General features: G+C 50.3%; 205 protein-coding genes, 9 tRNA genes, 1 rRNA gene, 1 pseudogene, 7 riboswitches and 1 other annotated feature (1 of these 224 only partly in view). Of the genes and pseudogenes, 64 read left to right on the forward strand and 152 right to left on the reverse strand.

Features of this window, described 5'->3' with window-relative positions; translation table 11 throughout:
* A protein-coding gene (locus DESHY_RS05500) for an OPT family oligopeptide transporter (protein WP_008411064.1) crosses the window boundary here: on the forward strand, positions 1-523 show its final stretch. It extends 1,436 nt beyond the left edge of the window; 523 of the gene's 1,959 nt are visible here — the last part of the coding sequence; the start codon falls outside the window, past its left edge; the stop codon is at positions 521-523.
* A 26-nt stretch (positions 524-549) separates the two neighbouring features.
* Here DESHY_RS05500 and DESHY_RS05505 read toward each other — a convergent pair whose 3' ends face one another.
* On the reverse strand, positions 550-1,656 hold the full coding sequence (locus tag DESHY_RS05505) for an iron-containing alcohol dehydrogenase family protein (RefSeq protein WP_008411066.1): 1,107 nt from the start codon (positions 1,654-1,656) through the stop codon (positions 550-552).
* A 159-nt stretch (positions 1,657-1,815) separates the two neighbouring features.
* Positions 1,816-1,928, forward strand: a riboswitch (SAM riboswitch).
* A gap of 72 nt (positions 1,929-2,000) precedes the next feature.
* Between DESHY_RS05505 and DESHY_RS05510 the strand changes: the two genes are divergently transcribed.
* Genes DESHY_RS05510 through DESHY_RS05520 form a run of 3 tightly spaced genes read left to right on the forward strand, consistent with a single transcriptional unit; the run spans position 2,001 to position 4,535 of the window.
* On the forward strand, positions 2,001-3,026 hold the full coding sequence (locus DESHY_RS05510) for a methionine ABC transporter ATP-binding protein (RefSeq protein ID WP_048817941.1): 1,026 nt from the start codon (positions 2,001-2,003) through the stop codon (positions 3,024-3,026).
* On the forward strand, positions 3,016-3,690 hold the full coding sequence (locus DESHY_RS05515; protein ID WP_008411069.1) for a methionine ABC transporter permease: 675 nt from the start codon (positions 3,016-3,018) through the stop codon (positions 3,688-3,690). Before DESHY_RS05510 ends, DESHY_RS05515 begins: the two co-directional genes overlap by 11 nt.
* 14 nt (positions 3,691-3,704) lie before the next feature.
* Positions 3,705-4,535 (forward strand): MetQ/NlpA family ABC transporter substrate-binding protein, encoded by an 831-nt coding sequence (locus DESHY_RS05520; RefSeq protein WP_008411070.1) that lies wholly within the window; start codon positions 3,705-3,707, stop codon positions 4,533-4,535.
* Positions 4,536-4,695: 160 nt separating this feature from the next.
* On the opposite strand, the gene sigK is transcribed toward DESHY_RS05520, so the two are convergent.
* Positions 4,696-5,394: an RNA polymerase sporulation sigma factor SigK gene (gene sigK / locus DESHY_RS05525; protein ID WP_008411071.1), complete on the reverse strand. Its 699-nt coding sequence runs from the start codon at positions 5,392-5,394 to the stop codon at positions 4,696-4,698.
* Positions 5,395-5,702: 308 nt separating this feature from the next.
* Here sigK and DESHY_RS05530 point away from each other — a divergent pair, with 308 nt between their 5' ends.
* The 5 genes from DESHY_RS05530 (at position 5,703) to DESHY_RS05550 (ending at position 10,108) form a co-directional block, all read left to right on the forward strand.
* Positions 5,703-6,317, forward strand: a complete 615-nt coding sequence (locus tag DESHY_RS05530; RefSeq protein WP_008411072.1) for a DUF47 domain-containing protein — start codon at positions 5,703-5,705, stop codon at positions 6,315-6,317.
* An 18-nt stretch (positions 6,318-6,335) separates the two neighbouring features.
* Positions 6,336-7,334 (forward strand): inorganic phosphate transporter, encoded by a 999-nt coding sequence (locus tag DESHY_RS05535; RefSeq protein WP_008411073.1) that lies wholly within the window; start codon positions 6,336-6,338, stop codon positions 7,332-7,334.
* Between the two features lie 96 nt (positions 7,335-7,430).
* Positions 7,431-8,636, forward strand: coding sequence for a DUF438 domain-containing protein (locus tag DESHY_RS05540; protein ID WP_235695522.1), 1,206 nt, complete (start codon positions 7,431-7,433; stop codon positions 8,634-8,636).
* A gap of 173 nt (positions 8,637-8,809) precedes the next feature.
* A complete protein-coding gene (locus tag DESHY_RS05545; protein ID WP_008411075.1) occupies positions 8,810-9,439 on the forward strand; it encodes a PilZ domain-containing protein in 630 nt (209 codons plus the stop codon).
* Positions 9,440-9,481: 42 nt separating this feature from the next.
* Entirely contained in the window at positions 9,482-10,108 is a 627-nt protein-coding gene (locus DESHY_RS05550) for a PilZ domain-containing protein (RefSeq protein WP_008411076.1), read from the forward strand.
* A gap of 62 nt (positions 10,109-10,170) precedes the next feature.
* Here the strand turns inward: DESHY_RS05550 and DESHY_RS05555 are convergent.
* The 13 genes from DESHY_RS05555 to DESHY_RS05615 all read right to left on the reverse strand — a co-directional run bounded on the left by DESHY_RS05555 (position 10,171) and on the right by DESHY_RS05615 (position 22,561).
* Positions 10,171-10,244: transfer RNA gene (locus DESHY_RS05555), tRNA-Gly, on the reverse strand.
* A gap of 153 nt (positions 10,245-10,397) precedes the next feature.
* Positions 10,398-10,886, reverse strand: coding sequence for a metallophosphoesterase family protein (locus DESHY_RS05560; protein WP_008411077.1), 489 nt, complete (start codon positions 10,884-10,886; stop codon positions 10,398-10,400).
* A 2-nt stretch (positions 10,887-10,888) separates the two neighbouring features.
* The gene (locus tag DESHY_RS05565; RefSeq protein ID WP_008411078.1) at positions 10,889-11,494 is read right to left on the reverse strand and encodes an XTP/dITP diphosphatase; all 606 of its coding nucleotides are present in this window, start codon (positions 11,492-11,494) and stop codon (positions 10,889-10,891) included.
* A 3-nt stretch (positions 11,495-11,497) separates the two neighbouring features.
* Positions 11,498-12,244 carry a ribonuclease PH gene (gene rph / locus DESHY_RS05570; protein ID WP_008411079.1) on the reverse strand — a complete coding sequence of 249 codons (747 nt, stop codon included), beginning with the start codon at positions 12,242-12,244 and terminating at the stop codon, positions 11,498-11,500.
* A gap of 17 nt (positions 12,245-12,261) precedes the next feature.
* On the reverse strand, positions 12,262-13,230 hold the full coding sequence (locus DESHY_RS05575) for a hypothetical protein (protein WP_008411081.1): 969 nt from the start codon (positions 13,228-13,230) through the stop codon (positions 12,262-12,264).
* A gap of 15 nt (positions 13,231-13,245) precedes the next feature.
* Positions 13,246-13,992 carry an MBL fold metallo-hydrolase gene (locus tag DESHY_RS05580; protein WP_008411082.1) on the reverse strand — a complete coding sequence of 249 codons (747 nt, stop codon included), beginning with the start codon at positions 13,990-13,992 and terminating at the stop codon, positions 13,246-13,248.
* A gap of 26 nt (positions 13,993-14,018) precedes the next feature.
* Positions 14,019-14,777 carry an acyl-CoA dehydratase activase gene (locus DESHY_RS05585; protein WP_048817917.1) on the reverse strand — a complete coding sequence of 253 codons (759 nt, stop codon included), beginning with the start codon at positions 14,775-14,777 and terminating at the stop codon, positions 14,019-14,021.
* Positions 14,778-14,782: 5 nt separating this feature from the next.
* A complete protein-coding gene (locus DESHY_RS05590; protein ID WP_008411085.1) occupies positions 14,783-15,760 on the reverse strand; it encodes a 2-hydroxyacyl-CoA dehydratase family protein in 978 nt (325 codons plus the stop codon).
* A 3-nt stretch (positions 15,761-15,763) separates the two neighbouring features.
* Positions 15,764-17,014 (reverse strand): methylaspartate ammonia-lyase, encoded by a 1,251-nt coding sequence (locus DESHY_RS05595; RefSeq protein ID WP_008411087.1) that lies wholly within the window; start codon positions 17,012-17,014, stop codon positions 15,764-15,766.
* Between the two features lie 25 nt (positions 17,015-17,039).
* Entirely contained in the window at positions 17,040-18,491 is a 1,452-nt protein-coding gene (locus DESHY_RS05600; RefSeq protein ID WP_008411089.1) for a methylaspartate mutase subunit E, read from the reverse strand.
* A gap of 31 nt (positions 18,492-18,522) precedes the next feature.
* Positions 18,523-19,911: a methylaspartate mutase accessory protein GlmL gene (glmL, locus tag DESHY_RS05605; RefSeq protein WP_048817918.1), complete on the reverse strand. Its 1,389-nt coding sequence runs from the start codon at positions 19,909-19,911 to the stop codon at positions 18,523-18,525.
* 13 nt (positions 19,912-19,924) lie between these two features.
* The gene (glmS, locus tag DESHY_RS05610; protein WP_008411093.1) at positions 19,925-20,359 is read right to left on the reverse strand and encodes a methylaspartate mutase subunit S; all 435 of its coding nucleotides are present in this window, start codon (positions 20,357-20,359) and stop codon (positions 19,925-19,927) included.
* Positions 20,360-20,530: 171 nt separating this feature from the next.
* Positions 20,531-22,561, reverse strand: coding sequence for an SH3 domain-containing protein (locus DESHY_RS05615; RefSeq protein ID WP_008411094.1), 2,031 nt, complete (start codon positions 22,559-22,561; stop codon positions 20,531-20,533).
* Positions 22,562-22,788: 227 nt separating this feature from the next.
* Between DESHY_RS05615 and DESHY_RS05620 the strand changes: the two genes are divergently transcribed.
* Positions 22,789-23,739 (forward strand): L,D-transpeptidase family protein, encoded by a 951-nt coding sequence (locus tag DESHY_RS05620; RefSeq protein ID WP_008411096.1) that lies wholly within the window; start codon positions 22,789-22,791, stop codon positions 23,737-23,739.
* Here DESHY_RS05620 and DESHY_RS05625 read toward each other — a convergent pair.
* The 3 genes from DESHY_RS05625 to DESHY_RS05635 all read right to left on the reverse strand — a co-directional run bounded on the left by DESHY_RS05625 (position 23,721) and on the right by DESHY_RS05635 (position 25,377).
* Positions 23,721-24,686 carry a hypothetical protein gene (locus tag DESHY_RS05625; RefSeq protein WP_008411098.1) on the reverse strand — a complete coding sequence of 322 codons (966 nt, stop codon included), beginning with the start codon at positions 24,684-24,686 and terminating at the stop codon, positions 23,721-23,723. The genes DESHY_RS05620 and DESHY_RS05625 overlap by 19 nt on opposite strands.
* A 79-nt stretch (positions 24,687-24,765) precedes the next feature.
* The gene (locus tag DESHY_RS05630; RefSeq protein ID WP_008411099.1) at positions 24,766-24,960 is read right to left on the reverse strand and encodes a hypothetical protein; all 195 of its coding nucleotides are present in this window, start codon (positions 24,958-24,960) and stop codon (positions 24,766-24,768) included.
* Between the two features lie 24 nt (positions 24,961-24,984).
* A complete protein-coding gene (locus tag DESHY_RS05635) occupies positions 24,985-25,377 on the reverse strand; it encodes a hypothetical protein (protein ID WP_008411101.1) in 393 nt (130 codons plus the stop codon).
* Positions 25,378-25,574: 197 nt separating this feature from the next.
* On the opposite strand from DESHY_RS05635, the gene DESHY_RS05640 reads away from it, so the two are divergent.
* The 3 genes from DESHY_RS05640 to DESHY_RS14550 all read left to right on the forward strand — a co-directional run bounded on the left by DESHY_RS05640 (position 25,575) and on the right by DESHY_RS14550 (position 27,941).
* Entirely contained in the window at positions 25,575-26,927 is a 1,353-nt protein-coding gene (locus DESHY_RS05640; protein ID WP_008411103.1) for an S-layer homology domain-containing protein, read from the forward strand.
* 147 nt (positions 26,928-27,074) lie between these two features.
* Positions 27,075-27,416 carry a hypothetical protein gene (locus tag DESHY_RS05645; protein ID WP_008411105.1) on the forward strand — a complete coding sequence of 114 codons (342 nt, stop codon included), beginning with the start codon at positions 27,075-27,077 and terminating at the stop codon, positions 27,414-27,416.
* 165 nt (positions 27,417-27,581) lie between these two features.
* A complete protein-coding gene (locus DESHY_RS14550; RefSeq protein WP_235695523.1) occupies positions 27,582-27,941 on the forward strand; it encodes a hypothetical protein in 360 nt (119 codons plus the stop codon).
* On the opposite strand, the gene DESHY_RS05650 is transcribed toward DESHY_RS14550, so the two are convergent.
* Positions 27,931-28,665, reverse strand: coding sequence for a CAP domain-containing protein (locus DESHY_RS05650; RefSeq protein WP_008411106.1), 735 nt, complete (start codon positions 28,663-28,665; stop codon positions 27,931-27,933). The genes DESHY_RS14550 and DESHY_RS05650 overlap by 11 nt on opposite strands.
* A gap of 349 nt (positions 28,666-29,014) precedes the next feature.
* On the opposite strand from DESHY_RS05650, the gene DESHY_RS05655 reads away from it, so the two are divergent.
* A complete protein-coding gene (locus tag DESHY_RS05655; protein ID WP_008411108.1) occupies positions 29,015-29,758 on the forward strand; it encodes an SIMPL domain-containing protein in 744 nt (247 codons plus the stop codon).
* Positions 29,759-29,842: 84 nt separating this feature from the next.
* On the opposite strand, the gene DESHY_RS05660 is transcribed toward DESHY_RS05655, so the two are convergent.
* From DESHY_RS05660 to DESHY_RS05745, 18 genes are all read right to left on the reverse strand, one after another.
* On the reverse strand, positions 29,843-31,399 hold the full coding sequence (locus DESHY_RS05660; protein ID WP_008411110.1) for a helicase-related protein: 1,557 nt from the start codon (positions 31,397-31,399) through the stop codon (positions 29,843-29,845).
* Positions 31,359-33,776, reverse strand: coding sequence for a helix-turn-helix domain-containing protein (locus DESHY_RS05665; protein ID WP_008411112.1), 2,418 nt, complete (start codon positions 33,774-33,776; stop codon positions 31,359-31,361). Before DESHY_RS05665 ends, DESHY_RS05660 begins: the two co-directional genes overlap by 41 nt.
* A gap of 174 nt (positions 33,777-33,950) precedes the next feature.
* A complete protein-coding gene (locus DESHY_RS05670) occupies positions 33,951-35,177 on the reverse strand; it encodes a diguanylate cyclase (protein ID WP_008411114.1) in 1,227 nt (408 codons plus the stop codon).
* 126 nt (positions 35,178-35,303) lie between these two features.
* On the reverse strand, positions 35,304-36,368 hold the full coding sequence (cobD, locus tag DESHY_RS05675; protein ID WP_008411116.1) for a threonine-phosphate decarboxylase CobD: 1,065 nt from the start codon (positions 36,366-36,368) through the stop codon (positions 35,304-35,306).
* 12 nt (positions 36,369-36,380) lie between these two features.
* The gene (locus tag DESHY_RS05680; RefSeq protein ID WP_008411118.1) at positions 36,381-37,286 is read right to left on the reverse strand and encodes a GHMP family kinase ATP-binding protein; all 906 of its coding nucleotides are present in this window, start codon (positions 37,284-37,286) and stop codon (positions 36,381-36,383) included.
* A complete protein-coding gene (cobS, locus tag DESHY_RS05685) occupies positions 37,238-37,987 on the reverse strand; it encodes an adenosylcobinamide-GDP ribazoletransferase (RefSeq protein WP_008411119.1) in 750 nt (249 codons plus the stop codon). The genes DESHY_RS05680 and cobS overlap by 49 nt, the downstream gene beginning before the upstream one ends.
* A gap of 31 nt (positions 37,988-38,018) precedes the next feature.
* The gene (gene cbiB, locus DESHY_RS05690; RefSeq protein ID WP_008411121.1) at positions 38,019-38,969 is read right to left on the reverse strand and encodes an adenosylcobinamide-phosphate synthase CbiB; all 951 of its coding nucleotides are present in this window, start codon (positions 38,967-38,969) and stop codon (positions 38,019-38,021) included.
* Positions 38,966-40,501 (reverse strand): cobyric acid synthase, encoded by a 1,536-nt coding sequence (locus DESHY_RS05695; RefSeq protein ID WP_048817919.1) that lies wholly within the window; start codon positions 40,499-40,501, stop codon positions 38,966-38,968. The genes cbiB and DESHY_RS05695 overlap by 4 nt, the downstream gene beginning before the upstream one ends.
* 13 nt (positions 40,502-40,514) lie before the next feature.
* Positions 40,515-41,150, reverse strand: coding sequence for a precorrin-8X methylmutase (locus DESHY_RS05700; RefSeq protein ID WP_008411126.1), 636 nt, complete (start codon positions 41,148-41,150; stop codon positions 40,515-40,517).
* Positions 41,147-41,518, reverse strand: coding sequence for a sirohydrochlorin chelatase (locus DESHY_RS05705; RefSeq protein WP_048817920.1), 372 nt, complete (start codon positions 41,516-41,518; stop codon positions 41,147-41,149). The genes DESHY_RS05700 and DESHY_RS05705 overlap by 4 nt, the downstream gene beginning before the upstream one ends.
* Positions 41,519-41,529: 11 nt before the next feature.
* Complete coding sequence (gene cobK / locus DESHY_RS05710) at positions 41,530-42,318, reverse strand: precorrin-6A reductase (RefSeq protein ID WP_008411129.1); 789 nt, start codon at positions 42,316-42,318, stop codon at positions 41,530-41,532.
* Positions 42,312-43,022, reverse strand: a complete 711-nt coding sequence (gene cobJ, locus DESHY_RS05715; protein ID WP_008411131.1) for a precorrin-3B C(17)-methyltransferase — start codon at positions 43,020-43,022, stop codon at positions 42,312-42,314. Before cobJ ends, cobK begins: the two co-directional genes overlap by 7 nt.
* Positions 43,007-44,089, reverse strand: coding sequence for a cobalt-precorrin 5A hydrolase (locus DESHY_RS05720; protein WP_235695524.1), 1,083 nt, complete (start codon positions 44,087-44,089; stop codon positions 43,007-43,009). The genes cobJ and DESHY_RS05720 overlap by 16 nt, the downstream gene beginning before the upstream one ends.
* On the reverse strand, positions 44,049-44,795 hold the full coding sequence (gene cobM / locus DESHY_RS05725) for a precorrin-4 C(11)-methyltransferase (protein WP_008411133.1): 747 nt from the start codon (positions 44,793-44,795) through the stop codon (positions 44,049-44,051). Before cobM ends, DESHY_RS05720 begins: the two co-directional genes overlap by 41 nt.
* Positions 44,796-44,856: 61 nt before the next feature.
* The gene (cbiT, locus tag DESHY_RS05730; protein ID WP_008411134.1) at positions 44,857-45,459 is read right to left on the reverse strand and encodes a precorrin-6Y C5,15-methyltransferase (decarboxylating) subunit CbiT; all 603 of its coding nucleotides are present in this window, start codon (positions 45,457-45,459) and stop codon (positions 44,857-44,859) included.
* Positions 45,452-46,078, reverse strand: coding sequence for a precorrin-6y C5,15-methyltransferase (decarboxylating) subunit CbiE (cbiE, locus tag DESHY_RS05735; RefSeq protein ID WP_008411135.1), 627 nt, complete (start codon positions 46,076-46,078; stop codon positions 45,452-45,454). The genes cbiT and cbiE overlap by 8 nt, the downstream gene beginning before the upstream one ends.
* On the reverse strand, positions 46,057-47,160 hold the full coding sequence (gene cbiD / locus DESHY_RS05740) for a cobalt-precorrin-5B (C(1))-methyltransferase CbiD (protein ID WP_008411136.1): 1,104 nt from the start codon (positions 47,158-47,160) through the stop codon (positions 46,057-46,059). The genes cbiE and cbiD overlap by 22 nt, the downstream gene beginning before the upstream one ends.
* Positions 47,157-48,545: a cobyrinic acid a,c-diamide synthase CobB gene (locus DESHY_RS05745; RefSeq protein WP_008411137.1), complete on the reverse strand. Its 1,389-nt coding sequence runs from the start codon at positions 48,543-48,545 to the stop codon at positions 47,157-47,159. The genes cbiD and DESHY_RS05745 overlap by 4 nt, the downstream gene beginning before the upstream one ends.
* A 198-nt stretch (positions 48,546-48,743) precedes the next feature.
* Between DESHY_RS05745 and lgt the strand changes: the two genes are divergently transcribed.
* Positions 48,744-49,496, forward strand: coding sequence for a prolipoprotein diacylglyceryl transferase (gene lgt, locus DESHY_RS05750; RefSeq protein ID WP_008411138.1), 753 nt, complete (start codon positions 48,744-48,746; stop codon positions 49,494-49,496).
* Between the two features lie 44 nt (positions 49,497-49,540).
* On the opposite strand, the gene DESHY_RS05755 is transcribed toward lgt, so the two are convergent.
* The gene (locus tag DESHY_RS05755; protein ID WP_008411139.1) at positions 49,541-49,867 is read right to left on the reverse strand and encodes a helix-turn-helix domain-containing protein; all 327 of its coding nucleotides are present in this window, start codon (positions 49,865-49,867) and stop codon (positions 49,541-49,543) included.
* A 70-nt stretch (positions 49,868-49,937) separates the two neighbouring features.
* A riboswitch (cyclic di-GMP riboswitch) is annotated at positions 49,938-50,021 on the forward strand.
* A 46-nt stretch (positions 50,022-50,067) separates the two neighbouring features.
* Here DESHY_RS05755 and DESHY_RS05760 point away from each other — a divergent pair.
* Positions 50,068-50,649: an HD-GYP domain-containing protein gene (locus tag DESHY_RS05760; RefSeq protein ID WP_008411140.1), complete on the forward strand. Its 582-nt coding sequence runs from the start codon at positions 50,068-50,070 to the stop codon at positions 50,647-50,649.
* Positions 50,650-50,763: 114 nt separating this feature from the next.
* Here the strand turns inward: DESHY_RS05760 and DESHY_RS05765 are convergent, their stop codons facing one another.
* Both DESHY_RS05765 and DESHY_RS05770 read right to left on the reverse strand, forming a co-directional pair.
* The gene (locus tag DESHY_RS05765) at positions 50,764-53,265 is read right to left on the reverse strand and encodes an EAL domain-containing protein (protein WP_008411141.1); all 2,502 of its coding nucleotides are present in this window, start codon (positions 53,263-53,265) and stop codon (positions 50,764-50,766) included.
* Between the two features lie 120 nt (positions 53,266-53,385).
* Positions 53,386-54,540 (reverse strand): YibE/F family protein, encoded by a 1,155-nt coding sequence (locus tag DESHY_RS05770; protein WP_008411142.1) that lies wholly within the window; start codon positions 54,538-54,540, stop codon positions 53,386-53,388.
* Between the two features lie 283 nt (positions 54,541-54,823).
* Between DESHY_RS05770 and DESHY_RS05775 the strand changes: the two genes are divergently transcribed.
* From DESHY_RS05775 to DESHY_RS05785, 3 genes are read left to right on the forward strand one after another with little or no spacing between them, the layout of a single operon-like run.
* Positions 54,824-55,105 carry a FeoA family protein gene (locus DESHY_RS05775; protein WP_008411143.1) on the forward strand — a complete coding sequence of 94 codons (282 nt, stop codon included), beginning with the start codon at positions 54,824-54,826 and terminating at the stop codon, positions 55,103-55,105.
* On the forward strand, positions 55,096-55,875 hold the full coding sequence (locus DESHY_RS05780) for a FeoB small GTPase domain-containing protein (protein WP_008411145.1): 780 nt from the start codon (positions 55,096-55,098) through the stop codon (positions 55,873-55,875). Before DESHY_RS05775 ends, DESHY_RS05780 begins: the two co-directional genes overlap by 10 nt.
* Positions 55,872-57,260, forward strand: coding sequence for a nucleoside recognition domain-containing protein (locus DESHY_RS05785; RefSeq protein ID WP_008411147.1), 1,389 nt, complete (start codon positions 55,872-55,874; stop codon positions 57,258-57,260). Before DESHY_RS05780 ends, DESHY_RS05785 begins: the two co-directional genes overlap by 4 nt.
* Before the next feature lie 18 nt (positions 57,261-57,278).
* Here DESHY_RS05785 and DESHY_RS05790 read toward each other — a convergent pair whose 3' ends face one another.
* Positions 57,279-57,707 carry a metal-dependent transcriptional regulator gene (locus tag DESHY_RS05790; RefSeq protein WP_008411149.1) on the reverse strand — a complete coding sequence of 143 codons (429 nt, stop codon included), beginning with the start codon at positions 57,705-57,707 and terminating at the stop codon, positions 57,279-57,281.
* A 105-nt stretch (positions 57,708-57,812) separates the two neighbouring features.
* Positions 57,813-58,871, reverse strand: a complete 1,059-nt coding sequence (gene cobT / locus DESHY_RS05795) for a nicotinate-nucleotide--dimethylbenzimidazole phosphoribosyltransferase (RefSeq protein ID WP_008411152.1) — start codon at positions 58,869-58,871, stop codon at positions 57,813-57,815.
* 113 nt (positions 58,872-58,984) lie between these two features.
* A riboswitch (cobalamin riboswitch) is annotated at positions 58,985-59,167 on the reverse strand.
* A gap of 168 nt (positions 59,168-59,335) precedes the next feature.
* Positions 59,336-59,522: riboswitch (cobalamin riboswitch) on the forward strand.
* Positions 59,523-59,661: 139 nt separating this feature from the next.
* Here cobT and DESHY_RS05800 point away from each other — a divergent pair.
* Genes DESHY_RS05800 through DESHY_RS05810 form a run of 3 tightly spaced genes read left to right on the forward strand, consistent with a single transcriptional unit; the run spans position 59,662 to position 61,550 of the window.
* Positions 59,662-60,477 (forward strand): sirohydrochlorin cobaltochelatase, encoded by an 816-nt coding sequence (locus DESHY_RS05800; RefSeq protein WP_235695525.1) that lies wholly within the window; start codon positions 59,662-59,664, stop codon positions 60,475-60,477.
* Between the two features lie 13 nt (positions 60,478-60,490).
* On the forward strand, positions 60,491-61,255 hold the full coding sequence (locus tag DESHY_RS05805) for an energy-coupling factor ABC transporter permease (RefSeq protein WP_048817921.1): 765 nt from the start codon (positions 60,491-60,493) through the stop codon (positions 61,253-61,255).
* Complete coding sequence (locus DESHY_RS05810) at positions 61,239-61,550, forward strand: energy-coupling factor ABC transporter substrate-binding protein (RefSeq protein WP_008411157.1); 312 nt, start codon at positions 61,239-61,241, stop codon at positions 61,548-61,550. Before DESHY_RS05805 ends, DESHY_RS05810 begins: the two co-directional genes overlap by 17 nt.
* Before the next feature lie 15 nt (positions 61,551-61,565).
* Here DESHY_RS05810 and DESHY_RS14105 read toward each other — a convergent pair whose 3' ends face one another.
* Complete coding sequence (locus DESHY_RS14105; RefSeq protein ID WP_162470934.1) at positions 61,566-61,811, reverse strand: hypothetical protein; 246 nt, start codon at positions 61,809-61,811, stop codon at positions 61,566-61,568.
* Between the two features lie 175 nt (positions 61,812-61,986).
* Between DESHY_RS14105 and cobI the strand changes: the two genes are divergently transcribed.
* From cobI to DESHY_RS05825, 3 genes are read left to right on the forward strand one after another with little or no spacing between them, the layout of a single operon-like run.
* Positions 61,987-62,688 (forward strand): precorrin-2 C(20)-methyltransferase, encoded by a 702-nt coding sequence (gene cobI / locus DESHY_RS05815; RefSeq protein ID WP_008411159.1) that lies wholly within the window; start codon positions 61,987-61,989, stop codon positions 62,686-62,688.
* A gap of 4 nt (positions 62,689-62,692) precedes the next feature.
* A complete protein-coding gene (locus DESHY_RS05820) occupies positions 62,693-63,535 on the forward strand; it encodes an ABC transporter ATP-binding protein (protein ID WP_008411161.1) in 843 nt (280 codons plus the stop codon).
* On the forward strand, positions 63,532-64,266 hold the full coding sequence (locus DESHY_RS05825; RefSeq protein WP_008411163.1) for an ABC transporter permease: 735 nt from the start codon (positions 63,532-63,534) through the stop codon (positions 64,264-64,266). The genes DESHY_RS05820 and DESHY_RS05825 overlap by 4 nt, the downstream gene beginning before the upstream one ends.
* Positions 64,267-64,424: 158 nt before the next feature.
* Here DESHY_RS05825 and DESHY_RS05830 read toward each other — a convergent pair whose 3' ends face one another.
* Both DESHY_RS05830 and DESHY_RS05835 read right to left on the reverse strand, forming a co-directional pair.
* Positions 64,425-64,940 carry a GerMN domain-containing protein gene (locus tag DESHY_RS05830; RefSeq protein ID WP_008411165.1) on the reverse strand — a complete coding sequence of 172 codons (516 nt, stop codon included), beginning with the start codon at positions 64,938-64,940 and terminating at the stop codon, positions 64,425-64,427.
* A 235-nt stretch (positions 64,941-65,175) separates the two neighbouring features.
* Complete coding sequence (locus DESHY_RS05835; protein WP_008411166.1) at positions 65,176-66,537, reverse strand: methyl-accepting chemotaxis protein; 1,362 nt, start codon at positions 66,535-66,537, stop codon at positions 65,176-65,178.
* 336 nt (positions 66,538-66,873) lie between these two features.
* Between DESHY_RS05835 and DESHY_RS05840 the strand changes: the two genes are divergently transcribed.
* A complete protein-coding gene (locus DESHY_RS05840) occupies positions 66,874-68,022 on the forward strand; it encodes an S-layer homology domain-containing protein (protein ID WP_008411168.1) in 1,149 nt (382 codons plus the stop codon).
* A gap of 61 nt (positions 68,023-68,083) precedes the next feature.
* Here DESHY_RS05840 and DESHY_RS05845 read toward each other — a convergent pair whose 3' ends face one another.
* Entirely contained in the window at positions 68,084-68,740 is a 657-nt protein-coding gene (locus DESHY_RS05845; protein ID WP_420795110.1) for a C40 family peptidase, read from the reverse strand.
* A riboswitch (cyclic di-AMP (ydaO/yuaA leader) is annotated at positions 68,740-68,869 on the reverse strand. Its footprint overlaps the gene before it by 1 nt.
* A gap of 163 nt (positions 68,870-69,032) precedes the next feature.
* On the opposite strand from DESHY_RS05845, the gene DESHY_RS05850 reads away from it, so the two are divergent.
* Positions 69,033-69,734, forward strand: coding sequence for a zinc dependent phospholipase C family protein (locus DESHY_RS05850; protein WP_008411172.1), 702 nt, complete (start codon positions 69,033-69,035; stop codon positions 69,732-69,734).
* A gap of 28 nt (positions 69,735-69,762) precedes the next feature.
* Here the strand turns inward: DESHY_RS05850 and DESHY_RS05855 are convergent, their stop codons facing one another.
* Both DESHY_RS05855 and DESHY_RS14815 read right to left on the reverse strand, forming a co-directional pair.
* Positions 69,763-70,794 (reverse strand): sodium-dependent transporter, encoded by a 1,032-nt coding sequence (locus DESHY_RS05855; protein ID WP_008411174.1) that lies wholly within the window; start codon positions 70,792-70,794, stop codon positions 69,763-69,765.
* Positions 70,755-71,135 carry an SLC5/6 family protein gene (locus DESHY_RS14815; RefSeq protein ID WP_008411177.1) on the reverse strand — a complete coding sequence of 127 codons (381 nt, stop codon included), beginning with the start codon at positions 71,133-71,135 and terminating at the stop codon, positions 70,755-70,757. Before DESHY_RS14815 ends, DESHY_RS05855 begins: the two co-directional genes overlap by 40 nt.
* 240 nt (positions 71,136-71,375) lie before the next feature.
* Between DESHY_RS14815 and DESHY_RS05860 the strand changes: the two genes are divergently transcribed.
* Positions 71,376-72,194 (forward strand): hypothetical protein, encoded by an 819-nt coding sequence (locus DESHY_RS05860; protein WP_008411178.1) that lies wholly within the window; start codon positions 71,376-71,378, stop codon positions 72,192-72,194.
* Here DESHY_RS05860 and DESHY_RS05865 read toward each other — a convergent pair.
* The 4 genes from DESHY_RS05865 to DESHY_RS05880 all read right to left on the reverse strand — a co-directional run bounded on the left by DESHY_RS05865 (position 72,191) and on the right by DESHY_RS05880 (position 76,424).
* Complete coding sequence (locus tag DESHY_RS05865; protein WP_008411179.1) at positions 72,191-72,916, reverse strand: M48 family metallopeptidase; 726 nt, start codon at positions 72,914-72,916, stop codon at positions 72,191-72,193. The two genes, DESHY_RS05860 and DESHY_RS05865, sit on opposite strands and share 4 nt — an antisense overlap.
* A gap of 191 nt (positions 72,917-73,107) precedes the next feature.
* Positions 73,108-74,835, reverse strand: a complete 1,728-nt coding sequence (locus tag DESHY_RS05870; RefSeq protein ID WP_008411180.1) for a Na/Pi cotransporter family protein — start codon at positions 74,833-74,835, stop codon at positions 73,108-73,110.
* Between the two features lie 343 nt (positions 74,836-75,178).
* Positions 75,179-75,253: transfer RNA gene (locus DESHY_RS05875), tRNA-Arg, on the reverse strand.
* A 220-nt stretch (positions 75,254-75,473) separates the two neighbouring features.
* Positions 75,474-76,424 carry an L-lactate dehydrogenase gene (locus tag DESHY_RS05880; protein ID WP_048817923.1) on the reverse strand — a complete coding sequence of 317 codons (951 nt, stop codon included), beginning with the start codon at positions 76,422-76,424 and terminating at the stop codon, positions 75,474-75,476.
* Positions 76,425-76,545: 121 nt separating this feature from the next.
* Positions 76,546-76,705, forward strand: a riboswitch (cyclic di-AMP (ydaO/yuaA leader).
* A gap of 4 nt (positions 76,706-76,709) precedes the next feature.
* Between DESHY_RS05880 and DESHY_RS05885 the strand changes: the two genes are divergently transcribed.
* Complete coding sequence (locus tag DESHY_RS05885; RefSeq protein WP_008411182.1) at positions 76,710-77,540, forward strand: cell wall hydrolase; 831 nt, start codon at positions 76,710-76,712, stop codon at positions 77,538-77,540.
* A 108-nt stretch (positions 77,541-77,648) separates the two neighbouring features.
* On the opposite strand, the gene DESHY_RS05890 is transcribed toward DESHY_RS05885, so the two are convergent.
* From DESHY_RS05890 to DESHY_RS14220, 4 genes are all read right to left on the reverse strand, one after another.
* A complete protein-coding gene (locus DESHY_RS05890; protein ID WP_008411183.1) occupies positions 77,649-78,377 on the reverse strand; it encodes an endonuclease/exonuclease/phosphatase family protein in 729 nt (242 codons plus the stop codon).
* Between the two features lie 116 nt (positions 78,378-78,493).
* Positions 78,494-78,814 (reverse strand): hypothetical protein, encoded by a 321-nt coding sequence (locus DESHY_RS05895; protein WP_008411184.1) that lies wholly within the window; start codon positions 78,812-78,814, stop codon positions 78,494-78,496.
* Positions 78,815-78,953: 139 nt separating this feature from the next.
* On the reverse strand, positions 78,954-79,091 hold the full coding sequence (locus DESHY_RS14215; RefSeq protein WP_008411185.1) for a hypothetical protein: 138 nt from the start codon (positions 79,089-79,091) through the stop codon (positions 78,954-78,956).
* Positions 79,092-79,138: 47 nt separating this feature from the next.
* On the reverse strand, positions 79,139-79,276 hold the full coding sequence (locus tag DESHY_RS14220; RefSeq protein ID WP_008411187.1) for a hypothetical protein: 138 nt from the start codon (positions 79,274-79,276) through the stop codon (positions 79,139-79,141).
* Between the two features lie 203 nt (positions 79,277-79,479).
* Between DESHY_RS14220 and DESHY_RS05900 the strand changes: the two genes are divergently transcribed.
* Positions 79,480-79,791: a hypothetical protein gene (locus DESHY_RS05900; RefSeq protein ID WP_008411190.1), complete on the forward strand. Its 312-nt coding sequence runs from the start codon at positions 79,480-79,482 to the stop codon at positions 79,789-79,791.
* Between the two features lie 51 nt (positions 79,792-79,842).
* On the opposite strand, the gene lipA is transcribed toward DESHY_RS05900, so the two are convergent.
* The 12 genes from lipA to DESHY_RS05950 form a co-directional block, all read right to left on the reverse strand.
* Positions 79,843-80,691 (reverse strand): lipoyl synthase, encoded by an 849-nt coding sequence (gene lipA / locus DESHY_RS05905; RefSeq protein ID WP_008411191.1) that lies wholly within the window; start codon positions 80,689-80,691, stop codon positions 79,843-79,845.
* Between the two features lie 13 nt (positions 80,692-80,704).
* Positions 80,705-82,084, reverse strand: a complete 1,380-nt coding sequence (gene lpdA, locus DESHY_RS05910) for a dihydrolipoyl dehydrogenase (protein ID WP_008411193.1) — start codon at positions 82,082-82,084, stop codon at positions 80,705-80,707.
* A gap of 212 nt (positions 82,085-82,296) precedes the next feature.
* Positions 82,297-82,455: a hypothetical protein gene (locus DESHY_RS14225; protein WP_162829795.1), complete on the reverse strand. Its 159-nt coding sequence runs from the start codon at positions 82,453-82,455 to the stop codon at positions 82,297-82,299.
* A gap of 61 nt (positions 82,456-82,516) precedes the next feature.
* Entirely contained in the window at positions 82,517-84,001 is a 1,485-nt protein-coding gene (locus DESHY_RS05915) for a glutamate synthase subunit beta (RefSeq protein ID WP_008411194.1), read from the reverse strand.
* A gap of 28 nt (positions 84,002-84,029) precedes the next feature.
* Positions 84,030-88,619, reverse strand: a complete 4,590-nt coding sequence (gene gltB, locus DESHY_RS05920; RefSeq protein ID WP_008411195.1) for a glutamate synthase large subunit — start codon at positions 88,617-88,619, stop codon at positions 84,030-84,032.
* A gap of 149 nt (positions 88,620-88,768) precedes the next feature.
* The gene (gene glnA, locus DESHY_RS05925; RefSeq protein ID WP_008411196.1) at positions 88,769-90,103 is read right to left on the reverse strand and encodes a type I glutamate--ammonia ligase; all 1,335 of its coding nucleotides are present in this window, start codon (positions 90,101-90,103) and stop codon (positions 88,769-88,771) included.
* Between the two features lie 246 nt (positions 90,104-90,349).
* Complete coding sequence (locus DESHY_RS14110) at positions 90,350-90,583, reverse strand: hypothetical protein (protein ID WP_162470935.1); 234 nt, start codon at positions 90,581-90,583, stop codon at positions 90,350-90,352.
* A gap of 39 nt (positions 90,584-90,622) precedes the next feature.
* Complete coding sequence (glnA, locus tag DESHY_RS05930; RefSeq protein ID WP_008411197.1) at positions 90,623-91,957, reverse strand: type I glutamate--ammonia ligase; 1,335 nt, start codon at positions 91,955-91,957, stop codon at positions 90,623-90,625.
* A 141-nt stretch (positions 91,958-92,098) separates the two neighbouring features.
* Positions 92,099-92,677: an ANTAR domain-containing response regulator gene (locus DESHY_RS05935; RefSeq protein WP_008411198.1), complete on the reverse strand. Its 579-nt coding sequence runs from the start codon at positions 92,675-92,677 to the stop codon at positions 92,099-92,101.
* A gap of 176 nt (positions 92,678-92,853) precedes the next feature.
* Entirely contained in the window at positions 92,854-94,431 is a 1,578-nt protein-coding gene (locus DESHY_RS05940; RefSeq protein ID WP_008411199.1) for an FMN-binding glutamate synthase family protein, read from the reverse strand.
* Between the two features lie 59 nt (positions 94,432-94,490).
* Positions 94,491-95,789, reverse strand: a complete 1,299-nt coding sequence (locus DESHY_RS05945) for a glutamine synthetase family protein (RefSeq protein ID WP_008411200.1) — start codon at positions 95,787-95,789, stop codon at positions 94,491-94,493.
* 213 nt (positions 95,790-96,002) lie between these two features.
* Positions 96,003-96,584 (reverse strand): ANTAR domain-containing response regulator, encoded by a 582-nt coding sequence (locus DESHY_RS05950; protein WP_008411202.1) that lies wholly within the window; start codon positions 96,582-96,584, stop codon positions 96,003-96,005.
* 273 nt (positions 96,585-96,857) lie between these two features.
* Between DESHY_RS05950 and asnB the strand changes: the two genes are divergently transcribed.
* The gene (gene asnB, locus DESHY_RS05955; protein ID WP_008411203.1) at positions 96,858-98,702 is read left to right on the forward strand and encodes an asparagine synthase (glutamine-hydrolyzing); all 1,845 of its coding nucleotides are present in this window, start codon (positions 96,858-96,860) and stop codon (positions 98,700-98,702) included.
* Between the two features lie 158 nt (positions 98,703-98,860).
* Positions 98,861-100,252 carry a methyl-accepting chemotaxis protein gene (locus DESHY_RS05960; RefSeq protein ID WP_008411205.1) on the forward strand — a complete coding sequence of 464 codons (1,392 nt, stop codon included), beginning with the start codon at positions 98,861-98,863 and terminating at the stop codon, positions 100,250-100,252.
* Here DESHY_RS05960 and DESHY_RS05965 read toward each other — a convergent pair whose 3' ends face one another.
* Positions 100,253-101,212, reverse strand: a complete 960-nt coding sequence (locus DESHY_RS05965; RefSeq protein ID WP_008411207.1) for a metal ABC transporter substrate-binding protein — start codon at positions 101,210-101,212, stop codon at positions 100,253-100,255.
* Positions 101,213-101,554: 342 nt separating this feature from the next.
* Between DESHY_RS05965 and DESHY_RS05970 the strand changes: the two genes are divergently transcribed.
* The 4 genes from DESHY_RS05970 to DESHY_RS05985 all read left to right on the forward strand — a co-directional run bounded on the left by DESHY_RS05970 (position 101,555) and on the right by DESHY_RS05985 (position 107,055).
* Positions 101,555-102,691 carry a PRK06851 family protein gene (locus DESHY_RS05970; RefSeq protein WP_008411210.1) on the forward strand — a complete coding sequence of 379 codons (1,137 nt, stop codon included), beginning with the start codon at positions 101,555-101,557 and terminating at the stop codon, positions 102,689-102,691.
* A 246-nt stretch (positions 102,692-102,937) separates the two neighbouring features.
* Positions 102,938-103,432 (forward strand): hypothetical protein, encoded by a 495-nt coding sequence (locus tag DESHY_RS05975; protein WP_008411212.1) that lies wholly within the window; start codon positions 102,938-102,940, stop codon positions 103,430-103,432.
* Positions 103,433-103,570: 138 nt separating this feature from the next.
* On the forward strand, positions 103,571-105,646 hold the full coding sequence (locus tag DESHY_RS05980) for a thioredoxin domain-containing protein (protein WP_008411213.1): 2,076 nt from the start codon (positions 103,571-103,573) through the stop codon (positions 105,644-105,646).
* 62 nt (positions 105,647-105,708) lie between these two features.
* The gene (locus DESHY_RS05985; protein WP_008411214.1) at positions 105,709-107,055 is read left to right on the forward strand and encodes an ATP-binding protein; all 1,347 of its coding nucleotides are present in this window, start codon (positions 105,709-105,711) and stop codon (positions 107,053-107,055) included.
* Between the two features lie 117 nt (positions 107,056-107,172).
* On the opposite strand, the gene DESHY_RS05990 is transcribed toward DESHY_RS05985, so the two are convergent.
* Together DESHY_RS05990 and DESHY_RS05995 are read right to left on the reverse strand one after the other, a co-directional pair.
* Positions 107,173-107,562, reverse strand: coding sequence for a hypothetical protein (locus DESHY_RS05990; RefSeq protein ID WP_008411216.1), 390 nt, complete (start codon positions 107,560-107,562; stop codon positions 107,173-107,175).
* A gap of 32 nt (positions 107,563-107,594) precedes the next feature.
* Positions 107,595-108,617, reverse strand: a complete 1,023-nt coding sequence (locus DESHY_RS05995; protein WP_008411218.1) for an HD-GYP domain-containing protein — start codon at positions 108,615-108,617, stop codon at positions 107,595-107,597.
* A 169-nt stretch (positions 108,618-108,786) separates the two neighbouring features.
* Here DESHY_RS05995 and DESHY_RS13575 point away from each other — a divergent pair, with 169 nt between their 5' ends.
* Positions 108,787-109,062 (forward strand): hypothetical protein, encoded by a 276-nt coding sequence (locus DESHY_RS13575; RefSeq protein WP_235695526.1) that lies wholly within the window; start codon positions 108,787-108,789, stop codon positions 109,060-109,062.
* Here DESHY_RS13575 and DESHY_RS06000 read toward each other — a convergent pair.
* The 16 genes from DESHY_RS06000 to acs form a co-directional block, all read right to left on the reverse strand.
* The gene (locus DESHY_RS06000) at positions 109,052-110,614 is read right to left on the reverse strand and encodes a methyl-accepting chemotaxis protein (protein ID WP_008411219.1); all 1,563 of its coding nucleotides are present in this window, start codon (positions 110,612-110,614) and stop codon (positions 109,052-109,054) included. The two genes, DESHY_RS13575 and DESHY_RS06000, sit on opposite strands and share 11 nt — an antisense overlap.
* Before the next feature lie 139 nt (positions 110,615-110,753).
* A complete protein-coding gene (locus DESHY_RS06005) occupies positions 110,754-111,482 on the reverse strand; it encodes a metallophosphoesterase (RefSeq protein WP_008411221.1) in 729 nt (242 codons plus the stop codon).
* 111 nt (positions 111,483-111,593) lie between these two features.
* Positions 111,594-112,469, reverse strand: a complete 876-nt coding sequence (locus tag DESHY_RS06010) for a glycosyltransferase family 2 protein (protein WP_008411222.1) — start codon at positions 112,467-112,469, stop codon at positions 111,594-111,596.
* A gap of 103 nt (positions 112,470-112,572) precedes the next feature.
* On the reverse strand, positions 112,573-114,774 hold the full coding sequence (locus tag DESHY_RS06015) for an S-layer homology domain-containing protein (protein WP_008411224.1): 2,202 nt from the start codon (positions 114,772-114,774) through the stop codon (positions 112,573-112,575).
* A gap of 143 nt (positions 114,775-114,917) precedes the next feature.
* On the reverse strand, positions 114,918-115,256 hold the full coding sequence (locus DESHY_RS06020) for a P-II family nitrogen regulator (protein ID WP_008411226.1): 339 nt from the start codon (positions 115,254-115,256) through the stop codon (positions 114,918-114,920).
* Positions 115,257-115,271: 15 nt separating this feature from the next.
* The gene (locus tag DESHY_RS06025) at positions 115,272-116,645 is read right to left on the reverse strand and encodes an ammonium transporter (protein WP_008411228.1); all 1,374 of its coding nucleotides are present in this window, start codon (positions 116,643-116,645) and stop codon (positions 115,272-115,274) included.
* A 290-nt stretch (positions 116,646-116,935) separates the two neighbouring features.
* Positions 116,936-117,505: an ANTAR domain-containing response regulator gene (locus DESHY_RS06030; protein ID WP_048817924.1), complete on the reverse strand. Its 570-nt coding sequence runs from the start codon at positions 117,503-117,505 to the stop codon at positions 116,936-116,938.
* Positions 117,506-117,507: 2 nt separating this feature from the next.
* Positions 117,508-118,641 carry an alanine racemase gene (gene alr / locus DESHY_RS06035; RefSeq protein WP_048817925.1) on the reverse strand — a complete coding sequence of 378 codons (1,134 nt, stop codon included), beginning with the start codon at positions 118,639-118,641 and terminating at the stop codon, positions 117,508-117,510.
* A gap of 231 nt (positions 118,642-118,872) precedes the next feature.
* Positions 118,873-119,997: an alanine dehydrogenase gene (gene ald, locus DESHY_RS06040; RefSeq protein WP_008411233.1), complete on the reverse strand. Its 1,125-nt coding sequence runs from the start codon at positions 119,995-119,997 to the stop codon at positions 118,873-118,875.
* Between the two features lie 461 nt (positions 119,998-120,458).
* Positions 120,459-122,036: an MDR family MFS transporter gene (locus DESHY_RS06050; RefSeq protein WP_008411235.1), complete on the reverse strand. Its 1,578-nt coding sequence runs from the start codon at positions 122,034-122,036 to the stop codon at positions 120,459-120,461.
* A gap of 74 nt (positions 122,037-122,110) precedes the next feature.
* The gene (locus tag DESHY_RS06055) at positions 122,111-122,563 is read right to left on the reverse strand and encodes a MarR family winged helix-turn-helix transcriptional regulator (protein ID WP_008411238.1); all 453 of its coding nucleotides are present in this window, start codon (positions 122,561-122,563) and stop codon (positions 122,111-122,113) included.
* Between the two features lie 166 nt (positions 122,564-122,729).
* Complete coding sequence (locus DESHY_RS06060; RefSeq protein WP_008411240.1) at positions 122,730-124,292, reverse strand: bifunctional ADP-dependent NAD(P)H-hydrate dehydratase/NAD(P)H-hydrate epimerase; 1,563 nt, start codon at positions 124,290-124,292, stop codon at positions 122,730-122,732.
* 5 nt (positions 124,293-124,297) lie between these two features.
* Positions 124,298-124,669, reverse strand: coding sequence for a holo-ACP synthase (gene acpS / locus DESHY_RS06065; protein ID WP_008411242.1), 372 nt, complete (start codon positions 124,667-124,669; stop codon positions 124,298-124,300).
* An 86-nt stretch (positions 124,670-124,755) separates the two neighbouring features.
* A complete protein-coding gene (locus DESHY_RS06070; protein WP_048817927.1) occupies positions 124,756-125,532 on the reverse strand; it encodes a LytR/AlgR family response regulator transcription factor in 777 nt (258 codons plus the stop codon).
* A gap of 13 nt (positions 125,533-125,545) precedes the next feature.
* Positions 125,546-126,907 (reverse strand): histidine kinase, encoded by a 1,362-nt coding sequence (locus tag DESHY_RS06075; protein WP_008411246.1) that lies wholly within the window; start codon positions 126,905-126,907, stop codon positions 125,546-125,548.
* An 89-nt stretch (positions 126,908-126,996) separates the two neighbouring features.
* Entirely contained in the window at positions 126,997-128,943 is a 1,947-nt protein-coding gene (gene acs, locus DESHY_RS06080) for an acetate--CoA ligase (protein WP_008411248.1), read from the reverse strand.
* A gap of 327 nt (positions 128,944-129,270) precedes the next feature.
* On the opposite strand from acs, the gene DESHY_RS13330 reads away from it, so the two are divergent.
* The 4 genes from DESHY_RS13330 (at position 129,271) to DESHY_RS14700 (ending at position 132,721) form a co-directional block, all read left to right on the forward strand.
* Positions 129,271-129,981 carry an EAL domain-containing protein gene (locus DESHY_RS13330; RefSeq protein ID WP_008411249.1) on the forward strand — a complete coding sequence of 237 codons (711 nt, stop codon included), beginning with the start codon at positions 129,271-129,273 and terminating at the stop codon, positions 129,979-129,981.
* A gap of 68 nt (positions 129,982-130,049) precedes the next feature.
* On the forward strand, positions 130,050-131,582 hold the full coding sequence (locus DESHY_RS13335; protein ID WP_008411251.1) for an EAL domain-containing protein: 1,533 nt from the start codon (positions 130,050-130,052) through the stop codon (positions 131,580-131,582).
* Between the two features lie 135 nt (positions 131,583-131,717).
* Positions 131,718-132,530, forward strand: coding sequence for a DUF169 domain-containing protein (locus tag DESHY_RS06095; RefSeq protein WP_008411253.1), 813 nt, complete (start codon positions 131,718-131,720; stop codon positions 132,528-132,530).
* 68 nt (positions 132,531-132,598) lie between these two features.
* Positions 132,599-132,721, forward strand: coding sequence for a hypothetical protein (locus tag DESHY_RS14700; protein ID WP_274377186.1), 123 nt, complete (start codon positions 132,599-132,601; stop codon positions 132,719-132,721).
* Between the two features lie 61 nt (positions 132,722-132,782).
* Here the strand turns inward: DESHY_RS14700 and cysK are convergent, their stop codons facing one another.
* Together cysK and DESHY_RS06105 are read right to left on the reverse strand one after the other, a co-directional pair.
* Positions 132,783-133,739, reverse strand: coding sequence for a cysteine synthase A (cysK, locus tag DESHY_RS06100; RefSeq protein WP_008411254.1), 957 nt, complete (start codon positions 133,737-133,739; stop codon positions 132,783-132,785).
* Positions 133,740-133,817: 78 nt separating this feature from the next.
* Entirely contained in the window at positions 133,818-134,045 is a 228-nt protein-coding gene (locus DESHY_RS06105; protein WP_008411255.1) for a hypothetical protein, read from the reverse strand.
* 267 nt (positions 134,046-134,312) lie between these two features.
* Here DESHY_RS06105 and DESHY_RS06110 point away from each other — a divergent pair, with 267 nt between their 5' ends.
* From DESHY_RS06110 to DESHY_RS06125, 5 genes are all read left to right on the forward strand, one after another.
* Entirely contained in the window at positions 134,313-135,647 is a 1,335-nt protein-coding gene (locus tag DESHY_RS06110) for a glycosyltransferase family 2 protein (RefSeq protein ID WP_008411256.1), read from the forward strand.
* Between the two features lie 117 nt (positions 135,648-135,764).
* Positions 135,765-135,860, forward strand: a tRNA-Cys gene (locus tag DESHY_RS13885).
* Between the two features lie 12 nt (positions 135,861-135,872).
* Positions 135,873-135,948 (forward strand) — tRNA-Lys (locus DESHY_RS06115).
* A gap of 365 nt (positions 135,949-136,313) precedes the next feature.
* The gene (locus DESHY_RS06120) at positions 136,314-137,546 is read left to right on the forward strand and encodes a hypothetical protein (protein ID WP_143147762.1); all 1,233 of its coding nucleotides are present in this window, start codon (positions 136,314-136,316) and stop codon (positions 137,544-137,546) included.
* 546 nt (positions 137,547-138,092) lie between these two features.
* A complete protein-coding gene (locus DESHY_RS06125) occupies positions 138,093-139,334 on the forward strand; it encodes a DNA cytosine methyltransferase (protein WP_008411258.1) in 1,242 nt (413 codons plus the stop codon).
* Here the strand turns inward: DESHY_RS06125 and DESHY_RS06130 are convergent.
* The 8 genes from DESHY_RS06130 to DESHY_RS06165 all read right to left on the reverse strand — a co-directional run bounded on the left by DESHY_RS06130 (position 139,331) and on the right by DESHY_RS06165 (position 152,330).
* Positions 139,331-139,738: a very short patch repair endonuclease gene (locus tag DESHY_RS06130; protein WP_008411259.1), complete on the reverse strand. Its 408-nt coding sequence runs from the start codon at positions 139,736-139,738 to the stop codon at positions 139,331-139,333. The genes DESHY_RS06125 and DESHY_RS06130 overlap by 4 nt on opposite strands.
* 49 nt (positions 139,739-139,787) lie before the next feature.
* Positions 139,788-141,617, reverse strand: coding sequence for a DUF1998 domain-containing protein (gene drmB, locus DESHY_RS06135; protein WP_008411260.1), 1,830 nt, complete (start codon positions 141,615-141,617; stop codon positions 139,788-139,790).
* Entirely contained in the window at positions 141,614-144,991 is a 3,378-nt protein-coding gene (locus DESHY_RS06140; RefSeq protein WP_008411262.1) for a helicase-related protein, read from the reverse strand. The genes drmB and DESHY_RS06140 overlap by 4 nt, the downstream gene beginning before the upstream one ends.
* Positions 144,992-146,719 carry a nuclease-related domain-containing DEAD/DEAH box helicase gene (locus DESHY_RS06145; RefSeq protein ID WP_235695533.1) on the reverse strand — a complete coding sequence of 576 codons (1,728 nt, stop codon included), beginning with the start codon at positions 146,717-146,719 and terminating at the stop codon, positions 144,992-144,994.
* 30 nt (positions 146,720-146,749) lie between these two features.
* The gene (locus DESHY_RS06150) at positions 146,750-149,248 is read right to left on the reverse strand and encodes a DrmE family protein (RefSeq protein WP_008411266.1); all 2,499 of its coding nucleotides are present in this window, start codon (positions 149,246-149,248) and stop codon (positions 146,750-146,752) included.
* Between the two features lie 228 nt (positions 149,249-149,476).
* Positions 149,477-151,096 carry a chaperonin GroEL gene (groL, locus tag DESHY_RS06155; protein ID WP_008411268.1) on the reverse strand — a complete coding sequence of 540 codons (1,620 nt, stop codon included), beginning with the start codon at positions 151,094-151,096 and terminating at the stop codon, positions 149,477-149,479.
* 58 nt (positions 151,097-151,154) lie between these two features.
* Entirely contained in the window at positions 151,155-151,439 is a 285-nt protein-coding gene (groES, locus tag DESHY_RS06160) for a co-chaperone GroES (RefSeq protein ID WP_008411269.1), read from the reverse strand.
* Positions 151,440-151,841: 402 nt separating this feature from the next.
* Positions 151,842-152,330: a MogA/MoaB family molybdenum cofactor biosynthesis protein gene (locus DESHY_RS06165; RefSeq protein ID WP_008411270.1), complete on the reverse strand. Its 489-nt coding sequence runs from the start codon at positions 152,328-152,330 to the stop codon at positions 151,842-151,844.
* Positions 152,331-152,424: 94 nt separating this feature from the next.
* On the opposite strand from DESHY_RS06165, the gene fdhD reads away from it, so the two are divergent.
* The gene (fdhD, locus tag DESHY_RS06170) at positions 152,425-153,213 is read left to right on the forward strand and encodes a formate dehydrogenase accessory sulfurtransferase FdhD (protein ID WP_008411271.1); all 789 of its coding nucleotides are present in this window, start codon (positions 152,425-152,427) and stop codon (positions 153,211-153,213) included.
* Between the two features lie 196 nt (positions 153,214-153,409).
* On the opposite strand, the gene DESHY_RS06175 is transcribed toward fdhD, so the two are convergent.
* The 4 genes from DESHY_RS06175 to DESHY_RS06190 are packed head-to-tail and all read right to left on the reverse strand — an operon-like array spanning position 153,410 to position 157,191.
* Entirely contained in the window at positions 153,410-153,793 is a 384-nt protein-coding gene (locus tag DESHY_RS06175; protein WP_008411272.1) for a winged helix-turn-helix domain-containing protein, read from the reverse strand.
* A gap of 3 nt (positions 153,794-153,796) precedes the next feature.
* Positions 153,797-155,731, reverse strand: coding sequence for a molybdopterin biosynthesis protein (locus tag DESHY_RS06180; RefSeq protein WP_008411273.1), 1,935 nt, complete (start codon positions 155,729-155,731; stop codon positions 153,797-153,799).
* A gap of 36 nt (positions 155,732-155,767) precedes the next feature.
* Positions 155,768-156,997, reverse strand: a complete 1,230-nt coding sequence (locus DESHY_RS06185; RefSeq protein WP_048817932.1) for a molybdopterin molybdotransferase MoeA — start codon at positions 156,995-156,997, stop codon at positions 155,768-155,770.
* Between the two features lie 14 nt (positions 156,998-157,011).
* The gene (locus tag DESHY_RS06190) at positions 157,012-157,191 is read right to left on the reverse strand and encodes a hypothetical protein (RefSeq protein WP_008411275.1); all 180 of its coding nucleotides are present in this window, start codon (positions 157,189-157,191) and stop codon (positions 157,012-157,014) included.
* A 258-nt stretch (positions 157,192-157,449) separates the two neighbouring features.
* On the opposite strand from DESHY_RS06190, the gene hemZ reads away from it, so the two are divergent.
* A complete protein-coding gene (hemZ, locus tag DESHY_RS06195) occupies positions 157,450-158,934 on the forward strand; it encodes a coproporphyrinogen dehydrogenase HemZ (protein WP_008411276.1) in 1,485 nt (494 codons plus the stop codon).
* Between the two features lie 10 nt (positions 158,935-158,944).
* Here the strand turns inward: hemZ and DESHY_RS06200 are convergent, their stop codons facing one another.
* From DESHY_RS06200 to DESHY_RS06295, 20 genes are all read right to left on the reverse strand, one after another.
* Positions 158,945-159,541, reverse strand: coding sequence for a 5-formyltetrahydrofolate cyclo-ligase (locus DESHY_RS06200; protein WP_008411277.1), 597 nt, complete (start codon positions 159,539-159,541; stop codon positions 158,945-158,947).
* Positions 159,542-159,718: 177 nt separating this feature from the next.
* Positions 159,719-160,150 (reverse strand): ACT domain-containing protein, encoded by a 432-nt coding sequence (locus DESHY_RS06205; RefSeq protein ID WP_008411278.1) that lies wholly within the window; start codon positions 160,148-160,150, stop codon positions 159,719-159,721.
* Between the two features lie 24 nt (positions 160,151-160,174).
* Positions 160,175-161,479 carry a phenylacetate--CoA ligase family protein gene (locus DESHY_RS06210; protein WP_008411280.1) on the reverse strand — a complete coding sequence of 435 codons (1,305 nt, stop codon included), beginning with the start codon at positions 161,477-161,479 and terminating at the stop codon, positions 160,175-160,177.
* Between the two features lie 205 nt (positions 161,480-161,684).
* Positions 161,685-161,924: a binding site (T-box leader), on the reverse strand.
* Positions 161,925-162,312: 388 nt separating this feature from the next.
* Positions 162,313-163,335 (reverse strand): tRNA (adenosine(37)-N6)-threonylcarbamoyltransferase complex transferase subunit TsaD, encoded by a 1,023-nt coding sequence (tsaD, locus tag DESHY_RS06215; RefSeq protein ID WP_008411282.1) that lies wholly within the window; start codon positions 163,333-163,335, stop codon positions 162,313-162,315.
* Between the two features lie 28 nt (positions 163,336-163,363).
* Positions 163,364-163,831, reverse strand: a complete 468-nt coding sequence (rimI, locus tag DESHY_RS06220; protein ID WP_048817948.1) for a ribosomal protein S18-alanine N-acetyltransferase — start codon at positions 163,829-163,831, stop codon at positions 163,364-163,366.
* 9 nt (positions 163,832-163,840) lie between these two features.
* Positions 163,841-164,545: a tRNA (adenosine(37)-N6)-threonylcarbamoyltransferase complex dimerization subunit type 1 TsaB gene (gene tsaB, locus DESHY_RS06225; protein ID WP_008411284.1), complete on the reverse strand. Its 705-nt coding sequence runs from the start codon at positions 164,543-164,545 to the stop codon at positions 163,841-163,843.
* Complete coding sequence (gene tsaE, locus DESHY_RS06230; RefSeq protein ID WP_008411286.1) at positions 164,526-165,011, reverse strand: tRNA (adenosine(37)-N6)-threonylcarbamoyltransferase complex ATPase subunit type 1 TsaE; 486 nt, start codon at positions 165,009-165,011, stop codon at positions 164,526-164,528. Before tsaE ends, tsaB begins: the two co-directional genes overlap by 20 nt.
* Positions 165,012-165,061: 50 nt before the next feature.
* Positions 165,062-166,081 (reverse strand): thiamine-phosphate kinase, encoded by a 1,020-nt coding sequence (gene thiL, locus DESHY_RS06235; RefSeq protein ID WP_008411287.1) that lies wholly within the window; start codon positions 166,079-166,081, stop codon positions 165,062-165,064.
* 112 nt (positions 166,082-166,193) lie between these two features.
* Positions 166,194-167,492, reverse strand: coding sequence for a phosphomethylpyrimidine synthase ThiC (thiC, locus tag DESHY_RS06240; RefSeq protein WP_008411289.1), 1,299 nt, complete (start codon positions 167,490-167,492; stop codon positions 166,194-166,196).
* A gap of 57 nt (positions 167,493-167,549) precedes the next feature.
* A riboswitch (TPP riboswitch) is annotated at positions 167,550-167,663 on the reverse strand.
* A 90-nt stretch (positions 167,664-167,753) separates the two neighbouring features.
* A complete protein-coding gene (locus DESHY_RS06245; protein ID WP_008411290.1) occupies positions 167,754-168,161 on the reverse strand; it encodes a response regulator in 408 nt (135 codons plus the stop codon).
* 127 nt (positions 168,162-168,288) lie between these two features.
* Positions 168,289-169,446: an amidohydrolase gene (locus DESHY_RS06250; protein ID WP_008411293.1), complete on the reverse strand. Its 1,158-nt coding sequence runs from the start codon at positions 169,444-169,446 to the stop codon at positions 168,289-168,291.
* A gap of 17 nt (positions 169,447-169,463) precedes the next feature.
* The gene (locus DESHY_RS06255) at positions 169,464-170,174 is read right to left on the reverse strand and encodes a gamma-glutamyl-gamma-aminobutyrate hydrolase family protein (protein ID WP_008411295.1); all 711 of its coding nucleotides are present in this window, start codon (positions 170,172-170,174) and stop codon (positions 169,464-169,466) included.
* A 56-nt stretch (positions 170,175-170,230) separates the two neighbouring features.
* Complete coding sequence (locus tag DESHY_RS06260; protein ID WP_008411296.1) at positions 170,231-170,581, reverse strand: type II toxin-antitoxin system PemK/MazF family toxin; 351 nt, start codon at positions 170,579-170,581, stop codon at positions 170,231-170,233.
* Between the two features lie 6 nt (positions 170,582-170,587).
* Positions 170,588-170,863 carry a CopG family ribbon-helix-helix protein gene (locus DESHY_RS06265; protein WP_008411298.1) on the reverse strand — a complete coding sequence of 92 codons (276 nt, stop codon included), beginning with the start codon at positions 170,861-170,863 and terminating at the stop codon, positions 170,588-170,590.
* Positions 170,864-170,927: 64 nt separating this feature from the next.
* The gene (ilvN, locus tag DESHY_RS06270; RefSeq protein ID WP_008411300.1) at positions 170,928-171,443 is read right to left on the reverse strand and encodes an acetolactate synthase small subunit; all 516 of its coding nucleotides are present in this window, start codon (positions 171,441-171,443) and stop codon (positions 170,928-170,930) included.
* A gap of 162 nt (positions 171,444-171,605) precedes the next feature.
* Positions 171,606-171,980, reverse strand: coding sequence for a zinc ribbon domain-containing protein (locus DESHY_RS06275; RefSeq protein WP_008411301.1), 375 nt, complete (start codon positions 171,978-171,980; stop codon positions 171,606-171,608).
* Positions 171,981-171,994: 14 nt separating this feature from the next.
* Positions 171,995-172,450: an N-acetyltransferase gene (locus tag DESHY_RS06280; protein WP_048817933.1), complete on the reverse strand. Its 456-nt coding sequence runs from the start codon at positions 172,448-172,450 to the stop codon at positions 171,995-171,997.
* 130 nt (positions 172,451-172,580) lie between these two features.
* Entirely contained in the window at positions 172,581-173,231 is a 651-nt protein-coding gene (locus tag DESHY_RS06285) for a rhomboid family intramembrane serine protease (RefSeq protein WP_008411305.1), read from the reverse strand.
* A 152-nt stretch (positions 173,232-173,383) separates the two neighbouring features.
* Positions 173,384-173,725 (reverse strand): hypothetical protein, encoded by a 342-nt coding sequence (locus DESHY_RS06290; protein WP_008411306.1) that lies wholly within the window; start codon positions 173,723-173,725, stop codon positions 173,384-173,386.
* 95 nt (positions 173,726-173,820) lie between these two features.
* Positions 173,821-175,254 carry a glucose-6-phosphate isomerase gene (locus tag DESHY_RS06295; protein ID WP_008411308.1) on the reverse strand — a complete coding sequence of 478 codons (1,434 nt, stop codon included), beginning with the start codon at positions 175,252-175,254 and terminating at the stop codon, positions 173,821-173,823.
* 257 nt (positions 175,255-175,511) lie between these two features.
* Here DESHY_RS06295 and DESHY_RS14930 point away from each other — a divergent pair.
* The 6 genes and pseudogenes from DESHY_RS14930 to DESHY_RS06320 all read left to right on the forward strand — a co-directional run.
* Positions 175,512-175,862, forward strand: a pseudogene (locus DESHY_RS14930) (sugar diacid recognition domain-containing protein); the annotation flags it as partial.
* Positions 175,863-175,868: 6 nt separating this feature from the next.
* Positions 175,869-176,330: a methyl-accepting chemotaxis protein gene (locus DESHY_RS14935; protein WP_476580438.1), complete on the forward strand. Its 462-nt coding sequence runs from the start codon at positions 175,869-175,871 to the stop codon at positions 176,328-176,330.
* A 302-nt stretch (positions 176,331-176,632) separates the two neighbouring features.
* On the forward strand, positions 176,633-176,905 hold the full coding sequence (locus DESHY_RS06305) for a spore coat associated protein CotJA (RefSeq protein WP_008411310.1): 273 nt from the start codon (positions 176,633-176,635) through the stop codon (positions 176,903-176,905).
* A gap of 33 nt (positions 176,906-176,938) precedes the next feature.
* Positions 176,939-177,193, forward strand: coding sequence for a spore coat protein CotJB (locus DESHY_RS06310; protein ID WP_048817949.1), 255 nt, complete (start codon positions 176,939-176,941; stop codon positions 177,191-177,193).
* An 18-nt stretch (positions 177,194-177,211) separates the two neighbouring features.
* The gene (locus DESHY_RS06315; protein WP_008411313.1) at positions 177,212-177,784 is read left to right on the forward strand and encodes a manganese catalase family protein; all 573 of its coding nucleotides are present in this window, start codon (positions 177,212-177,214) and stop codon (positions 177,782-177,784) included.
* A 163-nt stretch (positions 177,785-177,947) separates the two neighbouring features.
* Positions 177,948-178,406 (forward strand): YhcN/YlaJ family sporulation lipoprotein, encoded by a 459-nt coding sequence (locus DESHY_RS06320; protein WP_235695528.1) that lies wholly within the window; start codon positions 177,948-177,950, stop codon positions 178,404-178,406.
* A 110-nt stretch (positions 178,407-178,516) separates the two neighbouring features.
* Here the strand turns inward: DESHY_RS06320 and DESHY_RS14230 are convergent, their stop codons facing one another.
* Positions 178,517-178,675 (reverse strand): hypothetical protein, encoded by a 159-nt coding sequence (locus DESHY_RS14230; protein ID WP_162829796.1) that lies wholly within the window; start codon positions 178,673-178,675, stop codon positions 178,517-178,519.
* A gap of 164 nt (positions 178,676-178,839) precedes the next feature.
* Here DESHY_RS14230 and trkA point away from each other — a divergent pair, with 164 nt between their 5' ends.
* The 4 genes from trkA to DESHY_RS06340 all read left to right on the forward strand — a co-directional run bounded on the left by trkA (position 178,840) and on the right by DESHY_RS06340 (position 183,215).
* The gene (gene trkA, locus DESHY_RS06325) at positions 178,840-180,189 is read left to right on the forward strand and encodes a Trk system potassium transporter TrkA (RefSeq protein WP_008411316.1); all 1,350 of its coding nucleotides are present in this window, start codon (positions 178,840-178,842) and stop codon (positions 180,187-180,189) included.
* Positions 180,190-180,191: 2 nt separating this feature from the next.
* Positions 180,192-181,631, forward strand: coding sequence for a TrkH family potassium uptake protein (locus DESHY_RS06330; RefSeq protein WP_008411319.1), 1,440 nt, complete (start codon positions 180,192-180,194; stop codon positions 181,629-181,631).
* 166 nt (positions 181,632-181,797) lie between these two features.
* Positions 181,798-182,745 (forward strand): NAD(P)H-dependent flavin oxidoreductase, encoded by a 948-nt coding sequence (locus DESHY_RS06335; protein ID WP_008411321.1) that lies wholly within the window; start codon positions 181,798-181,800, stop codon positions 182,743-182,745.
* A gap of 170 nt (positions 182,746-182,915) precedes the next feature.
* Positions 182,916-183,215, forward strand: a complete 300-nt coding sequence (locus DESHY_RS06340) for a zinc-ribbon domain containing protein (RefSeq protein ID WP_008411323.1) — start codon at positions 182,916-182,918, stop codon at positions 183,213-183,215.
* Positions 183,216-183,275: 60 nt separating this feature from the next.
* Here the strand turns inward: DESHY_RS06340 and DESHY_RS06345 are convergent, their stop codons facing one another.
* Positions 183,276-183,584, reverse strand: coding sequence for a helix-turn-helix domain-containing protein (locus DESHY_RS06345; RefSeq protein WP_008411324.1), 309 nt, complete (start codon positions 183,582-183,584; stop codon positions 183,276-183,278).
* A 188-nt stretch (positions 183,585-183,772) separates the two neighbouring features.
* Between DESHY_RS06345 and DESHY_RS06350 the strand changes: the two genes are divergently transcribed.
* Positions 183,773-184,027, forward strand: a complete 255-nt coding sequence (locus DESHY_RS06350) for a ribbon-helix-helix domain-containing protein (protein WP_008411326.1) — start codon at positions 183,773-183,775, stop codon at positions 184,025-184,027.
* 154 nt (positions 184,028-184,181) lie between these two features.
* Here the strand turns inward: DESHY_RS06350 and DESHY_RS06355 are convergent, their stop codons facing one another.
* Entirely contained in the window at positions 184,182-186,614 is a 2,433-nt protein-coding gene (locus DESHY_RS06355; protein WP_008411328.1) for an S-layer homology domain-containing protein, read from the reverse strand.
* 235 nt (positions 186,615-186,849) lie between these two features.
* Between DESHY_RS06355 and DESHY_RS06360 the strand changes: the two genes are divergently transcribed.
* Entirely contained in the window at positions 186,850-187,083 is a 234-nt protein-coding gene (locus DESHY_RS06360; RefSeq protein WP_008411330.1) for a hypothetical protein, read from the forward strand.
* A gap of 18 nt (positions 187,084-187,101) precedes the next feature.
* Here the strand turns inward: DESHY_RS06360 and DESHY_RS06365 are convergent, their stop codons facing one another.
* The 12 genes from DESHY_RS06365 to DESHY_RS13580 form a co-directional block, all read right to left on the reverse strand.
* A complete protein-coding gene (locus tag DESHY_RS06365) occupies positions 187,102-188,037 on the reverse strand; it encodes a TIGR01777 family oxidoreductase (RefSeq protein WP_008411332.1) in 936 nt (311 codons plus the stop codon).
* Between the two features lie 67 nt (positions 188,038-188,104).
* A tRNA-Thr gene (locus DESHY_RS06370) sits at positions 188,105-188,180 on the reverse strand.
* 81 nt (positions 188,181-188,261) lie between these two features.
* A tRNA-Thr gene (locus DESHY_RS06375) sits at positions 188,262-188,337 on the reverse strand.
* 5 nt (positions 188,338-188,342) lie between these two features.
* A tRNA-Val gene (locus tag DESHY_RS06380) sits at positions 188,343-188,418 on the reverse strand.
* 121 nt (positions 188,419-188,539) lie between these two features.
* A tRNA-Asp gene (locus DESHY_RS06385) sits at positions 188,540-188,616 on the reverse strand.
* Between the two features lie 8 nt (positions 188,617-188,624).
* Positions 188,625-188,700: transfer RNA gene (locus DESHY_RS06390), tRNA-Val, on the reverse strand.
* A gap of 283 nt (positions 188,701-188,983) precedes the next feature.
* A complete protein-coding gene (locus DESHY_RS06395; RefSeq protein WP_008411336.1) occupies positions 188,984-189,817 on the reverse strand; it encodes a copper amine oxidase N-terminal domain-containing protein in 834 nt (277 codons plus the stop codon).
* A gap of 101 nt (positions 189,818-189,918) precedes the next feature.
* Positions 189,919-190,452 (reverse strand): methylated-DNA--[protein]-cysteine S-methyltransferase, encoded by a 534-nt coding sequence (locus DESHY_RS06400; RefSeq protein ID WP_008411337.1) that lies wholly within the window; start codon positions 190,450-190,452, stop codon positions 189,919-189,921.
* Positions 190,449-191,375 (reverse strand): DMT family transporter, encoded by a 927-nt coding sequence (locus DESHY_RS06405; RefSeq protein WP_008411339.1) that lies wholly within the window; start codon positions 191,373-191,375, stop codon positions 190,449-190,451. The genes DESHY_RS06400 and DESHY_RS06405 overlap by 4 nt, the downstream gene beginning before the upstream one ends.
* Before the next feature lie 155 nt (positions 191,376-191,530).
* The gene (locus DESHY_RS06410) at positions 191,531-192,214 is read right to left on the reverse strand and encodes a DVU0298 family protein (protein ID WP_008411341.1); all 684 of its coding nucleotides are present in this window, start codon (positions 192,212-192,214) and stop codon (positions 191,531-191,533) included.
* A 226-nt stretch (positions 192,215-192,440) separates the two neighbouring features.
* Entirely contained in the window at positions 192,441-192,578 is a 138-nt protein-coding gene (locus DESHY_RS14005) for a hypothetical protein (RefSeq protein ID WP_160162481.1), read from the reverse strand.
* 129 nt (positions 192,579-192,707) lie between these two features.
* Positions 192,708-192,902, reverse strand: coding sequence for a hypothetical protein (locus DESHY_RS13580; protein WP_082210472.1), 195 nt, complete (start codon positions 192,900-192,902; stop codon positions 192,708-192,710).
* A 273-nt stretch (positions 192,903-193,175) separates the two neighbouring features.
* Between DESHY_RS13580 and speE the strand changes: the two genes are divergently transcribed.
* Complete coding sequence (gene speE, locus DESHY_RS06415; RefSeq protein WP_235695529.1) at positions 193,176-194,009, forward strand: polyamine aminopropyltransferase; 834 nt, start codon at positions 193,176-193,178, stop codon at positions 194,007-194,009.
* A gap of 67 nt (positions 194,010-194,076) precedes the next feature.
* Here the strand turns inward: speE and DESHY_RS06420 are convergent, their stop codons facing one another.
* The 8 genes from DESHY_RS06420 to DESHY_RS06455 form a co-directional block, all read right to left on the reverse strand.
* Complete coding sequence (locus tag DESHY_RS06420) at positions 194,077-194,784, reverse strand: ABC transporter ATP-binding protein (RefSeq protein ID WP_048817934.1); 708 nt, start codon at positions 194,782-194,784, stop codon at positions 194,077-194,079.
* The gene (locus DESHY_RS06425) at positions 194,777-195,568 is read right to left on the reverse strand and encodes an ABC transporter ATP-binding protein (RefSeq protein WP_048817935.1); all 792 of its coding nucleotides are present in this window, start codon (positions 195,566-195,568) and stop codon (positions 194,777-194,779) included. The genes DESHY_RS06420 and DESHY_RS06425 overlap by 8 nt, the downstream gene beginning before the upstream one ends.
* Complete coding sequence (locus DESHY_RS06430) at positions 195,561-196,628, reverse strand: branched-chain amino acid ABC transporter permease (RefSeq protein ID WP_008411349.1); 1,068 nt, start codon at positions 196,626-196,628, stop codon at positions 195,561-195,563. Before DESHY_RS06430 ends, DESHY_RS06425 begins: the two co-directional genes overlap by 8 nt.
* A 3-nt stretch (positions 196,629-196,631) precedes the next feature.
* Complete coding sequence (locus DESHY_RS06435) at positions 196,632-197,525, reverse strand: branched-chain amino acid ABC transporter permease (RefSeq protein ID WP_008411350.1); 894 nt, start codon at positions 197,523-197,525, stop codon at positions 196,632-196,634.
* 87 nt (positions 197,526-197,612) lie between these two features.
* On the reverse strand, positions 197,613-198,788 hold the full coding sequence (locus tag DESHY_RS06440; protein ID WP_008411352.1) for an ABC transporter substrate-binding protein: 1,176 nt from the start codon (positions 198,786-198,788) through the stop codon (positions 197,613-197,615).
* Between the two features lie 300 nt (positions 198,789-199,088).
* Positions 199,089-199,214, reverse strand: a complete 126-nt coding sequence (locus DESHY_RS14710) for a hypothetical protein (RefSeq protein ID WP_274377188.1) — start codon at positions 199,212-199,214, stop codon at positions 199,089-199,091.
* Between the two features lie 13 nt (positions 199,215-199,227).
* Positions 199,228-200,082 carry a MerR family transcriptional regulator gene (locus DESHY_RS06445; protein WP_048817936.1) on the reverse strand — a complete coding sequence of 285 codons (855 nt, stop codon included), beginning with the start codon at positions 200,080-200,082 and terminating at the stop codon, positions 199,228-199,230.
* A 219-nt stretch (positions 200,083-200,301) separates the two neighbouring features.
* Complete coding sequence (locus DESHY_RS06455; RefSeq protein ID WP_008411354.1) at positions 200,302-200,493, reverse strand: 4Fe-4S binding protein; 192 nt, start codon at positions 200,491-200,493, stop codon at positions 200,302-200,304.
* A 294-nt stretch (positions 200,494-200,787) separates the two neighbouring features.
* Between DESHY_RS06455 and DESHY_RS06460 the strand changes: the two genes are divergently transcribed.
* From DESHY_RS06460 to DESHY_RS06470, 3 genes are all read left to right on the forward strand, one after another.
* Positions 200,788-201,960 (forward strand): THUMP domain-containing class I SAM-dependent RNA methyltransferase, encoded by a 1,173-nt coding sequence (locus tag DESHY_RS06460; protein WP_008411355.1) that lies wholly within the window; start codon positions 200,788-200,790, stop codon positions 201,958-201,960.
* Between the two features lie 213 nt (positions 201,961-202,173).
* Positions 202,174-203,514 (forward strand): hydroxylamine reductase, encoded by a 1,341-nt coding sequence (gene hcp / locus DESHY_RS06465; protein ID WP_008411356.1) that lies wholly within the window; start codon positions 202,174-202,176, stop codon positions 203,512-203,514.
* Positions 203,515-203,689: 175 nt separating this feature from the next.
* Positions 203,690-204,253 (forward strand): HPP family protein, encoded by a 564-nt coding sequence (locus tag DESHY_RS06470; RefSeq protein WP_008411357.1) that lies wholly within the window; start codon positions 203,690-203,692, stop codon positions 204,251-204,253.
* A 70-nt stretch (positions 204,254-204,323) separates the two neighbouring features.
* Here DESHY_RS06470 and DESHY_RS06475 read toward each other — a convergent pair whose 3' ends face one another.
* The 8 genes from DESHY_RS06475 to rrf all read right to left on the reverse strand — a co-directional run bounded on the left by DESHY_RS06475 (position 204,324) and on the right by rrf (position 212,486).
* Positions 204,324-205,130 (reverse strand): DUF169 domain-containing protein, encoded by an 807-nt coding sequence (locus DESHY_RS06475; RefSeq protein ID WP_008411358.1) that lies wholly within the window; start codon positions 205,128-205,130, stop codon positions 204,324-204,326.
* A 199-nt stretch (positions 205,131-205,329) separates the two neighbouring features.
* On the reverse strand, positions 205,330-206,226 hold the full coding sequence (locus DESHY_RS06480) for a LysR family transcriptional regulator (RefSeq protein WP_008411359.1): 897 nt from the start codon (positions 206,224-206,226) through the stop codon (positions 205,330-205,332).
* A gap of 92 nt (positions 206,227-206,318) precedes the next feature.
* Positions 206,319-207,200 (reverse strand): DMT family transporter, encoded by an 882-nt coding sequence (locus DESHY_RS06485; protein WP_008411360.1) that lies wholly within the window; start codon positions 207,198-207,200, stop codon positions 206,319-206,321.
* 306 nt (positions 207,201-207,506) lie between these two features.
* Positions 207,507-207,848, reverse strand: a complete 342-nt coding sequence (locus DESHY_RS06490) for a thioredoxin family protein (RefSeq protein ID WP_008411361.1) — start codon at positions 207,846-207,848, stop codon at positions 207,507-207,509.
* Between the two features lie 31 nt (positions 207,849-207,879).
* Positions 207,880-209,091: a thioredoxin-disulfide reductase gene (gene trxB / locus DESHY_RS06495; protein ID WP_008411362.1), complete on the reverse strand. Its 1,212-nt coding sequence runs from the start codon at positions 209,089-209,091 to the stop codon at positions 207,880-207,882.
* 300 nt (positions 209,092-209,391) lie between these two features.
* On the reverse strand, positions 209,392-209,715 hold the full coding sequence (locus DESHY_RS06500; protein ID WP_008411364.1) for a thioredoxin family protein: 324 nt from the start codon (positions 209,713-209,715) through the stop codon (positions 209,392-209,394).
* Between the two features lie 77 nt (positions 209,716-209,792).
* Positions 209,793-211,847, reverse strand: coding sequence for an alkaline phosphatase family protein (locus DESHY_RS06505; protein WP_008411365.1), 2,055 nt, complete (start codon positions 211,845-211,847; stop codon positions 209,793-209,795).
* Between the two features lie 522 nt (positions 211,848-212,369).
* Positions 212,370-212,486 (reverse strand): 5S ribosomal RNA (gene rrf, locus DESHY_RS06510).
* Positions 212,487-213,680: the final 1,194 nt, after the last annotated feature.

Below are 213,680 nucleotides of genomic sequence, written 5' to 3' on the forward strand. Positions count from 1 at the left end.
TATCGGCGCCATTATTGTAATGTTGCACGGCGCTTATACCATGGGTTCCGCCGACCTGCCGGCCCCCCAGGCAACCCTGATGTCAATGGTAACAAAGGGTGTAATTACAGGTACCCTACCCTGGGAGTTTGTTATTATGGGGTTGATTGTGGGAATTGCCATTTATGCCATGGGCCTGCCGGTACTTCCCTTTGCCCTGGGATTTTACCTGCCTCTCCATTTAAGTATGGGCATTCTGGTGGGTGGCGTAGTGCGCATCCTAATTGAAAAAGGCCTGGGCGCCAATGAACTGAAGGACAAGGTGGAGCGTGGCGTTCTTATTTCTTCCGGGCTGATTGCCGGGGACGCCCTGGTTGGCATTGTCATCGCCTTTTTCGCCTACATTGAATACAACATTGCTTTCTTAAAAGGAACCGCTCTGGCTGCCAATAACTGGTTTGCTTTAATCATGTTCCTGCTGGTGGCCTGGTTTACTTACTGGTATACCAACCGGCAAGACGTAAGAAAGGATATTAAAGTTTAAGCGGCCCGCAGCGGGCCGCTTATATATTACAGCAAACGGCTGTCCTTCAAGATTTGATAAATATCCTGTTCCGCCGGCGCCGCCGGGCAGTTGGCCAGGTTTTTGGCTGACAAAGTTTTGGTGGCAAATTTAGCCGCCTCTTCTGCCGTTAATCTGAAATCAACCGGCGCCAACATCTTATTTAAAAACTCTCCCACCTGCGATAAATTGCTGCATCCCAAGGCTTTAACCACCTGCTGCACACGTTCCGGGGCTGCCTGGGCCATAAACTCCAAAGAGGCTTTCATAATGACACCGTTGGCTAAGCCGTGGGGCAAACCTTTAAAATAAGTTAACGGATAGCCCAGGGCATGGATCACCCCGGTAGCAGTTTGGGCAATAACCAAACCGGCCAGCAGGGAAGCATACAACAGTTCTTCCCGCTCTGCCAGCGAAAGATCAGCCGGTTTGCAGCGGGTTAACACCCTGCCCAGGATGGCAATACTCTCCAACGCCAGCAGGTCGGTAAGGGGCGTGGCACGCCGGTTAATAAAACCTTCCACGCTGTGAGACAAAGCATCCACCGCTGTGTTAACCGTAATCTCCCAAGGTAAATTCAACATATAGCGGGCATCCAAAAAAGCCAGCACCGGAAATAATTTTTCACCGGCAATGGACATTTTGGTTTCTGCCCATTCCACCGTAAGAATTGCATAAGGGGTTACTTCACTGCCGGTACCGGCAGTGGTAGGTACCGCCACCACCGGGAGCGGCTCATTGGTCCACTGCCTGGCCATTAATTCCTGCCGGCTAACCTGATTGACCGCCAACACCGCCACAGCCTTGGCGGCATCCAGGGGGCTGCCGCCACCGATCCCGATAATAAAATCTGCCCCCATCTCCCGGGCCCTTTGCCCGCCCCGGTACACCGTAGCTAAACCGGGGTTTTGCTCAACTTCTTGAAAAACTTCCGCCTGGATGCCTTGCCGGTTGAGAGCAGCCAGCATATCAGCCAGGGAACCGTTTCTTTGTGACGAGCTGCCGCCTGTTACAATTAAGGCTTTTTTCCCCAGGGGTGCCAGCTCACCGCTGTATTTGTCAATGCACTGCTGCCCGAAAAAAATCCTGGTGGGGCAACGGAAATTAAACTGCATCATAAACCCTCCCCGTATTTGGTTGCTGTTCTTACCATATTTTATCTCTGATGGTGGTAAATATTAAGAGCTTATGATAAAAATGTCTAAAATTTTGATTGACAAACTGACACTTCTGCCTTAGAATTTACATTGTTTAATTAAACAATAAATATATCCTTCTTATCCAGAGCGGCTGAGGGACTGGCCCTATGAAGCCCGGCAACCTTCTTGGTTATCCGAGAAAGGTGCTAATTCCTGCAGAAGATTTTCTTTCTTCTGAAAGATAAGAAGAGGGCGTAGATGTTATGGCCTCTTCTGGTCTGTCAGAAGAGGCCTTAATTTTTCAAGGAAGGTTGATGCCGGTGATTCAAATTCAAGATTTGACAAAAATTTATCGGTCTGCTGCCGGTGCGGTTACTGCCCTGGATCACGTTAACCTGCGGGTGCGCAAAGGGGAAATTTACGGCATTATTGGCTACAGCGGCGCGGGTAAAAGTACCCTCATCCGTTGTGTAAATATGCTGGAACAACCTACCTCCGGCAGTATCAAGGTAAACGGTCAGGAAATAACTTCTCTTAACGAAACTCAATTAAGGGTAGCCCGCCGCAAAATCGGTATGATATTTCAGCATTTTAATTTGTTATCATCCCGGACAGTATTTGAGAATGTGGCCTTTCCCTTGGAGATCAGCGGTGTGCCGAAAGCCCAGATCAAAGAAAAGGTAACCAAACTGTTGGGTCTGGTGGGCCTGTCGGATAAGGCCGGCGCATACCCCTCGCAGCTTTCCGGGGGGCAGAAACAAAGGGTGGGCATTGCCCGGGCACTGGCCAACGATCCCATCGTTTTATTATGTGACGAAGCCACTTCGGCCCTGGACCCTGCCACCACAGATTCAATTCTGGCCCTGTTAAAAGACATTAACCGCCGGCTGGACCTCACCATTTTAATGATTACTCACGAAATGAAAGTGATCTCGGAAATTTGTGACTCGGTGGCAGTGCTGGAACAGGGAAAAGTTATTGAGGAAGGGCTGGTTATTGACGTCTTTACGCAGCCTCAACACCCGACCACCCGCCGTTTTGTGCAAACCATTATTCAAACCGATATTCCCGAACATATTAAGAAACCGCTGCTGCAAAGGGGGCGGGGACAAATCATCCGGGTATCTTTTATCGGGGATGCCGCTGCCGAACCGGTGATATCCACACTGGTGAAAAAATTTGCTGTAGACATTAATATTCTCTACGGCAACATAAATCAAATCCAGGATACCCCCTTTGGCATGTTAATAATAGAATGTCTGGGGTCCCAGGATAACTGTCGCTTAGCTTTGCAACACTTGCGCCGGCAGGGTTTAAGAATCGAGGTGTTAAAAAATGTTGAATGATTTGTTTGTCCACTTATCCGGTATTTCGCCTGAGCTAATTAAGGCCACCTGGGAAACCCTGTATATGACGGTGGTGGCGGTTATTTTTGCGTCGCTGCTGGGTATTCCCATGGGCATTATTCTGGTAATCACCGACCAGGGCCACATTAAAGAAAACCTGGTGGTCAACCGGATACTGGGAACGGTTATCAATATTTTTCGTTCATATCCCTTTATTATCCTGCTGCTGGCCCTGGTTCCCTTTACCAGGCTGCTGGTGGGTACCACCATCGGTACAACGGCAGCCATTGTCCCCTTAACGGTGGCAGCCGCCCCCTTTGTGGCCAGAATGGTGGAAAGTTCCTTGAAAGAAATAAACAAAGGGGTTATTGAGGCTGCTCTGGCTATGGGTGCCACCACCTGGCAAATTATATGGAAAGTATTGCTGCCTGAGGCTTTGCCCGGCATTATCCTGGGCACTACCATCACCACTATTGCGGTAATAGGCTACTCAGCCATGGCCGGCGTGGTGGGCGGCGGCGGATTGGGTGATCTGGCGGTAAGGTACGGTTACATGCGATTTGATTCGGTAGTAATGGTAACCACAGTCATCGTTTTAGTAATTCTTGTACAGGTTATTCAATCTTTGGGCAATTTACTTGCCAATAAATTCAATAAAAATTAAAGGAGGAAAAGAACATGAAGAAAAAACTGGTATTTATTGTGGCCTGTCTGAGCAGCCTGGTACTGCTGCTAACCGGCTGCGGCGGATCAAAGGAACCTGCCCAACAGCAAGCAAACCAAACCGGCAAAGTAATAAAAGTTGGCGCCACACCGGTACCCCATGCGGAAATACTAAAAGTCGTGCAACCCCTGTTGGAGAAAGACGGCATTAAATTAGAGATTGTGGAATTTAATGATTATGTGCAACCCAACCTGGCCCTGCATGATAAACAATTGGACGCCAATTACTTTCAACACCTGCCCTACCTGGAAGATTTCAATAAGCAAAAGGGTTTAAACCTTACCTACACCGCCAAAATTCACTTTGAGCCCATGGGCTTATACTCTAAAAAAGTGAAAACCGTCAGTGAGTTTAAAACCGGTGATAAAATCGGTATTCCCAATGACCCCACCAACGGCGGCCGTGCCCTGGTAGTGCTGGAAAAAGCCGGCCTGCTTAAGTTAAAAGAAGGGGTAGGTATTAGCGCCACTGTCCGGGACATTGTGGAAAAGAAAGTAGAAGTGGTTGAGCTGGAAGCCGCTCAGCTGCCCCGTTCCATTGAAGACCTGGCCGGTGCTGTTATTAACGGTAATTTTGCCACCCAGGCTAAATTCAGCCCTGCCGATGCCCTGGTAGCAGAAGATGCCAAGTCCCAGGCTGCCGATACTTACGGCAACATTCTGGCTGTCCGCAGCGGTGATGAAAACCGCGAAGAAATTAAAAAGTTGACAGCGGCTTTACAATCGCCCGAAGTGAAGAAATTTATTGAGGAAACTTATCAAGGTGCTGTCGTGCCTGTATTCTAAGATAAAGGCCCCATGCGGGCCTTTCAAACTGTAGACAAAGGTTGTAAAACAAAGTGAGGTGGTTTTATGATCCCCTGTCGGTGCGCAGACCGGCGCCAAAGGGGTTCATAAACCACCGATAATGTTCGTCGACACTCTGAAAGGCCCTTGCGGGCCTTATTTAATGGTTGGATAGCTCTTTATGCAACTTGTTGATGGAGCTGCTTTCTATGCGAGAAATAAAAGACCTGGAAATGGCTAACCTTTTGCCCACTTCTCGCTGGGTCAATTCATGGCCCCCGTTAAGTCCGTACCTCAGTTTAATTACCAATTGCTCCCTGGGCGATAGTTTTTGCAGTGCACAGGCTAATTTTTCAACTTCCATGTTTTTTTCCACCATCTCGTCAACCGGTGTGTCCGGGGCCGTCAGGGTATCCTGCAGTTCCAGCGCCGTTCCGTCTTTGTCGTAATCCAGAGGCTCGGAGATAGATATGCAGTTTTTTTCATACTTATGTTTGCGCAACAGCATAAGCATCTCATTTTGAATACAAACGCCGGCATAGGTGGAAAATTTTTTGCAACGGGACATGTCAAAGCTTTCTACCGCCTTAATCAGCCCTATCACTCCGCTCTGAAACAAATCCTGTTTATCCACCCCGTTATCCTTTAGCTTGTTGGCAATCTTAGCCACAAGACGCAGGTTTCTTTCAATTAATATTGTTTTTGCCAGTTTATCCCCTTTTGCCATTTTCAGCAGCAACTCTTTTTCTTCTTCCGGCGTGAGGGGATCCGGCAGACTACCCGAAGAGATATATGATACCAGGATAATTAAACCGTTGATAACCGACAACACCAGCAAAGTTAATAAGCCAGGCGACAATGAACATCCCTCCCCAGGTAAAAATAGCTCTACCCTATGCTACGGCGAACCTCTGTAAAAAGTGCTTGTATATTTAAAAAAACTTGCAGCAAGTTTTGGTATTAGATTAAACTGCGGGGAATCGGAAAAAATAACCTAGTAATCTAGTAATAATGTTAGTTTGTCAGAGCATAAATCCGGCCCCATGCAACTTTTTTCACTTGTTTGTTAATTTTTCTTTAATTACTAACTTATTTTTAACAATAATCAGCTTCATATGTTATACTCTTTGATGGACAAAAATAAATTATCTCCTTGGGGGGGACTTTATGTTTTTTAAAAAGAGCGATGTCTTCTTTGAAACTTTTAAAGCAATTGCAGAAAATCTGAACCGGGCAGCCGTTGAATTTCGCGATGAAATTCATCACCCCAGCCCCGAAAAAAAAGGTTTAACCAATATTCAGGATTATGAAAAAAACGGAGACAGGCATACTCATACCATTATTAAAGAACTCAACAAAACCTTTGTGACTCCCCTGGAGCGGGAAGATATCATGAACCTGGCTGTCAAAATGGATGACATCCTGGATGGCATTGAAGCAACCCTTATCCGGATGGACATTTACGACATTAAAGACATGAACATTTTTATCAAGCGAAATGCTGAAATTATTTTGGAACAGTGCCAGGAAGTACAAAAAAGTATTGATAAACTGATAAACAAGAAATACCTGGATATTCGTGCGCATGCCGTAAAGATTAATGAGTTGGAAAATGAAGCCGACCACCTGTTTAATAACAGCCTGCGGGAGCTGGTTGCAACCTGCAGCGATGCCATTGAATTTGTTAAATACAAACAAATTTATGAAATGTTAGAGGAAGTTACTGATGCCTGTGAAGATGTGGCAAATATTTTAGAGAGTATTTTAATGCGAAATTCATAATCAGAGGATGGCAGATTAATGGAACAGCATGCTATTATTATTGTTGTTGTTATTTTGGCCTTAAGTTTTGACTTTATTAACGGTTTTCACGACACCGCCAATGCCATTGCCACTTCCATTTCCACCAAAGCCTTAAAACCGCGCACGGCGATAGTCCTGGCTTCTTTTATGAACCTGCTGGGAGCCCTGACCTTTACCGGTGTGGCCAAAACGGTGGGCGGCAAAGTAGCCAACCCGGCTAATATTGAGCATGGCGTGTATGTGGTGGCAGCGGCGCTGGTGGCGGCCATTGCCTGGAACCTTTTCACCTGGTACTACGGTATCCCCAGCAGTTCTTCCCATGCCTTAATCGGTTCACTGGCCGGAGCGGTTATTGCTGCAGCAGGCTTCAGTGCTGTTAACTATCACGGCTTTCTGACCATTATTGAAGGACTAATCTTATCTCCCCTGCTGGCTTTTACCGTAGGTTATATCATTATGTCAATTATTCGCTTGATTTTTGCTAATTTTTCACCCCATAGGATTAACTCCAAGTTTCGCTTTTTGCAAATTTTTACAGCTTCCTTTCAAGCCTTTAGCCACGGTACTAACGATGCTCAAAAAACCATGGGCATTATTACCTTTGCCCTGGTGGCAGGGGGTTTTCAAGACACCCTGGAGGTAGCAACCTGGGTGAAGGTGTCGGCTGCTGTTGCCATGGCCCTGGGCACATCTGTCGGTGGCTGGCGAATTATTAAAACAGTCGGTTCAAAAATTATTAAATTTGAGCCGGCCAGCGGTTTTGCCTCAGACCTTACCTCTGCCCTTGTGATCATTGGCGCTACCCTGATCAAGCTGCCGGTTTCCACCACCCATGTGATCAGTTCTGCTATTATGGGCGTGGGTTCGGCCAAAAGGTTTTCCGCCGTTAAATGGGGTACCGCCATCACCATGGTTTCTGCCTGGGTTATTACACTGCCCGTAACAATGGTATTAGCGGCTATATCATTTCTAATTGTAAAAATGCTCTTTCTCTAGCAGTCAGGCCTCCCGCAAGGGAGGCTTGACTGCATTTTTTAATAAATATTTTTTTAAAAAATGGGCATCACTTAAATTAATAAAACGGTTAGGAGGATGCCTGTGAGTGAGTACCTGGGCAGCAAAGAAGCCAAGCAGGAAATGCTGAAGCAGATTATCAAAGGACTGCACGAAGGAAAAAATCCCGAGGACGTTAAAGCTGAATTTAAAAAATTAATTAAAGACGTCGACGCCTCTGAGATTGCCAACATGGAGCAAGCTCTCATCCGCGAGGGCATGAATCCCCAAGAAATTACTAAACTTTGCGATGTCCATGCAGCAGTTTTTCGGGAAGCCCTGGAACAAAATGAAAAACCGGAGCTGATACCCGGCCATCCCATGTATACCATCAAACACGAAAACGAAGAAATTAAAAAAGTACTGGCGCAACTGGACAGCTTGCTGGCTCAAAATAATGCTGCAGGTTTTCAGGAACGACTGCATTTTTTTAAAGATAATCTGGATAAACACTATGCCAAAAAAGAAAACATCTTGTTTCCTTATTTAGAACGGCATAATATTACCGGCCCGCCGTCGGTTATGTGGTCAGTGGATGATGAAATCAGAGATATGGTTAAGGGATTTTACGCTAAAGTTGCACAATTAAGCACTGCGGATCTGGCGGAAGCCGCAGGCCCATATGAAATTTTAAAACAAAAGGTATTAGAAATGATTTTTAAAGAAGAAAATATTTTAACCCCCATGATGATGCAAAATCTGACGGAGCCAGAATGGGCTGAAATCAAACAGCAGGATGAGGAATTTGGGGTGGTGTTTTCCAGACCCCATGGGGATTTCTGGCAACCCCGGGCCGCCAGGGAACCTGTCACTGCTTTGCCGGATACCGATCAAAACGCTTTACCCCTGGATACAGGTTTTCTCAGCCTAAAACAAATTAACACAATACTTACCAACTTGCCTGTTGATATAACCTTTGTCGATAAAGATGATACTGTGCGTTATTTCTCCCAGGGGCAGGAGAGAATATTTATCCGCACCAGGTCAATTATCGGTCGCAAAGTACAAAATTGCCACCCGCCGGACAGTGTGCATGTAGTAGAAAAAATCCTGTCCGATTTTAAAAGCGGAAAGCACAGTACGGCCGAGTTTTGGCTTGAACTAGGCGGTAAATTTATTCACATTCGTTATTTTGCATTGAGAGATGAAAAGGGACAATACTTGGGTACTATGGAAGTAAGCCAGGATGTCACCAAAATCCGCTCGCTGCAAGGTGAACGGCGATTGCTGCAATATGAAGATTAGCCAGGATTTAAATCCTGGTATTTTATTTTGATATTTAAAGTTTTTAATCATCAAGGCGAAAATAATAACAAAGTTAATTTTTACCAAAGGATTTTAATTAACTGGCTTTGAACTATTATAAAATTGCAGCTAGCCTTATAAACTTTCTTTTTAATTTTGAAGGGATGACTAATATGCTATTTTGGAGTTTATTCAGCCGCGGCAATAAAAACATCTGGCTTAAAGTTCCCGGTCGGGAAGCGGTAGAAACCAAAATTACCGAAGTGGAAGGTAACTTGATTTGGATTAGTCTGCCCCGTCAAGAAGGCCAGGTGATTGTGCTGAAACAACACGATGAGGTGGAAATAGGCTTTTCCTTCAGTGAAGGATACTACTGCGCCACCACAGAAGTGGCACGCATCGGCAACAGTCACGGCAAAGTCTACGGCCTGGCGATACCGGAACGGTTTGAGCGGCAGCAGCGGCGGGATTATGTGCGCAGCAAATATTCCGGCACCGCGCTTTTTACTTCTCTCACGCATAACACCAGTCTGGCAACTGAAATATTTGATTTTTCGGCAGGCGGCATCAAGGTCTTTGTTACACCGGAGTTTGAAAAATTACTGGCTAAAGAAAAACATTTTCACGTTGTCTTTGCCATTGATTCCATTGCTTTTTCTCTTAAGGCCAGCCTGGTGTGGGTAAAGCAAAAAGATGAAATATTATACGCCGGTTTTAAGTTTAACGATTTACAACCCAAGGATGAAAACATACTGATGGCCCTGGCCCTAAAATACTCCAGGAAAGACACCGGTAAACGCTAATAACCTTTGTGTCGTTGATTCTGTACCAAGGAGCTGGTTACCATGATTGACCCCCTGGAAATATTAGCCGTAAAAAAAGAAATTTTGCTGCCCGTCCCGCCTTTCCTGGAATATAAAGCAGTTATTACCGCAATTGAGGATAATTTATTCTGGATTAGCCTGCCCAAACAGGCCGGTCAGGTGCTGGTTTTACAGGAAAAACAACACCTGGAAATCCGTGTGCCGATGCGTTATGGCTTGTACAGCGCCAATACCAGAGTGGTAAAAATCGGCAACCATCACCACAAGTTTTATGGCTTATCCATGCCGGATCGTTTTCAAAAACTGCAGGCCAGACAGTTTGTACGGGCTGATCATGCCACCAACGTTTTGTTCTCGTACGGCAGTGAAACCGCTCAAACATCCATGCTTAATTTTTCCGAAGGGGGCTGTATGGTCTATGTAACACCCTCCTTGGAAAAAATGCTGCAAAACAGTGAAGCGGACTTTAAGGTTAGTTTTCAAGTCAAGGATGAATGTTTTTCTGTTTTAGCCCGCCTGGCCTGGCGGAAAATTGCCGATTACACTCCCTATGCAGGCTTTCAGTTCACAAACCTGTCGGCCGCCCAGCAGCAAAAACTGGCCGATTTGGCTGCCCAAGTGGAGCAGTCCCAAAAGGGTCACACCTAATAAGTAAAAAACATCCCGGTTCACTATTAAAGTGGGACGGGATGTTTTTTATTGAAAATAAATGGAGCGGGTGATGGGAATCGAACCCACGTACCCGGCTTGGAAGGCCGGTGCTCTACCATTGAGCTACACCCGCATACATAAACAATATTTTGTTTAGGAACAGATTTTATTATACCAAATCAGTTTTATTTGTCAAGGGATAAGCTAAAATTAACCCGGCAGCCCTGCAAAAAAAGAAAATGCACTGGCCTGGCGCATTTTCCAAAATAATACCTATGGTATCTATTTACGGGTAAAAATAATCAATATAGATTATTTCTGCCTGAATCTCATCGCCTCGGATTTCAATTAACCCCACTGAAGGCCGGTCTTTGCCCCTGGGGTGTGCCGGGCTGCCCGGGTTGATGACCAGAATATCTTCCACCAGCCGGCAGTCGGCAATATGCGTATGGCCGTAAACCGCCACCCTGGCCCCCAACTGCCTGGCTCGTTCCCAGACGGCGTGAGCATCCCGCTTAACCCCGTGGCGGTGGCCGTGGGTCATATATATTTTATGACCGGCCACCTCCAGCAGCTCCTCCTGGGGCCCGTCGCCGGGAAAATCACAATTTCCCATTACCGCCCGGGCAGGAATTTCCAGGGTATAGGCCAATTCGTCACAGTCCCGGTAGTGGTCACCGGCATGCAAAATGAGATCTATTTCGCCCAGCTGTTCCAGCACATGGTAGACAGCCCCCAACCTGCCGTGGGTATCTGATACAACTAAAATTCGCAAACTTAACCCTCCCGGTTGACGTACAGGCGGTTCAGTATTTCCACTGCCTTGCGCAGTGCCTGGCCCCGGTGACTAATGGCATTTTTTTGCTCTAAATTCAATTCCGCAAAGGTTTTTTGATAAGCCGGCAGGTAAAACAAGGGGTCGTAACCAAAACCACCCTCGCCTTTTAATTCACGCAAGATAACGCCTTCGCAAACACCCTCTGCCGTGTGCACCGCACCGCCCGGTTCGGCAACAGCAATCACACAGCGAAACCGCCCGGTACGCTGCTCATCCGGCACATCCGCCAGCAGCTGCAAAAGTTTTCGGTTGTTGGCCGCATCGTCCTTGGGCTCGCCGGCAAAGCGGGCTGAGTAAACGCCCGGTGCGCCCCCCAAAGCATCCACCTCCAGCCCTGAATCATCGGCCAGGCATATCTCCCCGGTAAAACCGGCCGCAGCCGCTGCTTTTTTTACAGCATTGGCCATAAACGTGGTTCCGTCTTCCTCCACTTCCGGAAAACCCGGATATTCGCCGATGGATATTACTTGCATTTGAAGGTGCTTTAACATTTCAGCCAACTCTTTAACTTTTCCCTTATTATTGGTTGCTAAAACCAGTTTCAACCTTTACACCTGCCCGATGGCGGCAGCTAATTTGTCACCCAGTACCTGCCGCTGCACTTGATTTATCTCATGAATGCCCGCCGCAGCCAGATCCAGCAGGCGGTTCATTTCATCCCGGGAAAAAGTGGCTTCTTCGCCGGTTCCCTGGATTTCCACAAAACGCCCGGTGCCGGTCATCACCACGTTCATATCGACGGCGGCCGCTGCATCTTCCGCATAGCACAAGTCAATAACCGGCACCCCGTTGATAATGCCGACGCTGGTGGCGGCAATCAGGTCGCTAACCGGTATTTTCTCTAGCATACCTTGTTCCACCAGTTTATTCAAGGCTAAAATCATGGCCACAAAGGCACCGGTAATGGAAGCGGTTCTGGTGCCGCCGTCCGCCTGGATAACATCGCAGTCCAGGGTTATGGTGCGCTCGCCCAGCGCTTCCAGATCCATCACTGATCGGAGAGCACGTCCGATCAGCCGCTGAATTTCCATGGTCCTGCCGCCCAGCTTGCCCTTGGCCGACTCCCGAACGGTACGGACGCCGGTAGCCCGCGGCAACATGGCATACTCGGCGGTAACCCACCCTTTACCCAAACCTTTTAAAAAAGGAGGCACTTTGTCTTCCACCGTAGCGGTACAAATAACCCGGGTGTCTCCTACTTCAATCAGCACAGACCCTTCGGCGTACTTGTTATAATCAGGTGTTATCACCACCGGGCGCAGTTGCTCCGGTTTTCTGCCATCAACTCTCTGCATTAGAATGGGCTACCTCCTTATGTTATTTCTTTGGAACGCCGGCGAGCCCGGCGAATTAAATGGAATTGATCCGGCGGATCGGCGGGACCCGCTCCTTCCACCACCGGCCCCACCAAACCCACCAGTACATAAAGTTCCTCAATGGGATCCCACATGAATTCTTTCACCAACCGGAAATTGGCAATTTCACTGGTTTTCTTCACATGCAGCCGGGGACCGGTGCAGGGAAAGGTACCCTGGCCCACTTTAATGTGCGTTTCATCCTGGTAATAAATGCAAATATCCTTATTAATAATCTCCTGTACTCTTTTTTCCAAAGCATCCAGGTCAATCCGGGGCTTTTCATCAAACTCCAGCACAAAGCCATGCTTTATATCGCTGTGAACCTTTGGCTTTTTAAAACCCATTTCGTACTGCAGCACCATGCTGGTAATGTCTTCTGCCGTATGGGCCATTTTGCGGTATATCAGAGATTCAAACACAATATCGGCAATTTCCTGGGGTTTAGGACCAAATATATTCGGTCTGGTAACAATAACTTCTTCGCCGATGCCGATTAAAATTTGAGCATTTATGTTCAGCATAGGGTACAGCAGGTCAAAGTGTTCCACAATCACCCGCCGGTCATGTTTAATGGCTTCCCGCACCGCTTCCACAATGGTCCAGGGCTGGCTGAAAGCCATTTCAAAGCGCATATCCAGGTGATAGGTGCGGCTGCGGAAGTGCTTTTTTTCATAATCGTCCAAAAGCGGCAAAGGCCGTACATTAATGCCGTCATCATCATTGGTTAATTCCAGCCCGGGAAACATGCCCCGGATTAACAGCGACTTGCCCGCCCCGGCATCTCCCACAAAACCAATTAAATGATCTTCCGGACTGAGATAACGGTGGGCCAGGCTGCCCCCCAGGGCCAACAAACGATAGCGCCCCCTGGGAGCAAAGTAAACCGCGTGCATCAAATATTCATGAATAATAGAAACCGGCACAGCTTACCCCCCTCATTACACCTCTAAGGTGGCTCCCTCCCGGGCCAGTTCCACCTGCCGGCCAAAACCTTCCGCCGCCTGCCGCTGCAGCAAAGACAAAACATATTCCGGATAAAAATGGGTAATGACCAGCCTTTTTGCCCCGGCGGCCCGGGCCAGTTCACCGGCCTGCCGGGCCGTCAGGTGGTTTTCCTGCAGGTAATTCATGTCACTGTCCAGCCCGCTGGCTTCGCATAAAAATAAATCGGCCCCGGCAGCCAGCTTAATCAGTTCTTCCTGATAGGCGGTATCGCCGGAATAGACAAACCTTTTGCTGCCCTCAAGCAACATGCTGTAAGCAGGCAAATTGTGCTTGGCGGGCACAAATTTAACCCGGCAGCCGGCCACATGTACCTCCCTGGGTTCGGGCAGCCGGTCAATAACATTTATGACAAAGGCATTGGTGAAACCTGTAATGCGGTCAAAATCCTCTGCCGGCCCGTTGGGCAGGTATAAAGGGATTGGTTTGTCCATGCGTCCTTCCCGGATGGCAGCTTCAATGGCATGGCGCAGTGCATATATATCCATCAAATGATCCGGATGCAAGTGGCTCAGCAAAACTGCATCCAGCTCTTGAATGTCAATGTGCTGCAGCAGGCGGCTCAATACTCCGTTGCCTGCATCCAGCAACAGGTTGCGGTTATTTTCTTGCAGCAAATAACCCGAACAGGCACCGCTGACTCTGGGATAAGGGGCCCAGCAACCGAGCACGGTTAGTTTCAATTGGTTGCACCTCCGGTGGTGTTGTCTTAAGTGTTTAAAGCATATTGGCAGCACCCGATGGCGCCGTTATACTGGGGATGATCCGGCACCACCACAGGCACTTTCATCTCCGTGGCAATAATTTTGACCAGAGCTTGATTATGGGCAACCCCACCGGTAAAAACGATGGTGTCGCTCAGGAGTTTGGTCAGCATGGGTTTCATTCGCTTGAAAATAGTATAATTAACGCCGGCCGCCAGGGAGGAAACCGGATGTCCCTCCACCACCTTGCCGATCAACTCGGTTTCACCGAAAATAGCACAGGTGGAGTTTAAATCCACCGGGTGTTCATCATAGCGTGCCAGTTCCTCCATCGTCATATCCAGCACCGCAGCCATGTTTTCTAAATAACGCCCGGTGCTGGCGGCACACTTGTCATTGGTTTGGAAATCAATCATTTTCCCCCGGGACACCAGCACCACCTTGCTGTCCTGGCCGCCCAGGTCTAACAGGGTAAAATCTTCAAGTCCGGTCTGGTACATGGCGCCCAGCACATGGGCTTTAATTTCCGGAATAACCGCCGCTCCTTGCAGGTTAATGGTCTGCCGGCCGTAGCCGGTGGCCACCAGCCGTTCCGGCCGCCCCAGACCCAAGGCGGCCAAATCCACCTGCAGCTGTCCCGCCACACTGCGGCCATGCTGCCGGTAGAAAGATACCGTATCATATCTGTGCAGCTGCAGGCTGCCGTCAGCCGCCAGCAAAGCAACCTTGACGTGCCGGCTGCCTAAATCAATACCGCAGATCAAAATGATCACCTCAACATGTCTAAAAAGGCATCCAGCCGCATGCGGGTACGGGCATCTAACTTATTGGGCTTATCCCCTTCTAAGGTGAGTATGGGGTATTTTAATTTTTGCCGTACTATTAAGTCTTCAATCTGCCGGTAGCAAAAACTCTGCGCATAATGAATCACCCCGTCCACCTGCCGCCGCTCCAGCTCCCGGCTGATATCTTCCAGGCGGTAAAAAATACCGTATGGATAAGTATACATTCTGTACTGCTCCACAATATCCCGCACCGCAAAGGGCATGGTAAACTGCCGCTGTACTTCATTAAAAACCACCCTGGCGCCCCGTTCCTCCAAATAATCATATAGATCGTCCACAATGGGCGGCACCCCGATATAGGCCAGCCTGAGGCCGCTTTTAACGGGTTGTTTGTGTGGTAAGCCGGCCAGGTAAGCATCCGCCCGGCCGGCAAATTGTTCCGGGTCGCCTTCAAAATCGCTGCAGCAAACCTGAAAAAGGTGGTTGTCCCAGCCGCTGACCTTATCCCCTTGCCAGGTAAGACGGTCAATTTCATGCACCTTCTGCCGCACCCGGTCCAACCTTTCCTTGGTCCGGCAAACTTCTGTCCAGGTGGTGCCCAAGGCTTCAATCAGTTTTTCAATTTGCAGCTTGAGTAAATCATAATCCCGGTCAAAGGGAAAAGCAAAAGGGATTACTCTGACCCCGGCCAGTTCCAAGGTTTCCATTAAGGCATGGGTATTGCTGCAGTCTCCCTGGGTAACAGCCACGATGGTGTTAATCTCCCGGTGGCGCAGGGCAGTGGCGTAGAGCCCTTTAATCCAGGCACACAGGTTGCGCGGGTAGCCTGCCAGTTCTGCCTCTTCCACTAACGCCTGGGGGTTTTCGTCAGTAATAAAAATGTTATTGAGATCCACCGGTATCATCCCGGCGGCGTAAATTACTTCTACCGGTATTGTTGTGGTCATGCCGATTTTTTGCATGCTTTAGGCAAATACCCCCTTGGCTCGCAGCAGTGCCAGGGTGCGGCTCATTTCATTATAGGTAATCATTAATCCCTCGTCCACACCCATGCCCGGTTTAGCCAGTATCTGATCCGGCCGGGTAGCCAGGCCGATATGCACACAAACCTGTGAGGAGCGGTCGGTTTCGTTGCAGGTGCCGCCCAGATAAGCCCCGATGCCCCGCTCCCTGGCGTACAGAACCGCTTCAATGGTATTATTAATGCCGCCCAGGTCAGGGGTTTTGATTTGCACCATATGGCCGGCTCCGGCATCCACAAATTCCCGAATATCCTCCAGGGTATTGCACCACTCATCAGCCACAACCTGCACGCCGCAGCCCCGGCTTTCCAGCAGTCGGCACAGTTCGGCCAGGGCTTCCATTTGCGCCGGTTTGCTGCCCCGGTCCACAGGGCCTTCAATGCGCAGCTGCAGGGGGGCCGCGGCCAGCTCTAACCTCGCCAGGTAGTCAGCCATGCGGTCTGCCTTATCTGCAAAGGCCTGTCCGATGGTGCCGTAAACATCTATATGTAAAACGGGCCGGTAGTCTTCGCCGCCCAACCGGAAAGCACGCTCCCTGAGCCAGGCAACATAATCCAACAGTTTTTCTCCCTGATGACCCAATTTTTCTTGAACGTTGTTAATCAAACCATGGGGCAGCACATCCGCCCGTTTGATAATAATTTTATCCGCATTGGTGTAACGCTCATCCCCGGTCTGGCAAAAAATCGGCACCGGTTTATCAACCAGCCGGCAGTTATATTCCCGGGCCACCACCTCGGCCATGGTGCAGCGTGCCACGCGGGCAGCGGCATCCAGTAAAGCCTGGGTTACGCCGTAGCGGATGGCTGTGTGCAGGCGGTTGCCCCGGGCATCCTGCCGGCGGTCAAATTCCTCCGCCAGTTGCCGGAACCCGGTTACTTCGCGGCCAATTAAGCCGGGCAGCAGCTCTTGTTCTAAAAAAGGCATGAAGTCTGCCGCCAGAAACAGGGGATCCCGGCCGCCGGCGCCGGAATACTGCACCGCCGCACAGTCACCGTAGGCCACCGTACCGTCCTCCAGCAAAAGCATCACAGATATGGATTCGCCCCGCTGGCGCACCGCAGCAAAACCAGGAGTGACCGGCTCACCCAGATAGGCAAAGCCGTCCTGCCGCCGCCCCAATTTAATGGCCTTCTGGTCATCAAAATAAAAGCCGGTTAATCCCGGCGATACAACTGCAGCCGTAATTTTCATGTGCTGTCTCTCCTCTTGCTTCTTCTTACCTGGGTTTTCCTACCAGCATACCTTTGCCGATGGCATAAATATCATCAATTACCATTTGAAAACTGGGATCCCTGCCTTCCGTTTGACCCCTTTGTTTTATTTTCTCCCGATGAATTTCTTTTATATCTTCACGGAAGGGCAAGTTGCCAAAATCCAATAAGCGCACCGCCCCTTGATGATCCCGGGCCGGCAGCAGCCGACCGGCGTTATAGCGGCTGGGCGCAAAGGGCACATCAATAATGCCCGCTTGAAATCCCCGTACAGTGCCCAGGGCGATGTCGCCGTCACCGAAATCCAGCAGTTTCTCCAGGATAGACCTGGTTTCTTCCTTAATTAACTCTTTTTCCTGCCGGAGATCCTCAAATTCGGGCAGCGGCTGATCCTTCAACATGTTCAGCACCTGTTTGGTAGCGCGAATGCCGGCGGCATTGGCCTCTTTGGTAGGAATACCCAGGGCCTCATGGGGTGTCTTGACAATTACTTTGGTGGCTTTGGCCAGGGCAGCAGTGGCTGCTCCCCAACTGATCACTCCGAAAGCCTTGCTTTCATCCTGGGGAAAACCGCCCATCCACTGGTGAAAAACTGTGGTAATAACTACATTGTGATAACCAAAACGGTTTAAATATTCATCGGCCAGTTCTTCCAGGGAACGTACCGCCGCCACATCCTGGGTCAGGTTGCCGCACTGGCCGTAACCCAGGGTGATGCTTTTAACCCCCTGTTCGGCTGCCAGCAAAGCTTCAATAATTGCTACGCTGTGGGAAACACAGGGCGGCACCAGGGTACCGGTCAGGGGGCCGAAGGGCTCCCGGTTAATAGAAATGCCCTGTTCCTCATAGTAGCCTACCAGACGATCCACATACTGCCAATCCCGAATCGACCGCTCCAAAGGTACATCCTTGGCATAAGGAATATTATAAGAAATGCCCCCGCCTTCATAGGCGGTAAAACCGCCTGCCAGCGTAATTTCAGCCAACAGCCGCGCATCCGGCGTGCCATGACGCACCTGCACCGGTACCGTCAATGCCTCTGTCACTTCCCGGCAGGCGGCCACGCCGTGGTTTACCGCCGGGAAACCGTTCAGCATGGAACGCCCCACCGAACGGCTTTCTTCAATGCCCGATTGGGCTTCCTGGTAACGGTTCTGCCGGGTATAGCTGTCGATGGTGGTGGGCAGCAGGTCGGCGCCTCCCTCATCCTGCAAATAGCGCAGCAATTCAATATGTTCATGAACCAGGGCAACGCCGGCCCGGGGCTGGGCCAACGTAAGTTTTTCCTGTTTGGCCTGAGCAAGCTTTTCGGCAAACCGGCGGGACACAGGAATCCCAGACTGGTACGCCACCGCTTCCGCCAGGTCTACTTCCCGTCCGGTGGGCCAGGTATTTAAAACTTCCTGTCGTATGTGCAAAAATTCATCCCAATCCAGTTTTTTATTGGCCAATTGCAAGTGTTAGCCACTCCTTCCATAGCCAAAGGCATTATATTTTCGCAATATATTTCTTGGCCAGCCGCAGGGCGGCGGTGGCATTAACCTCCGCCAGCAAACCAACAGCCGCCAGAATATACTCTTTGTCCAGCATCATCCGGGGGTTTTGCGGCCGCAGCACAGTGGGCTGCTCCTGTTTAAACAACGCCCCCTGCAATATTTCTTTGGCATTGGGGTGATGCACAATAACCCCGCCGGTTCCAATCAGATAAGGCACCTGAGTTAAGTCTTTGCCATGCTGTATATACATAGCACCCATAGGGGTCCAGGCGGTTTCCAGGGTGCCGGCATGCCGCTCCATGGCTAAATCAACGGCCAGACGGGCCATGGCGGTGTCAATTCGCCGCTGGTTGTGGTCGGACGGCAGCAGCGCCACATGATCGTGGGCCATACGAACATAGGAGATAACTTCTTCTTCCGTCACGCCGGCATAGGACGCCAGTTGCTTGGCACCCACCGTTTCCAGCAGCGACAAAGCACTGACCCGCATGCCCAGGTCACCTTCTACCGTACGCTTGGCAAAGGGTTCCGGCAACCCTTTAAATGTTACGCCGGAGCGGCTGGGATGCCCGGCCGCCAGGGAATGAACATCCGTGGTGGCACCGCCGATGTCCACGATTACCAGTTCGCCCCAGCCGGGCTCCTCGGGGGTGCCTTTGGCCAGCAGCTCCGCAGCCTGCAGTACCGCTGCCGGTGTGGGCATCAGCACGCCTTGAATATACTTTGCCGCCTGCCGCAGTCCCTTGGCCTCGACTATTTTTTCCAAAAAGGTTCTGCGGATGGTTTCCCGGGCCGGTTCTACATTTAATTTATTTAACTCAGGCAACACATTTTCCGTCAGCCGCACGTCTTTACCGGACTGCGCCAGGATGTCCCGCACTTCCGGGGCAACAGACTTGTTGCCTGCCACAATAATGGTATTGCCGCACCGGGCCCCGGCCAGCATCCTGGCATTATACAGAATGGTATCACTGTTGCCGCCGTCCGTACCGCCCGCCAGCAGGATAATATCCGGGCAGTTGGCATCGATTTGCGCCACCTCGGCTGCTGTCAGCCGGTGAGCATACACCCCCAGCACCCTGGCCCCCGCTCCCAAGGCAGCCTGCCGGGCAGCTTCAGCAGTCAGCTCCTTAACCAGCCCGATGGCCACCATGCGCAGCCCGCCGGCGGCACTGCTGCAAGCCAAGCGGTGCTGAAACTGCGGCAGGTCACCCGCAAAGTGAGGTTTGATCTCCTCCAGGGCCTGCTCCAACCCCTCCAAGATGCCGGTTTCCACCGTCGTAAGACCCTTGGCGGTGGCCACCACTTCAGCTGACACCACATCAACCACCGTAACTTTGGTATAGGTACTGCCAAAGTCAATCAACAGGGCCAGTTCCATGCCGGTTCCCCCTTTAAGGCTGCTGGGCAACGCCAAAATCCTTTAACAAATCATCAATGGCTTGCTGGGGCATGGTGCCGGGGGGATAAGCCCGGTCAAAACCCATGGCCAGGAATTTTTTCTCCACTTCGGCCCAGTCTTGTTTTCCCACCACCAGGTTGCCGCCCACATACATTTTAATGTTGCCAATACCCGCCTCAATGGCCTTTTCGCGCAAACCCCGGCAGTCAATTTCGCCGTGGCCGTAGAGAGAAGAAACTAAAATGGCATCCGCATTGGTTTCCACCGCAGCATTAATAAATTCTTCCTGGGACGCCATAACGCCTATATTTACCACTTTAAAACCTGCCTCAGTAAAAGCATATTCCAGGATGCGGTTTCCCACCGCATGAACGTCCGCCCCGATAACTCCCAATACTAAAGTAAACTGTTTTTTTGCTGCTTCCAAACGGCAGACCCCCCCACCTGTTGTTAATTCCAGGGCAATTTCAAGTTTCAACTTAAAAGCTAAGGATTTGTTTTAGTTTCTCCTATTTTGGAAATTGTTCCTCCTTTTATCATAAAAAAATTTAAAGGTCAGCCCCTTTGGCAAGACTTCCCAAAGAGGTCTGACCCTAATCTATTGACCGCTGAAATACGAACTAATACCCCTGGCAACAGCTTCCGCCGCCCTTTGCCGGAAGTCGGGTGCAGCAAGCAGCGCTTCCTCTTCGGCGTTGGAAATAAAGGCTGTTTCAATCAGGATACTGGGCATCAGGCTGGTACGCAGTACCGCAAAGTTAGCCTGCAGCACGCCGATGTCCCGACGCCCCAAAGCACTTACCAGTTCCCTTTGCACATCCTCGGCCAGCCGCCGGCGGTCATCCCGCTGGTCATACAAGGCCGGCATGGTGGAAGGTGCATAGTAATAGGTAGAGGTGCCGCCAATGGCTGTATTGGGGTTGGCATTGCTGTGTATGCTGACAAAAATGTCCGCACTCAGTTCGTTGGCCAAACGGGTTCGTTCATACAAGTCCACATAAATATCTTCCGACCGGCTCAAGAAAACATTGGCACCCTGTTGGCGCAGGATATCTGCAACTTTCAAGGTAATATCAAGGTTGACATCCTTTTCTTTTAAGCCGTTTTTGCCGGAAGCCCCGTTATCATAACCGCCATGCCCGGCATCTAAAAAGATTTTTTTGCCCGCCAGCCCGTCACTGTAAGAAATCTTAGTAATTTCCAGGGTAATAGATTTTTTATCGGCGGCTGTTTTTACGGTCACCCGGGCCGGCTTTTTTAAATCCACCACCAGGCGGGAAACATAAGGCTCTTTATCGTAGCCGGTTCTGATTTGCTGCACCAACTCGGTGTTGGCCGCTATTGCAGCGGGTGTATCAGCCAGCTGAATGTCCATTAAATTAACCACAAAGCGGTAGGGGTTGGATAAAGTGAAGGTATTATATTGGATGTTATGGTCACAAACAATATTAATGTATGTATGACCTTGCTGTTCGGAAATTTGAACATCCAGCAGTTTAGCCTGCGGCACATAATCCTTTTCAGTACCTTCACCGGCTCCCTGGTTGCCGGCCGGCTCAGCAGCAGGCTGTGTACCCGGCAGCCAGCTCTTATCATTAGAGGGCTGCGGCTGCGGCTCCGGCTGGCTCACATAAGAAACCAGCCAACCTGCCACCCAGGCGGTTGTTCCGTCTTCCCGCCGCACTTGAACCCAGTCGCCGGAGCGGCTGACCACCGGCAGGCGCACCCCCCGGCTGACTTGCCCGGCAACGCTGTGCTGGGTGCCCGGCCCGCTGCGCAGGTTAATGTTATCGCCGTTTACAACGGCCAGCTGCGTGCCGGTGGCCGGGGTAGTCTGGGCAGGCGCAGCAGTACTACCGGTTGGTGTGTTTTGGGTGGTTTGGACTGTTACCAACCAGTTGGCCACCCAACCGACGGTACCACCCAGCTGTACTTTTACCCAATCGCCGTTCTGGCCTAAGACAGACATCAGGTCACCCTTTTTTACTTTCGCCACAATGCTGTAGCCGGTGCCGGGGCCGCTTCTTATATTAAGGATATCGCCGGTTGCTACAGCCACCTTGCCGCTGTTTGCTGACGTGGTGGCAGGTTTAGACGCCGCTGCAGCAGTTGCATTTTGCACTTTCACCAGCCAGTTGGCTACCCAGCCGGTGGTGCCGGCCCCCTGCACTTTTACCCAATCACCGTTTTGGGCAAGAACAGATAATTGTTCACCCTTTTTGGCTTGGCCGGCAATGCTGTAGTTGGTACCCGGGCCGCTTCTGATGTTAAGTGTATCGGCGGTAACCACAGCCACTTTGCCCTGGACGGCGGTGCTGGCAGTTCCCCGGGATACCGTGCCGGTATCCTCAACTGTTACCAGCCAGCCGGCTACCCAGGCTGCTTTACCGCCCACCTGAACCTGATACCAATCACCGCTCTTTGTAAGAACGGGCAATTTATCTCCTTTATTTACTTGTCCCAACAGCGCCGTATGGGTGCCCGGACCGCTTCTTAAATTGAGCTTGTCCGCCTTGACAGTAGCCAGCCAGGCTGCCTCAGCCGAGCCAACCATGCCAATCAGCCAAAAAACAAAAAATCCTGCCAGAATGGTGTACTGAAGAAATCGCTTGCCCATGTTGAATGTCATGATCCACCACCGTTTGCTAAAATAGTCACCTAAAAAATTTTCTACTTAATTGACGAAAAACCTCTTAATTTTGTTACATCCATTTTCGGTAAAAGTTGGAAGATGTAATTAAATGCGTCAAGTTTTTAGCTGAAGCTAACGAGGCATACTATGCATGACGCATAAGCCGCCTGGCAAAAGTAAATATTTTTTATAACACGACCTATTAATTTACGGGGGGATTATCTTTGACAGGACGCCAGAAAATTTTAACCGGTATTTTAGGTTTAATTATATTACTGCTTTTTCCTCACCTCCCCTGTGCAGCCCAGACAACTGCCATCCAATGCTGCCCGCTAAACGAAGACCAGGATCGCATACTAATCCCCAGTACCCCTCCCTTGCAGGGAGATGACGTAAAAAATCTCCAGGCTGAATTAAAGGCTTTGCAATATTATTACGGTCCTTTGAGCGGCATTTACGGCCCCCTTACGCAACAGGCGGTAAAAAAATTTCAGCAGGAACATGGTTTGCCGGACAACGCTGTGGTAGACTGGGAGATCTGGCACAAACTGGCCCTTTTAATCGAAAAACCGGTGGCCGGCACAGAAAAAGTGCCGCCGCCGGCAGGCAAGATAGCAATTATTGTGGATACCACCAAACGCAAGCTGACCGTCATGGCGGATGGCAAACCATATCAGCAATTCAACGTGGCCTGTGGGAAACCCGCTACCCCCACGCCGGTGGGAACCTGGCAAATTACCCATAAAGCTGTCAACTGGGGCACCGGTTTTGGCAGCCGCTGGTTAGGGCTAAATGTACCCTGGGGTATGTACGGTATCCACGGTACCAATAAACCTTTTTCTATCGGCAGTTACGCCAGCCATGGCTGCATCCGCATGCACAACTCCAGTGTTGAGCAGCTGTATCCCTGGGTGCCCCGGGGTACTCCTGTGTATATTGTGGGCAGTCCTTTCGGCGTGCCGGGACAAGGGCACAACAGGTTGGTACGGGGCGACCGGGGCTCGGATGTTTATGAAGTACAGCGCACTTTAAAAAGGTTGGGCTATTACGATGGTAAAGTGGACGGGATATTTGGTTACGGTATGGAAGCAGCGGTTAAAAAATTCCGTCAAGCCAACGGGTTGCCGCCGGACAACTGTGTGGACCGCCACATGTATCAGGCTTTAGGATTGTAAGGTTGATTAACCCGGCCGGCCCCCTCGCTGAGTGCCGGTCTCAGTTTAACAATTTTCGGCTGCCAGTTAAGCTGCTGCAGCAGCGCGTTATACTCGGCCACCGTTACGGCCGGCCAGGGCTTATTTAACAAAGCCACAAAAACCGCCTCCATAACATTGGTGCCAAAGGTTCTGCCCTGCCATTCCGGCGTGGTGGTCACCAGCAGGCCGGCGCCGCACTCCATTAATTCCGTCACATCATCACGGGTGGTGGTGTTGGTTAGTATCAGTTGTCCGTTAAGTCTGTTAGGCAAGTGTTTGCGGATTAAATGGTAATCTCCTGCCACCACGTCTGCTGCCAGGTAATATTTAGCAAACCTGCTTTCGCCGTCCGGGCGTTGTTTTTCCTGCTGCCGGCCGGTGGGATATATTAAGTGAAAGGGCAATCTTGCTACAATAGGCATCAGTTTGGCGGCCACTGTCTGCAGCTTGTCCAAACTGCGCAGCGGGATGGGGATACCCAGGGCAAACATTAAATCGCCCAGGGTAAGGCAGCAACCTGCCTCTGCCAATGCTTCTGCCATGCCAAAACGATCCATGGCACTAACCAGCAACACCCTGGTACCCTGTTGCAGCAAGCCCTGCCGCACCAAATAGGCTACCGCCTGCCTTTCCAGGGTGTTTTTCAACCCGCTGCCGTCAACCACCGGTGTATGTTTAACTGTTTGCAGCAGCCGCCAACCGTCCCGCAAAATATAGCGGTTATGGCCGGCCTGCAAATAAACGTCAATTCCCCCCAGCCCGATGGCATCAACCTGCCCGTCCAGTTCTTTTAATATTGACATAGCCTTGTCCATACTGCCGTCCGTACCAATACGGCTGATTTCAAATTCCTCACCCAACAGGGTAACCCGGACCATATGATTGCGCTTGGATGAACCAAGACTGACACTGACTACCTTTTTCACAAAAATTACCTCCGGTAACTACCTTTAACATCATTGTAACCAAAAAAAATAAACTGCAAACAAAAAAGGGGCTGTGCCCCTAGCGATGTTTCCATTTGTGTTTGCCTTTACCGCCGGTGATATCATGCTTTTCCAGCAATTCCAGTGCTTCATCGTAACTGTCAATATACTTGGACTGAAAGACAGCGGTTTGCCGTTCTGTAAATACATTCTCGGCCACAGCTGTCCCGGGTGATGTTGCCTGCACAAGTTTTTTCACCTGTTCCTTTTCCATGCTTGCCCTCCTTGCCACAGCCGGTTAAAGGGAGCCGCCGTGTTTTTTCAATACCCGGGCTGCCTGCTCACCCAACTTGTCAGTGGTAACCACGGTTACCAGAAAAGCCTTGCCCCCGGCAGTTCCGTAATTGTCTGCGGCCATGGCATAATTAGACGGGTCAGCGGCCGTTAAAACCCGGGCATCCGTATCCGTCAGCCGGCTGGTATGGGCGGAGAACATCGTTAAACCGGTGGCAGTTTCGGCATTGTTGACCGGGTTGTTCAGCGCAGCGTCAGTAGTTACACCGTACCTGGATACCCTGTCCAGAGATACATCGTTAATGCCCATTCCTTTAAGTTCCTGCACAGCCGCCTCCGCCCTGGTGCTGGAGGGGAAATAAGCAAGCAAAGAACGCATTCCCCGGGGTAATGTCATATAATGCCCCCCCCTATCATTGTTTTTTTTATTATGAACCGCTGCCGGAAATTTAATGCTAAAATTTCTTAATTTAATAAGGTCATTTTGTTACAAAATTCCAATTTGCAACGTCTATGTAATTAAGGAATATTATGGTTTCCCCTGCTGTGCTGTCAGATGCATGAGCAGGTTAATTTGCAAAGGAGGTTTTTTTATTGAAGCGCAAACCGATTTTATTGCTTGTGCTTGTTGTCCTGTTGACTTTCAGTGCTAATGCCGCTCTGGCCGGCGACCTGCAGCAAACCTTACTGGATAAACTGCCTCAACCCAAAGACAAATTAACCAGGGCAGAATTTATTGCCATGCTGGTGCAAGCAGCCGCACTGCCGGCACCGGCCAGCCCGGTAACCCTGCCGCCGGATGTACCTGCTGATGCCTGGTATGCCGGTGATTTAAAGGCAGCCTTGGCTGCCGGTATCATCAGCGGCAGTGCCAAGCAAACCGTCAACCCCAACCAGCCCATTACCCAAGCTCAGGCGGTGGTATTGTTATCCCGCGTCCTGCGCACACCAGGCATTGAAGCCCCCGGCCCGTTGCCCACGCCGGTACCCAACAGCCACTGGGCCTTTGTTCCGTTTACTTGGCTGATTAAAGAGGGGCTTGTATCACCTGCCGTAAATCCGGAGGCCCATCTGACCCCTGCTGAAGGAGCAGCCCTGCTGGACAAAGCCTTTGGCAGCGGCAAACTGGCTAAAGAAATTATGGAAAAAAGCCAGGCTGCCCAGGCCGGCTTAAAAACCCTGCGCGGCACCGGCAATATGTCCATGATCATTAAGGCCAACCCGGCTGTTCCTGTGCAAGGCGTGCCGTCCAGCATCAGCATGCAGGCTAAGGTAAACTATGAAATTAACACGGAACAAGGGCTGCACCAGCAGCTTTCCATGAATTTTGGCGGGCTGCCCCAAACCATGCCGGCCATAGAAATGGAACAATACATGGTGGCCGAAGGCATGTACATGAAAATGAAAGATCCCTTGACTGCCGAATCAAAATGGATGAAAATGCCTGCCGGTTCAATGCCGGATTTTGTGGAGCTGATGCAACAGCAAAACAAATTTATGCAGCTGCCAAGCGAATTTGATAAGTATTTCCGTTACCGTTTGGTGGGAGAAAAAACCATTGGCCAGAAAAATTACTATGAACTGGCCTATTTCGGCAATATTCCCGACCTGAACCAGTTTATGAAAATGCTGGGTTCGCATGTTGGCATGAGCCAAGATATGCTGAAAAGCTTTGAGCAATCCGGCAGCATCGTGCGCAGCATTACCATGACCGGCAAAATCCTGGTGGACAAGGAAAAATACTTTGCTGACCAGTCAACTGCCTCTGCTGTTGTAGTATTTAATGATAAGCTTAATGGCCAGCCCTTTCCCATGCAATTGATAAATGCAACATTTAATTTTTCCTATCAAGATTACGGCAGCAAAATTGACATCAAACTCCCTGCCGAAGCAGCTAAAGCTGAAGTGCTTCCTTTAGATGCACAGGTTAATTCTTCAACCAATTAGCAAAAATTAAGTGCGCTGGCGCAGGTCAGCGCACTTAATCCATCAGCAAAAGTAATTATCCCTTTTAGTTCCTGTTTTTGCTTCCGGAGCTGTCAGGGAATTATCAAGCCGGGGTAAACTGTAAAAAAATCTTCGGGGGTGATTAATGTGTTGGGTGATGTTAAACCTACACCGTCGCTGGAGCAATATATTTTAGTGGCTCTTATTGATATTTACAGGGGGCTAAAGGTAAACCTGCCGGTGGAACCAGACCCGCAAGTGCAAAAAAATGTGCTGCGGGATGTTCTCTCTACCGCCATCAGCTTTGCCGAAAAACAAGAAAGCATGCAGGTTATCAGCAATGAATTATTCAAATGCAACCAGGATGGCTGCACCCTGCAGGAGCAAATGGAGATTATTGAACAACAAAGCCCGGATGTTTTGAACGCTAAAATTGCAGCAGCAGCTTATTTATTAAAGCTGTTGAATAAAGAGAATAATCTGCATTAACCTTTGTTCAGCCCGGCAAACCTGCGGCTATACCCTGCTTGACAAAGGAGCTGTCCCAAAAGTCTTTTCCTGTTTTTAGCCACCGTTTTATGATAGAACACCAAAAAATCCCGTTCCACTTGATTGAAACGGGATCAGAGTGACGACAAACATTAGCGGTGGTTTATGATCCCCTTTGGCTCCGGTCTACGCACCGACAGCACTATGATTCGCTACGGTCGCCCTTGGGGTCGCCTCAAACGGGCCATCCTGGCCCGGTTCGGCTGGCGCCCACGTCCTGTGGGCGCCACCCCAATGGCTCCTTTCGCTCATCAAGTGCTGTTGCCGGTGCTTCGACAAGTCGCCGACAGGGGATCACAAAACCGCCTTATTTTGTTTACAACCTTTGTCTACAGTCTGAATCCCGTCTCACTTTATAGTGAAACGGGATTTTTTTATTTTGGGGAAGGATCTGGTTATTCCCGGCCTTTGCTAACAGGTTGGCAAACCGGCGCTTTAAATGGCGCTTTTAAATTTAGTCGGTAAATTCCTGTACATACATTTTGCCATACGGGCCGCCGTTCACCACACCAATGCCTACCTTGGAGTATCGCTCGCTTAAAATATTGGCCCGGTGGGTCGGCGAATCCATCAGGTTAGTATGGGCCGTATTGACATCAGGTGCGCCGGCCAGGTTTTCCCCGGCATAATGATAGGTAATGCCGTTATTTTTCATCATATCGAAGGGTGAACCGTAAGTGGGAGATTGGTGGGAAAAATAGTTTTTGTCAATCATATCCTGGGCTTTCAGACGGGCAATTTGGCTTAACTTAGCATCCATTGCCAGGGGTTTAAGACCTTTTGCAGCACGTTCCTTATTAATCAGGTTGAGCATGGCCTGCTCATCCGCTGTGCTGATGCCGCCGGCCGGCTGCCCGGTGCGCACCGTACTGTTAGCCGGTTGGCTGGTCGGGCCGGCAGTATTGTTTTGCGTGTTGTTATATGTGTAATAATTGTAGGTGCGGTAAACAGTGGTGTTTTGTGTGGCGCCGTTGTTGTACCTTGTGTAGTTGTAGGAGCCATAATTTGCGGTTGTTGTCTGGTAATTATAAGCTTTATAGTTTTGGCTGTTATATGCGGTACTGTTGCTTTTGGTATTGTCATAACTTACATAGGCTTCCGCGGCACTGCCGCCTGTTGCGCCAAAGGCCAGTACCAGGACAAAAACCCCCAGGATCAGGCCGGAAAATATCCTTGCTGCTGTTCTCATGCAACTTCCCCTTTCGCTATTTTTATTTCCACTAAAAAAGTGGATTAGCTATACTTTATACTAACGTATCTGAAACCGGCGTGACAACCAATCATAGCCTGTCTAACACAGGGTTACTCTTAATTAACCCGGCTGTCAAAAAAAAACCTGTCACATTCGCCAAATAACTGACAGGTGGGAATTTTTTATAAATTTATTTTACGTTAAAGATTATATTTATGGAGGATTCTTTCTAAAATTGATATTGCTTGGTTGATAATTTTAATTTTTCCTGTTACGTTTTCAGTAATTAATCGTATATTATTCAACAAGGCATTTGCCTTGGCAAAATATGTTAGGGGGTTATGAAATGGAGCAATCAAACAGCAAGGGCAAGTATTATGTCATAGCTGCAGCCCTGCTGGCAGCCGCCCTGGTTATTTGTTCCTTGGTGCTGGCCAACCCGCTGGCAAATTACGCTGCCAGCCGTTCTTCCATTACGGTTACGGGTTCCGCCAAGAAACAAATTGTTTCCGACCTGGCCGTCTGGCGGGGATCTTTTTACCAGGATTCGGCCACCTTACCTGAAGCCTATAAAAATTTAAAGGGTGATTTAGAAAAAGTAAAGTCTTATTTAAAAAGCAAAGGTATTGCGGAGGATCAAATAACCGTTTCTTCTATCACTACTATGCCGCAATATATTTATAACGCCAACGGCACCAGCACCGGCCAGATCGCCAGTTACCGGCTTTTGCAGAGCGTTGAAATTAAATCCGCCGATGTGCAGAAAATTGCCGGTATTGCCCGGGAATCCACCGAGTTAATTGAGCAGGGCGTTTTCTTTGAATCTCAGCAGCCGCAATATTTTTATACTAAGCTGAATGATTTAAAAGTTAATATGCTGGCGGAAGCCACCAGGGACGCAAAGCTGCGGGCAGAAAAAATGGCGGCCAGCACCGGCAGCCGTATCGGCCCCCTGCGTTCCGCCAGAATGGGTGTGTTTCAAATAACTCCGGTTAACTCCAACGAAATCTCAGACTACGGCATTAATGATACTTCTTCCATCGAGAAAGAAATCACGGCGGTGGTTAATGTAGAGTTCAGCATTAAATAGACAGTCTGTCCCTGCCAGAAACAAGCATCCCGTCTCGCCCTTACAGTGAAACGGGATGCTTGTTTTTGAGTTTTAGCGGGCGTATTAAAATACCACCGCAGCTTCGTCCCGGTCGATAACCCGGCGCATCTCCCGTACCCGCTCCCGCAGGTGCGGGTTGCTGTGGCTGGCATCATCAATCTGGCGCAGTAAATCAATCAGCCGCCGGATAATGGATACGATGTCGCCCTCTTGCAAGCTGGTATTTTCCAACAGGTAGTCCAGCCCCTGGCCGGTGTACCAGGTATGGGCCACAAAGCCCGGGGTACCGGACCAAACCAAAAAGTGGGGCGGCACACCGGCTGCCAGCAATTCCTCCCGCAGTTCGTAAACCGGGCTGGGGTCGTAGGGCGGTGCCGGAACATATTCCCGGCGACCCGGTATATAATCCACTCCGGCTAAAATGCCGGCCACTTGCTCCAGCGGCAGGTCCTCCAACAGGCCGGCAAAGGCCAGTTCGGTAACAAGAATTTCCTGTACATGCAGCTCCAGGGCAAAGTTGCCCCGGGCAAAAAATTCCCTTCCTTTTATGTAACCCAGGTTTTCCAGGATGCTTTTTACATAGTGAAATTCATGCACATATTTTTGCGACTGCTGGCGAATCGCATTGAGCTGCCCCAGCAACCCTGCCCGCTGGTAGCCCAGGGCTTCCAGGCTGTCCCGGGCGTCCGCACACACTTCGTGCAAACAGCGGTGGGCTGGCTGGCTGGCCAGCATTTGCTTAATTTCCTGAATCTTTTCTCTGCTACCGGGGCGGTTTTTGTACTTGGCGGTGCGCAGGCGTTTTTGTTCCCGTATCAGTTTGCGGCGGTGCAAGGGGCAGGCAGCCTCCCCCTTCAGCTCGCAAAAGATGCTCTGGAACTGTTGGTAGCGGCGGTTTATATCCTCCAACAGGGCGGTAATTTCCCGCTGGGCCTGCCGCTCCTGGTAGGCAGAAAAGTTTTGGGTCAGGAAACGATCTATTTCCTCATCTGTTTTCCATTTGAGCAGGCTTAAAACGGTATTGGGTGAAACGGTCAGCCGGCCGTATACTGACTCCACTTCTGCTTCATTAAAGAAACCTGTTTGTTCCGGAAATTTATCATCAATACGGATGTACACATGCCCAACCCGGTCAAAACCCCGTCGCCCGGCCCGGCCCGCCATTTGAAAAAATTCCCGGTTCATCAGGGTGCGAAACTCTTTGCCGTCCCACTTGCGGCAGGAATGAAACAGGGTTGAGGCCGCCGGAAAATTGACGCCGGCCGCAAAGGTTTCGGTACAAAACAACACCCACAGCAGACGGTTTTCGTACAGCCGTTCCACCAGGTTTTTCAGCACAGGGGACAGTCCCGCATGGTGATAACCGATACCCTGCTGCAAAAGTTTCCGCAATACCCTGCGGTGCCCCCGCTGAAAAATATCCGGGTGCTCTTTTTCTGCTTCTAAAATGGCCTTTTGCACCTGTTCTTTTTCATCGGGAAATAAAAAGTCCCATTCCCGTCCCAGTTCAGCCGCCAATTCCTCCGTACGGGCCCGGCCAAACACAAAATAAAGGGCGGGCAGGTGATCTTGAACAGCCTCAATGGCGATCGAGGGGTTTTCTGCTGCGACGTGCTCCACCTTTGCTCCACCTCCTGCTTCTCATGGCAAACTCCTCTTCCCGGGCGGCCCGGCGTTCGGCCTGCCGTTCCTGGCTGCGTTTTTGGGCCGCCAGTTCAATGTATTCTCGGGCTTCCTCTTCATCCATAATGTTGCCGTCCGAGCTGAGCCAATTAATGGCCAGCGGCACCGCCCGGTTGGTTTCTACCACCACCTCCACCGGTTCCCCCCGCACTTCGCTCATCCAGTCAGCAATTTCCCGGATGTTTGGCACAGTGGCTGACAAGCCCAGAAATTTAACATGGGGCGGGGCAAAGATGATGCTTTCTTCCCAGGCCGTCCCCCGCTCCGGGTCATCCAGGTAGTGAATTTCATCAAAAACCACACAGGCCACGTCAGCCAACCCTTCCGGTTCGGCAAAACAGCGGTTGCGAAAAATTTCGGTGGTCATAATTAACAGGGGGGCATAGGGGTTAATGGAAATATCCCCGGTTACCAGGCCCACCGTTTCATGGCCAAACACCTGGCGAAAATCAACAAACTTTTGGTTGCTAAGGGCTTTGAGGGGTGAGGTATACACCGCCGCCTTGCCCTTTTGAATTACTGCTTCGATTAACCGCTCCGCAATAACAGTTTTCCCGGTGCCGGTGGGCGCCGCCACCAGCACATGGCGTCCCTCCAGGGCAGCCTGTACCGCTTGCTGCTGGAAATCATCCAGCGCCAGCGGCCCCACCGGCGGGGGCGGCGGTGTCACTGCCCGGCGGGGTCGTTTTTTACCGGCAGGCTGTTTTTCCCGCTTGGCGCTTTCCCGGGCAGCATCCCGCCGCTGCTGTCGTGCCGCCAGTGACCATTCGTGTTCGATGCCGGGGAACCTTTCCTTAATGGCTTGAATATCACCCCGTCGCACCAGGATAGTGGTTCGGCCGTCTTCTTTCTCCACTTCCCCGGCCGGGTTGATGTATCCCTCGCGCACCAGCCGGCGAATTCGGTCGGGCGTGGTATCCAGCAGGTCAGCCGCCTCCAGGGTGGTTATTTTACTGGCTCCCTTGACAATTTTGTGCAAAAGCGGGTTATATTTAATGGCTTTAACTTCCTCACGCCAAACCCTGACCTGGCCGGCCAGCCGGAAAGAGGTTAACTCCTCCAGTTCGCACAGGTTTAAAATATCGGCCTGGCTCAGCTTTAATTTATCCGCTGCTTCCTGCACGGTCATGGAATGTCCCGCCAGCCAGGCGGCCGGCAGCACCGGCGGCCCCGGCCGGGCTGCCAGGTGCATGCCGGTAAGTCTTTTCAGCTCCTGGGCAATGACCTGTGGGTCGTGGGGATAAGGTGCCGCCCAGAGACCAACACCGTTGACATTAACCCGGCAAGCCCCTTCCGCCTGCATCATGGTTACTGCCGGTTCCCTTTGTTCGGGCTGCTCCAGCAATGTACCCAGGTTGAAAAAAGGCTGCCGCCGGTAAATATCAGCCAATTTCTGTTGCAACCCCTGACCCGCTTGCCGCCGTTCCGTTTCTTGCTGTCCGGCCGGAGTGGCGGTGGTGGTGATGCTGCCGTCCGGCAATATAATAAAGGGCGGAACTTCTTTACCGGTCCGCAGGGAGGCCACCAGGCGGCTGTGCATTTTAAATTTTCTGGTAAAATCAGTTAAGGTTAACGGGCCATGACCGGCCAGGTAACGGGCGGCATCTTCCCAGGCCGCCGGGCTGTCAGCAGCAGCATAGCGGCCGCTCACCAGCCGCACCACCGGAAATTTAACCTGGGGCAGCAGCGGGCCGCCCAGCAGCTGCTCCAGCTCCTGTTTGCTTAATGCTTGGCCGTCGGCAAATACTTCCCGCAGCTTTTGTTCCTGTTTGGCAATCTCTGCTTGCCTTTGCTGTTCTTCCCGGCGCCGCTGCTCTAAGGCCGCCTGTCCTTCAGCAGTGTCAGTGAGGGTAAAACGCCCGTCAGGCAGTTGGATTAACCGGTTTATTTGCTGCAGGGGAGGCATTTCCCGGTCGCCCAGTTCTGCCTGGATCTGTTCGGCTGTTCGGGGTAAGCCGTCGGCCAGCAGTCTTAATACTCTGCCCCGGGCATCGTCTTCCAGCAAGGCTGCCAGCTGCCGTTGCCTTACTGCCAGCAGCTGGGGGCTATAGCTCCAGACTCCCTCGCCAAGCCTGGCTAACTCTGCTGCCGGCACTTCGTTGCGAGCCAGCCAAAGGCCGGCGGCACCGCCTTCGCTTCCCTGGGGCCGGGCGGCTTTTAAGCTGCGTTGCGCCACCAAAGACTGTAAAGCGGGTAGTAAAAGTTGCGGCTTAATTCTTAATTTTAATGCTAAATCCACCAGTTTTATCGGCTGATCTTCCGGCAGCCGGGTTAAGATGAACGATTTGAGCTGTTCCTTGTCGTTAACGACCAAGTTTCACACTCCCCGTCAATAATCTGTCTATTTGTCTTACTGCACATAAACTTTACCATATTATGAAGGATTTAACCAACGCCTTTGAATTATCATACCCAAATATGATTAAAAGCACAAATTGCACTTGCTTAAAAAATCCCCGGTGTTGCTCCGGGGATAAATTGCTTGGTTTTACTGGCAGAAGTCATACCGGTTGCGCCCCCGCCTTTTCGCCAGGTATAATCCTTCGTCCGCCCGCTGCAGCAGCATGTCCGGGGTATCTTCCCGGGTCAGCTCGGCAATGCCGATGCTTACGGTTATCTTTACCGGCTTTTCTTTGCCCGGCAGGATAAATTCCATTCGTTCAATGGATTGGCGCAGTCTTTCTGCCACCACGGCCGCTTCCGGCAAGTCGGTTTCCGGCAGTATTATCACCATTTCTTCGCCGCCATAGCGGCAGGCAATATCTTCCTCCCGCAAATTCAGCAACAGCAGCCGGGAAATATTGCGCAGCACCAGATCGCCGGCCTGGTGCCCGTAGCAGTCGTTAATTTGCTTGAAAAAGTCCAGATCCAGCATTAACACGCTGAGGGGCCGGCCATATCTTTTGGCCCGGTTTACTTCTTCCTCCAGCCTTGCCTTCATATACTGGCGGTTATACAGTTTGGTCAATTCGTCCAAATACATGGGTTTGCTTAAAATACGAACAGCCCGGTAGAGGAAAAACCCTCCCAGGATGACAATAATGCCAAAACTTATAATTATGATATTTCTGACATAAAGAATATTTTTAGTGAATTCCTGGCCGGAAATATCCACCCCCAGCAAGCCGACAAACTGCCCGTCCCGCTCAAATATAGGCGCATAACCGGTAATCAGTTCGCCCCACTTGCTTTTTAAAGGCTCACCGTAGACCGGTTTTTTCTCGGCGTAGGCCTGCTGCCGCAGGGGGTCAGCTACATCGTAACGATCCCGGTTGGTGTAGCTGCTTTCGTCCTCACTGGTAAAGACATAAAAATATTCCAGCGGGGTGCCCGGGGGCTGCCCGAAAACATGTTCCTCCTCCGGGGTGACAAAATAACGGATTTGCGGCCCCTGCAGTTTGGTTTCCACATAGATAAATTTAATATCCTGCTGTTGCAGCAGGGGGGCCATTTGCTTTTTAAAGGCCAGGGTGGCCGGGTGGCGGCGGGAGCTTTGGATATCCAACCCCTGCATCTCCGCAACCAGCTGCCGATCCAGCCGGACTAACTGCGCTGCCACCTGGGCTGTGGCCTGGGCCCGTAGCCCGACATTTTTGGCCAACAGCTCATAACAGGCGTGGTAAGCTGAATAGCCCAGGGTGGCCAGGGCCACTGCCATAGCGAAAAAGGACACAATAAAAATTTGCACCGGTGACGAAAGCTTGATTTTGCCCATCTTCCCACACGCACTTTCATTATGATTGCTTATATTTTAACAGGTGAAAAATATTTATGACAACGAACAATTCTGAATTATATAACTTAAAAAGGAAATCCCGTGCCGCCGGAGATTTCCTCTTGTTTACCCAGTTATGATTGTCTGCAAGTGATGCAATAAAATACGGTTTTCTTCCTGGCTGCGCACTGCCACCCTGAAATAATAGCTGTCTAAACCCCTGAAGTTGTCACAGTTCCTGATCAGTATGCCGGCCGGCCCCAGGTGTGCTTGGATCTGGCCTGCCGTTAAACCGCCGGCCCGGCAATCCACCAAAATGTAATTGGCAGCAGCCGGCAGGGGCCGTAAGCCGGGCAGGGCAGCCAGACCGGCGGCAAGCCAATCTCTCTGCCGGTGGATTAACTTTAAGGTTGTTTCAATGTAGTCTGTATCCTGCAAAGAGGCCAGGCCGGCCGCCTGGGCCGGCAGATTAACCCGCCAGGGCGGCAAACAGTCGGTCAGTTGTTTAATAATATACGGCGCAGCAGCCAAATACCCCAGGCGCAAGCCGGGCATGGCAAAAAATTTTGTCAAGGAGCGTAAAATCATTAACCAGGGATGGCCGGACACTTCGGGCAGCAGCGTGCGGGAAGGCCGGACAAAATCCATGAAGGCTTCGTCCACCAATAGCCAGGCTCCGGCCCGGCCGGTTCCCCAAACCAGTTGTGCCAGCTCAGTCGGTTCAATTAAACCACCGGTGGGGTTGTTGGGATTGGCAAGTATAAGCAAATCACCGGGCTGCAACAGCCTTAACAGCTGCCCAACATCCAAACAAAAGTTTTGCTCCGGCGGCAAAACCACTTCCAGCTGTGCAAAAGCCGCAAAAGCAGCGGCATATTCGCTAAAGGCCGGCACCGGCAGCACCACCCGCCGGGGTTTTATTACGCCGGCCAGGGCATAAATCAGTTCTGCCGCCCCGTTACCCAGAATGAGCATAGACTCCGGCACACCGGTTATATTTGCGATCAACCGGCGCAGGGTTTCCGCCTGGGGTTCCGGATAATGCTTTATATCCGCCAGGGCCGCTTGCAACGCCGCCATTGCTTTGGGAGAAGGTCCCAGGGGATTGATATTGGCGCTGAAGTCAAGTATTCTTTCCTTGGGCACGCCGTACGCTTGAGCAGCCCGCCAGACATTACCGCCGTGTTGCATTGCCGTCACCCTTTACCGTAAGCCGCCGCTGATCATGGAGGTATGCCACACGGTCCAATCGGGTTTTTGCCGCCGCACAAAATCAGCCGCTTCTCTGGGGTCCACCCCGCCGGGTCTTAAGATCATGCCCATTACCGTTCCGCTGTGGGCCACCAACACACCCAGGGCACGCATATCCGCCGCCCACTGCCGCCATAAGGCCAGGTGCGGTTTGGGCAAGACCACCTGGTTAGCCTGGGCGCTGATGGTAGCGCCCCGGCCCATCATTTCCCAGTCCTCAGTTAATAAACCGCGGGTTACCAGTTCCATGGCCTGTTTGACCATGGGTTCCTTTTGAAAATTCTTGCTTGCCAAATCCTGCCGCCGGTTAAACACTACGGTATCCACAACCCCGCCCGGATCAGCCACCACCAGGTTCAGGGGCGGCGCCGGCCCCAAGTATTTTTTGGCTTCACCTGTCAGGTGGTTAATAATGGTAATGCCCGGGAACATTTGCCCGTCACTGGGTTCAATTTGGGCAGCAATTTTGGCAATGGCGGCCGGCTCCAGTTCCCTCCCCAGGGCTCTGGCGGTGGCCTGGCAGGTGGCAGCAATATCGGCGGTGCTGCTGCCCATGCCCTTGCTTTCCGGCAATACGGAAACTCTTTTAATGGCAACGCAGGCATACTCCGCGCCCAGATATTGTAATGTCAGCCTGGCTGCCCGGCTGGATTTATCCAATGCCGCCACGGTTGCACCGGAATTGCTCAGCTCAACAGACACTTCGCTCCATAAATCAACCGGACAGGTGATAAGGAACGGCTCGCCCCGGAGGGTTCCCTGCACCAGTTCACCGCAGGTACCCGGTGCAGCAGCTCGCCCGCGCCATACTACAGCAGCCCGGCCTGCTGACCTAATAGGATTATCAAGAACGTCCACGTTTCTACCATCTCCCCGGTGGCGCCGTAGGTATCGCCTGTCATGCCACCTAAACTCTTAACTATCAAAGCCGTACAGACCCCTGCCGTCAAGGCTGCTGTCACCGTTATCAGCACACCCGGCCAACCGGCCAGCCAAAAGGCGGCAGCCGCAAAAAACATACTGGCCAGGGCCAGCTGGGCATAGCCGGCCCCCTGCAGCACCGCCCCCAGGCCGCCGCTGGCCCTGGCATAGGGATGACGAACAATACTGTAAACCATGGCCCAGCGGCCGGCGGCCGGTGCCAGCAGCAAAGCGGTAATTTTCAGAGAAGAATTAAGTTCATAAAGAAAAGATAATTTAAGCAGCAGCATGGTGCCAAAAGCGATGACCCCCATGGCTCCCACCCGGCTGTCTTTCATGATTTCCAGTTTTTTGCTTCGATCACGCCCGCTTAACAGGCCGTCCGCAGTATCCATCAAGCCGTCCAGGTGCAAGCCGCCGGTAAGAAAAATCAGGGCAGCCAGCGCCAGGGCGTCCGCCCCCAGGGTTAAACCTAACCGCTGCAAGAGAACACACAGGCCGGCGGCCGCAGCGCCCAACAGCAATCCTACCAGAGGATAATACGACACCGACCGAGCTAATTCCTGGTTTTTTGCCATTTTTTTGTAAAGAGGTATGATTGTAAGAAAACTGACTGCCAGGCGGAAACCGGTTAGCAAAGGTGCTACCTCCATGCATTTATAATACTCATCAGCCTGCGAACAAATACCCGGCCAGCCCACCCGCCAGCGCGGTCAGGGCGGTAACCCCCCAGGTAAGGTGCAGCGCCTGGTAAATATGCCGGTAAGTAAGGGGATATTTGGCTTGCCCCAGACTGGCCCGGTAAGATGGTTGGCCCTGGTAATAATTGATGCCGCCTAATTGAATACCCAGCGCTCCGGCCACCGCCGCCTCAGGGATACCGCTGTTGGGGCTGGGATGGGCCGGCGCATCGTGCAGCATGGCCCGCACAGTGGCAGTAAAACCGCCGGGATAAGCCGGGGACAGCAGGGCGTAGCAAACACCGGCCAGCCTGGCCGGCAGGTAATTGGCCAGGTCATCCAGCCGGGCGGCCGCCCAGCCAAGATGTACATAAGCCTCATGCCGGTGGCCGATCATACTGTCCAGTGTATTGATCGCTTTATAAACCATTGCCAGGGGGGCACCGCCGATAAAAGCATAAAAAAGCGGAGACACAATGCCGTCCACAGTGTTTTCCGCCACCGTTTCCACTGCCGCCCTGGTTACTTCTTGATGGTTGAGGTTGTCACAGTCCCGTCCCACAATCAAAGCTACCTTTTGCCGGGCTGTCGCAAGGTCCCCCCGGGCCAGGGGTTGCGCCACGGCCACCGCATGCTGGTACAGGCTTTTAACTGCCAGCGTGGTGGCCAACAACCACAGGTGAACTGCCAGACCCAGCCAGGGATGCAGCAGGGAGGCCAAGCAAATCAAACCCTTGGTAACACCGTAGGCCAGTGCGCATAGGCTTATCACCAGCAGCACGCCGCCCAACCTTAATGCCCCGGGACTGCCGGCCAATCGGCGAATCAGCCGCTCACCCTTTTTAATCAAGGCGCCCATAAGCACCACCGGGTGGGGCAGCCGGCGGGGGTCGCCCACCAGCAGGTCAAGCAGTAGGGCTGCCAATACGAGCATGCTCATGCTTTTCTAGCTCCCAACCCCATAATCTCATAAATTTTTTTCATATCTAAATGTCGGCGCACCCAATCCGCCAGGCGGTTATACCGGTCTTCCCGGCATACCGGCAGCCGGTCGGCTGTCAAAGGCGCCAGGCCCTTGCGCTGTCGCAAGTAATTTACCCAGTCCAACAGCAGCTGAGGGTTATCAAACAAGCCGTGCAGGTGGGTACCGAAAACTTGTCCCCCACGGGCCACCGCCCCGTCCGCCAGGCAAACCGGACGGCCGGAACGGCCGGTTATCTGCAGCAAGGTCTGCGCACCCGGGCCCAGTACCACCTGTCCGGTATGAATTTCATAACCGGTCAGCGGGCCTTTGGTTTTCAGCCAGGTGAGTTCCGGGCAGCTTATTTCGGCGGTGCAGCGATGCACTTCTTTAACTGCCCCAAAGGTGGTTTCTATATCCAGCAGGCCCAGCCCCGGCACATGGCCCAGGCCGGCTTCGCTGCCCAGCGGGTCGTAAAGCATGCTGCCCATCATTTGGTAGCCGCCGCAGATGCCCACCAGCGGCATACCGTCCCGGACCAAGGCGATAATAGCTTGTTCCAGCCCTTGCTCCTTCAGGTACAGCATATCTGCCACAGTGTTTTTGGTTCCCGGAAGAATCACAGCGTCCGGCTGTCCCAGGCCTTCTGCCTGTGCCACAAAGCGCAGGGATACACCGGGCACCCGGCTTAACAGGTCAAAGTCGGTAAAATTTGAAATTCTTGGCAATTTAATAACAGCAATATCCAGCTCTCCCCCGGCCGGGGCGTGAGGCCCATTGGCCAGGGCAACCGAGTCTTCTTCAGCGATGCCATGATCATGCAGGTAAGGCACTACCCCCAGCACCGGCAAGCCGGTACGCCGTTCCAAAAAATCAAGGCCCGGCCGCAACAGTTCCAGGTCGCCGCGGAATTTATTGATAATAAACCCCGCCACTTTTTGACGCTCCAGGGGTTCCAAAAGTTCCAGGGTACCCACCAGCGAAGCAAAAACCCCCCCGCGATCTATGTCAGCGGCGAGGATTACCGGCGCTGCCGCCCAAAAGGCGGTACGCATGTTAACGATATCCCGGTCTTTTAAATTAACCTCGGCGGGACTGCCGGCTCCTTCAATCACCAGCACCTCATACTGCTGCCGCAGCTCCGCCAAACACTGCTGCACCAGGTCGGCTGCCCGGGGCAAAAAATGCTGCCGGTAATCCCGGGCGCTCATATCTGCCAGGGGCTTGCCCAGTACTACTACCTGGGCCTGCAAATCCTGCTTTGGTTTTAGCAAAATTGGGTTCATTTGCACAGTGGCAACTGCCCCGGCGGCCTCCGCCTGAGCTCCCTGGGCTCTGCCGATTTCACCGCCGTCCAGGGTGACGTAGCTGTTCAAAGCCATATTTTGGGCTTTAAAGGGTGCCACCCGGAAACCGTCTTGTTTAAAAATACGGCACAGGGCTGTACAAAGCAGACTCTTGCCCACGTGGGAAGATGTGCCTTGAATCATAATTGTTTTAGCCAGAGCCATGGGTTTTTCCTCCCTACCGGTCAAGATACAGCAGGGCATTAACGGCCGCCGCCGCCAGGGGACTGCCGCCCCTGGTTCCCCTGACAGTAATATAGGGAACCTCACCCTGCATTAACAGCTCTTTGGCTTCCGCCGCTCCCACAAACCCCACCGGCATGCCGATGATCAGGGCCGGCCGCAGCCCCCGGCGGATCATGCCCAGCAAAGCAAACAAAGCCGTGGGAGCATTACCAATGGCAACTATTTGGTTATTTAATTTTTCGCCAAATCTTTCCATGGCGACAGCCGCCCGGGTAATCCCTCTGGCTTTAGCCTCTGCCGCCACCGCCGGGTCGTGCACCGCACAATGCACCATGCCGCCCCGACGGCTGAGCTGTTTGCTGTTGATGCCGGCCACCAGCATGCTCACGTCGGTATAAATGTGGCATCCCCTTTGCAGGGCTGCCACCCCCGCTGCCACTGCCCGGGGATGAAAGCACACCTGTCCTGCCAAGGCCGGGTCGCCGCTGGTATGAATCAGCCGGCCCACTACCGCCTTTTCGCCCGGCGGCAACTGTAACGGCCGCAGAAATTCCTCCACTATGGACAGGCTGGTGCGTTCAATGTCAGCGGGTTGCCAGATCACATCGGGAAAAATATCTGTTATCATATTTCACTTCCTTGCTTCATACGTTCCAGAGCAATTTCCGCAATGCGGCGGTCAGCCCCCAGGTGAGGCGCCAAAACAAAAGTAATATGGGGATACTCTGCCTTGAGCTGTTGCAGCAAAGCCGGCAATTCATGCCGGATATGCCTGCCGACCACCAGCAGCAGAGGAATAACGGTAATTTTTTTAACGCCTGCCCGGTTCAGTTTCTCCACTGCCCGGGCCAGATCCGGTTGGCCGAATTGCAAAAAGCAGGTTTCGTAAAGGGCTGCCGGCCCGGCAGCCTTAATTTGCTCGGCAATGGCCGTAATCTCCCGGTTGGCCGCCGCCAGCCGGCTGCCGTGCCCCAGAATTATTATACCTTGCTGCATGAACATCCCCCTTATTGGTGGCCGGGCGGCCGCCCGGCCAAGTTATGAAGGCAATATTGCAGCACCTCGGCAGGGCTGTGCAGCACCAGGGGATAGGGCAGCAGCGGCCGCTGCCAAACCACCACCGGCAGGCCAACTGCCAGTGCGGCAGCAATCTTTTCCGGTACGCCGCCGGTATAGCCGCTGTCCTTGGTCAGCACCACTTCCGCCCGGTATTGCCGGTACAGGGCTTTATTTAACTCCACACTGCAGGGGCCCTGCAGGGCAATAATTTGATCGGGAGTTAAACCAATTTGCCGGCAGTGCCGGATAACTTCGCTGTCCGGCAGTACCCGGGCCACTACCCGGGCCCCTGCCGGGGCAGCGGCAGCCAGCAGGGAGGCCAGTGATTTGCTGCCCAGGGTAGAGAACAGTACCTTGCCCAGTTCCAGTGCCTGGCTGATGGTTGTGGTTAAATCCCGGGCCCGGTATACCAGAGGATGATCAGGCAACGCCGCCCCGGGCCTTTCCAGGCGCAGGTAGGCCACCCCGGCCGTCCGGGCTGCTGCCATGGCCGTACGGGAAGCCTGTTCAGCAAAGGGGTGGGTGGCATCCACCAGCAGCTGAACCCCCCGGCCAAGAATTGCCGCCAGGGCTGCTTCATCCAGGGGGCCGGTCAGGGTGCCGGTTAATCCTTGCTGCTGCAGCAGGCGGCAACCATAGTCGGTCACCGCTGTAGCGGTAACCGCAAATCCTGCCTGCTGCAGTAATAAAGCGGTTTCCCTTCCTTCCAGAGTGCCTGCCAGGACCAGGATCACCATTTATACCCCCGGGCTGTGACCATATAGTCACCCTGGATGCTGGTTTGGGCATTGCCAATGACCACTGTGGTCAACATGTCTATCTCATGGTTAAGCATTTCCCCCAGGGTGGTAAGAATTTTTTGTTCCTGGCCGCGCCGGGCCTGGCGTACAATACCCACCGGTGTAGCAGGCGGTTTATATTTAAGCATAATTTGCCGGGCTGTTTTAATATGATCCGGACGTCCGTGACTGCGGGGGTTGTACAACACCACCACAAAATCCCCGGCGGCAGCCGCCTCCAGCCGCCGCAACATGGTTTCCCAGGGGGTTAGCAAATCACTTAAGCTGATCACCGCAAAATCATTCATTAAGGGAGCCCCCAGGCTGGCCGCCGCCGCTGATGCAGCGGTAATGCCGGGAATTATCCGTACCGGCACGCGTCCCCCGGCTGCTTCAATGATCAAGCCGGCCATGCCGTAGATGCCCGGGTCGCCGCTGCTGACCACCGCCACGGTTTTCCCGGCAGCGGCCAGTTCCACCGCCTGCCGGGCCCGCTCCACTTCTCCCCGCATGGGGGTGGCCACCACTTGTTTGCCCTGCAACAAATCCGGTATTAAATCTAAATAAGTATGGTAGCCCACCACCACTTGGGCTGCCGCAATGGCGGCCAGGGCTTCCGGCGTAAAGCAATTGCGGTCGCCGGGGCCTAATCCCACCACCATAATTTGGCCTCCGCTATGGCCACGGTGACCGGGCCCAGCTTCTGTTTGGCCAGTTGCAGCCGCCCCGTACCGCCGGCTATCAAGGCTGCCGGTTCGCATACGCCACCAACTCCTATTCGTTCCTTCACAAACTCTGAAGGTGTATATTGTCCGTGCAATGCTTCTATTTGCTGCCGGGATACTTCTAACAGGGGCACCCTCAGGTATTGAGCCGCTTCCCTTAACCCCGGTTCCTGCATTTTCAAATCCACTGTGGCCAGCCCCCGCAGTGACAGTATGCTAAAGCCGGCCAAGCGGCAGGCTGTCTTAACCGCTTCTGTCACCTGCCGGCCGCTTACTCCTTTGCGGCAGCCCACACCAACCACCAGGTTGCGGGGCCTGAGCAGCAACCGGGGATCCCGGGCGGGCGGCACCGGTTTATTGGTTATGTACACCACCGGGCCCCTTACATCTGTCGGGCAACCCTCCAGGTAGGTAAAACCGCTCCGGTAACGGTGGGGCAGGGGCCAGCGGGAGCACAGGGTTACCTTTTCTCCCTCAGCCAGCAAGCGGTTAAACAGCTTGACGCGGCGGGCCGGGTAAATCTCACAGGCCAACTCTTGCGCCAGCATTTCCAGGGCCGGCACTCCCTGCACATCGGTGGCGGTAGTAATTACTGCCGTACCGCCCAAAAGCCCGGCCACTGTGTGGGCCAGGCGGTTAGCACCGCCCAGGTGGCCGGACAACAGGCTTACCGCAAACCGCCCCTGCTCATCCAGCACCACTACTGCCGGGTCGCTATGTTTGGATTGCAGCAGGGGCGCCAGGGTACGCACCACAATGCCGCAAGCCATGATAAATATGAGCCGGTTATGCCGGGTAAAAGCCTCGCCGGCCGCCTGCCGCCAGTGGTCAAAATACCGGGTGTCCGGCGGCAGGTGGTTGCTGTACAGCCTGCCGGGAAGATACAGTTGCGCTTGCCCCAGCAGTTTGCCCAGGGTGGCGGCCAGTTGAGCCCCCCCTTTGGTCAGGGCCAGAATGGCCACCTTATTCTCCCGCCCGGTAACCATGGGCAAACCCCGCATCATAAAGTAAAGAACTTCCCCGGGCCGCCAGGAACTCCCCGACCAGGATTAAGGCTGTCCGGGTAATGCCGGCTTCTTCCACCAGCCGGGCCAGTTGGCCCAGATTGCCGCGGATAATTCTCTCCTGGGGCCAGGTAACCCGTTCCACCACAGCCACCGGGGTTGTTGCCTCATAGCCCTGCAGCAGTTCCTGCTGCACCTGCTGAATCAGGCCCACCGACAAGAAGATGGCCAGAGAAGCCTTATGCCGGGCCAGGCTTGCCAGCGATTGCTCCGGCGGCACCGGTGTGCGGCCCGCCAGCCGGGTGATAATGACCGTTTGGGAGCCGCCGGGTACCGTATACTCCCTTTGTACCGCTGCAGCTGCCGCCAAAAAAGAACTGACACCCGGCACCACCCGGTAGGATATTCCCAACTGATCCAAGGCTGCCATTTGCTCGCCAATGGCGCCGTACAAAGCAGGATCCCCGGTGTGCAGGCGAACCACCAGCTTGCCTTGCCGGTAATGATGCACCATCAGGTCTACTATCTGCTGCAAAACCATGCCGGCACTGTCCGCCTTTACCGCATCCGGCCGGCAGCAGTCCAGCACCGGACGGGGCACTAATGAACCGGTATAAAGCACCAGGTCGGCCTGCTGCAGCAGCCGCTGGGCCTTCACCGTCAGCAGTTCCGGGTCGCCTGGCCCGGCCCCCACAAAATAAATCATACTGATCACCGCTTTAGTTAATTTTTAATGTCCTAGTTAACGACAGACGTACCCGGCCGGCTTAAACCGGCTTTTGGCCGCTGATGATGAGCACCGGGTTGTGTCCCTGCCACAGGTGTGACTCGCCCGCTTGCCGGGCCACTGCCACCGTAACGCTGACCGCTTCCGCCTGCTGGTAGCCCTGCTCGATCAGAAACCGCATGACCAGCGGGCCGGTTTCCAAAGTGACGGCAGTGGCTGCCAGCCAACCGCCGGGCTTTAATTTCCGGTGGGCCGCCTGTAAAATATCTGTTAAAGCCCCGTTACTGCCGCCGATAAAAATGCGGTCGGCGGCCGGCAGCTTGGCCATGGTAGCCGGCGCCCGGCCGGGTACCAGCTTCACGTTGGACAGGCCGAAACGGCGCACGTTGGTTTCCACCAGTTCATCAGCAGCGGCATCCTGCTCCAGGGCATACACCGTCCCCGGCTTAACCAGCCTGGCGCACTCCACCGTCACACTGCCGGTGCCTGCTCCCACATCATAAACCACCGCACCGGGAAAAAGCCGCAACTTGCCCAGCACAATCAGGCGGATTTCTTGTTTGGTCATGGCAATACCGCCGGCTCTTTTAAACAGGTGATCGGGCATGCCGGGCGTAATGTAGGGCCATTCTGTTTTAGACACCGATAACCACCACACAATTGAGAAATTTTTGCTCAGCTTTGGCTAAGGCAGACAAAGTTCCCCGATAAAGCAGCTCCGCCGGGTAAGACAGATTGCACCCCACCGACACCGGCAAGTCAGTGCAGCCTGCCGCCAGTAAGCGGGCAGCCAGGGTCTGGGGGGTATTATGGTTATCCGTTAACACGGCCACCGGCCAGCCGGCCTGGACAGCCGCCAGCAAGCGCCGGTCGTTTCTGCCGTGGCAGCTCAGCACCACCGCATCCTGCCAGGGTTGTTTTAAACGGGCAAACATCAGTTGCAGCGAACTGATGCCGGGAATGAATTCCAGGCTTGCGGCAGGAAAGCAATTCGCCAGGTAAGCGGCAAAGCTGTACAACCCGGTATCCCCTGACACCAGCACCGCCACTTGCTTTGTTTCATAGGAGCGGCGGATAAACGCAACCGCTTCCTCCAGGTCAGCTCCCAGGGCAAAAACTTCCTGATCGGGCCGGGCAAAGGCCTGCAGCAACCGCCGGGCACCCACTAAAACTTCTGCCTGCTGCAGGGCAGCAGCCCCGGCAGGGGTTAAATAATCCGGACTGCCCGGACCGGCACCGATTACTTTAATCCGTTTAGCCATCCCAATTGCCCCCCAATCTCCCTGGCTGCTGCATCATAACCCACGATCTCCCCGCTTAGAGCATACATAACAGTGCCCACCTTCAGCTGATCCTGCACATGCCGGGCAGCCCGCCGGCTGGCCTCAGCTGCCAGCCGGTGAAACACCGCCGTCAGGCCGGCTGACTTCAATATATCCACTGCTTCATCGGCAGTATTCATGTTCATCAAGGCAACTATAACATGGTGGGGCGCCCCCTGCAGGGCTGCCTGGGCGGTAATAATCTCACGCCGGGCATCCGCTGTTCGGCCCAAGGTATAAAAAATTCCGGCTGCCACTTTCACCAGCTTGCCCAGGTGTCCCAGCAGCAGCACCGCTTCCACCGGCCGGCGGGCACATTCCTCCAGCATGGTGCCGATAAAGTTGCTGGTTTCCACCACCGCTGCCGTTGGCAGCCCCATGGCTTCAGCTTTGTTCACGCCCAGCCGGCCCGGTGTAAGCACCAGTTGGCGGTATCCCAGCGCCACCGCCTGGTCAATCTGCGGCACCAGAGAACGGCGGTAAGCATCTTCCGACATGGGGCGCACAATACCGCCGGTACCCAGAATGGAAATGCCGCCCACAATGCCCAGCCGGGGGTTCATGGTTTGGGCTGCCACCGCCTCGCCGCCGGGCACACTGATGACCACCCGGGCGCCCTTGCGGGGCCCCAACACCTGCCGCACCTCTTGCTCAATCATCTGCCGGGGAACCGGGTTGATGGCCGCCTGCCCCAGCGGCACTGCCAATCCCGGCTTGGTAACCGTACCCACCCCGGGCCCGCCGGCAATAATAAGCCCGTTCTCATGCAAAGAAACTTCCGCCACAATGGTTAAGCCGTGGGTAACATCCGGGTCATCACCGGCATCTTTAATAACCTCGGCCCGGCAGCTTCCCTCTCCTATCTCTACCCTGCTAACCGGCAGAGTAAGGTTGCCGCCCCGGGGAAGGGAAATAGTAACCTGCCGGACCATGGTACCGTGCACCAGCGCCAAAGCAGCCGCTTTGGCCGCCGCTGCGGCACAGCTGCCGGTGGTATAGCCGTTCCGCAAGGCCGCTTTCATGGGGCACCTCTCTCCCGTTGTTTATATTTGGCGCAGGCAGCCAGCAAATGGTTGGCCGCTGCGGGGTTATACCTGAAATGAAGGTGGACATAAGAGGCCAGCAGATTATCCCGGGCATACCCTTCGCAGCGGCCCGCCGGCCCCCGGCCCCCGCTCAGCCGGTAAGCTGCCCGTTCCGCCGGCAGCGCTTCAAGGGCAGACCAGTGGAATTCGTGGCCTTTTAGCTGCCGGCCCGGCTCACCCAGCAGGCTGGGCGAATTTAAGGTAGCCGTGACATAGCCCAAAGCCGCCAGCCGGTTCTGCATTTTAGCCTCCGCCGGTACCAAGCCGACGCCTTCGTACCGTTCGCCGGCCACAGTAGAGATGCCGCGGCACAAATACATAAGGCCGCCGCACTCGGCGTATAGCGGCATGCCCCGGCGGGCTGCCCGGCGAATTTGTTCCTTCATGGCCCGGTTGGCGGACAACTGCGGTAAAAATTGTTCCGGGAAACCGCCGCCGATATAGATGCCATGAATATCACGCGGCAGCGTTGCATCATGCAGGGGGCTGAAAAAAAGCAGTTTAGCTCCCAGTTCGCTGAGAAAATCCAGGCTGTCCTGATAATAAAAATTAAAGGCTTCATCCCTGGCCACCGCCAATTGTACACCGGCAAAGGTTGGTTTGGGCGGCACCGCTTCCTCGCCGGTCAAATCCGGCGCCTGCCGGGCCAACCGCCACAGGGCGGCCAGATCAACTTGTTCTTCTATAATATCGGCCAATTGCTGCAGCATCTTGGGCAAATCATTGTTTTCAGTTGCCGGCAGCAAACCCAGGTGCCGCTGGGGCATGGTCAAGCTCTGCCGGTTGTCTGTCGCCCCCAGCAGCGGTATGCCCAGTTCCTGCATAATTTCACGCATATACTGCCGGTGCCGCTCACTGCTGACGCCGTTGGCAATAACACCGCCAATGGTGACTGCCGGGTCGAAGGTCCGGTAACCCTTAACCAGGGCTGCAGCGCTGCGGCCTAAGCCTTTGGCAGAAAAAACCAGCACCACCGGCGCCTTGATTATTTTGGCCACCTGGGCGGTACTGCCGGCCTCGCCCTGACCCCGGGCACCGTCAAACAAACCCATGACGCCCTCCACCACCGCCAGGTCAGCGGCCCGGCTTTGGCGCAGCAAAAGCTGCCGTACAGCCGCCGGCGAACCCATCCAACTGTCCAGGTTATGTGAAGTTTGGCCCGCTGCCGCCGTGTGCAAACCGGGGTCGATATAATCCGGCCCCACCTTAAAGGGCTGTACCCGGCAGCCCCGTCGCTTTAATGCAGCCAGCAAACCCAGGGTCAGGGTGGTTTTGCCCACCCCGCTGTGGGTGCCTGCAATAACGATTCTCGGTATCTGCATAATTGCTCCTGTTACTGCCTGTTTTATCCCCGCATGGGGTCAGAGAAATTATAGTATAATCAAACTGGGAAGACAAGGAAGAAAATAAACCTAACCGGCACCGGTTTGCCACACGCCGTAATAAATGATACTTATTCTTGGAAAACAGAAAAAAGCGGGGTAAAATAAGCTATAATCATTGCCAAAGGAGCTGCTGACATGACCTGGTTAGAAATTAGCCCGTACGTCTTTGTTTGGGGGCCCATCAGCATCCGCTGGTACGGCCTGTTGATGATGGCGGCGGTGCTGCTGGGTACCTGGCTGGCGCTGCGGGAAGCCCGCCGCCGGGGGATCAAAGAAGATCACATCATTGATTTGGTATTAATTGGCGCTCCCATCTCCTGGCTGGGAGCACGACTGTACTATGTGATTATGGAGTGGGACTATTACAGCCGCAACCTCTGGGAAATACCCCAGCTATGGCATGGCGGGCTGGCCATTCACGGCGGTTTGCTGACAGCTATCCTGTTCGGTTATATGTTTTGCCGCCTCAGGGGCTTAAGATTCCGGCTCATGGCCGACATTACAGCCCCCAGTTTTCCCCTGGGGCAAGCCATTGGCCGCTGGGGCAACTTTTTTAACCAGGAGGCCTACGGCTACCCCACCGACCTGCCCTGGGCCATGTATATTGCCGGCGCCTACCGCCACCCCACCTTTTTATATGAATCACTGTGGAACCTGCTGGTGTTTGTCATCTTAATGGTACGCCGGCGCAAGCAGGCGGCAGGGCAGCTGTTTATGCTCTACCTGGGCCTTTACTCTTTGGGCAGGTTTTTTATCGAAGGTTTCCGTACCGACAGCCTAATGCTCGGCCCTCTGCGGGCCGCCCAGGTTTTAAGCATCCTGCTTACGGCGGCGGCAGTTATCGGCTATGTCTACCTGGGACGCCGGCAAGCCGGGGACGGTTCATAAACGGACATATGAACCGTCCTTCGGAGACGGGCCTGTTGCCGGCTTTATTTGTTGATAACCTCCAAGTAAGCATCTAAAAATTTAATAATAAAAACTTTATGTTCTTCCCCCAGAGTTAGTATTTTTTCCAGGCGCTGGTTTATTTCCATATTATTTTTGGCTTCACCTTCTACAAACAAAAGGTGGGGGCTTATGTTAAAGGCTTTGGCTATTTTATCTATTACATCAAAACCCGGGTTTCTTTCGCCTCTTTCCAAATAGCCCCAAAAAGCCTCGGAGATGCCTACCAGGGCGGCAGCCTGCCTGCGTGAAAGGTTGTTGCGAAGCCGGACTTTTTTCAAGTTATGACCAAACTTTTTAGCTATCCCCACTAAAAATCCCCCAGAACATATAGTTAATTATTTGTTGAAAATCGCAACACCGTGTTGTATAATACCGGTAGTATCTTAAGGGCAAACCAATCGAAAGGTTGGGACGCAAAGCCATGGGTCTAAGGCGTCAGGCTATGACTGCCAGGCTGCGGAGGAATTAAATTTTGTCCCCTCCGGCTGTCAAGTTGGGAGGATTTTTTTTGTTCCTTGCTGTAAAAAGACTGTATATTAAACTGCCTAAAAATATTGCCCTTCATTCGAAAAGGGTGGCCATATTTTCATATATTCTTGCCAAGCAGATAAAATTATCTGCAGCAGATTGTCAAACTGTCTATTGGGGCGGCTTATTGCATGATATTGGCAAAAGCATGATCCACCCCGGTATACTTTATAAAAAAGAAAAATTAACCGAAGCCGAATTCGCCGAAATTAAACGTCATTGCCGGTACGGCGTGGATATTGTGAAAAATATCAAGGATGTTGAGCCTGTCATACCTATTATCCAATACCATCATGAACACTGGAACGGATCGGGCTATTATGGCCTGCAAAAACATCAGATACCTTTGGGGGCGCGTATAGTCAGCATAGCCGATGCCTTTGATGCCATGACATCATACCGGTCTTATCAAGCAACCCGTAAAAAAGAAGATGCCCTGGCAGAGATCATGAGGTGTTCCAATACCCAATTTGACCCTTGCCTGGTTAATCATTTTATTGAAGTTTATGCCTTATTTAACTGTTATCTGGATGATCATGTGAAATTCGTTAATTTCATTTAGTTGTCCGCATATATATTATAGTATAACTATTTTAAGCTAATCTTTGCACGAGATGCAAATTCTTAACTCCGAACCAATTAAAAACATCCCGTTACATTGAGGAACGGGATGTTTTCATTTGGTGGCTAAATCAGTCCCATTGGGTACCGGCCCAGGCTTGCCAATCAGGTAGCCCTGGGCACAGTCTATGTTAAGTTCTTTCAACTTGGCTAAATCTTGATCGTTTTCTACAAACTCCGCCACTGTCTTTTTGCCTAAGGTGTGAGCCACGGTTTGCATGGCCTGAACAAGCGCATAATGGGTATCATCCCGGTGCAGATTGCGGATAAAAGAACCGTCTATTTTTACATAATCTACCGGCAGAATTTTCAGATACGAAAAGGATGAAAAACCGATGCCAAAATCATCCAGGGAAAACCGGCAACCAATGTTTTTCAGCCTTTTAATCCAGTTGCCGGCCCTTCCCAGGTCTTTTACCGCAACTGTTTCGGTAATCTCAAAGCCCAGCCGCCAGGGTTCAATATGATTGGTATGAACGGTTTGTTCTATATAGGCCAATAATTTTTCATCCCCCAGACTGGCTCCCGATAAATTGATAAACAAACTCAAGTCCGGCCTGGCTGCCAGTACCTCCAGTGCTGATTTAACAACCCACCGGTCAATCCTGGGCATTAAACCAAAACGTTCAGCAACGGGAATAAATTTGCCCGGATAGATTAGCTCTCCCTTATCGTCCTGCATACGCAGCAGCACTTCATAGTGAATAATGTCCCTGCTGTTAATGGCAACCACCGGCTGGTAATGCAGAACAAAGCGATTTTCCTTGAGTGCTGCTTTTATTAATGTGATGATGCGGTTTGCCTCAGACAGAGAGTTTGCTTCATCCTCCGTACAGGATAAAAACACGATCCTGTTTCTGCCTGTTTCTTTAGCCCGGTAAAGAGCTGTATCGGCCAGGGCTAACAGCCGGTGAGGGGGTATGGCCCCGTCGATCATGGTTATGCCGATACTAAGGCTGATATTAAAGCAGTGTTTATATAAAACCAGACACAGCTCGTTTTCGTCCAGCAAAGACCTGATCTTTTCCGCCACGGCCAGGGCATCTGCCGCCGCAGCTCCGTCCAGTAACACAACAAATTCATCCCCACCCAGACGAGCTAACGTATCCTGGCTGCGCAGATTGCTGCTGAGCAGTTCGGCAATGGTTAGCAACAGTTTATCTCCCGCGTCATGTCCCAGGGTATCATTAACAAGTTTAAAGTTATCCAAATCAATAAGCAAAAGGGCACTTCCTTTACCCTGCTTTGCTTGAGCCACCGCCTGTTTAATTTTTTCTTCTAAGAACAACCGGTTAGGCAAGCCGGTTAAAGAGTCGTGGGTAGCCAGATAGCGCAGCTGTTTTTCAACTAACTTGCGATCAGTAATATCTCTGAGGGACTTTACGGCCCCCACCAGTTGGCCTTCGTTATTGTAAAGCGGACCGGCAGTAATTAACAGATAGGTGCCCTCCCCTTCGCCGTTAGGGGGTAAAAAAACTTCCTTGGACAATGTCTTTTCCGTAATTTTTACCAAACCATTTGCTTGGTTGGCATGGTTAAGGAATATCAAATCAACCAGCAGGGGTTGCTGTTGGTTGAGGTAAAAGGGCAGGACGGAGGCATAATTTTCTTTGCCGATAATATCTTCCTTGCGGACGCCGGTTATCTCTTCCATAGCCCTGTTCCAGGCAATGACTCTTTTGTCTTGGTTAATTACGAAGGTAGCATCGGGCAGGAATTCTATTATATCCAGCAACTGCTGGTGTTTGGCGCGCAGTTCTTCTTCAGCCTTTTTGCGCTCAATGCGCATCCTTTCAAAGGCTCTGGCTAAATAACCTATTTCATCTTGTGTCTTAACAGTTATTGCTGTGTCAAGTTCTCCTTGCGCCAACAGGTTAGCATAATTAACCAGTTCCCTAACCGGTCTGACCAGTGATTTAGTCAGCAGCCAAAAAATAACGGCAGTTAAAAAAAAATTAATAATCAGGGTTGACCAGAGGTTTTTAACAGAGTTTCGGAAAATATTGTCAACATACTGGTTGTTGGCTCCTACATACCAGATGCCGATATTCCTGCCTGCTTGATCTTTAATGGGTTTATAGGCCGTTTGGTATTTGATGCCCACAACTTCTGCTTCACCGTAAAATTCCCGACCTTGTTCCAGCACTACCTGCCCAACTTCTTTTGATACCTTGGTGCCGACAGCCCGGCTGCCGTTTCTTATGACATTGGTGGCAACACGGGTATCTCCCTGAAATATGGTACAGGTATTGCCTGTCAATTTTCCCACCATATCAACAATAGCAAAATTGTTGTTCATTATTTGCCGGCCTTTGTACAACTTGCCGTTTATTATTGCCCAGGGCCCCGGATATAAAGCGTCTAACAGTGCTTCCCCCAGCCGCAAATCACCCTTTACCTTCTCCAGGGCAGCCAGGTTGGCATTAACATGGGCCTGTTTGGTGATCCAGAACATATGCATAACTTGCACAAAAATTATGACAAGAAACAGCAGGGTTATTCTCCAACGGATTGACTTAAGGTCATAAAAACGCATTCTGGCCTTTTGTTTTTCCATAAGGCAGCCCCCGGAAATTGTTCTGAATAATACGAATATAGTATTTATTCAAGGTTTGTTTTGACATTCCTTTAATTTGGTTATGGAAGAACAAAAAATCCGTCCCAGAGGAAGACGGATTTATGATCCTGGGTTGACCTGACTTGCCCGGCCCCGGCTGAACAACCACCCGGCGGCTAATGATGTGACAGGAATGGCCAGAATTAAACCGATGCTGCCGGTTAAGGCACGGACAATTTCGGTGGCAATTAAATCAAGATTAATAATTTTTAAAAAGGGCATCTGGTAGGCCATAAAGATCAGGATTAAAGGAATGGCGCTGCCGGTATAAGCCAAAATTAAAGTATTGGCCATGGTCCCCATGACATCCCGCCCCACATTGATGCCCGCTTGCATGAGCGCCCGGGTGTCCAGGGCAGGGTTGGCCTTTTGGACTTCTTCCACAGCAGCGGCAATGGAGATGGCCACGTCCATGACAGCCCCCAGGGCTCCGATAATCATACCGGCAAACAGCAAGCCCTGGTAGTCAAATTTTACCTGTTGCGGGATATATAGCAGCATTTGCATTTCTTCGCTGCTGAAACCGGTTAGATGGGCAGCGGCCCCCACCAGCATGGCTAAGATGCCGGCAGCGATAACCCCGCTGGTGGTACCGATTACCCCGGCCAGGGTTTTACGGTTAAAGCCGTGTACCAGTATCATGGTTGCCGTGGTCATAACAGCAGCCACCAGTACGGTCATCAACAGGGGGTTATGCCCCTTAAACAGGAGCGGCAGCAGGACATAAAAGATGCCTACCCCGGTGACAGCCAGCGACAATACAGACTTAACCCCCTTAATACCTCCCACCAGGGCCATCAGCAGGGCAAACAAACCGGCCAGGTAATATAGCTTTTTATCCCTGGCATAATCGGTCACAAAAGCGTTGACAATTTTTTTGCCTTCCACTTCCACCGATAATATCACTTCATCACCCGGCTTGACGTGCACTGCCAAACCGGGTTGATCCGGCACCACATGAAAGAAACTCACCGTTTGCCCCTGGTAAGGTTGGCTTAGTACCCGGGCGGTGACCAATTGCTCTTTTCCCTCCACCCAGCCGGTTAAATCCGGCACCTGGTCCTTTCCTTCCGTTACCTCTAACACCTTGGCCCGTACAATAATTTCCTTGCTTATCTCCATACCACCCGCTGTATCGGTCTCGTTGGCCAGACCGGCCCGGCCGCTTAACAGCATCACCCCAAGAACCAGCAGCCCCAGAATAAATCGCTTCATTTTTTCACCTCATTTCATGTTACTTCCATATTGTACTTTAACCAAGCGCTCCGGGACAAGCCAACCGTTAGGAAGTTATCCACCGCCCTGACCGGAATTTTTTCCTGTAACAAAGGCCGGCCCTCTTTCATAGCATGATGATAGAACCCGCCAGACAGTTAGCCGGCACTAACATTGTTTTTCTTTAATATCTTGCTTTGCCCAAAAATAGTGCCCTGCCGTACTGGCCGATTGTTAGTCTGGGCTAACATAGTTAAGTACTTCTAACATGAGGGGGATATTTATGCTCAAGCAACAGCCTGTTTTTCCCGGTACGCCGGTGGTAGCTCTTTGTGACCTGCCGGTAGGAAAAGCTGCCGTGGTTAATACTGTCCAGGGAGAAGGCATTATCCGGCGCCGCATGCTGGACTTGGGATTGGTGCCGGGCACCCGGGTGGAAGCCCTGCGCATCAGCCCGGCCGGGGATCCGAAAGCCTACAAAATCCGAGGTGCAGTGATAGCCCTGCGGCGGGAAGAGGGAGCCAACATACTGGTCAGCTTGAAGGAGGAAACAACATGGGGTTAACACACCGGTCCTGCGGCAGCGGGGCCAGTCGGGAAGCTTTTTATCAGGCCGGCGCAACCGAAACAGATTATGTCATTGCACTGGCAGGTAACCCCAATACCGGCAAAAGCACCTTGTTTAATGCCTTAACCGGCTTACGCCAGCACACCGGCAACTGGCCCGGCAAAACGGTACTGCGGGCAACCGGCAAATATATTTTTCAGGGGCGGCTGTATGAACTCATTGACCTGCCCGGCACTTACTCGTTATTGGCTCAGTCTGCGGAGGAGCAGGTTGCCAGGGATTACCTGTGCTTTGGCCGGCCGCACGCCACCATTGTGGTGGTGGATGCCACTTGTTTAGAAAGAAATCTCAACCTGGCCTTACAGGTGCTGGAAATTACCTCCCGGGTGGTGGTTTGTGTCAACTTGATAGATGAAGCAAAACGAAAAAATATTGAGATAAATATTTCTGCCCTGTCAAACGAGTTGGGGGTTCCGGTGGTAGCTACGGCTGCCCGGGAGGGTGCCGGTCTGCCGGCATTGCAACAAGCAGTGGCGGCGGTGGCCGAGGGCAGCGTTAAGACATCGCCCCGCCGGGTGCGGTATGATCAAGTAATTGAACAGTGCATTGCCCGACTGGAACCAAAAATCAAAGAATTGGTAGGTGAGACACTCAACAGCCGCTGGCTGGCCTTACGTTTCCTGGACGGTGATGCAACGGTCGTCCGCGCTCTGGCGGAATGGTTGGCAAGGGGCAAGGCGGTGGTGGGGGGTGATATACTGGTATGAGTTGCCAAACAAACAATTTGTATAATATTGTAAAAGAAGCTAACGTTTTAAAACAAAAACATGCTTTACAAATTAACGACAGGGTGGTCAGCGAGATTTATCATCAGGCAGAAGCAATTGCCCGGCGGGTCGTTTGCCACCGATCCAAACCCGGGCTTGATTGGGATGAACGGCTGGATAACATCCTTACCTCAAGAATTTGGGGATTCCCTTCGATGCTGTTGCTGCTGGGCATGGTCTTTTGGCTGACGGTGGCCGGCGCCAATTACCCCTCGCAGCTGATTGCCGCCGTACTTTTCTGGGGCCAGGACCGCCTGTGGGACTTACTTAACTGGTTGCAGGCACCGCACTGGTTGATAAGTTTCGGGGTGGAAGGTGTGTACCGCTGCCTGGCCTGGGTGGTTTCGGTTATGCTGCCGCCGATGGCAATATTTTTTCCCTGCTTTACCTTGCTGGAAGACTTGGGTTACTTGCCCCGGGTGGCCTTTAACCTGGATCGTTTTTTCAAAAGCGTGGGTGCCCATGGCAAACAAGCCCTGACCATGAGTATGGGTTTTGGCTGCAACGCTGCCGGGGTAGTGGCCTGCCGGATTATAGAATCGCCCCGGGAACGTTTGATTGCCATGCTGACCAACAGTTTTGTTCCTTGCAACGGCCGTTTCCCAACTTTGATTACGCTGGCCGGCTGCCTGGTTTTTGGCTTCGGCAGCAGCCTGGCCACCACAGCTGTGGTAGTAGGGGTTGTCCTGTTTGGTATTGCAGTTACACTGGGGGTTTCCTGGCTGCTTTCCCACACCCTGCTTAAGGGAGTACCTTCTTCTTTTGCGCTGGAATTACCCCCCTACAGAAAACCGCAAATCGGCAAGGTTATATTACGCTCTGTCTTTGACCGCACTTTATTTGTCCTGGGCCGGGCGGTTTGCGTGGCAGCACCGGCCGGGGCGGTTATCTGGCTGCTGGCTAATATCCGGGTAGGCGGCATCAGCCTCCTGGCCCGCGGGGCTGACTTGTTAAATCCCCTGGCCCAACCAATGGGACTGGACGGTTTCATTTTAATGGCATTTATTTTAGGTTTGCCGGCCAACGAGATCGTGCTGCCCATTCTTATGATGGGTTATCTGGCGGCCGGATCCTTGACAGAGCTCAACAGTTTGCAGGACTTGCACCATCTGCTGGTGGTTCAGCACGGCTGGACCTGGTTAACCGCTGTGTGCGTGATGCTGTTTTCGCTGCTGCACTATCCCTGCGGCACCACTCTGTGGACCATTTGGCGTGAAGCGGGCAGTATCAAGTGGGCTTTGCTGGCCGCGGCTATTCCCCTGGCCGTTGCCTGCACGGTTTGTTTTCTCACAGCCCAGGGCGCCAGAATACTTGGTTTGGTTTAAATAAGGACCCGGGGTGGTTTATGCTTTTGGTCTGGCTGCTTCCTTCCGGCAGTAGGTTTTGAAATCATCCAGCCAGGAGGGGTGCTGCTCGGTAAACTTAACAAAATTTATGATGGCTGTAAGGGTAGGCAGCGACAGGTAGTGTTCCATAGCTTCCGCCTCCGCTGCCACATCGCATTGGGAACCGATTAGCCGCAAAAACTCTCTGATATATCTGTTCCGTTCAACTAAAAAATGACCCAGTTGCTTTCCTTGCTCGGTTAACACAATATCTTTATAGGGGCGGTAGTAAATATACCTGCTTTCGTTTAATCTTTGCAGTGCCCGGGTCACCGACGGCAGGCTTACCTTTAAGCAGGCAGCAATGTCTGACACCCGCACCGCTTCGCCCCGCTGGCTCAGTCGGTAGATTTCTTCCAGGTAATCTTCTAAGCTGGGAGATAACACACCTTCACACCCCCTTTATTTAGCATATAAGTAAGGGGGCATTTTATTACCTCTTAAGGTGCGAAAATATTCAGCCACCGGCAATGCCGGCCGGTGGCTCAAGTCTTATTCGCCCTGGCTGACTCCTGCCTCGGCAAAGGTAGCCATTTCATTAATTATGCAGATGGCGGCTTCAATAATGGGAAAGGCCAGGGCCGCCCCGGTGCCCTCGCCCAGCCGCATGGCCATCTGCAGCATTGGTTTTAAACCCAGCATTTCCAGCATAATGGCATGGCCCGGTTCCTGGGACCGGTGAGATGCCAGCATATAGGCCGCACTCAAGGGAGCCAGGGAGCGGGCCACCAAAGCGGCGGCGCAGGAAATAAAGCCGTCCAGAACCACCGGTATTTTCTCGGCGGCACAGCCTAAAATGATACCGGCCATGCCGGCAATTTCCAAGCCGCCCACTTTAGCCAAAACATCCAGCCCGTCCCGGGCATCCGGCCGGTTTACCTTTAGCGCCCGTTCCACCACAGCTGCTTTATGCTGCCGCCGGGTTTCATCAATGCCGGTACCCCGGCCGGTTATTTGCTCAGCGGGCAGACCGCTGAAAGCTGCTAAAACAGCGGTGCTGGCAGTGGTATTGCCAATTCCCATTTCGCCGATGCCCACCAGGGCCGGGCGTTGTTTTACCTGCTGCTTAAGCAGTGTAATACCTGTTTCCAGGGCTGTTACAGCCTCCTGCCGGCTCATGGCAGGCCCATGCACAAAATTATCCGTACCGGCTTTAACCCGGCAGTTAACCAGGCCCTCGTGTGCTATGACAGGTCCGGCCACACCGATATCTGCCACCACCACTCTGGCTCCCGCCCGGCGTGCCAGCACGTTAATGGCTGCGCCACCCCGCAAAAAATTCAACACCATTTGCGGTGTGACTTCCTGAGGAAAAGCGCTCACTCCCTCTGCCACCACGCCGTGATCACCGGCCAGCACCAGAGAGACTTTTTCTTGGGGCAACCGGGGCAGCGGGGTACCCTGCATGCCTGCCAACCGGCGGGCAATATCCTCCAGCACGCCCAGGCTGCCCGGCGGTTTGGTAAGGTTGTCCAGCCTTTGCTGGGCCAATTCTTCACAGTTGTAATCAGGCGGTGTAATTTTTTCCAGAGTTTGCGCAAGTAATGACATAGCCTATTCCCTCCTTAGCATGTTTATACCTTGTCGCCACGCTTCTCAGGCACTGCCTGCATAAATAAAAAATCCCAGCCTGAAAAGGCTGAGAACTTTGCCATCATCCTCAGATAACATGGATCCTCCAGGCAGGTCTCCTGGCTTACGGGTCATGGCCTGATAACCTGCCTTCCCGGCCTGCGGCCAGTGGCTTTAAATGGTATCGGCTCTCCGTTTACAGTGGCGGGACCGCTCGGGACTTGCACCCGATTCCCTATTCTCCCCGGTGGGGCACCTGCAGGAATCTTTTGTTGCTGAAAGATATTTTAATAGCTCAAGCAAAATCTGGCAATATCTTTTTACTGCCGTACCGGAAATTGCCCTTTGGCCGCCTTCCGGAACAGGCTAACACCCTCAGGCTCTTTTTTGAAAAATTATATAGACACTAAATGAAATAAGTGTTATTATTTCCAAAGAAATTCATATATGTGAAAGTATCAGGTACCCCCTGCGGCAGGGGGTTTAAAAGGGAATCGGGTGCAAATCCCGAACGGTCCGGCCACTGTGATGGGCTAGTTAGTTTCATTATTTCACCACTGGTTAAACCGGGAAGGTTGAAACTAGCGCTGATGCCTCAGTCAGGAGACCTGCCTGATGCTTAACTGACCCTCCCGCGGAGAGGCAAGCAGTTGCAACCGGTTATAAGGGGCTTTTATGCCTTTTTAACCTTTCCTTAGCGCTTGCCGTTAAGGTTTTTTTATTTTTATTGAAAGGCTGGTAATGTAAATTGGTTGACAAGCAGGCTATTTTGCTGGTTACGTTTGGTACCAACGTGGCCGAAGCTGCCGCATCCTTCAGCAAGCTGGAAAGGAAAGTCAAAGAGACTTTTCCCGGCATTGAGGTTCGCTGGGCTTACACCGCCAAAACCATTCGTGCTGCCCTGGCGCAACAGGGCAAGCCGGTGGACAGCCCCATTACCGCTCTGGCCAAACTGCAGGATGAGGGCTACACCAGGGTAGCCGTACAGTCTGTACACGTTTTGCCCGGTCAGGAATTTTACGACCTGGTAAATATTGTTGACAACATGGCGCGTTTTCAGGGCTCAACAGGCAAATATTTTCAATCAAGAATTGGCAAGTTTGGCTTTCACCGCTTAACGCTGGGGGCACCCCTGCTCTACAAGCCGGCAGATTACCGGGCGGTGACAGAAGCCATTAAATACCTGCGGCCTGCCGCACCGGACCATGCCCTGGTTTTAGTGGGTCACGGCAGCAACCACCACACCTTCAGTGCTTACGGCTGTCTGAATGATATGCTGCGGCAATCCTGCGACAACGTTTTTTTAGGTACAGTAGAAGGATATCCTTCCCTGGCAGAAGTTAAAGCTGATTTGGCCAAAAAACCGTTTCGCCAGGTTACTCTCCTGCCCTTTATGAACATCGCCGGTGATCATGCCATTAACGATTTGGCCGGTGCTGAGGAGGATTCCTGGAAAAATCAACTGGCCCGCAGTTACCGGGTGTCTGTCTGTTTAACCGGCCTGCTGGATTATCTGCCCATCATTGAAATATACATCAGTCATTTGCAAGAAGCCTTTAATAAATTAACCGACCCTGCCAAATAAAGGAGTGATTGGTATGCCTTTAAAGCATCCGGCCCGTTGGGTTCTTTTGGTACCCCTGTTCCTTCTGCTGGCACCGCAGCATGCTTACGCCATGCACATTATGGAAGGCTTTTTGCCTGCCAGATGGTGTCTGGTCTGGTTTGTTTTATCAGCCCCCTTTCTCATACTGGGTCTGAGATCCATTCAAACACATATTAACCGCAACCCGCAAGTAAAAATGCTGCTGGGACTGGCCGGGGCCTTTGCCTTTGTACTTTCCGCCCTTAAAATTCCTTCCGTTACCGGCAGTTGTTCTCACCCCACCGGGGTAGGGCTGGGGGCCGTTTTATTTGGTCCCTTGGCCATGAGTGTGCTGGGTTGTATTGTATTAATATTTCAGGCCCTGTTACTGGCCCACGGCGGTCTTACCACTCTGGGCGCCAACACCTTCTCCATGGCTGTGGTGGGCCCACTGGCAGCTTACGGTATTTTTAAACTAACCAGGAAGCTGGGCGGGCCCAACCGGCCGGCAGTTTTTCTGGCTGCCGCCCTGGGCGACCTGCTTACTTATGTTACCACTTCCCTGCAACTGGCCCTGGCTTTTCCTGCTGCCGACGGCGGTATTACAGCCTCTTTGGTAAAATTTACGGGTATCTTTGCGCTAACCCAGGTACCCCTGGCCATCAGCGAAGGTTTGTTAACTGTGCTTATTTTTAACCTCTTACAATCCTACGCCACTAACGACCTGAAGCTGCTGCAGCACTTATCTGAGGAGGTAAAGTATGAGTACAATCACTAAAGACCGCCCTGCTAAAAAGAAAAGGGCTGTTAATTTGTGCTTGTTAGCAGCGGTGGTGGTTCTGGCCGTTTTGCCTTTGTTGCTGGTTCATGATGCAGAATTTGGCGGGGCCGACGGCCAGGCAGAAGCTGCCATAACTGAAATAAAGGCGGATTATCAACCCTGGTTCCAGCCCCTGTGGGAACCGCCCAGCAGCGAAATTGAGAGCCTGCTGTTTGCCCTGCAGGCCGCTCTGGGGGCCGGTTTTATCGGCTATTATTTCGGTTTCCGGCGGGGCAAAAAAAACAGCGGCTAAGCCGGAAGGGTATTTTCATACCCTTCTCAGACTGTAGACAAAGGTTGTGAAACAAAGTGAAGCGGTTTTATGATCCCCTGTCGGCGACTTGTCGAAGCACCGGTCACAGCACTTGATGAGCGAAGGAGCCCTTGGGGTGGCGCCCACAGGACGTGGGCGCCGGCCGAACCGGGCCAGGAGGGCCCGTTTGAGGCGACCCCAAGGGCCACCGTAGCGAATCATAGTGCTGTCGGTGCGTAGACCGGAGCCAAAGGGGATCATAAACCACCGCTAATGTTTGTCGACACTCTGGGAAGGGTATCTTTTCATACCCTTCTTTTTTATGGCTGTTTATGAGCAGGAGTCAGGGAAGAAAACCAGAATATTTACCTTACCTAATCGCATTGGTGTATGCGGGCGGTGAATTGTCCCTGACTTAAATTTTAAGGAGGAAAAAATGAAGGGGATATTTTATGGTATTGGCGTGGGCCCCGGAGACCCGGAGCTGCTCACCCTTAAAGCTGTACGTCTGTTGCAAAGCATTGATGCAGTAATTGCCCCCCGCACCGGCAATATGTCCGGCAGCACCGCTTTGCAGATTGCCCGGCCCCATTTGCGACCGGGGGTGCAGATTTTAGAATTAACCTTCCCCATGGTGGACAACTGTGATGAAAAAAAGGATGCCTGGGAAAAAAATAAGCAGGTTATTCTGTCTTTACTGGCTCAGGATAAGCGGGTAGCCTTTCTCACGCTGGGCGACCCCATGCTTTACAGCACTTATATTTATATGGCCCGCCTGTTGGCCCGGCACCAGGTTAACTGCCAAACCATCCCGGGAATTACTTCCTTTTGTGCCGCCGCCGGCCGGGCCGGCTTTCCCCTGGCGGAGGGAGATGACATCCTTACTGTCATCCCGGCCACCTGTGACCGGGAAAAATTAACTCAAGCGTTAGCAATCTCCGATAATGTGGTGCTGATGAAGGTATCCCGGCAGCCTGCCCAGCTGGTTGAGCTGATGCAAAAGCATAATTTAACCGGGCAGGCGGTAATGGTCAGCAAGTGCGGCCATGCAGACGAGTCGGTTCTCTATCATATTGATAAAGATATAAAACCGGTGTATCTTTCCACCATTTTGGCCAAAAAAAACACCGGGATGTGAGGTAATGCTGATCTTTGACCGGGTTACGAAGCTGCACGGCGATAAAGCAGCGGTTGATCATTTAAGCCTGCATATTAAACCAGGGGAGTTCTTTGGCTTGCTGGGCCCCAACGGAGCGGGCAAAACAACCACGCTGCGCCTGCTGACCGCCTTAACCCCTCCTACAGCGGGACAAATCACCGTTAACGGGCAGCCAGTCAGCCGGAACAACACCGCCGCCAAAAGACAAATCGGGCTGGTGCCGCAACATATCAATCTGGAACCGGAACTGACCGTCGAAGAAAATTTGCGTTTGCACGGCCTGCTGTATAATATGAGCCGGCAGGAGATCAACCGGCGCATTGACCGATTGCTGGCTTTTAGCGACCTGGCAGCGGAAAGAAAGGCCCTTGCCGGCAACCTGTCCGGCGGCATGAAACGCAAAGTGATGATTGCCCGGGCGCTGATGCATCAACCGGCTTTATTGCTGTTGGATGAACCCACCGCAGGTTTGGATGTATTTTCCCGCCGCCGGGTCTGGGACTTAATTAAATCTTTAAATGCCCGCGGCATGACCATCCTGCTGACCACCCATTATTTGGAGGAAGCAGAACACTTATGTTCCAGAATCGGCTTGTTGAAAAAGGGGCGCTTAATCATGACCGGCAGCGTGGAAGAGCTGCGCCAGCAAGTGGGCCCGGTAGTGGTGGAGGTATTTGCCGGCCATCAAACAGACCTGTATTTTTTCCGGGATCAGGGGAGCGCCCTGGATTTTGCGGCCGGCCTGACAAACGAGTTTACCATTCGCCAAGCCTCCCTGGAAGATGTATTTGTTAAAATGACCGGAGAAAGAGTGGAAAGCCAGTGAACGGTATTTTGGCAGTATTGTGGCGGGAATATCTGTATTTCAAAAAGCGCATCTGGTCTGTTACCGGCAGCGCACTGGTAGCCCCCCTGCTTTACCTGCTCGCCTTTGGCTGGGGCCTGGGCAAATCGGTTCAGCTGGCCGGTGTGGCCTACCTTGATTTTATTGTGCCCGGTATCCTGGCCCTCAGCACGATGAATGCCAGCTTCCATGCCGTGGCCACCCCTCTGTCCATTGCCCGGCTGTATGATAAAACCCTGGAGGAATACCTGGTATCTCCCATCACCCTGTATTCTCTGGCAGCAGGAAAAATTTTAGCCGGCGCCCTGCGGGGCATGTATGTGGGGGCTTTGCTGCTGGCCCTGGCTTTTCTGCTGGGTGCCCACTGCAGGTTGAGCTGGCTTTTAATATGGTTGGTTTTTTTAAACTGCCTGGTGTTTGCCAGCCTGGGCTACCTGGTGGCCTTAAAAATTCACTCGCACCCGGATATGACAAGGTTTAACAGTTTTGTCATCACACCCATGAATTTTTTATGCGGCACCTTTTTTGCCCCGGAGCACACTCCGGCAGCGGTGCAATGGTTGATCAAAGCACTGCCCCTGACTCCCGCCAGCCAGGGCCTGCGGGCCCTGGCCCTGGGCCAGGAGTTAGCCTGGCACAGCCCGGCCCTGCAGTTGTTCTATCTCATCATCCTGGTGGGCTGGGGGCTGCGGGCCAGCCAACAGGCAGAGTAAAAACAATAAAAAACATCCCGTTTAATCAGGATGCCAGATGGTTGACAAACCTTAACGGTGGTTGATGCTCCCCACCCCGGCCTTGTTTTTGCAGCCTTTGTCGACAGTCTGGCATCCTGATCACTCTCGGGATGTTTTTGGCAGCCTCTTATTTAGGCTTATTTTTGAATAACACTTTCGTTTCTGGGTATGGGTTTATCGTAAATGGCGTGGCCGGTGGCCAAGGGTTGGCGTTCCACCAACAGTTTAACCTGTTTGTACTGGGGCAGTTCGGTTAAAGTGTTAACCAGGGAGTTAACGGCAATAAATTCACCGGTGGAGCCTTGCAGGTTGCCAAAGGCCCGGTTAAAATTCAATACCAGGGTATCGCCCTCGCTCTTATAGTAAATCAGCTCGCTGCCTTCGGGCAAAACCGGCGCATAACGGCCGGGCTTTTTCAGTTCTTCAACTAATGCCACCACCATATCGTTGGGTTGATCAATCTCCCGTACCACCGGCACCAAAGCATCCGCCTTTTCATTGGCAAAATAAAGGGTCACTTTTACTTTTTCCGGAGTAGCGGCGGGCACCTCGGTTGCTGCCGGCTGTTTGGGCGGTGTCGGAGCGGTGTTGCCGGTACAACCGCTCAAGGCCAGGGCCAAAACCATAATTAAAAACAAAACGGCTTTTTTCATGTTTTACCTCCTGATCATACAGTAATGCATGCTACATTATAACATATTCATATTAACATGATGACAGCATGTTGTTCTGCTTTACACCCCATAAAGTTTTTTCAGAGTGTTGACCAACCACGCCTCAACCATATTGTTGCAACCTTTGTTTGGTTTTCTTCTTTCTCGTATTGTGATGTTTTCAGAAAAATAATATACCTGTGCCGTCCGACCGGCACAGGCATGTTGTTTTTCATTAAAGTTTAAACCGTTGAGCCAGTTCCTCCAAATCCTCGGCCATCTTGCTAAGGGTTTCTGAGGAAGCAGTTACTTCTTGTATGGTGGCGGTTTGTTCCTCGGTACCGGCAGCCACATTTTGGATGCCGGAAGACATTTGTTGGGCGGCAGCTGCCACATCATGTATTTGCTGGCTTAATCCCTGAACTGTAGTAATGATGTTATTAAAGGACTGCGCCACTTCATCCACCACCAAGTGACCCGACTCTACTTCCCGGGCGCTGGCGCTCATGGTGGCCACTGCTGCAGCGGCTTCGTTTTGGATAGCCTCAATAAGGTTTTTAATGTCCCGGGCTGCGCTGCCGGACCGCTCGGCCAGTTTTCTTACTTCCTCGGCCACCACCGCAAACCCCTTGCCCTGCTCACCGGCTCTGGCCGCTTCAATGGCAGCGTTTAAGGCCAGCAGGTTGGTTTGGTCGGCAATTTGCGTTATTAATTCGACAATCTGGGAAATTTCCCCGGAGCGCCGGCTGAGGCTTTCAATACTTTGCCCAACCAACCCGGTAGAAGACCCGATATTTTGCATTTGCGAGGTAATGCGGGTAATCCCCGCCGTACCGGCCTCGGCATGCTGGGAAGCCTGTTCGGCGGCTGCCGCCACCGTCTGGGTGTTATCAGCCACCTGCTCCACCGTAGCGGACAACTGGGACATGGTGGATGCTGCTTCATTGGCCCCGGCAGTAATTTGCTGGGAGCTGGACGAAAGCTGCTGGGCGGCAGCTGCCACCTGCTGGGACTTTTCCCTGAGCTGCCCGGCAATATCCTTCAGGCTGATCACCATTTCATTAAAGGCATTGGCCAGCAGGCCAATTTCATCGCAACTTTTTACTTTTATTTCATCCAAGGTTAAATCCCCGCCGGCCACCCGGCCCGCCGCCTGTTCCATTTGCTTAATAGGGTTGGCCACAGCGCCGGCAATATACCAGCTGACCGCACCGGCCAGCAGCACCGAAGCCGCCATGGTGCCAATATATACAGTTGCCAAGCCGGTAATATCATGATTATACATGCCGGCAATAAGCCTGGCCTCATAAAGCCCGAACAAACCCATCCCCAGCAGCAGAGCGATGATCAGGGCAAATCCGCCCATAATTTTAGCCCGTACCGGCACTTTTATTTTATGATACACACAGTAAAAATTGCACTTGCGGCAGGCCCCGATCTTTTGCGCCATGGTTCCCTGCAGCTCGCCCCGGCAAAGGGTTCTGGGAACCTTCCAGCATTCCGTGCCCCTTTTTTCTGTAAAAGCAGGGCACCGGTTTTTTCTGTCTTCCGGGCATTTCATAATTTCCCAGCAAACAATGTTATCCTTCCTGGCCATAGGAATCCCCCCTGAAGATTACATCAACTCTGCCGGGCTGATTCGGCAAACTACCCAAATTAAGCCGTTGCTGCCTAAAAAAAGCCACTTATTGATAAATATTGCAATATTAATACATATATTGTACTAATAATACATATTTTGTCACAATTGTCAATTAGCTGACTAAATTTATGCTTTAAAAAACGAAAAAATCAGTTATTCAAATTTTTTAGCCATATACCCGTTAAATTTAACTGACGCTTCGTAATAAAAAACATAACAGACAAACCCATTATTGGCCGGCGCCCCAATTAATGGTTTGTTTCTGTACATTAAAAAGAAAGGAGATCGACCATGAAAAAGCTGAACAAACTGCTGATTACTTTATTTTCCTTTGCCGTTCTTACTAATTGGTTAGCCGGCGGGGCCTGGGCCGGTCCCAAGGTTAAAGAAAACCACCTGCCGCCCGGACTGGCCAAAAAACAAACATTACAGCAGCCTATACCCCTGGCCTATGGCTTTGTCGATACGCAAAAACACTGGGCCAGGCAAGAAATTGCCAAAATACAGTCCCAGGGAATTATGAAAGGTTACGCCGATAATATGTTTAAACCGCAACAACCGGTTACTAAAAATGAAGCCCTGGCCGTGATTATGCGGGTGGTGGATCACCAGGGCACCTCTGTCGATCAGAACGGTCTCTTGCCAAAAGTTTTTCCGGATTGGATGGGCACAGCACCATTGCAGGCATATGATGCCGGCATTATCGCAGACTGGGAACTCTTAGCCTGGCATGGCAACAAGCCAGCCAGCCGGCTGGAAGTAGCCATGTGGCTATGCCGTGCTGCCGGCGAAAAAAGTGTGGCGGTGCAGGATTTGCTTGCCTTTGCCAAAGACATCAATCAGTTGAGCAAGGAGGAATTGGTTTATCTGGCAGCCATGTATAACCGGGGGATTATCAGGGGTACACCGGAAGGTTATCTTAATCCCTTAAAACCTATCTCCCGTGGCGAATTTGCCGTAATGATCTGCCGCTTTACGGACTCTGTTAACTTAACCGACAGCAACCCGGCAACCCCCCCTGCAAAAACCTGGATCGCAACCTTAAACCCTGCCCCCAACCAAAAGGTTACGGTGGATACAAACCGGTTTACCGTTAAATTCAACCAACCCATGGTCTTTGCAGAGGACCGGGATATAACGGATTTAACCGGGACCATCAAGATTTTTCAATACCTGAATAACAAATGGGTTGAGGCCGACCTATCTTATACCGTTGTCTTAAATGAGCGTGGCGATGAACTGACCGTTATACTGGATCACAACAGCGTCCTGGCTGCCCAGGCCAAATACTGCGTTACCCTGCCCGGCGGTATTCTCCAGGAGGCAAACGGCACCGCCATTTTCCCGGGCATCGGCAAAGGACAGTGGTCTTTTGTCACTGAACAAACAACTTCCGCTGACGAGGCTGCCAAAGCAACTGTTGATATTTCTCTCCGGTAAGAATTTAGGGGCTGATCCGGTAGGATCAGCCCCTCAGACTATTGCCTTATAGCCTTTTGTCTTAGAAAATTCTGCTGGCACCCCGGTACCGGGCACTCCAATAACTGTCAAGGAGAGAGTCTATTTTAATACCCCGGGAACTGGAAGCATGAATAAATTCGTTATTGCCCAGGTAAATACCCGAATGATTGATGCCCTGGCCGCCGGTATGAAAGAAAACCAAGTCGCCGGGCCGCAGTTCATCCTTTGCAATGGCTGTGCCTGCCTGATACTGCCCGGCAGCAGTATGCACCAGATCAATGCCAAAGTTTTTAAACACATACCGCACATAACCGGAGCAATCAAAACCTGCCGGGCTTTCGCCGCCGGCACGATACCTGACACCAATATACTGTTTGGCAAAATCCAGCACAGCCAGCGCCCTGTCGGCCATACCCCGGGATACGTTGGCGGCATTCGCTGTTACCGGTCTGGCAGCCTGGCCCGACGGTTGGTCAGGCAAGTTTAATACTTGACCGATTTGTAAAGCATCACCGGTTAAATTGTTTAATTTTTTAATGTTGTCCACCGTAGTGCCGTTACTCTGTGCAATGGCCCACAGGGTATCGCCCTGCTTCACCGTCACCTGAGCGCCCTCGGCAGTTCCGCTCCAAACAGCGGCGGTCAGACCAACCGCTGCCGCCAGGACTGCCAGTCTTTTGCTAAAAGACAACTTCACCTTCCCCACTTTCTACGCCTACGGAGTTAGCTGACGGGTTCGGACTGAAAGTTAGCCCGCTGCCTGACGGTAGTTCACCCCAAAAGATCGGTTCCCCCGTTTTCACAAGAAATTAGGCGTTTTTATTTAACTGGTAATTTAGTCTATTACCAATTTCGCCGAAAGTTTCCATTTTCCTGCTTTTTAAATCTTTTAATGCTAAAGCTGCGGATAATTTTCATAATTCACCTTAATTTTGGCAATAATTTTGGTGTTATTGCTTTAATTAAGTTATGTTAGAAGGAGAAGCCTCATGACCCTACCCCAGGTCACCTGGCATTGTGCCAAGGCAGTTTTGGCCCTGACCTCACCTTTGCATGTAATTGTGCAAAGGCGCCGCTTGAAAAATACCCATCATTTTTGCAACCGGCAGGCCGGTCAAATTCTAAGGCAAGATGGGCTGCGCAGCGAAGCCTTGTTATTCGCTTCTTATTTAGACATCTTAAACCATGGTTCTTCCTGGAGTGACATGGGTTTTAGAAATATCAGCCACTATTACAATTGTCGAGAGGACAGCGGTTTGTGGCATGGGCCGGCTGCCCCTGCCGAATGTCACTATTATTTTAACCTGGCACTTAAACATTGGCGCCGGGGCAGCCGGGAAAAAGCTTTCTTTTACCTGGGTGCTGCCACTCACATCCTGCAAGACCTGTGTGTACCCCACCATGCCGGCGGTTTGGTCTTCAGCGGTCACAAGTATTTTGAAGATTGGGCCAGGAATCATTATGAGGATTTTGCCGTTAATCAGGGGGGTCTTTACAACCTGGGGGATTGTGCCAGCCGGTGGGTGAAACAAAACGCCCTGGTGGCGGCATCTTACCTGCCGGAAGTAGGGCAGGACCACAGCCCGGCCGTGGCTCAAGTATGCGGCATTATGTTAACAAGAGCCCAGCAAACCACAGCCGGTTTCTGGCACTTTTTTCTGCAAAAAATAAAGGAGTCATCTCCCCGGTAACAGCCGGCGAGACGGCTCCTTTAATAAACTAAATTAATCCCAAACCGTTTAATAATACAATAATTATGGCAACAGGTGCCACGTACTTGACAGCCAGCAAATAACAGCGGGCTGCCCCTTTATTGTTTAAACTGCCGCCGTTGGAAAGTTCATCCGTTACTTCCCAGCGGCCCAGCCACCAGCCGGCAAAGACAGCCAGGGCTACACCGGTTAAAGGCATTAAAAGATTATCTGTGGCAAAAGCAAACAAGTCAAACATGGTCAGCCCAAAGAGTTTAAAGTCAGCCAGCAAGCTGTTTGAAAGAGTGGCAGTACTGCCTGCCAACGCCATGGCCAGGGCGGTGGCCAGGGTGGCTGCCGCTCTGGACCAGCCCCTTTCTTCGGTCAGGTAGGCCACCGGTACATTAAACAAGGAAATCATTGCGCCGGTAGCGGCAATGGAAGCCAGCACAAAGAAAACAGCAAGAAAAATATTTCCCCAGGGCATGGCATTAAACACCATCGGGATGGTGATAAACAGCAGGGAAGGCCCTTTATCGGGGCTGAAGCCAAAAGCAAACACCGCCGGAAAAACAGCCATGCCTGCCAGCAGGGAAACCAGGGTGTCTGCCAGCACCACCTTAACGCCGGTACCCAGAAGGCTTTCCTCACGCCCGATATAACTGCCGTAGGTGGTCATGGCGCCCATGCCGACGGACAGTTTAAAAAAGGCCAGGCCCATGGCTGTTAATACTGTGGCGCCGGTTATTTTAGAAAAATCAGGCCGGAACAAAAAGGCCAAACCTGCCTCGGCGCCGGGCAATGTAAGGGCCCTGACAACGCATACGATTAATAGGCCGAAAAGAATCGGCAGCAGGGTTTTGGTCATGCGTTCAATGCCGTTCTGTACACCGGCCAGGATAACGGTGCCGGTAACCAGCAGCACAATCCACTGCCAGATGAGGGGTGCCCAAAGACCGCTGATAAAATCGCTGAAAATTTGCTCCGATACTTTGGCATCGCCGGTTAATAAACTGCCGCTTAATGCCTTAAAAATATAGGCGTATACCCAGCCGGCCACCGAGGTGTAGTAGCACTAAGAAAGGCCACCAGCACGCCGGATATGCCGGTAAGAAACCAGGGAGTAGCGGGCGCCAGCTTTTTAAAAGCCCCTACCGCAGCCGCATTGGAGCGACGTCCGATAATAAATTCAGAAATCATTACCGGCAAACCAATCAAGCCAACACATAAAAGATAAATAAGAATAAAGGCCGCACCGCCGTTTTCACCGGTAATATAAGGAAATTTCCAAATGTTGCCCAGTCCTACGGCAGAACCCAGGGTGGCAGCAATTACACCTAAAGTGCTGCCAAAACCTTCCCGGGCAGAAAGTTGAGATTTCATTAAGTCTGTCTGTGCCATTCTTAACCTTCCTTTGTCAGTATTACAAGCCAAATTAATTTCTTTCCTTTTGCCGCCCCCTTTCATTAAACTGCAACAGGTTTTATTTTAATACAAAACAGCTTTTCTCACCACTGTCGAACAAAGTGTCAGATAATAAACTATTTTTTGATAATATTTTTGGCCGGGTGACAGCGAAACACTTTTTCAACCATCACGTCTTACTCTATGTAACATACCACCTTACAAAGGAGCAGTGTTATGCGAAAAGCGTTTTGGGGCTTGCCGGTTGCCCTTATCGTCCTTTGGCTGTTGAGCGGCTGCACAGACACACTGCACAAACAAAGGGCCGCCCCTCTGCAAGGCCCGGCCCAAACAGCTTTTACAATAAATAATAATACAGCCCTTATACAATCTCTGGAAATTAATCTAACCGGCAAGCAAAGCAAAGACAAAGTATCATTGTATGCCGAACAGTCAACGGACGGACTGCCTTTGGCCTGGTACCTGGTGGTCAACGGCCTGGCAAAAGTAAAACTGACTGCGGAGGATCTTTATTCCTTTGCCGAAGTAAGGTTTGCGGATCTGGACGGGGATGGCCGGGCGGAAGCGCTGTTATTCCGGCAGTCCAGCGGCAGTGCCGGTGCCCGGGGATTAAATATTTATCAAACCGCCGGTCAGCATTGGCAAGAGCTGTTTTCGGTCAACCAGGATACAGTAACAAATGACAAAAGGTACGCCGTAACATATATAGGCAATTACTGCGTGGCTTTTGAAGATAAAGAAACCGGTCTAACGGGCATTATCCGGCTTAACGAAAGCCGCTACCGGGGCAGCGAACACATGTTGCCGGATATCACCGCCTGGATTGATCCCATTATTGATTACAGCCTGGCAGATTACAATCAAGACGGCATTAAAGAAATAGTAACCATCCAGCGGGTCATCGGCATCGCCCATGCGGATACCATCGGTCTGCTAAAGACCACTTATCAATTAAAAGGGAACAGGTATCAGGCAGTGACCCTGACCCTTTGCGATAGCAATGACACCCCCCTGGCGGAAGTTAAATTAATTTAAAGGGTTAGTTCCGCCCCGTGTTCTTTCAACCACTGCCGGTGCACCCGGTAGTCCGGACAAATGCTCTCCACCAGGGCCCAAAATTTTTTGGAGTGATTCATTTCCACCAGGTGAGCTAATTCATGAACCACAATATAATCTATCACCGGCAGCGGAGCCATCACCAACCGGTAATTAAAGTTCAGGTTGCCTCGGTTGGAACAACTGCCCCAGCGGGTTTTTTGATCTTTAATGAAAACCTGGTTGTAAGTAATGTTCATTTTTTTAACGGCAAGCTCCACCCGTTCCATAATAATTGTCCTGGCCTGCTGCCGCAGCCAATTTTCCAGCACCTGTGTCAGCCGGTCTTGCAAGTTTTGCGGCAGCATGACAATAATTTTATCATCCACCGCCTCCACCGCCGGCGGCCCTTCTTGAAATACGGTAACCAACCGGTAATATCGGCCCAGCAGGCGTACCTCCTGCCTTTCGGCCAGCTGGTTGGCCTTCATATGTCCGGCCCTTTGGCTCATAAGGGCTAATTTTTGCAATATCCATGTTTGCCGGCTTTTTAATAAGAACGGCAGATCGGCCAGGGGATACTTGGCCGGCACCACAACCTCCAATCCTTCTGCCGGTCGTATTTTGAGATATACCTTGCCGGCCCGGCTGCTTCTTTTCAGCCGGTAAGGTACCAGGTGTTGTCCCAATTGTATCGCATCTTGCGGGGGCTGTTTTTTCATGGCCGCTCCCCTCCCGTAAACAGTCTTGAATTAAATTTCGGCAAACACCTCTTATTTCCTTTTTATTCCATACGGTTTGCATAAAAAAGCGCCGCTTCCTGAGAAGCGGCGCCGGCGTGCCGCCGAACACTCATCGGTGGTTTATGATTCACTTGACCTTTGGCAACGCCGGCTCCGGTTGCGTTAAATCTTCAGTTGGTTTTGCCGGCGCTGGGCTGTTTACCGTTGCCGTTGCCGTTGCCGTTGACTTGCCACATCTCGGAAGGGGGCGTAAGGATCAGCGCTTCATCATGCCAGGTGCAGGATACTTCGTCGGTCAGGGCCATGGCAATGTTTTTCATATGCTCGCTCATGCGCAGGTAGGCATTAACAACATCCATATGGATAAAGCTGGTATTTTCTGTTTCCTGGGAACCCCTTTGCATGCGGGCAATGTGGCTCATGCGCAACCGGAACTCCAGATCAACAATATCCTCCTGCAGGTTTTTCGCCTTTTCGGCCAGCATACAACTGTTAGTGGCAAAGGCGGTATTAACAATATAAAGCAGCTCTAAAATTTTATTGTGCATGGTAATTATATCTTTATGTCCCTCGGCGGAAAAATCCAAATTGTTGACATACTTGCTCTCTGCTTTATACATCAGGTTTTTTTCGATAATATCGCCGATATATTCATATTCCCGCACAATATGCACCAGGCCCATGGTTTTGTTAAATTCATCCTTGGTCAGCGGCTGTCTTAACAGGTGGGTTAAATATTTGTTGGTTGCTGTCGCCAGGCTGTCAATGTGATTTTCCTTCTGGTGCATTTTTTCTGCCAAATCAGGATCATATGATTTCAGCAGCGGGTAAATATGTTTGGTCATGTCGGATACATGGTCAGAAATATGCATGATCTCCTTGGTGGCCATGCCAATGGCTACTTCCGGCGAGTTAAACAAACTTTCATCCAGGTATTTGGGCGCCACATCGGTATCCGGCTGTTTCTTTTCCGGCACAATAATTTCCAACAGCCGGGCAAACTGAGAAATAAAAGGAGCAAACAGCACTGCAAGGGCAATGTTAAAGAAGGTATGCACGTTGGCCACCTGAAAACCGGCATTAGATGTTAAGCTGCTCATTACCTTGGCCAGCACGCTCACAAAGGGCAGGAATAATAACACCCCGGCCACTTTAAAGAGCAAATGGGCTGTGGCCACCCGTTGGGATTCCCGCGAGGATCCCAGGCTGGATAACACGGCTGTGAAGGCGGTGCCGACATTGGCACCAAACAACAGGTAAACAGCGGATTCCAGCGTAATCATGTGCTGCATGGCCAACAGCATGATGATACCGATGGTGGCAGCGCTGCTGTGCACCAAAAAGGTAAAAACGGCCGCAACCACCATGGCCAGCAGAGGGCTGTCGCTCATCTGCAGCAGCAATTTGCCAAACATCGGGTCATCCCGCAGGGGGTGCATGGTATCTGACATTATTTTAAGACCCAGGAACAATAAACCAAAGCCTATTAATACCTGGCCAATGCGCTTATATTTATGTCTTTTGGCAAAAAATATGATGGTAGCCCCAACCCCAACGATAGGTAAAGAAATTTCTGTCACCTTTAAAGCAATTAACTGGGCGGTTATGGTGGTGCCGATATCCGCTCCTAAAATTACCGCTAACGTTTGTCTTAAGCTGATAATGGAAGCACTGGTCAGACTTACCAATATCACCGTGGTAGCGGTACTGCTTTGAAACATGACGGTTACCAGGGTGCCCAGGCCCATAGCAACCAGGCGGTTTTTGGTCAGCTGGGTGAGGGCTTCCCGCAACCTTTTTCCGGCAATTTTTTGCAGTCCGTCGCTCAGTACATACATACCATATAACAACAGGCCCATGCCGCCAATCATACTCAATACAACTGCTTGCCAGTGCATTTGCCTCGCCGCCTTTCTGCAGAAACTCAGAAACTTAATAAAATTTTCACAAAGCATTAGAAAAAAATTATAGCTTTGCGCTACCGGTATTTTTTCTGCTTTCTTAACATAAACTTAATACTTGTATTGTAATTCATTAGTTATTTAGTGTCAAACAGTGGACATTTGATTGTCGAAAATAAACATTTGGCGGCGGTCTTTTTTGTCTAAACGGCCTGCCCAACTTGTGTAATGTTAAATTTTCAGCCATATTTACATGGCCTCATGTTTATGCCGCCGGAAACATACAAAACCCTGCCCACCTGAATATTTCAGGGTGCAGGGTTGTGGCAAAGGGTTTAACTGGTGCGCCCGACAGGAATCGAACCTGTGCACCCGGCTCCGGAGGCCGGCGCTCTATCCCCTGAGCTACGGGCGCTTGTTGCTTTACGCTATTATATTATAGCAGTATTTTAGATTTTTGCAAGGGTTATCTGAGCAGGTTCCTTGAGCGAACTTTTATATAATAGCACTGATCAGCCAAAAAATCAAGGCGACCGTCGCAAATTTCTCTGCCAATTGCTGCCCGGCTGCATTAATTAACTGAAATAAGTATGGCCGGTACACCGGCCCGCTGAAAAAGCACCGGTGTATTTTTTTTACTGAAATCCTGCTTGCCGGACAGCCTGCTTTAGCACCTGGGCCGAATTGCGCAAGCCTTCTTCTTCTTCCACCGATAAAGGAACAGTCAATACTTTATCCCGGCCATTGCCGTTAACTATGCAGGGAAGACTCAGGCACACATCATTGATCCCATAAAGGCCGTTGATCAACCCAGATACAGTCAGGATAGAATTTTCATCCCGCAAAATTGCCTCACAAATTCTCTTAATTGACAGGGCAATGGCATAGTAGGTGGCACCCTTGCGCTGAATAATTTCATAAGCCGCCGTCCTTACCCGTCGGGCAATTTCCTGCCTGTCTACCGGTGCCAGACCCAATAACGGGGTAAACTGTGACAAACCCATCCCGGCAATGCTGGCCGTACTCCACAATGCTACCTCTGAATCACCGTGTTCCCCGATAATATAAGCATGAATATTGCGCGGGTCCACCCCGCAATAGGATGATAATTCGTCCTTAAAGCGAGAGGTATCCAACACCGTACCCGAACCAAACACCCGGTTGGCAGGCAGCCCGGTAATTTTCAAGGCCACATATGTTAAAACGTCCACCGGGTTGGATACCATTAAATAAACGGCATCCGGGCAATGCTTTACCAGCCTGGGCATACTGTCTTTTAAAATAGCCACATTCTTGTGCAATAAATCCAGCCTGGTTTCGCCGGGCTTTTGGTTAGCCCCGGCGGTAAATATAACGATTTGGGAATCTTTGACATCTTCGTATGTACCGGCATAGATGTTAAGCGGCTTGATAAAGGCGGCCGCATCTCCCAAATCCATGGCTTCGCCTTCTGCCTTCTTGTGGTCAATATCTACCAGCACCAGGTCACTGGCCAAGCCGCCGGCCATAATGGCAAAGGCGGTAGAAGCACCTACCATGCCTGTACCGACAATTGTGATTTTTACCCCTGACCTCTGCACTAAAATTTATCCCCCTTCATTTTATAAATCAAGCTTAGTATTTCCGTCGTGTTCGATACTATAACTAACATTTTTCCAATTTTTATAGGTGGACGAATTATTGGAAACCCTGTACAATATTGCATAAGTTTAAAAAAGGCCGAATCTCCGGCAGAACCGGAGTACGGGGGACTATCCTTCCCGGGGTGAATCAGCTCTCTTAAAGCAAGGCAAGCGGACAGAGAGCGGTAGGGTACCCTTCAACCCGAACCCGTCAACTAACCTCGAAGGCCAAAAGGAGGGTAATACTATATGAATATGTCTGTCAGGTTGCGGCAGACCGTTGTCTTGTTGTGTTTTCTAGGGGTGCTGCTGTGGGCCACAGCTTCTTGGGCGTACAATTACACAGTGGCAGCGGGCGATTCACTTTATTTAATCAGTCAAAAAACCGGTATTCCTGTCAGTAAGATTAGAGCAGCCAATAATCTTACCGGCGATCTGATTTTCCCGGGGCAGGTATTAAGCCTGCCGGAAGTTAAACCTGCTGTGGCAGCTTTGCCGCCGGCCAAGTCGCCGTCAACTGCCTATACCGTAAAACCTGGCGACAGCCTGTATTTGATTGCCCAAAAATATAATACCCGGGTCGAAGCATTAATGCTTGCCAACAGTCTCAGCGGCACCTTAATTTACCCCGGCCAGCAGCTGATTCTGCCCGTTACGGCTTCCCGCAGCGCTGCCACCATGGCTGTTGAAGTGAGCCGCAGTGCCAAGCGGCCGGTTATTCCTTACACCGATGAAGATTTGGATTTGCTGGCACGTTTGGTGCAAGCGGAGGCAGGCGGCGAACCCCTGGAAGCCCAAATCGGGGTAGCTGCGGTGGTAATTAACCGGGTGCAAAGTGATCTTTTTCCGGATACCATTCAGGAAGTTATTTACGCCCCCAACCAGTTTGCACCTGTCCGCAACGGTTGGATTAACCGCCCGGCCGGCCAATCAGCCATTCAGGCAGCCACAGCCGCTTTGTATGGCAACGACCCCACCGGCGGAGCTTTATACTTCTTTGATCACTCTACACGCAACTCATTCCTGCGTTCCCTGCCGGTTTCCGCCACCTACGGCCAAATGATTTATGCCAAGCGTTAACAGGGGATGACAGCCAACTAACAGCAACCCCGTACCACTTTATGGGTGGTACGGGGTTGCTGTTTTGGCAATTTAATCTACCGGCTAAGGCCGGATGACAGTAAGGGGTTATAAAAACTTAACCGGTGTCGGCTGCACACTTTCCGGGCCTAACTGCAAATCCACCGCCAGGGGCAGGTGGTCGGAAGCGTTGGCCTGCATAGGGAAACTTGCCAACACCTGCCACGCCGGCGATATAAACACATAATCTATTCTTTCAGTGGGTTGGCCGGCCGGGTAGGTAGCCGCATCTTCCCCGCTGTCCGCAGCTGCATCCCGCAGCACAGAAGTTATCAGGCGGTACACCGGCGAGTCCGGCCGGTCGTTAAAATCTCCCACCAAAATTACCGGCCGGTTTGTGCGTGTGACAATACGCAGTATTTCCTCGGCCTGCTGTAATCTTTCTTGCTGGTTAAGCCCCAAATGGGTGCAAAAAAAACTTACCGTACCGGCGGGCAGGGCAATTTCCGTTTCTAACAAGCCCCTTTGTTCCCCCTGGCTGGGCAGCAAATATTGTCGGTAGCTGACAATTGGCCAGCCGCATAACACGGCATTGCCATACTGGGCTGCCCCCCAGGTCAAATTGGGGGCAAAGACCCAGCTTTTTCTTAGCCAACGCCCTAAAATTTTAGCCTGGTGCTGAAAAAAACTGCGCGGCATGTGCTTATCAACTTCCTGCAGCCCTATTAGCTGAGCTTTGCCGGCACCAAGCACCTGGGCCACCCGGTTTAAATCAACCCTGTGATCCAGTCCCCGGGCATGACGAATATTGTAACTGACCACCCGGATTGTTAGCAAAGCCTTTCCCTCACTTCAGCCACCTGCCGGCCGCGGCACTTTGCCTATGTTTTGCCTGACCAGCCAGGTTTGCTTGCTGATTTTATGATTATGCTATGCTGCCGGCGGCCTTGCTGCTACCTTTCCGTTGCCTGCGCATCGCCTCCGGCGTGCCGGTTGAACTGCTGGGCCCAATCATTATAGGCAGCAAGAAGTTCCATCACCTCTTGGCAAACCGCTTTTTCCGGCGCCAGCAAACGGGTAGCAAACCCCAGGCCGGATACAAAGCCGGCCAGCATACCTCTGTGAAAATCCGGTCCATGCCGGTGCTCGGCTGCTTCCTGCCTGGTTTGTCTGGCACAATCCTGCAACTCATTTATTTTTCGCTGCAGTGCAGCCAGCAAATACCTTTCTCTGTCCTCTTGCGGCATTGCCAGTAATTCCTGCCGGCTCAACACATTAACACACTCCCTTGGATGTAGTTTTTTACATCCATTATAACAGAACTTAAAAATAAAAAATTTGGGATGGTATCCCAAATTTCAGCTGATAAAGGCCACCCTGCAAGGTATTTTCGCCCCGTCCCCGGCAGCCCCTTCATACATTTTTAATTTTGCGCAAAGCGGCATACATTTTATAGGCGCAACCCGGTTTTAGCTTCTTTTCCCCATCGCCAATGCGAATAAGCTGAACCTTGCCGTTGACAATTTTAATCTTGCCAATCAGTTTAGACATATGCATCCCTCCCGGTTTAGTGAAAAAGACAACTATCTCAAAGTCGGTTATGCCCCTTTGATTTGACGCAGTGCTGCATACATCTTGTATGCACTGCCCGGTTGAAGTTTCTTTTCCCCCTCGCCAAGCCGGATTAATTGTACTTTGCCGTTCACAATTTTAATTTTGCCGATCAGTTTTGCCATAGCTGCCACCTCCTGATCTTTTGCTTGGGAAAATTATAGCAATCTCCATTTTTCGGAGCAATAGTTCTGGTCCTAATCAAAATTGTAAAATAAGTCATGTAATTCTAATACAAAATTGTTTTATTTTTATTATTTTTCTTTACTTGTACTAACCGTTAAGTGCAATTAATAAACTTTAACAAACAGGACAAGGAGGTGCAGCCATGAAAACAGACCGGCAAATCTTACAATGCCTGTTGCATGGTTTTTCCTGGTCTAAACTAAAGAAGACGGTTTTTCTCGAAAAAAAGAGTGGCTATGAATTATCTCTGGAGCAGCAAATTGAACAAGCCAAACAAGCTTGGCTGATTGCCCTGGAGCAAATGCAGTGGGCAGATAAAGACTTGTTGGAGGCGGCCATCTTAAAAACCACCGCCTGTGAAAAGCGCTATATTGCCTTGCTGCAAAAGGCCCGGGATATGAATTATGTTGCCTGGGACCCCCGGCAAATAACCCCGGCGGCAACCAACCGATGATAGCTGCGCCGGGGCTCGGAAGCTCAAGGAATTATGTTTACTGTTCAAGATTTATTTTATCAGTTGATCCGCCTGGTAAGAGCTGCGCACATAGGGCCCGGCCGCCACTTGCTGAAAGCCCATGCTTTGCCCCATGCGGCGGTAATATGCATAGGTCTCGGGAGTTACATACTCCTGTACAGCCAGGTGCCGGTGGCTTGGTCTAAGGTACTGCCCAATAGTTAACAGGTCACAAGCCACCTTTCTTAAATCTTCCATTACACCCAGCACTTCCTCTCTGGTTTCCCCCAACCCCACCATCAGGCCGGATTTCGTTAAAATGCCGGGGTCTTGTTCTTTTACCAGCTGCAAAAGCTGCAAGGAACGCTGATAGTGGGCCTGGGGACGCACTGTCGGGTACAGCCGGGGTACGGTTTCCACATTGTGATTATAAACCTCCGGTGCGGCCTCTGCCACCTGCCGGATGGCCGCCCGGTTACCCCCGAAATCCGGGGTTAAAACTTCCACGGTTGCCCCGGGCAAGCGCTGCCGGATAGCCTGCATGGTGCGGACAAACTGGTTGGCGCCGCCGTCCGGCAGGTCGTCCCGGGTTACCGAAGTGATTACCACGTGTTTTAGCCCCAGCCGGCAGGCCGCTTCAGCCACCCGTGCCGGTTCTGCTTCATCCACCGCTGCCGGGGTTCCCTTGGTTACGGCACAAAAGCGGCAGCCCCGGGTACAGGTATCGCCGAGGATCATAAAAGTGGCTGTCCGGCGGGAAAAACACTCGGATAAATTGGGGCAGCGGGCTCCCTGGCAAACCGTATGCACAGATAAGTCTTTTAGCAACTCCCTGGTGCGGGGCAAATCTGCGGTGTAGATTACTTTCCGCCGCATCCAGTCAGGAAATTGACCTGCCATGGCAATCCCTCCCTTAAATGTGAATAGCCCGGCCATGCACCGCTTCCGCAGCTTCTAAAAAAGATTCTGCCAGGGTAGGATGGGCATGGATGACCCGGCTGATTTGCCCTACGGTAGCCCCCAGTTCCATGGCCAGGGCCGCTTCGGCAATTAAATCAGTGGCATGGGGCCCTATGATATGTACTCCCAGCACCTTGTCTGTGGCCGGATCGGCCAGTATTTTCACAAAGCCGTCGGTTTCGCCCATGGCGGCTGCTTTGCCGGAGGCCATAAAGGGAAACTTGCCCACCTTAGGCTTGATACCCTTTTCTTCACACTGCTGAACGGTCAGCCCCACGCCGGCCACTTCCGGGGCAGTAAATATACAGTTAGGCACCAGGTCATACTTCATGGCCCGCGGCTGTCCCAGGATGTTGTCCACCGCCACCAGAGCCTGGGCAGACGCCAGGTGAGCCAACTGGGCTTTGCCCGTAATGTCACCGACGGCGTAAATGCCCGGCACCTCGGTAGCAAGGTATTCGTTCACCGGCACCTCGCCCCGCTGCCCCAGCCGGACACCGGCTTCTTCCAACCCCAGGCCTTCCGTATTCATTACCCGCCCTACCGAAATAAGAATTTTATCTGCCTGAAGCGTTTCCCCGCCTTCCAACAAGGCGGTTACAAGATTGCCCGACTTTTCCACCCCGGTAATCTTTACCCCGGTTTTTATGTTGATGCCCCGGCGTTTCAGCAGGGTTTGCAACAGGCGTGCCACATCCCGGTCAGCCATGGGCAGGATACCGGGCATGGCCTCGGCAATGGTAACCTGGCTGCCCATTTCGGCAAAAATGCAGGCAAACTCGCAGCCCACCACTCCGCCGCCAATTATTAACAAGCTGGGCGGCACTGTTTGCCAGGCCAGGGCTTCATTGGATGTCACTACCCGGTGGCCGTCGTAGCCTAAAGTTTCTAAAATTGCCGGCCGGGTGCCGGTGGCTAAAATAATATTTTCTGCCACCAGTTCCATGGTTCCCCCCTCCGGCAAATAAACCGCCACTTTGCCGGGGCCGGCCAGTTTGGCGGTGCCTCGCAGGCAGTCGACCTTATTTTTTTTTAATAAGTATTGCACGCCGGCCACCAGTTTTTTGACCACCGCATCCTTGCGCTCCACCAGCTTGGCGTAATTAACGGTTACCTCACCCAGCCGGATACCGAACTCCGCTGCCCGGCGGATTTTATGCAGGGTTGCCGCTCCCTCGACCAGTGCTTTGGTGGGAATGCAGCCCCGGTTAAGGCAGGTGCCGCCCACCTCATCCTGTTCCACCAGGGCCACTTTGGCGCCCATTTGAGCAGCCCGGATGGCCGCCACATAACCACCCGGCCCGCCGCCAATAACTACCACCCGGTAAGTCAAAAAATTACCTCCTTTTTGAAAATTTAAGCTCTGCATTACCAGTAAAACTTAATATAACTTTGCTTTTGTACTTCGACTTGCCGGACCGAAAACCTGCTGCCGCCCACCACAAAAACGCCCCCTTAAAGGGGGGCATCAAACTGTCGGCAAAGGATGTAAAGCAAAGTAAGGCGGTTTTATGATCCCCTGTCGGCGACTTGTCGAAGCACCGGTCACAGCACTTGATGAGCGAAAGGAGCCCTTGGGGTGGCGCCCACAGGACGTGGGCGCCAGCCGAACCGGGCCAGGATGGCCCGTTTGAGGCGACCCCAGGGGCCACCGGAGCGAATCATAGTGCTGTCGGTGCGTAGACCGGAGCCAAAGGGGATCATAAACCACCGGTAATGTTTGTGGACACTCTGACGCCCCCTTAAAAAGGGGGCGTGCATAATGCTATGGCAAGTTAGTATAACCCATTAAGTAACGGTCGCACTCGCGGGCTGCCCCGCGTCCTTCGTTAATAGCCCAGATCACCAGGCTTTGGCCCCGGCGCATATCCCCGGCGGCAAACACCCCCGGCAAGTTGGTGGCAAACTTGCCATAGGCCGCCTTGATGTTGCCGGCTCGGTCACGTTCCAGTCCCAGTTGGTCCGGCAGAGTATCTTCCGGGCCGCTAAAGCCCATGGCTAAAAGTACCAGCCGGGCCGGCCAGACTTTTTCGGTACCGGCAATTTCCCTGGGGGCAAAGCGCCCTTGATCGTCTTTTATCCATTCAATGTTGACGGTGTGCACTTCTTTAACCTGCCCCTGCGCATCGCCCACCAACCGCTTGGTCATGACACAATACCGGCGCGGGTCGGCGCCGTACAGGGCTGCTGCCTCCTGCTGGCCGTAATCCACTTTGTGCACCCTGGGATACTGGGGCCAGGGGTTGTGGGGTGCCCTCTGCAAGGGCAGTTGAGGCATAATTTCCAGTTGGACAACACTGCGGCAACCGTGGCGAATGGCGGTGCCCACACAGTCTGTACCGGTATCGCCGCCCCCAATAATTACCACATCTTTGCCGGCGGCGGAAATAAAGCGGCCGTCCCGGTGGTTAGCATCCAGCAGGCTTTTGGTATTGGCGCTGAGGAATTCCACCGCAAAGTGAACCCCTTTTAGGTTGCGTCCTTCTACCGCCAGGTCACGGGGTTTGGTTGCTCCGCCGCAAAGCACCACTGCATCAAATTCCTGCCGCAGCTGATCAGCAGATACGTCTTTGCCCACTTCGGTATCGGTAATGAAAGTAATACCTTCCGCCGCCAGTAAATCAACCCTTCTCTGCACAATCTTTTTGTCCAATTTCATATTGGGTATGCCGTACATTAAAAGCCCGCCAATACGGTCTGCCCGTTCAAACACCGTTACCCAGTGGCCGGCTTTGTTAAGCTGGGCGGCACAAGCCAGACCGGCGGGGCCGGAACCCACCACCGCCACCTTTTTGCCGGTGCGCCGGGCAGGTGGCTGGGGTACCAGCCAGCCTTCAGCAAAGGCTTTATCGATAATGGCACATTCAATGCTTTTTATGGTTACCGGTGCGCCAACCAGACCGGCGGTGCAGGCCCCCTCGCAGAGGGCCGGACACACGCGGCCGGTAAACTCCGGAAAATTGTTTGTTTTAAGCAGGCGCTTAAGGGCTTCCTGCCACAGCCCCCGGTAAACCAGGTCATTCCACTCCGAAGGAACATTATGGTTGGGGCAGCCGGATGCCATGCCGTTAATTACCATGCCGCTGTGACAAAAGGGCGTACCACAATCCATACAGCGGGCTGCCTGCTCCATAATTTTTTCTTCCGGTAAGCGGCGATAAAATTCCTGCCAATCCTTGACCCGCTCCAGGGGGTCCCGATTGGCGGCCATTTCCCGTTGGTATTCCATAAACCCGGTAGGTTTACCCATATCCTTTCCCCCCAACCAATCTTCCCGGTTAGTTGCCGCTGATCCGGGATTTATCTTTTTTATTTTCCTCAAAGGCCGCCAAAACAGCCTGTTCCCCGCTCAAGCCGGCTTCGTAGGCTCGTTTAAGGGCTTCTGTCATGCGCTTATAGTCCTTGGGAATTACCCGCACAAACTTGGGCTGCAGCAATGCCCAATTCTCCAACACCCTTTGGGCAACCGTACTGCGGGTATAGTTAAAGTGGCGCCTGATTAATTCCTGCACTTCTTTAATTTCCGCAGCATCAGACAGTTCTTCCAGCAGCACCATTTCCCGGTTGCAGCGGCCGGGGAAAGTACCGTCTTCATCCAGCACATAGGCAATTCCGCCTGACATGCCGGCTGCAAAGTTTCTGCCGGTGGAACCAAGCACTACCACCCGGCCGCCGGTCATATATTCACAGCCATGATCGCCGACACCTTCCACCACTGCCCGGACACCGCTGTTTCTGACGCAGAACCGTTCGCCCGCCACACCCCTGATATAAGCTTCGCCGCCGGTAGCCCCGTAGAAAGCCACATTGCCAATAATGATGTTTTCTTCCGGCCTAAAAGTGGCGCCGGCAGGCGGCAGAACGATAATTTTGCCGCCGGAAAGGCCTTTGCCCAGGTAGTCGTTGGCATCCCCTTCCAGTGTCATGGTTATGCCTTTGGGAACAAATGCCCCAAAGCTTTGTCCGGCACTGCCGGTAAAGGTCAGCTGAATGGTATCTTCAGGCAAGCCGGCTGCCCCGTAACGCCTGGTAACCTCACTGCCCAGCATGGTACCAACCACCCGGTTGGTATTGCGTATGGGCAGGCTGGCCTGCACAGGGCGGCCGTGTTCCAGGGCGGGCTGGCAAACGGGCAAAAGTTGCTGCCAATCGAGAGATTTCTCCAGCCGGTGATCCTGGGCTATGCGGCAGTATCTGCCAACGCTTTCCGGCACCGCCGGCCGGTAAAGCAGCGGGGAAAGATCCAGCCCCTTTCTTTTCCAGTGGTTAATAGCTTCGCTCACTTCCAGAACGTCTGTCCGGCCCACCATTTCATTGACTGTACGGAATCCCAGTTGAGCCATAATCTCCCGCATTTCCTGGGCAATAAAACGCATTAAGTTAATCACATGTTCCGGCTTGCCGCTGAAGTTTTTGCGCAGCTCAGGGTTTTGGGTAGCAATACCCACCGGGCAGGTATCCAGGTTGCAAACCCGCATCATAACACAGCCCATGGCCACCAGGGGAGCGGTGGCAAAACCGTATTCCTCGGCACCCAGCAGGGTAGCAATGACCACATCCCGCCCGGTCATCAGCTTGCCGTCGGTTTCCACCACAATCCTGTCACGCAGTTTATTCAGCACCAAGGTTTGATGGGTTTCGGCCAGGCCTAACTCCCAGGGCAGCCCGGCATGCCTGATACTGGTACGGGGCGAAGCACCGGTACCCCCATCGTAACCGCTGATCAGCACCACATCCGCCCGTCCTTTGGCCACCCCTGCGGCAATGGTTCCTACCCCCACTTCAGATACCAGTTTAACGTTGATGCGGGCCCTGGGGTTGGCGTTTTTCAAATCGTGAATTAATTGGGCCAGGTCTTCTATGGAGTAAATGTCGTGATGGGGCGGTGGCGATATTAAGCCCACACCGGCAGTGGTGCCCCGCACTTCAGCCACCCAGGGATATACTTTGCCGCCGGGCAGTTGGCCCCCTTCGCCGGGTTTTGCCCCTTGGGCCATCTTAATTTGAATCTCGTCCGCATTAACCAGGTAGTTGCAGGTGACGCCAAATCTGCCCGAGGCCACCTGTTTTATGGCGCTGCGCCGGGAGTCACCGTTGGCATCCGGTATAAAGCGGGCCGGATCCTCTCCGCCTTCGCCGGTATTGCTCTTGCCGCCGATACGGTTCATGGCAACAGCCAAACATTCGTGGGCCTCTTTGCTGATGGATCCAAAGGACATGGCACCGGTTTTAAAACGGCGGCAGATATCCTCCACCGACTCCACTTCCTCAATGGGAACCGGCGGCCGGTTGGATTTAAAGGCAAACAGCCCTCTGATGGTGCAATTCTTCTGCACTTCCTGATCAAGCAGGCTCGCATATTGCTTATACAGGCTGTAATCACCGTTGCGGCAGGCCTGCTGCAAATAATAGATCACCCGGGGATTATACATGTGCTCTTCCCCGTCATGCCGCCACTGGTGGGCGGAACCTGAATCCAGGGTGTTGTCAGTTCCTGCATACGCCCTTTGGTGGCGCAGCTCCACCTCCCGGGCGATGCCGGCCAGGTCAAGGCCGCCAATGCGGGAGGAGGTCCAGGTAAAGTATTGGTCAATAACTGACCGGTGAATACCCACTGCCTCAAAGATTTGGGCCCCGCAATAACTTTGGATGGTAGAAATGCCCATCTTGGACATGACCTTAACGACACCCTTGGTGGCCGCCTTAATGTAATTTTTGACTGCATCCCGGTACTCCACGTCCCGCAGATACCCCTGGTCAATCATTTGCTGCAGGGTGGCAAAGGCCAGATACGGGTTAATGGCATTGGCGCCGTAACCCAGCAGGACGGCAAAATGGTGTACTTCCCGGGGCTCCCCGGACTCCAGCAGCAGGCTTACCCGGGTGCGGCTGCCTTGGCGGATCAAATGGTGGTGCAGGCCGCTTACAGCCAGCAGGGCCGGTATGGCCGCCTGTTCTCCGGTTACGCCGCGGTCGGACAGGATCAGCAGGTTGGCGCCGTCGGCCACGGCCCGGTCGGCTGCCTGAAACAGGTTATCCAACCCTTTGGCCAGCCCCGCAGCACCTTCGGCAATATTAAAGAGTATGGGCAAAGTAACCGTTTGAAACCCTGCCCGCCGGAGGCAGCGCAGTTTGGCCAGGTCCTGGTTGCTTAAAATTGGTGTTTTGATTCTAATTCTGCGGCAGCTGTCAGGCTCCGGTTGGATCAGGTTCTTCTCCGAGCCCAGGGTGGTTTCGGTGGCGGTTATAATTTCCTCCCGGATAGCATCAATGGGCGGGTTGGTAACCTGAGCAAACAACTGTTTAAAGTAGTTATACAGCAACTGCGGTTTTTCTGACAGCACCGCCAGCGATGCGTCATGGCCCATGGCCCCCACCGGGTCTACGCCGTTTTTGGCCATTGGCTCCAGTATTTTCACCAGGTCCTCATGGGTGTAGCCAAAGACCTGCTGCAGCTGATTAATGTTTTCGCAGGCGGGCTGCCGGTCAGCGGGCGCTGCCGGCAGGTCTTCCAGGCTGACCATGTATTCATTGATCCATTGGCGGTAAGGATAGGCAGAGGCAATTTGCTTTTTTAGCTCCTCATCCGAGACAATCCGTCCTTCCCCGGTATCTACCAGCAGCATGCGCCCAGGCCGCAGGCGGTCTTTATAAGCCACTTTCTCCGGCGGGATATCCAGCACGCCTACTTCGGAAGCCAAAACAATCATGTCATCCTTAGTTACATAATAACGGGAAGGCCGCAAGCCGTTACGGTCCAATACCGCACCGATAATACTGCCGTCGGTAAAGGCAATGGCCGCCGGTCCGTCCCAGGGTTCCATCAGGCAGCTGTGATACTCATAAAAGGCCTTCTTTTCGTCACTCATGCTTTCATGGTGGGACCATGGCTCGGGAATCATCATCATGGCTGCGTGGGGCAAGGAGCGTCCCGCCAGATAAAGGAACTCCAGCGTGTTGTCAAACATCAAGGAGTCGCTGCCCTCCTGGTCAATTACCGGCAAAATTTTGGCCAGATCCTCACCAAACACATCAGACCGGCACATGGCCTGGCGGGCGTGCATCCAGTTGACATTGCCGCGCAAGGTATTAATCTCACCGTTGTGAATTAAATAGCGGTAAGGGTGGGCCCGTTCCCAACTGGGGAAAGTATTGGTGGAAAAACGGGAATGTACCAGCGCCAGGGCAATTTTGATTTGCGGGTCCTGCAAATCAAGGTAGAATTTGTTTAATTGGTCCGGCGTCAGCATGCCCTTGTAAACAACGGTACGGGAGGACAGGCTGGCAAAATAAAAGGTTTCTCCTTCATTTAATAACGACCGGCGCGCTTCTTTACGGGCGCGCTTGCGGATTACATACAGTTTCCTTTCAAAAGCCAAGTTATCGGTTAACTGTGCATGAGCCGCCAAAAATACCTGCCAAATGGCAGGCTGAGCCATTTTGGCTGTTTCGCCAAGCATGGCATTGTTTACGGGAACTTCGCGCCAGCCCAGCAGGGTTTGGCCTTCCTCCTGCACTATCCGCTCCAAAAGACGCCGGCAGGCAGCCCGGCGGTTTGGGTCGGTGGGCAAGAAAAGCATACCCACGGCGTACTGTCCGGCGGCCGGCAATTGTATATTTAACTTGGCGCACTCTTTGACAAAGAACTCATGGGGTAGCTGCATCAGGATACCGGCCCCGTCACCTGTATCAGGCTCCGCCCCCTGGCCACCGCGGTGGTCAAGATTCACCAGCAGGTTCAGGGCCTGCTGTAAAATTTCGTTAGACTTTTTCCCCTTAATATTGGCTACAAAGCCAATACCGCAGGCATCGTGTTCAAATTGCGGGTCGTATAAACCCTGTTGGCGGGGAAATCCGGCACTAGTCATGTTAAAACACCTGCCCTTTCCAAAAACTGCACAATATTAATTTACAGAATATTCTGTATATATTTAGGGATAAGGAGGCCCGGGCTAAGGCAAACCCTCTGTGAGCGGCGCTAGCCGGGCCAAACCTTACTTTTTCTAATAAAAATGTATTAGAATTTGGTGAGATATTCTTCCAACTCCCAGGGGCTTACCTGCATCCGGTAGCGATCCCACTCAATGGTTTTGGCTTCCATATATCTTTCAAAAATATGCGGCCCCAGTGCTTCTTTAATTACTTCATCGGCAGCCAGGGCTTTTAAAGCCTCCGCCAGGTTCTCCGGCAGGTTGCCAATACCCAGGGCCTGGCGCTCTGCCAGGGTCATTTCATAAATGTTCCTGTCACAGGGCGGCGGCGGTACCATCTTCTTCTTAATACCGTCCAGACCGGCCTTTAAGCAAACGGCCAGCGCCAAATAGGGGTTGCAGGAAGGATCCGGGCTGCGCAATTCAATGCGGGTGGACATCCCCCGTTTAGCCGGAATACGAATTAGCGGGCTGCGGTTGCGGGATGACCAGGCCACATAGACCGGCGCTTCGTAACCGGAAACCAGACGCTTGTATGAGTTGACAGTGGGGTTGGTAATGGCCGAAATGGCCTGGATATGGTTCATCAGCCCGGCAATATATTGCATGCTTACTTCACTCATGCCAATGGGAGCATTGGGATCATAAAAGGCATTCTGGCCATCCATGGTAATCAGGGACTGGTTTAAGTGCATGCCGGAACCGGCCATGCCAAAAACCGGCTTGGGCATAAAGGTGGCATGCAAACCGTGGCGCTGGGCAATGGTGCGCACAGCCAGCTTGAAGGTAACAATTTTATCCGCAACATCCAGGGCATCGGAATATTTAAAGTCGATTTCGTGCTGACCCGGTGCCACTTCATGGTGGGAAGCCTCTATTTCAAACCCCATCTGTTCCAGGGTTAAGACCATATCCCGGCGGGCGTCTTCCCCCAGGTCGATGGGTGTCATATCAAAGTAACCGGCCCGGTCATGGGTTTTGGTGGTAGGACGCCCGTCGGCATCCACATGGAATAAGAAAAACTCCGCCTCAGGCCCTACATTCATGGTGTACCCCATTTCGGCCGCTTCAGCAATGGCCCGGCGCAGGGCATAACGGGGGTCACCGATAAAAGGGGTGCCGTCCGGATTATAAATATCACAAATCAGGCGGGCCACTGCACCCTCCCGCGGTTTCCAGGGAAATACCACAAAGGTGTTGGGATCCGGCCGCAGGTACATATCCGATTCTTCAATGCGCACAAAACCCTCAATGGAGGAGCCGTCAAACATCATTTCTCCTTCCAGGGCTTTATCAAGCTGCTCAACGGTGATGGCGACGTTTTTTAATACCCCGAAAATGTCGGTAAACTGCAAGCGGATAAACTTTACATGTAGGTCCTTACACAATTGCCTAACATCGTCGTTAGTCAGTTTAGCCACAATAACACACCTTTCTGCTAAAATTTACAAGAAGTATTATATCACATAAACAAAAAAACCTACACGCAGGGCATGAAAAAACTTACCCGCTGCAGGCCTCGTTGCCTAATAACCAAGCACACCGTTGTGCTTTATGCAATTGTAATATCAGTATAGCAAATTTTCAACAGAAATCCATACCCTGCCCTCAAGAATTATGTATACTTTTTCAAACAAAAAAGGTAAACCTTACCCAGGCGGGTAAGGTCAGACGAAGACAAAGGTTGTAAAACAAAGTGAGGTGGTTTTATGGTCCCCTGTCGGCGACCTGTCGAAGCACCGGTCACAGCACCTGATGAGCGAAAGGAGCCATTGGGGGCGCCCACAGGATGTGGGCGCCCAGGCGAACCGGGCCAGAAGGGCCCGTTTGAGGCGACCCCAAGGGCCACCGTAGCGAATCATAGTGCTGTCGGTGCGTAGACCGGAGCCAAAGGGGATCATAAACCACCGTTAATATTTTCCGGCGGCAAATCTTACTACCTAGTACATGGTCAGGTACTTCTTAATTTCCCATTCGTGAACAGTGGTTCGGAAATCATCCCACTCTTCCATTTTGCCTTCCACAAAGCGGTTTAAGATGTGATCCCCCAGCACGGATGAGATAACCGGGTTGGCCTGCAGTTCCTTGACGGCCTCGTGCAAGCTGGCCGGCAGACTCACAATGCCCTCCGCCGCCCGCTGGGCCGCATCCATATGGTAAATATTGCTTTCGGTAGGAGCCGGAGGGGTAATTTTATTTTTTATACCGTCTAATCCTGCCTTTAAAGCAGCCGCAATGGCCAGGTAGGGGTTGCAGGCCGGGTCAGGGTTGCGCAGCTCCACCCGGGTGGACATGCCCCGTTTGGCCGGGATACGGATTAAGCTGCTGCGGTTGGCCAATGACCAGGCCACATAGCAGGGCGCCTCGTAGCCGGGTACCAGCCGCTTGTAGGAGTTTACGCTGGAATTGGTAAGAGCAGCAAAAGCCCGGGCATGCTTAATTAAACCACCGATATAGTATTTTGCGGTTTCACTCAGTTGATCCGGTGTGTCGGGATCATAAAAAGCATTCTGGCCATCCAGGGTAAACAATGATTGGTTCATATGCATGCCGGAGCCGTTGATGCCGAAGATCGGCTTAGGCATAAAGGTGGCATGCAAACCATGCCGCTGGGCAATGGTACGCACCACAAACTTAAAGGTCATAATTTTATCCGCCACATCCAAGGCATCTGAATATTTAAAATCTATCTCGTGCTGGCCGGGTGCTACTTCGTGGTGTGAAGCCTCAATTTCAAAACCCATTTCTTCTAATGTCAATACCATAAAGCGCCGGGCATTTTCGCCCATGTCAACGGGAGTCATGTCAAAATAACCGGCCTGGTCATGGGTTTGCGTGGTGGGGCGGCCTTCCTTGTCTACATGAAACAGGAAAAACTCACACTCGGGTCCCACATTCATGGTGTAGCCCATTTCCTTTGCCTCGGCCAGCACTTTTTTCAGGGCATAACGGGGGCAGCCTTCAAAGGGGGTGCCGTTAGGGTTGTAGATATCGCAAATCAACCGGGCCACCGCTCCTTCCCGGGGCCGCCAGGGAAATACCACAAAGGTATTTGGGTCCGGCCGGAGATACATATCCGATTCCTCGATGCGGGTAAAACCGTGAATAGAGGATCCGTCAAACATCAGCTCGCCGTCCAGGGCCTTTTCCAGTTGTTCAACGGTAATTGCCACGTTTTTTAATACTCCGAAAATATCTGTAAACTGCAAGCGGATAAATTTAACTCCCATCTCCCGGGCCTTTTCCAGTACTTCTTTTTTGGTAAAAGCGTCCATGTTTCTCCACCTTTCTTGGTTTTTAATAAAAAATAAAACGCCCCATGATGAAGGGACAGTGCTTATCCCTCCACCAACAGGCGCCATTGCCGCGGACATCATTGTACCGATTTAGTTTTTCAATTGTCTGGTTGATTAGGTTTATTTAATGCTGTGCGCTAAAATAATCGCTTCCGCCACAGCCCGCATGGAAATGCGCTTGTTCATACTCTGCCTTTGCATGCGTTTATATGCTTCTTCTTCGCTTAGTTTCATGGTTTGCATCAGAATACCCTTGGCTTTTTCCACCAGTTTTCGGGTTTCCAGGGTGTCCCGCAGGTCTTTGAGCTGTTTTTCCAGTTTAACAATTTCCTGATAATTAGCTAATGCTAATTCCACTGCCGGCCATAAGGCATGTTCCTCCACAGGTTTTTGGAGTATGCTGAATACCCGGGCCTCCCGCGCTTTCTCGATGGTATCCTGCCGCAAGTAATCGGTAGTTAAAATTACCGGCCCCAACTGATCTTCATACATAATACGGGCTACCTCCAGGCCGCTGATACCCTGCAAACAATCCTGAATGATTAACAAATCCGGGTGTCGGTTGCGCACCAATTGCAGCGCACCGGGACCGTCAGAAGCATCTCCCACAACAAGGCAGCCCAGTTTTCCTAGCAAGGTTTTGATATGCTTGCACCACGCCTCATCTGCATCTACGATGACAATTCGTGGATTCGCCACCGGGATCACCTCTCAAACGCAAAAAGCCCAGACAGGTACACCACCTGTCCGGGCAACATTGCCATGATAAGATACATCATTGTATCCCTTGTATTCAACTATAGCTGTATTATAGAGTACCTTTGATAATCAGTCAATAGTCTTTAGTCAAGTATACACAATCCGGCCGGGAAGGGTTAGCCAAGAATTTGCTCCACTTCGTCGGCATCAGCTTCCATAACGTATTTAATGCCGCTGATCTGAGCTGCTTCCGGGGTTAAAGCCACCAGGTCATCCCGGGTAATGTATTCCAGGCTGAACTTGCGGGCGCCGCACATAAATTGGCGCAGGCCCTGGGCCAGGCGCTCAAAGTAGGTGTAAACGCCAATGGCGCCTACCGGCAGGTCGGCAAAGCGATCGCCCAGTTTTTCCTTCAAGGCGGATGCGTTAATGAAGATTTGCTCCAGGTTTTCGCCGTACTTCTTATACTCATTGGGAACCTTGCCGCTCTTCAGCATTTCACCGATATTCTTGCCCACCATGGCAGCGGTAAGAGCGGAACGTGCCATGCCAATAGCCTTCACATAGGGGGCACTCATGGCAAAGCCTTTGAACATATGGTCTTCCAGAGTGAAGCCGCCGGCAATGGCGATGGGCGGTACATATTCGCCCTTGGCAGCCAGTTTATCGCAGTATTGGGTCAGCAGCGACTGGATGTATACCGTGGGTACGCCCCATTCATTCATCATGCGCCAGGGGCTCATGCCGGTACCGCCGCCGGCGCCGTCCACTGTCAGCAGGTCAATCTTAGCCAGCGAAGCAAACTTAACGGCCCGGGCCAGGTCTGCCGGACGGTAAGCACCGGTTTTTAAGAAAATATACTTGGCCCCGGCTGCCCGCAGTTCTTCTACCCGCTTCAAGAAACCTTCTTCAGTAACCATACCGATACGGGAGTGCCGTTCAAACTCTTTAAAGGCACCGGCTTGATAGGCTTCTTGCACTTTGGGGTCTTCCGGGTTGGGCAACACGATATAGCCGCGGCCCTTTAACTGCAGTGCCCGTTCCAGTGTGTTCAGTTTTACTTCGCCGCCGATGTCTTTGGCGCCCTGGCCCCATTTAATTTCTACCGCTTCAACGCCCAGTTTTTCAATGGCATATTCCTGCACGCCCAGGTTGGTATCTTCCACGTTGGCCTGCACAGCAATAAATCCTGCCCCTTGATACCATTCCTGGAAGTCTTTGACACGTTTGGCCAGGTTGGGGGAATGAACGACACGTCCGTTTTTAATTTCTACATTGGGGTCCATGGCGCAGACGTTTTCGCCGATGGCAATACCGGCACCGGAAATGGCACAGCCGGCTGCCAGGTGGTCCCAGTTATCTGCAGCCACGTTGGTGGAACCCATAGCTGCCACTACAATGGGGGTGGACAGCTTGAGGTCTTTGTTGGCACCCAGGTAGGTATCCAGGTTTACTGCCGGGAAAATAGCCTTATCGGGGTCCGCTTCGATACCATGGGCTCCTACTGCGGTACCCATAATATTAAAGTGTGAATAATCAATGGGATAGTCCTTTTGGGAAGCGGATGTAATCTTGCCAAAGGGCTGGGGATAAAGAACCTCTTTGCCCCGGACGGCTGATTTGCCTATTTCGCAAAAGCCCGGGCAGCCGTCCAAACAGGTGGTGCACATGCCGCTGAAAGGACAGTAGCTTTCGGGTGTGCGCAGTTTGGTGAGAGTAGCGGTACTGGCGTTGGTGCCTTTACTGTAAGTCATTACTAATACCTCCTGAACATGTTTTTATTTTTTAAGAAGGCTATACCTTCAATTTTTGCTTAGTAATTGGTAAGGTAGCGGGCCAATTCCCAGGGGTGAACATCATAGTGAAACTCATCCCACTCCTGGCGTTTTATTTCCATGTAGCGCTCATAGATATGATCACCCAACACCTGCCGGGCAAACCGATCCTGGCTGAGGGCTTCCAGGGCCTCGCCCAGGTTTCTCGGCACCCGGTCTAAGGTAACATCCTCATCCAGCGAAACCGGCAGCGGGAGCTTTTCTTCAATCCCCTTGAGGGCCGCCTGCATAATTAAGGACAGGGTTAAATAAGGGTTGCAAGTAGCATCCGGACTGCGCAGGATGAGGCGGGTATCCTGGCCCCGCCGGGCGGGTACCCGCATCATGGAATTTCTGTTGCCTTCGGACCATCCTTTTAACACCCGGTCTAATTCAGAATTGCCCAGCCGTTTATACGAATTTACCAGCGGATTGGCTACTGCCGTAATGGCCGAAGCATGATCGGTAATACCGGCGATAAAGCCACCCGCCAGCGAACTCAGGCCGTACGGGCCGGCCGGGTCATCCAGGACATTGGCATCCTGGCGCCACAAGCAAAGATTTAAGGCCATGCCGGAACCACTGTGTTTGGCCAGCGGTTTGGGCATAAAGGAAGCATGCAAACCATGGCGCTGGGCAATGGTGCGCACCACAAATTTAAAGGTGGCAATTTTATCAGCCATACTCAAGGGGCTTTCTTCCCGCAGCACAATCTCATGCTGGCCGGGGGCATTTTCGTGATGACTGGCAACTATTTGAAAGCCCATTTCCTCCAGTGTCAGTACCATATCACGGCGGGCGTTTTCCCCCAAATCTATGGGTGTTAAATCACAAATGCCGCCGCTGTCATGGGGTTGCGGCAAGGGACGGCCCTGCTGGTCGGTGTGAAACAGAAAAAATTCTATCTCGGCTCCCACAGTAAGGTCTAACTCTGTTTTGGCAAACACCTGCAGGGATTCTCTCAGTTTGCTTCTGACACAACCAGGATAAGGCCTGCCCGCCGCATCAACCACATCACAAATCAGGCGGGCCACCGCTCCTTCCCGGGGACGCCAGGGGAATACCTGAAAGGTTACGGGATCCGGCTTTAAAAATACATCCCTTTGTCGGGAACCGTATTGCCCCTCCAGCACAGCGCTGTCAAAGCCTACCTTTGATTGCAAGGCTCTTGCCAATTCTTCAACCGTAACGGCAATATTTTTAAAAGACCCCTGGATATCAGTAAACTGCAGACGCACAAACTTGACATGATATTCCTGGGCTTTTTCCATCACTTCCTGGGCGGTAACAGGCTGCATGTTTCCCCTCCTCAGCGTTAATTAACGGCAAAGTCAAACGGAGAAGCGTTCCGGCTTAAAAACAAAAAATCCCAACCGGAACTCAGGTCATCGCCTGCGTTCCGGTTGGGACCCCTTTGCCCCTGAAATTATTTACTTGACATTAATATACTTGTTGATAAATAATTCGTCAATTAAATGGCGGTAGATATATTGTATACATCCCACCAACAATTATGCTTCACCGGATAAAGACAAAATAACTTTTCTGGCTATTTTGGCCAGCGAAGTGCTGTGATCCATACTTAATTTCTGCAAGTAGCGATGTGCCGCCTGTTCACTGATATTCTTTTTTTCTGCCAGCAGCCTTTTAGCCTGATCTACCAGTTTCTTTTCCTCCAGCATTTTCTTGAGCCGGCGGTTTTCCTGTTCAATTTTAACCAGCCGTTTAAATGTGGCCAGGGCCATTTCCAGCGTTGGTATGAGGTTGGCTTCATCGATGGGCTTAGTTAAATAGCCCAGCACCGAGGAAAATTTAGCTTCTTCGATCAGTTCCCGGTGACAGTGGTGGGTTAATAATACCACCGGCGCCAGGTGGTGTTCTTCAATCACCCTGGCCACTTCCAGCCCCTTGCAACCCGGCAGCTTCCCCTCCATAATAATGATGTCGGGCTGGCTCTGAAAGGCTGCCTGCAGGGTGCTGCGGCCATCCTCGGTTTCGGCCGCCACCAGGTAACCGTGCTGCTGCAGTAAATCTTTTAGTTTTTTTCTAAACTCCGGATCCGGGTCTGCCAGCAGGACGCGCCTTCCAAACAAATCTGATACCTCCAAAACCCTTTGAATACTTATTGTAAAACTATCCAAAGGGAAAGTCCAGTTCAGTAAGTTTTTTCTAACTTTTCGTACAAATAAAAGGTGTGCCAAAAATTACCGCGTACATTTGGCCAACCGGCTGCGTAGGATGGAGTATAACAGCAAAATGTCACTGAGAAGTGACACCAGGGCAATGGCGCCACTTGGTTAAAGAGTTGTCTTTAACGGGTGGCGTTTATTTTTATGCCCAAAAACATTGTAAGGAGTTGACAGCACATGTGCGGTATAGCAGGATGGGCCGGTTCGCCAATTCAACTGCCCCGTGACCGGGCCATTTTAGAAACCATGACCGCCGCTTTAGCCAAGCGGGGGCCGGATGCCGAAGGCTATTGGTATGCCCAGCGGGTCGCCCTGGGCCACCGGCGCCTGGCCGTGGTTGACCCGGCCGGCGGCGCCCAGCCCATGGTACGAACGAGGGGCGATAACACCTTTGTCATTGTCTATAACGGCGAGCTGTATAATACTCCGGAGCTGCGCCGGCAGTTAATCTACCGCGGTTACACCTTTAGCGGGCATTCGGATACCGAGGTGTTGCTGGCCTCTTACATGGAGTGGGGACCGGCCTGTGTGGAAAAATTTAACGGTATTTTTGCTTTTGCCATTTGGCAGGAAGCAGAACAATGCCTGTTCCTGGCCCGGGATCGCCTGGGCGTTAAGCCGTTGTTTTATGCCCGGCGGGGCGACAGCTTAATCTTTGGCAGTGAGTTAAAGGCTTTGCTGGCCCATCCACTGGTAAAACCCGAGCTGGCTGCCGACGGCCTGGCCGAAATATTTGCCCTGGGCCCTGCCCGTACACCCGGCCATGGAGTTTTTAAAAACGTCTGCGAACTGCGGCCCGGCCACTATCTGATCTACCAGGACAATCAGATACGCATCGGGCGTTATTGGAGCCTGGTCAGCCAGCCCCACCCTGATGACCTGTTTACCACCGTTAGTAAAGTACGCTGGCTGCTGGAGGATGCCATCACCCGTCAACTGGTGGCTGACGTGCCGGTATGCACCCTGTTGTCCGGCGGGTTGGATTCCAGCGCCCTGTCGGCCTTTGCTGCCGCCGCTTATAAAAAGCAAGGCAGCGGCCCCCTGCACACTTATTCAGTGGATTATGTTGATAACCGGCGCTACTTTAAGGCCAACCTTTTTCAGCCGGATGACGACGCCCCCTGGATTAAACGCATGTCTGATTATATAGGTTCGCAACATCATTATGTGCTGCTCCAAACGCCCCAGCTGGTGGAATCGCTGAAACCTGCCATGCTGGCCAGGGATCTGCCGGGTATGGCGGATGTGGACGCTTCCCTGTACCTGTTTTGCCGGGCCATAAAAAAGGAGGCCACGGTGGCCCTGTCCGGTGAGTGTGCCGACGAAATATTCGGCGGTTACCCCTGGTTTCACCGGGAAGCTGATTTGCTGGCCAATACTTTTCCCTGGTCCCAGTCCGTTGAGCGGCGAATTAGTTTGCTCTCCCCCGAGCTGGTACAGTACATTAAACCGGCCGCATATATTAACGCCCGCTACCGGGAAACCCTGGCCGAAGTTCCCAAACTGCCGGGCGAAGATAAGATGGAGGCCCGGCGGCGGGAAATGTTTTACTTGAACATGGTTTGGTTTATGCAAACCCTGTTGGATCGCAAAGACCGCATGAGTATGGCCTCCGGTCTGGAAGTACGGGTACCCTTTTGTGACCACCGCCTGGTAGAATACGTTTGGAACATACCCTGGTCAATAAAAAATTTCCACGGCCGGGAAAAAGGTCTTTTGCGCCTGGCCCTGGCAGACCTGCTGCCGGAGGATGTGCTGGAACGCCGCAAGAGTCCTTATCCGAAAACCCATCACCCGGCTTACCTGGCATCAGTTCGCAGCCTGCTGCAGGATATTTTAAACCAGCCCTCCTCACCTTTGCTGCAGCTGATTAATGTAGATGCCGTCCGCTCCCTGGTACAGGAGGAAAATGACAATTTCAGCCGGCCCTGGTTCGGCCAGCTGATGACCGGCCCGCAGCTGATAGCCTACCTGTACCAGATCAATACCTGGCTGGCAACTTACCGGGTGCAAATATGTTAGCTCTTAAAGTATTATGTATTTTTTACCTTTTTCTTTTTCTCCCTGACATTACTTATGTTATTATTATTTTTGATACAAGGATGTATTGCAAAATATTGGCACCGGCGCCTGACTCTCAAGGAGGCAGGCGTTTATTTTTTTAAGGGAGGAAGATTACAGTGGCTGTTTATGAATTTTTAGGTGGTTTTATCCTGGCAGCGGCGGGTGGTGCAATGGCTTTTGGCTGGCTGCAGAAACGTTATGCGGCGCTAATTCTCAAAATCGAACAGGAATGTTCTCACTGGCAAAAAATTAAACTGCCTGCCGTTTGCCAATTTGCTAATTTGGATGTAAAAGGTTTGGCTAACTTAAAGCAGGCAATTTGTGGCTTAACAGAAAAAACCCGTCATCTGGCCCAGGAGATTCAGTTAACATCGCAACAAGTCCGAGCCGCTGCTGATCAATTGGCTGTTTCGGTTAGCTCAACCGCTGATATTGCTTCAGCTTTTAAACAAATTCAAGATACTGCAGTCACTGTGCAGGCTACCGGTGAAATTTTAGAAAAAGATTTTATGGCCAGTGAAAAAGCTTTGCAAGAGAACATACAAGCGGTTCGGGCAGTAAACGATGCCATTGCAGAAATTGCCAACAATAACCAACAACTGCATTATCACATTAGCACACTAAAGGAATCAGTGGAACAAGTAGAAATAATTTCCCAAAACATCGGCGCCATATCCGGTCAAACTAAACTGCTGGCTTTAAACGCTGCTATTGAAGCTGCCCGGGCCGGTGAACACGGGCGGGGATTTGGCGTGGTGGCAGCCGAGATTGGCAAGTTGTCCGACCTGACAGCCGGTGCCGTTAAACAAACGGCCGATGTATTGGAACTTATCCGCCAGGATGTGGCCAATGTGGTGGCCAGCATCAACCATAGTTTGGATACTTCAACATCTGCCACCGATAAGTTGAGCAATATACAACAAGTATTTAGCCAAAGTTTTAATTTCATTTATAAAGTCAACCACACCGCCCGGGAAGCACTGTGCGATATTAACAGCAGCCTGCAGCAAGTGGCATCAGTCCTAGAATTAAGGGAAAAAGATTTGACTATGGTGGTTCATACCGGCAAACTGATGTCCGATTTAGCCAATCAATTAGAAAAAACTGCTGCCGGACATCAATTGAACTACGAGATCCGGCAGGCAACAATTTCCCGTATTAATAAAATTAAAAGCCTGCTTGCCGAAACAGCCGCCCGGACGGATATTATTGCCTTGGATCCTCTCCGGCATCAAAACTTGCTGTGGCAGATTAAAAAGGATAACCCAGACATTGAAGCCATTTGGTCCAATGATCAAACAGGGATTTTCATCTTCTCGGAACCGGCCGCCGGCCTTGCCAATGCAAAAGTCCGGCAGTGGTGGCAAAAAGCCATGCAAGGTAATGTGTTTGTTTCGCCGGTTTATATTTCAGCCATTACCCGGCAACCGTGTTTGACAGTATCCGTACCCATCCTGTCCGGGCAGCAAATCATTGGCGTTTTGGGGGCGGACGTCAGCTTGTTGTGATTATTGAACCGCCAGGGCAATTTTTAAATTTTGCAGGTTTTCCCGCATCACCGCAAGGTAATCCTTACCTTTGGCCATATCCTGCTCAGATAAGCTTTCCAGAGGATCCAATACCAGCGTCTGCCCCCCCAGCTCGGCTGCTATGGCCTGGGATACTTTGGGACTGACCATGGTTTCAAAAAAGATATGCTTGATATTTTTCTCACGGGCCAGTTTTACCACGGCCGCCATATCGGCGGGACTGGGCTCGCTTTCAGCTGTAAGCCCTCTCACCGGCACCTGGGTCAGGTTATATCGTTTAGCCAGATAACCAAAGGCATCGTGGGAGGTAATAAATTCTTTAATTTGGGCACCGGCCAGTTCTCTTTGAAATTCCTGGTGCAGCTGCTCCAGTTCTTTTTTATAGGCCTGGGCGTTGGCCTCATAAATGTCCTTATTTTTTTCATCTGCTTTCACCAGGCCGGCCAGTATGTTATCCACCATAGTTTTAGCATGCAGGGGATCAAGCCAAACATGCGGGTCCAGTTGGTCATGCTCGTGCGGATGGTTTGCTTGGCTCTGCCGGTGGGGCTCTTGGGCCGCTTGGATGCCTTTGCTTAGATCGATATGCCGGCCGGCATAAATTACAGCAACCTTGTTCTGATCAATCACGCTTAGCACTTTGTCCGCCCAGGGTTCTACCCCGGTGCCGCTCAGTATTAAAACATCCGCTTGGGAAATTTCTGCTACATCCTGGGGGCTGGGTTCCCAGTCATGGGGTTCTGCCCCGGCAGGCACAATATTTTTAACCATCAGCCGGTCACCGCCAATTTGCCTGGCAAAGTCGTAAAGCGGGTAAATGGCGGTGTATACTTTTAGTTTTCCCTGGTTGCCGGCAGTGGGCCGGGCTGTCAGGCCACAACCGCCCAGCAGCAAAGCAGTAAAACAAACCAGCGTGGCAAATAAAACAAATCTTTTCATTCTTTCCCCTCCCAATCAATCATATCGTTTTAAAATTTACAGCAACTAAATAGTAATTTTTCTTATTTAATATTTATTATGGTAAGCCTTGTAATTATATGTCAAGTTAATAAAAAATAAACACACAGGCATATATATTCAAGTTTACAAACCTTAGCACATTTTATTGCAATATTTTCCAGTCATACTTTCCCTTTTGCTTAATTATTAATTTAGTATCCGTCAGGAATCACAAAGAGGTGACTCCGCCGTTAAGCGCCACTGTGGTTTGAGAGCAACCAGGCCTGCTGCGTGGTGCTTTTTTATGGCATGCCGGCCAAATTTTTACAAGGAGGTAAATTTATGAGCCAAGGAAAACTGAAGAAAGTTTTTCCCGGGGGAAATACCTGCCGCGGCTTCTACTCTTATTACGACTATATTATTAAACCGGATGCCACTCGCATCCTGGTTATTAAGGGTGGACCCGGCGTGGGCAAATCTACCCTGATGCGCTACATTGGCGAAAAGATGCTTGAACTGGGCTACGATGTGGAATTTCACTGCTGTTCTTCCGACAACGGTTCACTGGACGGGGTCTGCATACCGGCCATCGGTGTCGCCTTGCTGGACGGTACGGCCCCGCATGTTGTAGACCCCAAAAACCCGGGTGCCGTGGATGAAATAATTCACCTTGGTGATTTTTGGGATGAAAGCAAGCTGTTGGAAAATAAACAAGCGGTGTTAAAAAGCAATGCCCGGGTGGCCCGTTTATTCAAAATTGCTTACAGCCAATTGGCCGAAGCTAAAGTTATTAAAGACGAGCTGGACAGTTATTATACTGAAGCCATTAACATGGCCGGCGTGCATGGAATCATCCACAGTATTGCGGAAGATATCCTGGAAGATGTGATGGAGGACGGACAGCTGCAATTTACCAGGGTGCCTCAGGATAGGCATTTGTTTGCTACCGCCCTGACACCCCAGGGTCAGGCACACTTTTTAGAAACCGTACTGGACGGAGTTAAAAAACTTTACTTTATTACCGGCGAGGCCGGCACAATTGGTTCCCAAGTGGTGGGCACCATAGCTAAAGCCATGCATATGCACGGTCTGGACACCGAGGTATATCACTGCGCCTTTGAACCCGCAGCTGTTGATTTGGTAATTATGCCTGCTTTAAAAATAGCCGTGCTGAAAGACGTGCCGGGTATTACCTTTAAAATTCAGGATATCCCCGGTTTAAAGAAGGTTAAAATTAAGGATCTTAACCAATACCTGGACCGGTCGATACTTTCCCTTTACGATAAAGAAATTAAGTGTGCCGGTGAGCGTTTAAATGCCGCCATCGGCCGAGCCATCAGCTATATTGCTGCGGCAAAGGCCGAACACGATGTAATGGAGCAGTATTACATTCCGGCTATGGATTTTGCAGCTATTAATGCCAAGCGGGATGAGTTGTTGGCAAGAATCCTTAAATATGCTGAAACTATAAACGGTTAACCGCAGCCTTGCCTCGGGTGAGGCTGTTTTTTATTACATATCGGTTCAAAAATTCAGTTTTGCCGGTAATATCTGATAATTCAAAAAATATATATCAGTGTTTTGTAACTATTTAAAAAACTTCAAAAAAAATATAATTATAAAGAGGATTTGACTAGCCGATGTCGAATGATGTCATCCTAAACCTAAATTAAACAAAATTTGCTTACCGACCTTGAAAACTACAGCCTTTATGGAGGTTACAATATGCTACAGGTAAATAATTTTCAAGAAGTTGTCAATATCCGCAAGGCTTGCCAACAAGAAGACGTTTCAGCTTGCCGGAACACCGCTTGCCCGTTGCAAGCCAAGGGTTCCCTGGGTCTGACTGTCTGCCAGTTGGTCACTTCCCATCTTAACAGCAACCCGTCTGCTGTAGATATCGTTTGCCATTGCCCGGTGGAAGACGATCCGTTGGGCATTAAGGATTTCTTTGAGCATTGCGAAAAGGGTTATATCCGCCCTACCGCACGACAACTGGAATTTATGCAGCAACAGCAGGAAAAATGCCGGCAGTGTCCTGCCAATACCCGCTACACCATGCATCATCCCAAGCTAAATATTGAAATATCACCCCATCTCTGCACTACACTTAAGTCTACCGCACAAACCATCAGAAACGCTGCCAGGGGTAATGCTTGCTGCCTGATTAGCCCCCGCTTGCCGAAAAGATTGCCCCGGGCCATCTCGCTTGGCAAATAAGGTTAAATTGTAAAACCCGAGTGCCGGTTGGTTCTCACCAACCCCTCGGGTTTTATTTTTGAATAAATTTATAACCATGTCAGTAACAGTTTATTTTTTGAAGTATACTAATCGCAAACAGAATCAAGGGGGTAAAAAATGTCTAAAATTGCAACCCGCAGTACCAATCTTTTAATTAATGAAAAATCACCCTACCTGCTGCAACACGCCCATAATCCCGTCAATTGGTTTCCCTGGGGTGAGGAAGCCTTCGCCAAGGCTAAGGCAGAAGATAAGCCAATTTTTCTGTCTATCGGCTACAGCACCTGTCACTGGTGCCACGTTATGGAGCGGGAAAGCTTTGAGTCGGCGGATGTGGCTGAGGTGTTAAACAAGTACTTTGTATCAATTAAGGTAGACCGGGAAGAACGCCCGGATGTTGACCAAATATATATGAGTGTCTGCCAGGCCCTGACCGGTTCGGGCGGCTGGCCGTTAACCGTCATCATGACGCCGCAGCAAAAGCCCTTTTTTGCCGGTACATATTTTCCAAAAGAAACAAATTACGGCCGTCCCGGTTTAATAGAAATCCTTACGCGCATTGCCTGGCTGTGGGAACATGAACGCCCTTCATTACTGGCCATGGGCGAACAATTAACTGCCCACTTGCATCAGGAAGCGGCTGTATCCCCCGGTCAACTGCCGGCAGATATTTTGGATCAAGCCTACCGGCTGCTGGCAAGAAATTATGATGCTTCCTACGGGGGGTTTGGCACTGCTCCCAAGTTTCCTACCCCGCATAACCTGATGTTTTTGCTCAGGTATTATTATAAAACTAAGCAGCCCCAAGCCTTAACCATGGTAGAGGAAACCCTGGACGCCATGCACCGGGGCGGCATTTATGACCATATCGGATTTGGTTTTGCCCGCTACTCGGTGGATCACAAGTGGCTGGTGCCCCATTTTGAAAAAATGCTGTACGACAACGCCCTGCTGGCCCTGGCTTTCTTAGAAACATATCAGGTTACCGGTAATATGCGCTTTGGCCGCATAGCCAAGGAAATCTTCGCCTATGTCTTGCGTGACATGACCTCCCCGGAGGGCGGCTTTTACTCGGCTGAGGATGCCGACTCGGAAGGCACGGAAGGCAAGTTTTATCTCTGGCAGCCTCAGGAAGTGGTGGATATTCTGGGTCAGCCGGACGGGGAAATTTTTTGCCGTTATTATAATATAACTGCCCAGGGAAATTTTGAGGGCAGCAATATACCTAACCTGATCGGCCAGGACCCCCGGCGGTTTGCCGCCGAACTGGGCATTGAACTGGCTGACCTGGTCAAGGGCATGGAAAAATGCCGTTCCCTGTTGTTTAAAGCGCGGTCTAAAAGGGTGCATCCCTTTAAAGATGATAAAATTCTTACCGCTTGGAACGGCTTAATGATTGCCGCACTGTCCCGGGGTGCCAGGGTATTCCACAGCGAGGTCTACCGGACAGCCGCCGTCAAAGCGGTTAACTTTATTAATCAGCGATTACGTCGTCCGGACGGCCGTTTACTGGCCCGGTTTCGTGACGGTGAAGCTGCCTTCCCTGCCTATCTGGACGATTATGCCTTTCTGGCCTGGGGTTTGCTGGAGCTGTATGAAGCAACCTTCGATACAGATTATCTGGCTGAGGCTGTCCGGCTAACCGAAGATATGATTGAATTGTTTCTGGATCAACAGCATGGAGGTTTTTTCTTCTACGGCAAGGACAGTGAACAATTAATCAGCCGGCCCAAGGAAATATACGACGGCGCCCTTCCCTCCGGTAATTCGGTGGCTGCCGTTAACCTGATTCGGCTGGCTCGTTTGACCGGTAATGACCGCTTTGCGGAACTGGCCCACCGGCAGCTAACCGGCTTTGCCCAACAAGTGGAGCAATACCCGGCCGGTTACTCTTTCTTTATGATAGCGGCTTACTTGTTGCAGGAACCGCCCCTGGAAATTGTGCTGACCGGTGAAGCTGCGGACGATTCTTTGCGCCGCATGATTCAGACAGTGCAGCGTGCATTTTTACCCCACGGGGTGATTATGGCCCGCTATGAAGGAGCCGATACCGAAGAACCGGCCAGGCTGCTGCCGCTGACCAGGGATAAATTGCCGGTGAACGGCCAAGCAACCGTGTATTTCTGTGAAAATTTCACCTGCCGGAAACCTATTACCGAGTTAAGCCAATTGCAGGCGGCCCTGGCACGGTAAGGCAGGGATAAAGGACATCGGGAGAGAACTATTGCTTTAATTACGTTATCGGAGGGAACAACATGCACCAGCAGCTAACCTATCTGGATCAGGCCTTGAGCAGCCTGGTCCTGTGGCGAGGTATTACCGGCGACCCTGCCGTACAATGTTTTCAAAACATAGTACAGGCTGCCTCCCGGCAATCTCCAACACCGGCCGGCAGCCTGCTGCCGGAATACTCCCGATTGGCCGGTCTTCTGACGGAATCCTCCGTCGACCGGCACCTGCCACCGGCCGGCAATCCGTGGCAAAACCACCTGCTTAATTTAATTCTGTTTGAGGATCACCGGCTGGCCCGGCAGGCAGCAGCCGGCCAGGACATAGCCCCCCTGCTGCAGGACGCCTTTCGGCATGACCTCAGTCAACTGCAGGCGGTTTGCCGGCAGGGTCTGGCTGACCTGGAGAAAATCTTTCATAACTGCCCCGGCCTGTTTCCTTTATCGGGCTACAATTGCCATTTTTCCGGTCAAGGAAGTCACCCGGCCTGGGGCCGGTTTTTAGAGCTAAAACAAAAATTACTTTCCTCTCCGCACTGGCCGGATCTGTTTTCTGACTTTTTAAGTTTTTATCAACAGGTCGGTTTTGGCCGGTTTGCCCGTTACTGGGCCTTCCGTTGGGAAGCAACTGCCGCCGGTTACCGGCTGGTGGGAATTGAGGAGCCTGATGCCATACGCTTGCATCAGTTGGTTGGTTACGAACTACAGCGAAAACAGGTGCTGGATAACACAGAACGCTTACTGGCAGGACAACCCGCTCATAATCTGCTGTTATACGGCGACAGGGGTACCGGCAAGTCGTCCACCGTTAAAGCTCTGCTGCACCGGTACGGTCACCGTGGGTTACGGTTAATCCAGGTGCCCCGTCATAGCCTGGGAGGTTTGCAGCAGCTGACAGCCAATTTAAGAAAAACCCCTCTCAAGTTTATTATTTTTATTGATGACCTGTCTTTTGAGGAAACCGAAACAGAGTATAAAGAATTTAAAACTCAATTAGAGGGCAGCTTGGAACAACCGCCCTCTCACATTTGTATTTATGTAACCTCCAACCAGCGAAATCTTATCAAGGAGTATTTTGGCGAACGAACAACCCGGGTGGCAGACAGCGGCGAAGTTCATCCCGGCGATACTATGCAGGAAAAACTTTCACTGGTGGACCGCTTTGGCCTAAAGATTACCTTTATGGCGCCGGATAAAGAAGAATATTTAAAAATTGTACGGCACCTGGCAGCCCAGGAAGGCATCCGGTTGGCGCCGGAGGTTTTAGAACGAATGGCCCTGCAGTGGACTCTCTGGCACAGCGAACGTTCCGGCCGCACCGCCCGCCAGTTCGTCGACCACATAAAGGACCGGGAAGACCTTAATATCTTTTAATTACCACATTAAAAGCAACCCGTATCAGCCGAAAAGGCGATCCGGATTGCTTTTTAATGTGCCGCAAAACAGATAATAAATACTCTCTGATTCATTTGCCCAGCCGGCTGGTGAAAATTACAATTCCGGGTGTTTTTCCTGTTCCAGCATAACCTGAATCATAGCGTCCAGTTCCTCATCCGTGATTGGGCCGGCAGCCTGCTTTTTGCTTAGCCGCAGGAAGGGGGCCAGTTCTCCGTTCATCAGCCTTTGCCGGTCAAATATGTTGAGCCTGGCCAGAATGCGCTTAGGTCCCACCACATCATCCCCAAGGAAATAATACACATTAATGCCGGTGGCCAGGGCAATGGCCTGGACAATCGCCAACTGCGAGGCTTTTTTGGGGTTAAACTGCTTCAAGCCCTCAATATCGGACACTTCCAGCATGGTTCGGCGGGCCAGTTCCTCCAGGCTGATTTTTCTTAACTCCAGCATTTCCTGCACTTTGGGAAATATGTTTTTAGCCAAAAGTTTTACCTCCTGTGGCAATTAAATAAAAATCAACCAAGACTTTTCCCCCAGCCGGTGCCTATGACCAGTTTAATAAAATTATCGACAATAACAGGGTCAAACTGGCTGCCGGCACAACGTCTTAGTTCCGCCAGTGCCTGCTCAATGCTGAACCGCCGGCGGTAACTGCGGTCCGAAGTCATGGCCTCAAAGGCATCAGCCACCGAAATAATGCGGCTGATTAAGGGGATTTCTTCCCCCCTTAGGCCATCCGGGTAGCCGTTTCCGTCGTAACGCTCGTGATGAGCCCGGACAATGGCCACCAGGTCGGAAAAACTGTCAACTTTTTTTAGTATATTGGCACCCAGCACGCTGTGCTGTTTTATCACTTGGTACTCAGCTTCCGTCAAACGGCCCGGCTTGTTTAAAATGTGCTCCGGAATGCCGATTTTACCCACATCATGTACCAGGGCAGCTATGTAAACCAGCTGGCTTATATCCGGCAGCCCCATGGCGGTGGCAATCATCTGGGCATACTCCGCTACCCTTTCGGAATGCCCCCGGGTATAATTATCCCGGGTGCCGATGGCCTCGGTAAAGGCCAGCACCGTCTGCAACTGCTGGGTATGGAGTACCTCCTTTAAATTTTCATTAGTCCGCTCCAGGTAACGGGCTTCGGTTAAATTCTTGTCATAAGCATAAGCAGCGGCGGCATAGCCTTGGGCATCCCGCAGCAGACCTGTGGTGGTACGGCAAACAAAGTCACTTTTTAACAGAGGTGATTTAATCTTGGTTTCGATATTTTTAAACTCCCGGCCGGTTTCCAAGGTTTCCACCAGGGGGCTCAGGTAATTGCCTTGATAATCAAACTTCTTGCCGCCATAAACAGCTTGCACCAGGGAGCGGCCGATCATTTGCGCCGGCCGAACCCCCAACAACCTGCTTGCTGCTGTATTCATGGCAACGATCATGCCCTGTTGGTCAATCACAGTAATCAAATCGTCAGACAGGTCCATAATGATTTGGGTAAATTGTGCCAGTTCCGGGATGTTGACAGTGTAGTTTTGCCGCACCTGCTTGTCCTCCTGCCCGGCCGGTATCTTGCTTCACCGGGGTTGTACCTAAATTGTAGCTTTTCTTTTTATTTCGTTCAATATTAATTAATACATAAAAACGTTACCATATTAAAAAAGCTGCACCAATAGTGCAGCTCAGACTGTAGACAAACATCACCGGTGGTTTATGATCCCCTTTGGCTCCGGTCTACGCACCGACAGCACTATGATTCGCTCCGTTCGCCCTTGGGGTCGCCTCAAACGGGCCCTCCTGGCCCGGTTCGGCCGGCGCCCACGTCCTGTGGGCGCCACCCCAATGGCTCCTTTGCTCATCAAGTGCTGTTACCGGTGCTTCGACAAGTCGCCGGCAGGGGATCATAATACCACCTCACTTTGTTTTACAACCTTTGTCAACACTCTGAGCTGCACCAAGAGTGCAGCTTTCCTTCTTGCTATACCTTAAAATTGGCAACCAGTTGCTGGAACTCGTCGCCCATTTTAGCTAAATCCTGGGCAGTGGAAGCAATTTGCTGTACGTTGGCACTGACCTGCTGGGTGGCAGCCGCCAGGTTCTGGCTGTTCTGGCTGTTTTGTTCCGCCCCCCGGGCAATTTCTTCAATAATGGTGACAGTTTCCTGCACATGCTCCAGGATTTTTTTGAGGGCTTGGCCGGCCGCGTCAACCACCTGGGTACCCTGGTGCACCTCCTGCACGCCCAAACTCATGTCTTTAACTGCCTGTTCGGTTTCCAGCTGGATTTGTTTGATAATCTGGCTAATTTCTTTGGCCGCCTGGGAAGACTGTTCTGCCAGCTTCCGTACTTCTTCCGCCACCACGGCAAAGCCCCGGCCCTGTTCGCCCGCCCTGGCTGCCTCAATGGCTGCGTTCAAGGCCAGCAAATTGGTCTGGTCAGCAATGCCGGTAATAACATCGGTAATTTTGCCGATATCCCGGGATCTTTCGCCCAACCGGGCCACCTGCCGGGAACTTTGATCCACCCTTGAGACGATGGCATTCATTTTTTCCACCGCCTGGCCAACCGCCTGGTCGCCCTGTTCCGCCACCAGTTGTACCTGACGGGTAACTTCCACTGCATTGCCGGCGCCGGCTGCTTCCTGCTGGGCCGCTGCCGCCAGCTCAGTGGTGGAGCCGGTAATTTCCTCCACCGAAGCGCTTACCTGCTGGGTGGCTGCGGATAGTTCCTGGCTGTGGGCTGCCAGGCCGGTGCTTTTATCCACCACTTGTTTTGCCATTTGATGCAGGTTTTCAACCATCCGGTTAAAGGCCCGGGCCAGCTGAGCCAGTTCGTCCTCCCCGATTACCTCAACCCTCTGGGTCAGGTCGCCGCCGGCCACCACCGTTGTTTCCTGCACCAAGCGATTGATTGGCCGGGTAATGGCCCGGGAAAACAGAAAGCTGAATAACAGGCCCAGCAACACGGCTACCACGCCAAAAGAAACGGCAGCCTTTTTGGCTTCCAGGCTGGCCTGCAGGGAATTATTTTCGGCCAGCTTGCTTTCCTGTTTCTTATAATCTACATAAGCGTTAACCGCATCTTTTAATTGGTTTGCCAGGGGGTTAAACTGCTCTGTTTTAACCCGTAACGCCTCGGTAGTCTGGCCCTGCTCCACCAGCGGGACAATTTGGTTTTGAAAAACTTGTTCCATTTGTTTATTTAACTCATGTACTTTGGTAATCCTGTCCAGGTTTACCTTTTGCCGGGTAATCTTAATTAAATCTTCTTCGTGCTGCAGCGCTTCTTTGATTTTTTGCTCCACCTTAGCTTTGTCGTCCGGTGAACCGGTGATCAGGTATTCTTTAATAAGAGAGGATTGCTCCTCCACATAGTAGGAGATGGCAATACCTTCCATGGTGCGAATGTTGTGTTTTTGCAAACCGTCAATTTCCGTTACAATTTGCTGTACCTGGTAGGTCATAACACCGGCCAGGAGAGCTGCCATGGCTAAAATTACACAATAACCCAGGACAATCCGTGTGGTCAGTTTAAGCCGCATTTTTCTCCCCCTTTCCCAACTTTCACAAAGGCAAGCTATGACAAAAGTATACACCGGGTTAGAAAATTTTTGCAACTGTTTTGGCAAATAATCATTAAGGTTTCATTTATGCCATCAAACCGTGCGGCAATACGGAATGTCATTGCTCTTTGATTAATACCGGTGAAAAATTAAGGTAATCCGCACTGACCAGGTGAAATTTAATACCCCATGCTTCATCCGGCAGCCGGTAGTTTCTGGCCCGGTCATGCAAGTGGCCGTACACCACCCGGCTGACGTTGAACCGGCAAAAAAGATCAATAAAACCGGATCGTTCATGGTTTTCGTTGGTAGGCATAAAATGCATCAACACAATAATTTCACCGGGCCTGCCCTGGATGCTGCGCAGCGAATTTTCCAGCCGGATTAATTCTCTTTTATAGATTTTTTCATCCTGCTGGGTAAATTGGTGGCTGTTGGGACAAGTCCAACCCCGGGTGCCGCAGATGGCGGTATCCCCAACCAGGGCATGGTCGTTTTGAATCAGTTTTACATTTCCCGGTACAAAGGCACGGGTTTTGGCAATGCCCTGCCACCAGTAATCATGGTTGCCCGGCACCGCATAGATGGTGCCCGGCAATAACCCCAGGTAATCTACGTCGTGCCTGGCTTCTTCCAGCCGGGTGGCCCAGGAAATATCGCCGGGCAGCAGCACCACGTCATCCGGCTGCACTAAAGCCTGCCAATTATCATATATCTTTTGGTAATGCCTGTACCACTCGGGATTAAAAATATCCATCGGCTTATGCAGTTCTGATTGTTCCCAGTTAGCCGGATCGGCCGGTTTGGTAAAGGAAAGGTGCAGGTCACTGATACCGAAAAATCTCACATTAAACAACTTCCTTTCCGACATATGAAGCTGGCAGTGGTTTATTGCTATGCACCAATATTTGGTATCTAGGGTTATCTTATCCCGCCGCTTAAAGGGTTGTCAACCTTGTTAAAAGGGAATTTGAAATTTATCCATAAACCAATCATCCTGGTATTGCCGGCGCCGGAAATATTGTTGCCGCTGCTGTAAAGCATCACTGGCAAAAAGTACTTCCGACACCAACGAGCCGATATTTTTTAAATAAGCAAACATATCAATAACTTTAGCCACCCGCCGGGGCTGGAAATGACTTAAAGCCAACCGCAGGGCATTGTAAGCATAATCTTGCATGGTGATTTGATAGGGCAGGCTTTCCCGAAAATAATGTTTAATCACAACGCCCGGATCCACCAGTACCCGGTAGCCAAACAACCATAATTTTAATGAAAATTCTGCATCCTCAAAGCCGTAAATACGAAATCCCCGCTCAAACCCCCCGACATCCTGAAAAACCTGCCGCTTCACAGCCACACATCCCCCGGGAGCAAAGGGCACCTCGGCCACCCCGGCGGGGCAAGGCAACCAGCGGGCTTCCAATTTTTCATTCCAGGTTAATCCATAGCCAATGGCATAAACATTGTTCAGGTTGGCAATGCCCGGCGCCACTGCCCCCACACCTTCCTCCGCCAGGTCTTCCGCCAGTAAATCCAGCCAATCTTCCTCTACCGTAATATGGGCATCACAAAAAACCAGCAGCCGGCCTGCCGCATGCCGGGCTCCAAGATTCCTGGCATTGGCCGCCCCCACGCCGGGGGTGTTAATAAGCCTTACCCTGGCATCCCGCCGCCGGCCCTGCAAAAAGGTGCAGCAACCGTCGGTAGAGCCGTCATTAACCACCGTAATATCATAAGAAAGCCGGACCGGTGTATCCAGTATGGAGGTGATGGTTTGTTTAATTAAACTCCCTTCATTTTTACAAGGAATAACGATAGAAACTTGCGGCATGGCGTTTCTCCTTCCTGTGTGACCTTTTTATATCTTATGAAGGCGCCGGCCGGATATTGTCCGCAAAAAAGCGCCTGCCCCAAGGCAAGCGCTTTTTTGCAGATTACTTTTGCACCTTTAACATACGCACCAGTGACATGGCCGCCAGACCACGGGTAACTTTTTCATGGGGCCGGTAATACCCCTGGTTAACACTCTGCAGCCCCAGGCCCAAACTGAGGGCGGCATATCCCTGCATTTCCCGGGGCACCTGGTTGGCATCTTTGGTATTTAAAGTGTATAAGCCGGGCAGCTTGGCCACGCCGTCATAATCCAGGGTGTTAATCATCAATCTGGCCCATTCCAGGCGGGTCAACTCCCGGTCTAACTCCCCGGTCTCAGCCGCCGTTATGATACCCAGGCTGAGGGCGGCATTAACCACCTGTTGCTGTTGTTTTTCCTGTTCGCTGCCGTTTAGCGGTTGGTAAGGCGGCTCTATATACCAGCCCCGGCCGGCCACCAGCATCTCCAGGGCAGCCAGTTTGGTAAGATTGTGCTGGGGATAAAACTTGCCGTCTATACTCTTTACAATGTTGGCTTTCGCCAGTTGTTTGATGTCATTTTCCGCCGGATGCCCGGCAATGTCAGTAAAGTTGTAATTTGGTTTGGGCGGTATGGGTTGGCCCTGCCAGTTAAGATACTTGCCTGTCTGGGCATCTATCATATAGGAAGGCCTGTCATTTAAGCGATAAACCAGGTTCACCGGCGGATCGCTTTGGTCCCGGAAGATTCTGGCATACTCCAAAGCCAATCCGTCATCTGCCAGGAAAATGTTGACTGCTTTAGGTTTTTCCAGTATCACGGACGGTTGGGGAAATTGCAAGGGCCACCAGACCATGCGGAAACTTGTGACCTCCCCGGTGTAAGCATTAACTTCCACCTCAAACCCGTTGTTAGCAAAAGGAATGTTGTTAACCAGCCGGACATAGGCAAACCGGTAAATCCCCGGCATTCCTTTGATGCCATAGGCATCACTCCAGCTTTGCTCCAGTTTGCTTTCAGCCAGACGACGGGACTGTATTTTTTTAATAAAATCCTCGGCTGTTTTTTGAGCCTGCTCTCTGGTCAACCCCGGTTGGCGACCGGCTGCCGCCTCGTCATTTTGTTGCCACTTGTTAAAACTGACCAGCTCACCGGTGACAGCGTCAACAGCTATGCTGATGCTTTGATATGACGCAGCCGTCTGACTGCTCCAGTGAAAATGCCATTGTTTTTGGTCAGGATATTGGTAATCATAACTCAAACGTTTTTCACATTGTTTTATGTCAAAGGGCAGATTAATAACCTTTTTTACCTGGGCCAAGGCCTTGTCAGCGCTGAGCAAGTTTTTCAGTTTAGCCACTTCGGCCTGCTCCGCCGGCGTTAACTCTTGTTTGGCATTTTGCGCGGCAGCCATGTCGCCACCCATGCCGCCTCGTTCATAATAGTTGCCCGGGTTTTCCAGCACTTTGCCGGTTAAGGCATCAATCAGCAAACCCTGCCCCTTGTTTACCCGGTAGACCAATTTAACCGGCGTTCCTGCCGGGCCTGGCGGGCGAAAATAAGCCAGCTCCACATTTTCTTCCAACACCTTGGCAGCTTGGTCAGAAGAAATTTTCCTTGCGGCATCAGGAAACGTCAGCTTGTTGTCCCAGTTCAAGTTAATGCCCAACAGCTCGCCGGTGTCACCGTTGATCCGTACATAAATATTGTGTTCCGGGAAAGGTATGCCCTTTGCCACCCTGACAAAGTTGTAGCTGTACTCCACCGGCCCACGCTCGCCGTACCCGTAATAGGGCTGATCCTGGTTGGGCAGCAGGCGGATTTGACCAACATAATCGGGCATAAGTTGCTCTACCCACTGCCGGGCCCGCCGGGCACCCTCTTCCCAGGAATACTGCGGCAGCCCGCTGTAGCGCCGGCCCGGCGGTATTTCCTGCCAGCGATCCATGCCGATAATTTCCCCGGTTATGGCATCCAGTCGCACAGAAATGTTGCCCCGGGGTTCGGTTTCCCGCTGCCAGTTGAGGTGCCATTCCGCCCTGCCGTTATAAGTGCTAAAACCGCTTTGAAAGTTTTCAAATTGATTGTCAATGGCAAATACCTCTTTCGCCCTGGCAATGGCTTTGTCCAGGGGAAACTTGGCCAGGGACGGATCACCTTCAAGCTCGCCGGGTGGTTTCGGCATCACCTTTATTTGCGCCTCATCCGCCCAGACCGGCTGGTTAAACAGCAATCCGGTTGCTAAACAACCGACCAGCAAAGTGCCGGTAATTTTTTTATTCACAGAAGTTCACTCCCCAGTCTTATTTTACCAATATAGACGTATTAACCTGCACTTTGTTACAGCCTGTTGCACAAACACCGGGTCATATAACTGTTATTGGGAAACAAAAAATCTCCCCTGCATATGGGGGAGATTCAGTGCCGCTAGATTGCCGCCTCACCCTGTTCCCCGGTTCTGATGCGAATAACGTTACTGACCGGGTAGACAAAGATTTTGCCGTCACCAATTTCACCGCTGCGGGCAGTCTCGGCAATAGCCTTCACACAGGCATCTGCCCACCGATCATCGATAATAATCTCCACTTTTACTTTGGGCAGCAGATTGATGCTGTACTCCGCTCCCCGATACACTTCGGTGCGCCCCTTTTGGTGGCCGCAGCCCATAACCTGGCAAACCGTCATGCCATGAATGCCCAGCTTGTTTAAGGCCTCTTTAACTTCTTCCAGTTTGCCCGGCCGGATAATGGCTTCGATTTTGGTCATTGGACAACCTCCTTGTTAAACCGTTTTAATCGCAGAACTGCTGACCCCAGGGGCAGCTTTTATATCTCTGGTCAGGGATCCCCCGAAGGTATCCGCATAAGCGTAAGCATTTTCACCATGCACACTGACATCAAGACCTATTGCTTCATCATCGGCGGAAACCCGTAAATCGGTGAACAAGCCGATTAGTTTAAGAATAAGGAAGGTGGCCAGGCCGGCAAACACTACGGTGGCTCCTACCCCGATTAATTGTGTCACCAGTTGAGCGGCATGGCCGTAAAACAAGCCGTCTGCCCCCGCCTGGTTAACCGTCTTGCTGGCAAACAGGCCGGTGGCAACAGCCCCCCAGGTTCCGCCTACCCCGTGAATGCCAAAGGCATCCAGGGCATCGTCATAACCCAGCTTGCTTTTGACAACCGCCACCGCAAAGTAACACAGCGGGCCAACCACCAGGCCAATCAGAATAGCAGGCAACGGAGCCACAAAACCGGCGGCCGGGGTAATGGCCACCAAACCTGCCACAGCGCCGGAAACACATCCCAGCAGGGTTGGCTTGCCATGATGGGCCCATTCTGCCAGCACCCAGGAAACCCCGCCGGCAGCAGCAGCCAGGTGGGTCACCGCAAAGGCACTGGCCGCCAGGCCGTTGGCCGCCAGGGCACTGCCGGCATTAAAACCAAACCAACCAAACCAGAGCAGTGCCGCCCCCAGCACGGTCATGGGCAGATTGTGCGGCACCATGGGTTCGCTGCCATAGCCGCGCCGCTGACCGATGACCAGCGCCGCCACCAAACCGGCCACGCCGGAACTGATGTGTACTACCGTACCTCCGGCAAAATCCAGCGCTCCCAGCTGCATCAGCCAGCCGCCGCCCCATACCCAGTGACACAGGGGAGAGTAGACAAGGGAGGCCCACAATACAATAAAGGCAAGGAAAGCCGGAAAACGCATGCGTTCAGCCACTGACCCGGTTATAATGGCAACCGTGATAAGAGCAAACATTAATTGAAAAGCCATAAAGATAAAGTGCGGAATGGTGCCGCTGGGCTCCTGCCCAACTCCCTGCAGTCCCAGGTAATCCAGGCCCCCGATAACCCGGCCGACATCCGGACCAAAGGCTAAGGTATAGCCGTACAAAGCCCAAATAATGCTGACCACGCAAATTACGATAAAGCTGAGCATGATGGTGCTGAGTACATTTTTCTTTCTTACCATGCCGCCGTAAAACAGCGCCAGGCCAGGGGTCATAATCATTACCAGCGCAGCGCAAATAATGATAAAAGTAGTGTCACCGGTATCAACAACCGGCTTACCGGCGGCCCAGGCGGTGCCCGGTATAGACAGCCAGGCTAAGAGCGGCAGGAGAACTGTTTTTATCCTGTTTAGCATGTGTTAAACCCCCCGTTATAATTTTAGTGAGAAGCCTTACTGTGGGTACCCTGTTGCAGCAAGGCCTCCGGTAACAGTAAAGGCGCCTGTTTGGAGGGAAAATATCCCTTAAACAAGCGCCTTTGCCATCAAACCAAAACAATAAGGCTCAACAACCTAAAGCGGTTATTGAGCCTTCCTTGGCTTGTATGGGGTACATCTTTGTTCCCCTGCTGTTAATGTTATTATATTCTCCCGGCCGGCCTTTGACAACAATTTCAGTGTGGGAATTCTGTATACTTTACCTGCAGTTACAGTTCGTAACCGGTAATAATAGCCTCGGCTACCGCTTTCATGGTGGTTCTTTTTTTCATGGCGGTTTGCTGGATTACTTTAAAGGCCTGTTCTTCACTAAAACCCTTTTGCTTCATAAGTATGCCTTTGGCCCGTTCCACAATTTTGCGGGCCTGCAGGGTGGCTTGCAGTTTATGCAGCTGCTGCTGCAACTGAGTATATTTTTGATGGGTGGCCACCGCCGCCTCCACTGCCGCATATAACTGATCTTCCAAATAAGGACGCATCAAAAAGGCCGCCGCTACCTCCCGGGCCCGTTCCACCAGCCCTTTATTTCCCTGGGATACCATCAGTACCGCCGGCGCCAGATTTTCTTCCGTTAATATCTTGGCCACCTGCATACCGTCCAATACCGGCAGCCGGTCGTCCAGCAGCACTGCATCGGGTGCCGTGGCACGGGCCACTTTCAGGGCATCCATACCGCCGGCAGCTTCCCCCACCACCCGGTAGCCCAGGCGGGGCAGCATGTAGCGCAGCTGTTCCAATTCTTTTTTGTTTCCGCTGGCAATGATAATCCGCTTCTGCATAATCACTCTCCCGGCAGTCCTGTATAAACCCGCGGTACCCTGCCGCCTACCTGGCAGACAACCTCATAGTTTATAGTACCCAGCCAGGCAGCCACTTCTTCTACCGGCAATTGGTTTTCCCCGTCCTGCCCGAAAATAATTACCGGATCGTTAACCTGTACCCCCGGGATATGCCCCACATCTACCATGCACTGATCCATACAGACCCGGCCCACCACAGGTGCCCGTCGTCCCCTTATCGACACTTGGCCCCGGGAGGAAAGCAGGCGGGGGTAACCGTCCGCATATCCGAGGGGCAGGGAAGCAACTACAGTGGGTGCCGTTACCGTATAAGTGCAACCGTAGCTGATCTTGGTACCCGGCGCCACCCTTTTAACATGGGCCACCCTGGCTTTTAAGGTCATGGCCGGCTGCAAATTGACTGCCGCTTTATTTACCTGTTCAGACGGATATAAACCGTACATCATAATACCGGGACGCACCATGTCCAGGTAAGCTGCCGGGCAATCAATAACAGCGGCACTGTTGGCGCAATGCCGCAGCGGGAAAGAAATGCCCTGGCGGGCCAGATCCTTTAACAGGGTCAAAAAACGCTCCAGTTGCCAACTTGTATAGCTTTTATCAGTTTCGTCCGCCGCAGCAAAGTGGGTATAAATACCTTCCACCTTAAGCCCCGGCAGCCGGCAGACTTTTTCTATGGCCGCTGCTCCCTCGGCATCCGCCGGAAAACCCAGCCGCCCCATACCGGTATCCACCTTCAGGTGCACGGCAACCGAACAACCGGCAGCTGCCGCTGCCCTGGCTGCTTGTTCGGCCAGATCCAGCCGGTAAACGGTTAAGGTAAGATTATTGGTTAAGGCATCCGCCAACCGGTCCGGGCAAACATAACCAAAAATTAATATCGGTGCATCAAGGCCGGCCCGGCGCAGCTCCAGGGCTTCCGACAAACGAGCCACCGCCAACCGCGTGGCCCCGGCGGCCAGGGCCGCTTTGGCCACCGGCACGGCGCCGTGACCGTAGGCATTGGCCTTAACCACCGCCATAATCTCCCGGTGCGGCCCCACCAGTTTTCTGACTTCCCGGATGTTATGGCCAATGGCCTGCAGATTTATTTCTGCCCAAATTGGTTCATTCATTTTGTTCACCTGCCAGCAAGCAACAATATCCACATTGTCCCTATTGTAGCACAAACTAAAAAAAAATGCTTGGCTGTGCCAAGCATCAGAGTGTCACAAACATTACCGGTGGTTTATGATCCCCTGTGGCTCCGGTCTAAGCGCCGACAGGGGATCATAAACTTCCTCACTTTGTTTTACAGCCTTTGTTTACAGTCAAATGCCTGGCGATTGCCAGGCATTTGCGGGTTTTTATAAACTGCCGATTACTTTCTCCAGAGGAGTATACTCTAAATTCAGGGCTTCTGCTACCGCCTTAAAAGTGCATCGGCCGTCCACCACATTGACTCCTTTGGCCAACGCACAGTTCTCCCGGACAGCCTTCAACCAGCCCTTGTTGGCCAGCTGCAGGGCGTAGGGCAAGGTTACATTGGTCAGGGCAAAGGTGGAAGTGCGGGCTACGGCACCGGGCATGTTAGCCACCGAATAGTGAATTACCCCGTATTTTTCGTAGGTTGGTTCGCTGTGGGTGGTTACCCGGTCAATGGTTTCAATGGAACCGCCCTGGTCAATGGCCACATCAACGATAACCGAGCCGGGCTTCATATTTTTAACCATTTCTTCAGTTACCAGCCGGGGGGCTTTGGCCCCGGGAATTAACACTGCCCCCACCAGCAGGTCGGCTTTTTTAACAGCCTCAGCAATATTGTAGCTGTTTGACATTACGGTATGGATGCGGCCGCCGAACAGGTCGTCCAGGTAGCGCAGGCGATCCACGTTAACATCCAGAATGGTGACGCTGGCTCCCAAACCCATGGCCATTTTGGCTGCGTTGGTGCCAACAATACCACCGCCGACAATGACAACTTCGGCTGCCGGCACACCGGGAACACCGCCCAGCAGGACACCGGCGCCGCCGTAGGTTTTTTCTAAATAGCGGGCACCGATTTGGATAGCCATACGGCCTGCCACTTCTGACATAGGAGTCAGCAAGGGGAGGGATCCGTTGTCCAATTGAATGGTTTCATAAGCTATGCCGACAACTTTTTTCTGCAGCAAGGCCCGCGTCAGTGCCGGCTCGGGTGCCAGGTGCAAGTAAGTAAAAAGTACCTGGCCTTCTTTAAATAAATCATACTCGGGCGGCAGGGGTTCCTTGACTTTCATTATCATGTCGGCCCTGTCAAATACCTCTTTGGCGGTATCCACAAGCTGCGCCCCGGCTGCCAGATAGTCCTCATCTGAAATACCGCTGCCCAGACCGGCCCGCTGTTCAATAATCACCTGATGACCGTTACTCACCATGGCATGTACGCCGGCAGGGGTAATGGCCACACGGTTTTCATTATTTTTAATTTCTTTTGGTACTCCGATAATCACAGAGGTCGCCTCCTTAGAAGATGAGTTGCCTAATATTAATTGCAAGATCAATGCCAAAAAAATATACCGCTGTTTTACCCGAAAACCAAGCCGTTAAAACCGTTTGTTTATTTATATGGAAAGTATTATTTCCATATCTGCTTTTTTCTCAACAAAATTGGCAAGTAATATTTCCAAATGTGGAAATATTACTTGCCAAAAAGTTAATTATAAGTTTACCTGGTTGCAACAGAAAATTAATATGTTGGTTGTATTATTAAAGTGGTTTTTCCGGCCAACAAAACTTCATATTCTCCTTATCAACACCTGCCACCGACCGGGCAGGGTTTTTTTTAAGGCCAACCGTTTTAATAAATCCCGTATACACCGCAACGAGCAGGCAGCCCGGTAAGATCGGCCGCTCCGGCCGGCAGCGATGCCGGCAGTTTGTTGGGTGATGCCCAAATCAGGTATCACCCTGGTTATTTTAAAGAAGGCAATGTTTGTTTAGCAGGCGACAGCCCGGCCTTGCCCAGCAGCAGGCTGATCAAAACCCCTAACAGCATGACACAGGCAGCCACCAGGAAAACCACATGCAGCGAATCGGCCAGGGCGTTTCTAAGCGGCGGCAGCAGCATTTGCTGCCAGGCTGCCGGCATTTTATTGAGAGCTGCCGGGTTCAAAAGGGTATTAAACAGACCTTGCGGATCAGACTGTGCTTTGGCCAGCATCTCACGCCAAGGCCCGCCGGCCACAGCAGGCATTTGTTGAGCGGCCGGCAGAAAATCCCTGGCCAGTATTTTGACCGATTGATGATTCATCACCACACCCAGCAGGGTCATGCCCAGGGTGCCGCCAATGCTGCGGAAAAACTGGGTGGCTGAGGTGGCTACGCCGCGCTGCTGCGGGGGAAAGGCTTGCTGCACCGCAATGGTCAGGGTGGGCATGACAAAACCCATGCCGGTACCCAGGATAATTATATTGGCAATTGCCTGCAGTTCGCCGGTATGCACCGTCATCACACTTAAGCGGAAAAAACCCAAGGCCATAATTGCGGTACCCGCCACAAACATGGTGCGAAAACTTGTTTTCGACAGCAGCTGCCCTGCCAGCATACTGGTCACCATCATGGCGAACATCATGGGAATCATGGTATTGCCGGACCGGGTGGCGCTGACGCCCACTACCCCCTGCAAAAACAGCGGCATAAACATAATGGCGCCGAACATACCCAGGCCTAATAAAAATCCTACCATGTTGGTAACGGCAAAAACCCGGTTTCTGAATAAGTTTAAATTCAAAATGGGTTCGGCCGCTTTTTTTTCAATCAGCACAAAGATCAGCAGAAAAATGCCGGCCAAACTCAAAAGGCCAATAATCTGCCAGGAATTCCAGGGGTACTCCTTTCCCCCTAAACTTAAACCCAGCAGCAGGGATACAACCCCTACCACCATGGTGCCGGCTCCCCAATAGTCTATGATTACCTTGTCGGCCAAAGGTTTTTCGCCCCGCAGCCCTAAAAAAATGGCCGCCGCTGCCACTATACCCACCGGCAGGTTAATATAAAATACCCAGCGCCAGCTGGCATAGTCCACAAGCCAGCCGCCAACGGTCGGGCCGATTACGGAAGACAGGCCAAACACAGCTCCCATCACACCCTGCCACCTGCCCCGCTTTTCCGGCGGAAATATATCTCCCACAATAGTCATGGCCATAGGCATCATGATGCCGCCGCCCAACCCCTGCAAACCACGATAGATAATCAGTTCGGTCATGTTCCGGCTGGTGCCGCACAAGGCAGAACCCGCCATAAAAAGAAAAATCCCTGCAACATACAAAATGCGGCGCCCGTATAAATCAGCCAGTTTGCCGGCAATGGGCACCACTGTGGTGGAGCTCAGCATATAGGCGGTGGTAACCCAGGCTAAAATATCCAAACCGCCCAGCTCGCCAATAATTCTGGGCATGGCTGTGCCCACAACCGTTTGATCCAGGGAGGCAAAAAACATGCCCAGCAGCAACCCCGCCATTAAAAGCCGGCGTTGGGCATCTGTTTGCATAAAACATCACCTTTTCTAACATAGATTTATTAAGCAACTGCCGCCGCCCAGCGGGCCAGCGGACCAATAACAGTTTAGCCGGGGTAATCTCCTTCTGTTTCCAGGATGTGCGCTAACTTTTCATAAATGCGGATTAATTGTTCTAATTCCCCCCGTTCCAGATAGCTAAAATACCGGATCAGAACGGCTAACCGTTTTTCCTGCGCTTTGGCAAATGCTTCCTGGCCTTGGTCCGTGATGCGCACTATCACTAAACGCCTGTCTTGTTTATCTCTTTCCCTTTGGATAAAACCACTCTTTTCCATACGATCTAAAATAGCAGTTATGGCGCTGGGTTGGACACCCATCATAGCTGCTATTTCTGTTACCGTGCAGGCTTTGTTTTTAAGAAAACCTAAAACCATGAATTGGGGTTGAGTTAACCCTTCTGCCGCACAGGATAAGCGGGGCCCCAGTTTTCTCATGGTTTGGTTCAAGGCAGCTTCCAGGCGTTTAACAGCGTTATTTAAGTATTCGTTGTCAGCCATTGAGTTATCCCCCTGGTTATTTCATTCATTAAATATTTAACATGTTTAAATATAAGGTATAAAAATTAACTTGTCAAATGGGTTTTTTTGCTGATGACGCAAGTAAAATAACAAGCCACCTGCCGCTTTTCCGGTCAGGTGGCGTATTTTTATGTTAACGTTATGGCTATTTCATCTCTTTAGTGAGGACCGATTGCATGGCGGCCGGCAAAAATTCCAGTATATCGCCCGCCAGGGTGCCGGGTTGGCCTAAACGGCGGGCAGCCAGATCTCCGGCCAACCCGTGCAGGTAAACACCGGCGGCGGCAGCCTGTTCCGGGGTAAAACCCTGGGCCAGCAGTCCCCCGATGAGGCCGGCCAGGACATCCCCGCTGCCGGCGGTGGCCATGCCCGGGTTGCCGGTGGGGTTAATATAAAGCTCCCCCGCCGGGGTGCCGATGACCGTGCGGGCCCCTTTTAAAACTGTCACCACTCGCCACTTTTGCGCCGCCTCCTTGGCCAGTTGAAGACGGTTTTGCTGCACCTCGGCGGCCGCAACACCCCATAACCGCCCCATTTCACCGGGGTGCGGCGTAATGACAGCCGGCACGTTGAGCCCGTTCAGCAACCGGTCGGCACCGGCCAGGGCATTGAGGGCATCCGCATCAATAACCACCGGTACGGTCAGCTGTGGCAAAAGCTCCCTGATTAATTCAACTGTTGCCGGCTGACAGCTCAGTCCCGGACCGACAACCAATACGTCCGCCGCTGCACAGGCCTCCAGAGCAGGTTGTAAAGCAGCCAGGTCCAGGCTGCCGGCCGCGGTTTCCGGCAAACCCCTGGTCATAACTTCTTCCAGGGCAGCGGCGGCCACCAGCTGTACACTCTCCGGCAAAGCCAGGGTTACCAGGCCGGCACCGGCCCGGAGAGCAGCCCTGGCCGCCAGCCGGGCTGCACCGGTCATACCCCGGCTGCCGGCCAAAACCAATACTCGCCCACAGCTGCCCTTGTGTGCATCACCCGGCCTGGGTTTAAACCAGCCGCCTACCATCTCTCCGGTTAACAGCTGCCGGGGTATCTCCTTGCTTTCCAGCAGGGTCTTGGGCAGCGAAATGTCCGCCACATGCAACCGGCCGGCATAACCGGCACCTGGTTCCACCACCAAGCCGATCTTGGGAATACCAAAGGTGACCGTATGAGTCGCCCGGATACAAGGGCCGTTGGCACGCCCGGTATCCGCCTCCAGCCCGGAAGGAATATCTACCGCCACCACCGGCAAGGAGCTATTGTTAATTAATTCAATAACCCGGCCGGTCTTTTCATTGACACTGCCCCGGAAGCCGGTGCCGTACAGGGCATCAACCACAAGGTCAGTATTTAAGAGGGCCAGTTTGAGAATATTAATGCCGTTAACCTGGTTGACCTGGTAAATGGGTTGTCCCATTTTTTGCCAGATAGTAAGGTTAACCCGGGCATCACCCTGCAACTCTTCCGGATCAGCCAGCAGCAGTACTTTAACCTGACCGCCCCGGTTATGGAGATGCCTGGCTGCCACCAGGCCGTCACCCCCGTTATTGCCTTTGCCCACCAGAATGCTAAAAACTTTTCCTTTTATATCCGAAAGTATTTGCTGAATTACCTCGACCACTCGCAAACCGGCATTTTCCATCAGGACAATACCCGGTATGCCGTACTGTTGCATGGCCTGCCGGTCAATTTTGTTCATTTCTTCCGCAGTTGCAATACGCATGGTTGCTACCCTTCCTTCCCTACAGCTATGGCAAAGGCCACTGCCCTGCCACGGTCATGGGAAATACTTACCAGCACTTTGTCAATCCCCATTTTTTCGGCCAGTTGCCGGGCCGGCCCCATCAGTTTTACTTCGGGCTTACCCAGGTAATTGGGCAGAATTTCAATATTTGTCCACCTTAATTCCCGCAGACCGGTGCCCAGGGCCTTTAACACCGCTTCCTTGGCCGCAAAACGACCGGCCAAACAATGCACCCTGCCCTTGCAGTGTTCCTGCTCGGCCGGGGTAAACACCCGGTCGAGAAACTGTTGGCCGGAACGGCTGACGGCCAGTTCTATTCTTTCGATTTCAATAATGTCTGTGCCAATCCCCTTCATTTTGCCACCTCCGGGGAATTTTATTATATCTTAGTTTACACGAAAAATCTGCCCTTGACAGGCAGATTTCCAAGGAAAGGCAAAAATTAAAATCCAAGTATCTTGCGCAGCCGCTTGGCCTGGGCCCTGCTGACCGGTACCTCGCTGCGCTCTTTATCTTCCAGCACTAAATTATAAGTTCCGTTGAAAAAAGGGACAATTTCTTTTACTTTATCAAGATTTACAATGTAGCAGCGGTGGGTACGAAAAAACATGCCGCCGCCCAACCTTGCTTCCAGTTCCTTCAGGGTAAAGCGGGTAAACAGTTTATCGGAAAAAGTTTTAATATAAACGTAATCGCTTTCGGTAAAAGCATAAAAAACGTCATTTATATCTACCAGAATGGTCTTCCCCTGTTTTTCCGCCGGTATGCGATTGATTTTTATTTCACCTGCGGCAGGTTGATTGGCGGCACCCACAGCCGATTGTGCCGGCACCGGCGCACAGGCTTCCCGCTCCTGCTGTGCTTTGATAACCCGGTCAATGGCCCGTTTTAGCCGTTTTTCGTCCACCGGTTTGAGAATATAATCCACCGCATTAACGTCAAAGGCTTCCAGGGCATGTTCATCATATGCCGTTATAAAAATAACAAAGGGCGGCCTGGGCAGCTCTTGAATTACCGCTCCCAGCTCAAGTCCGTTCATGCCCGGCAGATTAATATCCAAAAACAGCACTTGGTAGTCCAGGGCCTTAATCAATGTCAGCGCCTCGCTGGCAGTGGTGGCTTCCCCGACAATCTCAATGTTGTTAAAACGCCCCAACATGAAACGCAGTTCCTGCCGGGCCGGGTATTCATCATCCACAATCAATGCCTTTAAGATCATGCCGCTCACCTCCTTAATCATCGTCATGCAGCATCAGGGGTACCCGCAGCCACACGGTGGTTCCGTATCCCGGTTCGCTTTCAATATGCAAACCGTGCTCCTCTCCGAACAACATTTTCAACCGCTCATTAACATTAGACAGCCCCACCCCGCTGCCGGAGCCAAACCCCGGCTCAAAAATTCTGGGCATAATTTCCGGCGCGATGCCAACCCCGTCATCCGTAATGGCAATTTCAATCTCATCGCCCCGCAGTTGAGCAGAAATCTGAACTATCCCCGGACCTTCTTTAGGAGTAATGCCGTGCCGAACTGCGTTCTCCACCAGCGGCTGCACAGTTAATACCGGGATGCGGTAATGCAGCAGTGATTTATCTATATTCCGCAAAACACGTAATTTTTCCCGAAAACGTGCTTTTTCCAGCACCAAATAGGTATGAATATATTCCAGTTCTTCCTGCAAAGTAATAAATCTGCCGTGGCGCTTCAGGGAATGCCGGAAAAAGGAAGCTAACCTGATTAACAAACGGCGGGCGGTTTCCGGGTTGGTACGAGTGAACATACTGATGGTGTTGATAGTATTAAAAAGAAAATGGGGGTTAATTTGGGCCTGCAGGGCGTCCAATTCCGCTTTGGTGGCCAGCTGAGCCTGATGGTCCAGTTCGGCCAGTTCCATTTGTACCCCCAGCAGTTGGGCTACCCCGACAGCCAGTTTTACCACGCTGCCCGGAATCTGCCCCTTATGGGTCTGGTACAGCTTCACCGTACCCATCACTTTGCCCCGGCAAATAAGTGGCGCGATAACGGCAGACTCCAACGGACAATCACAATCTTTTACCGGACAGTTAAACTCACCCTTGTGCTGCACCACTTTAAGTTCTCCGGTGGCAATCACTTCCCGGGTGGCTTGGGTGACAATGGAGCCCCCCACCGGGTGGTTTTCGCAACCGGCGCCCAAAAAAGCCAGCACCCTTTCCCGGTCGGTAATGGCTACCGCTGCCACATCACTTATTTTTTGAATTATTTCTGCGGTTTTCTGGGCGGTTTCTTCGTTTAGCCCCCGGCGCAGGAAGGGCAGGGTTTCATTGGCAATCTGCAGGGTGGGAGCAAAGGATTTTTCATCCACTTTGACAGTTAATACCCGTTTTAAAGGACGAAAACCCAGTATGATAAAAGTGCCAAGAAAACTTAACAGGCAGCAGGCAGTAAAAGCAGGCCAAAGACCGGGGCGCCAGATAATCAATAAAATACCTACCACCCCCTGCCAGGCTGCCAAACGCATCAGGGTAATCGCTTCAGGGGTACGGAAACCAAATTTTTTATGAAGATATTGACTTAATAATCGCAATTTTTCCATATGTCTTACTTCTACGTTCATTTTGTCACTCCTGCAAAAAAATAGGGGGCAGGTAATGTATACCTGCCCAGGGAGAGTAAACCGATAGGTTGTGACAGTTGGGTCAACAGTTATTCTTTTGGCGTTAACCTCTGCTGCATTAACTGGTTAATTACAGCCGGGTCTGCCAGAGTAGAGGTATCCCCCAGCACTCTGCCTTCGGCAATATCCTTTAACAAACGCCGCATAATTTTACCGCTGCGGGTTTTGGGCAATTCCCAGGTGCAGATAATTTCTTCCGGCCGGGCTAAACCGCCGATTTTCTTGGCCACATGGTTCTTTAAATCCTTCTCCAGCTCCGGTGCCCAGGCAATGCCTTCCCGCAGAGTAACAAAGGCAGACACCGCTTGCCCTTTTAATTCGTGGGAACGGCCGATAACAGCCGCTTCAGCCACCGCCGGGTGTTCCACCAGGGCACTTTCCACTTCTGCTGTACCAATCCGGTGGCCGGACACGTTAATTACGTCATCCACCCGGCCCAGCACCCAGATATAGCCGTCTTTATCCCGTCTGGCACCGTCACCGGTAAAATACATGCCTTCAAAACGACTCCAGTAGGTATCCACATAGCGCTGCGGGTCTTTATAGACAGTACGCAGCATGGAGGGCCAGGGCTTTTTAATCACCAAATAACCGCTTTCCCCGGCTTTCACCGGTTGGCCCAGTTCATCCACCACATCCACAAATACGCCGGGCAGCGACATGGTGGCGGAACCCGGTTTAGTGGGTACCAGGCCGGGCAGCGGGGCAACCATGACACTGCCGGTCTCGGTTTGCCACCAGGTGTCTACGATGGGGCATTTTTCTCGGCCGATATGTTTGTGGTACCACAGCCAGGCTTCCGGATTAATGGGCTCACCCACCGAACCCAGCAGCCTGAGAGAAGATAAATCGCGACCGGCGGGGTAGCTTTCCCCCCACTTCATAAACAATCTAATGGCTGTAGGTGCAGTATAAAACAGGGTTATGCGGTATTTTTCAATGAGTTCCCAAAAACGATCCCGTTCGGGGTAATCCGGGGCTCCTTCAAACATGAACACTGTTGCCCCGTTGGCCAGCGGGCCGTAAACCAGATAACTGTGGCCGGTAATCCAACCGATATCCGCTGTGCACCAGTAAACATCATCTTCCTTGAGGTCAAAAATATTTCGGTGGGTTGAGGTAACACCGGTTAAATAGCCGCCGGTGGTATGAACAATGCCCTTGGGTTTGCCGGTGGTGCCGCTGGTATACAAAATGAACAAAATATCCTCCGCATCCATCATGGCCGGCTCACAAACCGCCGAGGCTTTTTTCATTAATTCGTGATACCAGAGATCACGGCTTGGTTCCATATATACTTCACTGCCGGTTCTTTGTACCACCACAACTTTTTCTACGCTGGCACATTGGGTTAACGCCGTATCAACATTTTGCTTGAGAGGAATGGCTTTTCCCCGCCGCCAGCAAGCATCCGATGTAACAACCACTTTAGCTGCCGCATCTTTAATGCGATCCCGCAGTGCCTCCGCAGAAAAGCCGCCAAACACCAAGCTGTGGGGTGCCCCGATGCGGGCACAGGCCAGCATGGCAATCACCGCCTCAGGGATCATCGGCATATATATGGTAACCACATCACCTTTACCAACGCCCAAATCTTTTAATACATTGGCAAACTTGCTTACTTCCCGGTGCAGGTCCTGGTAGGTTAAAACCACCTGGTCGCCGGGTTCCCCTTCAAATATAATGGCTGCTTTATTTCTACGCCAACTGTCCAAGTGACGATCCACACAGTTGACACAGGCATTTATCTTGCCGCCCACAAACCACTGGGCAAAGGGATGCTGCCATTCCAGCACTTTATCCCAGGTTTTATACCAATGCAGTTTTTTGGCTTCCTCAGCCCAGTAACCTTCATAATCCATACCGGCCCAATCGTAGATGCGGGCATCCCGGACATTGGCCCGGGCGGAAAAAGAGATGTCAGGATAATAAACCTGCTCTTCCGGAGCAAACGCAATGTTTTTTTGGTTAAACATAACCTTACCTCCCAAGCCGTTGTTTTAATCTTATCTTACAGAACCGTTGCCCAGGAGGATATGTTTTTCCCGTTAGTGAGCAGATTACACCATTTTTCTGATGATGCTTGCGCCGAACGGCAGCCGCCGCCGGTTTACCGGCCGCCCCGCCCGTCACCGGGCCGTTAACGCCCCAAATATACCGTTCAGGTCTTTGTTGTGACCGTTAGCCGTAAAGAGACAGGAATCTTAACGCCGTTTAACCGGCCTTTAACCCCGTATTAACTAAAATCTAACGCAATTATGCTACATTGAAAGAACCAAGAAATACCAGGGGTGCCATAAGACATGTATCTTCACAAACTGGTTAACAAAGTCGCCACAACACTGGGCAGCTTGCTCAAAGGACGGAGCTTGTTCTTTTACCTGCTGGAGGGCAGCTCTTTTATGGACAAATTAAAAAGCATGCTGGCCGGCAGTGCTTCCGTACTGCTTATTTATGTGGATGTGGCTGATTTTCACCGGATTATGCAGCTTAACGGCGAAGCCACAGCCAAAAGGGTACTGCATATCCTGCGCCGTGTCCTGGAAAAAAGAACCGGTCAATTTATTAATTGCTGCGGGGAAGTTATGGTGGAGAATTTGTGGGGAGATGATTTTTTAGTGCTCTGCCGCCAGGAAGAAATGCCGCCCCCGGCAATTTTGAGCAAAACATTAACAGCTCTGCGTATTGCTTTAGAACAATCAATTAAAAACGAAGTTATTAAAATTACCGGACATACCTTAAAGCTGCATGTCGGTTATTCCATCATCCGGCGGGGTCTGAAAAATCCCGAGCAGGCCCTGTACAGTGCTTTAAAGGAAGCCCAAAAGGCCGCCAAAGGCACCTGGGAACAGCAGATGGTGCACCTGTTGGGGGAGTTTCATGACCTGCTGCAAAACAAAAATTTGCGCATCGTTTATCAACCATTGTTTCTCTGCAAACCGGCCAATCCTGGCTGGGAAGCCCTTACCCGGGGCCGGAAACAGTTACTTTTTTTCACCGGCGGTGATTTTTAACTATGCCCAGGAAGCAGGCCTGCTGTTCCCTTTAGAAAAGGTTTGCCGGGAATTGGCCATAAAAAACTTTGACCCGACAGACAGCGGCCAAAAGCTTTTTTCTTAACATTCACCCGCATACCATTAACGATCCCCAGTTTGTCAAGGGCGAAACCATGCGAATCTTGAAAGAAAGTCATTTAAGTTCACACAACCTGGTATTTGAGATTACCGAACGACAGGGCATCCATGATTTCCACCGGTTTAACAAAACCCTGGCCCATTACCGCAATCAAGGCTATAAGGTAGCGGTGGATGACGCCGGCGCCGGTTTTTCCAGCCTGCAGGCCATTGCGGAAGTTCGGCCCGAATATATTAAAATTGATCATTCACTGGTTAAAGATATCGATACCAACCGGGTTAAACAGGCCCTGTTAGAAACTTTCGTTACCTTTGCCCAGAAAATCGGCTGCTCTATTATTGCCGAAGGTATTGAAACCGAAGCAGAACTGATGACGCTGCGTTCCCTTGGGGTGCATTACGGCCAGGGTTACTATTTAGCCCGTCCCGCCTATCCTTTACCGGCTGTGCAAACGGAAGCCCTTAACTGTATTCTGGCCCTGGCCTCCCGCAATCCCACCGGTATCTGGCAAAAGGCTTTTCCCATCGGTGAAATCAGTCAACCGGCCGTTCAAGTCACATCTAACACACCGGTTCGCCGGCTTAAGGAAATGATGGACAGCCATGATTTGCTTAACGGCGTAGTGGTACTGGAAGGCAGCCGCCCGGTAGGGTTGGTGATGCGGCATCACTTGGACCGTTACCTGGGCACCCAGTATGGAGTAGCCCTGTATTTTGAACGTCCGGTAGCTATGATTATGGACAGTGACCCATTGACAGTAGACAGCTCACTGCCTATTGAACAGGTATCCCAGCTGGCCATGAACAGGGACCGGCTAAAGTTATATGATTTTATTGTAGTAACCAAAGATAATCAACTGCAAGGCGTGGTATCCGTACAAACGCTGCTGGATACCATGACCAAAATCCGCATGGAGGTGGCCCGGGGCGCCAATCCTTTAACCGGATTGCCCGGCAACCTGACCGTGGAAAGAGAGATCAGCAACCGACTGACGGAAAAATCCCCCTTTGTTTGCATTTACCTCGACCTGGATAACTTCAAGTCATACAATGACCGTTACGGTTTTGAAAACGGTGACCGTTTACTTCTTATGGCCGCCCGCTTGCTGACCGCTGTAGTTCGCAAATATGGCGGTGCCAATGATTTTGTGGGACATATCGGCGGCGATGATTTTATTGTGCTTACTTATAAGGATAAAGCAGAGGCCGTGTGCCGGCGCTATATTCGCTATTTTGACCGACTGGTAAAAAATTTTTATTCACCCGAGGATAAAAACCGGGGTGGTTTTTACGGCCTCAACCGGCAGGGACAGGCAGTCTGGTTTCCTCTGGTGTCAGTTTCCCTGGCCGTTGTTGACTGTGCCGGCCATTGCTCATCGGAACAGCTGGCCGAAACAACCGCGCAGTTAAAACAATATGCCAAAAACAAAAGCGGCAGCGTTTATGTCTGGGATCGGCGGCAGCACCGCCCACCGCTGTAGCTGCCAAGCGGCCCGGCTTCTCTTAATGTAGGCAAGCTGACAAATAAAATGTGTGCTACCACACATTTTATTTGTCTATCATCTGATAACATATTATTAAACATACATATTCTTAATTTTTTAGGGGGAGTCTTCATGCTGCTGATTAATGTTGCGGAGCTGGCCGCTAAAGAAAATCTTTCCTACGAAGATATGCACCGGGCGCTGGCGGTTCTTTATAAGTTAGAATACAACCCGGTGGCAATAAAATTTTATTTTGACCGGGAGTCATTTGATCAACTGGCAGCCGATAAACTGCCCGGCCCCAAAATGACCTTTTGTCAGGCCCTTTTGGCTTCCCGCATGAACGACCATATTGTTAAAGTAACGGATGACAAGCTGCTTTGTGACAATGCCCGCACTGTTTTTGGCTTTCGGGCGCCCAGCGAGGAGGAAGTTAAAGATCATTTAAAATATACAGCCGACTGGGATTTGGCCCAAAGGTGTTTGGAGGTTAAACCCAAACTTCCCCTGGGGGAATTAAAAGGCATTATGGCCGCTCCCCTATACAAAACTCCGGTAACGCCTGATGTGGTTTTCTTTATTGTAAATCCCTATCAAGCCTACCATATTTTAAATGATTACATCGGTGCCACTAAAGTTCCCACCGTTACTTCCATCCATACGGTTAACTCGGCAGTGTGCGGCGGTGCCGTGGATTGCTACCTGCAACGTACCGCCGGCATGAAAACCATGTGTGCCGGCAGTTTTACCTCCGGCAAAACCGAAAAGGGCGAAGTCAACGTATTTATTCCCGGTGAGCATATTGCAGCCTTAACCAAACAGTTGTTAAAGAGAAGCCACCACTACGGCGGCGGCGCATCCTTCATCGGTGCCGGCGGCCAAGAGTATCCCGGTATGGATGTGTGCAAAAAGTGTCCTATGATTCGCTTTAAAGATGTTGAATAATGTGCAGCAAGCAAGGGGCCCGCTCTCGCAGGGCCCCTAAAATAAATTGTTGACATATGGTTTTTTCAATGATAGAATGTTATAATAATCAGAAAGGGGGTGTTGCGATGACAAAGGAGTTAATTAATCAAATCCTGGAAGACATTGGCCTGGAAAAAGTAAATGATAACGAAGAAGAAGCATCCCAGTAAAAAGCCGAAGGCGAGAAAAGTTGCTGCCTTCGGCTTTTTGGTTGCTTGTTCCCAGTTCGGCTTACCGGTTGCTTTGCATACTTTCCTGCGGTCCTGTTTCCTTAAACAGGGCGGTAGATAAGTAACGTTCGCCGGTATCGGGCAGTAATACTACTACCGTTTTCCCTTGGCTGGCCGGCCGCTTCGCTACCTGCAAAGCCGCATACAGGGCGGCCCCGGCTGATATCCCCACCAGCATGCCCTCCTGGCGGGCTAACCGCCTGGCTGTTTCCATGGCCTGCTCGCCTGTCACTTGAAAAACCTCATCCACCAATTCAAGATTTAATACCTGCGGTATGAACCCCGCCCCGATGCCCTGGATAGGGTGAGGCCCGGGGGAACCGCCGGAAAGCACCGGCGATTGGGCCGGTTCCACCGCCACTGCCTGTAAATCAGGTTTTTTCTCTTTAAGATAGCCGGCAACACCGGTAATGGTACCCCCTGTGCCAACGCCCGCCACAAAGATATCCACCTTACCCCCGGTATCTTCCCATATTTCTACCGCTGTATTTTCCACATGGGCCCGCGGGTTGGCCGGATTGGCAAACTGCTGCAACATAAAAGCATTATCCAGGCCGGCCACCAGCTCTTCAGCCTTGGCAATGGCTCCGGACATGCCCTGTTGGCCGGGGGTGAGCAGCAACTCTGCCCCGTAGGCCTTCAAAAGGCTGCGCCGCTCCTCGCTCATGGTTTCCGGCATGGTTAAAATAAGGCGTATGCCCAGGGCAGCGCAAACCATGGCCAGGCCCACCCCGGTATTACCGCTGGTGGGTTCAACCAGCACACTTTCTTTGTTGATGATACCCCGCTGCAGGGCGTCCGCCACCATGGCATAGGCAATCCTGTCTTTTACGCTGCCGCCCGGGTTGAAATATTCCACCTTGGCCAACACTTCTGCTGCCAGGCCTTCGGTCAGGCGATTTAAGCGCACCAGCGGCGTTTTGCCAATGGTTTCTAAAATACTGTTATAAACAGGCATAATCTTTCCTCCGCAAGATTTTTCTTATATCATAGAACAAAGCGGGAAAAATATACAGCACTTGGAAAACATACTGCTTTATTTCGTTGCCGCCGCCACAATTTCTGTGATTGCCTGCAGCATGGTTTGCAGGGCTTCCTGTATATTATCGTTTTTTAGATAACAAGGGATGGTAACCTGGCGGTCCGGACCGCAGGCTGTGCCTAAAATAAAACCGTTGCCCAGCCTGACCAGGCTTATTCGCCAGTATTCCGTTTCCCCGGCAGCGTTTGTCAATGAGTGCAGGAAATTTGAGCCGTACTGCAAGACCGCGACCTCCTTTGGTACGATAGATTTCGTTCACAAAGGAGCATTTACCTTTGAAAAAATATTGCGAATATATCAGCGCCAAAGCTGTATCAGGAACTTTTTAGAGGTTTTATGATTAGCCACACTTGTCGAAATGCCGGTATCGCACTTGGGCGCCTAAAATAATATGGAAAATTTTTAGGCTGGCGTGAACATATTTATCTTTGTCAGAATATATAATAGGAATTATTGATATTTAGGAATGACTGATAAAGGAGTTTTGCTATGAGCGAGCCCGGTTTGCCAATTCCGATTAATCCCAAAAGCAAGCGGCTGTATATCCCCACCAAACACAAATTTATTTTAGCCAATCTGACAGCTATTATGTGGTTTACCCTGTCCTGCTTTATCAGTTATCCCTGGGTATTGAGCCTGGCACAATTAGTGGGCAGTTGGGCCGGCTGGTTTATCGTTCTCTTTATTGCTTTAATACCGGGTTACTTAAACATGTTTTTGCTGGTCAGTTTGCTGATTGACCGGCCACCGCCTTTACAGACAGCCCGGGACTTGCCGCCTGTCAGCATCCTTATTGCCGCTTACAATGAAGAAAAATCCATTTTAGAAACACTGCGTTCTCTCAGACAACAGAACTACCCCGGTATCATCAACATCATTGTTATTGATGACGGCTCGCTGGACCGTACGAAAGAGCTGGTTTTAAATTGCGGCATGCCCAATGTTAAGTTAATTGAAGCAAATCACCAGGGTAAATCGGCGGCACTAAATAAAGGCTTACAATATGTTGCCGATGACTATGTAATAACCATCGATGCGGACACTTTTTTACATCCCCAGGCCATTACCCGCATTATGGCCCGCATGTTGGGCGATCCGGGTCATACCGCTGCGGTGGCCGGCTGCGTGCTGGCTAAAAACTCCCGGGATACTTTTATGACCAGGCTGCAGGAATGGGATTATTTTTTGGCCATTTCTTCCGTTAAGCGCCAACAGGCCCTGTACCAGGGCACCCTGGTGGCCCAGGGGGCTTTTAGTGTATATAAAACCGCCGTAGTTAAAGAGGTGAGCGGCTGGCCCTCCTGCATCGGGGAAGATATTGTGCTGACCTGGGCACTGATTAAAAAAGGTTACCGCATTGGCTATGAAGCAACTGCGGTAGGTTTTACAGAAGTACCTACCACCTTTATGGCTTTTGCCCGCCAGCGCAGACGCTGGGCCAGGGGTATGATTGAGGGATTTAAAGCTCATATTGACTTGATTTATAAACGGTTTTCTCCCACTGCCATTCTGGTTGGCATTGACCTGTTATATCCCCTGCTGGACTTAACTTATACCTTTGTATATATCCCCGGCATTATTTTAGCCCTGTTTGGTTATTATTGGATTGTGGGTCCCATGACGCTGGCGGTTATTCCTTTAACCTTGTATATAAACTATACTATGTACAAGTACCAGCGCAGCGTATTTCAAGAGCTGAACCTGAAAATCAGGCAAAACAAGCTGGGTTTTGTGGTATACACTGTTTGCTATCAGATTTTAATGTCACCGGTTTGCGTGTGGGGTTATTTTGAAGAATTTTTTGGTATTGCCAAACGCTGGTAAAAGGCCCTCAAAAAGGGCCTTTTTTATACTTTCGGTACAACTATACGTTATGATGACCTGTATATTTATAACTAAATGTTATTTGTAATATAATAAAATATTATGATAAAATAGTTTGGGGAGAATGGGGAAGGTCCCCCCACGGGCTGCAAACCCGCTGGCCTGCCTGTGATCCAGGCGGGAGTCCGGTTCGATTCCGACTTCTCCCCTCCAAATACAAGTTACGGGTCATTAGCTCAATTGGTAGAGCAGGCGACTCTTAATCGTCAGGTTGGGGGTTCGATTCCCTCATGGCCCACCACAGCCGGCTTGCAGCCGGCTTTTCGTATGAGTTGGATACTAAGTCCGTTAAGTGGTTAACAAGTGTAACAATGCCTTTATCAGTGAATATTATATGATGGAAAAATATTCACAATAAGGGTGATAAATATGGATAAACGCTGCCCCCCTTGCGCAACGGTTGAGGTTTTAAGTATACAGAACTGTATCAGCACTCCCGTCCCATCGCACAGGCCGGAGGTTTGTTCCAGATGTTTTAATTTGCTGCAAAATCCTGGATTTGAAGCAGGTCTAACAAGGTGGCAGACCAGTGATAACGTATCGGTTTCCGATGCCTCTCCCTTCGAAGGCACACAACAGGCCATTATGCAAGAAGGTGTAGCGCATTTGTTTCAAGACGTTTCATTGTCTGGTCCGGCAAATTGTCCCTTGTTTTTTAGTGCTAATATTTCTACTAACAACGCTGTGGCCAATAACCTAACCGTGGAAGTGTTATGGCTGGACGAAAACCGTAACGCTATGGCCAATGGACTTAGAGTGTTTTTACCCGGTTCCGCGCTAGGTATTACTTACTTTGACATTACTGACCGCCCTCCTATAGGCACTGCCTTTGCCAGACTGCTCTTTAGTAAAACAGAAGGTACAGAGAATTCTTTCATTGTAATTGATCAGGTTATCCTGGCCCCGGTAAAAAGCAGCAATTTATTGGTGAACCCTGGCTTCGAGTCGGGATTAAACGGGTGGCATACCACCGGCTTTAGCCTTGACTTTACCGACCCCTTAGAAGGTCTTGTGAATACCGCAACCAACGTGAACGGTACAGTTTACCAGGATGTGCCTTTAACAGGTCAACCGTCCAATGCTTCCTTTTTACTTAGTTTTGCAGCCCTTACTACTCCGTTCTCCCAGGGGCCTACCGCCGCACTGACCGCTCAGGTCCTCTGGCTGGATGCAGCAAACAATATCCTTGGCACGCCGGGACTGGAAATTAACATTCCTAACAACACCTTGAAAAACCAGTTTGGCTATTTGACCTACCTGGATCTAACAAAGCCGGCTCCTGCAGGTGCTGTAAAAGCGCGCATTTTGTTTACCGCGGACGTAGAACAAGGTTTTACCTTGAGACTGGATCATGTAATTTTTGCCCGGGCCGCTACTCAAAACTTAATCATAAATCCCAGTTTCGAAGATGGCTTGAACGGGTGGCAAAACGTCAACACCTCGGTCGTTAGTTTATCTGATGTTTATGAGGGGAATTATACAGCTGCTGTGGATACGGTCGGCGGTGTGCTTTATCAGGACGTTCCCCTGGCCAATGCGGCGGGCCATTGCTTTTTATTTAACACCGGTTTTAGATTTCGAGGCGTAGGCTCACAGGCCTTAACCAGTCAGGTAATCATTAACATACTTTGGCTGGATCAGAACGGCAGGGAGATCGGTTTGGGAGCCAGTCTCATTATACCTCCCAATGATAACCTGCGGGATAAATGGCTGGTTTACACAGCCATTACAGAACCTGCCCCCCCTGATACAGTGTCTGCCAGGGTGCAATTTACCAAAGCCCCCAGCGCAAGAAGCGAGCTGGATATCGATAAGGTGGTGCTGGGGCGTTTGGTTTAAGTAAAAAATGACCACATTAGCCCTAAAGCTAATGTGGTCATTTTAATGTACAATGTGGTCAAAATCTATAATAATCCCTCTGCCAGCTTTTTCTCCAGTATCTGCGAGGTCCTTACCCCATCATGCCACCATCGCCTATATAGCCTACACCGGCAGCTAACGTTACCTAGCAAGGCCGAGCGGAAGCGATTCAGGTAAAATTCACACCTCGTCCGGTGATTGTTTTAACAATTAGTTATTCAGGTGAGGATTTTTTACCTGGCTAACCAAAAACTTTACTTGACAACTTTGAAAAATCACCCTCATGACTGAAGCTATAAAAACCGGGCCTACTATTTAAACTTACTTAAGGGGGAAAATCTTTGATATACTTCAAGCAGCCTTAATTATCCTTTTCTCCCTGTCTTTACTGTTGTCTCGTCAACTTGGCATAGCAGGTTTGATTGACAGGGTGGTCAACTTTTATTCTTCAAATACATGCAATAAAGGATTTTGTTTATTAATCAAGAACTTCTCTTTATTTATACATTCAGGGGGTTCATTTAGGTGGCAATATGTAAACAGAATTATTACAAAAATTCACTGATTATAGAGGATATTAGAACAAATACTCCTTATTACCACCCGGGTGTCTTTGATTTTCCTAACTTGCCCTACGATCTACCAATGATTAGCCTTTTTACCGGTGCGGGGGGATTAGACCTTGGACTGGAACGAGCGGGATTTTCAACAAGAGCCTATGTTGAAAACAATAAATATTGTATTGAGACCATTAAAATTAATCGAAAAGAATGGCGTTTGGTAGGAAATGGCGATATTACTAAAACAAACTCAAAAGAGATTTTGAAAACCGCCGGTCTTAAAATAGGCGAGGCAGCTTTACTGGCAGGGGGGGCCCCATGCCAACCGTTCAGCAGTCTGGGTAAAAATGAAGGGGACAGTGTTTCTAACGGTAAATTATATAAATATTTCATCCAAATGGTTAAAGAAATACAGCCCGTTACTTTTATCTTTGAAAATGTACGAGGGATGGTTCAAAATCATAAAAAAGTAATTGAATTTATGGAACAGGAATTCGGTAAATCCGGATACGGAATTTCCATTGCTTTGATCTGTGCCGCTGACTACGGGGTTCCGCAAAAGAGATACCGAGTATTTATTATCGGAAGGAGAGACGGTAAAAAACCGGGGTTTCCGTTTCCTACTCATGCCGAAAATCCTGAAAGCAGTTTAAAATATTTTAATACTCTTTGTGCTTTAAAAGGAGTACCGTTTCCATACCAAAAATTAAAAAAATGGGTTACCGTTGGAGAAGTTTTCAGCAGACTGACAAAGGAGCATTATAACAGAAAAGATAATTTTTATGCTCAACTTTCTCCCAAAATAGTTGAAATGATCAGTTATATTAAGCCAAAAACCAAAATGTGTTGGGCTGACTTGCCCGATGATTTGAAATTTAATTGTTGGAAAAAAGGAAAGTTCCAAGGAAGAGATAACTTTAGCCGTCTTCAATATAATGAGCCTTCCGTTACCATCCGTACCGGAGCAATTTATCCTGCAAAAGGTAAATATATCCACCCCGAATTAAATCGTGGATTAAGTACAATTGAAATGGCAGCTCTGCAATCCTTCCCGTTAAATCCGGGTAATGAAGGTTGGCACTTTTATGGTGGTATATTAAATGTTGCCCGTCAAATCGGAAATGCTGTACCTCCTCTGTTAGCAGAAGCCATAGGTCATGCCTTGAAGCAACAGGTGCTGGAAATAATTAACGGAGCAGGGTGCTAATCCCCTCCGTTAATTGTTTGCTTGATATCATTTACCACACGTTCCAATTCCTTTTTAATTTCACAACCCCAGTAACGTTTAACCTTCCATCCCAACTGTTCCAACTTTTGCGTAACCTTCATATCGTTCAAACGATTCTTTTTTATTTTGGTAACCCAGAAAACCCTGTTTTGCTCAGGTATTTGTCCGCATTTAGGACACCCGTGCCAAAAACAACCGTCACAAAACACTGCAATTTTTTTACCCGGAAAGATAATGTCCGGCCGTCCCGGTAATTTATTTGACAATCTATATCTTAATCCTTGTTGCCATAAAGCCTTACGTAATCTAATTTCCAAATCGGTATTTTTGTTTTTTACGGCGGCCATGTTTTTACTTCTTTCTTCTTTGCTCTTCGTATCCATAAAGACCACCTTAAATATTTATACAGCGTGATTTCTTCTTATAGCAATCTCAAATAAACAAGTTATTAAGTTTTGACAGAAATCCCATTTCCGGTTGATCAGGAAGTCCAACCACCAATGCTCTGTCCAGTAACCGGTTAAACTCTTCGCAACATGTTTCAGGCAACAATGCACAGGCATGACAGGCCGCAAGATTTAAAGACCCCAACCCTTGTCCTGTACTTTCAAAACACAGTGGGTCTGATGAACACCATGAAGCAGCGTTGACCGCCTTTTTAATGACAGAACCGAGAAATTCCGGTTTGCCTTGTCTGACCAGTCCCCCCATTGTTCCCTCCGAATCACCGCTGGCCGTATAAACTAATATACCGGCCATTAACGGCTGATCATCTGTCTCATTACAATAAATTCTTTCACGTAAAGAAGCACTGCCGTACCCGCATTCAAAGCTTAATTGTCTGATTAATAAATGAGCAAAAGTATGCAAAAAGACAAATGTTGCCGTAATTTTTCGCGGTGGACGCTTTAATTCCGTCGCCATATGATAATATCTGTCGTTTAATATTTTAACTCTTTCTTCAATTTGAGGCATCTGTGCCCAGCGGGACAGTTCATCGGTATTAAACATAATAAATATTCCCTCACCGTAAACTTCCACCGCCGGTAACCAGTCAATTTTTTTCTTAAAATTCTTTAAGTAAACCGCATAGCCAGTTTTTTCGTCATCTTCTTCTGCCGGGTGGGCGTCATTGCGATCCAGCGGCGTAAGCCTGCTGAAAGCATACAATGCCCTAACCTCTCTTAACCTGTGAACCTGGACAACCTTTTCGATTCCCGGGATTTTATAGTCTTTTCCGTCCCTGATCTGAATTTTAAAATTTTTTGATTCCGGACTTCCTTCGTCAATGAATCCCTGAAAAGCCTTATATTCATCGTATCGGTAATTGATCTCAACAGACTCAACCACTGTTAGAGGATCGTCATTAAGTAACTTTTCAGCAGTCTTTTTTACCTCATTAAAATCACGGTTTATCAGTTTAGCAATCCTCTTATAAAGAACCTCCTTAAATGATTCCTCTTCCAACCCTCCGTCCTGGGATGACAAGACATCCCACTCACTGGTTCCGCAAATGTCCGAAATCAGGTTGTCGGAATAGGGAGGTATAACTATTGAGTTGATTATCAGAGGAAAGTAAACATTTGAGGCACCACGTTGAACGGTTTTCGGCCTGGAATCACATACCTCCTTCTCATCAACCCAAGGTTTATATCCGCTACATTGTGTATGAATCCCCTCTTTAAATGCCTCATCCATTGTGTAAAAATTACCGCACTTTGTACAGCTGATTTTAATACCGGATAACCCTGAAGCGCTTCCGAATGTTTCGATCTTTAAGTGATGTTTTGAGAAACATCCTCCCTTACGATGTGCCCATTCTACCCAAGGAAAATCGTCAACATGCCCCTTCTCACATACAACAATAAATCTGCTGGGTACCAATTTAGCATGGCAAATATCACACCTGGGTATTTTGAATTCCTTTTTATACTTTTCCGTGTATCTCACGGTCCAATCATCAATATGCCTCAATAAACGACAATTAGGACAAAAAAGCCATTTCGGAAATCTGACAAAGGGTATCCCGTCTTTATATTCCTGACCGGAAGGAGGCATTTTGAAATATTTTACACCTAACCGAGCTTGCAATCGTTGGTCATAAATTTTGGGCCCTGCATTGACATGCCAAAATTCAGTTCCGGCCGGCATTAATGACTCCTCCGGCAAATCAACGATACTTCCCACTCCGAAGGGACCAATAAATTGAGAACGCCTCAGAACCTCATACCTCATCCTCGGGTTATAACTGTCCTTACTCACTTTTTCCCCTCCGATAAATCTTTTATGAAAACGTTACAAACCGCATCAACATTTCTCATTGATTGTAAGGTGGGCCAATGCTTACCCCTCTTACCTGCCTGGTATAGCAAATGTGGTTCCTTCTGTGACCCATAGGTCAAATTGCTTTCTGCACGGGCGATTTCAGCCCAGAATTCTATCTTTTTTATTAAATCTGACTCCGTGTCGGACTTTTCTTCGGCCATTACACTCTCCACCCTGGCAAGAATATAATCCGTCACCTTGTTTAAGTCGGGTATGTCCGGTGTAAATTCTCCGGCTTGGTTATCTTTATTTAATCCGATCAGATGTCGTACCAAGGTAACAAGAACCGCATGCAAAGCCCTGTCTCTGGCCGGACCTGAAAAAGGCGTTACACTTGTCGGTTCAACAAACTGATAGAATGCCTCATGATATGAAGTAAATCTTTCATAATGGGATCTGTCTCTGGGTCTGGCACCGTCATAAATCGTAAATATCAAGCCCGGATACTTTCTGCCCACCCTGCTTGTGGCCTGAATATATTCAGATGTGGTTTTCGGTTGACTGATTACCGTCATCATGCCCAGTCTGTCAATATCAACACCTACGGAAATCATATTCGTTGCCAGTAATACGTTAACAGATTTTTTATCAGGATATTTTACTTTAAGCCGCTCAAGTATTTCAGGTATTTCTTCAGCACTTTTCCTGCTTGTCAACTCATCCGCTTTGTAAAACAACCTGCGTTTGGTTTTTCTTCGCATGGCAATTCTACGAACCTGATCTTTTATATCATCCTCAACCAATGTGGAACATTTCCCCAATTCCCTTATGGTATTAAAATATCCTACCAAAGTCCAATATTTATCCTTTACTTCGTCGGAATAATCCAATTCCTCTAAATACTGTAATTGGGCTGACATTAATCTTACCTGGGTAGTCGTCTGGGTTTTTCCGGCAGCTAAAATACCCGCATATAGTCGACCGGGTTTCTCCTCCAAGGAAGCCTGTCTGGCAAAAAATGAATCTTCCGCATCCAGACCGGGCGGCGGAAACTGCCTGACATCCCTGTTGTACAACGCCTTAACCTGATCACCGGCCCTCCTGATTGTAGCCGTAGAAGCAATAATTTTAGGTCTTATTCCCTTCTGAGAACAGAGTGCATCCAAAGCCGTCTCATATAAACCTACTATTGTTCCTAACGGTCCGGAGATTAAATGCAATTCGTCCTGTATAATCAGTTCAGGAGATAAGTTATTATTTCCTGAATTTAATGCAAAGATATTAGAGATCTCTTTTTTCCAAGGCATCATGGCAAATTTATCCACAGTAGCAAACAATAACGTAGGAGAATCCCTGTAAATATCATCATCAACAACAGATATGGGTAATTCATCCCTGAAAGCACAGGTTTTCTCCGTACATCTCAGGGCAAACCTTTTGGGGCGGTCCTTTCTTATATATCCCCATTCTCCTCTGCCCTTTTCTTTAATCATTTTTGTTCCACACCATGGACAACTAAGTACCTGAAACGGATTTTTTTCATCCGTTCCTATTGCAAGTTTGTCCAGTTGATAAAATGCATCCTCCAGCGTATTGGGTGTTGAAGCACTCCCGATCCATAAACCGATGGAAATGCGTCCTTCTCCTAATTCATTAGGATTCTCTTTTCTGATTAATTCACATGCACAAATTAAAGTGCCGGCTCTTTGAAATTGCTGAGCTGTCAGCAACCGTAAGGTATAGCGCATGATAATTGCAGTACCGTTTCCTATGACAGGATTTTTAAGTCGCCTTAAGAATATAGTAAAGGCCGATATCCCTAAGTAAGCTTCCGTTTTTCCGCCACCGGTCGGAAACCAGATTAAATCCACCAGTTCCCGGTCGTAATCCCCGGGGTTATCAATCCCTGCAATATTAAGAAGTATAAAAGCCAATTGAAACGGACGCCAAGATGCTTCTTGATCAGGTATTTTTTGATAATTCGGCCATTTTACAGGTTTGTCGTCCGGATATCTGGTCTCCTCTTGTAATATGGTATGTGCTCTTTGCATCAACATGGCACGATTGGCCAACTGAAATGCTTTATATACTTTATCATTCTCTTCCAAAACTTTTATTCCTTTAAAAATTCTTAACCCGGATTCTTCACAAAGTTTTATATGATCCTCGGCGATAGCTCTATATTCCTCCGGCAGAGTATTTTTTATTTTATTTAAGCCTTTTACCCACTCGGTATAGGCACCGGCAAAAAGCCTTAACTTTTCGATTATTTGGTTTTTGGAAAGGTCAGAAATATCACTAAGATTCTTCATAACCAAGATATCTTTTACATGATTTAATTCACTGACATCAAATTTAACTTGCGGCACTTCAGTATAAGGTATGATTTCCGTATAGATTCTTACAGCTTTATCGTTCTCTTTTTGCCAATTTACCGCACAACCATGACCGACCGCAAAGGTCTTTTTATTTCTGTAAAGTAAGGATAAAGATTTTTCTTCGGGGTCATCTGAAAATTTATTGTAAGAACGGTAATCCAAAAACTCAGTATTTACGTCAACCGGTTCAACGGAAAAACCCACCTGAAAATATGCCTTTTCCGCATTTTTCTCTTTTTTCGCAATGTATTCGTTAATTAAAGATATTGTAAACAGGGTATGGTTGTAATCAGGGCTTGGACGCCGAATGCATACTATACTCAGTTTTTCACCAACTTTTTCCGACCACCGTGAAATTGATTTACCACTGTCAGTGGGAACAACTATCGTACATTTTTCCTCAGACAGGGGAACCCTGACCCAACCGTTATGAATTAAGTTGTATACTTGATATACAGCCGCTTTATATCCCTCATGGTCATAAAGCCTCAGGAGAGAATCCCTGTCCTCTTTTTCTATTTTAACTTTTGGTTTGATTTTATTTTCTTCGTAAGTAATACACCGTTGAAAAACTGACGATAGCTGTATCCCTTCCGGCAAAGGTTCAACTGGAACTTCACAGTCATCTAAAGAAACTCTTCTATAACCGGCCGCTTTTACAGTTACTTTTAACTCAGGATTTATACCGTTTACATAAAAGCTCATTCCTAGGGAAGACGGATAATATTGGTTAGCTGTATTTACAGAAATATCCAAATACTCGTTTTCATCAGAAACCGCAGCTTCATTATGACCGGTGTCATTATGTTCATCGTCGAAATTGACCTTCTGTTTCTGAGGGTACAATATCCCAACAGAGTATCTCTGTAACGGACTTTCAGTAATAATCTCACGTTCTTTGGGCATGTTTTTACCTTCTGACCCGGGTCCCATCATTTCCATAATCACAGCGTTTAATAGATCATGTCTCAGTTTCTTATATTCATCCGTCATTTATCCTCTCCCCTTTGTTAAATACTCAATATTCTTTTCAAGGTATCTTTGTTTAAGGTTACTGTTTAGCAGAAGAATTAACAGTTGTCCGGCACGGCTCATTGCTACATAATTAACGGTATTGGCTTTGTCTCCGTCTATATCTTTAACACCGCAATAAATTATTACCTTGTTTTCCATTCCTTTAAACCCTTGAGCCGTACTGTATGTTATTTTGTTCTCGGGTAATTCCCCGGCATTTTCATGCGTAACTTTCTCAAAATCATAAAAGGTTTTCAAGTCAATAATCATATCTTCAAACCCCTTCTCTGGATATAGCAGCGTGATAGCACCGGGCTTTACACCTTCGGAAAGAAGTTTTTTAATTATATCCACGAGGATATTTATTTGATCCCTTTCATCGATGAACCAATAATATTGAACCTTTTCCCCGCCCTCTGTCCGGGTGTTTTCTACGTTAAATCCCGAAACCACCGAAGTTTGGACAGCTATTTGTTTAGTATTTCGACAATTAATGTCCAACCGATAATCTGCCGCTCCAAACTCCGTAAGCTGTTTTACCAATGTTCGATCAAAGTTTTTATACAATTCTCCTTGATTATTTGAATCATAAAAAATCGCCCATTCCCCTTTTTCCAGTCCGTCTTTTAAAATGTAGTCCAGGGCCTGGAAATACTCAGAACATAACAGATCCTGTCCTTCATCAATAACCAAACAATCATAAGTCTCCTGAATTTCATTTAATGCCCGGATAAAAAATTGAGGATATATTTTTTTGTAAAGCGTATCCCCGTTAAATTGATCGTGGACTTGTAAAAACTGATCCTGTAAACTTGTTGATAATATTATGTTATAAAAATATTTATGGACAGAATTTGCCGTTATGAGGTGATGGTTTTCCATTCGGTTTGTTTTATAACGTAATTTTCCGCCTAATATTTTGTTATAGCAAAGCAGTAAAACCCTTTTATTGTTAAGTGCGGTTCTCCGTACTTTTTCCAAGGCCAAAAGCGTTTTACCGGTACCGGCGGTCCCTCTGAAAAATACTCTTTTGTTATTCTCCATTCTGTCTAACGCTTTATATTGCTCCTCGGTAAGCTGGATTATTTGTTTCTCTAAACCCTCCAGCTTTTCATTCAACGGTATGATCAGTTCAAAATCCTTTCTTAGATAACCCGCTAAATAATCTATCTCGGAGTTTGTAAACTTTCTTTTACCGGGCAGTTTATCATTCCAATAACCAATCAACCTTTTAAGATATTTCCCAAACGGTTTTAATCTGTCAGAAATATCATATACAATTTGATTATCCCATTCAGGTGATTCAACACTAAATTCAATGTCCGGAAACAAAACACCGTATCCGAATAAACAATCGTTAAAAGAGTTGCCAAATTCCCGGTTTATGTTTTCCCTTAATGAATATAAAGCCGATGCTACCTGTTTGAAAGGGCTTTCTTTTTTTTTCGTTATGAAGCCATACCTGTCGGTAAAAAACCAAAACCCGGCATCACGTTTAACTCGACCCCCTTTGACCTCAAGGCAAAACAGACCTCCCGAACCGAGTAAAATAAAATCAATTTCTCCTTCAGCTTTAAACATATGCCTGGCTATTCCCAGGGAATGAAGACAAACCCAACCGTCAAGACCGGCTTCGTTTTTAATTAATTGAAATATTTTTTTTTCGGCTACACTTTTAATATTTGCATGTGTATAGGGAGGAATCATTCTTACCACAAATCGTCACCTCAGCCACGGTTATTTGTCTAGCAGCCTGTTAGTTCTGCCGACCGGGACAATAAACTTTTCTTTGGAAATCCTCTTTACCGTTACCGTTTGGACATATTTGGTAAGGTCATCTGTAATTTTTTGTAACATATCATCTTCCTGATTGATTGAATTTGCCATTAATGAAGATATCACCGACCTGGCTAAATATCTTCCAAGCTGTACATGTAAAGCCCTGATTTTTTTACATGCAGTTATTACTTCTTCCGTTTTAACCAATAACTCCTGATGACCGGTCATCAATGTAATTGCCCTGATTGCATCATCTTCGGGGCCGATACAACTTTCATCATTAATCCATGATTTAATTGTTGCAGTTACCCTGGATACACCGTGTTTTTTAAGAAGTTTTTGAATATTTTCGTAACTATACCGGGTTTTTGCTTTAAATTCTTGTAATGCGGTTCTCCATAATCCTGATAATAAAACCAATTCTTTAATATGGGGATTTGATTCTTCAACAGTCTTAACTAATTTTTCAAAAATATCTTCGCTTGAGTCTTTAATAAAAATAAGGTTGTCATTGGTATTTAGCTCTTTTACTTTTTTCTTAATGACATTTTCCTCTTCTTCACTTAGACACCTACAATTATATCCATCCGTTAAAAACGCTACATATTCTTCTTCAAATTCAACAAAATATGCTTCAGTAGTCGGGTTTACCTCACCGACTTGTAATTTAGAAGCGGTATTGCTTATATATCCCAAAGAATTCAAAGCGTTGCCAATATATGTATCCATGTCATCTTCTTCCGCTTGTAGTTCGTGTTTTACATTTTGTCCTGTTAAATTGCAGGAGACTTTTTTTAATTTATTGTTTAATCTTTCTTGGCTTGCTCTAAACCATTTTTCCTCGAACGGATAGAGTATTAGATACTGCTCATTAGATGACGGATTAAGAAAAATTCTCGTATGCTTCTCTCCAAACCAACCGGAAAAAATAGCCTTATTAAAAAAGCTTTTAGTAGTTTTAAATTCGTTTAAAGATATTATTTGAGGTCGACAGTTGAAGCAGTTTGCTTTTAACCATCTTCTTAAAATTTCTTTTTGGTTATCCTTATTGACAACAATACAATCATTATAATTTAATGTTTTAACCAAATCAGTAAAGGTTCTGTGCTTCGAATGATATTTTGTGTAAAAATTTATAAGACTCTTTAATCCTTCTATAACAAACCCAAAATCATTAAAGGTTAGCTTATTCACCGCCATAAACATTTCTGTCTTTAATTCTTCCAATTGATTAACTGTGGTTTGACAAAAAGCATATTGTTCTTCGCTCAGTAATAAAGGCATTGTCCTTAAATATGTTAATAGAGAATAACTCTTACTGATAAAGGGTACTTTAAAATCACTTTCAAAATGTGATTTCCTGATTTTTTCCAAACGATGTTTAATATCCTCAATAATGTTTTCTTCTAATGCTTGTGTATTAACAATATGGCATTTTTGATTTACCAAAGCTTTCAATACCCTACGACTCCTGGTAAAATGATTATTACTGGGAGACGGCTCTGCAAGTGTTAATTTTCCAAGTTCCTCCGGTGTCCATGAATGAATCCGAAAATTAAGGGATAAAAAATATCCTATATCATCAAAATCAATATCACTTATATCTCCTAGTACAATGATATTATTTAATCTTTTCTGTAATTCCCTGAGTGAAGTAAAATGACCTTTCAATTTTTGAGTTTTATAAATAACAACCGATTTAATATCAGGGTCATTTTGAATCATTTCTATGGCATTTCCCATACTCGCTGTAAAACAAACCACAGGCATTCTTTGTAAAGGATCAGAACCTATTCTTTCGAATTCATCCTTTTTATTATAATAACCGGCCGGCAAAATATTGGTAAAAGGAATATTACCAAAACAAATATTAGTTAGGTTATTACAGACAGCATGTTTGTCACAAACAATAAGAGTTTTTGACTTAACTACAGGAGGTAATTCTGTTTCATCCAAATTCAATAACTCACATAGATAATCTTTAGCTTTGGCAACCTTGGGATTTGGGCGATGTATATATTTATTCACCCTTTTAGCTTTACCTTCATATTTATTTAACCTCCAAGCCCTTTCAAACGGGATGTAGATAACAGTATCTTTAAATCTGATTTTTAATTTTTGTTCTGATATTCCTAAAAATTCTCCTAAGCAGCCGTCCAGTTTAACTTTATCACCTGTCTTTAGATATTCAGTTACATTTCTTGAAGCTTCCTTTATATCTTTTATATCTTTTTTTAACATAATAAGAGGAACCACAACTGATGCTATCAACATAAGGGAAACACCGGTTGAATGTAATATTAATTGATAAACCGGTTCATTAAACAATGCAAATCTAGAAAATAAATAAGAATTTGCCTTGTCATATTCATCAAATTTATGCTTATATCTGTCAAATGTTAAATCAAGTTTTTCTAAAAAAGCCAATTCATTAAATACCTCATGTCCTGGGAACATTGTATCTCCCCTTATTAAAAAATTGCATCAGTTAAAATCAAATTGTTAAATATTGTAAATTTTTTGTTTTTATATTGTTTTATTCTTTTATTTTACAATAAATCCTTTTTATTACTTTATTTCATTTTGCATCAGATAAAAAAATAATGACCACATAGCCTTTATGAGGCCAATGTGGTCATATTCATGCCCAATATGGTTACAATACGCTCCTATACAAATCCTGCCTTACATCATGCCGCCCATGCCGCCCATGGGATTGGCGGGAGCTTCTTTTTCGGGCTTCTCGGATACCAGGGTTTCGGTGGTCAGGATCATGGCAGCGATAGAAGCAGCGTTTTGCAGAGCAGACCGGGTTACTTTAGCCGGGTCTACAATGCCGGCAGCAATCATATCTACATACTGCTCGGTCATAGCGTTGAAGCCGACGCCTTTAGCAGCAGCCCTTACTTTTTCAACTACCACGGAACCTTCCAGGCCGGCGTTGTTGGCAATTTGACGGAGAGGTTCTTCCAGGGCACGCTTCACAATATCCACGCCGGTCTTGGCGTCGCCCTCGGCTTGCACGGCATCCAGGCTGTCAATGATGTCTACATAAGCGGTACCGCCGCCGGGTACAATACCTTCTTCCACTGCAGCCCGGGTTGCGTTGAGAGCATCGTCAATGCGCAACTTCTTCTCTTTCATTTCTACCTCAGTGGCTGCGCCAACCTGGATAACAGCTACGCCGCCGGCCAGTTTAGCCAGACGCTCTTGCAGTTTTTCACGGTCAAAATCGGAAGTGGTTTCTTCAATTTGTTTCTTAATTTGAGCGATGCGGGATTCGATTTTAGCCTGATCGCCGGCGCCGCCAACAATAATGGTTTCTTCTTTCTTAACACGAACCTGACGAGCGGTACCCAGCATATCCAGGGTAGCTTTGTCCAGCTTGAGGCCCACTTCTTCGGTGATTACAGTACCGCCGGTCAGGATAGCGATATCTTCCAGCATAGCCTTGCGGCGATCGCCAAAGCCGGGGGCTTTAACAGCAACTACATTCAGGGTGCCACGCAGTTTGTTCAGCACCAGGGTAGCCAGTGCTTCGCCTTCCAGGTCTTCGCAGATCAGCAGCACAGGCTTGTTGCCGGTTTGTACAATTTTCTCCAGCAGAGGCAGGATTTCCTGAACAGAGGAAACCTTTTTGTCAGTAATGATAATATAGGGATCAGACAGCGCAGCTTCCATTTTATCGGTATCGGTGATCATATAGGGGGAGATATAGCCCCGGTCAAAGTTCATACCTTCTACCACTTCCAGAGTGGTGCCGATACCCTGGGATTCTTCAACAGTGATAACGCCGTCTTTACCTACTTTTTCCATGGCTTCGGCAATCAGGTTGCCGATGGACTCATCGTTGGCAGAAATGGTAGCCACTTGAGCAATGGCTTCTTTGCTTTCAATGGGTTTAGCCATAGCTTTAATTTCTTCTACAGCCTTTTCTACGGCCTTTTCAATACCCCGTTTAATAATCATGGGGTTAGCACCGGCAGCAACGTTTTTCAGGCCCTCCCGTACTAAAGCCTGGGCCAGTACGGTGGCTGTGGTGGTACCGTCGCCGGCCACATCGTTGGTTTTAGTGGCAACTTCTTTTACCAGTTGGGCGCCCATGTTTTCAAAATGGTCAGCCAACTCAATTTCCCGGGCAATGGTTACACCGTCATTGGTAATGGTAGGTGCACCGAATTTTTTGTCGATAACTACGTTGCGTCCCTTGGGGCCAAGGGTTACTTTAACAGCTTCGGCCAGTGCGTTAACGCCTCTCTCCAACGCTTTGCGAGCATCCTCGCGGAAAATAATTTCTTTAGCCAAGGTTCACGACCTCCTTTGATATCAGAACTAATAACGGATAAAAATTTTAGGTGTTAATTTATTCAATGACGGCAAGAATATCCATTTCGCGCAGAATTAAATATTCTTCTTCATCAATCTTAACTTCATTTCCGGCATACTTGGAGAAAAACACCTTGTCGCCAACTTTCAGGTCGATCGCGGCACGCTGACCGTTTTCCAGCAGACGGCCGGGACCTACAGCGATAACTTCACCCTGTTGGGGCTTCTCCTTGGCAGTATCCGGCAGAACAATGCCACTCTTGGTCTTTTCTTCCTGGGGCAGCGCCTTAACAACTACCCTGTCGCCTAATGGTTTAATCACAAAAAACCCTCCTTTTAAATATATTAAGGTTTTTTAATATACGTGGCTGGTTTGTTAGCACTCATTAATATTGAGTGCTAACACCCAGTAAATATAATACAGAACAAGAAAATTAAAAGCAAACACCCGGGCAACAGAATATAACGGTTTAACTGTGCCAAAATCCAAATTAAGGGTATTTATCTTTTAATTTCTCCTTCTACATTACATTTACAGGGTTTGTTAAATTGTCTGCCACCCAATCATTATTGTTGCCATTTTGCTGGATTTTTTATGCAACAAAAATTAAATTTTCCTAAAAATTTCGGTCGTGGGCCCAGACAAATTAGGCCGGAAAGTCCCGTAGATACGGCTCCGCCGGCAAACTAAACAAATCTTCGGGCTGTCGGCAACAAACTTATATTAGGGCTGACCGCACTCGCCGCCTCTGCCGCTGAGTATTTCCAGGCCATGGGGCAGCACCGGCAACACCACCGCCAGGCATTCTCTGACACCTTTTACGCTGCCAGGCAAGTTGATAATTAAGGTGCTTCCCCTGATGCCGCTTACCGCCCGGGATAACATGGCCTTAGGGGTTTTCGCCAGGCTGGCCGCCCGGATAGCTTCGGCAATGCCCGGCACCTGGCGGTCAATTACCGCCAGGGTGGCTTCGGGAGTATGATCCCTCGGCCCCAGGCCGGTACCGCCGGTGGTAAGAACCAGGTCTAACCGGTGGACGTCGGCAAATTCAATTAGTGTATCTTGAATGATTTGCGGGTCATCCGGCACCAGGCGGTATTGCTCCACCGTACCAAGAGATGCTGCCATTTCCCGGATAACAGCCCCGCTGGTGTCTTCCCGCAATCCCTGGGAACCTTTGTCACTCATGGTTATAATTCCGATTTTATACATCTTTTTCACCTCTTGACTTGATCAAATCTTCACATGACAGATTGGCTGGGTTACAATATAGTAAAGTTCAGGGCGTTTGACAGGGGGTTGAAAGATGGTTTGGCAAATTAACAAAGCAACTCAAAAGATCGTTCGCATTAAGGGCGATAAAGCTTTTGTTACAGAAGATGTGGTGGCCCGGGAAGTACCCGTTACTCTGTTTCTTAACGGCAAAGAATTTGTCACAATGGTTTGCTCCCCCCAGGCTTTAGAAGAATTGGCCGTCGGCTTTTTATGCTCAGAAGGTTTGCTGCAGTCACCGGAAGAGCTTGAAAGCATTACCGTTGATGAGGAAAAGGGCCTGATCACCGTCCAGGCCCCCGGCTGCGATGCCGAGTCCAAATTTCTCAAAAGAAATATCACTTCCTGCTGCGGCCGGGGCCGTCCGGTGTTTTATTTTGTCAATGATGCCAAAAGCATGAATAAAGTAACCGGCGTCCTGCTGGTAACCCCCGGACAGGTATGGGATTTATCCGACCGGTTGGAGCAAATGTCCGTGCTGTTTAAAGAAACCGGCGGCGTGCACAACGCTGCCCTGTGCGCCCCCACCGAAGTAATTTTGTTTTATGAAGACGTAGGGCGTCACAATGCGGTAGATAAAATCTTTGGCCGGGCTTTTTTAAACCGCATCCCCCTGCATGATAAAATATTGGTTTTCAGCGGCCGGGTTTCTGCGGAAATTGTTATTAAAGCAGGCAAGATGGGCCTGCCTGTCATCGTATCCCGCTCCGCCCCCACCGACCTGGGCCTGGCCATGGCAGAAAAGCTGGGCATCACAGTGGTTGGATTTGCTAAAAGCGAGCGTATGAATGTGTATACTTATCCTGCCAGAATCCTGGGTTAAACTCAGGTACCGGTTACCTGAGCAGAGTATCGACAAACATTAACTGTGGTTTTTTGATCCCCTTTAGCCCCGGTCTACGCACCGACAGCACGATGATTCGCTATGACCGGTGCTGCGATAAGTGGCCGGCAGGGGATCACCAAACCACCTTGACTTTACTTTGTCAGACCTGACTCAAGTGCCGGGCACCGAGTCATCAAGTTGCTCTGAAGCTGTCCTGGAAAATTTCCGCCAGCGCCTGTTCTAACCTGCTGCGGAAAACACCGTAGCATGCCAGCAGCCGGTTGCCGTCCGTCGTTAGGGTGGCCCCGCCGCCGGCATCTCCCCCCACCTGGGTTTCTACCAGTTTAATGCCCCAGTTTTTCTCAGCAGTTTTAATTTTACCCCAGGCAGCCCGGTAGGACATACCCATGCTGCGGGCTGCCTGGGAAATGGAACCATATTCTTTAACATTCATTAACAGGTAATAAAGGCCATCCCCAAAATTGGTGCCGCCGCTCTCCAGCCAAACTTTACATCCCGGCTGGAACAGCTCTGCCAGGGGACGGCTTTTTTTTTCGCCATCCGTTCGTTTACTCATCCGCTAAATCCCCTGGCGATACATAATTTCACCGCAGTTTCGCAAATCATAACCGCCCAGGGCGGTCACCTGACGCTTAAATTCCGGTGTGGCCAGTACTTCCAGCAGGCGTTTGATATACGGGGTGTCCCAGTACTCGCCGGGAATGCAGAGGTCGTAGCGCTCTTCCACCACCGGCACAAAGTCCAGCCCCAGGGCATTGGCGGCCGCCAAAATACCCAGCCCGGCGTCCGCCGAGCCGCTGGCCACCGCTGCTGCTACCGCCATGTGGGTATACTCCTCCCGGTTATAGCCGTAAATGCTGTCCGGCTGAATACCCAGCTGTTTAAGACGGTAATCCAGCAAAATGCGGGTACCGGCTCCCCGCTGGCGGTTAATAAAGCGAATACCCTCCCGGGCCAAATCTGCCAACCCTTTGATATTTAAAGGATTTCCTTTAGCTACCAGCAAGCCCTGCTGCCGGTAAACCAGGTTGAGCAGGATCACCGGGCGGTCGCCTAACAACCGCTGCACATAGCTAATGTTATATTCCCCGGTATCTTCATCCAGCAAGTGGGTACCGGCACAATGGCATTCGCCCCGTTTGATGGCCGCCAGGCCGCCCAGGCTGCCCACGTTGGCACTGGCCAGGCCGGCGTCCGGGAACTTGCGCCGCAGGTGATTGGCCAACACATCCAGAGCCATATCGTGGCTGCCGATAACCACGGTGGTTTGACGCACTTCCGCCAGCGGCCGCATTAGCTCAACGGTTACGGTTTCGCCGGCCCGGTAACCTTCCGACAGGCGGGGTATCCGCAACATACCGTCTGCCCTGACCAGTGACATAATTACCCCGGCCCCCCGGGAAATAGGGGTTGCAATTATTTTTTCTCCCACTTGTCCCAGTTTAACCCGGACAAATTCCTCCACGCCCATGGGCGAAGGCATTTTGCGGGAGATTATGGCTTCGGTTGTGGCGGGTGCCGGCGGCACTAAGCCCAGTTTTTTATACACCAGAGGCTGCACAAACAGCTCCATCACCAGGTAGGCAGATACCGGGTACCCGGGCACCCCGATGACCGGCTTGCCCTTCACTTCCCCGAGAATAACCGGCTTGCCCGGCTTAATGGCCGCCCCATGGGTTAGCACGGTGCCTAACTCCCTGATCAACTGGGCCGTATAATCCTCCCGCCCGGCGGAAGAACCGGCATTAATCACCACTATATCTGCCTGTTCAACCGCATGCAGGAGGGAATTCTGCAGGCTGTCCCAATTATCTTCGGTAATGGGCCAGCGCAGGGGCTCGCCCCCCCAGCTGCGCACCATGGCACCCAATACCCGGGTGTTGTACTCCACAATATCGCCCGGTTTTAAATCTGTACCCGGCTGAACCAGTTCGGTACCGGTGGGCAACAGGGCCACCCGGGGCCGGGGATAAACTTTCACGCCGGTAACCCCGCCCGCCAGCATGCCGCCAATATCCATCGGGCGGATCCGGTGATTGGCCGGCAAAATCATTTCGGTGGCTACCACATCCTCCCCGATGGCCCGCACATGCTGCCAGGGTGCTGCCGCTGAGGTTATTTCAAACAAGTCGTCTTCCACAAAATGAACATCCTCAATCATTATCACCGCATCACAGCCGGGCGGCATGGGATCGCCGGTATCCACCACCTGGGCCCTCGGGCCCAACCGAATTTGCTTGGGTGATGCTTCCGAAGCACCAAAGGTAAGAGAAGAATCCACCGCAATGCCGTCCATGGCGGAAGCATTGTAATGGGGGGAAGAGTGGCGGGCAAAGACCGGTTCTGCCGTAACCCGGCCCAGAGCGTCCTCTGCCGGCACTTCTTCCGGCACCCCGGGCACCAGGTAACCAATGGCTTCCAGGTGTTCCAGCAGGCCCGCCAGAGCCGCTTCCCAGGGGCGGTCATCCAGGTAAACATCTCGTTTATTTCTCATGATCATGTCTCCTGTTTTAAATATTATTTTCTTGCCCTAAAACAGCCACACATCAACCAGTTCGCCAGCCTCTACTCCTTCTTTGGTCAGGGGCAGATGAGCTACGCCGTCCGCCTTAACCATTGTGCTGATCAGCCCGGATTTGCCCATAACCGGATCAGCCAGCAGGCTGCCATCGGCCTGGCGGCGCAGGGTTACCCGCAGAAAATCGTCCCGGCCGGTGGCCGAATGAATATTGCGGGTGATCGCGGCCCGCAGGGGAAACTTCTGGCGCGGCCGCAGCAAACCGGCAGATTCAACCAGCGGCCGCACCAGCAGGTCGAATACCACCATGGCAGAAACCGGGTGTCCGGGCAGGCCAAACAGCGGTTTACCTTCCACCACCGCCCCGATGGTAGGTTTGCCGGGTTTAATGGCTATTCCATGAAACAGCACCCCCGGGTTGCCCAGGGCGGCAATAACTTTTGCTGTGGCATCCCGGGTGCCCACAGAGCTGCCGCCGGAAATCAGCACCAGATCATTTGCCGCCAGCGCCCTTGCTACAGCCTGGTAAAGAGATTGAAAATCATCTTCAATAATGCCATACAGGGTGGGTAGGCCGCCGGCTTCAGCCACCTGGCCGTAAAGGGTGTATGAATTGATATCCCTCACCTTGCCGGGTGTGGTAGGCTGGGTAGGGGGAATTAATTCATTGCCGGTGGACAATATGCCCACCCGCAGCGGCTCCCTGACAGGTACCCGGGTTACCCCCACCGCCGCCAGCAAGCCCAAATCCTGGGGCCGCAAACGATGGCCTGCCGTCAGCACCAGACTCCCCGCCGCCACATCTTCACCCCGCCGCACCACATGATCGCCCGGCGCCACCGGCTTGGTTACGCCAATGGTGCGCTGGTCCAACTCCTCAGTGTATTCCACCATCACCACCGCATCGGCACCCGCCGGCAACATGCCGCCGGTGGGAATCAGCCAGGCTTGTCCGGGTTGCAGGGTGCCGTCGGCAGCCTGACCCATCAGCACTTCGCCACCCACATCCAGGTAGGCCGGCAGTGATTCGCTGGCACCAAAAGTGTCACACGCCCTTACGGCATAACCATCCATGGTGGAGCGGTCAAATCCGGGCACATCGTCCCGGGCCGTGATATCCCGGGCCAAGATGCGGTTCAAGCTGTCCAGCAGCGGCACAACGGTTTCCTTGGTTCGCACAGTCAAATGATCCGCTAATGTTGTACGGGCCTGCTGTACTGTCAGTACATTGAATAACTCCAAAACAACCCCTCCGCTCAAAAGCAGCCCAGTTCACAGGCCTTAATCTTAATCTTCAATTCATTACAAAGATCCCCCACCACTCTGGGGTGAACTTGCAATGCAGCGGCAATTTGCCGGGCCATCGTACAAGAAATCTTACCTTCTGAGGCCTTTTCCTGCAGCAGCTTAATGATTTTTTCCTTTTGCTCAGCCATAGACTTCTCCCCTCCAAGATTTCTTTCAGGATGTCGCAAAACCGGGCCGGTGGCTTTTTATCTCCCGTCCCACCTCAGGCGCGGGAGAAGCCGTTACCGGGGTGCCATTGGTGCCACCTTACAGTTTTTATTGACAAGCTGAAACATCTTTTTTGTGTTATTATTACATTACATTGTCTAAATATCCTGCCTGTTCCAGTGACTGTTATGTATTTTTTTGCATAACGGTAATAAAAATAAACAAAGGGGCGTTAAACGTTGATTATTGGTTTATCTGACACAGCTTACAGCTACCTGGGCACTGTTCAGGATATTATCTGGTTGTTTTATCCCGGCGCCCGGTTTTCCACCGCCGCTGAAGGAGATTTGACCATTCAACTCATCTTAAATGACCAGGACGGTAACCTCTGGGCCGAAGCACAACTTTTTTCCTCCGGTATGGCCGTGGCTCACCGGGAAACCGGCCAGCCGTGGCTGCCCGGCGAGAAGCAAAACGAATTAAAAAGACTGGCCCGCCTGGCGGTTTATCGCCTGCTGGTTTCCTACAGCGGCCGCCGGCCCTCTCCCTGGGGCATTATGACCGGTATCCGGCCCACCAAGGTAGTGCACCGGTTGTTTGACCTGGGGTGGCCGGCCACGGATATTGAGCGTTACCTGGCAGAAAAGTATGCCCTGGCACAAGAAAAAGCCGCTTTAATTACCGCCATTGCCAAAACACAACGCCCTTATTTATTGTCCGGCACGTCGGCCGCCCGGCTGGTTAGCGTTTATATCGGTATCCCTTTTTGTCCTACCCGCTGCCTGTACTGTTCTTTTCCTTCTTATTCCATCAAGCAGCACCGCACCCTGGTGGAACCCTTTTTAAATGCCCTGCTGAAAGAAATCCGGGAGGTGGGAGAAGCCCTGCAGGCCCGGGGGTTGCACGTGCAAACCGTTTATCTGGGCGGCGGTACCCCCACCAGTCTGGGGGTGGATCAATTGAGCAGCCTGTTGGCGTCTGTCAACCGGTATTTACGCACAGACGAAACGGTGGAAATAACGGTGGAAGGGGGCCGTCCGGATACCCTGACCCGGGAAGTTTTAGCAGTGCTGGCCCAACAGGGGGTTACCAGACTCAGCATCAATCCCCAAAGCATGCAACAGCACACCTTGGACGCCATAGGGCGTTCCCATACGGTTGAAGACATTTACCGGGCTACGGAGGAAGCCCGCCATTACAAATTTAACACCGTCAATATGGACATTATTATCGGCCTGCCGGGGGAAACGGTGCAGGATGTGGCACACACCATGCGTCACCTGCGGCAGCTTAAACCGGAAAATCTGACAGTACATGCCCTGGCCTTGAAAAGAGCCTCTCACCTGAAACAGCGGCTGGCTGAGTTTTCTCTTACAGATGCCGCCCAGGCCGCCGCCATGTGGGAAGAAGCCGCCCGGGCAGCACAAGGCATGGGTTTGCAGCCCTACTATATGTACCGCCAGAAACAAATGGTGGGTAATTTAGAAAATATAGGTTATACCCTGCCGGGTCATGCCTGTATTTATAACATTCAGATGATAGAGGAGAGGCAAACCGTTATTGGTTTGGGCGTGGGGGCTGGTTCTAAGTGGGTAAATCCTTTGACCCACAGCCTGGTCAACCAGTATAATGCCAAAGAACCCCGTCAGTATGTGGAGCGGTTAGATGAATACCTGAGCCGCAAAATCAACCGGATTAAACAGCCGGTTGCGCCACAACCCTAAGCGGCTGTTATCAGCCGGCCGGCGGCTCAGGCCGGCAAACAAGCACTCCCTTTTCAGTAATTACCATGTGTACCGGCTGATCATGGGGGCCCAGGCAGGATGATAAGCAGCCGCTTAACTGAAGCTGGTAAGCCAGCCCCACTGCTCTGGCATCCGGCCTTAAGCGCGGCAAAAAACGGTCATAGTAACCGCCACCGTAACCCAGGCGGTTGCCCCGGGCATCAAAGGCAACCCCTGGCACAAGCACCAGGTCCAGCTCCTGTACCGGCACCGGCCGGATGCTGCCGGGGGCCGGTTGCCGGATGCCGTAAGGCCCCGGTACAAGATCCTGTGGAAAGTTTTCCAGCAGCGAGGGCAGCATGGTTTTATCCTGCCGGTTTACTACCGGTACGGCCAGTCGTTTGCCGGCTTGCAGGGCGTGGGTAATGAGCAGTTCGGTGGCCACTTCGCTGCGGTAATCTAAATATGCCATAACGGTTCGGGCTGTTTGATAACACGGCAGGGCCAGCAATTGTTCTGTGATGCGCCTGCTTTTGTCTTGTCTGGCCTGTTCCGTCAGGCTGCTGCGGGCAGCCAGCATTTGTTTTCTAAGGGTATTTTTATCCATCTCGTTTCCTCTTAAGAAAACTTCCCCCACAGGGAGGTTCAGGGTGTCGACAAACATTACCGGTAGTTTATGATCCCCTTTGGCTCCGGTCTACGCACCGGCAGGGGATCATAAAACCATCTCGCTTTGTTTTACAACCTTTGTCTACAGTCTGAACCTCCCCACAGGGGGTTTTTATTACATCCGGTAAACTTCGTCCCCCGGCACAATACGAACCCCGTTCTGTTGCAGCACTTTGATGGCTTCGTCCACTTGTTCCACCCGGAAGACAATTAAAGCGGCGGTGGTAGTTTGAGTAACAAAGGCATAGAGATATTCAATATTGATGCCCACCTTATCCAGGTGACGCAGGATACTGCTTAAACCGCCGGGCTGGTCGGTTACTTCCACCGCAATAACATCGGTGGTGCTGACGGTAAATCCCGCCTCCTTTAAAATCTGGTAGGCCTGCTGGGGTTTGTTGACTATCAAGCGGAGAATGCCGAAGTCGGTGGTGTCGGCAATTGACAGGGCACGAATATTAATATCGTTTTCTCCCAGCACTTCGGTCACTTTGGCCAGGCGGCCTTTCTTGTTTTCCAAAAAAATGGATATTTGCTGTACTCGCACTAATACAACCTCCTTTGTTTCACGTTATAATTCCCGCTTATCAATCACCCTTTTCGCTTTTCCTTCACTTCTCGGCAGCGATTTGGGTTCCACTAATTTAATTTTAGCAGAAATCCCCAAGACACTTAAGATGCGTTCCCGCAATCTTCTTTCCAAAACTTCCAAACCGGCCACCTTATCTGAAAACATTTTGTCAGATAATTCCACTTGAATTTCCAGGTCATCCATGGCTGCCTTGCGGTCAACCACCAACAGGTAATGGGGTTCTGTTTCGCCAAACTCCAGCAGTACGCTTTCGATTTGTGACGGAAAAACGTTGACACCCCGGATAATCAACATGTCATCGGTGCGGCCGGTTATTCTTTCCATCCGCAGGTGGGTGCGGCCGCAGGCGCATTTTTCCGGGTAAAGGGCGGAAATATCCCTGGTCCGGTAACGGATGACCGGGAATCCTTCTTTGGTTAGCGTGGTGAATACCAGCTCACCCTTCTGCCCGTAGGGGAGGGGTTGTTCAGTTTCCGGATCAATGATTTCCGGAATAAAGTGATCTTCAAAAATATGAAGGCCGTTTTTGCAGGGGCACTCCATTGCCACACCGGGCCCCAGCACTTCGCTTAAGCCGTATATGTCATGGGCGGTAATGCCCAGTTTGTCTTCCAGTTGTGCCCGCATGTTGTTGGACCAAGGTTCCGCGCCAAAAATTCCTGCCTTTAACCGCAGGCTGCCGGGGTCAATACCCTGTGCATGTAATTCATCCGCCAGGTACATGGCATAGGAAGGGGTACAGGCTAATATGGTGGTGCCGAAATCCTGCATCAGCATCAGCTGGCGGGCGGTATTGCCGCCGGAAATAGGCACAATGGCAGCACCCAGCCGTTCCGCACCGTAATGAATACCCAGACCGCCGGTAAACAAGCCGTACCCATAAGCATTTTGCACCACATCCTCTCTGGTGCCGCCGGCCATGGTCAGGCACCTGGCCACCAGGTCCGCCCAGGTATCCAGGTCTTTTTTCGTGTAACCAACCACAATGGGTTTGCCGGTGGTGCCGGAAGAAGCGTGCATGCGCACAATCTCACTGCGGGGTACCGCAAATAAACCAAAGGGATAAGTATCCCGCAGGTCTTTTTTCGTGGTGAACGGTAAATGTTTTAAGTCCTCCAGGCTTTTAATGTCGCCGGGTGTGATGCCCTTCGCCTGAAAGGCTTGCCGGTAAAAAGGTACCGCCGTATATACCCTTTCCACCAGCAGTTTTAGTCTTTTTATTTGAATCTCAGCCAGTTGATCGCGAGACATTGTTTCATGATAAACATCCCAGTAAGCAGACACATTGTCCACCTCCATATTAATTTATTTATTTTTAGTTTGGTCAAAAAAACCAACCCGCTTCCCGAAGCCATTTCACCCCCTTAAAAAACTAAAAACTCCGTCCCCGACAGGGACGGAGCATTACTCCGCGGTACCACCCTGGTTGGCCATGCAGGCCCACCTCACAGGTACAGGAAAGCCGGCGGCAAATAAAAAACTCCATCCACCAAGGGACGGAGGTATTTCCGTGGTACCACCCTAATTGCGTAATGCCACTCTGCCGGTACGGGATATTTCCGATACCTTTCCCTTTTAACGGCGGGAACTCCGGCTGCACCTACTGACCTTTCAGCACAGCAACTCCGGAGGGAACTTCAGTCAACCGTCCTTGAAGAAACTTCCAGTCGCGGTTTCTTCTCCCTGGCAAGGCCTGCTTTGACCTACTTTTCTCCATCATCGAATTGCCCTATACTTTAAAAATAACTTACCACAGTTACCGGCAGCAGTCAATATTTTTTTACAATTAGACTGCCGCATCCTGCTGCCGGCTGTCAATATTTAAACACCTTATTTAAACAACCTGCTACAATTTGTTCGGTGGCCGGCAGTGGCTATTCACAAGGAAATGTCTTGTTATACAAGTTATTAACAGACTTATCCACATTGTCCACAGGGTTTCTTCCACAGAACAGTGGATAAGTCGGTAAAACAAGCTGATCAGAGGGTCGACGAACATTATCGCCGGTTTATGATCCCCTTTGGCTCCGGTCTGCGCACCGACAGGGAATCATAAAACCACCTCCCTTTGTTTTACAACTTTTGTCTACGGTCTGGATGATTTAGGTTAAGTTGTCTTAATATTTATCCTGTCCCAAAGTCAGTGAAGGCACCGCATTTAAGGTCAACGGGGCAAAATCACCCCGCAGGTATTTGTAATAGCCGGCACAGGCAATCATGGCTGCGTTATCGGTACACAAATGCAGCGGCGGCAGCACTACCCGGCAGCCTGCCGCCGCTGCCCTTGCCTGCAGCAGCTCCCGCAGTCCCCGGTTAGCTGCTACACCGCCCGCCAGCATAATGGTCTTGACCCCGGTTTTTTGCGCTGCCAGCATGGTTTTTTCCACCAGCACTTCCACCACGGCCCGCTGGAAGCCGGCGGCTAAATCCGCCCGGTTAATCTCCTGGTTGAGCATGGCCGCCCGGTTGAGATAGTTCAATACAGCAGATTTTAGCCCGCTGAAACTAAAATCCAGGCTGCCTTCCTCCAAAAAGGCCAGGGGAAACTGCACCGCCCGGGGGTCACCCTGTTGGGCCAGTTGATCAATCAGCGGCCCCCCGGGATAGTCCAACCCCAAGGCCCGCGCCACCTTGTCAAAGGCTTCGCCGGCGGCATCATCCCTGGTACGGCCCAACAGCCGGTAGTCACCCCGGTGGGGCAGGTACACCAGGTCTGAATGGCCTCCCGATACCACCAGGCAAAGCAAGGGAAACTCCAAATCCGGCCGGACTAAAAAATTAGCGGCAATATGCCCTTCCAGGTGGTTAACGCCAATTAAGGGGATATCCAACGCATAAGCCATGGCTTTAGCTGCTGCCACCCCCACCAACAGCGCTCCCACCAGGCCGGGCCCGTAAGTAACCGCCACCGCACTGAGCTCCCCGGGGGTCACCCCGGCCTGGGCCAGTGCTTCCAGGATAACCGGGTGAAGGTTCTCCAAATGCTTACGGGAAGCAACTTCCGGCACTACGCCGCCGAATTTTTTATGTATGTCCACTTGCGAAGCAATTACATTGGATCGCAACTCCACCCCGTCCGCCAGCACTGCCGCTGATGTTTCATCACAAGAAGTTTCTATGCCCAGAATTATTACACTCATGAAAAAATCCTCCATTGGGGGGACGGAGTTAAGAACTGTCCCCGACTTGAATTGAAAGATCCAGCCACATAATAATGGCGTCCTCGTTGGTATCCGAGTAATATTTTTTACGCCGGCCTTTTTCCTGGAAGCCCAGCTTTTTATAAAGCTGCCGGGCCGCCTGATTGGAAGGCCGCACCTCCAGGGTCATGCGGGCAGCTCCCCGCAGCACTGCTTGGCGCATCAGCTCCATAAGCAGTCCTTCCCCCACCCGGTGCCCTCTGTGTTGGGGATGCACGGCAATGTTGGTAATGTGTGCTTCATCCAGCACCAGCCACATGCCGCCATAGCCCACCACCCGGTCCTGGTGCAGGGCCACCAGGTAATAGGCAAAATTGTTTTGGGTTAATTCGTATGTGAAGGCCTGACTTGACCAGGGGGTAGCAAAGGAGGCTCTTTCTATCTCCAACACCCCCGGCAAATGCTCCACCTGCATTGGCACCAGCCGGTAATCCATAGCAGCCACCTACTTCCCGCCCTTGGCCGCCAGCTTAACCTCCGCCTCGGACAACCTGATATATTCCGGTGCCAGCTGCAGGGGCGGCACGCCGCCGCCGCTCATCATTTTGCGCCAACCCAATTCTGCCAGCGCGCCTCCTCTGGGCAGCATGGCACAGCGGGGTGCCATCACGGCACGCCGGCCCAGACAAGTCTCCAGTTGCTGCCGGTATTCCGGTACGGCGTCACCCAGAAAGGTTACCGGCCCTTCCCATTGTTGTAAAAGCTGCACCAATTCTTCAATACCCAGGGCCAGGGGGCCGGCCAGCAGCTCCGGTTGGCCGGCATTGCCTCTGAAAACAGCGGCATAAACTTCATTTTTACGGGCATTCAGGATAGGACAGATAATTTGCGCCTGGGATGCCAGCGGCAGGGCCAGTGCCTCCAGGGTGGATACTCCCACCAGCGGCACCTGCCAGAGCCAGGCCAAGGTTTTGGCGGTGGTCAAACCGATTCTTAATCCGGTAAAGGAGCCCGGCCCGGATGATACTGCCACAGCCCCGATCTGCCCGGCGCTTATGCCCGCTTCTTCAATAACTGCTTTAATCATGGGCAGCAGGTTTACCGAATGGGTGCGGCGATTATTTACCAGCCGCTCCGCCAGGATGCAGCCATCCGCCGCCACCGCCACCCCGGCCACCGGAGTGGCTGCTTCAATCCCCAAAACGTACAAGCTTCATCAACTCCTCCAGCAACTGCTGATAGCGTTCGCCCTTTGGCCGGAAGTAAATCCGGCGCACTGCCTCAACACCTTCTTCTCTCGTCAAACAAATATCCAGGCGCTGCCCGGGTAAAAGATCGGCAACCCGCCGGGCCCATTCAATCAAACAGACACCCTGACCGTAAAAATACTCCTCATAACCCAGGTCCTCCAGGTCGGCCGGCCCGCCTAACCGGTATACATCAAAATGATAAAGGGGCAGCCGCCCTTCATATTCGTTAATTAAGGTAAAGGTGGGGCTGGTAACCGGCCCCTTGACCCCCAAACCCTCGGCCACGCCCTGGGAAAAGGCGGTTTTCCCTGCCCCCAGGTCACCGTTCAGGCATATGATATCCCCGGCTTGCAAAAGCCCCGCCATTTTTTGGCCCAGCTGCCTTGTTTCAGCCGGGGAGCGGCTGACAACCATTGCTTCACTCATAAAAAATCACCCGCCCTTGTTATAGTATTGCCGGCAGCGGCAGTTTTTCATTAGCCGGCGGGGCTGCCGGCAAAATGATTATATCCCCTCATGTTGATCATCTCCCTGACGCCGTTGGGCCTTTCCAACAACAGTCCCTCGCCGGCCGGCAGCATAACACCGATGGCCGTAAAAGGAACAGCCGCCCGCTGCAACGCTTCCTCCACCGCCCGGCGGTGCTTTGGCCGCAGGGTAAACAACAGTTCGTAGTCTTCGCCGCCGTTCATCACCCAATCCAGGATATCAGTGCCCAGCCGGCCGGCCAGCCGGCTAACTGCCGGCAATACCGGCAACGCCTTTTGCCAAATTAAGCAGCCCGTTGAGCTGGCTGAGCAAATTTCCCTTAATTCAGCCGCCAGCCCGTCGCTGTTATCGTCCAGGGCTGATACCCCTTCCAGGCCGGCCAGCAGAACCCCCGCCGCCACCCGGGGCACCGGCCGCAGGTGGGCTTTAATCAGCTGTTCTTTTAAAGACGGTGAGCAGTTCACTTGATGGGACAGCACATAAAGGCCGGCGGCCGCAGTACCCAGCCGGCCGGTAGTATAAATCAGGTCCCCCGGTGCGGCTCCCGAACGGTACACCGCCCGGCCCGCCGGCACTTCTCCCAGCAGGGCAATATTAATTACCAGCGGGCCGGGGGATTTGACCGTATCTCCCCCCACCAGGTTGACTTGATAAAGGCCGGCCATTTCCCGCAGCCCACGGTAAATGGCCAGCACATCCGCCACCTGGATATGTTCAGGCAGGGCCAGCGATACCACGCCGTGGGTGGGCCTGCCCCCCATGGCAGCAATATCGCTGATATTGACCGCCAGGGCTTTATACCCTACATCGGCATAATCACACCAGTCCAACCGGAAGTGGATGCCTTCCACCAGCATATCGGTGGTAAACAACTGCCAGCAGTCGCCGGCACACTGCAAAACCGCCGCATCATCCCCGATACCGGCAATTACACCGGGTGAAGCGGGAAGTAGATCTTTTTTTAACAGGTTTATCAAACCAAATTCGCCAACCTGTGAAAGATTCAACGCAGATAGCTCCTTTCCTGCCAAACTATGGTTATTATATAGCAAGACCCCTGTCTTTTAAAAGACAGGGGCCACACTGCAGACCAGGGAAAGTTTAGGTGGTTTTATTGTTCTAGCAGCCCGCCGACGCTTTACCCAAATACTGCCCGACAATTTTCATAGCGCAATAATCACCGCACATAGTGCAGGCTTCATGGCCGTCCGGGTTGCGCTCCTGCCGGAAACGGGCTGCTTTCCGGGGATCCAGCGCCAGGGCTGTCTGCTTGTCCCAATCCAAGGCCTTGCGGGCAGCAGACATCTGCCGGTCCCACTCCAGGGCGCCGGGCACTCCCTTTGCGATATCAGCCGCATGGGCGGCCAGGCGGCAGGCCATAATGCCTTCCCGCACATCCTCCAGGGTTGGTAAGCCCAGGTGTTCCGCCGGTGTCACATAACAAAGAAAATCTGCCCCTGCCGCCGCAGCTACAGCCCCGCCGATTGCGGCGGTAATATGGTCGTAACCGGGGGCAATGTCGGTCACCAGGGGCCCCAGCACATAAAAGGGAGCCCCCTGGCAGAGGGTTTTTTGCACCTGGACGTTGGCGGCAATTTGGTCCAGCGGCACATGCCCCGGCCCCTCAACCATCACCTGCACTCCGGCGGCCCGGGCCCTGTCCGTCAGCTCGCCCAGGATAATCAGTTCCTGCAGTTGCGGCCGGTCGGTTGCGTCCGCCAGGCAACCGGGCCGCAGGCCGTCCCCCAAACTCAAGGTGACATCGTGTTTAAGGCAAATTTCCAGCAACCGGTCATACTGTTCATAAAGCGGGTTTTCCTGGCCGTGGTGCAGCATCCAGGCAGTTAAGAAGGAGCCGCCCCGGCTGACTATATCGGTAAGGCGGGGCTGGTTTTTCAGACGTTTGAGTACCTCTAAAGTAATACCGCAGTGAACGGTAATAAAGTCTGCCCCGTCCGCACAGTGCCTTTCAATTACCTCAAACAGGTCAGCCGCCGACATGGTTAACATATTGCCCCTTTTCGCCCGGTTCTCCAAAAAGGCCTGATAAACCGGCACCGTTCCCACCGGAAGGCGGCTGGCCCGGATAATTTGCCGGCGGCCCAGGTCAATATCACCGCCGGTACTCAGGTCCATCACCGCATCCGCGCCGGCTGACTGAACAACCTGCAGTTTTTCCAGCTCCCTGGCCGGATCCGGAAAGCCGGTGGAGGTTCCGATATTGGCATTGACCTTTGTTCTCAATCCCCGGCCAAAACCCACCGGATCCAGGTTCTGGTGATTAATGTTGGCCGGTATGACAATGGTTCCTGCCGCCACCCCTTGCCGTACAAACTCAGGCGTTACCCCTTCCTTTTCAGCCACCCGGCGCATGGCCGGGGTAATTTCGCCTGCCCTGGCCGCTAACAGTTGTGTCATGGTTTTCAACCTCCCATAGAAAATAAAAAAACCCATAGGAATTATGGGTTTGGTTAATAAACGGCTTCCCACATTCCCTTCGCTGGTACTAACCAGATCAGGTTCAAAGGGTCAAGCACATCATCGGGTGCTTATCTCAGCCCGCCTCACCGGGCCCCCCCATTGGTTTATCCTGTTCATATAAAGTTGTCATACACCCAGGTATTCTATGCAGCCCGAAAAAAACCTGCTAAAATTTTATGCCCGCCGCAAATAATTTTTTCAGGCAAAGCTTTCGGCACAGGATTGCTGATAACAGTTTAAGCGGCCGGCAAAATCCTGCAGCAGTTTTTTTACCTCCCCCAAGTCAAAGGGTTTGCTCATGCATAAGTAAGCCCCCTTTTGCAAAGCAACGGCAGCGGTTTCCTCCGCCCCGTAAGCTGTCATAATCACCACCGCTGTACCGGGAGCCATTTTTGTTATTTTCGTCAGGGCTTCCAGGCCTCCCATAATAGGCATCCGTACGTCCATAAAAACTAAATCCGGCTTATGAAGCCGCACCTTCTCAATGGCTTCTAAACCGTTTTGTGCGGATTGAACCCGGTGGCCCGCTTCTAAGGCAATTATCTCCAGCAGATAACGTACCCCCACCTGGTCATCCACAACTAATACATCGAGTGTTTTTTTCACAGTTCTACTCCTCTCGACATATTGTGACAAAATGGCAAGTCATACACATTTTACCATTTAGGCACTTATTAGATTCGACGGAAGTCTGTTAAATCCTTTCAGCAAAAAACACTTTTTATGAAAATTTTCACTTTTTTCCAATAACCTGGCAACCGTTTACAAAAACCATCTCAATCCGGTGGTTGGGGTCGAACAGGGAGCGGTCAGCAACTATTATGTCGGCATCTTTGCCCGCTTCCAGGGACCCCACCCGCTGCCGGATACCCAGCAGTCCGGCGGCATCAACGGTAATGGCCTTTAAGGCCGTTTCCTCCGGCAGCCCTCCCTTGACTGCCAAGGCTGCAGAAAGACTGAGATATTGTATCGGCACCACCGGGTGGTCGGTCATCAGGGCAAAGGGGACGCCGGCCTGACATAAAGCCAGGGCGGTTTCCAGGCTGCGGTTCATTAATTCCACTTTGGCCCGGTTGCTGATAACAGGCCCCACCACTGCCTTAACTCCGGCCGCTGCCAGCCAGGGGGCAATCAGATGTCCCTCGGTGCAGTGTTCCACCACCAAGTCCAGGTCAAATTCCCGGGCTATACGCACAGCGGTCATAATATCATCCGCCCGGTGGGCATGCACCCGCAGGGGAACTTCTTTCTTAAGCACCCTGACCACCGCTTCCATTTGCAAATCACGTTCCGGTATATTTCCCTCCGCCGCTGCCCGTTTCTGTTTAACCAGGTAATTTTGTGCCGCCACCAGGGTTTCTCTCAACAGGGCCGCCGAGGCCATGCGGGTGGCGGGCATTTTTTTACCGCTGCCATAAACCCGCTTGGGGTTTTCGCCCAGGGCACATTTAAGACCGGCCGGAAAGCGGATGATCATGTCATCCACCACCGTACCGTGAGTCTTCATAACCACCATTTCGCCGCCCACCACATTGGCACTGCCGGGCCCGGTGACAACCGTGGTAACCCCGCCGGCCAGGGCATCTTGAAAACCAAGGTCATACGGATTTACCGCATCAATGGCCCGCAGGTGGGGGGTCACCGGGTTGCTGGTTTCGTTGGTGTCATCTCCTTCCAGGCGGTAAATTTCTTCCATAATGCCCACATGAGTATGGGCATCAATTAAACCGGGCAGCACCAGTTTGCCTGTTGCATCAAACACTTCGATATCATCGGGCAGGGGCAGCTGCCGGCCTACCTGTACAATTTTGCTGCCTTCCACCAAAACAGTGCCGCGACTGATGGGCGGCCCCGCCATGGTAAACACTGTTCCGTTAATAATGGCAAACATCGTCTTCCTCCTGTCAGTTAACCGGTTCGTTTATTCATCGCGGCCTGCACAAAACTTTTAAATAAAGCCAGGATACGGGCATCCTGGTACATACATTCGGGATGGCACTGTACCCCCACCACATAGGTGTGCCTGTTACTTTCTAATCCTTCCACAATTCCGTCAGCAGACCGGGCGGTAACCTGGAAGCCTTCGGCCACCCGGTTTACCGCCTGATGATGAAAGGAGTTAACCACCATACTGTCGCCCCAGGCAGCTGCCAACCGGCTGCCCGCCTGTATTTGAATGGTATGGGTACCGTACCGGCGGGGTGCCTGCTGGTCATGTTTTAATGGCTGCTGCACAGCTAAACTGATATCCTGCCAGAGGGTACCGCCGGCAGCCACATTAAGCAGCTGGATACCGCGGCAAATGGCCAGCACAGGCAGGTCCCGGGCCAGCGCCAGCCGGGTAAGGGCCAGTTCAAAACGATCCCGGTCCGGGCAAATATCCCCCATCAGGGGATGAGGTTGTTCACCAAACAACAGGGGATCCACATCTACCCCGCCGGATAACAGCAGGCCGTCCACCGCCGCCACAATTTCTTCTGCCTGCTCCTCAGCCAGGATACAGGGCAGCACTAAAGGCAATCCACCGGCAGCCTGCACCGCCTCTACATAATACCTGCTCAAAAACGTGCGACCGCTTTCCCGGTCGTAGGAACTGGTAATACCGATTACCGGCCTCATCGACATGCACTCCTTAAGAAAAATACACCCCTCTTGGGAGTGTATGCAAAATGCGCCTAAATTTCTACCAATCCCAGGCTGATTTCTACCGCCCGGTTTACTTTGTTCATTAATTCTTCATTCAATGATGAAACTTTTTCAAATAACCTGCTCTTGTCAATGGTTCTTAATTGTTCCAAAAGAATAACCGAATCCTTTTCCAGCCCGGTAGCCTTGGCTTGGATTTCCACATGGGTGGGGAGCTTTGCTTTGGCAATCTGGGAGGTAATAGCCGCAATAATGGTGGTGGGACTATACTGGTTGCCAATATCATTTTGCAGAATTAATACCGGTCTGATGCCTCCCTGTTCTGAGCCGACCACCGGGCTAAGATCGGCATAAAATACATCGCCGCGCCGAACCTGCATGAAGCCTTATCCCTCCGCTTTGGCCAGCTCATAACCCGGGGAGAAATTCTCAATCCGCTGATACTCAACGGCCAGAGCCAGATTTAATTTTGCCATTTCCAAATAGCCCTTTTTCATTTGTTCTCTTAAGATGCGACGTTTACGCTCAGCAATATAAAGTTTCATGGCTTCCCGGATAAATTCGCTGCGATTTAGTCTTTCTTCCTCGACGATATTGTCCACTTCCGCCAGCAGACTGTCGGGTAGGCTGATCATGATTCGTTTAACTTGAGCCTGAGACACCTACCGGACCTCCTTGTTCAATACATTTTGATATATGATAAATATATACCCAGAACGGGCAAAATTATGTCAGGTAATTATCCGGTGCATCTTTGGCCGCACCCGGCCCCCGATCCAAACAGATTTTACCCGTACGCACCATTTCTACTATGCCATGCTCCCGCAGCATACCGCAGAGGGCGTCAATTTTTTCTTCCGTGCCGGTCAGTTCAATAACCATGGTTTCGCTGTTGACATCCACCACATTGGCTCGAAAAATATCTACAATATTAACAATATCCGCCCGCCGGCCGGGGTCGTTAGCCCTTACTTTGATGAGCGCCAGCTCCCGGCTGATGGAATCCGCAGCGGCCAACTCATGGATTTTAATAACATCCACCAGCTTGCTCAGCTGTTTTACCACCTGATAAAGGATGTTTTCATCCCCCTGCACCACCAGGGTAATGCGCGTAATATTGGGATCCTCGGTATACCCTGCGGCAATACTCTCAATATTGAACATGCGACGGCTGAGCAAACCGGAAATTCTGGCTAAAACCCCTGGCTTGTTTAATACCAGTACGGCTAAACTGTGTCTCATGTTAAACTCCCCTTAGTAACGGGCTACTCCCTAAGGCAGCACCTCATGTTCAGAGTGTCGGCAAGGTTGGGCAGGCAGCCACACCAGGCTAACACTAGGTTATGGTTTTCTGCATTTTTGTCTATATTCCTGCATACGGCACCAGGTAAAAACCGGTGCCGATTATTCGGTTATCTTGGTACCGCAGTACGGACAATACCGGGCTTCTTCCGGCAGCTCTTTGCCGCATTGAGAACACAAAGCCGGTTTGGGCATTAATTTCTCAATTTGTTGCCGCAGCTTTTGTATATCCTGCTCCACAGCCAGGGTGGACTGGCAAAGCCGCTCAATTTCCGGCACCAGTTCCTCTTCCCCTTTAAACTTGCGGTAGTAAAGCTCGCCCAGGGCTTCAATGTTATTTACCATTATTTTTTCTAACTTGTTGATTTCGTAACGCATTTTAGTAACTTCTAACAGCTCACCGGAACGTTTGGTAATTTCCCTGGCTTTTTCGCCAATATCCTTGGCTTTTTCACCGATGTTTTTAATAAATTCCATGTATCTTACCCCCTTTATTTTAAATCTATAATTACCGCACTTTCCTCACAGTTAGGGAACTGCGGGCAGTTAACACACTCCTTCCACACTTTGTGCGGCAGTTCTTCTTTATTGATCAGCCGGAAACCACAGCGGGCAAAAAAGGCCGGTTTATAAGTCAGGGCAAATACCCGGGGCAATTCTAACTCCCTGGCTTCTTGCAAAAAGGTTTCCACCAGCGCCCTGCCCAGGCCCCGGCCGGTATAGTCAGGCGCCACCGCCAGAGCCCGGATTTCAGCCAGATCATGCCACAACACATGCAGCGAACCGGCGGCCACCACTTTGCCGTCGGTTTCCACCACAGAAAACTCGCGAATCCCTTCATAAAGGGTTGTCCTGGCCCGGGCCAGCATCTGGCCCTGAGCAGCATAGTGGCTGATCAATTGATGTATTTGTTCAACATCTGAAATTTTTGCTTTTCTAATCTGCACTGTGACATCTCCTTGTTGTTTATTGCAAGCAGTATAGATACAAATATGGATTAAATTATTCGCCATTTATGCCAAAAAGACCTGCTGTTTTCAACAAATTTCTCTTTTTTGTGCTAACGAGTGAGGCCGGTTAATAGCGGTAAGTTTTTTGAAACCTTTTTACCAGCAGGGCTCCTGCGGCAAATCCGGCAATATGGGCCAAAAAAGCCACCGACTGGGTACCCGGCAAACTAAAGGCTTGATTTAAAATTTGCAGCAGAAACCAAAAGCCCAAGAAATAAAAAGCAGGTATCCGGATGATTTGGATAAAAATAAAAATAGGGATTAATGTAAGCACCCTGGCGTAAGGATAAAGAATAAAATAGCCTCCCAACACGCCGGCTATGGCTCCGCTGGCACCGATTAACGGCGAAGCGGAGGACGGGTCAGAAATAACATGGGCCAGGGTGGCAAGATAGCCGGTTATCAGGTAAAACAGCAAGAACCGTAACTTTCCCATACGATCTTCCACGTTGTCCCCAAAAATCCACAAATATAGCATATTGCCCAAAAAGTGCATCCAGCTGCCGTGCAAAAACATGGCGGTTGTCATAACAAACAGCTGGCTGCCCAAACCCATGTGGAACAGCTGCGCCGGGGTTACACCGAAAAACAGAATCAAATCATCCATATAGGGGCCCAGGGACAGTTCGTACAGCCAGGCCAGGGTATTAAGGCCGATAAGGAGCAAAGTAACCAAAGGAAAACTCCTTGAAGGAATATTGTCTTTAAGTGGAATCACGGCACTACCTCCGCTGTTTTTCTGTATTATACAATATTTTATCGCTTAACATGTTCATGTGTCACACAAATACCCGCAGCAACTGACTGCGGGCAGCGTGCAAAAACCTGTATGGGGCGGTTTAATCAACATCTGCGGAAGCGCAGCAAAAATTATGCCAGGGGGGTTTTCAGGCAAGGCCGGCGGGCAGGCAGCCGGTCGATGATTTTGGGCTGTACTTCCCGCCAGGACTCACCAAGGGGTTCTAAATATTGCTTGCCGAAGCGGTTAACTTCCTGCATAAAATCCTCCGGCCCCCCCTCTCCTGCTGCCAGCGTTTCAACATTTCTTCGGGCATCTTCAGCCAAAATTTTATAAACTATGCGGCCGCTGTCAGTCAGTACTTTAGCCAGGGCCTTAAGGCGCTTACCGTCCATATCTCCCACCAAAATCTTATGCACTTCTTCCCCCGGGGTTTGATAAATATAGATATCTTGTTCGGGCAGCCGCTGCATGGATTTACCTCCTGTTTATTAGTAACTGCCTGTGCTGCAGCTAATTATTAGTTTGCGCATATAAAACATTTTTTTGCATACACAGCGAACCGGCCCTAAATAATATAAGCCGGATTTTTGGCCGGGCGGGCAGCCAGTTCTTCTTTTTTGGCTTCGTAGCCCGGCCGGCCCAGCAAGGCGTAGGTGGCGTTTTTTCCTTCCTCCACACCGGGCTGGTCAAAGGCGTTAATGTGCAACAATTCCCCTGCAAAAGCAGTTTTGACTGCCAGCAGTTGAATCAGTTGGCCCACTGTGAAGGGGTTAATTTCCGGCAAGGTAATCGTAAAGCTCAGGCGTGCGGCCTTCATGAGGGCATATTCTGTGGCCAGCTGCTCGGCGGTGAGCAATTCCCCCAGGGTATGGCCGCCCAAGAAAGCCAGGCCGGAAACATGTTTAAACACCCGGGGTATATCTACCTCCGCCCGGAAACTGCCTGCCTTTAAAAATGTAACAACCTTGTCAAAGGGCCCTTCGGTATAAAGCTGCACCTGGGAATGCTGGTCGGTGGCACCCAGGGCCTTGACCGGCGTCTGCCCCGTAAACACCTCCTCGCCGCTCAAATTATAGCGCTTACCCAGGCTTTCTGCCCATAATTGGGCATACCAGTCAGCAAAATACTTTAAACTTTCGGCATAAGGCATCATGACAGAAATATTTTTGCCTCGCTGCATGGCTAAAAACTGCAACGCCGCCAGCAAATAAGCCGGGTTAGCAAACACGTCGGCCGTCCGGCAAAGTTGGTCCATATAGGCGGCCCCCGCCAGCAACTCTTCAATATCAATGCCACATACCGCCGCAGGCAGCAATCCCACCGGGGAAAGCTCGGAATACCGCCCCCCCACGCCGGACGGAATAATAAAGGTGGCATAACCCTCCGCCCGGGCAATTTTAATTAAGTTACCCCGCTCAGCGTCTGTGGTGGCAATAATATGGGCAGCATACCCGCTGCCCAGTTTTTGACGCAACATTTGATATACGATCATAAACTGGGCCATGGTTTCAGCAGTACTGCCGGATTTACTGATTACATTAAAAATAGTTTGGGCCGGGTCAATAATGTCAAACAGGGCGGCCACCCGCTCCGGATCTATATTATCCAACACATAAAACCTGGGCCCGCCACGCTTGTCCGGCGGCAGCTCGTTATAATGCAGGTGGTTAAGAGCGGTCTGTACCGCCAGCGGCCCCAGGGCGGAACCCCCGATTCCCAACACAACAAAGTTTTCGCAACGGCGGCGCACCTCCCGGGCGGTTTTGATTATTTGCCGCACTTCTGCCTCTTGCTGCCACGGCAAATCTCGCCACTGCATTTCGCCGGCGCTTCTTTTGGCCAGCATACGTTGATGGGCTGCCTGCAGCTGCCCCGCCAGGCTCTCAATGTCCTGCCGGGTAAAACCTTCTTGCGGCCCTACATAATCCGCCATCATATTGTTATAATCAATTTGCAGTTTCATTTGGGCCTGCCATTGGGGTTGCCGGTAGCGGGTCATAATCATCCTCCTCTGCAAAATGCTTGTCAGTATATTACCATATTATTCCTTTTAATACATACTAAATGCTAAATTAGTTTGCCCATTTTTTTGCCCTTGCCGTTGCCCGGTATTAAAAACTGTCCAAAAATGCCGAAATTTGTGTTAAAATATTAAAAAAATCTTACAGACAGAAAGTGGGTGATTTTACTTTGTCTTACAATTCAGATAATGAAGTTGATGCTATTTACACCATTTTAGAAACCATCGGTCCCCAGGTGGTATCTATGGTGGCCGGGGAAACCGGTGAAAATGTACATATCATGGGCAAGGGCGGCGTTATTATTGCCACCACCCAACCGGAAAGGCTGGGCACTGTACATGAAGGCGCCCGAAAACTGCTGGCCGGCGAAATTGATGAGGCATTCATTACCGAGGAAGACTGCCGGCACCTCAGCGGGGTTAAGCCCGGCTATACAGCTCCCATTGTGTTTAATAACCGGCGGATAGCCGGCCTGGGCATCTCCGGCGACCCGCACCGTACCAAACCCATGGCTCGCATTGGCATTCGGGTGGTGGAAGCCTGGATTGCCCGGGAAATGGCTAACCAAGCTGTCCGGCAAACCGTGCAGCAAGTGCATGCCCGGCTGCAGGAAGCCACAGCGGCCATTGAAGAAGTTTCTGCCTCAGCCCAACACCTGGTAAAAGGCAGCCAGGATCTGGCCCAAACGGCAGAACAGGCCAACCTGAAGGTAGAACAAGTTAACCGCATCCTGGAGGCCATTGAAGAAATCTCCACACGCAGCAACCTGCTGGGCTTAAATGCGGCCATCGAAGCAGCCCGGGCGGGTGAACAGGGCCGGGGCTTCGGCGTAGTGGCCACCGAAATTCGCAAGCTGGCAAACTCCAGCGCCAAATCGGTATCAGATACAGCCCAAATAATTGCTGAAATCAGGGAAATTTTTCAACAAATTGCCGGCGCAGTGCTGCAGCATGCTTCTTTAACAGAAAGCCAAACCGCCTCCCTGGAGGAACTGGCCGCCCAGCTGACAGACATATCCTTGCAAATGGATCAGCTGGCCGGCAACTTTGCTTAGGCAGTAACTCCCATACTGCGCAACAGACAACGGTTGGTCTGCACACTTTCCTGCGGTAACCCGCAGGAATCAGAGTGTCGACAAACATTAGCGGTGGTTTATGATCCCCTTTGGCTCCGGTCGCCGGCAGGGGATCATAAAACCACCTCGACTTTGTTTTGCAGCCTTTGTCTACAGTCTGTTTCCTGCGGTAAACCGCAGGATTTTTTTTGCTTAAATCAGGCACTGCTGTCACACATTTCCTGCACTAATCATAATTTGGTAACAAAAAGTAACTGCCCAATTGAATGGAGGTATGTGCTTTGTTCAGAGAAGAAAAACCGTCCGAGCAGCCGGTGGTTCAGGCTGCACCTATGAGCCCCGGCCAAAGCGGCATGCTTTATCCCGGGCCGGGCATGATGCCCAATTACCCCGCTATGCCCGGCGGCCAAGCCGGCTATTGCCCTTATCCCGGCTGGCAACTGGCACAGGTTTATATTCCCATCCAACCCTGCGGGGATGCTCAGTTTGATCTGAGAAAAGCCCTGGAAGCAGGCACCCTGTACCCTTCTTTATACCAACCCTATCCTCGTTAACAAACGGAGGTGAATACTGTGGAAGCACAGGCAATGGCCCAATATCAACTGCTCATGCAAATTATGCAACTGGAATTTGCTGCCCTGGAACTTAACCTCTTCCTGGACACTCACCCGGATTGCCAGGAATCCCTGGCCCAGTTTAATAAAATTCATCAGGAGTTAATGCAGTGCAAGCGCACTTACGAACAAACCTACGGTCCCCTCTGCAATTTTGGTTTTTCACCCAATGCGGGTAATTACTGGCAGTGGATCAATTCGCCCTGGCCCTGGGAAATTAAATACTAAGCGAAAGGATTTGTGAGTATGTGGGTATATGAAAAGAAATTGCAAATACCGGTTCGGGTATGCGGCCCCAATCCCCGTTTGGCCTCATTTATAATTACGCAGTACGGCGGCCCGGAAGGTGAGCTGGGTGCTTCTCTCAGGTACTTAAACATGCGTTACAGCATGCCCACCAACAAGGCCAAAGGCGTTCTTACCGATATTGGTACGGAAGAACTGGCCCATATGGAAATTGTAGCCACTCTGGTGCATAAACTCTTGGAAGGTGCCTCGGTGGATCAAATTAAAGCTGCCGGCTGGGGTTCGCACTATGCTGACCACGGCAAAGCCCTGTGGTGGGAAAATGCTGCAGGGGTACCCTGGATCGCCGCTTATGTTTCCGCCACCGGTGATCCGGCAGCCGATCTGCAGGAAAACCTGGCTGCCGAAGCAAAGGCCCGGGCGGTCTACGAAAACCTCATCCGCCTGTCCGACGACCCGGAAGCAACCAATGTTTTGCGCTGGCTGCGGGAAAGAGAAATAGTACACTTCCAGCGCTTTGGCGAAACCCTGATGGATATTCAAGAGTACATGAAGCAAAAGAAATTTTACTAATTTTTAGATAAATTTAATCCATATGCCCTGCGGGGCGGTTTGGTCCGCCGGCCAACGCCGGATCTTAACCGCCCCGTACCTGTTTTAAACCGCCTGATATAGTCTTTTTATATTAACTTACATAAGCCCCCTGCTGTTTGGAATAATACATTTGAGGAAGGGGGTGAAAGATTTGCCTGTTAATAAAAAATGGATTGTTATATTTTGCCTTCTTATGGCCGCCATGTTAGCCGCCGGCTGCACTGCCGCCCGCAAACCGGAAGCCACCAACCGCAACCCGGTGGCCCGGGAAAATAAGCAAGCCCGGATGCTGGCTCAAGAAGCTGCCAAAGTAGAAGGCGTGAAAAGCGCCTATGTGGTGGTTTCCGGCAACATGGCTGTGGTGGGGCTTAATATCGACAAAAACATGGAAGCAGCCCAAACCGACCGCATAAAATCCGAGGTTGGGCAGCGCCTGAAAAATGCAGACCGGCAAATTAACGATGTGCGTGTCTCCACCGATGCTGATACGGTAACCCGCATAAGAAACATTTCCGAAGGCATCCGCCAGGGCAGGCCGGTAACAGACTTCACCAAGCAGCTGGACGAAATTGTGCGCCGCATGACGCCCACCAAAGAATAAATTTTACAATCCCTTGATTTTTATCAAGGGATTACAGAGTGTAGGCAAAGGTTGTAAAACAAAGTGAGGTGGTTTTATGATCCCCTGTCGGCGACTTGTCGAAGCACCGGTCACAGCACTTGATGAGCGAAAGGAGCCATTGGGGTGGCGCCCACAGGACGTGGGCGCCAGCCGAACCGGGCCAGGATGGCCCGTTTGAGGCGACCCCAAGGGCGAACGGAGCGAATCATAGTGCTGTCGGTGCGTAGACCGGAGCCAAAGGGGATCATAAACCACAGTTAATGTTTGTCGACACTCTGCAATCCCTTGATTTTTATCAAGGGATTAATACTTTGTGACATTTGGCGGTAAAAATTATCCTTGATTTTTGCTTATTAATACAGTATTACAGTATTAGACCTTTTATTATTTAACTGCCGGAGGGTGGCCGTTGATGAAAATAACCATAATCGGAGCAGGTAAAGTGGGCTTTGAAACAGCTAAACGTTTATGCGAAGAAGGCCACGACATTCTGGTGGTGGACAAGGATGAAAGCAAGCTGGCCAGGGTAGATGAGCAGCTGGACGTCATGATTTTACGGGGCAACGGCGCCACCGCCCAGGTACTGCGGCATCCCCATGTGGTGGACAGCGAACTGCTGCTGGCTGTCACAGACAGTGATGAAGTCAATATCATCGCAGGCATGACGGGCAAAAAACTGGGCATTAAAAAATCCATTGTCCGGGTGCGCGACCCGCACTACGCCATGGACTCATCCTTTTCCCGGGAAGACTTGGGCCTGGACTTGATTATTAACCCGGAACTGGCAGCCGCCAGGGAAATTGTTCGTATGCTAACTATGGCTTTGCCGGTGCATACTGAGCCCTTTGGCCAGGGCAAGGTGCAAATGGCTGACATTACAGTAGATGAAGGCATGGTGCTGTTTGTTAACAAACGGATTAAGGATTTAGACATGCCCCCTTCCTGCTTGATTGTAGCTATTTCCCGCCGGGGCGATATGATCGTACCCGGCGGCATGGATTTTATTCTACCCGGTGACACCCTATACATCCTGGGTTTGCCCAGCAGTATCGATACCCTGGTATCAAAGGTTAAAAAACGCCGTCAAAAAAGAATTCATACCGTAATCATTTTGGGGGGCGGCCGTTTGGCTTATTACCTGGCCGATAAACTTTGTTCGCTGGGCATGTCGGTAAAAGTTATTGAGCAAAACTATGCCCGCTGCCAGGAACTGGCGGAGCGTTTACCTAACGCCCTGATCTTAAACGGGGACGGGACCGACGTTGACCTGCTCAAGCGGGAAGGTATTGAAGAAACCGACGGTTTTGTGGCGGTGACCGGTCTGGATGAAGAAAACCTGCTGATTTCTTTGCTGGCCAAGCAAATGGGCGCTAAAATGGTGGTGGCCAAAGTCAGCCGGGCCAGTTATGCGCCCATTGTGGAGAGTTTAGGTGTGGATGCCGCCGTCAGTCCCCGTTTAATTACCGCCAGCGAAATAGTTCGTTTTATCCAGGGGGGGCGCTTGTTATCGCTGTTTATGTTGTTAAACGGCAAGGCCGAGGTGGTGGAATTAATTGTCCCGGCGGCCAGCCGTGTAGTGGGTAAACCCCTGGCTAAATGCGGTTTGCCCAAAAACGTTATTGTGGGAGCTATTTTGCGGGAAGACCGGGCAATAATCCCGGAAGGAACAGAAAAAATACTGGCGGAAGACCGGATTGTTGTTTTTGCCCTGGGGCATACATTAAACACCATTGAGAAGCTGTTTGATGCAGGAGGAAAATAGTTTTGCATATCCAACTGGTATTAAAAACTCTGGGACTGGTTTTGCTGTTTGAAGCAGCAGCCATGGTCCCTAGTCTTTTTATAAGTATTTTTTATCAAGAAGCCGGCACATTTTCCTTTTTGGTCGGCATAACAGCCGCCGGCTTAGCGGGATGCGGTTTGTATCTGGTGCCGGTTAAACATAAAAACGTGGGTTATCGCGAAGGGTTTGCCATTGCCACCTTCAGCTGGCTGCTGCTGGCGCTTTTTGGCGCCATACCCTTTGCGGTGGCGGGAGCTGTACCCGGCTATATTGATGCGGTTTTTGAAACCATGTCAGGTTTCACCACTACCGGTGCTTCGGTTATCCCTAACGTGGAAATTCTGCCAAAAAGTATTTTATTCTGGCGCAGTCTGACCCACTGGCTGGGCGGTATGGGCATTATTGTTTTGACACTGGCCCTGATTCCTTCTTTAAACATTGCCGGTATGCAATTGTTTAAAGCCGAAGTACCCGGGCCGACCAAAAGCAAGGTACTGCCCCGCATCGCTCAAACCTCCCGGCAGTTGTATAAAGTATACGTTTTTATTACGCTGATCCAGGTGGCGGCCCTCAAACTGGCCGGTCTTTCCTGGTTTGATTCTTTTATCCACACCTTCGGGTCGGTGGCCACCGGAGGTTTTTCCAACTACAATGCCAGTGTCGGACACTTCCAGAGTCTTGCGGTGGAAACCATTATTATCTTTTTTATGGTTCTCTCAGGCATAAACTTTGCTCTGCATTATTATTGGATGCGGGGTGACTGCCGGCCCCTCTGGCAGGATTACGAAACACGTCTTTTTTTAACCCTGATACTCTGCAGTACCGCCGTCATTAGTGTTAATTTATTTATCGTGACCGGCCACAGCCCCGCCCAGGCTGTCCGGGAAGCGCTGTTTACGGTATGCTCCCTTATTACGACCACCGGTTATGCTACGGCGGATTACGATCAATGGCCCGCTTTAAGCAAGTTTATCCTGTTGTTTCTCATGTTTGTGGGCGGCTGCGCCGGTTCCACCGGCGGCGGCCTTAAAGTGGGGCGCCTGTTAATCTTGACCAAGGCATTCTCCCGCCAGTTAATGCGTTTAATTCATCCCAAGGCGGTTATTCCGGTACGCATCGGGCAGGATGTCGTTGCCCAGGAAGTGGTGGAATCTGCCCACGTCTTTTTTACTCTGTATATGATGTTGTTTGCCCTGGGTACTGCCGTTCTGGCCGCACTGGGACTTGACCTGGTTTCTGCCGCTTCCGCCGCTGCGGCCAACCTGGGTAACGTGGGGCCGGGTCTTGGTCTGGTGGGACCCATGTTTAACTATGCCGACCTGCCGGATCTGGGCAAAATGACGCTGACTTTCCTGATGTTAGTGGGCAGGCTGGAAATTTATACGGTTTTGCTGGTCTTTAGTGTAAAATTTTGGCGTTAGCAGGCAAAAATATAAACCAAAGTTGCGTAACCCAACCGGAAAAAGTCAGCCGGCACGCACCAACCTTTTCCCGCAAGCAAAGCAAAACTTGATTTGCAAATCAAGTTGTTTTCTGCTTTAATATTGTTGACACCATGAAACAGGTTTTATGGAAGGAGTAAGTAAAGTGAATTTTCCCACCCTAACCATCGGACGGTTTTCCCCCAAGTACCCGATTATTCAAGGCGGTATGGCTGTCAGGGTTTCCACTGCTCCGCTGGCCGGAGCCGTAGCTGCCGCCGGCGGTATTGGCGTGATTGGCGCCACCGGCATGGAAGAAGATGAGCTGCGCCAGGAGATTCGTGCCGCCCGCAACATTGCGCCCAAAGGAATTATCGGCATCAACATTATGTACGCAGCCAGAGAATTTGCTAACATTGTCCGCACAGCCATAGAAGAAAAAATTGACATTATTTTCACCGGCGCCGGCTTTTCCCGGGATATATTTACCTGGGGCAAAGAGTCTGACACCCCCATTGTATCTATTGTTTCTTCCGCTAAGGTAGCTAAATTAGCAGAGAAATTGGGAGCTGCCGCAGTGGTGGCGGAAGGTACCGAAGCCGGCGGTCACCTGGGCACCGACCGTTCTGTTAAGGAAATATTCCCGGAAATAAAACAAGCGGTAAAAATTCCGGTCATTGCAGCCGGTGGTATCGTCGATGGTAAGGGAATAGCCGAAATGATCCGTCTGGGCGCCGATGGCGTGCAAATGGCCACTCGTTTTGTGATGAGCGTGGAATGCGCTGTATCGGAAGCCTTTAAAAAGTTGTATCTCAACTCTACCGCTGAGGATGTGGTAAAAATTCTCAGTCCGGTGGGTTTGCCCGGCCGGGCCTTGAAAAACAGTTTGGTTTCCCGCATATTCAGCGGTAATGCGCCGGAGCCGCAAAATTGTGTGGGCTGCCTAAAGCACTGTTCTCAATCTTTTTGCATCATGGAAGCATTGATGAACAGCCGTAACGGCAACATCAAAGACGGGCTGGTGTTCTGCGGCCAGAATGTGCACCGCATTAAAGATATTTTGCCGGTTAAGGAAATTTTTGACCGGCTAATCAAAGAGTTTCGCGACGCTTAGGCAAAGATTGGATTGATTTTTGGCTAATTTAAGTGTTATACTTAAATTACCTCTAAGTTTCACAACGTCAACGGTAACTATCTCCTCCCGAAAATTATATCGGTGTCAGGATATTGGTAGTTGGTTGGCACCGGAAATTTAGGGAGTTTAATTATTCGGGGGAGATAGGTTTGGCATTTTCCGACAGAACTTTGACTTGCCGTGATTGTGGAGCAGAATTCGTATTTACCGTTCGTGAGCAAGAGTTTTTTGCTGAAAAGGGTTTTCAAAACGACCCTTCCCGCTGTCCTTCCTGCCGGGCTGCCCGCAAACAGCGGATGCAAGGCAGCGGCGGCGGTTATAACCAGCGGCAAATGTACGAAGCAGTGTGTGATGAGTGCGGCTGTACAACACAGGTTCCTTTTCAACCCAGCGGCACTAAGCCGGTTTACTGCCGTGACTGCTTTGCTCGGGTAAAACAATACCGTTAGTCATAAAAATCCGGGTGTTATAAACACCCGGTTATTTTTTTAAGGCTTAGCCCTCCGCTTTTATAATCGCAGCTCCTGTTGGCTAATGTGTCTGGCTATCCTGCCGCCCCGGACAGCCTCTTCATAATCAAATTCGTCCGCAAAATTTTCTCCGGTTAAAAATTCCACAGACACCCCGCAGGTATCCGCAATTAGGTTAAGGGCATCCCAGTCTGGGTAGAATAAGCCCTTTTCCAGTTTTTCCACCCATTTGGAGGTTTCTCCTATCTTAAACGCCAGCATTTTCTGGGTAAAATTTTGCCCGCTTCTTTTTGCTCTGTACTCGCGGGCCCTTTTCACTTTGAGGCCTAATTCTTTTGCACTGTACACTGCTGATGCCTCCTTTATAAATTCCTTAGCCTTATTATTTGTTTAAGTTTCACTGGTATGAGTGGTAATTTTTCCGCATCGTTGTATTCATTTATTGGGTCTTAATAAGAAATTTTCCAGAACCGGTTATGGAATCCTGATAACATAACATATGATATAGCAAAGCAAAGGATAAAGGAGGCAATTATATGCGCCGACATAAAACCATTACCATCAGTATCCCGGAAGATTTAATTGAATACTTGGATAAAAAGATTGCCCAAATTAATCGCAGTTCCTATGAAGAAACCAACCGCAGCCAGTACATCCGTTTGCTTATTAAAAAAGATATGGCTTCCCTGGCCGGCGGCAAAACTTCCACCCCTGAAGGAACAGAGGATTTGGCGCTGTCAGAGTTAGATTACTATAATTCGCTGCTTGACCTGGGCGGTTATCGCAGGTAAACAAATACCCCCTTGTTCACCACTTGCACCAGGTGCTGTCACTGTATAACGGCAGCTGACAGTTGCAGGCAGGGAATATAAAATCACCATGCCGCCAACAAACCCGTACCACTTTACAGATGATACGGGTTTGTTTTGTTTTAATAAAAGCAAGTTATTGAATTTCTAAACTGCTTATTTCACCGTTATCAAGTTTAATAACTACATCCTCTCCTTCAAAATCCGAGAGATCATCCGCATCTATATCATCCCCGTCTTCGTCTTCAAGCTCTACGTCATCAGCAAAATACAGCTTGTGATCACCGTTATCCTGCCGCAGGATAATATAACTGCCGCGGGCATCTTTTAATTCACCTTCTACAGTAATATCTTCGTCGTCAGTAATTTCTATTTTTTCAACCTCGTTGTCTTCTAAAGAAATTTTTACTACAGATCCAATAAGAATGTCTTCCAAATCAAGATCGTCATCGTCATCTTTTTCCACGATTACATTACTTGCCAGATCATATGTTTTGCTGGTACCGCTTCTTTTAATAGTTATTTCATCGTCGTCCATATCCAGTTTTGTAATCGTTCCCGTGTAATTGCCATTATTGCCGGATTCATCTGATATGGCAATAATAATCACTTCATCTTCATCGTTGTTAATTACTAATCTTACATAGTCACCTTCATTAATATCATCAAACTCTTTACTGCTACCATCTTCATAAACATCCACCTGACTTGATACATCATATGTTTCTTCATCACCGTCATCTTTCTCTATGGTAATACTCCAGTTACCAGAAACATCCAGTTCGGTAACTTCACCCTCCAAAACTTCGTAGTCCATCACATCTATCCTGCTCACATCATCGCTGCTGTTAAGCTTGAGCTTTACATAATATCCTGTTCTAATATCTTCAAAATCAATACTGCCACCATCTTTATAAACATCAACACTGCTTGCTACATTAAAGGTCTTTTTTGTACCGTCGGTTTGTTCAATCCTAATGCTCCAGGAACCGGTGTTATCAACCTCCAGCACTTCTCCTGCCAAACCGGAAGTAGATGACGCATACTCAGAAAGTTGAATAACACTTGCTTTATTTTGGCTATTCAGTTCAATAGCAACAGCATCTCCATCATCAATATCCGACAGGTTTATAGAACTACCGACCTTATCCTTTACCTTATAACCACTGGCCAGTTCAATTGTAAGCTCATAATCGTCACCGTCTTCAATGGTAATATTGGTTGAACCAACACTTACAACCTCACCAAACAGCTTCTTCGGTTCGTTTAACGGCACGACAGCAGTCACTGTATTGCCTGTTTTGGTCAGAGCTACCCTTTGACCTCGGACCAACTGGTAGAAGGTACCGCTGACAGCAGACTTGTTAATTTCCTCACTGGTACCGTCATCATAACGAACCGTAAAATAATCCAGATACACGTTGATAACATAACCACGGCTTTCATTGCCGGCAGGCAAACTGCTTAATAAGTAAATTTCTGTTATATTGCCGTTGGTTACCTTGATTTCCGCCCGGGCGCCTACGGTAAGGGCGGTCAAATCCCTGGCCTGGCCGTACTGACTGATTTTTACCGATGACGCCAGGGGCCAGCTTGTAAGGCTGCCGCCATCCGGCTGGAAGGACAAGGTGGGCTGGCCGCCCGCCGCAAGCCCCCGGATGGTACCTGTATAGCCGGTGGTGACAGACACACTGCTGCCCGCATCATTACCGGCGCTGAAGGCCAGATACGCTATTTTCCCGGCCGTATCCAAAACCACTTTTACATATTCCCCTGCTTTAAAATCACCAAGCTGGCATCGCTTGCCCGCCCGGTATAACAGTGCTTCGTTGGCCATGCTCCAAGTATAGTTTTGGCCGCCCTTGCTGACGGTTATTTTTTTGCCTGTGGCATCCACAGCCGTCAGCCGGGCAATAAAATATCTGTCAGGCTGCGGGTTTATCTTGCCGTTTTCAACCAACCGGGCAATAATGGCCGCCATTTCCGCCCGGGTTACATTGGCATTGGGATCAAAGGTATTGTCGGTACGGCCGGCCATAATGCCGTGCTTGACAGCAGCTGCCACATAGGGCTGAAAACCTGCGGGAATGGCCCCTTTATCCTTAAAATCCAACTGATAGCCGTCTGCCGAGAGTTTCAGGGCATTGGCAAACAATACGGCAATCTCCGCCCGGGAAGCCGGCTTTTTGGGCTGAATGCTGGGAATACCTGTTTTAGATATATAACCTTTATCCGCCGCAAAAGCCACATTGCGCTGGGCCCAGGCAGGAAAACCGGCCGGAAAGTTGTATCCCCCTTGGGACATGCCGTAGCTGTCAGCTTCTTTGCGGTGGCCCAGTGCGCGGTTAAGAAAAATGATGGCCTCAACTTGGGTCACCGAATCCTTGGGCGCAAAAATACCGTTGCCCCGTCCCCCCACCAGTTCGGCAGCACTGCATTCAGCCACTGCCTGTTCCCACCACTTGCCGGAAGTATCTTTAAACAGGTAAGGGGAAGCCGCCCAGGCGGGTGCCAAGATGCCCAGGACAAGCACCAGAGTAATCATCAAACGCCAAATTTTGATCAACATCAATACCCCCCTTGGGTTGAACCAGTCGGATGCCCGCTTGGGGCAACAGGTATCCGACTGGGCCAACAATTTAAATATGCTTTTCCTATGCTTATTTCGGTGCAGAACCCACAATTCCTGTCCCAAATGGAAATTAAATGGTATAGGCAGAGATAAATAGGAATTTAAGCTGCCATGTCGAACTGATATTTATGGAAATAATATGCTCGGGGTATATAATCCAAGGAGGTAAACTATGCATTACGACTTTAAAGAAGCCTTCAACCGCATCGGTCAGCAGCTGGATGAACTAACCAACGAAAGAATTGCAAAGCTGCAGCGGTTAAGTGAGGAAGGTAAAATTGATTTTGCCCAACTGGCCAATGAAACCTTAAACGAAATGATTAACAGCAACATCCGGGTAACCGTTAAAGTTCTTGAGGAATACCACCAAAAACTGATGCGGCATCTGGCCGAAAAAGGTTTGTAAACGCCTCGGCCGGCCGCTTTAGCAGTTTTGAACCGGCAATAAACTAACAGAAGCCGCCAGGGCTGATGCAATATCCGGGTAGCTAAAAGGGATTTGCATTTCCAACAGTTTCTTTGGCCTTACTCTTTGTCCCTGCAGCAACAGCTCCCAAGCCATGTCTCCGAAAAGCAGGCCGGCTACCCAGGCAGGCAGCCGGGTCCGGCAAGTTTTACCCAAAACCCGTGCCAGGTGCCGGTGCATCTCAGCCACTGTCACTGCCTGTGGACTGCAAAGGTTAAAAGCCCCCTGAAAGCGCTCATCCGCTAAGGCCAGCGTCATAATACGCACCAGGTCAATCAGCTGAATCCAGGATACCCACTGTTTGCCGTCGCCGATATAGCCACCCAGCCCCCAGCGGTAGGGCATTATAATTTTTTCTAACACCCCTCCGCCGGCACCCAGGACAATACCAAAACGGCAGCGGGCCACCCGTACCCCTAAATCCTCAGCGGCTCCGGCCTCCTGCTCCCAGGCGCGGCAAACAGCGGCCAGAAAACCTTCCCCCGGCGGGCTTGTTTCATCGAATACATTACTGGCATGGCAGCCGTAATAACCCACCGCCGAAGCATTCAGCAGCACTCGCGGATAAGGCCGGCCGGCTGCTCGATTCCTTATCATGCTTTGCACTATTTGGCGGGTTACCTGCAGCCGGCTGGATAAAATCAGGTCCTTTACCCGTTTGTTCCAACGTCCGGCGGCAATATTATAACCGGCCAGGTTTACCACTGCGTCAACCCGGCTGATCAGATCCGCCGGCAAAAGTTGGCCCTGCTCAGGCATCTTGACAAAACTGACCTCTTGCTGCGCCGGCATTGCACGATGCACACATAAGATGACCCGGTGGTTATGTTTAACAAGTTCCTTCACCAGGGCGTTTCCCACAAACCCTGTGCCCCCGGTTATTAAAACCTCCATGGCCCGCTCCCCCTTCGCTCAGGCGGATTACAAAAAAGGAACCGCAATTTGTGCAGTTCCTTTTGTCTGGAGCCGACGATGGGACTTGAACCCACGACCTGCTGATTACGAATCAGCTGCTCTACCGGCTGAGCTACGTCGGCCTGGCAAATGCCACAAGTGAAATTGTCTGTTGCATCCATTGCTATAAAGGAGTTTTACCGCAACGGTAAAACTCCTTTGTTTGGAGCTGCTAACCGGGATTGAACCGGTGACCTTATCCTTACCAAGGATACGCTCTACCTACTGAGCTATAGCAGCATATATGGTGGGCGATGACGGGATCGAACCGCCGACATCCTGCTTGTAAGGCAGGCGCTCTCCCAGCTGAGCTAATCGCCCGTTGACAAGAAATATCTTAGCAGAAATAAAGCCAAGAGTCAATTGCCAAAAATATTTCAATTATCCTTTAAAGTTTGTTACAAAAACTACAGGATCAATTAAACATTGACCCTGTAAAAATTGGCGGAGCTGACGGGAGTCGAACCCGCGATCTCCTGCGTGACAGGCAGGCATGTTAGGCCTCTACACCACAGCTCCCGGTATAATGGTGGGCGATGACGGGATCGAACCGCCGACATCCTGCTTGTAAGGCAGGCGCTCTCCCAGCTGAGCTAATCGCCCACAGCGACTGACAAGAAGTATATTATCAAATTATTTTCTTTAAGTCAACATGTTTGTCTAAGGTTTTGCATTTTAATTTAGTGTTGATATTAACTTTTGCTTAATGGCAATCAAGCAAATTGACAAAATATTTTTGTTTTTTCAAAAGGGTTTTGGCCCGCTTTACAGAAGTTGTTATGGGGTGATAAATATGGGCAAATTGTTGCTTATTTTGGCGGTTATCGGCATTATAATTTTATCCAGGTGGTCCAAGCGCAGCAAATGGGACGATGAGTAATGCCTGTCACTTATTCCGGACGTCGGTGATTAACAGGTTGCCTTCCTTATCCCTGTGCAGCGTATAAACCCGCACCTCAAACTCTGTCATGTTATCCTCCCACCACAGAGGTAATTTTGCTTCCACCTTTGCTCCGGTATCGGTTAATTCGATCACTGCCAGTTCCTTGCTGTAAAGCAGGGGTGTTGATCCTTCCGTGTAAAATCCAATATAACGGCCGTTTCGTGACCCGGCTGTCCAGAGGCTTTCAATCAGCTGCCGGGACCAGTGCCGCCCCAATAAATTGATTAGATCATCTTTGGTAACCAGTTGCGGCGAGGGAGCAATATTATGTTGGGTCAGAAAGCCCTGGTTGTTATAATACTCAGCCCGCATCATTTGCCGGTCGGCAGCCAGCAAATGGCGAATCACACCTTCCCCGGTCAACTGTGGTTTGCTGAATAACACCAACCGGTCTGAACCGTCGGGACGGGGGTTTTGCAGGTCTAACAATTCAACCAGGTCTTGTGCGCTGAGAAAAGTTTTGCCCATAATCACTTGCGGAGCAGCCGCTAAGCTTTTTTCCTTACCGTTAACCGTTAAGCCGGGCTCCCACAGGCGGATTTCAATTTGCTGATGTTTTTTTTGAGCTAAAACTATACCCGTTTCCCAATCGCCCGTCAGGGTATAACCTAACTCTTCAAATACCGGCCTGATGGGAAGCATCAGGCGACCCTCAATGATAACAGGCTCCCCGCCGGCTAACAGCTTGCCGTCCAACTCCGGGGCCGTAGCCGCATAAACCGGTAGCAAAGGGTATGACAGCATAACCAAAAGCAGCAGCAGAAACTTTTTGTGCATAAAATCACCTCACTAAATATTGCTCTGAGGTAAATTTTATGCACATTTATTTCCATTTATTACCATTTAATATATATATATTTGTCTAAAAAACAAACCGGTTACCGGCCGGTTTGATAAGGTATATTTTCCAGCTGCAAAAGTTTTTCTTTCCAGGTCAGGCCGTAGCTAAAGCCTCCTAATCTCCCGTCAGCAGCCAGCACCCGGTGACAGGGCACCACCGGCGGCCAGGGGTTGGCCGCCACAGCTCCCCCCACCGCTCTGGCCCCTTTGGGGCAGCCGATACGCCGGGCAATCTCACCATAACTGACGGTTTGGCCGTAAGGAATCTCTTTAACTTCCTTTAATACCCGTTGCTGAAAAGCAGTTAACCCGGACCAAAAAAGCGGCAGATCGAAGACAACCCGCTGCCCGGCAAAATAGTTGGCCAGGGCTTGTGCCAGCCGCTGCCAGGGTTCATTGGCCGCCGCTTCAGCTGCCTGTGTTATGGCAGCTTCACTTAATTTTAAATAACCGGCCAGGGTTGTTACCGCCTGCTGCGGGTTGTCATGGGGCAGGGTAACTCCGGCCAGCAGGCCCTCCTGCCAGGCTGCCGCCGACCAACCCCAACCGGTTTGTATTAATTGAAGGTTCATGCTGTATCCCCCGTCTCAATAGCAGAGTTAGCAGTTATTGCCTCTTGTCGCTGGGAGTTAATAAAGATGTACAGCCCTATAAGAATCATAAAGCCTCCGGCCAATTGCAAAAAACCGGGTACTTCGTTAAAAATGAAGTACGCCAGCACGGTGGCCCCCACCGGTTCACCCAGGGTACTGACGGATACCACAGCCGCTTTAACATACTTGAGGGCCCAGTTAAAAAGGGAATGCCCGCAAATGGTGGGAACAACGGCCAAGCAAACAAACCACAGCCAGGTCATAGCCGGGTAAGGGTAAAAAGAGGTGCCGCTTACCAGGTTTAAAGCAACCAAGACCAGGGCGGCTGCTCCGTATACCAAAAAAGTGTAGGGCAACAGTGCCATGCGGACCCTTAAATGACGGCCAATTAAAACATAGCCGGCCACAAAAACCGCCCCCGCAAAGGCCAGCAGGTCGCCCCAAAGGGCCCCGCCGCCCAACCGCAAATCATGCAGGCCTATCAATACAGTACCTGCCAGGGCCACAGCCGCTCCCAGCAGACCTGCCTTGCCGATACCTTCCCGGTAAAGCAGGTACCCGCCGCTGATAACAAAAAGCGGCTGCATGGCCACTAAAACTGTAGAACTGGCTACAGAGGTGTAATGCAGCGAGGTGATCCACACCGCAAAGTGCAAAGCCAGCAATACCCCGGCCAAACAGGCCAAGGCAAGGTCAGCCCGGCTGATCCGCCGCAATTCCCGGCGGCCGCTGAAATATGTGGGAACCGCCAGCAGCAATACGGTAAATCCCAGCCGATAGGCGGCAATAATCAGCGGCGGGGCTTCCGCCAGCTTGGTAAAAATACTGGAAAAACCTGCCGCCAGAACGCCCAGCAGCACTACCAGATAGGGATTAATAAGCGGCTGTCCCGTCCCCCGCATTGCAGCACCGCCTTCCTAAATTTACTTAAAACCAACTAAATTTAGTCTGTTCTGCAAAGGCCCCCGGTTTCCTGCCGCCATCCGGCCTATTTGCAAAACAGCGCCTGCCTCTCAGACCGGAAGTCTATACCGGTGCCTGCTTTGTTTGGTTTGCCTTAAGGCCCGTTCTGACCGGCCGGCTGCCTTGCGGTGGCAGCGGTTATTTTGTCAATAGCTGCACCGGCCAGATAAGCCACCTGCCGTATCGCCAGGCCGCCGTCTTCATACATCTCCACCTCGCTCCGGTCATCCAGCAGCCGGTTCAGCTCCGTGAGGGCTGAGCGGGCAGACGAGCCCAGCTGTCCCAGAGCCCAAGCGGCATAACCCCGCACCTCCGCTGCGGGGTGAGTTAGCGAGTTGATTAATAAAGGTATAAACTCCTGCACCAGATCCGGTCGCCGCTGGCCAATCCTGCCCAGCGCCCAGGCAATGCCCCGGTGAAAAATTTCTTCTGCCGCAGCATTAACAACAATCGGCACAAATTCGCCAAACAAATCCGGCCGGCGATAAATAATCTCCCCCACCGCCTCCGGGGCACTCCAGTTTGAGTTGCCGGATTCGTCATTCATAGACCAGAGCAGCCGCCGGATAATTTCCCGCACGCTTTCCGGCTCCTTAAGGGCCAGTGCTTCGGCAACCCGCCCGAGACCCTCAATGGCCTGCCACCGCCGGAGACCGTACGGATGGTAAAAACAGCGAAACAAATATTTAACGGCAGCCCGGTTTTGTACCGCCAGGTCAGCTAATTCTTCGTGTTGATGCCGGCTTAACAGTTTTTCTGTTGCTTCCCGCAGACCCATTGCTTTCACCTCGTTAACAGACTGGTAAAAACATTGTATCACAAATGTGGTACTAAGTTATAAACCAGGGCTAACCAACCTCATACAAATAGATTAAAAGCACCATTTGCGGGGTGCCGCAAACCTGCGCTAAATTTATTAAAGGGAATCCTAAAACCACCCGGCCTTTGTTTGTTGCTGCCTTTACAGTCAGAACAGAGGAGATTGCCTCCTCTGTTCCAAAATGCTAAGCCATCGGGGTTCCCTGTGCATAATCATCAGTGGGATCATAACCGTAGAGCCGTTCTTGCCCGGTTTTCCGGGTTATTTGTCTGGCAATTCTGGCTGCTTCCTGTCGGTTAATCCGCCCTGTCTGTTTCTTCACACAGAAACCTCCTTTGTTTCAGGCTTATGCTTATTTTGTCCCGTCTCAAGGGGATCATACATGCCGCTGAAAGGCCGCAAAAGCGGCCTCAGGATGTAAACAAAGGTTGTAAGATAAAGCGAGGTGGTTTTATGATCCCCTGTCGGCGACTTGTCGAAGCACCGGCCACAGCACTTGATGAGCGAAAGGAGCCATTGGGGTGGCGCCCTCAGGAAGTGGGCGCCAGCCGAACCGGGCCAGGATGGCCCGTTTGAGGCGACCCCAAGGGCGACCGGAGCGAATCATAGTGCTGTCGGTGCGTAGACCGGAGCCAAAGGGGATCATAAACCACCGGTAATGTTTGCCTACACTCTGCCGCAAAAGCGGCCTTTGTTTGAAAACCGTGTTGGCAAACGCATTTAATATTTTTGTAAGGCCCTTGTAACCATGTTGTGATAACCATGCTTTACACTAATATTTAGACAACCACCCTCCTCTGTTCTGGGTTCCTGGCCGGAACCCTTTTTTATGTTTTATATTCTATGCTTGGCTGAAATAGAATTATTATGCTATAATAGATAGCGTGTTTTTTATGAAGCTGTAAAAATATTGGGAGGGATGTTTGTGTTGGACATATGGTTTACAGAAAACCATACCGAAGGGTACAAGGTGTCCTGGCGGATTGATAAAATCCTGCACAGCGAGCGTTCTCGCTTCCAGGAAATAGCTGTTGTGGAGTCCCCGGACCTGGGTCGTGCTCTTCTGCTGGATAACACTGTACAAACCACCACCCGCTTTGAATTTATCTATCACGAAATGATTGCCCATGTACCCCTGATGATCCACCCCCGGCCCCAAAGGGTTATGGTCATCGGCGGCGGGGACGGCGGGACGGTGCGTGAGGTCCTGAAACATCCTACCGTTGAAACTGTTGAACTGGTAGAAATAGACGAGCGGGTTATTCAGGTCAGCAAAGAGTGGCTGCCGCAGCTCAGTTCTGCTCTGAACTCCGATCGGGTTAAAATTTTGACCGTTGACGGTTTGCAGTATGTTAAAGAAAAAGCCGCCCATTATGACGTAATTATCGTAGACTGCACTGATCCCGGCGGTCCTTCGCTGGCGCTGTTTACCAAAGACTTTTATCAGGATGTTTATAACGCATTAACAGAGGACGGCATAATGGTTTCACAAACCGGTTCTCCAACCTTCAGCCCTCACTTTGTAGAAGCTGTCAAAGGGATCCGGCAAGTTTTTCCTTGCAGCAGCCCCTATTTAACCTGTGAACCCAGTTATATCGCCGGCTTTTGGTCCTTTACCGCCGGCTCTAAAAAATACGCCTTAGACACTGTTAACCAGGACAGAATGGCTGCCATAACCACCCGGTATTACACACCGGAGATTCACCGGGCTGCCTTTGTGTTGCCGAAACACATCCAGGAACAGATTAAATAACCATTGAGGAACAAAAAGCTAAAAGCGACCGGTTAGTTGCCGGTCGCTCTTTTATTTTGATCTGGCCTTATGACCTGCCCAGGTAAGCCTTTTGCACTTCGGCATTGGCCGCCAGTTCCTGACCCGGCCCCTGCAGGACAATTCGGCCGGTTTCCAGCACATAGCCGTAGTCCGCCACCTGCAAGGCGGCCCGGGCATTTTGTTCAATCAGCAAAATAGTCATGCCCTGGCTGTGGATTTCTTTAATAATGCGGAATACTTCTTTAACCAGCAAGGGCGCCAAGCCCAGGGAAGGTTCGTCCATCATCAAAAGCTTTGGCCGGGACATTAAAGCCCTGCCGATGGCCAGCATTTGCTGTTCGCCGCCGGACAAAGTACCGGCCGCCTGCCACTCCCGCTCCCGCAAACGGGGAAACATTTCATAAATTTTGTTAATGTCTTTTTTAATTTCCTCTTTGTCGGTCCGGGCATAAGCCCCCATGTGAAGGTTTTCCAATACCGTCAGGTTGGCAAATATACGCCGTCCTTCGGGCACCAGGGTAATGCCTTTTTTAACTATGTCAACCGTTTTGCTGCCGGTGATTTCCTCGCCACGCCAGGTAATTCTGCCCCCGGCTGCCGGCACCAAACCGCTGACGGCCCGCAGGGTTGTGCTTTTGCCCGCCCCGTTGGCACCCACCAGCGTGACTATTTTATTTTCCGGCACCTCCATGGATATACCCTTCAGGGCATGGATGCCGCCATAGTACACATGCAAATCTTCAATTTTAAGCACTTTCATCCACCGCCCCAAGATAAGCTTCAATAACTTGCCGGTTGTTTTGAATTTCTGACGGCGTACCTTTAGCGATGGTTTCGCCGTGGTCCAGCACCACAATGTGCTCGCATATGCCCATTACCACTTCCATGTGGTGTTCAATCATAAGGATGGTTAAGCCAAACCGTTCCCTGATATCGGCAATAAATTCCATTAATTCCAGAGATTCCTGGGGATTCATGCCGGCAGCCGGTTCGTCCAGCAGGATCATTTTGGGTTGGGTAGCCAGGGCCCGGGCAATTTCCAACCGCCGCTGCTTGCCATAAGGCAACGCAGTGGCCTTTTCATGGGCCACGTCCGCCAGCTGCACCTGTTCCAGCAAAGCCATACATTCCTCAATGTGCTGCCGGCGCTCCCGGGTATACCTGGGCAATCCCAGTACAGCTTCCAGCAGGCTGGCCCGCAGCCGCACATGTTTGCTCAGCAGCACGTTTTCCAGCACCGTCATACTGGCAAAAAGGCGAATGTTTTGAAAAGTGCGGGCAATGCCCAGCTCGGTAATTTGATTGGGCCGCCGGCCGGTAATGTCATGGCCGTCAAAAATCACCCTGCCTTCGGTCGGTTTATAAACGCCGGTAATCATATTAAATGCGGTAGTTTTGCCGGCGCCGTTGGGGCCGATGAGGCCGACAATCTGCCGGGGTGCGATATTGAGCTGCAGGTTGGAAACCGCCTTTAACCCGCCAAACTGCATCGAGATATTATCCGTAACCAGTATGCTGTCAGAAGGTAAATTAGCCATCCACCCCGACCCCCTTTTCCTTGCGTCTGCCAACGCCTAATTTATCTAACACCCAGTCCCAGTTAAATTCTCTGGTACCCATTAAGCCCTGCCGGTAAAACAGGATAACTGCCAACAGCAAAAGGGAGAAAATAACCATGCGCATGCCGGGAATGCCGGGAATGGTTAAACCGAAGAAATTCATGGGCTGTTCTACAAAACGCAGTGCTTCCATCATAACTGTCACCAGCACGCCGGCAATTACCGAACCGGTCAGGCTGCCCAAGCCGCCCAAAACAATAATTAATAAAATCTGGAAAGTGAACAGGAAGCGAAACATGGTGGGATCCACCGAGGTAATTAAATGGCCCATCAGGGCACCGGCCAAGCCGGCAAAAAAAGCACCAATGGTAAAGGATAACAATTTATGTTTAAAAATATCAATGCCCATGGCCTCGGCAGCGATTTCATTATCACGAATAGCCTTAAAGGCATAGCCCCAACTGCTGTTGATCAATTGCTTTAATATCCAGATAGTGGCTATGGCAAAGCCCCAGTAAACCCATAAACTCTTAATGGGCGGGATATTTTTTAACCCCAGGGAACCGTTGGTTACGCTGATGGCATTGGTAACCACAATCCGAATAATCTCACCAAAGCCCAGGGTAGCAATGGCCAGGTAATCATCCCGCAGGCGCAGGGCCGGAAAGCCGATTAAAAAGCCAAACAAGGCCGCCACCAGCCCCGCCGTAATAATGGCCGGGAACAACGGCCAGTGAATTTTGTCCAAAGGTGAGATAATGGGCTCCATAAAATAAATCATTTCTTTGCTTTCGGGGGACATGGTTAAAATGGCTGAAACATAAGCCCCCACGCACATAAAACCGGCATGCCCCAGGGAAAACATGCCGGTAAAACCCAGCACCAGATTCATACTGGCACCCAGAATGACAAAGATGGCTGCCAGGTTCAATACCCGGGTGTTAAATTTGCCCAAATACTCCTCACCCAAATAGAGCACCAGGCAGCTCAGCACAATCAAGCCCAGGGTTAAAAGCGACTTTATTCTCTGTCTGTCCATGGCCTACACCTTCTCCACTACATTTTCGCCCAGAATTCCGGTGGGTTTAAACAGCAAAATAAAAATTAAGATAACAAAGGCAAAGGCGTCACGGTAGCCTGACAACTCAGGCAACAGGGCCACCAGGAAAACTTCCCCCATGCCCAAAACAAAACCGCCCAGCATAGCTCCGGGGATACTGCCGATACCGCCCATAACGGCGGCAATAAAACACTTGAGACCGGGGAAAACACCCATCAGCGGATCAATCTGGGGGTACTGCAGGCTCCACATAATGCCGCCCACCGCTGCCAAACCGGAACCAACCACAAAGGTGGTGCTGACCACTTTATTCACATCCACAGCCATCAGGCTGGCGGTTTCAAAATCCCGGGATACAGCTCGCATGGCGATGCCTGTCTTGGTTTTGTTAACCATGTAGGTTACCGCTACCAGCAACACAATAGTTATTAGAGGAATGATAATAGTTAAGGATAAAAACGAAATATCCCCCAGTTTAATATTCCACACAATTTCTTCCGGGCGGGGAAAAGATTTGGGACGGGCACCGATGGCTACAATCCCTAAATTCTCCAGCAAAAAAGATACCCCAATGGCAGAAATAAGTACGGAAATGCGGGGTGCTTCCCGCAAGGGGCGATAGGCAACCTTTTCTATGGTCACACCCAGCAGGGCAGTAACCACTATGGCCAGCAAAAAACTCAACCACCAGGGCATGGTAAACACCAGCATGCCGTAAAAGGCAACATAGGCTGCCACCATCAACAAATCGGCATGGGCAAAATTTATTAACCGCAGAATACCGTAAACCATGGTATAGCCAATGGCAATCAGCGCATACAAACTGCCCAGGGAAATACCATTGGCCAGGCTCTGCAGAAACATCTCTCCGGTCATGTTTTAGCTCCTTCCAACCACACAACATAATACCGACTCCCCCCCTGCAAGCAGGAGGGGAGTCGCGGCACATCAGTTGTAAATTAATTACTTGGGATCAACCTTGCCTTCGTAAGCAAACTTACCGTCAACAACCTTTTTAATGATGGCAGTCTTGGTGGCATCACCGTTGGCATCCAGGGTAATAATGCCGGTAGCCCCCTGGAAGTCCTTGGTAGCAGCCAAGGCATCACGAATTGCTTTGGGATCAGCAGAACCGGCTCGCTTAATGGCATCCAGAGCTAAAATATAAGTATCAAAGCCCAGGGCGCCAAAAGCGTTAACTTGTTTGCCGGGATAAGCCTTCTTATACTCTTCCATAAATTTGTTGGACATTTCGGTTACCGGGTGATCGGCATCAAAGTGAGTGCTGAAATAAATATCTTTAGTGTTCTTAACCCGGCTTAAAAATTCCTCAGCTTCCCAGGTGTCGCCGCCCAAAATAGGAGCATTGATACCCAGTTCACGGGCCTTCTCAACCAGGATACCGCACTCCAGGAAGTTGCCGGGGGCAAAAATTACATCAGGATTCTTGGCTTTAACCGTGGTTAACTGCGAAGAAAAATCTTTGTCGCCGGAGTTGTAATTTACTTTGGCTACAATGGCGTTGTCGTTATTGGTTAACTTCTTAAAGGACTTTTCAAAGTAATTGCTCAGACCAACCGAGTAATCCTGCTGCACATCCTGAATAATGGCCGCGGTTTTAGCACCCAGCTTTTCTACAGCATAGTTGGCCATGACAGTTCCCTGGAAGGGATCAATAAAGCAGACCCGGAAATAGTAGTCGTTACCCAGAGTAACCGCCGGGTTGGTAGGCGAGCAGCCGATCACCGGAATACCTGCTTCCTTGGCAATGGGGCCGCCGGCCATGGAAAGCGAGCTGCTGTAGCTGCCGATAATAACATTTACCTTATCTTTGCTTACCAATCTTTCTACAGCATTGGCTGCTTCTTGTTTTTCGCTTTTGTTGTCAACTATCACCAGTTCAACCTTTTTGCCGTTAACTTCAGGAAACAACTGGTTAGCCAGTTTAATACCTTCAACCGTCATTTCGCCACCGGCCGCATTGGTTCCGGTCAGCGGCTCAAAAACACCGATTTTAATTACATCTGCTGCGGGCTGCTGGGCAGCTTGCTTTTCTGCACCGCCGCCGCCACAACCTGCCAGCACCATAACCGCCGCCAGCAGGAGGGCAATGATTGCGACATACTTTCTCTTGTACATGGTTTTTCGGTCAACCTCCCCCAAATTTATCAGAGATCCATACCCCTTTGTCCTTGCCCGGTGGATACAAATCCCTAGACAGTATACTATTATTTTTTGTACAAAGAATCAATCTAACTTTTAGTCATAATTACACCATTGTGCCAAATTTTATCTGTTATTTGCCGGTACTTGTATTAAATAACATTATTATGTGGACATGTGTCATTTGACAGTGTACATGTTGTTTAATCCTTTAGTCATTAAAAGCAGGTATAATGTTTTTAATTTTCTGTTAAATGTAAAAATAAAACACCGCTTTTAAGCCTTGCGGCCTAAAAGCGGTGTTTCACGACAGTCTTTCAGCAGCATAGCCGACCGCCGGTGTATTATGTTGAAGCGAGCCGCCGCTTTGCCAAGGGTTCCGGTTAGGCTCCGTCCTTGCACCGCGTGAGCATCCTTATTTCCCAAAGCCCAAAATTTTACCTATACCGCTTACCCAACCAAACGTTGCCTTATCTTTATCCCTTTTAAATTTTTTGCCCGCTTTCTGGTTGTCCCGGGCCAGTTTTACCACCGCCCACTTGGTGTCTTTAATTTCTTCGCTCAGCTTTTCCAGTTTTTTGCCAACAGCTTCTAATTTTTCCTGGGTTCCTTTATGGTTTTCGGCTATCTGATTAATGTTTGGCAGCATCTCCTTAATATCATTCACAGCCCTGGCAGTATCTTCGTTTACTTTCGGCATGGCCAGCAGTGCGTCCACCAGTTTTTCCATTTTAGCAGACATATCACGCAAAGTTTCCAGGTGTTCGATAGCCATAGTATTGTATTTCAGGGCGTTTTTATCGGCCTGTTCCGCCAGATGGCTTAGAAACTTTTGCTCAAAATTATTTAAGGTGCTGACCAGTGTATTAACCAGCCCCATGGCCGTATCTTCTTGAATTTTCAGCACAATTTCTTTGCCCGGATCACTGCCGGTACCGTCAAGGTCTGGTTGGCCAGGCTGTTTGCCGGCCGAGCATTTAACCAAGCTCAGCCGGCGCCTGGCCTGGTTGTCTGACGGTGCAAGCGGTTCTTGCTTTTCCTGGGCCGCGGCAATTTCTTGCCGGGCCAATTCATTACCCCGGCGTTCAGCTTCCAGGGCATCTTTGATGGCCAGTAATTCTTCCATTTTAAGTAAGTATGTGGGGCCGCCGGGACTTTTTCTGTCTAACTCCACCGTTTTAAACAGCCCCTGGCTAAACCACTTGCTAATCGTACTAATTGGCACCCCTAACAGTTCGGCTCCTTCAGAAAATGTAACTTTTTTTCCCACTACAGGCACCCCTTTTTTGTATTGTCTTGTTAAATTATACCAGTTAAATATTAACAGTTGTAGCATTTTCTTCCGACAACAACTGCAACAGGCTGCCATCAAGCGGGTTAATATTAAGTATTTCTGCCCGGTTTTACGCGGCTTTGCTAAAAAGTCAAATAACTTTTCCGTTAAAAATAAAAACCGCCCGAAGGCGGTTTTTATTTTTAACAGGGGGTATTACATTTCAGTTACGGTGTAGCATTCGTTGGGGCAGGTAGCTACACAGGTTTCGCAACCCATGCATTCTTCGGGTTCGCCGGTAATGTCAGCTTTACCGTCGTCCAGCATGCCGAGGATGCCGGCGGGGCAAGCATCAGCACAGGCGCCGCAGCCGTCACACTTATCTCTGTCGATAGATACTACATACATTGGTCGAGTCCTCCCTTTACTTTTTTATCACCGGTTAGACAACCAGTTAGATTAATTTTATTATGCTTGAACCTTTGAGCAGTTTCAATATAAAAATTTAATTTTTAAACAAAAATAACTTGCTCATTCTTTTCTTTTTCTTGAGTATACTTAAAAAATCGAGTGAATAATAAAAAAATACAAAAAATGGCTGCCGCCTGAAAACCTCCCGGATACCCATGATTTTCTTGATCTTGCTCAATTAAACATGATAAGCTAAAGCCTGGTAAGCATTAATTTTATAAGGAGCATGACATGGCAAAATCTATTGAACTGATAGCTACCGCAACTTTTGGTTTGGAATCAGTGGTGGCCTATGAGGTAAAAAAATTGGGCTATGAGGTGTCGGTAGACAACGGCAAAGTAACCTTTGCCGGCGATGCAAATGCCATTTGCCGGGCCAATCTCTGGCTGCGCTCGGCCGACCGGGTGCTGGTAAAAATGGGCCAGTTTAAAGCCACCACCTTTGAGGAATTATTTCAACAAACCCGGGCGCTGCCCTGGCCCGATTGGCTGCCGGCCGACGCCTGTTTCCCGGTGGAAGGCAAATCAGTAAAATCCCGGCTGCACAGTGTGCCGGACTGCCAGGCTATTGTCAAAAAGGCCATTGTGGAAAAAATGAAACAAACCTATAAAAAGGAATGGTTTCCGGAGAACGGTCCCCGTTATACTGTGGAAGTAGCCTTATTAAAGGACGTGGCCACCCTGACCCTGGATACCAGCGGGGTTGGCCTGCACAAGCGGGGCTACCGCAAGCTGTCCAGCCAGGCTCCCCTTAAAGAAACTCTGGCCGCCGGCCTGCTTTCTATCGCCCGCTGGTACCCTGACCGACCTTTATTGGATCCTTTTTGCGGTTCAGGCACCATTCCCATTGAGGCCGCATTAATGGCCCGCAACATTGCCCCGGGCATCGGCCGGCAGTTTGCTGCCGAAGCCTGGCCGGTAATTCCCAAAGAGTTATGGGTAAATGCCAGAAAGGAAGCGCTGGAACAGGAAAAAAGAGAGTTAAAGCTGCGCCTGTACGGTACAGATATAGATGATCAGGTGTTAAGCCTGGCCCGCTATCATGCCCGCGAGGCGGGGGTGGAAGATGCTGTTCACTTCCAGCGGATACCTGTGGCGAAGGTTCGCAGCAAGCAAAAATACGGTTTTATTGTCACCAACCCACCCTACGGACAGCGGCTGGGTGAAGCTCCTGAAATCGAACAGCTCACCCGGCAGCTGGGTGAAACCTACCGCACCTTGGACACCTGGTCCTGCTTTGTCATTTCTTCTTTTGACCAATTTGAACGTTTCTTTGGCCGCCCGGCAGATAAAAAACGCAAGTTATACAATGGCCGGGTAGAGTGCCAGTATTACCAGTATTTCGGCCCCCGGCCGCCCAGACCGGCCAATCCGGCCCAGGCAACGGTTCAGGCAAACACATAGCCTGGCTGCCCAGGCGATTTCCGACAGCTGATTTATCATCCTCCGGTTCATAGCAGGGTCTTGTAAAAGGCTCTGCTTTTTTCTGTGATTAACATCACAGCCGCTGCATGACACCGGTCACAGGCAGCCGCCTTTGTTTGCGGTATGATTACCTCATCAGAAAACAAAACACGGCCCGCCGGGCCGGAAATAATAAAAGGAGGAATTGACATTATGTTTTGCTACCAGTGTGAACAAACTCCCAAAGGCGGTTGCACAAAAATAGGTGTATGCGGCAAGGATGAAAATATTGCCAGCCTGCAGGATACGATTATTTTTGGTCTTAAAGGTGTGGCAGCTTATGCTTACCATGCCCGGGAACTTGGTTACACCGACCCGGAAGTAAATAAAATCATGGAAGAAGCCCTGTTTTCTACCCTTACCAATGTTAACTTCAATCTTGAGGAAACCATTAAAATGGCTTTAAAGGTAGGTACCGCCACCGTTAAAGTGATGGACCTGCTGGACAAAGCTCACTTGGATACGCTGGGTGTGCCCACCCCGGTTACCGTTACCAATGATAAAGTAGAAGGCAAGTGCATTTTGGTTACCGGCCACGACCTGCTGGCTTTAAAAGAGTTGCTCAAACAAACCGAGGGTAAAGGCATTAATGTTTACACCCACTCCGAAATGCTGCCGGCCCACGGTTACCCTGAGCTGAAAAAATACAAGCACCTGAAAGGTAATGTGGGTAAAGCCTGGTACGATCAAAGACAAGTGTTTGAGGCCTTCCCCGGTGCTATTCTGGCCACCACGAACTGCATTATGCCCATCAGGAAAGACGCCACCTACGCTGACCGCATGTTCTGCTACGGCATTACCGGTCTGGAAGGCGTGACAATGATTGAAGGGTTAGACTTTACGCCTGTTATTGAGAAAGCATTGGCACTGCCCGGTGCGCCGGCGGACGGCCTGTGGAAAAAAATTGTCAATAAAATAAACGGTTCCGCTGAAGAAGTACAAACCTTTACCACCGGTTTCCACCACCTGAACGTTCTGCCCCTGGCGCCCCAAATTATTGAAGCGGTGAAAGCAGGTAAAATCAGACGCTTCTTTGTCATTGCCGGTTGTGATGCACCGACTAAAGGCAGAGATTACTACCGTGAATTGGCCCTGGCCGTTCCCAAAGACTGCGTCATTATTACTACATCCTGCGGTAAATTCCGTTTTAATGACGTTGACTACGGCACTGTCGAAGGCACCGGTATCCCCCGTTTTATTGATTTGGGCCAGTGCAACAACTCCGGTTCAGCCGTTAAAATTGCTCTGGCGCTGGCCGAGGCCTTTAACTGCGGTGTTAACGACCTGCCCCTCAGCATCGTCCTGTCCTGGTTTGAACAAAAGGCAGTAGCCATCCTGCTGGGCCTGTTCAGCCTGGGGGTTAAAAACATCTACGTTGGTCCCAAGGCACCGGAATTCCTCACCCCCGGCGTGGTGGAAGTGCTGCAAAAAACCTTTAACCTGCAACTAATCAGCGGCGATGCCAAAGCCGACCTGGCTAAAATGTTAGGTTAACAAAACAAAAACAGGCTTTAGCCCTTTGAGCTAAAGCCTGTTTAATATTTACCTTTTGGCCATGGCAAAAGGCTTAACAATAATTAATATTTCTTTATATAATTGCAAGTGTAATACATCTGACTTGTAACCAAACGGCTGTTTTATAGCATTAGCATATAAAGAGGGGATTTTAATGGATCGCTTGGATGCGCAAAAGCAACGCAATTTATCATTTAGTCAACGGGCGCTGGTTTATTTCCAAAAAATGCGGGGGGGCAGCTGTCCTGCCTGTCAACCGGTTTGTCTGGCCAGCCATATGTTTAATGCCGTCGGCAGCTTTCTTGGCATGGGTTTTATATGTTTATTAAATTTCTATTATCATATCCCGTTGCTGGTACCTTCGCTGGGAGCATCTGCAGTTCTTTTATTTGCCGCCTGTCATGTGCCAATGGCTCAGCCCCGTAATGTGGTAGGAGGACATATACTTTCTGCCGCCGCCGGCGTCCTGGTCTATCAACTGCTGGGTCACCGGTGGTGGACCATTGCGCTGGCCGTCACGCTGGCTATCTTATTAATGAATTTAAGCAACACACTGCACCCGCCCGGCGGGGCTACAGCCTTTGTGGCCGTTTATACAGGCCAGGGAGTTGGTTATATATTTTCCCCGGTGGCACTGGGCGCCATTATTCTGGTTATCTTGGCTGCTTTGATTAACAACTGTTCCCCAAAAAGAAAATACCCCACCTTCTGGTTTTAATACATGTAAGACACCCGTTCAATTCATGAACGGGTGTCTTGGCTTGGCACGCAAGGCCGTCTAACCAGGATTAAGCATTATCGTTAAAACGCTCACCCTTTCGGTTTCTCTCCAGCACCCTTTGCCACTCATGTTTCTCAAGAAAACTTCCCGCAACATTTGACTCCATTTCTAAAAACATTTTGTAAGGAACAGTAAAGGACAAAATATCTTTATCAACACACTTCCTGGCGGATATATCAAACATCCCCAGAACAGCCCTGGGTTTCTCCAATTCGTCTTCATGGTAGGGAATGATGCCTATGGAATGGCAGCCGGCCCCAAAGGGCGCAATAACATTCAGGTTGGTTTCGCGGTCATAATTGGCCAATACAACCAGAGCGGACAGTTGATCGGGATTAACCAGGAAGGTAACTACTTTAGGAACTTCATCCTCATTAAATTTTTCCAGTGGTTTAAATACCACATATTCTGTCGGAACATCGGTCATTGGCAAGCATTGGATGAATTTTCTTCCAATTTCCGGGCTTTTTAAATATCCCTCACCATTTTCCAGAGCGGGCAAATTTCTCACCATGTTTTTACCCATCTCGGTGTTGCAAAATTCCTTATTGCCGGTTGATAAGAAATATTCGATGCCGCCGGGAAAATTGACATACTGATTGCCAAAACCCAGGCCGGTGCCCCCGCCGATGCAACCGAATGTTTTTCGATCAAAAACCACCGTTTTCCCCTTGGCAGCAGCACTCATCATGGCTGCCACACATCCCCACCGGCCTTCTTTAAATTGTAGCGCCTCGGCCGGTTTATTATCAGTTAATTGTACGCCGACCGGCTGATATTTCATTTCTATCGCCCTGGCAATTTTGCTCTCCACGCTTCCGCCACCCTTCTTTGCAAAAATATTTTGTCAAAATACTTCTGCAAAGAAGCAGCTATTCCTGCTGTACACTTTAAATGGGGCGGTTTTATATTCTCCTGCCGGCGACTTGGCGAAGCGACACCAGCACTTGATGTGAAAAAGGATTATAAACCGCGCCAAGGTTTGTCAACAACCCTAATAATTGTCATTAGGCTTATACATCACAGCATGTGGATTTGATACCTTTAATTAACTCCTTTTCTACCATTGACAGGTGATGGCGGCTGGACCAGATAATAACTATGGTAATATCCAGCGGCACGTCGCTGATGGGAATTATTGCAATCTCACTAAACTTTCCATACTCCTCAGCCATAAATTTAGGTATAAAAGAAACACATTCCCGGTGCAAAAGTATTTTTTCCAGCATTTCCAGGTTATCTACCCTAAACAAAACATTAAAATCTCCATGCCTTTTCAATATGCCGGAAATGCCGCAATTGGTTACATATTCTGTATTATACAAAACCACCGGCTGAGCCAGGGCTTCCGCAAGAGTTATGGATCCTTGACGGGAAATGGGACTTTGTTTGCCGGCAATTAATACTAATTCATCCACAAACAGTTCTCTCAAATTAATATCCTTTGCCTGCATTAGCTCATCGGTCTTTAATATAACACCGAAATCAGCTTTGCCCGACTGGACGTCACGCAAAATATTATTAGATTCGCCTACCTTAACAAAAATATTTACCTTGGGGTGGTTGTACTTAAAATTTGTCAGCACTTCCGGCATAATAGTAAGATTAACGCCGGGTTCCACTGCCATTGAGATATTGCCGTTTAATTCAAGAGAATTTCTTTTCGCAATTTGTTTTATATCCTCAATGCTTTCGATTATTTCTTGTGCTTTCTGGATGATTAATTCGCCTATCTCCGTAGGATACACGCCCTGGTTGGTTCTTTTTAAGATATTAACCCCCAACTCGTCTTCCAACTTACTGATGGCCGCACTGAGGGCCGGTTGCGAGATGTGCGCCCGTTCAGCAGCCAACGATATCGTTTTGGAGCGGTATATTTCAACCAGGTAATAAAGCTGTTCTAAACGCATCCAGACACCTCGTTTCATTCAACAACAATATTTAATAACAATTATAATATATCTTTAATATTAACAAAAGCTGTTTAAGGCAGCCGGGATTGCTAGATATTTCCTGCCGGTTCTTTTTCCGTTTGCAACACAACAATGCCAAGGATAATCACGGCACTGCCCAGCAACTGTATTGGCAAAAGTTTTTCGTTAAGAAACAACCAGGCAAAACCTATGGTAAAAGCCAGTTCAACCGTACTTGTTATTGATGCCCGGCTAGCCCCTAACCTTGCCAGACCACTTAAATAAAGAGTTACAGGTAAAACCGTACATAAAAATGCTGAGCCTAAACCTATTAAAAAATGCGGCACTGTCAACTGACCGGCCAATATTGCCGGCGGCGGTAAAATTATTATGGCCAATAAAGAAGAAATTGTTGTAACTAAAGCGGCAATGGCAATTGGTCCTACCTCTCTGCTTGTTTTTTGCCCCCTTACAATATAAACGGCAAACATTACGGCTGACACAAAGCCATAGCCTATGCCATGCCAGTTTATTTGAAAACTCTGGCTGAATATATTGATAACCATAAGACAGCCGAGGAAAACCAGTCCTAATGACAGCATGCGCTTAACAGTTAATTTTTCGTGGTAAAAAAAAGTCATAATTAAAACTACCATGGCCGGGTAAAGGTAAAACAGCATGCTGGCTACCGCCGCAAACAAGTGCCTGGTAGCCATAAGGTAAAACAATGATGCCAAAAAATAGGCTGCCGACTGCAACAACAAGTCTTTAAAAGAAGATTTGATAACTGACAATTGTATTTTTTTAGTTATCGCGGCAAAAACCGTTAGTATAGCAGCTGCCCCCAAAAAACGCATGGCTAAAAGGTCATTCATTGAAACATGCATAAGAAAACCAAGTTTATAAAAAACCGCCAATACAGCTGAACCTAAAGCAGATAAGATAACAAACAAATAACCTTGTAACAGCATTGTTGAATCTCCTTTTTAGCTACTGATAAAACCTCCTGGCGGGCCAGGAGGTTTCGCAAGCGATTAATTAATTATTTAGAAAAAGTTTATTGTGTAAGTTCTTACCTTCACTAAACTCATTATAAAAAATAATGTCATATATTGTACAATACTGTCTGATTATACCGGGTATAAGCAAAATATATATATATAGACGGTTCTTGTGGCCATATGACGTGATACCCGCGGCAAGTGGCAGCTAATTGCTTAAAAAAAGGCCTGCCAACGCAAGGGGGTTAACAGGCCGGAAAATCAGCAGAAGCAATATCATTCATTCTTATTAATAATGCTGTCAATCATTTCAATAATGTCTTCTTTTTCGTGCAAGCCGCCAATTCGTTTCTTATATTCGTAGTCTTTAAAGATTAACAGCTGGGGGATGCCCTTTAAGCCAAAACGCTTGTGCAGCTCCACATACTTATCGACATCAACGTAATATACATTTAGCCTACCGGCATAATAACTAACCAGGTCTTCCACGATGGGAAGCAGTTCTTTACAAATATTACATCTTTCTGCAGCAAAAAATACTAATGAGGGTGTACTGCTCTCGAAGGTGCAATCATCGAAATTATATGGAGTTAATCGTTGAAATGTCTCATAACCCATATTGGGCAGCCCCCCCCTTTGTTCAATAAAGCTACAGCTTAAACCGCTCTTTAATGAGCTCATGATTAAGATTGCCGCTTAGCTGCGCTTTGAGACGGCCGTTTTCTACCAGCACCACAGAGGGTATGTCAGTGATGCCATATTTCCGGGCAATACGCTTTTTCCGGGATACGTCCACCTTAACTATTTTATACTGGCCGCCCTGAGCTGCAACTAATGCTTCCAGGCTGCCGGCCAAATTAATGCTTTCGCTGTTGGCCGGACTCCAGAATACAAGTAATACCGGCTTATCTGCATTTAAGACCTCTTCTTTAAAACTCTGTTCTTCTTCTAAATATCTTTCCGCAGCTACTGCCGCAATAGCCCCGTCGTTAGCGGCCGTAACCACCTGACGTAAATATTTAACCCGGGCATCGCCGGCAGCAAATACCCCGTCCACCGAGGTTTCCATTTGTTCGTTGGCTATAATATACCCTCTCTCATCCAATTCTACTTGTCCTTGGAGGAAGGAGGTACCGGGAACCATACCTACATAAATAAATACGCCGTGAGCCTTAAGTTCTGTTAACTCACCGGTTTTTAAGTTTTTAACAACTACCGCCTCAACTTCGCCTTTACCTTTAATTTCAGCCAGGACAGAGTTCCAAACAAACTCAATTTTAGGATTCTGAAACGCCTTTTCGGCACTGGCCCGGTTGCAATCCACAATACCCTCGTCATGGATGACAATAACCGTTACTTTGCGGGCATATTTGGTAATATACATCGCTTCCTCAATGGCAGCATCGCCGTTGCCTACCACCACTACATCCAGGTCCGTATAAAACTCTGCGTCGCAGGTGGCGCAATAGGAAACACCGTTGCCTCGCAACGCCCGTTCGCCGGGAATATTTAACAGGCGGGGTTGCGAACCCGGGGCCAAAATAACAGCCCGGGCCTGATACCGGCGGCCCTTTTTCGTGTTAATAATTTTTATTTCGCCGCTCAGGTCAACCTCTGTAACCTCTTCTTTAATGATTTCTGCGCCAAATTCTTTGGCATGGGCCGCTATGGTTTTCATCAGCTCCGGCCCGGATGTACTCTTAAAGCCGGGAAAATTCACTATTTCTCTGGTTGTAAAGGCCATGCCGCCAACCGCTCCTTTTTCCAAAACAGCGGTCTTCAATCTGGCTCTGGCCCCATAAATACCTGCCGCCAAACCGGCAGGTCCGCCACCGATAATTATTAAATCATAAATTGACACTTCTTTCACCTCGTTAGCGTTGTAATTTGTTTCCGTAAAATCGACGGAAGCAGTGCAGCATCCGGTGTGTATGTTACATGCTTCACTAATCAATTAAATTATAAAAAGTATGCCGGAAGCTGTAAAATACACAATGCTTATACCCGGTATAAGAGATAACGAAACGCTGAAACACCTACATCTTAACAGTAGCTGCCATACAAATAAGTCCTTCCCTGCTCGGAAAGGACTTATTGGTAGCAAGCAAACCTTATCCGCCCCTTACTCTGTTAAGGCCGGGAAAATGCTTGTTTTGAGTAATCAGCCAATAATTTCTGCTATTTTTTCTTCTACGTCTTCTTCCTCAACACTGCCGGACAGCTTTCCTTGCAGTTGACCGTCATTAAAGAAAATAATTTGCGGCACGCCTCTTAAAGAAAATCTCTGGATCAAATTCTTTTCTTCTTCCACATCTACGCTATAAAAGCCGAATTTCCCTTCATATTTGGCAGATAACTCTTCCAGCATGGGTACTACTTCTTTGCATACATGGCAGTTTTTCCTTGAAAAAACTACCAGGCAAGGTTCCCCGTTGTCGTAGATAATTTCTTCAAAATCGTTAGCGTTCAATTGTTGCAAAGACATGATGCTCCACTCCTTTATTATTAGAAAGCAGCCATCAGAAAGCTGCTTTATCTGATGGCTGCCCTAAAAACAATTTATCAAACCTCTTCCGAGAAAATCTGATAAATTGGGGCGCCTTCGCATTGCGCCGGGAATCGCAGGCCAAGTAACACTGAGATGGAAGGGGCAACGTCAACCTGCCTGATAATGCGGTCGGTTTTAAATCCTGCCTTTATACCGGGCCCGGCTGCCACAAAAATCGGCGAAACAGATGTATCAAAATAACCTTCGGAGGTCGAAATGCTGTCGCCGTGCAATCTGTTGTGCCCTTCCTCAATGGAGAAGAAAATATCGCCGCATTCCGGCCCGTGTGTACCGAGCAGCACTGCATCCTTATTCCTGAGACAAATGCCCACTACACGTCTGCCGGTCCTGTGATCTCTGTAGTTATACAAATCATTAATGATTTGTTCCTCCAGCTCGTATTTATCTTTGGGATCCACAATGCCATACTTGTCACGGCCCTTGAGGTTGATGTAAATATAGTTGCTGCGAATTTGCACCGCTCTTGTTTTTTCCCAGTCTACTTCTCTTAAGGTATTGCCGTTTTCATCTTTCTTCAGTACGGTATAACCCAGTTCTTCCATAACTTTGGTGTTGAGACCGCCGTATTCACCCAGAATGGGCGGCACATTTTCACCAACAATCAGCCCATGGTCGCTTACCAGCAGCACAGTCCAGTCTTCGTCCAGCAGGTGCAGGAATTCGCCGATATACTCGTCAGTTTGCTCATAGAACTTCTCAATAAAGCCTTGGTAAGTTTTTTCGTCGGTGTGGCTCCACTCGGGCAATGTCTTGGCCAGGTGCCATAGCTGGTGACCGGCGCAGTCAACATTGTGCAAATGGGAGAAAACAACCTGATAACCTTTTTCCTTAATGCAATAGTTTAATGCATCAGCCTGCCATTTGTTGTAAAGCCGCCAGGAAGGCTCAAAAATTTCACGCACTAATTCGTCATCTTCCCCGCCGATCAAGCTAACCGGCGGCACATGGCCGACATTTTCCACAATTTCTTTATAAAGAGTTCTCGGGTGCCACAATTGGTCATTGGAAATATCCAGGGCATTACTGATCCAGAGTCGCACTTTATTGCCTGCGGGGTCAAGTTCTAAAATTTTCATGGAACGGCAGGCCGGCTTGGTAACTTCTTTTTTAGTAACGTCATCAATAATGCCGGTTACCATTTTGCCTTTTTCCAAGACAACAATGGGGGTTTCTGCTTTTTTGTTTTTATAGATGGCCACCCTGTCATATTCGCCGGCTTCATTTTTGAGAATTAAAGCAGGGCGTCTCATAACACCGCCGGAAGTTAAAATGGTAAACTCTTTGGCGCCTTCCGGAGCATTTGCCCAACCCTTAGCCTCTCTGAGCGGAGAGTTAATAATGTCGTACGCTACCTTACTGCCTATTACTACTTCCGTGTCTTCATCATCCATGACGTAGGTACGGATTTCGCCGCCTTGGCGTGCTTTGTCACCCCACCAGAGTTCCATCATTTCATCGTCAACTTCTTCATCTAAATCCAGGGTGCCTTCCAGGTCAGAAATAATGCAGCCTACACCGGCCGGTTTTTCTACCCTCGGGGCATAACGCACTTCATCAATATCAGGGGTTGCCACAATTACTTTTTCCCAGTCAAGCTGTGCAACACCCATATTAACGGATCCCGGCTGAGTGCCGTCCACAACATTTAAGTTTTCGCTGTCAGAGGTCGGCGGCCAGGAGCTGCCGGGCCAGTGCCAGACCAGTGTTTTTAGGCCTGCCTCAGCTGTAATATTCCATATTTGTTCTGCCCGGCAATTGCGGGAATCCATATTGTAAACAACGGCATCCAGGCTCTCCGGGGATTGTCTCCAATAGCAGGTGATACCGTGGGTGCCCGGATAAGCCCCGGTGGCAAGGGTAGTCCAACAGGGCGGCGTAATGGTGGGGATTGCTCCTAATAAGGTTAAATCTTCTCTGGCAGCGCCGCGTTCAATTAACTTTTGCAAGTTTGGCATTTTGCCCTGCGCTAAGAATTTGCGGCTTATTTTCGGGTCCATGCCGTCGATGCCTAATACCAATACTTTATTGGTAAGGGCCGGTCTTTTCATAGTGCTGTCTCCTTTCCATTTAAGATCCCATGAAGTAGATGCATAAAAATTAGCATAACATGCCTGCCATCATATCCTTACTCAGTCAGTGCCTGTGCATGTTCCAGCCTTCACTAACTATCTTAATTATAAAAATACTGTCGTTTCCTGTACAATACTGACTGTCTATACCCGTATAAACAGTACATATACCCCCTGCCGGCCTGGCAGCGCAAGGCCTGAGAACAAACCATAATTATTAATTCCTTTTAACAAAGATGTTGCATTTTAAATATTTTTCTGTAAGTATTTACATAATTAAGCAAGCGAAAATGGTTCTTAATTTAACTTAATCTAATAGAATAAAATTTTTTCTGCCCCAAGAAAATTAACGAATATCAAAGCCCATGGGAGTTAAGGCATTTCCTTAATTAAAATTAAAATCTCCAGCTTGCGGCAACTGCGGCTTGTGCCGTTTTGGGCAACAAAAAAGTGATCTCCCAAGTATGGCTTTGGAGATCACTTTCTTAATATATAAACTTACTCTGGCGGCGACCTACTCTCCCAGGGGCGTGAGCCCCAAGTACCATCGGCCCTGGAGGGCTTAACTGCTGTGTTCGGGATGGGAACAGGTGTACCCCCTCCGGTATCGCCACCAGAAACTTATTTACTTAACTCAGAAGCCTATCGCTCCCTCAAAACTAAACAGCCTTGCATCGCTCTCTTAGGTCAAGACCTCGATCTATTAGTACCGGTCGGCTCAACACATTGCTGTGCTTACACCCCCCCCCCCCTGACTAGTCGACGTGGGGGCATTCTTACTGTTTCCAATAGGACGTTCCGCTGCTTATGCCTCTATAACCATGATCTTAATCGAGCAATTATCTGTTCTGTCATGCACTTGCCGCCTCTCAATGGGCATGCTATTTTTTTTCCCCTCGCCCAAGCCCTATTTCCTTTTTACATATATGTAAATTGGTCCAGGTTCGTTTTGCTTCTATCTTCTTGTATTTTCTCTACGCACTATTGATTTTAGTGCATTCTACTCTATCTCCATCTTGTCTTCACTCGCTCCTTGCTTTCTGTATCTGTTATTTTCTTCATATTTTTTAACTATTTCTTTTCTATCTTAATTTTGTGTTTATTATATAGTTTATTTTCTCTTTGTTTTCTATTTTCTTATATTTTTTTCCTTTTATCTTTTTTTATTTTGATATTTTTACTTTTATTCTTATTTTGTTTACTTTTCTATTTTCTTATTATTAATGTTTGATTTCTTGTTCTTCTACGTTTTATAGAGTCTCTTCATTATTTATTACTCTTCTATAGTGTTCTTGTCTGCTTGTTGGTGCAAACTATCAAGGGAGTTGAACATTTTCGCGTCTTTCAGCTTTATTTGTGTTTTCATTTAATGCTGTGTGTATGATTTAATCTATCTCTTGTTGTCTCTGATTTCTATTGATAGCCCTTTGGAGACTAGTACGAGTGAATACGTACTGTTGGCGCATCACGTTGTTCTGTAATCGAGACTACAACGTGCGATTACCTGGCTCCTTTCCTCACTCTATTTATTCACACTTTCCTATACTCTAGTCATATGTCTATCATTATAATATCATATCATTTTTCGTAATAATTCTTATCATTTTCTTCTTTTTCAAGTCATACTACTATCTTCGCTTGATTTTATTTCATTAAAGCATTATCTTTTACTTTTTATAGAGTTTTTCTATGCTTCTGATTGATATGCTTACACATCCTCTTCATTTTCTTCATTCATTCCCTCCTTACACTACTCTCAGTTTCGCCATCATCTTTCCTCACGATCTCTTTTCTCCCAACAACTAATCCTTC

This window comes from Desulforamulus hydrothermalis Lam5 = DSM 18033 (assembly GCF_000315365.1).
GTDB lineage: Bacteria > Bacillota > Desulfotomaculia > Desulfotomaculales > Desulfotomaculaceae > Desulfotomaculum > Desulfotomaculum hydrothermale.

Bases quoted from the DNA above. Each gene is read 5' to 3' on its own strand.
- DESHY_RS05505 (WP_008411066.1), bottom strand. From the start codon at position 1,656: ATGCAGTTTAATTTCCGTTGCCCCACCAGGATTTTTTTCGGGCAGCAG.
- DESHY_RS05515 (WP_008411069.1), top strand. From the start codon at position 3,016: ATGTTGAATGATTTGTTTGTCCACTTATCCGGTATTTCGCCTGAGCTA.
- DESHY_RS05520 (WP_008411070.1), top strand. From the start codon at position 3,705: ATGAAGAAAAAACTGGTATTTATTGTGGCCTGTCTGAGCAGCCTGGTA.
- DESHY_RS05530 (WP_008411072.1), top strand. From the start codon at position 5,703: ATGTTTTTTAAAAAGAGCGATGTCTTCTTTGAAACTTTTAAAGCAATT.
- DESHY_RS05535 (WP_008411073.1), top strand. From the start codon at position 6,336: ATGGAACAGCATGCTATTATTATTGTTGTTGTTATTTTGGCCTTAAGT.
- DESHY_RS05540 (WP_235695522.1), top strand. From the start codon at position 7,431: ATGCCTGTGAGTGAGTACCTGGGCAGCAAAGAAGCCAAGCAGGAAATG.
- DESHY_RS05545 (WP_008411075.1), top strand. From the start codon at position 8,810: ATGCTATTTTGGAGTTTATTCAGCCGCGGCAATAAAAACATCTGGCTT.
- DESHY_RS05550 (WP_008411076.1), top strand. From the start codon at position 9,482: ATGATTGACCCCCTGGAAATATTAGCCGTAAAAAAAGAAATTTTGCTG.
- rph (WP_008411079.1), bottom strand. From the start codon at position 12,244: ATGCAGAGAGTTGATGGCAGAAAACCGGAGCAACTGCGCCCGGTGGTG.
- DESHY_RS05590 (WP_008411085.1), bottom strand. From the start codon at position 15,760: ATGCAAAAAATCGGCATGACCACAACAATACCGGTAGAAGTAATTTAC.
- DESHY_RS05595 (WP_008411087.1), bottom strand. From the start codon at position 17,014: ATGAAAATTACGGCTGCAGTTGTATCGCCGGGATTAACCGGCTTTTAT.
- glmL (WP_048817918.1), bottom strand. From the start codon at position 19,911: ATGGAACTGGCCCTGTTGATTGACTTTGGCAGTACCTATACCAAAGTT.
- DESHY_RS05615 (WP_008411094.1), bottom strand. From the start codon at position 22,561: ATGACATTCAACATGGGCAAGCGATTTCTTCAGTACACCATTCTGGCA.
- DESHY_RS05630 (WP_008411099.1), bottom strand. From the start codon at position 24,960: ATGGAAAAGGAACAGGTGAAAAAACTTGTGCAGGCAACATCACCCGGG.
- DESHY_RS05635 (WP_008411101.1), bottom strand. From the start codon at position 25,377: ATGACATTACCCCGGGGAATGCGTTCTTTGCTTGCTTATTTCCCCTCC.
- DESHY_RS14550 (WP_235695523.1), top strand. From the start codon at position 27,582: ATGATCCCCTTTGGCTCCGGTCTACGCACCGACAGCACTATGATTCGC.
- DESHY_RS05650 (WP_008411106.1), bottom strand. From the start codon at position 28,665: ATGAGAACAGCAGCAAGGATATTTTCCGGCCTGATCCTGGGGGTTTTT.
- DESHY_RS05655 (WP_008411108.1), top strand. From the start codon at position 29,015: ATGGAGCAATCAAACAGCAAGGGCAAGTATTATGTCATAGCTGCAGCC.
- DESHY_RS05670 (WP_008411114.1), bottom strand. From the start codon at position 35,177: ATGGGCAAAATCAAGCTTTCGTCACCGGTGCAAATTTTTATTGTGTCC.
- cobD (WP_008411116.1), bottom strand. From the start codon at position 36,368: ATGCAACACGGCGGTAATGTCTGGCGGGCTGCTCAAGCGTACGGCGTG.
- cbiB (WP_008411121.1), bottom strand. From the start codon at position 38,969: ATGAGCATGCTCGTATTGGCAGCCCTACTGCTTGACCTGCTGGTGGGC.
- DESHY_RS05695 (WP_048817919.1), bottom strand. From the start codon at position 40,501: ATGGCTCTGGCTAAAACAATTATGATTCAAGGCACATCTTCCCACGTG.
- DESHY_RS05700 (WP_008411126.1), bottom strand. From the start codon at position 41,150: ATGATAACAGATATTTTTCCCGATGTGATCTGGCAACCCGCTGACATT.
- DESHY_RS05705 (WP_048817920.1), bottom strand. From the start codon at position 41,518: ATGCAGCAAGGTATAATAATTCTGGGGCACGGCAGCCGGCTGGCGGCG.
- cobK (WP_008411129.1), bottom strand. From the start codon at position 42,318: ATGGTGATCCTGGTCCTGGCAGGCACTCTGGAAGGAAGGGAAACCGCT.
- cobJ (WP_008411131.1), bottom strand. From the start codon at position 43,022: ATGGTGGTGGGATTAGGCCCCGGCGACCGCAATTGCTTTACGCCGGAA.
- DESHY_RS05720 (WP_235695524.1), bottom strand. From the start codon at position 44,089: ATGATGCGGGGTTTGCCCATGGTTACCGGGCGGGAGAATAAGGTGGCC.
- cobM (WP_008411133.1), bottom strand. From the start codon at position 44,795: ATGATTTATTTTGTGGGGGCCGGGCCAGGCGACCCGGAACTGCTGACG.
- cbiE (WP_008411135.1), bottom strand. From the start codon at position 46,078: ATGGCTAAACGGATTAAAGTAATCGGTGCCGGTCCGGGCAGTCCGGAT.
- cbiD (WP_008411136.1), bottom strand. From the start codon at position 47,160: ATGAAAGCGGCCTTGCGGAACGGCTATACCACCGGCAGCTGTGCCGCA.
- DESHY_RS05745 (WP_008411137.1), bottom strand. From the start codon at position 48,545: ATGCAGATACCGAGAATCGTTATTGCAGGCACCCACAGCGGGGTGGGC.
- lgt (WP_008411138.1), top strand. From the start codon at position 48,744: ATGACCTGGTTAGAAATTAGCCCGTACGTCTTTGTTTGGGGGCCCATC.
- DESHY_RS05765 (WP_008411141.1), bottom strand. From the start codon at position 53,265: ATGGAAAAACAAAAGGCCAGAATGCGTTTTTATGACCTTAAGTCAATC.
- DESHY_RS05770 (WP_008411142.1), bottom strand. From the start codon at position 54,540: ATGAAGCGATTTATTCTGGGGCTGCTGGTTCTTGGGGTGATGCTGTTA.
- DESHY_RS05775 (WP_008411143.1), top strand. From the start codon at position 54,824: ATGCTCAAGCAACAGCCTGTTTTTCCCGGTACGCCGGTGGTAGCTCTT.
- DESHY_RS05780 (WP_008411145.1), top strand. From the start codon at position 55,096: ATGGGGTTAACACACCGGTCCTGCGGCAGCGGGGCCAGTCGGGAAGCT.
- DESHY_RS05785 (WP_008411147.1), top strand. From the start codon at position 55,872: ATGAGTTGCCAAACAAACAATTTGTATAATATTGTAAAAGAAGCTAAC.
- cobT (WP_008411152.1), bottom strand. From the start codon at position 58,871: ATGTCATTACTTGCGCAAACTCTGGAAAAAATTACACCGCCTGATTAC.
- DESHY_RS05805 (WP_048817921.1), top strand. From the start codon at position 60,491: ATGCCTTTAAAGCATCCGGCCCGTTGGGTTCTTTTGGTACCCCTGTTC.
- DESHY_RS05810 (WP_008411157.1), top strand. From the start codon at position 61,239: ATGAGTACAATCACTAAAGACCGCCCTGCTAAAAAGAAAAGGGCTGTT.
- DESHY_RS14105 (WP_162470934.1), bottom strand. From the start codon at position 61,811: ATGATCCCCTTTGGCTCCGGTCTACGCACCGACAGCACTATGATTCGC.
- cobI (WP_008411159.1), top strand. From the start codon at position 61,987: ATGAAGGGGATATTTTATGGTATTGGCGTGGGCCCCGGAGACCCGGAG.
- DESHY_RS05820 (WP_008411161.1), top strand. From the start codon at position 62,693: ATGCTGATCTTTGACCGGGTTACGAAGCTGCACGGCGATAAAGCAGCG.
- DESHY_RS05830 (WP_008411165.1), bottom strand. From the start codon at position 64,940: ATGAAAAAAGCCGTTTTGTTTTTAATTATGGTTTTGGCCCTGGCCTTG.
- DESHY_RS05835 (WP_008411166.1), bottom strand. From the start codon at position 66,537: ATGGCCAGGAAGGATAACATTGTTTGCTGGGAAATTATGAAATGCCCG.
- DESHY_RS05840 (WP_008411168.1), top strand. From the start codon at position 66,874: ATGAAAAAGCTGAACAAACTGCTGATTACTTTATTTTCCTTTGCCGTT.
- DESHY_RS05850 (WP_008411172.1), top strand. From the start codon at position 69,033: ATGACCCTACCCCAGGTCACCTGGCATTGTGCCAAGGCAGTTTTGGCC.
- DESHY_RS14815 (WP_008411177.1), bottom strand. From the start codon at position 71,135: ATGGCACAGACAGACTTAATGAAATCTCAACTTTCTGCCCGGGAAGGT.
- DESHY_RS05860 (WP_008411178.1), top strand. From the start codon at position 71,376: ATGCGAAAAGCGTTTTGGGGCTTGCCGGTTGCCCTTATCGTCCTTTGG.
- DESHY_RS05865 (WP_008411179.1), bottom strand. From the start codon at position 72,916: ATGAAAAAACAGCCCCCGCAAGATGCGATACAATTGGGACAACACCTG.
- DESHY_RS05870 (WP_008411180.1), bottom strand. From the start codon at position 74,835: ATGCACTGGCAAGCAGTTGTATTGAGTATGATTGGCGGCATGGGCCTG.
- DESHY_RS05885 (WP_008411182.1), top strand. From the start codon at position 76,710: ATGAATATGTCTGTCAGGTTGCGGCAGACCGTTGTCTTGTTGTGTTTT.
- DESHY_RS14215 (WP_008411185.1), bottom strand. From the start codon at position 79,091: ATGTCTAAACTGATTGGCAAGATTAAAATTGTCAACGGCAAGGTTCAG.
- DESHY_RS14220 (WP_008411187.1), bottom strand. From the start codon at position 79,276: ATGGCAAAACTGATCGGCAAAATTAAAATTGTGAACGGCAAAGTACAA.
- DESHY_RS05900 (WP_008411190.1), top strand. From the start codon at position 79,480: ATGAAAACAGACCGGCAAATCTTACAATGCCTGTTGCATGGTTTTTCC.
- lipA (WP_008411191.1), bottom strand. From the start codon at position 80,691: ATGGCAGGTCAATTTCCTGACTGGATGCGGCGGAAAGTAATCTACACC.
- DESHY_RS14225 (WP_162829795.1), bottom strand. From the start codon at position 82,455: ATGATCCCCTTTGGCTCCGGTCTACGCACCGACAGCACTATGATTCGC.
- DESHY_RS05915 (WP_008411194.1), bottom strand. From the start codon at position 84,001: ATGGGTAAACCTACCGGGTTTATGGAATACCAACGGGAAATGGCCGCC.
- gltB (WP_008411195.1), bottom strand. From the start codon at position 88,619: ATGACTAGTGCCGGATTTCCCCGCCAACAGGGTTTATACGACCCGCAA.
- DESHY_RS14110 (WP_162470935.1), bottom strand. From the start codon at position 90,583: ATGATCCCCTTTGGCTCCGGTCTACGCACCGACAGCACTATGATTCGC.
- glnA (WP_008411197.1), bottom strand. From the start codon at position 91,957: ATGGACGCTTTTACCAAAAAAGAAGTACTGGAAAAGGCCCGGGAGATG.
- DESHY_RS05940 (WP_008411199.1), bottom strand. From the start codon at position 94,431: ATGACTTACAGTAAAGGCACCAACGCCAGTACCGCTACTCTCACCAAA.
- DESHY_RS05945 (WP_008411200.1), bottom strand. From the start codon at position 95,789: ATGCAGCCTGTTACCGCCCAGGAAGTGATGGAAAAAGCCCAGGAATAT.
- asnB (WP_008411203.1), top strand. From the start codon at position 96,858: ATGTGCGGTATAGCAGGATGGGCCGGTTCGCCAATTCAACTGCCCCGT.
- DESHY_RS05965 (WP_008411207.1), bottom strand. From the start codon at position 101,212: ATGAAAAGATTTGTTTTATTTGCCACGCTGGTTTGTTTTACTGCTTTG.
- DESHY_RS05970 (WP_008411210.1), top strand. From the start codon at position 101,555: ATGAGCCAAGGAAAACTGAAGAAAGTTTTTCCCGGGGGAAATACCTGC.
- DESHY_RS05975 (WP_008411212.1), top strand. From the start codon at position 102,938: ATGCTACAGGTAAATAATTTTCAAGAAGTTGTCAATATCCGCAAGGCT.
- DESHY_RS05980 (WP_008411213.1), top strand. From the start codon at position 103,571: ATGTCTAAAATTGCAACCCGCAGTACCAATCTTTTAATTAATGAAAAA.
- DESHY_RS05985 (WP_008411214.1), top strand. From the start codon at position 105,709: ATGCACCAGCAGCTAACCTATCTGGATCAGGCCTTGAGCAGCCTGGTC.
- DESHY_RS13575 (WP_235695526.1), top strand. From the start codon at position 108,787: ATGATCCCCTTTGGCTCCGGTCTACGCACCGACAGCACTATGATTCGC.
- DESHY_RS06000 (WP_008411219.1), bottom strand. From the start codon at position 110,614: ATGCGGCTTAAACTGACCACACGGATTGTCCTGGGTTATTGTGTAATT.
- DESHY_RS06010 (WP_008411222.1), bottom strand. From the start codon at position 112,469: ATGCCGCAAGTTTCTATCGTTATTCCTTGTAAAAATGAAGGGAGTTTA.
- DESHY_RS06020 (WP_008411226.1), bottom strand. From the start codon at position 115,256: ATGACCAAAATCGAAGCCATTATCCGGCCGGGCAAACTGGAAGAAGTT.
- DESHY_RS06025 (WP_008411228.1), bottom strand. From the start codon at position 116,645: ATGCTAAACAGGATAAAAACAGTTCTCCTGCCGCTCTTAGCCTGGCTG.
- DESHY_RS06030 (WP_048817924.1), bottom strand. From the start codon at position 117,505: ATGCAGAAGCGGATTATCATTGCCAGCGGAAACAAAAAAGAATTGGAA.
- alr (WP_048817925.1), bottom strand. From the start codon at position 118,641: ATGAATGAACCAATTTGGGCAGAAATAAATCTGCAGGCCATTGGCCAT.
- DESHY_RS06050 (WP_008411235.1), bottom strand. From the start codon at position 122,036: ATGCAAACAGATGCCCAACGCCGGCTTTTAATGGCGGGGTTGCTGCTG.
- DESHY_RS06055 (WP_008411238.1), bottom strand. From the start codon at position 122,563: ATGGCTGACAACGAATACTTAAATAACGCTGTTAAACGCCTGGAAGCT.
- DESHY_RS06060 (WP_008411240.1), bottom strand. From the start codon at position 124,292: ATGCGTATTGCAACTGCGGAAGAAATGAACAAAATTGACCGGCAGGCC.
- acpS (WP_008411242.1), bottom strand. From the start codon at position 124,669: ATGAAGGGGATTGGCACAGACATTATTGAAATCGAAAGAATAGAACTG.
- DESHY_RS06070 (WP_048817927.1), bottom strand. From the start codon at position 125,532: ATGATCTTAAAGGCATTGATTGTGGATGATGAATACCCGGCCCGGCAG.
- DESHY_RS06075 (WP_008411246.1), bottom strand. From the start codon at position 126,907: ATGAACGTAGAAGTAAGACATATGGAAAAATTGCGATTATTAAGTCAA.
- acs (WP_008411248.1), bottom strand. From the start codon at position 128,943: ATGTTTAACCAAAAAAACATTGCGTTTGCTCCGGAAGAGCAGGTTTAT.
- DESHY_RS13330 (WP_008411249.1), top strand. From the start codon at position 129,271: ATGTATCTTCACAAACTGGTTAACAAAGTCGCCACAACACTGGGCAGC.
- DESHY_RS06095 (WP_008411253.1), top strand. From the start codon at position 131,718: ATGCTGCTGATTAATGTTGCGGAGCTGGCCGCTAAAGAAAATCTTTCC.
- DESHY_RS14700 (WP_274377186.1), top strand. From the start codon at position 132,599: ATGATAGAATGTTATAATAATCAGAAAGGGGGTGTTGCGATGACAAAG.
- cysK (WP_008411254.1), bottom strand. From the start codon at position 133,739: ATGCCTGTTTATAACAGTATTTTAGAAACCATTGGCAAAACGCCGCTG.
- DESHY_RS06110 (WP_008411256.1), top strand. From the start codon at position 134,313: ATGAGCGAGCCCGGTTTGCCAATTCCGATTAATCCCAAAAGCAAGCGG.
- DESHY_RS06130 (WP_008411259.1), bottom strand. From the start codon at position 139,738: ATGGATACGAAGAGCAAAGAAGAAAGAAGTAAAAACATGGCCGCCGTA.
- DESHY_RS06140 (WP_008411262.1), bottom strand. From the start codon at position 144,991: ATGACGGATGAATATAAGAAACTGAGACATGATCTATTAAACGCTGTG.
- DESHY_RS06145 (WP_235695533.1), bottom strand. From the start codon at position 146,719: ATGATTCCTCCCTATACACATGCAAATATTAAAAGTGTAGCCGAAAAA.
- DESHY_RS06150 (WP_008411266.1), bottom strand. From the start codon at position 149,248: ATGTTCCCAGGACATGAGGTATTTAATGAATTGGCTTTTTTAGAAAAA.
- DESHY_RS06165 (WP_008411270.1), bottom strand. From the start codon at position 152,330: ATGTATAAAATCGGAATTATAACCATGAGTGACAAAGGTTCCCAGGGA.
- fdhD (WP_008411271.1), top strand. From the start codon at position 152,425: ATGGTTTGGCAAATTAACAAAGCAACTCAAAAGATCGTTCGCATTAAG.
- DESHY_RS06175 (WP_008411272.1), bottom strand. From the start codon at position 153,793: ATGAGTAAACGAACGGATGGCGAAAAAAAAAGCCGTCCCCTGGCAGAG.
- DESHY_RS06180 (WP_008411273.1), bottom strand. From the start codon at position 155,731: ATGAGAAATAAACGAGATGTTTACCTGGATGACCGCCCCTGGGAAGCG.
- DESHY_RS06190 (WP_008411275.1), bottom strand. From the start codon at position 157,191: ATGGCTGAGCAAAAGGAAAAAATCATTAAGCTGCTGCAGGAAAAGGCC.
- DESHY_RS06200 (WP_008411277.1), bottom strand. From the start codon at position 159,541: ATGGATAAAAATACCCTTAGAAAACAAATGCTGGCTGCCCGCAGCAGC.
- tsaD (WP_008411282.1), bottom strand. From the start codon at position 163,335: ATGAGTGTAATAATTCTGGGCATAGAAACTTCTTGTGATGAAACATCA.
- rimI (WP_048817948.1), bottom strand. From the start codon at position 163,831: ATGGATTACCGGCTGGTGCCAATGCAGGTGGAGCATTTGCCGGGGGTG.
- tsaE (WP_008411286.1), bottom strand. From the start codon at position 165,011: ATGAGTGAAGCAATGGTTGTCAGCCGCTCCCCGGCTGAAACAAGGCAG.
- thiC (WP_008411289.1), bottom strand. From the start codon at position 167,492: ATGACACAACTGTTAGCGGCCAGGGCAGGCGAAATTACCCCGGCCATG.
- DESHY_RS06250 (WP_008411293.1), bottom strand. From the start codon at position 169,446: ATGTTTGCCATTATTAACGGAACAGTGTTTACCATGGCGGGGCCGCCC.
- DESHY_RS06255 (WP_008411295.1), bottom strand. From the start codon at position 170,174: ATGAGGCCGGTAATCGGTATTACCAGTTCCTACGACCGGGAAAGCGGT.
- DESHY_RS06260 (WP_008411296.1), bottom strand. From the start codon at position 170,581: ATGCAGGTTCGGCGCGGCGATGTATTTTATGCCGATCTTAGCCCGGTG.
- ilvN (WP_008411300.1), bottom strand. From the start codon at position 171,443: ATGAGACACAGTTTAGCCGTACTGGTATTAAACAAGCCAGGGGTTTTA.
- DESHY_RS06275 (WP_008411301.1), bottom strand. From the start codon at position 171,980: ATGGAATTTATTAAAAACATCGGTGAAAAAGCCAAGGATATTGGCGAA.
- DESHY_RS06290 (WP_008411306.1), bottom strand. From the start codon at position 173,725: ATGCAGCGGCTGCCCGAACAAGATATCTATATTTATCAAACCCCGGGG.
- DESHY_RS06295 (WP_008411308.1), bottom strand. From the start codon at position 175,254: ATGACCCGCTACCGGCAACCCCAATGGCAGGCCCAAATGAAACTGCAA.
- DESHY_RS06310 (WP_048817949.1), top strand. From the start codon at position 176,939: ATGGCCCAATATCAACTGCTCATGCAAATTATGCAACTGGAATTTGCT.
- DESHY_RS06315 (WP_008411313.1), top strand. From the start codon at position 177,212: ATGTGGGTATATGAAAAGAAATTGCAAATACCGGTTCGGGTATGCGGC.
- DESHY_RS14230 (WP_162829796.1), bottom strand. From the start codon at position 178,675: ATGATCCCCTTTGGCTCCGGTCTACGCACCGACAGCACTATGATTCGC.
- trkA (WP_008411316.1), top strand. From the start codon at position 178,840: ATGAAAATAACCATAATCGGAGCAGGTAAAGTGGGCTTTGAAACAGCT.
- DESHY_RS06350 (WP_008411326.1), top strand. From the start codon at position 183,773: ATGCGCCGACATAAAACCATTACCATCAGTATCCCGGAAGATTTAATT.
- DESHY_RS06355 (WP_008411328.1), bottom strand. From the start codon at position 186,614: ATGTTGATCAAAATTTGGCGTTTGATGATTACTCTGGTGCTTGTCCTG.
- DESHY_RS06360 (WP_008411330.1), top strand. From the start codon at position 186,850: ATGCATTACGACTTTAAAGAAGCCTTCAACCGCATCGGTCAGCAGCTG.
- DESHY_RS06365 (WP_008411332.1), bottom strand. From the start codon at position 188,037: ATGGAGGTTTTAATAACCGGGGGCACAGGGTTTGTGGGAAACGCCCTG.
- DESHY_RS06395 (WP_008411336.1), bottom strand. From the start codon at position 189,817: ATGCACAAAAAGTTTCTGCTGCTGCTTTTGGTTATGCTGTCATACCCT.
- DESHY_RS06400 (WP_008411337.1), bottom strand. From the start codon at position 190,452: ATGAACCTTCAATTAATACAAACCGGTTGGGGTTGGTCGGCGGCAGCC.
- DESHY_RS06405 (WP_008411339.1), bottom strand. From the start codon at position 191,375: ATGCGGGGGACGGGACAGCCGCTTATTAATCCCTATCTGGTAGTGCTG.
- DESHY_RS06410 (WP_008411341.1), bottom strand. From the start codon at position 192,214: ATGGGTCTGCGGGAAGCAACAGAAAAACTGTTAAGCCGGCATCAACAC.
- DESHY_RS13580 (WP_082210472.1), bottom strand. From the start codon at position 192,902: ATGATCCCCTTTGGCTCCGGTCTACGCACCGACAGCACTATGATTCGC.
- speE (WP_235695529.1), top strand. From the start codon at position 193,176: ATGTTTGTGTTGGACATATGGTTTACAGAAAACCATACCGAAGGGTAC.
- DESHY_RS06425 (WP_048817935.1), bottom strand. From the start codon at position 195,568: ATGGCTAATTTACCTTCTGACAGCATACTGGTTACGGATAATATCTCG.
- DESHY_RS06430 (WP_008411349.1), bottom strand. From the start codon at position 196,628: ATGGACAGACAGAGAATAAAGTCGCTTTTAACCCTGGGCTTGATTGTG.
- DESHY_RS06435 (WP_008411350.1), bottom strand. From the start codon at position 197,525: ATGACCGGAGAGATGTTTCTGCAGAGCCTGGCCAATGGTATTTCCCTG.
- DESHY_RS06440 (WP_008411352.1), bottom strand. From the start codon at position 198,788: ATGTACAAGAGAAAGTATGTCGCAATCATTGCCCTCCTGCTGGCGGCG.
- DESHY_RS06455 (WP_008411354.1), bottom strand. From the start codon at position 200,493: ATGTATGTAGTATCTATCGACAGAGATAAGTGTGACGGCTGCGGCGCC.
- DESHY_RS06460 (WP_008411355.1), top strand. From the start codon at position 200,788: ATGGCAAAATCTATTGAACTGATAGCTACCGCAACTTTTGGTTTGGAA.
- hcp (WP_008411356.1), top strand. From the start codon at position 202,174: ATGTTTTGCTACCAGTGTGAACAAACTCCCAAAGGCGGTTGCACAAAA.
- DESHY_RS06470 (WP_008411357.1), top strand. From the start codon at position 203,690: ATGGATCGCTTGGATGCGCAAAAGCAACGCAATTTATCATTTAGTCAA.
- DESHY_RS06480 (WP_008411359.1), bottom strand. From the start codon at position 206,226: ATGCGTTTAGAACAGCTTTATTACCTGGTTGAAATATACCGCTCCAAA.
- DESHY_RS06485 (WP_008411360.1), bottom strand. From the start codon at position 207,200: ATGCTGTTACAAGGTTATTTGTTTGTTATCTTATCTGCTTTAGGTTCA.
- DESHY_RS06490 (WP_008411361.1), bottom strand. From the start codon at position 207,848: ATGGGTTATGAGACATTTCAACGATTAACTCCATATAATTTCGATGAT.
- DESHY_RS06500 (WP_008411364.1), bottom strand. From the start codon at position 209,715: ATGTCTTTGCAACAATTGAACGCTAACGATTTTGAAGAAATTATCTAC.
- DESHY_RS06505 (WP_008411365.1), bottom strand. From the start codon at position 211,847: ATGAAAAGACCGGCCCTTACCAATAAAGTATTGGTATTAGGCATCGAC.